The sequence below is a fragment of the Klebsiella aerogenes genome (assembly GCA_029027985.1).
GTDB lineage: Bacteria > Pseudomonadota > Gammaproteobacteria > Enterobacterales > Enterobacteriaceae > Klebsiella > Klebsiella aerogenes_A.
In genome coordinates this window covers 2,073,990-2,304,675 of the sequence record CP119076.1, presented here as the reverse complement: position 1 = coordinate 2,304,675, position 230,686 = coordinate 2,073,990, and the positions used below count along the sequence as shown (strand labels likewise).

General features: G+C 53.8%; 222 protein-coding genes, 3 tRNA genes, 1 other RNA gene and 5 pseudogenes (2 of these 231 only partly in view). 109 read left to right on the top strand and 122 right to left on the bottom strand.

Annotated elements, in window-relative coordinates:
- Together PYR66_11015 and dcuR are read left to right on the top strand one after the other, a co-directional pair.
- Positions 1-390 carry the 3' end of a sensor histidine kinase gene (locus tag PYR66_11015; GenBank protein ID WEF30177.1) on the top strand. Its footprint begins 1,227 nt before the window's first position, so only the last 390 of its 1,617 coding nucleotides appear in the window; its start codon lies beyond the left edge, outside the window; the stop codon is at positions 388-390.
- Positions 387-1,106, top strand: a complete 720-nt coding sequence (gene dcuR, locus PYR66_11010) for a two-component system response regulator DcuR (protein WEF30176.1) — start codon at positions 387-389, stop codon at positions 1,104-1,106. Before PYR66_11015 ends, dcuR begins: the two co-directional genes overlap by 4 nt.
- On the opposite strand, the pseudogene PYR66_11005 reads toward dcuR, so the two are convergent.
- Positions 1,087-1,218 (bottom strand): annotated as a pseudogene (locus PYR66_11005) (FAD:protein FMN transferase). The gene dcuR and the pseudogene PYR66_11005 overlap by 20 nt on opposite strands.
- Before the next feature lie 116 nt (positions 1,219-1,334).
- Here PYR66_11005 and PYR66_11000 point away from each other — a divergent pair.
- Positions 1,335-2,951 carry a mechanosensitive ion channel gene (locus PYR66_11000; GenBank protein ID WEF30175.1) on the top strand — a complete coding sequence of 539 codons (1,617 nt, stop codon included), beginning with the start codon at positions 1,335-1,337 and terminating at the stop codon, positions 2,949-2,951.
- Positions 2,952-3,044: 93 nt separating this feature from the next.
- On the opposite strand, the gene pcaC is transcribed toward PYR66_11000, so the two are convergent.
- The 6 genes from pcaC to PYR66_10970 are packed head-to-tail and all read right to left on the bottom strand — an operon-like array spanning position 3,045 to position 8,109.
- Positions 3,045-3,434 (bottom strand): 4-carboxymuconolactone decarboxylase, encoded by a 390-nt coding sequence (gene pcaC / locus PYR66_10995; protein WEF30174.1) that lies wholly within the window; start codon positions 3,432-3,434, stop codon positions 3,045-3,047.
- Positions 3,424-4,191 carry a 3-oxoadipate enol-lactonase gene (gene pcaD, locus PYR66_10990; protein WEF30173.1) on the bottom strand — a complete coding sequence of 256 codons (768 nt, stop codon included), beginning with the start codon at positions 4,189-4,191 and terminating at the stop codon, positions 3,424-3,426. Before pcaD ends, pcaC begins: the two co-directional genes overlap by 11 nt.
- Entirely contained in the window at positions 4,181-5,533 is a 1,353-nt protein-coding gene (locus PYR66_10985; GenBank protein WEF30172.1) for a 3-carboxy-cis,cis-muconate cycloisomerase, read from the bottom strand. The genes pcaD and PYR66_10985 overlap by 11 nt, the downstream gene beginning before the upstream one ends.
- Before the next feature lie 9 nt (positions 5,534-5,542).
- Positions 5,543-6,745 (bottom strand): 3-oxoadipyl-CoA thiolase, encoded by a 1,203-nt coding sequence (pcaF, locus tag PYR66_10980; GenBank protein WEF30418.1) that lies wholly within the window; start codon positions 6,743-6,745, stop codon positions 5,543-5,545.
- A 10-nt stretch (positions 6,746-6,755) separates the two neighbouring features.
- Positions 6,756-7,412 carry a 3-oxoacid CoA-transferase subunit B gene (locus tag PYR66_10975; protein ID WEF30171.1) on the bottom strand — a complete coding sequence of 219 codons (657 nt, stop codon included), beginning with the start codon at positions 7,410-7,412 and terminating at the stop codon, positions 6,756-6,758.
- 10 nt (positions 7,413-7,422) lie between these two features.
- On the bottom strand, positions 7,423-8,109 hold the full coding sequence (locus PYR66_10970; GenBank protein ID WEF30170.1) for a 3-oxoacid CoA-transferase subunit A: 687 nt from the start codon (positions 8,107-8,109) through the stop codon (positions 7,423-7,425).
- A 167-nt stretch (positions 8,110-8,276) separates the two neighbouring features.
- Here PYR66_10970 and PYR66_10965 point away from each other — a divergent pair, with 167 nt between their 5' ends.
- Complete coding sequence (locus PYR66_10965) at positions 8,277-9,083, top strand: IclR family transcriptional regulator C-terminal domain-containing protein (protein WEF30169.1); 807 nt, start codon at positions 8,277-8,279, stop codon at positions 9,081-9,083.
- Here PYR66_10965 and smrA read toward each other — a convergent pair.
- Positions 9,080-9,643: a DNA endonuclease SmrA gene (smrA, locus tag PYR66_10960; GenBank protein WEF30168.1), complete on the bottom strand. Its 564-nt coding sequence runs from the start codon at positions 9,641-9,643 to the stop codon at positions 9,080-9,082. The genes PYR66_10965 and smrA overlap by 4 nt on opposite strands.
- Positions 9,644-9,733: 90 nt before the next feature.
- Positions 9,734-10,642, bottom strand: coding sequence for a LysR family transcriptional regulator (locus PYR66_10955; protein WEF30167.1), 909 nt, complete (start codon positions 10,640-10,642; stop codon positions 9,734-9,736).
- Between the two features lie 166 nt (positions 10,643-10,808).
- Between PYR66_10955 and PYR66_10950 the strand changes: the two genes are divergently transcribed.
- From PYR66_10950 to uspE, 6 genes are all read left to right on the top strand, one after another.
- The gene (locus PYR66_10950) at positions 10,809-12,119 is read left to right on the top strand and encodes a M20 family metallo-hydrolase (protein WEF30166.1); all 1,311 of its coding nucleotides are present in this window, start codon (positions 10,809-10,811) and stop codon (positions 12,117-12,119) included.
- The gene (locus PYR66_10945; protein WEF30165.1) at positions 12,119-13,564 is read left to right on the top strand and encodes a M20 family metallopeptidase; all 1,446 of its coding nucleotides are present in this window, start codon (positions 12,119-12,121) and stop codon (positions 13,562-13,564) included. The genes PYR66_10950 and PYR66_10945 overlap by 1 nt, the downstream gene beginning before the upstream one ends.
- Before the next feature lie 115 nt (positions 13,565-13,679).
- Positions 13,680-15,206: a p-aminobenzoyl-glutamate transporter gene (gene abgT / locus PYR66_10940; GenBank protein ID WEF30164.1), complete on the top strand. Its 1,527-nt coding sequence runs from the start codon at positions 13,680-13,682 to the stop codon at positions 15,204-15,206.
- Positions 15,207-15,805: 599 nt separating this feature from the next.
- A complete protein-coding gene (gene ogt / locus PYR66_10935; protein WEF30163.1) occupies positions 15,806-16,321 on the top strand; it encodes a methylated-DNA--[protein]-cysteine S-methyltransferase in 516 nt (171 codons plus the stop codon).
- A gap of 194 nt (positions 16,322-16,515) precedes the next feature.
- Complete coding sequence (gene fnr, locus PYR66_10930; GenBank protein ID WEF30162.1) at positions 16,516-17,268, top strand: fumarate/nitrate reduction transcriptional regulator Fnr; 753 nt, start codon at positions 16,516-16,518, stop codon at positions 17,266-17,268.
- Between the two features lie 151 nt (positions 17,269-17,419).
- Positions 17,420-18,370: a universal stress protein UspE gene (uspE, locus tag PYR66_10925; GenBank protein WEF30161.1), complete on the top strand. Its 951-nt coding sequence runs from the start codon at positions 17,420-17,422 to the stop codon at positions 18,368-18,370.
- A gap of 138 nt (positions 18,371-18,508) precedes the next feature.
- Here the strand turns inward: uspE and PYR66_10920 are convergent, their stop codons facing one another.
- From PYR66_10920 to pntA, 3 genes are all read right to left on the bottom strand, one after another.
- Positions 18,509-18,697, bottom strand: a complete 189-nt coding sequence (locus PYR66_10920; GenBank protein ID WEF30160.1) for a YdiH family protein — start codon at positions 18,695-18,697, stop codon at positions 18,509-18,511.
- A 130-nt stretch (positions 18,698-18,827) separates the two neighbouring features.
- The gene (pntB, locus tag PYR66_10915) at positions 18,828-20,216 is read right to left on the bottom strand and encodes a Re/Si-specific NAD(P)(+) transhydrogenase subunit beta (protein ID WEF30159.1); all 1,389 of its coding nucleotides are present in this window, start codon (positions 20,214-20,216) and stop codon (positions 18,828-18,830) included.
- Positions 20,217-20,226: 10 nt separating this feature from the next.
- The gene (gene pntA, locus PYR66_10910) at positions 20,227-21,756 is read right to left on the bottom strand and encodes a Re/Si-specific NAD(P)(+) transhydrogenase subunit alpha (protein WEF30158.1); all 1,530 of its coding nucleotides are present in this window, start codon (positions 21,754-21,756) and stop codon (positions 20,227-20,229) included.
- Positions 21,757-22,095: 339 nt separating this feature from the next.
- Between pntA and PYR66_10905 the strand changes: the two are divergent.
- The 4 genes and pseudogenes from PYR66_10905 (at position 22,096) to folM (ending at position 25,545) form a co-directional block, all read left to right on the top strand.
- Positions 22,096-22,278 (top strand): annotated as a pseudogene (locus PYR66_10905) (hypothetical protein).
- Positions 22,275-23,225: a DUF1471 family protein YdgH gene (gene ydgH, locus PYR66_10900; protein WEF30157.1), complete on the top strand. Its 951-nt coding sequence runs from the start codon at positions 22,275-22,277 to the stop codon at positions 23,223-23,225. Before PYR66_10905 ends, ydgH begins: the two are co-directional and overlap by 4 nt.
- 177 nt (positions 23,226-23,402) lie before the next feature.
- Positions 23,403-24,785 (top strand): amino acid permease, encoded by a 1,383-nt coding sequence (locus PYR66_10895; GenBank protein WEF30156.1) that lies wholly within the window; start codon positions 23,403-23,405, stop codon positions 24,783-24,785.
- A gap of 37 nt (positions 24,786-24,822) precedes the next feature.
- On the top strand, positions 24,823-25,545 hold the full coding sequence (gene folM, locus PYR66_10890; GenBank protein WEF30155.1) for a dihydromonapterin reductase: 723 nt from the start codon (positions 24,823-24,825) through the stop codon (positions 25,543-25,545).
- On the opposite strand, the gene PYR66_10885 is transcribed toward folM, so the two are convergent.
- Complete coding sequence (locus PYR66_10885; protein WEF30417.1) at positions 25,542-25,877, bottom strand: GlpM family protein; 336 nt, start codon at positions 25,875-25,877, stop codon at positions 25,542-25,544. The genes folM and PYR66_10885 overlap by 4 nt on opposite strands.
- Positions 25,878-26,002: 125 nt before the next feature.
- Here PYR66_10885 and rstA point away from each other — a divergent pair, with 125 nt between their 5' ends.
- The 3 genes from rstA to tus all read left to right on the top strand — a co-directional run bounded on the left by rstA (position 26,003) and on the right by tus (position 29,043).
- On the top strand, positions 26,003-26,719 hold the full coding sequence (gene rstA, locus PYR66_10880) for a two-component system response regulator RstA (GenBank protein ID WEF30154.1): 717 nt from the start codon (positions 26,003-26,005) through the stop codon (positions 26,717-26,719).
- 15 nt (positions 26,720-26,734) lie between these two features.
- Positions 26,735-28,036: a two-component system sensor histidine kinase RstB gene (gene rstB / locus PYR66_10875; GenBank protein WEF30153.1), complete on the top strand. Its 1,302-nt coding sequence runs from the start codon at positions 26,735-26,737 to the stop codon at positions 28,034-28,036.
- Positions 28,037-28,110: 74 nt separating this feature from the next.
- Entirely contained in the window at positions 28,111-29,043 is a 933-nt protein-coding gene (gene tus / locus PYR66_10870) for a DNA replication terminus site-binding protein (GenBank protein WEF30416.1), read from the top strand.
- Here the strand turns inward: tus and fumC are convergent.
- Together fumC and fumA are read right to left on the bottom strand one after the other, a co-directional pair.
- A complete protein-coding gene (gene fumC, locus PYR66_10865) occupies positions 29,033-30,433 on the bottom strand; it encodes a class II fumarate hydratase (GenBank protein ID WEF30152.1) in 1,401 nt (466 codons plus the stop codon). The genes tus and fumC overlap by 11 nt on opposite strands.
- 232 nt (positions 30,434-30,665) lie before the next feature.
- On the bottom strand, positions 30,666-32,312 hold the full coding sequence (gene fumA / locus PYR66_10860) for a class I fumarate hydratase FumA (protein WEF30151.1): 1,647 nt from the start codon (positions 32,310-32,312) through the stop codon (positions 30,666-30,668).
- 197 nt (positions 32,313-32,509) lie between these two features.
- Between fumA and manA the strand changes: the two genes are divergently transcribed.
- Together manA and PYR66_10850 are read left to right on the top strand one after the other, a co-directional pair.
- On the top strand, positions 32,510-33,688 hold the full coding sequence (gene manA / locus PYR66_10855) for a mannose-6-phosphate isomerase (protein ID WEF30150.1): 1,179 nt from the start codon (positions 32,510-32,512) through the stop codon (positions 33,686-33,688).
- Between the two features lie 97 nt (positions 33,689-33,785).
- Positions 33,786-35,279: a YdgA family protein gene (locus tag PYR66_10850; GenBank protein ID WEF30149.1), complete on the top strand. Its 1,494-nt coding sequence runs from the start codon at positions 33,786-33,788 to the stop codon at positions 35,277-35,279.
- Between the two features lie 56 nt (positions 35,280-35,335).
- Here the strand turns inward: PYR66_10850 and PYR66_10845 are convergent, their stop codons facing one another.
- Entirely contained in the window at positions 35,336-36,364 is a 1,029-nt protein-coding gene (locus PYR66_10845) for a Mal regulon transcriptional regulator MalI (protein ID WEF30148.1), read from the bottom strand.
- A gap of 174 nt (positions 36,365-36,538) precedes the next feature.
- Between PYR66_10845 and malX the strand changes: the two genes are divergently transcribed.
- Entirely contained in the window at positions 36,539-38,131 is a 1,593-nt protein-coding gene (gene malX / locus PYR66_10840; protein WEF30147.1) for a maltose/glucose-specific PTS transporter subunit IIBC, read from the top strand.
- A gap of 52 nt (positions 38,132-38,183) precedes the next feature.
- Positions 38,184-39,359 carry a pyridoxal phosphate-dependent aminotransferase gene (locus tag PYR66_10835; protein WEF30146.1) on the top strand — a complete coding sequence of 392 codons (1,176 nt, stop codon included), beginning with the start codon at positions 38,184-38,186 and terminating at the stop codon, positions 39,357-39,359.
- 3 nt (positions 39,360-39,362) lie between these two features.
- Here PYR66_10835 and PYR66_10830 read toward each other — a convergent pair whose 3' ends face one another.
- Positions 39,363-40,391 (bottom strand): CorA family divalent cation transporter, encoded by a 1,029-nt coding sequence (locus PYR66_10830; protein ID WEF30145.1) that lies wholly within the window; start codon positions 40,389-40,391, stop codon positions 39,363-39,365.
- Positions 40,392-40,672: 281 nt separating this feature from the next.
- Between PYR66_10830 and yedE the strand changes: the two genes are divergently transcribed.
- Positions 40,673-41,884: a selenium metabolism membrane protein YedE/FdhT gene (yedE, locus tag PYR66_10825; GenBank protein WEF30144.1), complete on the top strand. Its 1,212-nt coding sequence runs from the start codon at positions 40,673-40,675 to the stop codon at positions 41,882-41,884.
- Positions 41,881-42,114: a sulfurtransferase-like selenium metabolism protein YedF gene (yedF, locus tag PYR66_10820; protein ID WEF30143.1), complete on the top strand. Its 234-nt coding sequence runs from the start codon at positions 41,881-41,883 to the stop codon at positions 42,112-42,114. Before yedE ends, yedF begins: the two co-directional genes overlap by 4 nt.
- 33 nt (positions 42,115-42,147) lie before the next feature.
- Here the strand turns inward: yedF and PYR66_10815 are convergent, their stop codons facing one another.
- The gene (locus PYR66_10815) at positions 42,148-43,374 is read right to left on the bottom strand and encodes an NADH:flavin oxidoreductase/NADH oxidase family protein (GenBank protein WEF30142.1); all 1,227 of its coding nucleotides are present in this window, start codon (positions 43,372-43,374) and stop codon (positions 42,148-42,150) included.
- 80 nt (positions 43,375-43,454) lie between these two features.
- On the opposite strand from PYR66_10815, the gene PYR66_10810 reads away from it, so the two are divergent.
- The 3 genes from PYR66_10810 (at position 43,455) to add (ending at position 45,919) form a co-directional block, all read left to right on the top strand.
- Positions 43,455-43,886 (top strand): MerR family transcriptional regulator, encoded by a 432-nt coding sequence (locus PYR66_10810; GenBank protein WEF30141.1) that lies wholly within the window; start codon positions 43,455-43,457, stop codon positions 43,884-43,886.
- Positions 43,887-44,302: 416 nt separating this feature from the next.
- Positions 44,303-44,698, top strand: a complete 396-nt coding sequence (locus tag PYR66_10805; protein ID WEF30140.1) for a DUF1398 domain-containing protein — start codon at positions 44,303-44,305, stop codon at positions 44,696-44,698.
- 216 nt (positions 44,699-44,914) lie between these two features.
- A complete protein-coding gene (add, locus tag PYR66_10800; protein ID WEF30139.1) occupies positions 44,915-45,919 on the top strand; it encodes an adenosine deaminase in 1,005 nt (334 codons plus the stop codon).
- 34 nt (positions 45,920-45,953) lie between these two features.
- Here the strand turns inward: add and PYR66_10795 are convergent, their stop codons facing one another.
- The gene (locus tag PYR66_10795) at positions 45,954-46,994 is read right to left on the bottom strand and encodes an oxidoreductase (GenBank protein WEF30138.1); all 1,041 of its coding nucleotides are present in this window, start codon (positions 46,992-46,994) and stop codon (positions 45,954-45,956) included.
- Between the two features lie 170 nt (positions 46,995-47,164).
- On the opposite strand from PYR66_10795, the gene blr reads away from it, so the two are divergent.
- The 13 genes from blr (at position 47,165) to gstA (ending at position 59,141) form a co-directional block, all read left to right on the top strand.
- A complete protein-coding gene (blr, locus tag PYR66_10790; GenBank protein ID WEF30137.1) occupies positions 47,165-47,302 on the top strand; it encodes a division septum protein Blr in 138 nt (45 codons plus the stop codon).
- A gap of 110 nt (positions 47,303-47,412) precedes the next feature.
- Positions 47,413-48,783: a GH1 family beta-glucosidase gene (locus PYR66_10785; protein WEF30136.1), complete on the top strand. Its 1,371-nt coding sequence runs from the start codon at positions 47,413-47,415 to the stop codon at positions 48,781-48,783.
- Positions 48,784-48,999: 216 nt separating this feature from the next.
- The gene (ydgT, locus tag PYR66_10780; GenBank protein WEF30135.1) at positions 49,000-49,215 is read left to right on the top strand and encodes a transcription modulator YdgT; all 216 of its coding nucleotides are present in this window, start codon (positions 49,000-49,002) and stop codon (positions 49,213-49,215) included.
- A gap of 78 nt (positions 49,216-49,293) precedes the next feature.
- Complete coding sequence (locus tag PYR66_10775; GenBank protein WEF30134.1) at positions 49,294-49,734, top strand: DUF2569 domain-containing protein; 441 nt, start codon at positions 49,294-49,296, stop codon at positions 49,732-49,734.
- A gap of 78 nt (positions 49,735-49,812) precedes the next feature.
- Entirely contained in the window at positions 49,813-50,394 is a 582-nt protein-coding gene (rsxA, locus tag PYR66_10770) for an electron transport complex subunit RsxA (GenBank protein WEF30133.1), read from the top strand.
- Complete coding sequence (gene rsxB, locus PYR66_10765) at positions 50,394-50,972, top strand: electron transport complex subunit RsxB (protein WEF30132.1); 579 nt, start codon at positions 50,394-50,396, stop codon at positions 50,970-50,972. The genes rsxA and rsxB overlap by 1 nt, the downstream gene beginning before the upstream one ends.
- The gene (rsxC, locus tag PYR66_10760) at positions 50,965-53,241 is read left to right on the top strand and encodes an electron transport complex subunit RsxC (GenBank protein WEF30131.1); all 2,277 of its coding nucleotides are present in this window, start codon (positions 50,965-50,967) and stop codon (positions 53,239-53,241) included. The genes rsxB and rsxC overlap by 8 nt, the downstream gene beginning before the upstream one ends.
- Complete coding sequence (rsxD, locus tag PYR66_10755; protein ID WEF30130.1) at positions 53,242-54,294, top strand: electron transport complex subunit RsxD; 1,053 nt, start codon at positions 53,242-53,244, stop codon at positions 54,292-54,294.
- 9 nt (positions 54,295-54,303) lie between these two features.
- The gene (rsxG, locus tag PYR66_10750) at positions 54,304-54,924 is read left to right on the top strand and encodes an electron transport complex subunit RsxG (protein WEF30129.1); all 621 of its coding nucleotides are present in this window, start codon (positions 54,304-54,306) and stop codon (positions 54,922-54,924) included.
- 3 nt (positions 54,925-54,927) lie between these two features.
- Entirely contained in the window at positions 54,928-55,626 is a 699-nt protein-coding gene (locus PYR66_10745) for an electron transport complex subunit E (GenBank protein WEF30128.1), read from the top strand.
- 1 nt (position 55,627) lies between these two features.
- A complete protein-coding gene (nth, locus tag PYR66_10740; protein ID WEF30127.1) occupies positions 55,628-56,263 on the top strand; it encodes an endonuclease III in 636 nt (211 codons plus the stop codon).
- A 658-nt stretch (positions 56,264-56,921) separates the two neighbouring features.
- The gene (gene dtpA, locus PYR66_10735; GenBank protein WEF30126.1) at positions 56,922-58,427 is read left to right on the top strand and encodes a dipeptide/tripeptide permease DtpA; all 1,506 of its coding nucleotides are present in this window, start codon (positions 56,922-56,924) and stop codon (positions 58,425-58,427) included.
- Between the two features lie 108 nt (positions 58,428-58,535).
- Positions 58,536-59,141, top strand: a complete 606-nt coding sequence (gene gstA / locus PYR66_10730; protein WEF30125.1) for a glutathione transferase GstA — start codon at positions 58,536-58,538, stop codon at positions 59,139-59,141.
- 42 nt (positions 59,142-59,183) lie between these two features.
- On the opposite strand, the gene pdxY is transcribed toward gstA, so the two are convergent.
- The 5 genes from pdxY to anmK form a co-directional block, all read right to left on the bottom strand.
- A complete protein-coding gene (gene pdxY, locus PYR66_10725) occupies positions 59,184-60,044 on the bottom strand; it encodes a pyridoxal kinase PdxY (protein ID WEF30124.1) in 861 nt (286 codons plus the stop codon).
- Positions 60,045-60,104: 60 nt separating this feature from the next.
- Complete coding sequence (gene tyrS, locus PYR66_10720; protein WEF30123.1) at positions 60,105-61,379, bottom strand: tyrosine--tRNA ligase; 1,275 nt, start codon at positions 61,377-61,379, stop codon at positions 60,105-60,107.
- Positions 61,380-61,504: 125 nt separating this feature from the next.
- A complete protein-coding gene (pdxH, locus tag PYR66_10715) occupies positions 61,505-62,161 on the bottom strand; it encodes a pyridoxamine 5'-phosphate oxidase (protein WEF30122.1) in 657 nt (218 codons plus the stop codon).
- A gap of 57 nt (positions 62,162-62,218) precedes the next feature.
- On the bottom strand, positions 62,219-62,542 hold the full coding sequence (gene mliC / locus PYR66_10710; GenBank protein WEF30121.1) for a C-type lysozyme inhibitor: 324 nt from the start codon (positions 62,540-62,542) through the stop codon (positions 62,219-62,221).
- Between the two features lie 91 nt (positions 62,543-62,633).
- Entirely contained in the window at positions 62,634-63,758 is a 1,125-nt protein-coding gene (anmK, locus tag PYR66_10705) for an anhydro-N-acetylmuramic acid kinase (GenBank protein ID WEF30120.1), read from the bottom strand.
- 264 nt (positions 63,759-64,022) lie between these two features.
- Between anmK and slyB the strand changes: the two genes are divergently transcribed.
- A complete protein-coding gene (gene slyB / locus PYR66_10700; protein ID WEF30119.1) occupies positions 64,023-64,490 on the top strand; it encodes an outer membrane lipoprotein SlyB in 468 nt (155 codons plus the stop codon).
- A 224-nt stretch (positions 64,491-64,714) separates the two neighbouring features.
- Complete coding sequence (locus PYR66_10695; GenBank protein ID WEF30118.1) at positions 64,715-66,070, top strand: GGDEF domain-containing protein; 1,356 nt, start codon at positions 64,715-64,717, stop codon at positions 66,068-66,070.
- Positions 66,071-66,182: 112 nt separating this feature from the next.
- Here PYR66_10695 and slyA read toward each other — a convergent pair whose 3' ends face one another.
- Positions 66,183-66,623: a transcriptional regulator SlyA gene (gene slyA, locus PYR66_10690; protein WEF30117.1), complete on the bottom strand. Its 441-nt coding sequence runs from the start codon at positions 66,621-66,623 to the stop codon at positions 66,183-66,185.
- A 171-nt stretch (positions 66,624-66,794) separates the two neighbouring features.
- Here slyA and PYR66_10685 point away from each other — a divergent pair, with 171 nt between their 5' ends.
- The 3 genes from PYR66_10685 to PYR66_10675 are packed head-to-tail and all read left to right on the top strand — an operon-like array spanning position 66,795 to position 69,961.
- Positions 66,795-67,031 (top strand): DUF1656 domain-containing protein, encoded by a 237-nt coding sequence (locus PYR66_10685; GenBank protein ID WEF30116.1) that lies wholly within the window; start codon positions 66,795-66,797, stop codon positions 67,029-67,031.
- A gap of 9 nt (positions 67,032-67,040) precedes the next feature.
- Entirely contained in the window at positions 67,041-67,937 is an 897-nt protein-coding gene (locus PYR66_10680; GenBank protein WEF30115.1) for an HlyD family secretion protein, read from the top strand.
- Positions 67,937-69,961, top strand: coding sequence for an FUSC family protein (locus PYR66_10675; protein WEF30114.1), 2,025 nt, complete (start codon positions 67,937-67,939; stop codon positions 69,959-69,961). The genes PYR66_10680 and PYR66_10675 overlap by 1 nt, the downstream gene beginning before the upstream one ends.
- Here the strand turns inward: PYR66_10675 and sodC are convergent.
- The 3 genes from sodC to PYR66_10660 form a co-directional block, all read right to left on the bottom strand.
- Positions 69,954-70,475 (bottom strand): superoxide dismutase [Cu-Zn] SodC, encoded by a 522-nt coding sequence (sodC, locus tag PYR66_10670; GenBank protein ID WEF30113.1) that lies wholly within the window; start codon positions 70,473-70,475, stop codon positions 69,954-69,956. The two genes, PYR66_10675 and sodC, sit on opposite strands and share 8 nt — an antisense overlap.
- Positions 70,476-70,545: 70 nt before the next feature.
- Entirely contained in the window at positions 70,546-71,442 is an 897-nt protein-coding gene (locus tag PYR66_10665) for an aldo/keto reductase family oxidoreductase (GenBank protein ID WEF30112.1), read from the bottom strand.
- Between the two features lie 48 nt (positions 71,443-71,490).
- Positions 71,491-71,733: a DUF1289 domain-containing protein gene (locus PYR66_10660; protein WEF30111.1), complete on the bottom strand. Its 243-nt coding sequence runs from the start codon at positions 71,731-71,733 to the stop codon at positions 71,491-71,493.
- Between the two features lie 135 nt (positions 71,734-71,868).
- On the opposite strand from PYR66_10660, the gene PYR66_10655 reads away from it, so the two are divergent.
- From PYR66_10655 to rnt, 5 genes and pseudogenes are all read left to right on the top strand, one after another.
- On the top strand, positions 71,869-72,468 hold the full coding sequence (locus PYR66_10655; GenBank protein ID WEF30110.1) for a TetR/AcrR family transcriptional regulator: 600 nt from the start codon (positions 71,869-71,871) through the stop codon (positions 72,466-72,468).
- Between the two features lie 52 nt (positions 72,469-72,520).
- Positions 72,521-73,618: an alkene reductase gene (locus PYR66_10650; GenBank protein ID WEF30109.1), complete on the top strand. Its 1,098-nt coding sequence runs from the start codon at positions 72,521-72,523 to the stop codon at positions 73,616-73,618.
- A 78-nt stretch (positions 73,619-73,696) separates the two neighbouring features.
- On the top strand, positions 73,697-74,104 hold the full coding sequence (gene gloA / locus PYR66_10645) for a lactoylglutathione lyase (GenBank protein ID WEF30108.1): 408 nt from the start codon (positions 73,697-73,699) through the stop codon (positions 74,102-74,104).
- A gap of 105 nt (positions 74,105-74,209) precedes the next feature.
- A pseudogene (locus PYR66_10640) lies at positions 74,210-74,413 on the top strand (exonuclease domain-containing protein).
- Between the two features lie 49 nt (positions 74,414-74,462).
- Positions 74,463-75,107, top strand: coding sequence for a ribonuclease T (gene rnt / locus PYR66_10635; protein ID WEF30107.1), 645 nt, complete (start codon positions 74,463-74,465; stop codon positions 75,105-75,107).
- Positions 75,108-75,161: 54 nt separating this feature from the next.
- On the opposite strand, the gene PYR66_10630 is transcribed toward rnt, so the two are convergent.
- Entirely contained in the window at positions 75,162-75,509 is a 348-nt protein-coding gene (locus tag PYR66_10630; protein WEF30106.1) for a Grx4 family monothiol glutaredoxin, read from the bottom strand.
- Positions 75,510-75,846: 337 nt separating this feature from the next.
- On the opposite strand from PYR66_10630, the gene PYR66_10625 reads away from it, so the two are divergent.
- Both PYR66_10625 and sodB read left to right on the top strand, forming a co-directional pair.
- The gene (locus PYR66_10625; GenBank protein ID WEF30105.1) at positions 75,847-76,722 is read left to right on the top strand and encodes an NlpC/P60 family protein; all 876 of its coding nucleotides are present in this window, start codon (positions 75,847-75,849) and stop codon (positions 76,720-76,722) included.
- A 224-nt stretch (positions 76,723-76,946) separates the two neighbouring features.
- A complete protein-coding gene (gene sodB / locus PYR66_10620) occupies positions 76,947-77,528 on the top strand; it encodes a superoxide dismutase [Fe] (GenBank protein ID WEF30104.1) in 582 nt (193 codons plus the stop codon).
- A 57-nt stretch (positions 77,529-77,585) separates the two neighbouring features.
- Here the strand turns inward: sodB and PYR66_10615 are convergent, their stop codons facing one another.
- Together PYR66_10615 and PYR66_10610 are read right to left on the bottom strand one after the other, a co-directional pair.
- Positions 77,586-78,752 (bottom strand): MFS transporter, encoded by a 1,167-nt coding sequence (locus tag PYR66_10615; protein ID WEF30103.1) that lies wholly within the window; start codon positions 78,750-78,752, stop codon positions 77,586-77,588.
- 160 nt (positions 78,753-78,912) lie between these two features.
- Entirely contained in the window at positions 78,913-79,002 is a 90-nt protein-coding gene (locus PYR66_10610; protein WEF30102.1) for a YnhF family membrane protein, read from the bottom strand.
- A gap of 295 nt (positions 79,003-79,297) precedes the next feature.
- Here PYR66_10610 and purR point away from each other — a divergent pair, with 295 nt between their 5' ends.
- On the top strand, positions 79,298-80,323 hold the full coding sequence (purR, locus tag PYR66_10605; GenBank protein ID WEF30101.1) for an HTH-type transcriptional repressor PurR: 1,026 nt from the start codon (positions 79,298-79,300) through the stop codon (positions 80,321-80,323).
- 18 nt (positions 80,324-80,341) lie between these two features.
- On the opposite strand, the gene punR is transcribed toward purR, so the two are convergent.
- Positions 80,342-81,253 carry a DNA-binding transcriptional activator PunR gene (gene punR, locus PYR66_10600; protein ID WEF30100.1) on the bottom strand — a complete coding sequence of 304 codons (912 nt, stop codon included), beginning with the start codon at positions 81,251-81,253 and terminating at the stop codon, positions 80,342-80,344.
- Between the two features lie 112 nt (positions 81,254-81,365).
- On the opposite strand from punR, the gene punC reads away from it, so the two are divergent.
- Positions 81,366-82,550, top strand: a complete 1,185-nt coding sequence (gene punC / locus PYR66_10595; protein ID WEF30099.1) for a purine nucleoside transporter PunC — start codon at positions 81,366-81,368, stop codon at positions 82,548-82,550.
- A 296-nt stretch (positions 82,551-82,846) separates the two neighbouring features.
- Positions 82,847-83,995: a cyclopropane fatty acyl phospholipid synthase gene (gene cfa / locus PYR66_10590; GenBank protein WEF30098.1), complete on the top strand. Its 1,149-nt coding sequence runs from the start codon at positions 82,847-82,849 to the stop codon at positions 83,993-83,995.
- 49 nt (positions 83,996-84,044) lie between these two features.
- On the opposite strand, the gene PYR66_10585 is transcribed toward cfa, so the two are convergent.
- A complete protein-coding gene (locus tag PYR66_10585) occupies positions 84,045-84,680 on the bottom strand; it encodes a riboflavin synthase subunit alpha (protein ID WEF30097.1) in 636 nt (211 codons plus the stop codon).
- 230 nt (positions 84,681-84,910) lie between these two features.
- Between PYR66_10585 and mdtK the strand changes: the two genes are divergently transcribed.
- Positions 84,911-86,284: an MdtK family multidrug efflux MATE transporter gene (gene mdtK, locus PYR66_10580; GenBank protein ID WEF30096.1), complete on the top strand. Its 1,374-nt coding sequence runs from the start codon at positions 84,911-84,913 to the stop codon at positions 86,282-86,284.
- Between the two features lie 181 nt (positions 86,285-86,465).
- Positions 86,466-86,834, top strand: a complete 369-nt coding sequence (gene asr, locus PYR66_10575; protein ID WEF30095.1) for an acid resistance repetitive basic protein Asr — start codon at positions 86,466-86,468, stop codon at positions 86,832-86,834.
- Between the two features lie 157 nt (positions 86,835-86,991).
- Here asr and PYR66_10570 read toward each other — a convergent pair whose 3' ends face one another.
- Positions 86,992-87,561 (bottom strand): TIGR00730 family Rossman fold protein, encoded by a 570-nt coding sequence (locus PYR66_10570; GenBank protein WEF30094.1) that lies wholly within the window; start codon positions 87,559-87,561, stop codon positions 86,992-86,994.
- Positions 87,562-87,810: 249 nt separating this feature from the next.
- Between PYR66_10570 and PYR66_10565 the strand changes: the two genes are divergently transcribed.
- From PYR66_10565 to PYR66_10555, 3 genes are all read left to right on the top strand, one after another.
- Positions 87,811-87,887, top strand: a tRNA-Val gene (locus tag PYR66_10565).
- Between the two features lie 2 nt (positions 87,888-87,889).
- Positions 87,890-87,966, top strand: a tRNA-Val gene (locus PYR66_10560).
- 3 nt (positions 87,967-87,969) lie between these two features.
- A tRNA-Val gene (locus tag PYR66_10555) sits at positions 87,970-88,046 on the top strand.
- A gap of 306 nt (positions 88,047-88,352) precedes the next feature.
- Here the strand turns inward: PYR66_10555 and PYR66_10550 are convergent.
- Entirely contained in the window at positions 88,353-88,955 is a 603-nt protein-coding gene (locus PYR66_10550) for a helix-turn-helix domain-containing protein (protein WEF30093.1), read from the bottom strand.
- Positions 88,956-88,998: 43 nt separating this feature from the next.
- On the opposite strand from PYR66_10550, the gene PYR66_10545 reads away from it, so the two are divergent.
- Positions 88,999-89,685, top strand: coding sequence for a B3/4 domain-containing protein (locus PYR66_10545; GenBank protein ID WEF30092.1), 687 nt, complete (start codon positions 88,999-89,001; stop codon positions 89,683-89,685).
- A gap of 22 nt (positions 89,686-89,707) precedes the next feature.
- Positions 89,708-90,073, top strand: coding sequence for a hypothetical protein (locus PYR66_10540; protein WEF30091.1), 366 nt, complete (start codon positions 89,708-89,710; stop codon positions 90,071-90,073).
- A 13-nt stretch (positions 90,074-90,086) separates the two neighbouring features.
- Here PYR66_10540 and PYR66_10535 read toward each other — a convergent pair whose 3' ends face one another.
- Entirely contained in the window at positions 90,087-90,251 is a 165-nt protein-coding gene (locus tag PYR66_10535; protein ID WEF30090.1) for a hypothetical protein, read from the bottom strand.
- 280 nt (positions 90,252-90,531) lie between these two features.
- Between PYR66_10535 and PYR66_10530 the strand changes: the two genes are divergently transcribed.
- Positions 90,532-90,741 carry a DUF1471 domain-containing protein gene (locus tag PYR66_10530; protein ID WEF30089.1) on the top strand — a complete coding sequence of 70 codons (210 nt, stop codon included), beginning with the start codon at positions 90,532-90,534 and terminating at the stop codon, positions 90,739-90,741.
- Between the two features lie 68 nt (positions 90,742-90,809).
- Here PYR66_10530 and PYR66_10525 read toward each other — a convergent pair whose 3' ends face one another.
- Positions 90,810-91,217, bottom strand: a complete 408-nt coding sequence (locus tag PYR66_10525; protein WEF30415.1) for a cupin domain-containing protein — start codon at positions 91,215-91,217, stop codon at positions 90,810-90,812.
- Positions 91,218-91,328: 111 nt separating this feature from the next.
- Positions 91,329-91,883: pseudogene (locus tag PYR66_10520) on the bottom strand (carboxymuconolactone decarboxylase family protein).
- Between the two features lie 215 nt (positions 91,884-92,098).
- On the opposite strand from PYR66_10520, the gene PYR66_10515 reads away from it, so the two are divergent.
- Positions 92,099-93,112, top strand: a complete 1,014-nt coding sequence (locus tag PYR66_10515) for an NAD(P)-dependent alcohol dehydrogenase (GenBank protein ID WEF30088.1) — start codon at positions 92,099-92,101, stop codon at positions 93,110-93,112.
- Positions 93,113-93,161: 49 nt separating this feature from the next.
- Here the strand turns inward: PYR66_10515 and PYR66_10510 are convergent, their stop codons facing one another.
- The 3 genes from PYR66_10510 to PYR66_10500 all read right to left on the bottom strand — a co-directional run bounded on the left by PYR66_10510 (position 93,162) and on the right by PYR66_10500 (position 96,035).
- A complete protein-coding gene (locus PYR66_10510; protein ID WEF30087.1) occupies positions 93,162-93,797 on the bottom strand; it encodes a carbonic anhydrase in 636 nt (211 codons plus the stop codon).
- Between the two features lie 61 nt (positions 93,798-93,858).
- A complete protein-coding gene (locus PYR66_10505; protein WEF30086.1) occupies positions 93,859-94,137 on the bottom strand; it encodes a hypothetical protein in 279 nt (92 codons plus the stop codon).
- 119 nt (positions 94,138-94,256) lie between these two features.
- Positions 94,257-96,035 (bottom strand): sigma-54-dependent Fis family transcriptional regulator, encoded by a 1,779-nt coding sequence (locus PYR66_10500; protein ID WEF30085.1) that lies wholly within the window; start codon positions 96,033-96,035, stop codon positions 94,257-94,259.
- 485 nt (positions 96,036-96,520) lie between these two features.
- Between PYR66_10500 and ygeW the strand changes: the two genes are divergently transcribed.
- From ygeW to arcC, 5 genes are all read left to right on the top strand, one after another.
- Complete coding sequence (gene ygeW, locus PYR66_10495; GenBank protein WEF30084.1) at positions 96,521-97,708, top strand: knotted carbamoyltransferase YgeW; 1,188 nt, start codon at positions 96,521-96,523, stop codon at positions 97,706-97,708.
- Positions 97,709-97,768: 60 nt separating this feature from the next.
- The gene (gene dpaL, locus PYR66_10490) at positions 97,769-98,968 is read left to right on the top strand and encodes a diaminopropionate ammonia-lyase (GenBank protein WEF30083.1); all 1,200 of its coding nucleotides are present in this window, start codon (positions 97,769-97,771) and stop codon (positions 98,966-98,968) included.
- Between the two features lie 63 nt (positions 98,969-99,031).
- Positions 99,032-100,243, top strand: a complete 1,212-nt coding sequence (locus tag PYR66_10485; GenBank protein ID WEF30082.1) for a YgeY family selenium metabolism-linked hydrolase — start codon at positions 99,032-99,034, stop codon at positions 100,241-100,243.
- Positions 100,244-100,294: 51 nt separating this feature from the next.
- Positions 100,295-101,701 carry a dihydropyrimidinase gene (hydA, locus tag PYR66_10480; GenBank protein WEF30081.1) on the top strand — a complete coding sequence of 469 codons (1,407 nt, stop codon included), beginning with the start codon at positions 100,295-100,297 and terminating at the stop codon, positions 101,699-101,701.
- Between the two features lie 11 nt (positions 101,702-101,712).
- Positions 101,713-102,645 (top strand): carbamate kinase, encoded by a 933-nt coding sequence (gene arcC, locus PYR66_10475; GenBank protein WEF30080.1) that lies wholly within the window; start codon positions 101,713-101,715, stop codon positions 102,643-102,645.
- Between the two features lie 137 nt (positions 102,646-102,782).
- Here the strand turns inward: arcC and yqeB are convergent, their stop codons facing one another.
- Entirely contained in the window at positions 102,783-104,408 is a 1,626-nt protein-coding gene (yqeB, locus tag PYR66_10470) for a selenium-dependent molybdenum cofactor biosynthesis protein YqeB (protein WEF30079.1), read from the bottom strand.
- A gap of 42 nt (positions 104,409-104,450) precedes the next feature.
- Positions 104,451-105,209: a selenium cofactor biosynthesis protein YqeC gene (gene yqeC, locus PYR66_10465; protein ID WEF30078.1), complete on the bottom strand. Its 759-nt coding sequence runs from the start codon at positions 105,207-105,209 to the stop codon at positions 104,451-104,453.
- A 34-nt stretch (positions 105,210-105,243) separates the two neighbouring features.
- On the opposite strand from yqeC, the gene PYR66_10460 reads away from it, so the two are divergent.
- The 3 genes from PYR66_10460 (at position 105,244) to ssnA (ending at position 110,518) form a co-directional block, all read left to right on the top strand.
- Entirely contained in the window at positions 105,244-105,816 is a 573-nt protein-coding gene (locus tag PYR66_10460) for an NTP transferase domain-containing protein (GenBank protein ID WEF30077.1), read from the top strand.
- A gap of 266 nt (positions 105,817-106,082) precedes the next feature.
- Positions 106,083-109,187: a putative selenate reductase subunit YgfK gene (ygfK, locus tag PYR66_10455; protein WEF30076.1), complete on the top strand. Its 3,105-nt coding sequence runs from the start codon at positions 106,083-106,085 to the stop codon at positions 109,185-109,187.
- Positions 109,184-110,518, top strand: a complete 1,335-nt coding sequence (gene ssnA / locus PYR66_10450) for a putative aminohydrolase SsnA (GenBank protein WEF30075.1) — start codon at positions 109,184-109,186, stop codon at positions 110,516-110,518. Before ygfK ends, ssnA begins: the two co-directional genes overlap by 4 nt.
- 110 nt (positions 110,519-110,628) lie before the next feature.
- Here ssnA and PYR66_10445 read toward each other — a convergent pair whose 3' ends face one another.
- Both PYR66_10445 and ygfT read right to left on the bottom strand, forming a co-directional pair.
- On the bottom strand, positions 110,629-111,105 hold the full coding sequence (locus PYR66_10445; protein ID WEF30074.1) for a 4Fe-4S dicluster domain-containing protein: 477 nt from the start codon (positions 111,103-111,105) through the stop codon (positions 110,629-110,631).
- Positions 111,105-113,042 (bottom strand): formate-dependent uric acid utilization protein YgfT, encoded by a 1,938-nt coding sequence (gene ygfT / locus PYR66_10440; GenBank protein ID WEF30073.1) that lies wholly within the window; start codon positions 113,040-113,042, stop codon positions 111,105-111,107. Before ygfT ends, PYR66_10445 begins: the two co-directional genes overlap by 1 nt.
- A gap of 411 nt (positions 113,043-113,453) precedes the next feature.
- On the opposite strand from ygfT, the gene PYR66_10435 reads away from it, so the two are divergent.
- On the top strand, positions 113,454-114,902 hold the full coding sequence (locus tag PYR66_10435) for a nucleobase:cation symporter-2 family protein (protein WEF30072.1): 1,449 nt from the start codon (positions 113,454-113,456) through the stop codon (positions 114,900-114,902).
- A gap of 212 nt (positions 114,903-115,114) precedes the next feature.
- Entirely contained in the window at positions 115,115-117,262 is a 2,148-nt protein-coding gene (fdhF, locus tag PYR66_10430; protein WEF30071.1) for a formate dehydrogenase subunit alpha, read from the top strand.
- A gap of 184 nt (positions 117,263-117,446) precedes the next feature.
- Here fdhF and PYR66_10425 read toward each other — a convergent pair whose 3' ends face one another.
- Positions 117,447-117,905, bottom strand: coding sequence for a (2Fe-2S)-binding protein (locus PYR66_10425; protein WEF30070.1), 459 nt, complete (start codon positions 117,903-117,905; stop codon positions 117,447-117,449).
- A gap of 41 nt (positions 117,906-117,946) precedes the next feature.
- Entirely contained in the window at positions 117,947-121,162 is a 3,216-nt protein-coding gene (locus PYR66_10420) for a molybdopterin-dependent oxidoreductase (GenBank protein ID WEF30069.1), read from the bottom strand.
- A 367-nt stretch (positions 121,163-121,529) separates the two neighbouring features.
- Here PYR66_10420 and PYR66_10415 point away from each other — a divergent pair, with 367 nt between their 5' ends.
- Positions 121,530-122,174 carry a CatA-like O-acetyltransferase, family 1 gene (locus PYR66_10415; protein WEF30068.1) on the top strand — a complete coding sequence of 215 codons (645 nt, stop codon included), beginning with the start codon at positions 121,530-121,532 and terminating at the stop codon, positions 122,172-122,174.
- Positions 122,175-122,257: 83 nt separating this feature from the next.
- Here the strand turns inward: PYR66_10415 and PYR66_10410 are convergent, their stop codons facing one another.
- The gene (locus PYR66_10410; protein ID WEF30067.1) at positions 122,258-124,663 is read right to left on the bottom strand and encodes a membrane-bound PQQ-dependent dehydrogenase, glucose/quinate/shikimate family; all 2,406 of its coding nucleotides are present in this window, start codon (positions 124,661-124,663) and stop codon (positions 122,258-122,260) included.
- A gap of 327 nt (positions 124,664-124,990) precedes the next feature.
- On the bottom strand, positions 124,991-125,899 hold the full coding sequence (locus PYR66_10405; GenBank protein ID WEF30066.1) for a DUF535 family protein: 909 nt from the start codon (positions 125,897-125,899) through the stop codon (positions 124,991-124,993).
- 314 nt (positions 125,900-126,213) lie between these two features.
- Here PYR66_10405 and PYR66_10400 point away from each other — a divergent pair, with 314 nt between their 5' ends.
- Positions 126,214-126,354, top strand: coding sequence for a hypothetical protein (locus PYR66_10400; GenBank protein ID WEF30065.1), 141 nt, complete (start codon positions 126,214-126,216; stop codon positions 126,352-126,354).
- Between the two features lie 32 nt (positions 126,355-126,386).
- Here the strand turns inward: PYR66_10400 and PYR66_10395 are convergent, their stop codons facing one another.
- Positions 126,387-127,292, bottom strand: a complete 906-nt coding sequence (locus tag PYR66_10395) for a LysR family transcriptional regulator (GenBank protein ID WEF30064.1) — start codon at positions 127,290-127,292, stop codon at positions 126,387-126,389.
- Between the two features lie 140 nt (positions 127,293-127,432).
- Between PYR66_10395 and PYR66_10390 the strand changes: the two genes are divergently transcribed.
- Genes PYR66_10390 through PYR66_10365 form a run of 6 tightly spaced genes read left to right on the top strand, consistent with a single transcriptional unit; the run spans position 127,433 to position 133,160 of the window.
- Positions 127,433-128,140 carry a CoA transferase subunit A gene (locus tag PYR66_10390; GenBank protein ID WEF30063.1) on the top strand — a complete coding sequence of 236 codons (708 nt, stop codon included), beginning with the start codon at positions 127,433-127,435 and terminating at the stop codon, positions 128,138-128,140.
- A gap of 2 nt (positions 128,141-128,142) precedes the next feature.
- Positions 128,143-128,799: a CoA transferase subunit B gene (locus PYR66_10385; GenBank protein WEF30062.1), complete on the top strand. Its 657-nt coding sequence runs from the start codon at positions 128,143-128,145 to the stop codon at positions 128,797-128,799.
- 9 nt (positions 128,800-128,808) lie between these two features.
- Positions 128,809-129,990: an acetyl-CoA C-acetyltransferase gene (locus PYR66_10380; GenBank protein ID WEF30061.1), complete on the top strand. Its 1,182-nt coding sequence runs from the start codon at positions 128,809-128,811 to the stop codon at positions 129,988-129,990.
- Between the two features lie 11 nt (positions 129,991-130,001).
- On the top strand, positions 130,002-130,925 hold the full coding sequence (locus tag PYR66_10375) for a 3-hydroxyacyl-CoA dehydrogenase family protein (GenBank protein ID WEF30060.1): 924 nt from the start codon (positions 130,002-130,004) through the stop codon (positions 130,923-130,925).
- Between the two features lie 49 nt (positions 130,926-130,974).
- Positions 130,975-132,366 carry a GntP family permease gene (locus PYR66_10370; GenBank protein ID WEF30059.1) on the top strand — a complete coding sequence of 464 codons (1,392 nt, stop codon included), beginning with the start codon at positions 130,975-130,977 and terminating at the stop codon, positions 132,364-132,366.
- Positions 132,367-132,389: 23 nt separating this feature from the next.
- The gene (locus PYR66_10365) at positions 132,390-133,160 is read left to right on the top strand and encodes a 3-hydroxybutyrate dehydrogenase (protein ID WEF30058.1); all 771 of its coding nucleotides are present in this window, start codon (positions 132,390-132,392) and stop codon (positions 133,158-133,160) included.
- 958 nt (positions 133,161-134,118) lie between these two features.
- Here the strand turns inward: PYR66_10365 and ccmI are convergent.
- The 15 genes from ccmI to PYR66_10290 all read right to left on the bottom strand — a co-directional run bounded on the left by ccmI (position 134,119) and on the right by PYR66_10290 (position 149,261).
- Positions 134,119-134,961, bottom strand: a complete 843-nt coding sequence (gene ccmI / locus PYR66_10360; GenBank protein ID WEF30057.1) for a c-type cytochrome biogenesis protein CcmI — start codon at positions 134,959-134,961, stop codon at positions 134,119-134,121.
- Positions 134,958-135,404: a cytochrome c-type biogenesis protein CcmH gene (locus tag PYR66_10355; protein ID WEF30414.1), complete on the bottom strand. Its 447-nt coding sequence runs from the start codon at positions 135,402-135,404 to the stop codon at positions 134,958-134,960. Before PYR66_10355 ends, ccmI begins: the two co-directional genes overlap by 4 nt.
- Before the next feature lie 8 nt (positions 135,405-135,412).
- Complete coding sequence (locus tag PYR66_10350; GenBank protein WEF30056.1) at positions 135,413-135,970, bottom strand: DsbE family thiol:disulfide interchange protein; 558 nt, start codon at positions 135,968-135,970, stop codon at positions 135,413-135,415.
- Positions 135,967-137,919, bottom strand: a complete 1,953-nt coding sequence (locus PYR66_10345; GenBank protein WEF30055.1) for a heme lyase CcmF/NrfE family subunit — start codon at positions 137,917-137,919, stop codon at positions 135,967-135,969. Before PYR66_10345 ends, PYR66_10350 begins: the two co-directional genes overlap by 4 nt.
- Positions 137,916-138,374: a cytochrome c maturation protein CcmE gene (ccmE, locus tag PYR66_10340; protein WEF30054.1), complete on the bottom strand. Its 459-nt coding sequence runs from the start codon at positions 138,372-138,374 to the stop codon at positions 137,916-137,918. The genes PYR66_10345 and ccmE overlap by 4 nt, the downstream gene beginning before the upstream one ends.
- Complete coding sequence (gene ccmD / locus PYR66_10335) at positions 138,358-138,588, bottom strand: heme exporter protein CcmD (protein ID WEF30053.1); 231 nt, start codon at positions 138,586-138,588, stop codon at positions 138,358-138,360. The genes ccmE and ccmD overlap by 17 nt, the downstream gene beginning before the upstream one ends.
- A complete protein-coding gene (locus PYR66_10330; protein WEF30052.1) occupies positions 138,585-139,322 on the bottom strand; it encodes a heme ABC transporter permease in 738 nt (245 codons plus the stop codon). Before PYR66_10330 ends, ccmD begins: the two co-directional genes overlap by 4 nt.
- A gap of 49 nt (positions 139,323-139,371) precedes the next feature.
- A complete protein-coding gene (gene ccmB / locus PYR66_10325; protein ID WEF30051.1) occupies positions 139,372-140,031 on the bottom strand; it encodes a heme exporter protein CcmB in 660 nt (219 codons plus the stop codon).
- On the bottom strand, positions 140,028-140,651 hold the full coding sequence (gene ccmA, locus PYR66_10320) for a cytochrome c biogenesis heme-transporting ATPase CcmA (GenBank protein ID WEF30050.1): 624 nt from the start codon (positions 140,649-140,651) through the stop codon (positions 140,028-140,030). The genes ccmB and ccmA overlap by 4 nt, the downstream gene beginning before the upstream one ends.
- An 83-nt stretch (positions 140,652-140,734) precedes the next feature.
- Positions 140,735-142,078 (bottom strand): cytochrome c, encoded by a 1,344-nt coding sequence (locus PYR66_10315; protein ID WEF30049.1) that lies wholly within the window; start codon positions 142,076-142,078, stop codon positions 140,735-140,737.
- Positions 142,079-142,088: 10 nt separating this feature from the next.
- A complete protein-coding gene (locus tag PYR66_10310) occupies positions 142,089-143,873 on the bottom strand; it encodes a GMC family oxidoreductase (protein WEF30048.1) in 1,785 nt (594 codons plus the stop codon).
- Between the two features lie 2 nt (positions 143,874-143,875).
- Positions 143,876-144,613: a gluconate 2-dehydrogenase subunit 3 family protein gene (locus tag PYR66_10305; GenBank protein WEF30413.1), complete on the bottom strand. Its 738-nt coding sequence runs from the start codon at positions 144,611-144,613 to the stop codon at positions 143,876-143,878.
- A 573-nt stretch (positions 144,614-145,186) separates the two neighbouring features.
- Positions 145,187-146,257, bottom strand: coding sequence for an ABC transporter ATP-binding protein (locus PYR66_10300; GenBank protein WEF30047.1), 1,071 nt, complete (start codon positions 146,255-146,257; stop codon positions 145,187-145,189).
- On the bottom strand, positions 146,250-148,019 hold the full coding sequence (locus PYR66_10295; GenBank protein ID WEF30412.1) for an iron ABC transporter permease: 1,770 nt from the start codon (positions 148,017-148,019) through the stop codon (positions 146,250-146,252). The genes PYR66_10300 and PYR66_10295 overlap by 8 nt, the downstream gene beginning before the upstream one ends.
- A 153-nt stretch (positions 148,020-148,172) precedes the next feature.
- Positions 148,173-149,261, bottom strand: coding sequence for an ABC transporter substrate-binding protein (locus PYR66_10290; GenBank protein WEF30046.1), 1,089 nt, complete (start codon positions 149,259-149,261; stop codon positions 148,173-148,175).
- 293 nt (positions 149,262-149,554) lie between these two features.
- On the opposite strand from PYR66_10290, the gene PYR66_10285 reads away from it, so the two are divergent.
- A complete protein-coding gene (locus tag PYR66_10285; GenBank protein WEF30045.1) occupies positions 149,555-150,646 on the top strand; it encodes a malate/lactate/ureidoglycolate dehydrogenase in 1,092 nt (363 codons plus the stop codon).
- A gap of 119 nt (positions 150,647-150,765) precedes the next feature.
- On the opposite strand, the pseudogene PYR66_10280 reads toward PYR66_10285, so the two are convergent.
- From PYR66_10280 to PYR66_10265, 4 genes and pseudogenes are all read right to left on the bottom strand, one after another.
- Positions 150,766-150,879, bottom strand: a pseudogene (locus PYR66_10280) (N-acetyltransferase).
- A gap of 255 nt (positions 150,880-151,134) precedes the next feature.
- Complete coding sequence (arsC, locus tag PYR66_10275) at positions 151,135-151,560, bottom strand: glutaredoxin-dependent arsenate reductase (GenBank protein ID WEF30044.1); 426 nt, start codon at positions 151,558-151,560, stop codon at positions 151,135-151,137.
- A gap of 12 nt (positions 151,561-151,572) precedes the next feature.
- Positions 151,573-152,862: an arsenic transporter gene (locus PYR66_10270; GenBank protein WEF30043.1), complete on the bottom strand. Its 1,290-nt coding sequence runs from the start codon at positions 152,860-152,862 to the stop codon at positions 151,573-151,575.
- A 44-nt stretch (positions 152,863-152,906) separates the two neighbouring features.
- Positions 152,907-153,227: a metalloregulator ArsR/SmtB family transcription factor gene (locus PYR66_10265; GenBank protein ID WEF30042.1), complete on the bottom strand. Its 321-nt coding sequence runs from the start codon at positions 153,225-153,227 to the stop codon at positions 152,907-152,909.
- A gap of 85 nt (positions 153,228-153,312) precedes the next feature.
- On the opposite strand from PYR66_10265, the gene arsH reads away from it, so the two are divergent.
- Positions 153,313-154,011 carry an arsenical resistance protein ArsH gene (gene arsH, locus PYR66_10260; protein ID WEF30041.1) on the top strand — a complete coding sequence of 233 codons (699 nt, stop codon included), beginning with the start codon at positions 153,313-153,315 and terminating at the stop codon, positions 154,009-154,011.
- A gap of 145 nt (positions 154,012-154,156) precedes the next feature.
- Here the strand turns inward: arsH and PYR66_10255 are convergent, their stop codons facing one another.
- The 5 genes from PYR66_10255 to PYR66_10235 form a co-directional block, all read right to left on the bottom strand.
- Positions 154,157-154,531, bottom strand: coding sequence for a VOC family protein (locus PYR66_10255; GenBank protein WEF30411.1), 375 nt, complete (start codon positions 154,529-154,531; stop codon positions 154,157-154,159).
- A 260-nt stretch (positions 154,532-154,791) separates the two neighbouring features.
- Entirely contained in the window at positions 154,792-155,283 is a 492-nt protein-coding gene (locus PYR66_10250; GenBank protein WEF30040.1) for a DinB family protein, read from the bottom strand.
- A 254-nt stretch (positions 155,284-155,537) separates the two neighbouring features.
- Complete coding sequence (locus PYR66_10245) at positions 155,538-156,476, bottom strand: alpha/beta hydrolase (protein WEF30039.1); 939 nt, start codon at positions 156,474-156,476, stop codon at positions 155,538-155,540.
- A gap of 38 nt (positions 156,477-156,514) precedes the next feature.
- A complete protein-coding gene (locus tag PYR66_10240; protein ID WEF30038.1) occupies positions 156,515-157,270 on the bottom strand; it encodes an SDR family NAD(P)-dependent oxidoreductase in 756 nt (251 codons plus the stop codon).
- A gap of 46 nt (positions 157,271-157,316) precedes the next feature.
- A complete protein-coding gene (locus PYR66_10235; protein ID WEF30037.1) occupies positions 157,317-158,225 on the bottom strand; it encodes an alpha/beta hydrolase in 909 nt (302 codons plus the stop codon).
- A gap of 114 nt (positions 158,226-158,339) precedes the next feature.
- Here PYR66_10235 and PYR66_10230 point away from each other — a divergent pair, with 114 nt between their 5' ends.
- Together PYR66_10230 and PYR66_10225 are read left to right on the top strand one after the other, a co-directional pair.
- Positions 158,340-159,230 carry a LysR family transcriptional regulator gene (locus PYR66_10230; GenBank protein WEF30036.1) on the top strand — a complete coding sequence of 297 codons (891 nt, stop codon included), beginning with the start codon at positions 158,340-158,342 and terminating at the stop codon, positions 159,228-159,230.
- Positions 159,231-159,387: 157 nt separating this feature from the next.
- Positions 159,388-160,008, top strand: a complete 621-nt coding sequence (locus tag PYR66_10225) for a LysE family translocator (GenBank protein WEF30035.1) — start codon at positions 159,388-159,390, stop codon at positions 160,006-160,008.
- Positions 160,009-160,361: 353 nt separating this feature from the next.
- Here the strand turns inward: PYR66_10225 and PYR66_10220 are convergent, their stop codons facing one another.
- The 3 genes from PYR66_10220 to PYR66_10210 form a co-directional block, all read right to left on the bottom strand.
- Positions 160,362-161,906 (bottom strand): PIN-like domain-containing protein, encoded by a 1,545-nt coding sequence (locus tag PYR66_10220; GenBank protein ID WEF30034.1) that lies wholly within the window; start codon positions 161,904-161,906, stop codon positions 160,362-160,364.
- Between the two features lie 817 nt (positions 161,907-162,723).
- A complete protein-coding gene (locus PYR66_10215; GenBank protein WEF30033.1) occupies positions 162,724-163,392 on the bottom strand; it encodes an epoxyqueuosine reductase QueH in 669 nt (222 codons plus the stop codon).
- A gap of 220 nt (positions 163,393-163,612) precedes the next feature.
- The gene (locus PYR66_10210) at positions 163,613-164,776 is read right to left on the bottom strand and encodes a M20 family metallopeptidase (protein WEF30032.1); all 1,164 of its coding nucleotides are present in this window, start codon (positions 164,774-164,776) and stop codon (positions 163,613-163,615) included.
- A 257-nt stretch (positions 164,777-165,033) separates the two neighbouring features.
- Between PYR66_10210 and PYR66_10205 the strand changes: the two genes are divergently transcribed.
- The gene (locus PYR66_10205; protein ID WEF30031.1) at positions 165,034-166,233 is read left to right on the top strand and encodes an MFS transporter; all 1,200 of its coding nucleotides are present in this window, start codon (positions 165,034-165,036) and stop codon (positions 166,231-166,233) included.
- A gap of 61 nt (positions 166,234-166,294) precedes the next feature.
- Here the strand turns inward: PYR66_10205 and PYR66_10200 are convergent, their stop codons facing one another.
- The 8 genes from PYR66_10200 to PYR66_10165 form a co-directional block, all read right to left on the bottom strand.
- Positions 166,295-167,017 carry an amino acid ABC transporter ATP-binding protein gene (locus PYR66_10200; protein ID WEF30410.1) on the bottom strand — a complete coding sequence of 241 codons (723 nt, stop codon included), beginning with the start codon at positions 167,015-167,017 and terminating at the stop codon, positions 166,295-166,297.
- On the bottom strand, positions 167,004-167,768 hold the full coding sequence (locus PYR66_10195) for an amino acid ABC transporter permease (GenBank protein WEF30030.1): 765 nt from the start codon (positions 167,766-167,768) through the stop codon (positions 167,004-167,006). Before PYR66_10195 ends, PYR66_10200 begins: the two co-directional genes overlap by 14 nt.
- 63 nt (positions 167,769-167,831) lie before the next feature.
- Positions 167,832-168,599 (bottom strand): basic amino acid ABC transporter substrate-binding protein, encoded by a 768-nt coding sequence (locus PYR66_10190; protein ID WEF30029.1) that lies wholly within the window; start codon positions 168,597-168,599, stop codon positions 167,832-167,834.
- A gap of 95 nt (positions 168,600-168,694) precedes the next feature.
- Complete coding sequence (locus PYR66_10185) at positions 168,695-169,594, bottom strand: MurR/RpiR family transcriptional regulator (protein ID WEF30028.1); 900 nt, start codon at positions 169,592-169,594, stop codon at positions 168,695-168,697.
- Complete coding sequence (locus PYR66_10180) at positions 169,591-170,544, bottom strand: ABC transporter substrate-binding protein (GenBank protein ID WEF30027.1); 954 nt, start codon at positions 170,542-170,544, stop codon at positions 169,591-169,593. The genes PYR66_10185 and PYR66_10180 overlap by 4 nt, the downstream gene beginning before the upstream one ends.
- 15 nt (positions 170,545-170,559) lie before the next feature.
- The gene (locus PYR66_10175; GenBank protein WEF30026.1) at positions 170,560-171,612 is read right to left on the bottom strand and encodes an iron ABC transporter permease; all 1,053 of its coding nucleotides are present in this window, start codon (positions 171,610-171,612) and stop codon (positions 170,560-170,562) included.
- Positions 171,609-172,634 (bottom strand): iron ABC transporter permease, encoded by a 1,026-nt coding sequence (locus tag PYR66_10170; protein WEF30025.1) that lies wholly within the window; start codon positions 172,632-172,634, stop codon positions 171,609-171,611. The genes PYR66_10175 and PYR66_10170 overlap by 4 nt, the downstream gene beginning before the upstream one ends.
- The gene (locus PYR66_10165) at positions 172,631-173,452 is read right to left on the bottom strand and encodes an ABC transporter ATP-binding protein (protein WEF30024.1); all 822 of its coding nucleotides are present in this window, start codon (positions 173,450-173,452) and stop codon (positions 172,631-172,633) included. The genes PYR66_10170 and PYR66_10165 overlap by 4 nt, the downstream gene beginning before the upstream one ends.
- A gap of 506 nt (positions 173,453-173,958) precedes the next feature.
- On the opposite strand from PYR66_10165, the gene PYR66_10160 reads away from it, so the two are divergent.
- Positions 173,959-176,031, top strand: a complete 2,073-nt coding sequence (locus tag PYR66_10160) for a TonB-dependent siderophore receptor (GenBank protein WEF30023.1) — start codon at positions 173,959-173,961, stop codon at positions 176,029-176,031.
- 43 nt (positions 176,032-176,074) lie between these two features.
- Here PYR66_10160 and PYR66_10155 read toward each other — a convergent pair whose 3' ends face one another.
- Positions 176,075-176,794, bottom strand: coding sequence for a polyphenol oxidase family protein (locus tag PYR66_10155; GenBank protein ID WEF30022.1), 720 nt, complete (start codon positions 176,792-176,794; stop codon positions 176,075-176,077).
- Between the two features lie 188 nt (positions 176,795-176,982).
- Here PYR66_10155 and PYR66_10150 point away from each other — a divergent pair, with 188 nt between their 5' ends.
- From PYR66_10150 to PYR66_10140, 3 genes are read left to right on the top strand one after another with little or no spacing between them, the layout of a single operon-like run.
- Positions 176,983-178,041, top strand: a complete 1,059-nt coding sequence (locus PYR66_10150; GenBank protein WEF30021.1) for an ABC transporter substrate-binding protein — start codon at positions 176,983-176,985, stop codon at positions 178,039-178,041.
- Positions 178,031-179,038: an iron ABC transporter permease gene (locus tag PYR66_10145; GenBank protein WEF30020.1), complete on the top strand. Its 1,008-nt coding sequence runs from the start codon at positions 178,031-178,033 to the stop codon at positions 179,036-179,038. The genes PYR66_10150 and PYR66_10145 overlap by 11 nt, the downstream gene beginning before the upstream one ends.
- Positions 179,035-179,784 (top strand): ABC transporter ATP-binding protein, encoded by a 750-nt coding sequence (locus PYR66_10140; GenBank protein WEF30019.1) that lies wholly within the window; start codon positions 179,035-179,037, stop codon positions 179,782-179,784. The genes PYR66_10145 and PYR66_10140 overlap by 4 nt, the downstream gene beginning before the upstream one ends.
- On the opposite strand, the gene PYR66_10135 is transcribed toward PYR66_10140, so the two are convergent.
- The 4 genes from PYR66_10135 to PYR66_10120 all read right to left on the bottom strand — a co-directional run bounded on the left by PYR66_10135 (position 179,768) and on the right by PYR66_10120 (position 184,665).
- A complete protein-coding gene (locus PYR66_10135; GenBank protein ID WEF30018.1) occupies positions 179,768-180,511 on the bottom strand; it encodes a substrate-binding domain-containing protein in 744 nt (247 codons plus the stop codon). The two genes, PYR66_10140 and PYR66_10135, sit on opposite strands and share 17 nt — an antisense overlap.
- Positions 180,512-180,566: 55 nt before the next feature.
- On the bottom strand, positions 180,567-181,403 hold the full coding sequence (locus PYR66_10130; GenBank protein WEF30017.1) for a shikimate dehydrogenase: 837 nt from the start codon (positions 181,401-181,403) through the stop codon (positions 180,567-180,569).
- 12 nt (positions 181,404-181,415) lie between these two features.
- Positions 181,416-182,738, bottom strand: coding sequence for an MFS transporter (locus tag PYR66_10125; protein ID WEF30016.1), 1,323 nt, complete (start codon positions 182,736-182,738; stop codon positions 181,416-181,418).
- Between the two features lie 76 nt (positions 182,739-182,814).
- Positions 182,815-184,665: a TIM barrel protein gene (locus tag PYR66_10120; protein WEF30015.1), complete on the bottom strand. Its 1,851-nt coding sequence runs from the start codon at positions 184,663-184,665 to the stop codon at positions 182,815-182,817.
- A 126-nt stretch (positions 184,666-184,791) separates the two neighbouring features.
- Here PYR66_10120 and PYR66_10115 point away from each other — a divergent pair, with 126 nt between their 5' ends.
- Entirely contained in the window at positions 184,792-185,430 is a 639-nt protein-coding gene (locus PYR66_10115; protein WEF30014.1) for a TetR/AcrR family transcriptional regulator, read from the top strand.
- Positions 185,431-185,456: 26 nt separating this feature from the next.
- Here PYR66_10115 and fumD read toward each other — a convergent pair whose 3' ends face one another.
- Together fumD and PYR66_10105 are read right to left on the bottom strand one after the other, a co-directional pair.
- The gene (gene fumD / locus PYR66_10110) at positions 185,457-185,669 is read right to left on the bottom strand and encodes a fumarate hydratase FumD (GenBank protein WEF30013.1); all 213 of its coding nucleotides are present in this window, start codon (positions 185,667-185,669) and stop codon (positions 185,457-185,459) included.
- Between the two features lie 234 nt (positions 185,670-185,903).
- Positions 185,904-186,035: a hypothetical protein gene (locus PYR66_10105; GenBank protein ID WEF30409.1), complete on the bottom strand. Its 132-nt coding sequence runs from the start codon at positions 186,033-186,035 to the stop codon at positions 185,904-185,906.
- A 137-nt stretch (positions 186,036-186,172) separates the two neighbouring features.
- Between PYR66_10105 and pykF the strand changes: the two genes are divergently transcribed.
- Positions 186,173-187,585 (top strand): pyruvate kinase PykF, encoded by a 1,413-nt coding sequence (pykF, locus tag PYR66_10100; GenBank protein ID WEF30012.1) that lies wholly within the window; start codon positions 186,173-186,175, stop codon positions 187,583-187,585.
- Positions 187,586-187,897: 312 nt separating this feature from the next.
- A complete protein-coding gene (locus PYR66_10095) occupies positions 187,898-188,134 on the top strand; it encodes a major outer membrane lipoprotein (GenBank protein WEF30011.1) in 237 nt (78 codons plus the stop codon).
- A gap of 61 nt (positions 188,135-188,195) precedes the next feature.
- Here PYR66_10095 and PYR66_10090 read toward each other — a convergent pair whose 3' ends face one another.
- The 9 genes from PYR66_10090 to PYR66_10050 form a co-directional block, all read right to left on the bottom strand.
- Positions 188,196-189,182, bottom strand: a complete 987-nt coding sequence (locus PYR66_10090) for a L,D-transpeptidase family protein (protein WEF30010.1) — start codon at positions 189,180-189,182, stop codon at positions 188,196-188,198.
- 100 nt (positions 189,183-189,282) lie between these two features.
- On the bottom strand, positions 189,283-189,699 hold the full coding sequence (gene sufE, locus PYR66_10085; protein ID WEF30009.1) for a cysteine desulfuration protein SufE: 417 nt from the start codon (positions 189,697-189,699) through the stop codon (positions 189,283-189,285).
- An 11-nt stretch (positions 189,700-189,710) separates the two neighbouring features.
- A complete protein-coding gene (sufS, locus tag PYR66_10080; GenBank protein WEF30008.1) occupies positions 189,711-190,931 on the bottom strand; it encodes a cysteine desulfurase SufS in 1,221 nt (406 codons plus the stop codon).
- Positions 190,928-192,202: a Fe-S cluster assembly protein SufD gene (gene sufD / locus PYR66_10075; protein WEF30007.1), complete on the bottom strand. Its 1,275-nt coding sequence runs from the start codon at positions 192,200-192,202 to the stop codon at positions 190,928-190,930. Before sufD ends, sufS begins: the two co-directional genes overlap by 4 nt.
- Positions 192,177-192,923, bottom strand: coding sequence for a Fe-S cluster assembly ATPase SufC (gene sufC, locus PYR66_10070; protein WEF30006.1), 747 nt, complete (start codon positions 192,921-192,923; stop codon positions 192,177-192,179). Before sufC ends, sufD begins: the two co-directional genes overlap by 26 nt.
- A gap of 16 nt (positions 192,924-192,939) precedes the next feature.
- Positions 192,940-194,427, bottom strand: a complete 1,488-nt coding sequence (gene sufB, locus PYR66_10065; GenBank protein ID WEF30005.1) for a Fe-S cluster assembly protein SufB — start codon at positions 194,425-194,427, stop codon at positions 192,940-192,942.
- A 2-nt stretch (positions 194,428-194,429) separates the two neighbouring features.
- Positions 194,430-194,807, bottom strand: a complete 378-nt coding sequence (gene sufA / locus PYR66_10060) for a Fe-S cluster assembly scaffold SufA (GenBank protein WEF30004.1) — start codon at positions 194,805-194,807, stop codon at positions 194,430-194,432.
- Between the two features lie 507 nt (positions 194,808-195,314).
- Positions 195,315-196,118 carry an MBL fold metallo-hydrolase gene (locus PYR66_10055; protein WEF30003.1) on the bottom strand — a complete coding sequence of 268 codons (804 nt, stop codon included), beginning with the start codon at positions 196,116-196,118 and terminating at the stop codon, positions 195,315-195,317.
- A gap of 769 nt (positions 196,119-196,887) precedes the next feature.
- On the bottom strand, positions 196,888-197,136 hold the full coding sequence (locus PYR66_10050; protein ID WEF30002.1) for a GlsB/YeaQ/YmgE family stress response membrane protein: 249 nt from the start codon (positions 197,134-197,136) through the stop codon (positions 196,888-196,890).
- Positions 197,137-197,304: 168 nt separating this feature from the next.
- On the opposite strand from PYR66_10050, the gene PYR66_10045 reads away from it, so the two are divergent.
- Positions 197,305-197,493 (top strand): YegP family protein, encoded by a 189-nt coding sequence (locus tag PYR66_10045; protein ID WEF30001.1) that lies wholly within the window; start codon positions 197,305-197,307, stop codon positions 197,491-197,493.
- 47 nt (positions 197,494-197,540) lie between these two features.
- Here the strand turns inward: PYR66_10045 and menI are convergent, their stop codons facing one another.
- Positions 197,541-197,951, bottom strand: a complete 411-nt coding sequence (menI, locus tag PYR66_10040) for a 1,4-dihydroxy-2-naphthoyl-CoA hydrolase (protein ID WEF30000.1) — start codon at positions 197,949-197,951, stop codon at positions 197,541-197,543.
- Complete coding sequence (locus tag PYR66_10035) at positions 197,948-201,004, bottom strand: FAD-binding and (Fe-S)-binding domain-containing protein (GenBank protein WEF29999.1); 3,057 nt, start codon at positions 201,002-201,004, stop codon at positions 197,948-197,950. Before PYR66_10035 ends, menI begins: the two co-directional genes overlap by 4 nt.
- A gap of 218 nt (positions 201,005-201,222) precedes the next feature.
- Between PYR66_10035 and ydiK the strand changes: the two genes are divergently transcribed.
- Positions 201,223-202,347 carry an AI-2E family transporter YdiK gene (ydiK, locus tag PYR66_10030; protein ID WEF29998.1) on the top strand — a complete coding sequence of 375 codons (1,125 nt, stop codon included), beginning with the start codon at positions 201,223-201,225 and terminating at the stop codon, positions 202,345-202,347.
- A gap of 170 nt (positions 202,348-202,517) precedes the next feature.
- Positions 202,518-202,626: antisense sRNA RprA (gene rprA, locus PYR66_10025), an RNA gene on the top strand.
- A 268-nt stretch (positions 202,627-202,894) separates the two neighbouring features.
- Here rprA and PYR66_10020 read toward each other — a convergent pair.
- From PYR66_10020 to PYR66_09960, 13 genes are all read right to left on the bottom strand, one after another.
- Positions 202,895-203,200, bottom strand: a complete 306-nt coding sequence (locus tag PYR66_10020; GenBank protein ID WEF29997.1) for a hypothetical protein — start codon at positions 203,198-203,200, stop codon at positions 202,895-202,897.
- 5 nt (positions 203,201-203,205) lie between these two features.
- Positions 203,206-203,946 (bottom strand): hypothetical protein, encoded by a 741-nt coding sequence (locus PYR66_10015; GenBank protein WEF29996.1) that lies wholly within the window; start codon positions 203,944-203,946, stop codon positions 203,206-203,208.
- Positions 203,947-204,015: 69 nt separating this feature from the next.
- Positions 204,016-204,294 (bottom strand): hypothetical protein, encoded by a 279-nt coding sequence (locus tag PYR66_10010; protein ID WEF29995.1) that lies wholly within the window; start codon positions 204,292-204,294, stop codon positions 204,016-204,018.
- Between the two features lie 547 nt (positions 204,295-204,841).
- On the bottom strand, positions 204,842-205,036 hold the full coding sequence (locus PYR66_10005) for a hypothetical protein (GenBank protein ID WEF29994.1): 195 nt from the start codon (positions 205,034-205,036) through the stop codon (positions 204,842-204,844).
- Positions 205,037-205,049: 13 nt separating this feature from the next.
- Entirely contained in the window at positions 205,050-205,265 is a 216-nt protein-coding gene (locus tag PYR66_10000) for a hypothetical protein (protein WEF29993.1), read from the bottom strand.
- A gap of 42 nt (positions 205,266-205,307) precedes the next feature.
- The gene (locus PYR66_09995; protein ID WEF29992.1) at positions 205,308-205,961 is read right to left on the bottom strand and encodes an antA/AntB antirepressor family protein; all 654 of its coding nucleotides are present in this window, start codon (positions 205,959-205,961) and stop codon (positions 205,308-205,310) included.
- 418 nt (positions 205,962-206,379) lie between these two features.
- Complete coding sequence (locus PYR66_09990; GenBank protein WEF29991.1) at positions 206,380-207,042, bottom strand: HNH endonuclease; 663 nt, start codon at positions 207,040-207,042, stop codon at positions 206,380-206,382.
- Between the two features lie 258 nt (positions 207,043-207,300).
- Positions 207,301-207,531 (bottom strand): hypothetical protein, encoded by a 231-nt coding sequence (locus tag PYR66_09985; GenBank protein WEF29990.1) that lies wholly within the window; start codon positions 207,529-207,531, stop codon positions 207,301-207,303.
- 25 nt (positions 207,532-207,556) lie between these two features.
- The gene (locus tag PYR66_09980; protein WEF29989.1) at positions 207,557-207,874 is read right to left on the bottom strand and encodes a hypothetical protein; all 318 of its coding nucleotides are present in this window, start codon (positions 207,872-207,874) and stop codon (positions 207,557-207,559) included.
- 4 nt (positions 207,875-207,878) lie between these two features.
- Complete coding sequence (locus PYR66_09975) at positions 207,879-208,286, bottom strand: hypothetical protein (GenBank protein ID WEF29988.1); 408 nt, start codon at positions 208,284-208,286, stop codon at positions 207,879-207,881.
- Positions 208,287-208,291: 5 nt separating this feature from the next.
- Positions 208,292-208,939 (bottom strand): hypothetical protein, encoded by a 648-nt coding sequence (locus PYR66_09970; protein ID WEF29987.1) that lies wholly within the window; start codon positions 208,937-208,939, stop codon positions 208,292-208,294.
- A gap of 5 nt (positions 208,940-208,944) precedes the next feature.
- A complete protein-coding gene (locus PYR66_09965) occupies positions 208,945-209,169 on the bottom strand; it encodes a hypothetical protein (GenBank protein ID WEF29986.1) in 225 nt (74 codons plus the stop codon).
- A gap of 531 nt (positions 209,170-209,700) precedes the next feature.
- The gene (locus tag PYR66_09960; protein ID WEF29985.1) at positions 209,701-209,940 is read right to left on the bottom strand and encodes a hypothetical protein; all 240 of its coding nucleotides are present in this window, start codon (positions 209,938-209,940) and stop codon (positions 209,701-209,703) included.
- Positions 209,941-211,432: 1,492 nt separating this feature from the next.
- On the opposite strand from PYR66_09960, the gene PYR66_09955 reads away from it, so the two are divergent.
- The 13 genes from PYR66_09955 to PYR66_09895 are packed head-to-tail and all read left to right on the top strand — an operon-like array spanning position 211,433 to position 223,463.
- Positions 211,433-211,723, top strand: coding sequence for a hypothetical protein (locus PYR66_09955; GenBank protein ID WEF29984.1), 291 nt, complete (start codon positions 211,433-211,435; stop codon positions 211,721-211,723).
- Entirely contained in the window at positions 211,716-211,928 is a 213-nt protein-coding gene (locus tag PYR66_09950) for a hypothetical protein (protein ID WEF29983.1), read from the top strand. The genes PYR66_09955 and PYR66_09950 overlap by 8 nt, the downstream gene beginning before the upstream one ends.
- Positions 211,928-212,287 carry a hypothetical protein gene (locus PYR66_09945; protein WEF29982.1) on the top strand — a complete coding sequence of 120 codons (360 nt, stop codon included), beginning with the start codon at positions 211,928-211,930 and terminating at the stop codon, positions 212,285-212,287. Before PYR66_09950 ends, PYR66_09945 begins: the two co-directional genes overlap by 1 nt.
- A 12-nt stretch (positions 212,288-212,299) precedes the next feature.
- On the top strand, positions 212,300-213,937 hold the full coding sequence (locus PYR66_09940; protein WEF29981.1) for a terminase family protein: 1,638 nt from the start codon (positions 212,300-212,302) through the stop codon (positions 213,935-213,937).
- A 15-nt stretch (positions 213,938-213,952) separates the two neighbouring features.
- Positions 213,953-216,145, top strand: coding sequence for a hypothetical protein (locus PYR66_09935; GenBank protein ID WEF29980.1), 2,193 nt, complete (start codon positions 213,953-213,955; stop codon positions 216,143-216,145).
- 48 nt (positions 216,146-216,193) lie between these two features.
- On the top strand, positions 216,194-216,400 hold the full coding sequence (locus PYR66_09930; protein ID WEF29979.1) for a hypothetical protein: 207 nt from the start codon (positions 216,194-216,196) through the stop codon (positions 216,398-216,400).
- 19 nt (positions 216,401-216,419) lie between these two features.
- Positions 216,420-217,376 carry a hypothetical protein gene (locus PYR66_09925; GenBank protein WEF29978.1) on the top strand — a complete coding sequence of 319 codons (957 nt, stop codon included), beginning with the start codon at positions 216,420-216,422 and terminating at the stop codon, positions 217,374-217,376.
- Between the two features lie 31 nt (positions 217,377-217,407).
- Positions 217,408-218,256, top strand: coding sequence for a hypothetical protein (locus PYR66_09920; GenBank protein ID WEF29977.1), 849 nt, complete (start codon positions 217,408-217,410; stop codon positions 218,254-218,256).
- A gap of 15 nt (positions 218,257-218,271) precedes the next feature.
- Positions 218,272-218,577, top strand: a complete 306-nt coding sequence (locus tag PYR66_09915) for a hypothetical protein (protein WEF29976.1) — start codon at positions 218,272-218,274, stop codon at positions 218,575-218,577.
- A 43-nt stretch (positions 218,578-218,620) separates the two neighbouring features.
- Positions 218,621-219,208 carry a hypothetical protein gene (locus tag PYR66_09910; protein WEF29975.1) on the top strand — a complete coding sequence of 196 codons (588 nt, stop codon included), beginning with the start codon at positions 218,621-218,623 and terminating at the stop codon, positions 219,206-219,208.
- A gap of 1 nt (position 219,209) precedes the next feature.
- Positions 219,210-219,908, top strand: a complete 699-nt coding sequence (locus PYR66_09905; GenBank protein WEF29974.1) for a hypothetical protein — start codon at positions 219,210-219,212, stop codon at positions 219,906-219,908.
- 9 nt (positions 219,909-219,917) lie between these two features.
- Positions 219,918-221,408: a hypothetical protein gene (locus tag PYR66_09900; protein WEF29973.1), complete on the top strand. Its 1,491-nt coding sequence runs from the start codon at positions 219,918-219,920 to the stop codon at positions 221,406-221,408.
- Positions 221,409-223,463 (top strand): hypothetical protein, encoded by a 2,055-nt coding sequence (locus PYR66_09895; protein ID WEF29972.1) that lies wholly within the window; start codon positions 221,409-221,411, stop codon positions 223,461-223,463.
- A 133-nt stretch (positions 223,464-223,596) separates the two neighbouring features.
- Here the strand turns inward: PYR66_09895 and PYR66_09890 are convergent, their stop codons facing one another.
- From PYR66_09890 to ppsA, 6 genes are all read right to left on the bottom strand, one after another.
- Positions 223,597-223,986: a hypothetical protein gene (locus PYR66_09890; protein ID WEF29971.1), complete on the bottom strand. Its 390-nt coding sequence runs from the start codon at positions 223,984-223,986 to the stop codon at positions 223,597-223,599.
- A gap of 1 nt (position 223,987) precedes the next feature.
- Entirely contained in the window at positions 223,988-224,308 is a 321-nt protein-coding gene (locus tag PYR66_09885; GenBank protein WEF29970.1) for a hypothetical protein, read from the bottom strand.
- 283 nt (positions 224,309-224,591) lie between these two features.
- Entirely contained in the window at positions 224,592-225,815 is a 1,224-nt protein-coding gene (locus PYR66_09880; protein WEF29969.1) for a tyrosine-type recombinase/integrase, read from the bottom strand.
- A 141-nt stretch (positions 225,816-225,956) separates the two neighbouring features.
- Positions 225,957-228,326 (bottom strand): glycoside hydrolase family 3 N-terminal domain-containing protein, encoded by a 2,370-nt coding sequence (locus PYR66_09875; GenBank protein WEF29968.1) that lies wholly within the window; start codon positions 228,324-228,326, stop codon positions 225,957-225,959.
- Between the two features lie 4 nt (positions 228,327-228,330).
- A complete protein-coding gene (locus PYR66_09870; GenBank protein WEF29967.1) occupies positions 228,331-229,728 on the bottom strand; it encodes an MFS transporter in 1,398 nt (465 codons plus the stop codon).
- 244 nt (positions 229,729-229,972) lie between these two features.
- Positions 229,973-230,686, bottom strand: the 3' end of a protein-coding gene (gene ppsA / locus PYR66_09865; protein ID WEF29966.1) for a phosphoenolpyruvate synthase. Its footprint extends 1,665 nt past the window's final position; 714 of the gene's 2,379 nt are visible here — the last part of the coding sequence; its start codon lies beyond the right edge, outside the window; its stop codon occupies positions 229,973-229,975.

The window sequence follows — 230,686 nt, the reverse complement described above, 5'->3', positions numbered from 1 at the left end:
TTGCGTCTCGCCGATGAGAGTCTGGTGCCTGATTGCCCGAATGAGAAACAGGTCACCGTGCTGGTGACGGTATTAGGCAATCTGATTGAAAACGCGTTGGACGCCATGCGCGGCCAGGCGGAAGGCGAAGTCAGCCTGTTGCTGCATTATCAGGATGGCTGGCTAAGCGGCGAAGTCAGCGACGACGGCCCGGGGATCCCGGCGGCCAATATCGACGCCATCTTTAAGAAAGGCTTCTCCACCAAAGGTGAGAATCGCGGCGTCGGCCTGTTTCTCGCCAACCAGCAGCTTCACGAGCTGGGCGGCACGCTGGCCGTCGAGTCCGAGCCTGGCGTATTTACTCAATTTTTTGTTCACCTGCCCTGGGATAGTAAAAGGAAAAAAGCGTGATAAATGTATTAATTGTTGACGACGATGCGATGGTTGCCGAGCTGAACCGCCTGTACGTGGCGCGCATCTCCGGCTTCAACTGCTGCGGCAGCGCGTCAACGCTCGGCAAGGCCCAGGAGATGATTAACGACCCGCAGATGGCGATTGACCTGGTGCTGCTGGACGTTTACATGCAGCAGGATAGCGGCCTGGATCTGCTACCAACCATCCGCGCCAGCGGCCGCGCCATCGACGTCATTATGATCACCTCCGCCGCCGATGCCGCCACCGTACAGACCGCCATGCGCTACGGCGTGGTGGATTACCTGATTAAGCCGTTCCAGTTCCCGCGCTTTGAAGAGGCGCTGACCGCGTGGCGGGAGAAGCGCAAACTGATGACCGGCCAGCCGTATTATGAACAAGCTGACGTCGATCGCCTGCTGCACGGCGGTACGCCGGAAGCGGCCGACGCGCGCAAGCTGCCGAAAGGATTAACGGCGCAAACTTTGCGCACGCTGTGCCAGTGGATTGAGAGCCACCCGGACACCGAGTTCTCGACCGATGAGCTGGCGGCGGCGGTGAATATCTCCCGGGTTTCCTGCCGCAAGTATCTGATTTGGCTGGCGCAGATTAATATTCTCTACACCACCATTCACTATGGCGCAACCGGTCGTCCGGTGTATCGCTATCGGCTGGTCGCTGAACAATATGGCCTGCTTAAGCAGTACAGCCAGTAACCTGATAAGCGCTATCCCGCGGCTGAAAGCGAATACGCGGCGGCGATGGGAGAATAATGTCGCGATTTTTGGTGACGAAAATCGCTTCGATATCCTCGCGCTGACGCCGGGCGTTTTATCTTCATGCTTTCTTGAATTCACCTGACGCTGAACTATGCTCAATCCAGCGGCCGCTCAGAGTTTGAGCAGCTGAAAAATAACAATAATTCTCCCTTTCTGGTGTCGCATATGAACAGGATTCAGGCGTTATTAACGGCGTGTTTTCTGCTATGGCTGGCCTTTCCGCTTTCGGCGGCGGAACCGCGCCAGCAGCCCACTGAGCGTGAACAGGCGCGAACCGTCGCCATTTTCCATCAACCGATCGTTATGCTACAGGCGACTTTCGGCCAGACCACGCCGGAAGAACGCGTGTTGCGGATCCGTCATACCCTGCGCGCTTTTACCGAAGCCGATATCAGCCAGCCGTTGCAGGTAGTGCCGGTCACCCGCTACCACCAGCCGGGGCGGTTATTCCTGATGAACGGTAAACCGATTATGTTGCTGAGTCAGGCCGATCTCGATGAAGGCGATGATTTAACGCTGGATCAAGCGGCACAGAAAGTGCTTACCCGCATGGAAGCGCAACGAACCTCGCTCCGTGAACAATTTAATACCCGTTACCTGCTGTTGGCTGTGGTGAAGTCAGCGGCCGCCGCGCTGGTACTGGCGCTGGCCTGCTATCTGGCGTTCCGCTCATGGCGACGAGTACGCCGCTTCTTCCATCTGCGGATCCTCGAAAAGCGCAGCATCATTCCGCCTCCCTGGCGGCGCTTTCTCGGTAACGTTGAAAGCCGACTCTACGCGCTGCTGTTGGTACTGCTCGGGCTATTAGCCGTCTACGTATGGCTGAGCTGGGTCTTCAGCCTGTTTCCCTGGACCCGAGTGTGGGGTACGTCGCTCGGCGAGTGGTCGGTGGGCGTGCTGCGGGATATTTCGCTCTCTATCGTTTCGGCACTGCCGGGACTGATGATTGTGCTGCTTATTTTTCTGATCACCGGGTTCATTATTCGCCTGATAAAGGTTCTGCTGGATCAGGTTGCCGCTGGAAGAGTACAAATTCCCGGCCTGCACCCTGAAACCGTTGGCGCGACGCGCAAATTGATTTCAGTGGTAATCTGGCTGTTCGCGCTCTCCGCCGCTTATCCTTTCCTGCCCGGTGCGAATTCGCTGGCCTTCAAGGGAATCAGCGTTTTCTTCGGCCTGATGCTGACTCTGGGGTCTGCCGGGGTCATGAATCACGCGATGAGCGGGCTGGTACTCATATACTCCCGCGCGCTGCATAAGGGCGACTGGATCCGCATCGCCGACAACGAAGGCCAGGTGAGCGAAATTGGCATGCTGGCGACCAAGATCCTGACCCGCGAAAACTATATTGTCACCCTGCCTAATGCGGTGGTGGTCAGCGGTAAAATCACTAACCTCAGCACCAACGATCCGCAGCAAGGAATTAATCTGACGACCGGGGTCACCATTGGCTACGACACGCCGTGGCGGCAGGTGCAAGCGATGCTGGAATTGGCCGCGCACCGCGCCCAGGGTATCGATCATCAGGTCGCGCCGATTGTCCGCAAATTAGGTTTGCTCGACTGGTATACGTCTTTCGAGCTACAGGTGCGGCTGTTGCCGGAAACGCCACTACCCGAAGGGCGCAACGCGCTGCACAGCAGTATCATTGATGTGTTTAATGAATTTGGCGTACAGATCATGTCGCCAAACTTTGTCATGCAGCCGAAAGGCGCGGTGGTGATCGCCAAAGAGGATTGGTATCCCGCCCCGGCCACCGCGCCGCAGGAGAACGACAAATAACCCATTGCCGGGTAGCGGCTTTGCCTTACCCGGCCTACATGTCGTGCCCCGTAGCCCCGCTAAGCGCAGCGCGGACAGGGCAAAGCGGTGAACCTACGCCTGCGCGGCGTCGATTTCGTCAAACACCTGCTGCGCCAGATGGAGCGTGGCATTAGCCGCTGGCAATCCGCAATACAGCGCCGAATGCATAATCAACTCTTTTAACTCATCGCGGGTCACGCCGTTATTAAACGCGGCGCGCAGGTGCATTTTCAACTCCGCCTCGCGGTTAAGCGCAATCAGCATCGCGATGGTGATCATACTGCGGGTATGGTGGTCGAGACCCGGACGCGTCCAGGTCTCGCCCCAGGCGTAGCGGGTAATAAAATCCTGAAACTCCTCATTCAGCGGCGTGAGATTGCGCAGCGTACGGTCGACGTGCGCATCGCCCAGCACCTTACGCCGGACCTCCATTCCCTGTTGATAACGTTGTTTATCCTCCATACTGCTCTCCCTGGAAAAAGCCGATCAGCGCGGTGGTGAAGGATTTCGGCGCTTCAATATTCGACAGATGCGACGCGTTCAGCACCACGACCTGCGAGTTCGGGATCTGCTGATGCAGGAAGTTCGCATCGTTAACGGTAGTGACAGGGTCACTTTCACCGGCAATGATCAGCGTCGGAATCGTGATTTGCCCTACTTCCGCCCGCAGGTCAGCCGCGGCCAGCGCTTCACAGCAGGCGGCGTAGCCTTCCGCGTCGCTGTGGGTCAATTGGTGACACAACGCCTCCACCACATCCGGCGCACGCTGGCGGAAACGATCGGTGAACCAACGGTCCGCCGCGCCGGCGGCAACCACATTCATTCCTTCCTGACGCACCGCGCGAGCGCGTGAAAGCCAGCTCGACTGATCACCAATGCGCGCCGCGGTATTGGCGACCGCCACCGCGTAAAAACGCTCCGGCGCAAAGCGCGCCAACCATAACCCCGTGAGGCCGCCCATCGAAATACCGCAAAACAGAGCCTGACGAATATTGAGATGATCGAGCAGCGCAATCACATCTTCACCCAACTGCGCCAGCGTCACTTTGCCGTGTTTTGTCGTTTTACCGTGGCCATGGGTATCGTAACGCAGCACGCGAAAATGGCTCGTCAGGCCGTCTAACTGTGGCTGCCACATCGTGCGAGTGGTGCCAAGCGAATTTGACAGGACGATAACCGGCGCGCCTTCCGGCCCGTCGAGTTGGTAATCAAGGTTCATGACGTTGCTCCTGATAACGCGCCAGCACCTGGCGCACAAAGCGTTCTGCGCTACCGGTCGCCGTTGCCGGATCCAGTAGCGCGGTTAAGCGTTCGCGGGAAAAATACTGACTGACCTGCGGGTCAGCCGCAAGCAGATCGATAAGCAAGCAGTGACGCTCCAGCGCCTGGCGGCACAGCGCTTCAATATGATGATGCGCCTCGGCTTTGCCAATAAATTCGGCCAACGCCAGCGTGACCGCTTCCGCCATAATCAGCCCGTGAGTCATATCGAGATCGGCGCGCATCTTGTGCGGGAAGACCTGCATCTCGCGCACCAGCGCGTCGCTTTGCGCCAGCGCCCCGCCCACCAGCATGATCAGCTCCGGCAAGGTTTCCCATTCGGCCTGCCAGCCGCCGAGCGCGCGCTCATGCTGCTGGATTTGGCTGGCGTAAAGCGTGGCGACCAGCCCCAGCGTGCGTTGCGCGGCGGTTAAGATCGCTGCGCAGGCCACCGGATTGCGTTTGTGCGGCATAGTTGAGGAACCGCCGCGCCCTTCCGCCACCGGTTCGCCGACTTCCGCCACTTCGGTTTGCATCAGTAGCGAAAAGTCGTTGGCGAATTTACCTACAGTACCGCAGACGCCAGCATACCAGGCGCCCACTTCGAGGAAACGGTCGCGCTGGCTATGCCACGGCGTATCCGGCAACGATAGATCGAGGGCCTGCGCCAGCGCCTGCGCCACCTGCGGCGCCTGTTGTTTCAATGAATCGAGCGTCCCCGCCGCGCCGCCAAACTGCAGCGCCAGCACCCGTGGACGCATTTCCGCCAGCCGTTGCTGCCAGCGCAATAGCGCATCCAGCGTGCCCGCCAGCTTGAGACCAAAGGTGACCGGCAGCGCATGCTGCATCCAGGTACGCCCCGGCATCACGGTCTGTTGATAGCGCTGCGCCTGTTCGGCCAGCGCATCGATCAAACGTTGTAAGAGGGTTTGCGTCGCCGCCAGCGCACCGCGCAGCTGCAGCACAAAACCGCTATCAATCGCATCCTGGCTGGTGGCCCCCCAATGGACGTAACGGGCGGCATCCCGGTCCTGAGCATTAACCCGCGCGGTCAACTGTTTGACCAGCGGGATCGCCAGATTACCGGCACTGGCCGCCGCCAGCCCCAACGCCTTGAAGTCGAACTGCGCGTGCTGGCAGGCGTTCACTATCGGCGACACCGCCGCCTGCGGCACCATCCCGCAAGCAGCCTGCGCTTGCGCCAACGCGGCTTCGAAATCCAGCATGCCCTGTACCCGTTGCGCATCGCTAAACCAGTCGGTTAGCGGACTACTGCGCAACATCGGGGTCAACAAACTCATCGCTACTCCTTACACGCGTTCAATAATCAGCGCAATCCCCTGACCCACGCCGATACACATGGTGCACAGCGCGTAGCGGCCGCCGGTACGCTTCAGCTGATACGCAGCCGTCATCGCTAAACGCCCGCCGGAGGCCCCCAACGGATGACCCAACGCAATCGCCCCGCCGTTCGGATTAACATGAGCGGCATCGTCAGGCAAGCCTAAATCCCGGGTCACCGCCAGCGCCTGTGCGGCGAAAGCTTCATTTAATTCAATCACATCCATCTGCGCCAGCGTCAGGCCGGTTTGCGCCAGCACCTTGCGTACCGCCGGCGCCGGACCGAAGCCCATAATCCGCGGCGCCACGCCCGCCGTCGCCACGCCGACGACTCGCGCCAACGGTTGTAAATCATGCGTCGCCAGCGCCTGTTCGCTAGCCAACAACAGTGCGCAGGCGCCATCGTTGACTCCGGACGCATTACCGGCGGTGACGCTGCCGTCGCCGCGCACGACGCCACGCAGTTTCGCCAACGCCTCCAGCGAGGTGCTGCGCGGGTGCTCATCGCGGCTAAACAGCAGCGGTTCGCCCTTACGTTGCGGCACCGGGACCGCGATCAGCTCATCAGCGAAACGCCCCGCCTCTTGCGCCGCCGCGGCGCGTAGCTGGCTGCGTAACGCAAAGGCGTCCTGATCGGCGCGGGAAATTGCGAACTCATCGGCAACGTTTTCCGCAGTTTCCGGCATCGAGTGCACGCCATAGAGCGCTTTCATCTGCGGGTTAATAAAGCGCCAGCCGATAGTGGTATCTTCCATCTGCATCGCGCGGCTAAAAGCGCTCTCCGCTTTGCCCATCACAAACGGCGCGCGCGACATACTTTCCACGCCGCCTGCGATCATCAGCTGGGTTTCGCCGCTTTTGATCGCCCGCGCGGCGACGCCAATCGCATCAAGGCTGGAACCGCACAGACGGTTAATCGTACTGCCGGGAACGCTCGACGGTAGCCCGGCCAGCAGCAGCGCCATTCGCGCCACGTTACGGTTATCTTCGCCGGCCTGGTTGGCGCAGCCGTAGATCACATCATCAATCAGCGCCGGATCCAGTCCGGGATGGCGTGCCAACAGCGCTTTCAACGGCAGCGCCGCCAGATCGTCCGCGCGCATGCTGGATAATGCGCCGCCGAAACGACCGAACGGCGTACGCAGTGCATCGCAGATAAATGCCTGATTCATCATAGGTTCCTTATGCGCTTTCCGCCAGTTGTTCGAAGGTCAACGCCACCGGCGTGATACGCTGTAGCTCTTCAAAAGAGAGACCGTTAAAAATTTCCCGTACCACCGGGCCGTGGTCGGTAATATCGATGACCGCCAGGTCGGTATAGATACGGCTGACGCAGGCGACGCCGGTCAGCGGGTAGCTGCAGTGTTCTACCAGCTTGCACTCGCCGTCGCGGGTCAGGTGATCCATCATCACAAACACCTGGCGCGCGCCGATAGCCAGATCCATCGCCCCGCCGACTGCCGGGATCGCATCCGGCGCGCCGGTACTCCAGTTAGCGAGGTCGCCACTGGCAGAGACCTGATAGGCGCCAAGCACGCAGATATCGAGGTGGCCGCCGCGCATCATGGCGAAGGAGTCGCCGTGGTGGAAGAAGCAACCACCCTGTAGCAGGGTCACGTACTCTTTACCGGCATTGATAAGCTCCGGATCCTCTTCGCCCGGCTGCGGTTTCGGCCCCATGCCCAACAAACCATTTTCACTGTGCAGGAAGACTTCTTTATCTGCAGGCAGATAGTTGGCGATGCGGGTCGGCAGACCAATGCCGAGGTTAACGTAAGCGCCTTCCGGAATATCGCGGGCCACGCGTTGGGCCATTTCGTCACGGGTGAGTTTTTGCATATTCGGCTCCTCAGGCGCTTTGTGCGGCGGACAGATTTTCCAGCGAGAACACGCGCTGGACGAAAATCCCCGGGGTGATAACGTTTTCCGGATCAAGTTCGCCAAGCGCGACCAGCCGCGAAACTTCAACAATGGTGGTTTTGGCGGCGGTCGCCATGATCGGGCCGAAGTTGCGCGCCGCTTTGCGGTAGACCAGGTTGCCCCAACGGTCGCCCTGATGGGCTTTAATCAGCGCAAAGTCGGCTTTAATCGGATATTCAAGCACGTAGTGACGGCCGTCGATTTCGCGGGTTTCTTTACCCTCCGCCAGCGGCGTACCGTAGCCGGTTGGGGTGAATACCGCGCCAAGACCTGCGCCGGCAGCCTGAATACGCGCCGCGAGATTGCCTTGCGGCACCAGTTCCAATTCGACTTTGCCACGGCGGTAAAGGTCGTCGAAAATTTGTGAGTCTACCTGGCGTGGGAAGGAGCAGATCATTTTGCGTACTCGCCCGGCCTTCAGCAGCGCCGCCAATCCCACTTCGCCGTTACCCGCGTTGTTATTAATGATGGTTAGGTCGCGGGCGCCCTGATCAATCAGGGCATCAATCAGATACGTCGGCTGTCCGGCGGGGCCAAATCCGCCGATCATGATGGTCGCGCCGTCGTAGATCCCGGCGATGGCCTCACTTAGCGTCGACACGCTTTTATCAATCATCAGGTCGCTCCTTTATGTGCGGTAATCGCACTTTTATGCGTTGTTCGCACAAAATGTGACCCGCTTAACGATGTTGGTCAAGGGCGATAATCGAAATATGGTGCGATAATCGAACATCGTATATCTTTAGCGAAAGAATGTGATCGATGGCAAATACGGAGAATAAAATGGACAAGCATCCCGATGATTTAGCGGCAGGCGACGGCGACCCGTTTAAGGGCGATCCGAACTTTATGGCGTCGCTGGCGCGCGGGCTGGAGGTGATTCAGGCCTTCACGCCGCAACGCCCGGTGCTGTCGATTTCACAAATCAGCCAGAAGACGGGCATTCCCCGCGCGGCGGTGCGCCGCTGCCTGTACACCCTCAGCAAATTAGGGTTTGTGTACGCGGAAGACGGCAAAAATTTCCAGCTGCGTCCGCGGATCCTCGCCCTCGGTCACGCCTGGCTGGCCTCGACGCCGCTGGCGCGTTCGGCGCAGCCGGTACTCAAACATTTAAGCGAAATGCTCAATGAGTCCTGCTCCATCGCGACCCTCGATGGCGACGATATTCTGTACATCGCGCGCGCCTCCAGTTCGCGGATCATGACTATCGATCTCGATATCGGCAGCCGTTTACCGGCCTGGGCGACATCCATGGGGCGGGTGTTGTTAAGCCACCAACCGGAAGATCGGCTGAACGACATGCTGGGGCGGGTGACGATGATCCGCTACACCCCGCAGACGGTCGATTCGGTGAATAAGCTGCGTGCGGAACTAAAACGCGTCCACCAGCGGGGATATGCGTTGAACGATCAGGAGCTGGAGATGGGGCTACGTTCGCTGGCGGTGCCGCTGTATAACCCACAAGGACAAGTGGAAGCAGCGCTAAACGTCGGGGTACATGCGGGCCAGATGTCGACCCGCGAAATGTTGGACCGGGTACTGCCGGAGCTACAAAAAGCCGCCCGCGAGCTAACGCTATTGTTGCGCTAGCGGCTACGCTTGGCGTGCAATTCCCAATTCTCCTGCCTGGCCTGCTCCGATTTGCGCAGCGCCACATAACATGCCCCGCTGCCGCCGTGATGCGGTAGCGCGACGCAAAACGCCTGAACCTCGGGCAGTTCAACCAGCCAGCGCGCCAGATAGCTGCGTATGATATTGGCATGAGATTGGTCTTCACGACCTTTGCCGTGGATGAGAAGAAGATTACGCAGCCCCTCTTTTTGCGCCTGCATCACGAAGGCGAACAGCATTTGTCGGCACTGCTCGACGGGCTGACGCAACAGCGACAGGCTCGCCTGCTGACTGTATTTTCCGCGCCGCAGCTTTTCCAGTACGCCGCTTTGCAGTCCTTCGCGTTTAAACTCCAACGGCGCGGCAAGCGGCACGATATCGAGATAACCGGTGGTGAGAAAATTATCGAGCTGCACGGTATCGACGCGCTGCGGGGCGCGCGCGTTGCGTTCGGGATGCCAGTGTACATCGTTGTTGCGTTTCAGAGGCTGGACATCCTCCATGGCGTCAAGAAACAGGGATTTGTCGTCAAGGTTCATGGTCACTCCTCCTGCGGCTGTCGCCAGCTACTATAGCCGCCTCGCGCGCGGCTCTCAACGCGTTTGGCCGCAACCGCTGGCAACTGGCGATTAAGGAAACAATTGACGGCTTTGACGACGAAACTGAGTGATTAGCGAAGCCGTTAGCGGCGTTTGCCGCGAGTCCCGTCGTTGAATCAGGTAATAAGTCGCCTTTGGCAACGTTTCGCCAATGGGGATCATCACCAGCTTGTCCGCCATCATCGGATCGTTGCCGAGCTCCACCGGCAGAATGCTAAGGAAATCGCTCTTCACCACCAGGCTGATGCACGAAGAGAAGGTCTCGCAGACGATATCGACCTTTGGCACCATCCCAACCTGGCTAAACATATCCTGCAGCTGTTTAAAGTAGCTGCCGCGCGGCGTCGGCATCGTCCAGTGATGATCGAGTAAATCCGCAAGCGACGTCGCCTGCGCGGCCGGATGACCGGTGCGAGCGAAAACGGCAAAGGGCTTCTCAAACAACTTTTCAAAACTGAACTCATGATCGTACGGGCCGGGATAGTAAGTATTAATAGTGAAATCCAGCTCCCCCTGGCGCAGTTCATTAATCATCGCCAGCAGTTGCCCTTCCATGATCCGCACCTTCACCAGTGGATGCTGCTGATGAAAGCGGCAGATCACCGACGGCATTAGCGAACGCGCGACGCTGGCGCCGAGGCCGATATTAATTTTCCCGGCCTGCTCGCCCTGACGCTGCAACAGTTCATCCTGCGCCGCCCGCAACTCTTCCATGATCAAGCTCGCATGTTGATAAAAACTTTCGCCATTTTCGGTCAGCGCGACCCCCTGGCTGCGGCGGACAAAAAGCTGGGCGGAAAGCCCCTCTTCCAGCTCTTTAATGGCTTTGGTCAACGCGGGCTGCGAAATCGCCAGCGCCCGGCTGGCGCCGCGAATACTCCCTTCGCGGGCCACCTCGACAAAGGCGCGAATTTGATGAAATTTAATCTGAAATGACATGTTTTAGATGATAACCATTGTTTATCAGACAGAAGAAAATGACATCTACTGTAATCCATCCTGCTGTGGCAGGTTAAGGGTGAAATTACCTGAAAGGGGTGAGTGATAAGCAAAAGCTATCACATCGTGAACACCATCACACTTTTTAATTATGACAGGAAAGGTTATGCCGCAACTTCATGAATTCATCAGCCAGTTGGCGCCGGAAATGACGCAATGGCGTCGCGATTTTCATCTGCACGCGGAATCCGGTTGGTTGGAATTTCGTACTGCCAGTAAGGTCGCGGAGATCTTAGATGGTCTGGGTTATCAGCTGGCGCTGGGACGCGACGTTATCGATGCCGGCAGCCGGATGGGACTGCCTGATGACGCCACGCTGGCGCAGGCCTTCCAGCGCGCCCGCGAACAGGGTGCGCCGGAACGCTGGTTACCGGCGTTTGAAGGCGGGTTCGCCGGTGTTGTCGCGACGCTGGATACCGGCCGCCCCGGCCCGACACTGGCGTTTCGCGTTGATATGGATGCACTTGACCTCAATGAGCAGCATGACGAGAGTCATCGCCCGCATCGCGCGGGTTTCGCCTCCTGCAACGCCGGGATGATGCACGCCTGCGGTCATGACGGCCATACCGCCATCGGGTTGGGTCTGGCGCACGTTCTGCAGCAGTATGCCGCGCAACTCAACGGCGTCATCAAGCTGATTTTCCAGCCCGCCGAAGAAGGCACCCGCGGTGCGCGCGCCATGGTGGCGGCAGGCGTACTGGATAGCGTGGACTATTTCACCGCCATCCATATCGGTACCGGCGTACCCACAGGCACGGTGGTCTGCGGCGGCGATAACTTCATGGCCACCACTAAGTTCGACGTGCAGTTCAATGGCGTCGCCGCCCACGCGGGTGGCAAACCGGAGGATGGCCGCAACGCGCTGCTCGCCGCCGCGCAGGCCGCGCTTGCCCTGCATGCCATCGCGCCGCACAGCGCTGGCGCATCCAGGGTGAACGTCGGAGTCATGCAGGCCGGTACTGGCCGCAACGTGGTACCGTCTTCCGCACTGTTGAAAGTAGAAACGCGCGGCGAAACCGACGTTATTAACCAGTACGTGTTCGAACGGGCCGAACAGGTGATTGCCGGCGCGGCGGCGATGTACGAGGCCAGCTATGAGCTACGCCTGATGGGCGCCGCCACCTCCAGCTCACCATCGCCAGCGTGGGTGCAATATCTGCGTGAGCAGGCGGCCCAGGTGCCCGGCGTTGAACACGCGGTCGACCGTATTGCCGCGCCGGCAGGCTCTGAAGACGCCACCTTAATGATGGCACGGGTGCAAGAACGCGGCGGTCTCGCCTCCTATATGATTTTCGGTACCGAATTGAGCGCCGGTCACCACAATGAAAAATTCGACTTCGATGAAAACGTCATGACAATGGCGGTCGAAACGCTGGCGCGCATCGCGCTTAACTTTCCCTGGCAGCGAGGTGTGTGATGGAAAAAGTCTATCAATTTGTCGATGAAACCATTGAGTCGCGCCGCAGTGATTTTTGCGCGATCGCCGATGATATCTGGGATCATCCGGAAACCCGTTTCCAGGAGTTCTGGTCCGCCGGGCGGCTGGCCGACGCGCTGGAAGCCGAAGGTTTCCAGCTGACCCGCAACGCGGGCGGAATTCCAAACGCGTTTATCGCCAGCGTCGGCGCAGGCAAACCGGTGATTGCGCTACTTGGCGAATATGACGCCCTGGCGGGACTCAGCCAACATGCGCGCCGCGCGGAGCCGGGTTCTGCGACCCCGGGCGAGAACGGGCATGGCTGCGGACACAACCTGCTCGGCACCGCGGCTTTTGCGGCCGCCGTCGCCGCTAAAAACTGGCTGCAACAGCAAGGCGGCGGCGGTACCTTGCGCTTCTACGGCTGTCCTGGCGAGGAAGGCGGTTCCGGAAAAACCTTTATGGTGCGTGAGGGACTATTCGACGATATTGACGCCGCCCTGACCTGGCACCCTGAGGCCTGGGCCGGAATGTTCAGCACCCGTACTCTGGCCAATATTCAGGCGGCATGGCGTTTCAGCGGAACCGCGGCGCATGCGGCAAACTCGCCGCATCTGGGGCGCAGCGCGCTGGATGCCGTGACCCTGATGACCACTGGCAGCAACTTCCTCAATGAACATATCATCGAAAAAGCGCGAGTCCACTATGCGATCACCGATACCGGCGGCGTCTCGCCCAACGTGGTACAAGCACAGGCTGAAGTGTTGTATTTAATTCGCGCTCCGGAAATGGCCGACGTTCAGCAAATTTTTGCCCGTATAGAGAAAATCGCCCAGGGCGCCGCGCTGATGACCGAAACCCACGTCAGCTGTCGTTTTGAGAAAGCCTGTTCCAGCTATCTGCCTAACCGTACATTGGAAGCCGCGATGTATCAGGCGGTGAGCCATTACGGTACGCCGCAGTGGAGTGAAGAAGAGCGCGCCTTCGCCGCCGATATTCGCGCGACATTGAGCGCTAACGATATTAATAACAGCCTGAAAAATATTGCCGACACCAGCGGCGAAGAAGGTAAAGCCTTTGCCAGCCGCCACCGCGACACGCTCCTGATTGACGAAGTGGCGCCGTGGGCGGCGACCGATAACGTGCTCGCCGGTTCGACCGATGTTGGCGACGTGAGCTGGAAGGCGCCGGTAGCCCAATGCTTCAGCCCCTGCTTCGCCGTTGGGACGCCGCTGCATACCTGGCAACTGGTGAGCCAGGGAAGAACGTCCATCGCCCATAAAGGAATGCTGCTGGCGGGGAAAATTTTGGCGGCGACGGCGATTCGTTTGTTCAGCGATAAGCCGCTGCTCGCCGCCAGCCAGCAGGAACTGGCTCAGGTATTGGCCGCCAGCCCATACCAGTGCCCGATCCCGCAGGACATCGTTCCATCCGTTTTAAAATAATAAAAAATAGCCCTTTGGATTTTGTACGGCATCGCGGCCATTGCCGATAAAAATAAGCGCTGACAAAACCAGGGTAAGCCGCAACCAACACAACAACGACAATTGAGGAACGCCCATGAGTATGTCTTCCATACCCTCGCATTCCCCCACCGGTAAGCTGTATGGCTGGGTTGAAAAAATAGGTAACAAGGTTCCACACCCCTTTTTACTGTTTATCTATCTGATTGTGGTATTGATGGCCGCCACCGCAATATTATCGGCGCTGAACGTCGGCGTGCAGAGTCCCACCGACGGTTCGCGGGTGGTGGTAAAAAACCTGCTTAGCGTTGAGGGGCTGCACTGGTTTCTCCCGAACGTGATTAAAAATTTCAGCGGTTTCGCACCGCTGGGCGCGATTCTGGCACTCGTGCTTGGCGCCGGATTTGCCGAACGGGTGGGTCTGCTGCCGTCGCTGATGGTCAAGATGTCGTCGCACGTCAGCGCCCGTTACGCCAGCTACATGGTGCTGTTTATCGCCTTCTTCAGCCACATCTCTTCCGATGCGGCGCTGGTGATCATGCCGCCGCTGGGCGCGCTGATGTTCCTCGCCGTCGGACGTCATCCGGTGGCGGGGCTACTGGCGGCGATCGCTGGCGTCGGCTGCGGCTTCACCGCCAATCTGCTGATCGTCACCACCGACGTGCTGCTTTCAGGTATCAGTACGGAAGCGGCGAAAACGCTCGATGCCTCGCTACACGTGAGTGTGATCGACAACTGGTACTTTATGGCGACATCGGTGATCGTTCTGACCCTGGTGGGCGGATTGATTACCGATAAGTTGGTCGAGCCGCGGTTAGGGAAGTGGCAAGGCAAAAGTGATGAATCGTTGCAGACGCTAACCGCGGAACAGCGCTTCGGCCTGCGTGTTGCCGGAATTGCGGCGCTCCTGTTCGTCGCGCTTGTCGCGCTGATGGTCGTACCGGAAAATGGCATCCTGCGCGATCCCCTCAAACACACCGTGATGCCCTCGCCGTTTATTAAAGGCATCGTGCCGCTGATTATCTTTTTCTTCTTTGTCGTGTCATTAGCTTACGGCATCGCGACCGGCAAAATTCGTCGTCAGGCCGACCTGCCGCAGTTGATGATTGAACCGATGAAAGAGATGGCTGGGTTTATCGTGATGGTCTTTCCGCTGGCCCAGTTCGTCGCCATGTTCAACTGGAGCAACATGGGCAAATTCATGGCCGTCGGCTTAACGGATGTGCTGGAGAGCGCCGGGATGAACGGAGTGCCGGCGTTTGTCGGCCTGGCGCTGCTATCGGCTTTTCTGTGTATGTTTATCGCCAGCGGCTCAGCCATCTGGTCAATTCTGGCGCCGATCTTCGTGCCGATGTTTATGCTGCTGGGCTTTCATCCGGCGTTTGCGCAGATCCTGTTCCGTATTGCCGACTCTTCCGTGCTGCCGCTCGCGCCGGTATCGCCGTTTGTCCCGCTGTTTCTCGGTTTTTTACAGCGCTACCGACCCGATGCCAAATTGGGAACCTACTACTCACTGGTATTGCCCTACCCGCTGATTTTCTTAGCCGTCTGGCTGCTGCTGTTAGTGGGTTGGTATCTGGTGGGACTGCCGATCGGACCCGGTATTTATCCGCGATTACCTTAACGTAACCGTCGGCCAGGGAAGGCCGCTCGTCATTCAACGTGGCGTTGTGCGGTTAAACAACGTTTTATACAACCCCGCCATTGCCAGCAACAACAGATGAAGCGCTAAGCCGCTGATAATTAAGACGGCAACCCCAGTCATTAGATATTGCATATCGCCACCTTTATGGGAAAAAAACCAGCGCCGAAACGCTGGCAAATAATCTACTCAAAGAATGCCTGTATATTGATCTGCGGCGCCGGGTGCCTCCCGGTGAATTAGCCAGTTCACACTAATCCGCGTGCGTATGACAAACTGCAGAGAGATTTGAACTGAACGCTCCTCCGCACAGGGAAATTCGCCGCCAGATAAAGGTAGCAAAATATCTTTCCCACTGCGCGAGGCCATTAATGCAAAAATAAACAATGCCCCGCTTCTATTACCGCGATTAACCACAGGCGGGTAATAAATGTATTTGAATGGCTTCGATTCGTATTTATCAATTAATAGTACAGGCTTTCATTATTTGCTATTTGCTGACCTTTCGGGGGTATAGTTTGCAGGCATAGCGTCGTGGTATGGTGATGCCCTGCCAAAATCATCTCGCTGAAGGAATACCGATGCTGACGCTGCTGCAAGACAAAATCGACACCCCCCTGGGACCGCTGTGGATCATTTGCGATGAACAGTTTAACCTGCGCGCCGTGGAGTGGGATCAGCACCGCGATCGTATGGAGCAACTGCTCGACATCCACTATCGCCATGAAGGCTACGAGCGCGTTGATGCCCGCGATCCTGGCGGGCTAAGCGCTAAGCTGACGGAATACTTCGACGGCGATCTCGCCGTTATCGATACATTGCCAACCGCGACCGGCGGCACGCCGTTTCAGCGCCAGGTCTGGCAGGCGCTGCGCACCATCCCCTGCGGCCAGGTGATGCACTACGGCCAGCTAGCAGAAGCGCTGGGGCGCCCCGGCGCTGCACGCGCGGTCGGTGCGGCAAATGGCTCCAATCCAGTGAGTATCGTCGTCCCCTGTCATCGGGTGATAGGCCGCAACGGCACCATGACCGGCTATGCCGGGGGCGTACAACGCAAAGAGTGGTTATTGCGCCACGAGGGCTATTTGCTGCTTTGACCGATCATGCTTTTTTGGGAAATTACAGGTAACTTTACAATTACCGTCATCCCAATAATATTTTTACTATCAATAAGATAAAGAGGGTAAGATATTTACCCTCCTAATAATGCGTGTTTCCGGGTTTCGAGGCTTACTTGCGCCTCAAAAAGATGTTAAAATTGACCAATATCAATTAAAGCTTGAGCAGACATATGATCCCGGAAAAGCGAATTATACGACGCATTCAGTCTGGTGGTTGTGCAATCCACTGTCAGGATTGCAGCATTAGCCAGCTCTGCATCCCCTTTACTTTGAACGAACATGAACTTGATCAGCTGGATAATATTATCGAGCGCAAAAAGCCTATTCAGAAAGGGCAAACCCTGTTCAAAGCCGGTGATGAACTGAAGTCGCTGTATGCTATCCGTTCAGGCACCATCAAAAGCTACACCATTACCGAGCAAGGCGATGAGCAGATTACCGGCTTCCACCTGGCGGGTGATTTGGTCGGTTTCGACGCCATCGGCACCGCTTTGCACCCGAGCTTCGCGCAAGCGCTGGAAACGTCGATGGTCTGCGAAATTCCTTTTGAAACGCTCGACGACCTTTCCGGTAAAATGCCGAATCTGCGCCAGCAGATGATGCGCCTGATGAGCGGCGAGATCAAAGGCGATCAGGACATGATCCTGCTGCTTTCCAAAAAGAACGCAGAAGAGCGCCTGGCGGCCTTTATTTATAATCTGTCCCGCCGCTTTGCGCAGCGCGGCTTCTCCCCGCGTGAGTTCCGTCTGACGATGACCCGCGGCGATATCGGCAACTATCTTGGCCTGACGGTGGAAACCATCAGCCGCCTACTCGGCCGCTTCCAGAAAAGCGGTATGCTGGCAGTGAAAGGCAAGTATATCACCATCGAAAACAGCGACCTGCTGGCTCAGTTGGCGGGCCAGGCGCGTAACGTCGCCTAAATATCCCCCTCCTGGCTCCTGTTATCCTGCGCCGGGTCGACAAATTTTTTCTAATTTGTTGATCTGGCCGGGGTCATCCCCTGTTTCAATTCATCCATATGGGTTATCTTTTTAATAACTGACTGTAGCTACAGTTGTAAGGAGACCCTGTATGGCGAAGTATCAGAACATGCTGGTAGTAATCGACCCTAACCAGGACGACCAGCCCGCATTACGGCGCGCGGTGTATCTGCACCAACGGATTGGTGGACGCATCAAAGCCTTTTTGCCGATCTATGATTTTTCCTACGAAATGACCACCCTGCTGTCGCCCGATGAACGAACTGCGATGCGCCAGGGCGTCATTAGCCAACGCAGCGCCTGGATCCGTGAACAGGCGAAGTTTTATATTGAATCCGGAGTTCCGATTGATATCAAAGTGGTGTGGCACAACCGCCCCTTTGAAGCCATTATTCAGGAGATCATCAGCGACAAGCATGACCTGCTACTGAAGATGGCCCACCAGCACGACAAGCTGGAAGCGGTGATCTTCACCCCAACCGACTGGCACCTGTTACGTAAATGCCCATGTCCGGTATGGATGGTTAAAGATCAGCCATGGCCGGAAGGCGGTAAAGCGTTAGTCGCGGTTAATCTGGCCAGCGAAGAAAACTATCACAACACCCTCAATGAAAAACTGGTGCGGGAGACCATCGCCCTCGCCGAACAGGTTAACCATACCGAAGTGCATCTGGTCGGCGCCTATCCGATTACGCCGATCAACATCGCCATTGAACTGCCTGATTTCGACCCGAGCATCTATAACGACGCGATTCGCGGCCAGCACCTGCTGGCGATGAAAGCGTTGCGCCAGAAGTTCGGTATCGATGAAAGCCTCACTCACGTCGAGAAAGGGTTGCCGGAAGAGGTGATCCCTGATTTAGCCGAGCATCTACAGGCCGGGATCGTGGTGTTGGGCACTGTTGGGCGTACCGGTATCTCTGCCGCGTTCCTGGGCAACACCGCGGAACAGGTTATCGATCACCTGCGCTGCGATTTACTGGTACTGAAACCGGAAGCCTATCAAACCCCGGTAGAACTGGACGACGACGAAGACGACTAAGACGTTTCCTGCCTCAGCCACGCTCTGAATCCCCCGCCTGTCGGGGGATTTTTTTGCTGGTTGTACGTACGCAGGCAAAAATAAAGGGCCTGTCGGCCCTGGGATATCAACGCAATGTGATTGAATACGAACAGCGTGTTAATGGATACCTAAACGCCAGGCAAGATCGATCTCTTCTCTCAGCTCAAGGGATGAAAGTGACATCAAATCGGCAAACTCAAGTTCCAGAAGTTTGAGCTTCTTCAGATACTGCGCAGGGGTCATAGCGGAAGTGTCGCGGCGCAGGTATTCGATAGCCATCTGCGTTGGAGTTAACTCGGTATCCATAATATCCTCAGTGTGGTGAAAAAACAGGCACAGTATACCATCTCCTGGCGTTCACTTTATGAGCGAATCAGTGTTTTGCTTTGCATATAAAAAAGCCGTCTCAACAGAGACGGCTTAGCGCATTACGCTATTACAGCGCTTTCAGAATGGCATCAACGCTGGCTTTAGCATCGCCGAACAGCATGTGAGTGTTCTCTTTAAAGAACAGCGGGTTCTGCACGCCGGCGTAGCCGGTGTTCATGGAACGCTTAAATACCACCACGTTCTGCGCTTTCCACACTTCCAGTACCGGCATACCGGCGATGGGGCTCTTCGGATCGTCTTGCGCTGCCGGGTTAACGGTGTCGTTCGCACCGATAACCAGAACGGTATCGGTATCGCTGAAGTCATCGTTAATTTCATCCATCTCCAGCACCACGTCGTACGGTACTTTCGCTTCCGCCAGCAGGACGTTCATGTGACCAGGCAGACGTCCGGCTACCGGGTGGATACCGAAACGCACCTTGATGCCGCGCGCACGCAACTTCTCGGTGATTTCAGCAACCGGATACTGCGCCTGCGCCACCGCCATACCGTAGCCCGGCGTGATGATCACCGAGTGCGAGTTTTTCAGCATTTCCGCGGTGTCTTCCGCGCTGATTTCACGGTGCTCGCCCACTTCTTCGTCGCCGCTGGACGTTGCGCCATCGCTACCAAAGCCACCGGCAATGACGCTGATAAACGAGCGGTTCATCGCCTTACACATGATGTAGGAGAGGATCGCACCGGAAGAACCGACCAACGCGCCGGTCACGATCAGCAGATCGTTGCTGAGCATGAAACCCGCCGCCGCCGCCGCCCAACCAGAATAGGAATTCAGCATCGACACCACCACCGGCATATCGGCGCCGCCGATAGATGCCACCAGGTGCCAGCCGAACGCCAACGCGATGACGGTCATGACCAGCAGGCACAATACCTGGCTCCCGGTGCTATCGGTACGCACGAAGGCCACCAGCAGCAGGAACGAGACCACCAGCGCCGCCAGGTTCAGCTTGTGGCGATTCGGCAGCATCAGCGGTTTGGACGAGATTTTGCCGCGCAGCTTACCAAAGGCGACAATAGACCCTGTGAAGGTCACCGCACCGATAAAGATACCGAGGAACACTTCCATCAGGTGAATATTCGCCAGCACCTGATCGAGGCCAGGAGCATGATCGAGATAGCTGTTGAAGCCCACCAGCACCGCCGCCAGACCCACAAAGCTATGCAGCACCGCGACCAGTTCCGGCATTTCGGTCATTTCGACTTTCTTCGCCAGACGGATCCCAATTGCGCCGCCAATAACCATCGCCACGATGATCCAGCCGACGTTACCGCTGTCCGGTCCGAAAATGGTCGCAATCAGCGCAATCGCCATCCCGGCAATACCGTACAGGTTCCCCTGCTTCGAGGTTTCGTGCTTTGACAGCCCCGCAAGGCTAAAGATAAACAGAATAGCGGCAACAATGTATGCAGCTGTAACTAATCCTCCAGACATTTGTTACCCCTTAGTTTTTGCGGAACATTTTCAGCATGCGCTGAGTGACGGTGAAACCACCAAAAATATTAATGCTGGCGATCAGCACCGCGATAAAGCTCAGGAAGCTGACCCAGCCGCCGTGCCCGATCTGCAGCAATGCCCCAACGACAATAATCCCTGAAATCGCGTTGGTTACCGACATCAGCGGCGTGTGCAGCGCGTGCGAAACGTTCCACACCACGTAGTAACCGACCACGCAGGAGAGCGCAAAGACGGTAAAGTGACCGAGGAACTCTTTCGGCGCGACGTTCGCCAACCAGCCAAAGAGAATAATCGCCAGCGCCATCAGCGCATATTTACGCCACGGCGAGCTCGGTTTGGCTTCTTCTTTTGGTGCGTCGATGGTCTTCGCCGCCGCCTGCGGCTGCGCGGAAACCTGAATCGGCGGCGCAGGCCAGGTGATTTCACCCTCACGCACCACCGTGACGCCACGCACCACCACATCGTCGAAGTCGATGGTGATGTTGCCGTCTTTTTCTTTGCACAACAGCTTCAGCAGATTCACCAGGTTGGTGCCGTAGAGCTGAGAAGATTGCGTCGGCAGACGACCCGGCAGATCGGTATAGCCGATGATCTTCACGCCATTGTCGGTCGTCACCACTTCACCCGGCACGGTGTATTCACAGTTGCCGCCGTTTTGCGACGCCAGGTCAACCACCACGCTGCCCGATTTCATGGCATCAACCATTTCACGAGTAATCAGTTTCGGCGCCGGTTTGCCTGGGATCAACGCCGTGGTGACGATGATGTCGACCTCTTTCGCCTGCGCGGCGAACAGCGCCATTTCGGCTTTGATAAAGGCCTCAGACATCACTTTGGCGTAACCGTCGCCGCTGCCCGCCTCTTCTTTAAAGTCCAGTTCAAGGAACTCGGCGCCCATACTCTGCACCTGTTCTTTCACTTCCGGGCGAGTATCGAAGGCGCGAACTATCGCCCCCAGACTGTTCGCCGCGCCGATTGCCGCAAGCCCGGCGACGCCTGCGCCGATAACCATCACTTTCGCCGGCGGGACTTTCCCCGCAGCGGTGATCTGCCCGGTAAAGAAACGGCCAAACTCATGAGCTGCCTCGACAATCGCGCGATAACCGGCGATGTTGGCCATCGAACTCAAGGCATCCAGCGACTGCGCGCGGGAAATACGTGGCACCGAGTCCATGGCCATGACGTTGATACCGCGAGCAGCCAGTTTTTCCATCAGCTCGGGATTCTGCGCCGGCCAGATAAAGCTGACCAGCGTGGTGCCCGGATTAAGTTTCGCAATTTCGGCATCGTCCGGCGCGTTAACTTTCAGGATAACGTCCGAATGCCAGACGTTATCGCCGCTAACGATTTCCGCACCCGCCTCGACGAAGGCTTCATCGTCGAAGCTCGCCAGTTTCCCGGCGCCGCTCTCCACCGCAACGCTAAACCCGAGCTTCAGCAGCTGCTCGACCGTCTTTGGCGTCGCAGCGGCCCGGGTTTCCTGAGCTAAACTCTCTTTTGGTATCCCAATTCGCATAGTTTTCCCTTCCATCGGTTTTTGATGATGGTTTATTTTTTTCACAAATGGGCCAGCGGCGGCGTAAAACGCCGCACGGGTATTCATCTGGAAAATGAAACAGTAACAAACTTTTTATAACCTACTGAAAATACCGATTGTGATCTACATCGTTAAAACAGAATTTTTGATTTTATTGAGAAAAATCAGTCTCACCGGCATCAGGCAGCAATATTTACCTTAATTTTATGCCAGAACCTGATAATTCGCTTACCTGACGGAGTAATTCGCCATTTATTACCGCCGGCATCATTGCGTTAACATTACGTTAACTTATAAAAGTGATATTGATTATCGATTTTGCTGTTCAAACGGCTGTTTTTTCAACATATCAGTGTTTGTTATATTTTTGTAACGAACGATTCGGGCGGGAAGTGAAAAATGACGCAGACAGTTGTGTTGTTTAAATGCAATAATCACCTGTTTTCAGTCAACAACAATACCAGTACATGGTTTGCGCAAGGCAAAGGATTATTTTTATGAAGCTTAAGAACACACTCCTGGCGTCTGCTCTTCTGGCTACCACCGCGTTGTCTGCCCATGCAGCGACCGAGCTGACTCCGGAGCAAGCGGCAGCGCTGAAGCCCTATGACCGCGTTGTCGTCACTGGCCGTTTTAATGCAATTGGCGACGCCGTACAGGCCGTCTCCCGCAAAGCGGATAAAGATGGCGCAGCTTCCTTCTATGTTGTCGACACTTCAGATTTCGGCAACGGCGGCAACTGGCGCGTGACTGCGGATTTTTATAAAGAAAATGCCCCGCAGGCCGACACACCAAAAAACCGCATCATCAACGGTGTCATGGAATTGCCGAAAGATCAGGCCGTCGCCCTGATGCCGTATGACACCGTGACCGTGCAAGGCTTCTATCGCAGCCAACCGGAAGTCAACGACGCCATCGCCAAAGCGGCAAAAGCAAAAGACGCCTACGCCTTCTTCATCGTCCGTCAGGTTGATGCTAACCAGGGCGGCAACCAGCGTATTACCGCTTACATCTACAAAAAAGACGCGCAGAAACGCGTTCTGCAGAGCCCGGATGCGATCCCGGCCGATTCCGAAGCGGGTCGCGCCGCGCTGGCCAAAGGCGGCGAAGCGGCTAAAAACGTCGAAATTCCGGGCGTGGCGTCTTCTGCCTCCGTCGGTTCCGGTACCGGCGTAGGCCTGTTCTATGAAACACAGTCATCCAAAGGCGGGCGTTACACCGTCACACTGCCGGACGGTACCAAAGTTGAAGAGGTGAATAAAATCACCGCGGCGCAGATGGTGCCGTTTGATAGTATCAAGTTCACCGGTAACTACGGCAACATGACTGAAATTTCTTACCAGACAGCGAAACGCGCGGCTAAGAAAGGGGCGAAGTACTACCACATTACCCGCCAGTGGCAGGAACGTGGCGGTAACATCACCATCAGCGCCGATCTGTATAAGTAATCGGATCTGACTGCTTAAAAAGGCGACATGATGTCGCCTTTTTGCATTTTTTCGCCCGCCGCCATTGCATGCGCACAAGACACTCCGTAAAATCCCGCGCCTTAGCGTAATCCTCCATTTTTATGCGATTTCGTGAAATAAATATTCTTGATTCACTGCTGTTACCTCGGAAATACCATGGAAAAAAAACTGGGCCTTAGCGCCTTGACCGCACTGGTACTCAGCTCAATGCTGGGCGCGGGCGTTTTCAGTTTGCCGCAAAACATGGCTGCCGTCGCCAGCCCGTCTGCGCTGCTTATCGGCTGGGCTATCACCGGCGTCGGAATCTTATTCCTCGCCTTTGCCATGCTGTTGCTGACCCGTATCCGCCCGGAACTGGACGGCGGTATCTTTACCTATGCCCGCGAAGGTTTCGGCGAACTCATCGGTTTTTGCTCTGCCTGGGGTTACTGGCTGTGCGCGGTGATTGCCAACGTCTCCTACCTGGTTATCGTCTTTTCCGCGTTAAGCTTTTTCACCGATACGCCGGAGGCGCGCATTTTCGGCGACGGCAACACCTGGCAGTCGATCGTCGGCGCATCGGTCCTGCTGTGGGTGGTTCATTTTCTCGTCCTGCGCGGCGTACAGACCGCTGCGGGCATTAACCTGGTTGCCACGCTGGCCAAGCTGCTACCGCTGGGGGCATTTGTCGCACTGGCCGCGCTCGCGTTTCGTCTCGATACTTTCCGTCTCGATTTCAGCGGTATCGCGCTGGGCGTACCGGTGTGGGAGCAGGTTAAAAACACCATGCTGATTACGCTGTGGGTGTTTATCGGGGTTGAAGGCGCGGTGGTGGTTTCAGCCCGTGCGCGCCACAAGCGTGATGTCGGCCGCGCGACGCTTCTGGCGGTCGTTTCAGCGCTGGCGGTGTATCTGTTGGTCACTCTGCTGTCGCTGGGCGTCGTCGCCCGTCCGGAACTGGCGGAAATGCGCAATCCATCGATGGCGGGACTGATGGTCAAAATGATGGGCTCCTGGGGCGAGGTGGTGATTGCCGCAGGGTTGATTATCTCCGTGTGCGGCGCCTATCTGAGCTGGACAATTATGGCCGCGGAAGTGCCGTATCTGGCCGCAACGCATAAAGCGTTCCCGCGGCTGTTCGCGAAAACGAACAAGAACAATGCGCCATCTTCCTCGTTGTGGCTGACCAACATCAGCGTGCAAATCTGTCTGGTGCTGATTTGGCTGACCGGCTCCGATTACGGCACCCTGCTGACCATCGCCTCAGAAATGATTCTGGTACCCTATTTCCTCGTCGGCGCTTTCCTGCTTAAGATCGCAGTACGTCCTTTGCACAAAGCCGTGGGTGTCGGCGCGTGCGTTTATGGCTTATGGTTATTGTACGCGTCCGGTCCTGTGCATTTGCTATTGTCGGTGGTACTTTACGCTCCGGGTCTTCTGGTTTTCCTGTACGCCCGCCGTACTCACCAGCACGATCGCATGCTCAAACGCCGTGAAGTGGCATTAATTGGTTTTTTGCTGGTTGCCGCCGTTCCGGCAACGTGGATGCTGGTGGGGTAAGCGGTTGCCCCACCGCTGAACTTGAAAGGAGATACCCATGGCTGAACCACAGCCTCGCCCGGTTCTGATCACAGGTGGAGGCCGTCGTATCGGTCTCGCCCTGGCGCATCATTTTTTGAACCAGCAGCAGCCGGTGATCGTCAGCTATCGCCACCATTACCCTTCGATCGACGTCCTGCGTGAGGCAGGCGCAGTCTGCCTGCAGGCCGATTTCAGTAGCGACGACGGTATCCTGAGCTTTGCGGAAGCCGTTAACGCCCACACTACGGGTCTGCGCGCGATTATTCACAACGCCAGCGACTGGATGGCGGAAAAGCCGGGCGTGTCGCTATCGGCGGTGATCTCGCGGATGATGCAGATCCACGTCCACGCCCCTTATTTGCTCAACCACGCGCTGGAAGGCCTACTGCGTGGTTTCGGCCATGCGGCAAGCGATATTATTCACATCACGGATTACGTGGTGGAACGCGGTAGCGATAAGCATATCGCCTATGCCGCCAGTAAAGCGGCGCTCGATAACATGACGCGTTCATTCGCCCGCAAACTGGCCCCGGAGGTCAAGGTCAACGCCATTGCGCCGTCGCTGATTATGTTTAACGACAGTGATGACGCGGAATATCGCAAACAGGCGCTGGATAAGTCGCTGATGAAAATCGCGCCGGGTGAAAAAGAGATTATCGACCTCGTCGACTACCTGCTCACCAGTTGCTACGTGACCGGCCGCTCGTTCTCCGTCGATGGCGGTCGCCCACTGCGTTAGTGAAAACGGCTCCAGCCGAGGATCAGCAGCCAGGCGCACAGGCTCCAGCAGATCACCGCGCCTGCCAGCGCGTATGGCAGGCGCATCACCCCGGTGAAATACCATAGTGACAACAAATAAATGAAATATGGGATGATCGACCACATACCGAATACGATGGTGGTACGCAACGCTTCAATACCCCGCTCGCTGGCGACAATATAGTGGGCGATCAGCGCAAACGTCGGAAACAACGGAATTAAGCCAGCAATATAATAATTTTTGGTTTTTGACAGTACGCCAATCAGCACCACCACCAGCGCCCCCAGCAGCGCTTTAATCAACAGCCCCATTTTTTGCCTTAACATTTAAACAACAATTATGACCAGCATAACGGAAGAACAATTGTTTATGAAAGATTAATGGCAGGCAATTTGCTGGCGGTGTATGTTAGCTTTTTTATCTATATGCGTAAGATATGAATAAGATCGTTTTTGTTGAGGATGATCCCGAGGTCGGCGCCCTGATCGCTGCCTATCTGGGAAAGCATGATATGGACGTGGTTGTCGAGCCGCGTGGGGACCGGGCCGAAGAGGTCATCGCGCGTGAACAGCCTGATTTGGTGCTGTTGGACATCATGCTGCCCGGCAAAGACGGGATGACGCTGTGCCGCGACCTGCGTGGCCAGTGGCAGGGACCGATCGTTCTGCTTACGTCGCTCGATAGCGATATGAATCATATTCTGTCGCTGGAGATGGGCGCCAGTGATTATATTTTGAAGACGACGCCGCCGGCAGTACTGCTGGCCCGTCTGCGTCTGCATCTACGCCAACACATCGCTTCACCGGCGACCCCTGCGCCGTCTGCCCTGACGCCGCATAAAACGATTATCTTCGGTTCGCTGTCGATAGACCCGGTCAACCGCCAGGTGCTGCTCAGCGGCGACAGCGTCGCCCTGTCCACCGCCGATTTCGACCTGTTGTGGGAACTGGCGACCCACGCCGGGCAGATTATGGATCGCGATGCGCTGTTAAAGAATCTGCGCGGCGTGAGCTACGACGGGCTGGATCGCAGCGTTGACGTCGCCATTTCGCGTCTGCGTAAAAAACTGCTCGACAACGCCACAGAGCCCTACCGTATCAAGACGGTCCGCAACAAAGGTTATCTGTTCGCTCCGCACGCCTGGGATAATTAATTAACGGGTCTGGCTATGAAAAAACTGTTCGTGCAGTTTTACCTTTTGCTGTTCGTGTGTTTTCTGGTGATGACCATGCTGGTCGGCCTGGTCTATAAATTTACCGCCGAGCGCGCCGGACGCCAGTCGCTGGATGACCTGATGAAAAGCTCGCTGTATCTGATGCGTAGCGAATTGCGGGAGATCCCGCCGCGCGACTGGAGTCAAACGCTGAAAGAGCTGGATCTCAACCTCTCCTTCGATTTGCACATTGAGCCATTGAGTAAATTCAAACTGTCGGAAAGCTCAATGCAGCACCTGCGCGCGGGCGATATTGTGGCACTGGACGATCAGTACACCTTTATTCAACGCATCCCGCGCAGCCATTACGTGCTGTCGGTAGGCCCGGTCCCCTATCTCTACTTCCTGCATGAGATGCGCCTGCTGGATGTCGCATTGATGGCATTTATCGCCATCTCGTTGGCCTTCCCGGTCTTTATCTGGATGCGTCCGCACTGGCAGGATATGCTGCGCATCGAAACCGCCGCCCAACGCTTCGGCGACGGTCATTTTAGCGAACGAATCCATTTCGATAGCATGTCGAGTTTTGAACGACTCGGCGTGGCCTTTAACCAGATGGCCGATAACATCAACGCGCTAATTGCCAGTAAAAAACAGCTTATCGACGGTATCGCCCATGAGTTGCGCACGCCGCTGGTGCGTCTGCGTTACCGCCTGGAGATGAGCGAAAACCTGACCGAGGCCGAGTCGCAGGCCCTCAATCGCGATATCGGGCAGTTAGAAGCATTGATTGAAGAGTTGCTGACCTATGCGCGCCTTGACCGCCCGCAAAACGAATTGAATCTCACCACACCAGATTTCCCGGCATGGATCGGCGCTCACGTCGAGGATATTCAGTTGGTCAATCCGCAGCGCGACGTCACGTTGCGGCAGCTGACCGCTGGCGGCTACGGCGCGCTGGATATGCGCTTAATGGAGCGGGTGCTGGACAACCTGGTCAATAACGCGCTGCGCTACAGTAATCAGCATATTCAGATCAGCCTGACGCTGGAAGGTTCGCGGGCAACGCTACGGGTTGAGGATGATGGCCCGGGGATTGCCGCAGAGGAACGCGAGCGGGTGTTTGAGCCATTTGTTCGCCTCGATCCCAGCCGCGACCGCGCAACCGGCGGTTGTGGCCTGGGACTGGCCATCGTACACAGCATCGCCCAGGCGATGGCGGGCGACGTTCGCTGCGACGAAAGCCCACTCGGCGGCGCGGCATTCAGCTTCAGCTGGCCTATCTACCACCAGCTTCCCGTATTGACTTCTGCTTAGCCCTACTTGCGCAGGCGTTACGGCCTGCGTATAGTTTACAATCAAATAGTATGTTGTAACTAAGGCGGATTATGATGGCAAGCTACGACCTCGTTGAACGCTTAAACGACACCTTTCGCCAGCTGGAGCGCGAGCTCCAGGGCGTAAAAGAGGCACTCAGCGGCTGCCGTCTGCTGGCCGCCCGGGTATTTGAACTGCCAGCGGTCAGCAAAGAGGCAGAACACGCGCCGCTGGATAGCATCCAGGTGGTGCAGCACGTCGGGAAAAGCGCGCTGGAAATGGCGCTCAGGCACTACAGCCATCTGTTTATTCAGCAGCAATCGGAAAGCCGCAGCAGCAAAGCGGCAGTTCGCCTGCCCGGCGCGATTTGCCTGGCGGTTGATGCGCAGGAACAGGCCTGGCTGCTGGAGAAAATCAACGCCATCAATACGCTGAAAGCGGCGTTTGAGAAAATAGTGACCGTCGATTCCGGCTTGCCTGCCGTCGCGCGTTTCGAATGGGTGCATCGCCATTTGCCCGGTCTTATCACCCTGAGCGCCTACCGGACGCTGACGCCGCTACTCGACCCCAGCACCATCCGCTTTGGCTGGGCCAATAAGCACGTGATTAAAAATCTGACCCGCGATGACGTCTTAATGCAGCTGGAGAAGAGTTTGCAATCGCCGCGAGCCGTGCCGCCGTGGACGCGCGAGCAGTGGCAAAGCAAGCTGGAGCGGGAATACCAGGATATCGCCGCCCTACCGCCGCGGGCGAAGTTGAAAATCAAACGCCCGGTCAAGGTACAGCCGATTGCCCGGGTGTGGTATGCCGGCGAGCAAAAGCAGGTGCAGTACGCCTGCCCTGGCCCGCTGATTGCGCTGATCTCCGGCACGCACGGGGTCAGCGTGCCGGATCTGGGCGAACTGTTGAATTACGATGCCGATAATGTGCAGTACCGTCACAAACCACAGGCGCAGTCGTTAAGATTGCTGATCCCGCGCCTGCATCTGTGGTTGGCTAGCGAGTAGCCAAGCTGCCGACCATATCCTGCGGCCGCACCCAGCTGTCGAACTCGGCTTCCGTCAGATAGCCGAGCGCCAGCGCCGAGGCTTTCAGCGTCAGTCCCTCATGGTGCGCTTTTTTGGCGATTTCTGCCGCTTTATCGTAACCGATATGGGTATTCAGCGCGGTGACCAGCATCAGCGATTCATTCAACAGTTGGTTAATCCGCTCGCGATTCGGTTCAATGCCCACTGCGCAGTGTTCGTTAAAGCTCTCCATGCCATCCGCCAGCAAACGCGCCGATTGCAGGAAGTTATGGATAACCATCGGGCGATAGACGTTGAGTTCAAAGTTACCGGACGCGCCGCCGATATTCACCGCCACGTCGTTGCCCATTACCTGGCAGCACAGCATGGTCAGCGCTTCGCACTGCGTCGGATTCACCTTACCGGGCATGATTGAGGAGCCGGGCTCATTCTCAGGGATAGCGATTTCGCCGATGCCGCAACGCGGCCCGGAGGCCAGCCAGCGCACATCGTTAGCGATTTTCATCAGCGAGGCCGCCAGCCCTTTTAATGCGCCATGAGCGTGAACCAGCGCATCCACGGTAGCCAGTGCTTCAAATTTGTTTGGCGCGGTAATAAACGGTTGTCCGCTGAGCGACGCCAGCTCCGCCGCGACGCGCACAGCATACTCAGGATGGGTGTTCAGGCCGGTGCCGACCGCCGTCCCGCCCAGCGCCAATTCGGCGAGGTGTGGAAGACTATACTCAATGTGCTTCAGGTTATGCTCCAGCATCGCCACCCAGCCAGAGATTTCCTGCCCCAGCGTCAACGGCGTGGCGTCCTGCAGATGAGTTCGGCCAATCTTGACGATATCATTGAAGGCGACAGATTTTTCGTGCAGCGTTTTTTTCAGTACCTGCAGTTGCGGGATCAGCTTTTCGCGTAACGCGATCAGCGCCGCGACGTGCATCGCGGTGGGGAAGACATCATTCGAGCTCTGACTTTTGTTAACGTCGTCATTGGGGTGGATTTTACGTTCCATACCGCGTACGCCGCCTAGCAATTCGCTGCCGCGGTTGGCCAACACCTCGTTCATATTCATATTGCTTTGCGTGCCGGAACCGGTTTGCCAGATAGCCAGCGGGAACTCCTGCGAATGCTTGCCGGCCAGCACTTCATCGGCCGCGGCAACAATAGCGTCGGCTTTTTCCGCCGCCAGCAGTCCCAGGTCCTGATTGACCTTCGCCGCCGCGCGCTTGGTCAGCGCCAGCGCGTAAATCAGCTCGCCCGGCATTTTCTCCGTTGAGATGCGGAAATGTTCCAGCGAGCGCTGGGTCTGCGCGCCCCAGAGTTTATCGGCCGGGACGTCGATGGCGCCCATTGAATCTTTTTCACTGCGATGCATCGTCATTACTATCTCCTTGAATAAAAAGTACGTAATAGCGACAGAGCTCACCTGCTTAAAAAATTAAGTATCGGCCAGATTCACCGTTTGTTTTAGTCGTTTGTGCCACTAAGCGGCGTAAAAAACCGCCCAGAAGGGCGGTTAGACTGCTGACAAAGAAGGAAAATGCGTAGTTTTTCCTTCTTTGTGGTTATCAGCCGAAAATCAATAAATTGATTTTCCTTGTTATTTTTCTGGTTTATTTCACACAGCGGGAACACTGCGAAGTTTGAATCTGCTGGAAGAAATCATTCCCCTTATCATCGACGAGAATAAACGCCGGGAAATCTTCAACTTCAATTTTCCAGATGGCTTCCATCCCCAGTTCAGGGTAAGCCACGCATTCAAGACTACGGATGCTTTGCTGCGCCAGCACCGCCGCCGGGCCGCCGATGCTGCCGAGGTAGAAACCGCCGTGTTTGTGGCACGCATCGGTCACCTGCTGGCTGCGGTTGCCTTTTGCCAGCATGATTTTGCTGGCACCGTGCGACTGCAGCAGATCAACGTAGGAGTCCATACGGCCTGCGGTGGTTGGGCCAAGAGAACCAGAGGCGTAGCCGTCCGGCGTCTTCGCCGGGCCCGCGTAATAGATCGGGTGATCTTTGACGTACTGCGGCAGCGTTTCGCCGCTATCGATCAGCTCTTTCAGCTTAGCGTGGGCGATGTCGCGGGCGACGATAATGGTCCCGCTCAGCGACAGACGGGTAGAAACCGGATACTGCGACAGCAGCGCCAGGATATCGCTCATCGGCTGATTCAGGTTAACCTTCACCGCCTCGCCTTCACCGGCCTGGCGCAGATGCTCAGGGATATATTTCCCCGGATTGCTCTCCAGTTTCTCCAGCCAAATCCCCTGACGGTTAATCTTGGCTTTGATGTTACGGTCGGCTGAGCAGGAAACCCCCATCCCCACCGGGCAGGACGCCCCGTGGCGCGGTAGGCGGATCACGCGGATATCGTGAGCGAAGTATTTACCGCCGAACTGCGCGCCGAGACCGAGATTCTGCGCTTCCAGCAGCAGCTCTTGTTCCAGTTGCACATCACGGAACGCCTGACCGTGCTCGTTACCTTCGGTCGGCAGGCCGTCGTAGTATTTGGTCGATGCCATTTTCACGGTCTTCAGCGTCGCTTCCGCTGAGGTACCGCCGATGACAAAGGCAATGTGGTACGGCGGACAAGCCGCAGTCCCCAGGGTGCGCATCTTCTCGACGAGGTAGTTCTTCAGTTTCGCCGGGGTGATTAACGCTTTGGTTTCCTGGTACAGATAGGTTTTGTTGGCGGACCCGCCGCCCTTGGCGATACAGAGGAATTTGTACTCGTCGCCATCGGTGGCATAAAGATCGATCTGCGCTGGCAGGTTGGTGCCGGTGTTGACCTCTTTATACATATCCAGCGGCGCGTTCTGCGAGTAACGCAGGTTGTCCTGGATATAGGTGTTGTACACGCCCTGCGCCAGCGCGGCTTCATCGCCGCCGCCGGTCCACACGCGCTGCCCCTTTTTCCCCATAATGATCGCGGTACCGGTATCCTGGCAGGTCGGCAGAATGCCTTTGGCAGCGATATCGGAGTTACGCAGGAACTGCAGCGCTACGTATTTGTCGTTCTCGCTGGCTTCCGGATCGTTAAGGATATCCGCAACCTGCTGCTGGTGCGCCGGGCGGAGCATAAAGGAGGCGTCGTGGAAAGCGTGCTGGGCCAGTAAGGTTAGCGCCTGAGGTTCAACCTTCAGAACTTCCTGGCCGGCGAATTCGGCGACGGAGACGTAATCACTGCTGAGGAGATAATACTCGGTGTCATCCTTTTTAAGAGGAAAAGGATCCTGGTAAACAAACGGTTTATTCGACATTGTACTCTCACTTACTGCTTTGGCTGATTATGTTTCAGGCAGACACTCCATTTGCCTGTAGAAAAGCGAGTCGATCAATCTTACACAATTTTTTAACAAAAACTGAGACAAGGACGACTTTTTCTTTCAGCAGTTGCTTCTCGACGATTTGTTGGTTTAATAGAGTCCATATTTTTATGTGAAAACAGGGATTGAGAATGCAGAAGCTCATTAATTCAGTGCAAAACTACGCCTGGGGCAGTCACACCGCTTTAACCGATCTGTACGGTATCGCCAACCCGGACAACCTGCCGATGGCAGAACTGTGGATGGGCGCCCATCCGAAAAGCAGCTCGCGGATCCTCAATGCCGAAGGTCAGCCGCAGTCACTGCGCGACGTTATCGACGCCGATAAAAGCGCCCTGCTCGGCGCCAGCGTAGCGGAACGTTTTGGCGAACTGCCGTTCCTGTTTAAAGTGCTCTGCGCCGCCCAGCCGCTGTCCATCCAGGTTCACCCGAACAAGCGCGCCTCGGAAATTGGCTTTGCCAAAGAGAACGCGGCGGGCATCCCTCTCGATGCCGCCGAGCGCAATTATAAAGATCCTAACCACAAGCCGGAGCTGGTATTCGCGCTGACGCCGTTCCTCGCGATGAATGCCTTCCGCGAGTTCGCTGAGATCGTTAGCCTGCTGCAGCCGGTTGCCGACGCGCACCCGGCGATCGGCGAATTCCTCCAGCAGCCGGACGGCGAACGTTTAAGCCAGCTGTTCGCCAGCCTGTTGAATATGAAGGGTGAAGAGAAAGCACAGGCGCTGCGTGTGCTGCAAACCGCCCTTGACCGCGAACAGGGCGAACCATGGCAAACTATCCGCCTGATCGCTGAAGTTTACCCGGACGACAGCGGCCTGTTCTCCCCACTGTTGCTGAACGTGGTAAAACTGAATCCGGGCGAGGCGATGTTCCTGTTCGCTGAGACCCCACACGCCTACCTGCAGGGCGTAGCGCTGGAAGTGATGGCCAACTCGGATAACGTGCTGCGCGCCGGTCTGACGCCGAAATACATCGATATCCCGGAACTGGTGGCAAACGTTAAATTCGTCGCCAAACCGGCCGCAGAGCTGTTGACCCAGCCGGTTCAACATGGTGCCGAACTCGATTTCCCGATCCCGGTCGACGATTTCGCTTTCTCGCTGCACGATTTGTCTGCCAGTGAATCCGATATCGCGCAACAGAGCGCGGCGATTCTGTTCTGCGTGGAAGGCGAAGCCACGCTGCGCAAAGGCGAACAACGTCTGACCATGCAACCTGGCGAGTCGGCGTTTATCGCCTGCAACGAGTCTCCGGTCCACATTAGCGGCCATGGTCGTCTGGCGCGCGTCTTTAATAAGCTTAAGTAAGTTACTGAAGTTTTAATCCGCAGTTGCTAGACTTCCCCCATCATGACAACACAACCAGGCGGCATGTCCCGCCTGGTTTCATTTATGGACAAATGCTATGAAAAAAACGTTGGTCGCCGCAGGTGTGATTGTCGCTCTCGGCGTAGTCTGGAGCGGCGGCGCCTGGTTCACCGGTAAGCAACTGGAAAGCCGTATTGCCGAAATGGTGCAACAGGCAAATGCTCAACTGCAGAGCAGCGCGCCGGAAGCAGGTGTAGAACTCAGTTATCAAAACTACCAGCGTGGTCTGTTCAGCAGCCATCTGCAGCTGGTAGTCAAACCACAGGCCGGTAAAGAGAACAGCCTGCTGGCCGCGGGCCAGAGCCTGATTTTCGACGAGGATGTCGATCACGGCCCCTTCCCGCTCGCCTCATTAAAATCCTTTAATTTGGTTCCGGCAATGGCCTCCGTCAATACGACGCTGGTCAATAATGAAGCCAGCAAAGCGTTGTTTGACATCGCCAAAGGTCAGCCGCCATTTAATATCGACACGCGTATTGCCTACAACGGCGATACCCAGTCGGCTATCTTCCTCAACCCGCTGGATTACGCCAAAGAGAATGAGAAGATCGTCTTTAGCGGCGGTCAGTTCCAGCTGAATGCCGATCGCGATGGCAAAACCATCAGTCTGAGCGGTGAAGCCGCCAGCGGGCAGATTAACGCGGTTAACGAATACAATCAGAAAGTCCAGTTGACCTTTAACAACCTGAAAGCGGACGGCGCCACCGAGATGACCGCTTTTGAAGAGCGTATCGGCAAGCAGAAAATCACCCTGGATAAACTGTCGATCGGCGTTGAAGGCAAAGAGCTGGCGCTGCTGGAAGGCATGAACATCGATGGCCGTTCTACGCTCTCCGATGACGGCAAGCGCATCAATAGCCAGCTGGACTACAACCTCAACAGTCTGAAACTGCAGAATCAGGATATGGGCCACGGCAAGCTGACGGTTAAACTGGATAACCTGGACGGCCAGGCATGGCACCAGTTTAGCCAGCAATACAACGCGCAGGCACAGGCGCTGATGGCCAAGCCGGAGCTGGCGCAGAATCCAGAGCTCTATCAGCAGGCGCTGACGGAGATCTTCTTCAGCTCGCTGCCGATTTTGCTGAAGGGCAATCCGTCGCTGACCATCGCACCGCTGAGCTGGCAGAACGCCAAAGGCGAAAGCAGTTTAAATCTGTCGGTATTGATGCAGGATCCGGCGCAAACCGCCGCCGCGCCGCAAACCGTTGCTGACGAACTGGACCGCAGCATTAAATCGCTGGACGGTAAGTTGGTGATCCCGGTGGATATGGCCACCGCATTGATGACCCAGGTTGCCGGGCTGGAAGGCTACCAGCCGGAAGATGCGGCGAAACTTGCCGATCAGCAGGTCAAAGGCCTGGCGGCGATGGGCCAGATGTTCCGCCTGACCACCATGGAAAATAATGCTATCACCTCCAGTCTGCAGTACGCCGACGGCCAGGTGACGCTGAACGGGCAGAAAATGCCGCTGGCCGATTTCGCCGCCATGTTCGGCCTGACGTTGCCAACCGCTGAACCGCAGCAGTAACAGAAACCTACCGGGCTACAGGTTTTGTAGCCCGGGAAATCACTTTAATCGCGCCCCTATTTTCTGGTGACCAATCGCGGCGGCATAATCTGATTGCGCGCGCTGCCCTGTCCTGCTTCCAGACGACGTAAAATACACTCGGCGAGGCTGTTACCCATTTCCCGCGCAGGCGTGGTGACCCATGTTAACGGTACATCATCCAACGCCGATTCCGGTACCTCAGCAAAGGCCGCCAACGCCACCCGTTGTTCGAAATAGCTCTCCACGCTGTCCTCACCGCTTTGCCGCCCGGCGCGCATCAGGCCGAACCACGCGCCAGTGGCGATCACGCTGTTGTAGCACAGCACCGCGCTGATGGTCGGATTTTGGCGCAGCAGCGCGGTCATCGCTTCCGCTGCCTGCTGTTGGCTCGATTCACACTCAACCACCCATTCGCTATGAAACGGCAACCCATACTTGAGTAAAGTCGCACAGTAGCCGCCCACCCGTTCGGCACGGGTTAATGAAGAGCTCTGCCCACCAAGCCAGGCGATGCGCTGATGACCGCGGCGTATCAGATGTTCGGTCACCATCTGCGCCGCCTGCATATTATCCGGGCGGATCAGATCGATATCGTCCAGGTAGCTGGCGCGGGAAGCGAAGACCAACGGCATGCCGACCTCGGCGGCACGGTCGCGGAGTTCGCCGCCCTTATCGATGGCGCCGGCAATAATCACGCCATCCACGCCCTGCGAGACTAACGTCTCAAAACGCTGCAGCATCTTCTCGCCGCGGTGGCCGCCTTGCGTCAGGAAAACCATTTTGCCCTGCGATTCCAACGAATCCGTCAACCCGGCGGTCAGCTCAGCGTAAAACGGCTTGGACAGATCGCTGACGATAAGTCCAATCACCCCGCTTTGCCCGCCGCGCAGCGAAGCCGCCTGGCGATTACGGACAAACCCCAGCTGTTCGATAGCCTGATTGACGCGTTCGCCGGTCGCCGATGAAATGCGCCCTTTGCCGCTGAGCACCAGTGATACCGTGCTGACCGAGACGCCTGCCGCCAGCGCCACATCATTGATGGTAATCTTTTTTGCGATAGCCATAACGACTGGCCGACTCCCTTTTACCTTTAGATAAAACGTTTTATCAGTGTGTTACCTTTATAAACGTTATTATCGCTTGAATATGTGATTTTTATCGCACTAAAAAATGGTAAAACGTTTTATCTTGCCGCTACGTTACATCCTATCGACACTTTTAAGAACCAGGATTCGTGTATGACGGCGAAAACAGCACCAAAAATTACCTTATGGGAATTTTTCCAGCAGTTGGGAAAAACCTTTATGTTGCCCGTGGCGTTGCTCTCGTTTTGCGGGATCATGCTGGGGATCGGCAGTTCGTTAAGCAGCCATGATGTGATAACCCTGCTGCCGTGGCTGGACGTGCCGCTGCTGCAGGCAATTTTCGTCTGGATGAGTAAAGTCGGCTCTTTCGCCTTCAGCTTCCTGCCAGTAATGTTCTGTATCGCCATCCCGCTTGGCCTGGCGCGTGAGAATAAAGGTGTCGCCGCCTTTGCCGGTTTCGTCGGCTATGCGGTGATGAACCTCGCGGTCAATTTCTGGCTGACGGCGAAAGGCATCCTGCCGACCACCGATGCGGCGATCCTCAAAGCTAACAACATTCAGAACATTATCGGCATTCAGTCGATCGACACCGGGATCCTCGGCGCGGTCATTGCCGGTATTATCGTCTGGATGCTGCACGAACGTTTCCACAACATCCGCCTGCCGGATGCGCTGGCCTTCTTTGGCGGCACGCGCTTTGTGCCGATCATCACCACCGTGGTGTTAGGCCTGGTCGGCCTGGTTATCCCGCTGGTGTGGCCGGTCTTCGCGATGGGCATCAACACGCTGGGGCACGTTATCAATAGCGCAGGTGATTTTGGCCCGATGATCTTCGGCACCGGCGAGCGTTTGCTGCTGCCATTCGGTTTGCACCACATTCTGGTGGCGTTGATCCGCTTTACCGAAGCAGGCGGCACCATGGACGTTTGCGGCCACAGCGTCAGCGGCGCGCTGACTATCTTCCAGGCGCAGCTGAGCTGCCCGACCACCCACGGCTTCTCCGAGAGCGCCACCCGCTTCCTGTCGCAGGGCAAAATGCCCGCCTTCCTCGGTGGTCTGCCTGGCGCCGCGCTGGCGATGTATCACTGTGCCCGCCCGGAGAACCGTCATAAAATTAAAGGGTTGCTGATTTCCGGCGTCATTGCCTGCGTCGTGGGCGGCACCACCGAACCGCTGGAATTCCTGTTCCTGTTCGTGGCGCCCGTGCTGTATGTTATCCACGCCCTGCTGACCGGCCTCGGTTTCACGATCATGGCGGTGCTTGGCGTCACCATCGGCAACACCGACGGCAACGTCATCGACTTCGTGGTCTTCGGCATCCTGCACGGCCTGTCGACTAAGTGGTATTTAGTGCCGGTCGTCGCCGCTATCTGGTTCGCGGTGTACTACGGGATCTTCCGCTTCGCCATCACTCGCTTTAATCTGAAAACACCGGGCCGCGATATCGAAACCGCCGCCAGCGTAGAAAAAGCGGTTATGGGAACCATTGGTAAATCTGGCTATAACGTACCCGCGATTCTGGCGGCTCTCGGCGGTGCGGACAACATCGTGACCCTTGATAACTGCATCACCCGCCTGCGTCTGTCGGTCAACGACATGAGCAAAGTGGACACCGCGGCGCTGAAAGCCAACCGCGCCATTGGCGTGGTCCAGCTTAATGAGCACAATCTGCAGGTGGTCATCGGTCCTCAGGTCCAGTCAGTCAAAGATGAAATGGCCACGCTGATGAATACCGTTCAGGCTTAACCCCTTTTCCCCCTTCTTTTACAGGAAGGGGGAACTCGCTAAGGAAGTTCAGATGTTTGATTTTGCAACGCCGGTTGACCGCCACGGCACCTGGTGCACCCAATGGGATTATGTGGCCGACCGCTTCGGCGCCGCCGACCTTTTGCCGTTCACTATCTCCGATATGGATTTCGCCACCGCTCCCTGTATTCTCGATGCCGTCAGCCAACGTCTGGCGCACGGCGTTTTTGGCTATAGCCGCTGGAAAAACGACGATTTTCTTGGCGCCGTGAGCCACTGGTTCGCCAGCCGCTTTCACAGTTCCATTGACCGTGAGGCCATTGTCTACGGCCCTTCGGTGATTTACATGGTTGCCGAGATGATTCGCCAGTGGTCAAAGCCGGGCGACGGCATCGTGGTACATACTCCGGCCTATGATGCGTTTTATAAAACGATCGACGGCAACCAACGCCGCGTCGCGCCAGTGGCACTCAAGTTTGAAGATGGCCAGTGGCGCGGCGACATGAATGAACTGGAAACGGCGCTCGCCGCCCCTGACAATAGCATTTTACTGCTCTGCAGCCCGCACAACCCTACAGGCAAAGTCTGGAGCCGCGATGAGCTTTCGACGATGGCGCAGTTGTGCGCAAAACATAATGTGCGGGTGATAAGCGATGAAATTCATATGGATATGACCTGGGGCGAACATCGTCATACGCCGTGGAGCGATGTCGCGCAGGGGCCGTGGGCGTTGTTTACCTCCGGATCGAAAAGCTTCAATATTCCGGCCTTTACCGGCGCATATGGGCTGATCGCCGATACCGACTCTCGCGACGCTTATCTGCAAGCGTTGAAAGGTCGCGATGGTCTTTCTTCACCGTCAGTTCCGGCACTGGTAGCCCATATCGCCGCCTATCGTCAGGGCGCGCCGTGGCTGGATGCTCTGCGCGATTATCTGCAGGATAATATGCGTTACATCACCCGTGAACTGAATCAGGCCTTCCCGCAGCTAAACTGGCAACCGCCGCAGGCAACCTATCTGGCGTGGATCGATCTGCGCCCGCTCGGCATCGACGACCATGCGCTGCAAAAAGCGCTGATTGAGCAGCAAAAAGTCGCGATTATGCCGGGTTACACCTATGGCGAAGAGGGGAACGGTTTCGTGCGTCTCAATGCCGGATGCCCGCGAGTGAAGCTGGAAAAAGGCGTGCAGGGATTGATTGCCACCCTGCGCGCTCAGCTGCGCTAACCACTACAGATCGTCCCGCCGGCGAAAGGCCAGATACCCCGCCGCAAGGGTAAATACGCCGACAATCACCACCAGCAGAATAAAGCCGTGGTGATTGCTGGCGAGCGGTATCCCGCCCACGTTCATACCAAAAAATCCTGCCACGATATTAATCGGCAACGCCAGCACCGTAATCACCGTCAGGGTATATAGCGTGCGGTTGCTCTGCTCCAACTGGCGGGCGCTAATCTCTTCCTGTAGCAGGCTGATGCGTTCAATCAAGCCGGAGAGATCGTTCAGCACCACCGTAAACTCCTCGGTAAACTGACGAAATTCCTGTACCACTGAACGGTCTATCCATGCCGGGGGGCGATTAAGCAAACGGAACATCGCTGCCGGTTCCGGCGCCAGCAGGCGCTGAAAGCGCAGCAACATCCGCCGCAGGCGCGCAAGATCGGCCCGGTTTCGCTGTACATGGCTGCTTAGCAAGCGCTCCTCAATCACATCGACATGGCGACTGGCCTGTCTGACCACCTGTTCGAGGACCTCTTCCTGCTCTTCCAGTAAAAACGCCAACAGCGCGGTGGCGGAACCGATTTCGAGCGTTTGCAGGCGCGGCAGCATCCATTCAATAAAGCGCAGCGGTTTATAGCGCGCCGTAACCACCAGCTTTTGGCTGCAGTACAGCCACAGGGTAGACGTCTCCGCCCCAGCCTCTTTCGGATGGAAAAGTACATCGTTGAGCACGGCAAAGAGATCGTCGCCCTGACGTTCAATCCGGGTGGTGGGCGAACCGCTGCGAATTTCTTCAAAGAAAAAGTCGGCGACTGAAAAATGGTTATGTAGCCATTTTTCAGCGGTGGCGTGGTTTAAATTGAGATGCAGCCAGACGAAATCATTCTCGCCACAGAGTTCCTGATATTGTACGCAGACTTCATTTGAGTTGATTCTCAAAGGAAGTTGCCCTTCACGAAACAGGTAACCATATAACAGCCCGGAAACTTCCATATCAAAATCGGGTTTCAACATCCTGGAGGTCACCTCTTGATTCATATATCCCTCAGCGGTGGATTAAGCTGCAGCAAGCCCGATGCGGCCATCTTTGGCTATTTTAGTGAAGCTGGCAAGGTTAATAATTCGGCCATAAATATGAAATCAAAGTGCCATATTTGTTCACGACGCAAAGTTGAAGCCACGATAAAGCGTGGACTTTTTCACGCAACACTCTCCCCGCTTTTGATCTGGTCGAGTGATTTAGTCAGCTAAGCGGCGTATTATCGCGATTCTTCAAGCCCTCCCTGGGCGAATTACCTTCTGAGTTCAGAGGAATTTCTATGACATGGCAACAATTCAAACAAGCCTGGCTAATTAAATTTTGGTCGCCGGCGCCTGCGGTGATCGCCGCCGGTATTCTCTCTACCTACTATTTTGGCATTACCGGCACCTTCTGGGCGGTCACTGGCGAATTTACCCGCTGGGGTGGTCAGCTGCTGCAGCTGGTCGGCGTTCCGGCAGAGGAATGGGGCTACTACAAGTTAATTCATCTTGATGGCACGCCATTAACCCGGATCGACGGGATGATGATTATTGGTATGTTCGGCGGCTGTCTGGCCGCCGCGCTATGGGCCAATAACGTCAAACTACGCATGCCCCGCCATCGTATTCGTATTTTTCAGGCGCTGGCTGGCGGCATTATTGCCGGGTTCGGCGCGCGCCTGGCGATGGGCTGCAACCTGGCGGCCTTCTTCACCGGCATCCCGCAGTTTTCCCTGCACGCCTGGTTCTTTGCGATTGCCACCGCTATCGGCACCTGGTTCGGCGCGCGCTTTACCCTGCTCCCCATATTTCGCATTCCGGTCAATATAGAGAAAGTCTCCGCCGCCTCGCCGTTGACGCAAAAACCGGCTCAGGCACGTCGCCGTTTCCGTCTCGGAATGCTGGTGTTCGCCGCGATGATCGGTTGGGGTCTGCTCACCGCCGCCAATCAACCGAAACTTGGCTTCGCCCTCCTGTTCGGCGTGGGTTTTGGCTTATTGATTGAGCGGGCGCAAATCTGTTTCACCTCCGCGTTCCGTGATATGTGGGTCACCGGGCGCACTTATATGGCGAAAGCAATCATCTTCGGCATGGCGGCCAGCGCCATCGGCATCTTCAGCTATGTGCAGCTCGGCATGGAGCCTAAGATCATGTGGGCAGGCCCGAATGCGGTGATTGGTGGCCTGCTGTTCGGTTTCGGCATTGTGCTGGCCGGCGGCTGCGAAACCGGCTGGATGTATCGCGCCGTGGAAGGCCAGGTTCACTACTGGTGGGTCGGGCTCGGTAACGTTATTGGCTCCACCATCCTGGCTTACTTCTGGGATGACCTGTCGCCTGCGCTGGCGATCCACTGGGACAAAGTCAATCTGCTCGCCGTCTTTGGTCCATTCGGCGGCCTGTTGGTCACCTACCTGCTGCTGTTTATCGCCCTGCTGTTAGTCATTGCCTGGGAAAAACACTTCTTCCGCCAGAAAGCCGCCGCGGCGGCGCGCATTAAGGAAACCGCATGAAAGATATCGTTCCTGATTACCGCCTTGATATGGTTGGCGAACCTTGTCCCTACCCGGCCGTTGCTACGCTCGAAGCCATGCCGTCGCTGAAAAAAGGCGAAATTCTTGAGGTGGTCAGCGACTGTCCGCAGTCAATCAATAACATCCCACAGGACGCGGAAAACCACGGCTACACCGTGCTGGATATTCAGCAGGACGGGCCGACGATCCGCTATCTTATCCAGAAGTAAAATCATCAGCCGGTAGCCTGCTGCCGGCCGTTTCTATTGACCGGACATCCAGCGCCGATAACGTTTAGTCTGCCATTTTGCCGTTAGCTGCGCCGTCAAAAGCGCCCACAGCGGCCAGACCTGCGGCTTCAGCGCGCGGTGGCGACTCAATCGTTGTAGCTGATATTTTACCGCTGCCATATGGGCACTAGCGGCAATAGCCTTATTCTTCCAGCTACCCTTGCGCAACGGCGGCGCATCATATTCTCCGTTGCGCCAGTATTTCGGTAACTCGGGAACGATAGCCAACGCCGTCGCAATACCCACCAACGCAATTCCACTATTAACCACCCTTTCCGCCACCTCCCGTCGCCGTACACCGCCGGTAACCATTAAAGGAATGGTCGATACTTCAGCAATCTGCTGGGCAAACTCCAGAAAGTAGGCCTCACGTGCTAGCGTTCGTTCATCACGCATGGCCCCCATCATCGCCGGCGCTTCGTAGCTCCCGCCGGAGAGCTCGACCAGATCCACACCGCATTCGGCCAACATTTGCACCACCGCCTGAGCATCGTGCGTCGAAAAGCCGCCGTGTTGAAAATCCGCTGAGTTAAGCTTAACAGCAACGGTAAAATCCGCCGCCACAGCGGCACGAACGCCACGCACGATATCAAGCAGTAAACGCGCACGATTTTCAATGCTGCCGCCAAAGCGGTCGGTTCGCTGGTTGCTCAATGGCGACAGGAACTGGCTTAGCAGATAGCCGTGGGCGGCATGAATTTCGACACCGCTAAATCCGGCGCGCTCTGCCAGTTGCGAGGTCGTAATAAAGCGCCGGGTAACATCAGCAATATCCGTTTCACTCATGGCCCGCGGCAGGCGAAAACGCGAAGACTGCGCGCCAAGATCTAACGCCAGCGCTGAAGGCGCCAACGTCTCCTGCCCAAGAGCGGCGGGCATCTGCCGCCCGGGATGATTTATCTGCATCCACGCCCGCGCGCCATTCGCCTGCGCCGTTTGCGACCAGGCGTGGAACTTATCCAGAAACTTATCGCTTTCCAACACCACGCCCGCCGGGCCGGTCATCGCCCGGGCATCCACCATTACATTGCCGGTAATAATCACCCCCGCGCCGCCTTGCGCCCAAGCCTGATACAGGACAAGCAATTCAGGCGACGGCGCATGATCGACATCAGCCATGTTTTCTTCCATCGCGGCTTTCACAATGCGATTGTTGATCACAACGCCAGAGGCAAGTTGTAGAGGGGTAAAAAGGCTCATATTGGGACTCCAGTGAGTAAACTGGACAAACCATAACCTTAAAGTTAAGTTTAAGGTCAAGTCGCTTATGAGGAATAAACATGAACATCGGCACCCTGGCCAAACGCAGTGGACTGGCGCCTTCGCGGATCCGCTATTACGAACGCGTCGGGATCCTGAAAACCGTGCAGCGCAAAGCAAACGGCTACCGCAGCTATCCTGAAGAAACGTTACTGGTTCTGGGACTGATTACGACCGCTCAGGGCGCAGGCTTTAGTCTGGAAGAGATAGCGGCCCTGCTGCCATCAGACCTGAACCATTGGGATCGGCAAACGCTGCTGGCTACCCTACAACAAAAGGTGGCCGATATTGAAAAGCTGGAACAGAAACTGAGGCAAAGCAAAGCACAGCTGATCGATGTTATCAAAGAGATACAACAGAAACCGGACGACCTTGACTGCGCCGCCAATGCGCGGCGCGTGTTAACTCAGATGCTTGATGTCCAGGCCCCTGCGATCGAGGACAAGGGATAACTACCAGCCTTTCGCCGCATCTAAAACCCTTTCTTTACCCTAAATAATCCGAGTTACAGGACCAACAGCGCTTGTACCGACCCCATAAGGACGAGACCCAAGGATGGCCGAGTTATTGTCAATGCACATGCAACTTGAAGTATAACGGGTATCAGATCAAATACTGATTCACTATGACTAATGCCACACTATCTGAACACATCCCGGGTTGCTATTTTTCCACCAGCCCGACGCGGTCTCCACATTTAGCGTTTAAGCAATACTTTGTAACACTTGAAACACTATTCCAATACCATTACACACATTAAAATCATGCCTATACTATTAGCATTATAATAAATAGATAAGTGAACAGTTTCCATACGGCAGATGTATAGGAGACGGCTTCACGTTGACAACAACCAACAAGGGATACCATGGAGCTTCTGGATTTGCTCAGAGTCTATTTTGAGCGAGTACGCACTGATGCGGATTTTATTTCATTTACCGAAGAACTCATTGCAAATAACGTTTCTTATTACATCTATTTCGTTGCCACCGGGAATGTCAAATTCGTGATGTCATCAGATGCATTTATTTCTATGAAAAGTAATAGAAAACTATTACGGGTCAATTCACTGGCCAGTTCAACACAGACGAAAGAAGCGGCCCGCAGGCATTTCAGCGGTATGACATCCTATGATGTCTATTGTGCCGATCTGGCACAAGCGGGTGTATTTAAGTGGGTCGTCGATCTGAATGAAAAATCTCGTCATTATTGGTCAAAAGATAATAAATTATTGCATATAGAAAATATGATACTCCCTGTTTAGCGTTAAATTGCGCACGGTAGCCTGATGGGCTACCGGTGATTCAGTTATCAAAATCGCCATGTTGCGCAACGCGATGGTGAAAAGGCTTTATTTTTGCGCAAAAAAGCACGCAATATCAGACAACTATTTGTATCATCAGTATTTTTTCAATACTTTTAAACAGTTAGACTGCTGTTGTATAATACCTTGCACTTCAACTATAAAACGAGTGCGACCATGATTGATTCAACTTTGCCTTTAACTGACATCCACCGCCACCTTGACGGCAACATCCGAGCCCAAACCATTCTCGATCTTGGTCGCCAGTTCAATATTACCCTTCCGGCGAATACTCTTGAAACGCTGCGCCCGCATGTACAGGTGACCAGCAATGAACCGGATCTGGTTAGCTTCCTTGCGAAACTCGACTGGGGGGTGAAGGTGCTCGCCTCTCTGGATGCCTGCCGTCGCGTCGCCTGGGAAAACGTTGAAGATGCCGCGCGCAACGGCCTGCACTACGTTGAGCTGCGCTTTTCTCCGCGCTATATGGCGATGACCCATCAGTTACCGGTCGCGGGCGTCGTGGAAGCGGTGATTGCCGGTGTTCGCGAAGGCTGCCGTGATTTCGGCGTCGAGGCGCGCCTGATTGGCATCATGAGCCGCACCTTTGGCGAAGCCGCCTGCGAAGAAGAGCTCAACGCCCTGCTTACCCATCGCGATGGGATTACTGCGCTGGATCTGGCAGGCGACGAACTGGGCTTCCCGGGCGCGCTGTTTATGGATCACTTCCGCCGCGCGCGTGATGCTGGCTGGCATATCACCGTCCATGCAGGTGAAGCAGCGGGTCCGGAAAGCATCTGGCAAGCGATTCGTGAGCTGGGTGCCGAGCGCATCGGCCACGGTGTGAAAGCGGTACACGATCCGGCGCTCATGGATTTCCTCGCCGCCGAGCGTATCGGTATTGAATCTTGCCTGACGTCGAATATTCAAACCAGTACGGTACCTTCTCTGGCGCAGCACCCGCTGAAAACCTTCCTCAACCACGGCGTACTGGCCTGCATTAATACCGATGACCCGGCGGTTCAGGGCGTGGATATTATCCATGAATACAATGTCGCAGCTCCGGCTGCAGGACTCAGCCGCGAGCAGATCCGCCAGGCACAAATCAACGGTCTGGAGCTGGCGTTCCTGAGCCGTCAGGAAAAAGACGCGCTGATCCAACGCATTTTACAGGCTAACTAAGCCATCGCTCCGCCACGCGGACGGAGCGTTTCTTTTATATCAGGCACAGCGCCGCCCGGTGCCGTGCCGATTCAATTCCCAGCTCAATCAATTCCATAATCTGAATCGCCTGGCTTGCCGGCACCGGGTTTTCGCCGTCGCCGTTGAGCGCGTCACGGATCGCCGCATAATAGGCTGGATAATTTCCCGGCAGTGTCAGCCAATTCTCCTCGACACGTTCTTCTCCCTCGACCCGGGTCAGTACGCCGTCACGCATATCGTAACCCCAATCCTCCTGCGGCAAGCGTTCGCCACTTTTCAGGCGTTCCTCTTGCGGGTCGAGACCATATTTCACGTAGCTGCCCCGCGAACCGTGTACGATATAACGCGCCGTTTCCGCCGCCGCCAGCAACGTGCTGTGCAGCACCACTCTGCGCTGTGGATAAATCAACACCGCGTGGAAATAATCCGTCGCCTGTGCCCCCGGACGCTGCTGCGCCAGATCGACCGCGATGCTGACCGGCAAGCCAAACAGATTGACCGCCTGGTCAAGCAGATGCGGGCCTAAGTCGTACCAGATACCGCTGCCAGGGCCACCTTGTTCACGCCAGCGGTCGCGGACCTGCGGGCGGAAACGATCGAAATGCGATTCGAAATAGCAGACCTCCCCCAATTGCCCTTCGGCAATCAGCGCTTTAAGCGTCAGAAAATCGCTATCCCAGCGGCGGTTGTGGAATACGGAGAGCAGCCGTCCGCGGCTTCTGGCAATCGCATCCAGTTCGCGCGCCTGTGACAGTGTCACGGTAAAAGGTTTATCAACGACAACATGTTTCCCCGCCTCCAGCGCGGCGCGCGCCAGCGGAAAGTGAGTATCATTGGGAGTGGGAATAACAATCAGATCAATATCCGGATTCGCGAAAAGCGCATTCGCTGACGAGACCACCTGAACGGCAGGCCAGTCTGCCAGCACTTTCTCTGCATCGCTGCTGACGACTCCCGTCAACGCCATCCCCGGCGTACCGCCGATCAAGGGAGCATGGAACGTTTTGCTCGCATAACCGTAGCCGATGAGTCCTACCCGTATCGCATCACTCATGGTGTTACCCTCTTTTACTACCCCTACCACAACTATAAGCCGCAATCTCCCGTTTATCCGCGCTCACTGCTCATCTTTACGCCAGTTGCGCAATTGTCGGGAGGTAATACTTGCGTTGTTTCCGCGGTTTAGTAACATTTCAGTCCATTTTCACTTTACGCTGTAGAATTATGACGACTGTTTTTACCCGCATTGTAGAACTTATTGGCTGGGTTGTTTTTGGCGTTTCCGCTGTACTGTTGGTGGTTGCCCACCAAATCGATGATTATCAGGCCCCGCCTCCGGCCAATGCCGTACAAGCGAAGTAACGGGGAAAAGAAACGCTCGCCGCAAATCTGCAACCGGTTTCCGAAACCGGTTGCAGATTTGCGAGGCCATTCAATACACTCTCTTTATCACTTGATAAGGAGTTTTTTTGATGTCCGCATTTCCGCAAGATTTTCTCTGGGGGGCCGCAACTGCCGCTTACCAGGTCGAAGGCGGGCACGATGCCGATGGCAAAGGCCCTTCTATTTGGGATATCTATTCCCACCAGCCCGGAACGACCTTTCAGGGCACCAACGGCGATATCGCCGTCGATCACTACCATCGCTTTCGTGAGGATGTCGCCCTGATGGCGGAGATGGGGCTGCAAAGCTACCGCTTTTCCATCTCCTGGCCACGACTCCTCCCTGATGGCCGCGGCGAGATTAATGAAGCTGGCGTCCAGTTTTACAGTGATTTGATCGATGAATTGCTGGCGCACAATATCGAACCGATGATCACCCTGTACCACTGGGATCTGCCACAAGCGCTGCAGGATGAAGGCGGTTGGGAGTCGCGTAGCACCGCTGAAGCCTTCGCCGAATACGCCCGCCTCTGTTATCAGCGCTTTGGCTCACAGGTGAAACTATGGGCGACGTTTAACGAAACCCTCGTTTTTATTGGCCACGGTTATATTAATGGCTGCCACCCTCCCGCCGTACGCGACCCTGCGCGCGCCATCCAGGCTTGCCATCATGTGTTTATCGCCCACGCCCTGGCGGTTAAAGCCTTCCGCGAGATGGCCATTGTCGGCCAGATAGGTTTTGTTAACGTCCTGCAGCCCCATACGCCGCTGACCCAGAGCCCTGAGGATATCGAGGCCAGCGCGCTGGCCGACGCTATCCACACCCACTGGTTATACGATCCGGTTCTGAAAGGGGCCTATCCTGAAGCACTTTTACGTCAGGCTCAGGCTCTATGGAACGTGCCGCAATTTGCAGCGGGCGACGACGCGCTGCTCAAGGAAAGCCGCTGTGATTTTATCGGCCTGAATTATTATCGGCGAGAAACCGTCTCCGCTACGCCGCAGGACGGCCCTGGAGTCGGTGAATCCGGCGTTGACGGATTATTTTATTTCGTCCGTAATCCACACAGCGCTTATACCGAGTGGGGTTGGGAAATTTGGCCGCAGGGATTAACCGACGGTATTATGATGATAAAAGAACGCTACGGTGATATTCCAATCTATATCACTGAAAATGGCCTTGGGGCGAAAGATCCGATTATTGACGGCGAAATAGTTGACGACCCGCGAATTGACTATCTGAGTAGCCACATTAATGCCCTCGAAAAGGCAATAGCATTAGGTGCGGATGTTCGCGGTTTTTATCCGTGGTCCTTTATTGACCTACTCAGTTGGCTGAACGGCTACCAGAAACAGTATGGCTTTGTCTACGTCGATCACCAGCAAAACCGGGCCCGTAAACGAAAAAAGAGTTATTATTGGTACCAAAACGTTATTGCCAGCCGAGGCGAACAGCGTTAATCTTCTCCCCCAGGCGCCGTCCGGCGCCTGCTCTGGTTATAGAATATTCTTAAATTTCTTTTTACTATGCCAGGACCCTAATCAGTTCTTGTTTTTAGTATTGGCAACCGAAATAATTCCGCCGGCCCATCAAGAAGGCGCTGTTAGTTGAAGCACGGTTTACTGAAAATTGGTAATATTCAACTTAATTAATTCCGATTATAAATGGATACAAAAATGACCGTTCAGGATTATTTATTAAAATTCCGCAAGATCAGTTCGCTGGAAAGCCTCGAAAAACTTTTTGATCATCTTAACTACTCCCTGTCCGACACCAATGAAATCGTCAATATGTATCGTGCTGCCGACCATCGCCGCGCCGAACTGGTCTCTGGCGGAAAGTTGTTCGATGTCGGCCAGGTACCTAAGTCGGTATGGCGTTACGTGCAATAAAGACTGTTATCATTCACGCCAGTTGCTTATACTTCCCGCCCTGAAATTGACTAACTGGCGTTGAATCCGGGGGTAAAGATGTCCTCTCAATCTGCAGAACGTATCGGCGGATGGTTACTGGCGCCGCTGGCCTGGCTACTGCTGGCGCTGCTCAGTACCTCATTATCATTAATACTCTACGCAAATGCGCTGATGGCGCCGCAGACCTGGGCGCTGCTGAAGGCGATGAGCCTCGGCCATCTCGCATTGTGGCTGGCCTCGCTGCTGTTTGCCGTGGCGATGTGGTATTACACCCTGTGGTTAACGATGGCGTTTTTCAAACGACGCGCGGTCGTACCGAAGCACTATATTATCTGGCTGCTTATTTCCCTGCTGCTGGCGATCAAAGCGTTTGCCTTTTCACCGATTTCGGATCTATTAGCTATGCGCCAACTGCTGTTCCCGCTGCTCGCCGCAGCGCTGTTTGCGCCCTATTTTCGACGCTCTGCGCGGGTTAAACGGACCTTCGTCAATCCGTAATAACCACACAGTTCACCTGTTGTCGCCGGTATCGATTTATTCGATAATAGGCGGCTTTTTTTCGTTTCAGGTCCAATGATGGCTGATTATTTACTGCTCTTTGTCGGTACTGTCCTTGTTAATAACTTCGTGCTGGTGAAGTTCCTTGGATTGTGCCCGTTTATGGGGGTTTCCAAAAAGCTGGAAACCGCTATGGGGATGGGACTGGCCACCACTTTCGTGATGACGCTGGCCTCGATTTGCGCCTGGTTGATTGATACCTGGATCCTCATCCCGTTAAATCTTGTTTATCTGCGCACCCTGGCCTTTATTCTGGTCATCGCAGTCGTTGTGCAATTTACCGAAATGGTGGTGCGTAAAACCAGCCCGGCGCTGTATCGCCTGCTGGGGATCTTCCTGCCGCTGATTACCACCAACTGCGCGGTGCTAGGCGTTGCCTTGCTGAACATTAACCTCGGGCATAACTTCCTGCAATCCGCATTGTACGGCTTCGCCGCAGCAGTCGGTTTTTCGCTGGTCATGGTATTATTCGCCGCTATTCGCGAGCGTCTGGTGGTTGCCGATGTTCCCGCGCCGTTTCGCGGCAACGCGATTGCGCTGGTGACCGCTGGTTTAATGTCGCTGGCATTTATGGGCTTTAGTGGGTTGGTGAAGTTGTAATGAGCGCTGTCTGGATAGCCGTAATCGCTATCAGCCTGCTCGGGCTGATTTTCGGCTTAATACTGGGATACGCTGCGCGTCGCTTTGCGGTCGAAGACGATCCGGTGGTTGAAAAAATTGATGAACTGCTGCCGCAGAGCCAATGTGGTCAGTGCGGTTTTCCTGGCTGCCGGCCGTATGCGGAAGCCGTGGGCACCCAGGGGGAAAAGATCAACCGCTGTGCTCCCGGCGGCGAAGCGGTCATGTTAAAAATCGCCGCCTTGCTCAACGTCGACCCGCAGCCCATTGACGGCGACGAGCAAGAACAAGAACCGGTACGCATGCTGGCGGTTATTGACGAGGCCAACTGCATCGGTTGCACCAAATGTATTCAGGCCTGCCCGGTAGACGCCATCGTCGGCGCGACTCGTGCCATGCACACGGTGGTAAGCGATCTCTGCACTGGCTGTAATCTCTGCGTGGCGCCCTGCCCGACCCAGTGCATAGACCTGCGTCCGGTCGCTCAGACCACTGAAAACTGGAAATGGGATCTGCAAACCATCCCAGTACGCATTATTCCTGTGGAACAACATGTTTAAGCTATTTTCCGCTTTCCGAAAAGATAAGGTCTGGGACTTCAACGGTGGTATTCATCCGCCGGAAATGAAAACCCAGTCCAACGGTACGCCGCTGCGCCAGGTTCCTCTGCCGCAGCGTTTTGTCATTCCGCTCAAGCAGCATATCGGCGCGGAAGGCGAACTGTGCGTGAAACCGGGCGACCAGGTACTGCGCGGCCAACCGCTGACTCGCGGTTGGGGAAGAATGCTGCCGGTCCATGCCCCTACATCCGGCACAGTGACTGCCATCGCTCCCCACTCCACCGCCCATCCTTCCGCGCTGGCGGAATTGAGCGTGATTATCGACGCCGATGGCGAAGATCGGTGGATAGAGCGCGACGGCTGGAGCGACTACCAGAATAAATCACCGGAAGCGCTCATCGAGCGTATTCACCAGTTTGGTGTTGCCGGGCTCGGCGGCGCAGGCTTCCCGACCGGCACTAAATTGCGCGGCGGCGGAGATAACATCGACACTCTGATTATTAATGCCGCAGAGTGCGAGCCTTATATCACTGCCGACGATCGTCTGATGCAGGATTGCGCGGCGCAGGTCGTTGAAGGGATCCGTATTCTGGCGCACATCCTGCAGCCCCGGCAGGTGTTGATTGGTATCGAGGATAATAAACCGCAGGCGATTTCCATGCTCCGCGCGGTGTTATCCGATGCTTACGGCATCGCTCTGCGCGTGATCCCGACGAAATATCCCTCCGGCGGCGCAAAGCAGCTGACGCAAATTCTTACCGGCAAGCAGGTACCGCACGGCGGCCGCTCCTCCGATATTGGCGTCCTGATGCAAAACGTCGGTACCGCTTTCGCCGTTAAACGCGCGGTTGTCGACGGCGAACCGTTAACCGAGCGCGTAGTCACCTTAACCGGCGAGGCCATTTCCCGCCCCGGAAACGTCTGGGCGCGCCTTGGCACGCCGGTGCGCCATCTGCTGAGCGACGCGGGTTTCTGCGCCAGTTCCGAGCCGATGGTGATCATGGGCGGCCCGTTGATGGGCTTCACGCTGCCATGGCTCGACGTCCCGGTGGTAAAAATCACCAACTGTCTGCTGGCGCCGTCGGCCACCGAAATAGGCGAGCCGGAGGAAGAGAAAGGCTGTATCCGCTGTAGCGCCTGTGCCGATGCCTGCCCCGCGGATTTATTGCCGCAGCAGCTGTATTGGTTCAGTAAAGGTCAGCAGCATGATAAAGCAACCACCCATAACTTAGCCGACTGCATCGAGTGTGGCGCCTGCGCGTGGGTCTGCCCAAGCAACATTCCGCTGGTGCAGTATTTCCGTCAGGAAAAGGCCGAAATTGCCGCTATCCATCAGGAAGAACAGCGCGCCGCCGAGGCAAAGGCCCGCTTTGAAGCGCGCCAGGCGCGTCTGGAACGCGACAAGGCCGCACGCCAGGAAAAACATAAAAAAGCGGCCGTGCAACCGGCAGCGAAAGATCAGGATGCGATTGCCGCCGCTCTGGCCCGCGTCCGTGATAAACAGCGCGATGCGGCGCAGCCAATTGTGATTCAGTCCGGTACTAAACCGGATAATAGTGAAGCGATCGCCGCTCGCGAAGCACGCAAAGCCGAAGCGCGGGCGCGCAAAGCCGAACAGCAAGCGGTCGGTGGGGTTGACGCCAGCGTAACGGCATCGGCGCCGGTCGATCCGCGTAAAGCCGCGGTGGAAGCCGCTATCGCCCGTGCCAAAGCGCGCAAAGCGGCTCAGCAGACTGAAAGTGCCGCGCCGCCGGTTGAAGTTGACGCCGCCGTAACAGAATCAGCACCGGTCGATCCGCGTAAAGCCGCCGTTGAGGCCGCCATCGCCCGCGCCAAAGCGCGCAAAGCAGCTCAGCAGACTGAAAGTGCCGCGCCGCCGGTTGAGGTTGACGCCACCGTAACAGAATCGGCGCCGGTCGATCCGCGTAAAGCCGCCGTCGAGGCCGCGATTGCCCGTGCTAAGGCACGCAAAGCGACCCAGCAGACTGAAAATGCCGCGCCGCCGGTTGAGGTTGACGCCGCCGTAACGGAATCGGCGCCGGTTGAGGTTGACGCCGCCGTAACAGAATCGGCGCCGGTCGATCCGCGTAAAGCCGCCGTCGAGGCCGCAATTGCCCGCGCTAAGGCACGTAAAGCGGCGCAACAAACCGAACAACAACAAATCGCGCCAACCGCGGTCAATGACGACCCGCGTAAAGCGGCTGTCGCTGCCGCCGTCGCTCGCATTCAGGCGCGTAAAGCAACACAGCAGGCAGTTAACGAGGAATAAATGGTTTTCAGAATCGCAAGCTCCCCCTATACCCATAACCAGCGTCAGACCTCGCGGATTATGCTGTTGGTCTTGCTGGCCGCTATTCCCGGCATCATCGTTCAGAGCTGGTTTTTCGGCTGGGGTACCGTACTGCAAATTGTCCTGGCGGCCGTAACCGCCTGGGGAACGGAAGCCGCCATTCTTAAGTTGCGCAAACAGAACATTGCCGCCACGCTTACCGATAATTCCGCCCTGCTGACCGGACTGTTGCTGGCCGTCAGTATTCCACCGTTGGCGCCATGGTGGATGGTGGTGCTCGGCACCGCCTTTGCCGTGGTGATTGCCAAGCAACTGTACGGCGGATTGGGGCATAACCCATTCAACCCCGCAATGATAGGCTACGTCGTCCTGCTGATTTCCTTCCCGGTGCAGATGACCTCCTGGCTGCCGCCGCATGAAATCGCCGCGCAGGTGCCCGGTCTTAGCGACGCGTTACAGGTTATTTTTACCGGCCACACCGCCAGCGGCAGCAATATGGACAACCTGCGTATGGGGATTGACGGTATCAGTCAGGCAACACCGCTGGATACCTTTAAAACCTCGCTACACGCCGGGCACAGCGTGAAAGAAATCCTGCAATATCCCATCTATGGCGGCGAACTGGCCAGTGTCGGCTGGCAGTGGGTCAACCTCGCCTGGTTGGTTGGCGGTTTGTTCCTGCTGTGGCAAAAAACCATCCGCTGGCATATTCCGGTAAGCTTCCTCGCAAGCCTCGCCGTGTGCGCCACCCTCGGGTGGATCTTCTCGCCGCAGAGCCTGGCCTCGCCGCAAATACATCTGCTTTCCGGCGCCACCATGCTCGGCGCATTCTTTATTCTTACCGATCCGGTCACCGCTTCCACCACCAATCGCGGACGCCTGATTTTCGGCGCTCTGGCCGGTTTACTGGTGTGGTTAATCCGCAGTTTTGGCGGATACCCGGACGGCGTCGCTTTTGCCGTACTGCTGGCGAATATTACCGTTCCATTAATTGATTACTACACGCGCCCACGCGTGTACGGCCACCGTTGAGGGATCGTCATGTTAAAAAGCATGCGTAAACACGGCATCACGCTGGCAATTTTTGCCGCTGGCTCTACCGGACTGACGGCCGCCATTAATGAGTTAACCAAAAACACCATTGAGCAGCAGGCCACACTGCAGCAGAAAGCCCTCTTCGATCAGGTTCTGCCGCCGGAGATGTATAATAACGATCTGCTGAAAAGTTGTTATCTGGTCGCCGCACCGCAATTGGGTAAAGGCCAGCATAAGGTGTGGATTGCGAAGAATAACGATGCACCGGTCGGCGCAGTGATGGAGGCGACCGCGCCGGATGGCTATTCCGGCGCGATTCGGCTGCTGGTCGCCGCTGATTTTAAAGGTACCGTTCTCGGTTCCCGCGTCACCGAACATCATGAAACACCGGGACTAGGCGATAAAATTGAACTGCGTATTTCCGACTGGATCACCCATTTTAGCGGCAAGGTTATCCATGGTCAGAATGATAGCCACTGGGCAGTGAAAAAAGACGGCGGCGATTTTGATCAGTTCACTGGTGCCACTATCACCCCGCGTGCCGTGGTCAACGCCGTTAAGCGTGCGGGTCTGTATGCACAAACACTACCTGCGCAAATCCCTGAATTCACCACCTGCGGAGACTAAGCCATGAGCGAAGTAAAAGACGTCATTGTGCAAGGGCTGTGGAAGAATAACTCCGCGCTGGTACAGCTGCTGGGGATGTGCCCCCTGCTCGCTGTCACCTCGACCGCCACCAACGCCCTCGGTCTTGGTCTGGCGACGACGCTGGTGTTGACGCTAACCAACCTCACCATCTCCAGTCTGCGTCGCTGGACGCCGGCGGAGATTCGTATTCCCATCTATGTGATGATCATCGCGTCGGTGGTGAGCGTCGTACAAATGCTGATTAATGCTTACGCGTTCGGTCTGTATCAGTCGCTCGGCATCTTCATTCCGCTGATCGTCACCAATTGCATCGTCGTTGGCCGCGCCGAGGCATTTGCCGCTAAAAAAGGGCCCGCGCTATCCGCGCTCGACGGTTTTTCCATCGGCATGGGCGCGACCTGTGCCATGTTCGTGTTGGGCTCGCTGCGCGAGATTATCGGTAACGGCACGCTGTTCGATGGCGCTGATAGTCTGCTGGGCAGTTGGGCGAAAGTCCTGCGTATCGAAGTTTTCCATACCGATACGCCCTTCCTGCTGGCGATGCTGCCGCCAGGTGCCTTTATTGGCCTGGGTATGATGTTGGCAGTAAAATACCTCATCGATGAGCGTACTAAACAGCGGAAAGCGAAAGCGGCGCAGGCCGTCTCTATCGCCCCGACTGACGTGACAGGGAAAGCGTAAAATGAATAAAACTAAACGCCTTGAGATCCTGACCCGATTGCGGGATAACGACCCGCATCCGACGACCGAACTCAATTTTACTTCGCCGTTCGAGTTACTGATTGCCGTATTGCTTTCAGCACAGGCCACCGACGTCAGCGTCAACAAAGCGACAGCGAAACTGTATCCGGTGGCAAATACGCCAGCGGCTATGCTGGAACTCGGCGTCGACGGCGTAAAGTCGTATATCAAGACCATTGGCCTGTTTAATAGCAAAGCGGAAAACGTTATCAAGACCTGTCGGATTCTGCTGGAACAACATAACGGCGAGGTTCCGGAGGACCGGGCTGCACTGGAAGCCCTGCCCGGCGTCGGGCGCAAAACCGCCAACGTGGTGCTGAATACCGCCTTCGGCTGGCCGACCATCGCCGTTGACACCCATATCTTCCGCGTTTGCAATCGGACGCAATTCGCGCCGGGCAAGAACGTTGAACAGGTTGAAGAAAAGTTGTTAAAAGTGGTCCCCGCTGAGTTTAAGGTCGACTGCCACCACTGGCTTATCCTGCACGGCCGCTACACCTGTATCGCGCGAAAACCTCGCTGCGGTTCCTGCCTGATTGAGGATTTGTGCGAGTTTAAAGAAAAGGTTTATCCCTAACCTCCTACATATCACCTGAATAACTCAAATTTCTGCAAAAGCCAGACATCTCATTCATGAAAAGCATGGAGCCTTAACTTAACCTGTGGTTATGGCTCTAATTTCTTCCATCCATCCCGACAATCACGCCATATTTCCGCCATAAATCTGGATAATTATGCGGTCATATAACGTACGATCAGCGCATTCGTTTTTTGCCTGCAAAAAATTTCTATACATTTGTGATCCAGATCATCTACGCAACTTTACGTTAATTTTGTGTTGCTAAAATGATGCACAAAGCCAGTAATTTCAATATCAGAGGCTTACATACCAGGACATTACCCTGGTAATTTTTAAGACTATGGCTCATCACACTGCATTCAAGGCTTAAAAGCAGAATATATCGCCTTAATCCCCATCAATCCCTCACCTCGCAGATTAAAATATCAGGTTTAACGAAACGGTGAAATTTAACTCTGTATAACATTTGTATGACTGGCTAATTATAACGACTTAGTTATGTGTAACAGAGTATTACAAAGCTATTGCCTGAAGGGGCAGGATAGTGAACATTACTTGCCGTTTTCCCTCCAAGAATAACTATAAAGGCGGCGGTCTCCCGAGATTGCGCCCCGAACACCCCCCGTTAATATGGGATGTAAAAAAAGAGGTATATGTGTCAACTGCAAACAATAAACCAGCAGAAAGCGTGAGTCTGAACGCTTTCAAACAACCAAGAGCGTTTTATCTCATCTTCTCTATCGAGTTATGGGAGCGTTTTGGTTATTACGGCCTGCAAGGGATCATGGCCGTTTACCTGGTAAAACAGCTGGGTATGTCGGAAGCGGATTCTATCACCCTGTTCTCTTCCTTTAGTGCACTGGTTTATGGCCTGGTCGCTATCGGCGGATGGCTCGGCGACAAGGTACTTGGCACCAAACGTGTCATTATGCTCGGCGCTATCGTCCTGGCTATCGGTTATGCGCTGGTCGCCTGGTCCGGTCACGATGCGGCAATCGTGTATATGGGGATGGCGACTATCGCCGTGGGTAACGGCCTGTTCAAAGCCAACCCGTCTTCCCTGCTCTCTACCTGCTACGACAAGAACGACCCGCGTCTGGACGGTGCATTCACCATGTACTATATGTCCGTCAATATCGGTTCCTTCTTCTCTATGCTGGCAACGCCATGGCTGGCAGCGAAATTCGGCTGGAGCGTTGCGTTCGCGCTGAGCGTCGTTGGTATGCTGATTACCGTCGTCAATTTCGCGTTCTGCCAGAAGTGGGTTAAACAATACGGCTCTAAACCTGACTTTGCCCCAGTGCATATGGGTAAACTGCTGGCGACGATCGTCGGCGTTGTGATTCTGGTGGCTATCGCAACCTGGCTGCTGCACAACCAGAGTATCGCACGCATCGCGCTGGGTGTTATCGCCCTGGGCATCGTGATTATCTTCGCAAAAGAAGCCATGGCGCTGCAGGGTGCGGCGCGTCGTAAAATGATCGTGGCCTTCCTGCTGATGGTTGAAGCGATTGTCTTCTTTGTGTTGTATAGCCAGATGCCGACATCCCTGAACTTCTTCGCGATTCGCAACGTTGAGCACTCCATTCTGGGTATCGCGTTCGAACCGGAACAGTATCAGGCACTGAACCCGTTCTGGATCATGATTGGCAGCCCGATTCTCGCTGCCATCTACAACAAAATGGGCGACCGCCTGCCGATGCCGCATAAGTTCGCTATCGGGATGGTGCTGTGCTCCGGCGCCTTCCTGGTGCTGCCGCTGGGTACCAAATTCGCCAGCGACGCCGGTATTGTCTCCGTAAACTGGCTGATCCTCAGCTACGCGCTGCAGAGTATCGGCGAGCTGATGATTTCCGGCCTGGGTCTGGCAATGGTCGCACAGCTGGTTCCACAGCGTCTGATGGGCTTCATCATGGGCAGCTGGTTCCTGACTACCGCTGGCGCCGCCATCATCGCAGGTAAAATCGCTAACCTGATGGCGGTACCGGAAAACGTGACTGACCCGCTGGTTTCTCTGAATGTATACGGACACGTATTCCTGCAGATTGGTATTGCTACCGCAGTCATCGCCTTCCTGATGCTGCTGACTGCGCCAAAACTGAACCGTATGACGCTGGACGACGACGCTGTCGTAAAAGCGCGCGAAACCGCGACCGCTTAAGCGCCCCGGGAAAACCACTAAATTTAGGCCGCTAACCTTAGTTAGCGGCTTTTTTTTTACCCCTGAGCGGACTAACATACAGGAAACTGCAGCCATGAGGAGTTACTGATGAAACTGTTCTACAAACCCGGCGCCTGTTCCCTTGCCTCGCATATCGCCCTACGTGAAAGCGGCCTTGATTTCACGCTCGATAGCGTCGATCTGGCAAAAAAACGTCTGGAAAACGGCGATGACTATCTGCTGATTAACCCGAAGGGCCAGGTTCCCGCGCTGCTGCTCGACGATGAAGTCCTTCTGACCGAAGGCGTTGCCATCATGCAGTACATTGCCGACCGCGTGCCTGATCGTCAGTTGCTAGCGCCGGTAGGTACTATCGCTCGCTATCAGACTCTGGAATGGCTGAACTACGTCGCCACCGAGCTGCACAAAGGCTTCACCCCGCTGTTCCGCCCGGATACCCCGGAAGACTACAAACCGACGGCGCGTACGCTGCTTGAGAAAAAGCTGCAGTATATCGATGAGTCGCTACAGGATAAGCAATGGCTGAACGGCCATCGTTTTACCATCGCTGACGGCTATCTGTTTACCGTTCTGCGCTGGGGTTATGCGGTGAAACTAAATATGGAAGCGTATGGCAACATCGGCGCCTGGATGGCGCACGTCGCCGCGCGTCCCTCCGTGGCGGCTGCGCTGGCTGCGGAAGGTTTGAAGTAAGTCGTTGACGTGCCCGGCCGAATAGCCGGGCATATTATTGCGTTACAACCGAGTCGCACTGAAGTCGTGCTCCGGCTTCGCGATACGATCCTGCGCCGCTACCACCTGCAGTTCATATTCCGCCATCGCTTTTGTCGCCAGCATTATTTCATAGACGGCTGCGGTGACGTGCTCAAGCGCGTCGCGCAGACTGACGCCTTGCAGTAGCTTAACCAGCATCAGGCCGCTGGTCACGTCGCCAACTCCTACCGGCTGACGGCTGCCGAAATCAACCAGTGGACGGCTGATATGCCAGGCTTCCTCTGCCGTCACCAGCAGCATCTCAAAGCGATCTCTGCTCATACCGGCCCGAGCCAGATGTTTAACCAGCACAACCTGCGGCCCTTGCGCAATCAACTCGCGCGCGGCGCTAACCGCTTCGTTAACGTTCGCCACCGGGTGGCCGCAAAGAATTTCCAGCTCAATAAGATTCGGCGCAATGATGTCGCTTGCCGGCAACGCATAGCGTACGTGGAATTCAGCCACCCCAGGCGCCACGATGCAACCCTTTTCCGGGTGACCCATCACCGGGTCGCAGAAATATTTGGCGGCCGGGTTTGCTGCCTTCACCTGGCGCACAATACCCAGAATATGCTCCCCCTGCTCAGCCGAGCCGAGGTAGCCGCTCAGCACCGCATCGCAGCTTTTCAGCTTATCGATATCGGCAATCCCCTGCACGATCTCCGTCAGGTGCGATGGCGGCATCACACAGCCGGTCCATTTGCCGTACTGCGTATGGTTGGAGAATTGAACGGTATTGAGGGGCCAGACGTTTGCGCCGAGACGGCGCATCGGGAACTCAGCGGCGCTGTTGCCCGCGTGGCCAAACACAACGTGAGACTGAATGGCGAGGATGTTCTTCATTTTCTTACCACAACCCTAAAAAGAAAAAGGGCGTGGTTTCCCACGCCCTGGTTTTAATTTTTATTTCCAGCAAACCAGGCAGTAATTCTTCTTACCGCGACGCAGTAACGTGTAGCGGCCAAACAGGCGGTCGCTATCGCTAAAGACATATTCCGGGTCGGACTGTTTTTCGCCGTTGATGGTCACCGCATTGGAGGCCACGGTTTTACGCGCCTGGCCGCGGGACGGCTGCAGCTCAGAATCCACCAACGCTTGCAGAAGATCGGCGCCTTTTTCCATTTCGATCATCGGCACGCCGTCTTGCGCCAACTGTTCGAAGTCCGCTTCGCTCAGATCGCTCAGGTTGCCGTTGAACAGGCTTTCAGTAATGCGTTTCGCCGCTTCCAGACCGTCTTCGCCATGCACCAGACGCGTTACCTGCTCAGCCAGCACATACTGCGCGCGCGGCGCTTTACCGCTGTTCTTGTCTTCTTCTTCCAACGCATTGATCTCTTCAATGTCCATGAAGGTGAAGAACTTCAGGAAGCGATACACATCGGCATCCGCGGTGTTAATCCAGAACTGGTAGAATTTGTACGGACTGGTTTTTTTCGGATCCAGCCATACCGCGCCGCCTTCAGTTTTACCGAATTTGGTACCGTCGGCTTTGGTGATCAGCGGCACAGTCAGGCCAAACACCTGGTTCTGATGCAGGCGGCGGGTCAGGTCGATACCGGAGGTGATGTTGCCCCACTGGTCGGAACCACCGATTTGCAGCGCAACGCCATGCAGTTTATTCAGGCAGGCGAAGTCATAACCCTGCAGCAGGTTATAGGAGAACTCGGTGAAGGAGATCCCCTGATCGTCACGGTTCAGACGCTGCTTCACCGCTTCTTTGTTGATCATCTGGTTGACAGAGAAGTGCTTGCCGATGTCACGCAGGAAGGTCAGCACATTCATGCCGCCGAACCAGTCGTAGTTATTGGCGGCAATCGCCGAGTTGTCGCCGCAGTTGAAATCGAGGAACGGCGCAACCTGTTTGCGGATCTTATCCACCCACTGCTGCACGGTATCTTCGGTGTTGAGTTTACGCTCAGCGGCTTTAAAGCTCGGGTCGCCAATCAGACCGGTCGCGCCGCCGACCAGCGCCACAGGCTTGTGGCCCGCCTGCTGGAAGCGTTTCAGGCATAACAATGGAACAAGATGCCCCAAATGCAAGCTGTCAGCGGTAGGATCGAAGCCGCAATAGAGCGCGATCGGGCCTTGCGCCAGTCGCTCTGCTAACGCTTCCTCGTCCGTCACCTGGGCTACCAGCCCCCGCTCTTGCAATTGTTTAATCAAGTTACTGCTTGCCATCAAATTCTCCATGTATAAACGACTGCACCTTTGCCGGTACACGACTTTTCGCCAGACGCGAAAGGTACATAGAATAAAGCGCCGGAGCACGTAGCACCAGCGCTTAAAACAACATTTTGCGTCCTTTATGGCGCCAGACGGTCGATTTGCCAGCCATCATTTTGCCGCTGGTATAAAAAGCGGTCATGCAGACGGTGTTCGCCGCCCTGCCAGAATTCCATTTGTTCAATACTGACGCGGAAACCGCCCCAGAAACTCGGCAAAGGGACTTCGCCCTGCTGGAATTTCTGTTTCAGTTCAAGGAATTTGCTTTCCAGGATCCCGCGAGCTGAGATACGACTGGACTGTTGGGAAACCCAGGCGCCAATTTGGCTATCGCGCGGGCGACTGTGGAAGTATTTGACCACTTCCAGCGTCGACAGACGTTCGGCCTGGCCGATCACCATCACCTGGCGCTCCAGCATATGCCACGGGAATAACAGGCTGATATGGGGATTTTTTTCAATTTGGTGCGCTTTACGGCTACCCAGGTTGGTATAGAACACCAGCCCTTTTTCATCATAATGCTTTAACAGCACGATGCGCTGATACGGCTGACCGTTTTCATCGACGGTCGCGACCACCATCGCCGTGGGATCGGCGAGTTTAGCGTCGCAGGCCTGACGCAGCCAACGTTCAAATAGCGCCAGAGGTTCAGCGGGAAGATCGTGGCGACGAAGGCCGCCACGGGTATATTCACGGCGCAGATGCGCGATTTGCTGCAATTCGTCGTTATCAGACATAACCATTGAGATCATTGCTATAGGGTGGCGTTATTGTGCGCCCCCGTAACAGAAATCTCAACGTTTAGCCGTCTGCAGCTGGCAGTTATCCAGTACTACGCGATCGTGTTTATAGACCGTCGCGCTATCGCCCTTCGACCAGAACACATATACGCCGTCAGTGTAGCGCGAACCGGAAGCCGACAGCCCTTGAGCCAGGTTTAACTGCTGGTTGTCGTAGATAAAGCTGACCTGCTGACGAGAATTATTAAGATGGACGGTCAACGGTTTCTGGTCGCACTGATACTCAAGCGTGTCCGTCTGCATCCGCTCAACGAATTGGTTGTAGTAGCTGCAGCCCGCCAGCATAAAAGGTACAACAGCGATAAGAATTTTTTTCATGAGTATGCCTTCGACTCTCCCGGTCAGGAGGACATGCCGCCCTCCTATAACTACGTCCAGTTTACCGGTAAACAAAAAATAGCAACTTCAGTTAACTCTGATTCTGCACTCGATTCTCGGGGAAAATGGCGCCAAGCACCGTCGCTTCGCTGGCACCGGTGACGGAAGGCAGATTGCCGGGTAACCCAGCGAGCGTTCGCCACGCCAGCCACGCAAAGGCCAATGCTTCCATATCATCGCCGCTGATACCGGCATCGTCGGTAGTGGTCACCTCGGTACCCGGCAGTTGCGCCGCCAGACGCGCCATCAACAGTGGGTTTCGCGCCCCGCCGCCGCAAACTAACAAACGCTCGCAGCCGCCGCTTAACAAAACCTGCTCACTGATGGTTACCGCGGTCAGCTCAGTCAGCGTAGCCTGTACATCCTGCGCCCGCAGGCCTGGATAGCGCGCCAGATGTTTTTCCAGCCAGCCGTAATTAAAATACTCACGTCCGGTACTCTTCGGCGCAGGTAATGCAAGCCACGGATCGCTCAGCATATCCTGCAGCAACGGCAACAATACTTTCCCCTCGTTAGCCCACTGCGCGTCTTTGTCATAGGGTTTACCGCACTGCCGCCAAATCCAGGCATCCATCAGCATATTCCCCGGTCCCGTATCGTAGCCGCGCACCGGCTGGCCCGGCACCAGCAAGGAGAGGTTGGCGATCCCGCCGATATTGAGCACCATTCGTCTTTCGAGCGGATGCGCCAATAGCGCTTGATGGAAGGCCGGAACTAACGGCGCACCCTGGCCGCCAAGCGCCATATCGCGGCGGCGAAAATCGCCAACCACCGTAACGCCGGTATGGGCCGCAATCTGATTGTTATCACCAATTTGCATGGTGTGCGGCGCATCGCCGAGGGGTTCATGCCACACGGTTTGACCGTGGCAGCCGATAGCGACAACATCCGCCGGTTGGAGATTTTCCTGGCGCATCAGCGACGACACCGCATCGGCAAACAGGCGGCCTAAACGGGTATCCAGACGCCCGAGTTGTGATAAGGTCAGTTGCTGCCCCTGGCAAATGGCGAGAATATCTTCTTTCAGGTTTACGGGTATGGGGTACGAGAGGCTCGCCTGCTGCGCCACCATGTTTTCATTTATTGTCGCCAGAACGACGTCAACGCCATCAAGGCTGGTGCCGGACATTACGCCAATAAAACGACCTGATTTCATACGCCTACCCTCATTCCATGACTGTTGAAGTACCACCAGTGCATCACAAAGCGGCGGTCAATGCCATGCTACGCTAATACTTTTTAACAATAGATCGTCCTGGATTATTTGTAATGTAAAGAGCTTACGTTTAGTCCTGGTTCAAGCGAACCTTATTATTTTTAAACAGTCCATAAGGAAGCTATGCCAGCGAACGCTTAAATGCCATATAATTGACCACATGGAAGTTCACTGGAACATTTTTGGTACACAGGAGATTCATAGATGATTTTACGTGTTTTGGCTGTTTCGATGATTGGCTTAACCCTCGCTGGCTGTGTAAGCAGCAGCGGCCTGTCCGGTGATGTTTACTCTGCATCCGAAGCCAAACAGGTGCAAAGCGTGACCTACGGTACCATTGTGCATACCCGTGCGGTCCAGATCCAAAGCGGCGACGACAGCAATGCTATCGGCGCCATTGGTGGCGCGGTGCTTGGCGGCTTCCTTGGTAACACCATCGGCGGCGGTACCGGTCGTTCTCTTGCCACCGCAGCAGGCGCAGTCGCCGGCGGCGTAGCAGGCCAGGGCGTACAGGGCGCGATGAACAAAACTCAGGGTGTCGAGCTGGAAATCCGCAAAGATGATGGCAACACCATCATGGTGGTACAGAAACAGGGCAACACCCCGTTCTCCGTCGGCCAGCGTGTCGCGATTGCCGGCAGCGGCAGTCAGGTGACCGTTTCCCCGCGCTAAATCTTTTAAATGCGGCCTTAATTGGCCGCATTTATATTCACCCGCAATAATTCCGCACCAAATCATTTACCACATCAATATCTCGAAATTAATTTACGCTAGCCAGCGACAATTTGCGCTTGCGCAATATTTTACGATTATTTTTTCGTTAGCTTGAAGACTGCCATTTTCATTTTACGATCTTAACGTCGTTTTTGCCGTCCTTTTATTGCGGGAGTTTGTCTATGTCTGTAAATCTCAAACGTTTATCACACCGCATATTCATATATGTTATTGTCTGCAGCCTGGCAATTATTGCGATAGATTCACTGTCCAATTCATTAATTCATCGTATTCCTACGACACCGTTACCGTTGTTCCCTTTTTTGACGATTATTTTAATGATTTTTCATATCACTATTGCCTGCTTTATGAGTATGAAATACTGGTGTGATAAAAACCGGCTGTATCTGATGCCCATAGCCTGTGCTTTCGCCAGTTCCGCCCTGCTCATGCTCGGTACACTCAGCAGTTATCCCGGCTGGCTTTTGTGTAACAGCGCATACATTGTTAAACAAAATGACGCGCTAATCTTTTATTCTTTCCGAAATATATTGATGGTATTATTATTCATCACTGCCATCATTTTATATCATTTTCGTCATAAAATTAAGCAAGCAACTAGCGTGCATATGCTAGTATTGACAAGCTGCTTTTTATTTAGCGCGGCTATTCTGAGCTTATCCTGGTTACATTCAAGCAATAGTCTATTATTGAGCATCGACCTTATTGATGACATTACCAGCACATTCACGCCATTATGGCGTGATTGGATCGGCTGGCCCTTATTTTCCGCATGGGTGTTGACATTAATATTGTTGGTGACGTTAACCCGCTTACGTAATATTTTCTGGTACAGCGGCGCATTCTTTTGTGCCGCCTATATGTTTACCATTAACGTTTTACTGACGGCAACGGATAACTATTATATTATCGCGTGGAACCAGGCCCGGCTGTTTGAAACCTTAAGCACCCTGTTTATGCTGTTCGTCCTGTTAAGTGACGTCTTCATCCTCTATCGCGAATCTAACAACAAGTACATCGATTCATACCAGAACTCTATTCGCGATCCGCTGACCCGACTGTATAACCGCAGCCATTTTTACGACACCCTCAATGGATTGCTACCGCAGACATCGGCAAAGCAGCCACTGTCTGTTATCGTCAGCGACCTCGATCATTTCAAACGTATCAACGATAATTACGGCCATGTACAGGGCGACAAGGTTATTCAGTTCACCGCCAGCGTGCTGCAAAACCATGTCCGTAGGGATGACATCGCCGCCCGTATCGGCGGAGAAGAATTTGCGCTGCTGCTGGTCAACACTCGCACCGATGATGCGCTGGCGATTGCCGAGCGTATCCGCCAAATGGTGAGTCGTGAACAAGAAGCGGTGCCGGAACGCATGACGATAAGCATGGGGGTTTATACCGCCGCTGACGCGCAACTTTCAGCAGAAGAGTGTGTACAACGAGCAGATAAGGCGATGTACGATGCCAAAAACGGCGGTCGTAATCGCGTGGTGGTCTGGAAGGAATAATAAAAAGGGCCCTGAAAACTCAAGGCCCTGAATAGCAAGGCAGAAGGAGATGTCTTTCTCCCTCTTTGCGGCTCACCGTCGCAATGCACGCTGCGCGGCCAGCTGAACCAGGCTAGTCTTTTGACTGGAGATCGAGGATATTGTTTTCAAGTTTACGGATTAAGTTGAGCAACGTTTCGACTTCCTGCTTTGAGACGCCAGCAAGGATTTCATCACGCGTTTTGCCGATCACTTCTTCCATTTCATTGATCAGCGGTTCAGCTTTTTCCGTAAGTTTGATACGTTTCGCCCGGCGATCGTTTGCACACGTCTGGCGAGAAATAAGCCCTTTCTCCTCCAGTTGATCCAGCGTGCGCACCAAAGAAGGCTGTTCGATACCAATGGCCTTGGCCAACTGGATTTGCGACTGCTCAGGAGGTAGCTGATGAATGTTATGCAGCGTGACCCAGTGCGTCTGTGTTAACTCCAGAGGTTTCAGGCGATGGTCGATCAGCGCGCGCCAAACGCGTACCAAACGTGCCAGATCAGAACCAAGTGGCGATTCCAATTTCATCTCCTTATAATTAGCTTGCTAAGTTATTATACTACTTTTAGAATAGTGTGCAGCATTTAAATTATCAAAACAAATGAATTACTTGATTCACTAAAATCAAGACAATGATTTACAATGTGAACATATTCATGGCCAGAACATTATCCCTGCAACGGCAAAGGATTTTTGCTTGTGAAACTGAGTCTTAACACTCCCGGATTGTCGCTACAGGACCTGGTGTTCGGCGCATCTATCTATTTTCCTCCGTTATTTAAAGCCGTCGTACTCGGTTTCTTCATTTGGTTAATCGCTCATCGTCAGCTGCGAGACTGGATGTACGCCGGCGAAATCTGGCATCCCCTGCTAATGGACCTTTCCCTGTTCGCGTTATCCGTTTGCCTGGCGCTGGTTCTCCTGACTCTCTTGTGATGCTCACTGATGAAGAAACTAAAATATCTATCGACCTTGATTATTGCCGCCATCGCTATCATCGCTGCCTGGCTGGTATGGAACTATTACACCCAATCACCGTGGACCCGAGATGGTAAAATCCGCGCCGAACAGGTTGGCATCACTCCACAGGTCTCCGGCAGTATTCTGCAGTTGAATGTAAAAGATAACCAACTGGTCAAAGCTGGCGACGTCCTGTTTCGTATTGACGATACGCCATACCGTATTGCGGTGTTGAATGCGCAGGCGCAACTGGCAAAAGCAAAAGCCGGGTTGGCAAAAACCAAAGCGGAGCAAAGTAAAGCCGCCAGCGACGTCGCCCGCCGTCGCAGCCTGTCGCAAAACTTCATTTCCACTGAAGATATGGAGAGCGTCAATACCGCGTTGAATACTGCCAATACGAATCTTGAGGCTGCAAAAGCCATGGTTGGCGTCGCGCAGGCCGCACTGGAACACGCGCAATGGCAGCAAACGCAAACCGAAATTAAAGCCCCGGTAGACGGTTGGATAACCAACCTGTCAACACGAGTCGGCGATTACGCCACCGTCGGCCATCCGGTATTTGCCCTGGTTGATAGCCACTCCTTCTATGTATTGGGCTATTTCGAAGAGACAAAGCTGCGTCATATTCGCGAGGGCGATAGCGCTCAGGTGATTCTCTATAGCAGTAAAAAAACGTTACAGGGTCACGTATCCAGTATTGGCCGAGCCATTGTTGACCAGAGCGTCGAGGGCGGTTCAGAGCTGGTCGCCAATATCAAGCCGAATATTCCCTGGGTCCGTCTGGCGCAGCGCGTACCGGTACGTATTGAATTCGACAAACTCCCTGCGGACATCACGCTGGTTTCAGGCACCACCTGTACCGTATCGATTGGCGGACAGTGATGAAGCTCCAGGCTCTGCGCTGGCAATCACTGCCGTGGTTTAAAACCAGCCGCCCGCAGTGGCGCTACGCGTTGCGCAACGGCATCGCCATGTGTCTGGCGTTAAGTATCGCCTATGCGCTGAATCTCGATGAGCCTTACTGGGCGATGACTTCAGCGGCGGTTGTCAGCTTCCCGACCGTCGGCGGCGTGATCAGTAAGAGCTTTGGTCGAATTGCCGGCAGCCTGCTTGGCGCCTGCGCTGCGCTGCTGCTGGCGGGTCATACGCTTAACGACCCGTGGCTATTCTTATTCAGCATCTCCGCGTGGATTGCCCTGTGTACCTGGGCCTGCGCGATGTTTACCAATAACGTCGCTTACGCCTTCCAACTGGCAGGCTATACCTGCGCTATCATCGCCTTCCCGGTTATCAACATTACCGACGTCAACGAGCTGTGGACCATCGCCCAGTCGCGGGTATGTGAAGTCATCGTCGGGATATTGTGCGGCGGCTTTATGATGATGATACTGCCCAGCACCTCGGATGGCACCACGCTGCTGACTGCGCTGAAAAATATGCACGCCCGGCTGCTGGAGCACGCCAGCCTACTCTGGGTTCCGGAAACCACCGATGCGATCCGCGCCGCTCATGAAAGCGTAATTGGTCAAATCCTGACCATGAACCTGTTGCGTATTCAAGCCTTCTGGAGCCACTACCGTTTCCGTCGGCAAAACCCGCTACTGAACTATCTGCTGCATCAGCAACTGCGGATGACCAGCGTCATCTCCAGTCTACGGCGGATGTTACTGAACTGGCCGGATGCGCCGGACAATACTCGCCTGACGCTGGAAGCGTTGCTCAGTGAATTAACCAACCCGCGAGCCGATACCTATAGCGTGGCGCGACTCCTGGTGCCGCTAGCGCCCGGCCCCAACGCCGACTACCGCCATCTGGCATTCTGGAAGCGTCTGCGTTATTTCTGCCGTATTTACCTTGAGAGTAGCCGCTGGATCCGCCGTATTGAGAATGCCAGCGCCATTACCGAATTCAATGTCCCTTCGGCGCCCGCACTGTCACGTCATACCGATCAGGCGGAAGCGTTATGGAATGGATTGCGGACCTTCTGCGCGCTGGTCGCCGTCGGCGCCTGGGGAATCAGTACTCAGTGGGAAGCATGCGCCGCCGCGCTAACGCTCGCCGCCATTAGCTGCGTGCTTTATTCGGTGTCGCCGTCGCCCTTCAAGTCGCTCACCTTGCTGATGCGCACCCTGGTGCTGTTGTCGCTTTTCAGCTTCGTCGTCAAGTTTGGCTTGATGGTGCAGATAACCGATCTGTGGCAGTTTTTACTGTTCCTTTTTCCGCTACTGATCACCATGCAGCTATTAAAATTGCAAATGCCGAAGCTCGCCGGTTTATGGGGACAGCTCATTGTATTCATGGGATCGTTCATTTCAGTCACTAACCCGCCGGTTTATGATTTTGCGTCGTTTCTTAATGATAACCTCGGCAAAATCATCGGCGTAGGCCTTGCCTGGCTGGCCTTTGCGGTTATCAGCCCTGGTTCAGACGCGCGCAAGAGCCGTCGCCATATTCGTGCGTTACGGCGTCACTTTGTCGATCAGCTAAGCCGCCATCCGCAGCATAGCGAACATGAGTTTGAATCGCTGGTCTATCACCACATTAGTCAGTTAAGTAACAGTCAGGACGCGCTGGCGCGTCGCTGGCTGCTACGCTGGGGCGTGGTGCTACTTAACTGTTCGCACGTGGTCTGGCAGCTACGTGAATGGGAGACACGCTCTGACCCGTTATCACAGGTGCGCGACATGTGCATCAGCCTGTTGCGCGACGTAATGAGCGAGCGCGGCGTCCAGCAGCGGCCTCTGGCCTCCACCCTGCAGGAACTGCAGCGGATTTGCGACACCCTCAGCCACCACCACCAACCGGCGGCAAAGGAGCTGGCGGCAATTATCTGGCGGTTGTACTGCTCGCTATCGCAGCTGGAGCAGGCGCCGATAGCGGGCACCATCACCGAAAGAACTACTTAATCACCCCACAGGCAAAGCGTTCGCCGCCGCCGCCCAGCGGCTGCGGACTGTCGGCCATATTATCACCGCCGACATGCACCATCAGCGCTTTCCCTTTCACTTCCGCCAGGGTTTTCAAACGCGGCGCAACCACCGGCTGGTTAGCCACACCATCAGCATTCACCACCAGCAACGGCAAATCGCCAAGGTGGCCTGCGCCTAACGGCCCTTCATGTTTGCCGGTATGCTGTGGGTCGAAATGGCCCCCGGCTGCCCCGGCCGCCACCGCTTTACCGTCTTTTATCGCTGGCTGGCAGCTACCTTCGGCATGAATATGAAAGCCGTGTTTGCCGGGCGGAAGCGCCCGTAAATCAGGGGTAAACTCAAGACCTTTATCGGTTTCAGTAATGTTAACGCTGCCGATAGCCTGACCGACACTTTGGCTGGTCACGAGATTGAGCGTGACATCTTCACTGGCGGCCTGAGCGCCAGCGCAAAATGCGAGGGAAAGCATTGCGAGGATACATCGTTGCATAACACCTCCGGATTGGCTTTATCCCTGATAAGTGTAAACCAGGAAACCGGATCCGGAGGCCCAATGTGGCTTACGGCACGTCGTAACCCAGCGCGGCTTTACGAATACGGAACCACTGCTGGCGCGTCATATTCAGTTTTTCCGCCACAATCGCCGAACGCACACGCTCGATTTTACCCGAGCCGATAATCGGCAACGGTTTTGACGGCAGGCGCAGCACCCAGGCATACACGACCTGTTCGATGCTTTCGGCATTAAGTTCCTGAGCCACTTGCGCCAGTTCGTCGCGCAGCGGCTGGAAGCTCTCTTCGTTGAACAGGCGCCCGCCGCCGAGACAGGACCAGGCCATAGGACGAATACGCAACTGCTGCAGTTGATCAAGGGTGCCGTCAAGCAACAGCGGCTGATGTACCGGCGACAACTCAACCTGGTTAGTCGCCAGGGTGAACGGCAGACGCGATTGCAATAACGTAAACTGCGCAGGCGTAAAGTTAGAGACGCCAAAATGGCGCACCTTCCCGCTATGATGCAGGGCCATAAAGGCTTCAGCGACGTCATCGGCATCCATCAACGGATCCGGGCGGTGGATCAGCAGGAGATCGAGATGATCGGTCGCCAGATTACGCAGAGATTGTTCGGCGCTGAGGATAATGTGGTCGCGGTCGGTAATATAGTGGCCAATCGCGTTTTCCGCGCGCGCTTTGGTCGCAATCCCGCATTTGCTGACAATTTCCATACGGCTACGCAGATGCGGCACGCGTTTCAACGCTTCGCCAAAAGTGGCTTCACACCGATAATCGCCGTAAATATCGGCGTGGTCGACGGTGGTAATCCCCAGATCCAGGTGCTGCTCAATAAAGCCCGCCAGCGACTCGGCAGACATATTCCAGTCCATCAGACGCCAGTAGCCCATAACAAAACGTGAAAATTCCGGCCCCTGCGGAGCCATAGCAATACGCTGAACCATAAACGCTTCCTCAACAAAAAAGTGTTCTGAGTATACGCACATTTATCCTTAAAACAGTGAGGGTTGCTGCGGTTCTTCCGCTGGCTCCTGCTTAGTCGAGCGAATTTTACGCAGCAGACGCTGGCGACACAGACGCAGAACATCTTGTTTCTGCGCATCGCTCATTTTTTGCCAGTTGAAACGCTCATCACGGCTGCGAAAGCAGCCACGGCAATAACCGCGATCGTCGGACTGACAAATTCCCCGGCACGGACTTTGTACCGGGAAAAACTCCAGCTGCTCTGCCACCACCGCTCTCCTGTTCGTTCTCTCTGTCTCTCATTGAAGACGTTTCATCGCCAGTGCGCAACTTTTGTTACCTCTGCTAACCATGAACGGCGATCATTTTGCTTGCATTAGACCAATCGGTCTACTACAGTGAGCCGCATGAACAGACATAGCGAATGCGATACCCGAGAACATATTCTGGCCACCGGCGAGCAGTTGTGCATGCATCGTGGTTTTACCGGAATGGGTTTAAGCGAACTTTTGAAAACGGCGGAAGTGCCTAAGGGCTCTTTCTATCATTACTTTCGCTCCAAAGAAGCCTTCGGCGTCACGCTGCTCGAACATCACTACACCGGATATCTGCAGCATCTGGTCGAGCACTTCGATCACGGAGAAGGCAACTATCGCGATCGCCTGCTGGCCTATTACCAGCACACGCTGAATCAGTTTTACCAGCAGGGCATGATCAGCGGCTGTCTAACCGTTAAGCTATCGGCGGAAGTCTGCGACCTGTCGGAAGATATGCGTACCGCGATGGATAAAGGCGCCAGCCAGATTATCGCTCTACTGGGCGAAGCGCTGGAGAAAGGCCGCCGGGAAGGCAGTCTGCAGTTTGATGGCGACGCCATCACCCTGTCGCAGGTGCTGTATTCACTGTGGCTCGGCGCCAATCTGCAGGCCAAAATTACGCGTAGCGCAACGCCGCTGGAAAGCGCCCTTGCCCACGCCAAACAGATCATTGCAGCGCCTGCGATTTAAAGGCGCTTTTATTTAACAGGTTACAAGACGACCGGTCTACTCAGGAGCCATTATGTCGGAATCCAAATTGTTCAACCCATTGAAAGTAGGTGCGATTACCGTACCTAATCGCGTATTCATGGCGCCGCTGACGCGTCTGCGCAGCATCGAGCCAGGCGACATCCCTACTCCGCTGATGGCGGAATACTATCGCCAGCGCGCCAGCTCCGGGTTGATTATCTCCGAAGCGACGCAGATTTCCGCTCAGGCGAAAGGTTATGCCGGCGCGCCGGGCCTGCACAGCCCTGAACAAATCGCCGCATGGCAGAAAATCACTGCTGGGGTACATGCTGAAAACGGCCATATTGCCGTCCAACTGTGGCACACCGGGCGTATTTCGCATAACAGTCTGCAGCCAGGTGGCGCGGCGCCGGTGGCGCCATCGGCGCTGAGCGCTGGCACCCGCACCTCCCTGCGCGATGAAAACGGGCACGCGATTCGCGCCGATACCTCCATGCCGCGCGCGCTGGAGACCAGCGAAATCCCGGGGATCGTTGACGATTTCCGCCAGGCGGTAGGCAACGCCCGCGATGCTGGTTTCGATCTGGTTGAACTGCACTCCGCGCACGGATATCTGCTGCACCAGTTCCTGTCGCCATCCTCTAACCAGCGTACCGACCAGTACGGCGGCAGCGTGGAGAATCGCGCTCGCCTGGTGCTCGACGTCGTCGACGCCGTAAGCAAAGAGTGGAGCGCTGACCGTATCGGTATCCGCGTGTCGCCGATTGGCAGTTTCCAGAACGTCGATAACGGCCCTGACGAAGAAGCCGATGCGCTGTATCTGATTGAACAGCTGGCTAAACGTGGTATCGCCTATCTGCATATGTCCGAACCGGACTGGGCTGGCGGCCAGCCATACAGCGACGCGTTCCGCCAAAAAGTTCGTGACCGCTTCCCTGGCGCGATTATCGGCGCAGGCGCCTATACGGTGGAAAAAGCCAACGACCTTATCAACAAAGGGCTGATCGATGCCGTGGCCTTTGGCCGCGATTACATCGCCAACCCGGATCTGGTCGCGCGTCTGCAGAAAAAAGCGGCGCTGAACCCGCAGCGCCCGGAAAGCTTCTACGGCGGCGGCGCGGAAGGTTATACCGATTATCCGACGCTGTAATCCCTCCATTGATAGCGGCGTACCATCGCCGCTATACTCAAGACTCTGATGTACCAAACAAACTGCATAGGGGATATTATGCGCTTACTTCACACCATGCTACGCGTTGGCGACCTGCAACGTTCTATCGAGTTTTACACCAACGTCCTGGGCATGAAGCTGCTGCGCACCAGCGAAAACCCTGAGTATAAATACTCGCTGGCTTTCGTCGGCTACGGCGAAGAGAGCGATACCGCGGTTATTGAGCTGACCTATAACTGGGGCGTGGATCAATACGAACTCGGCAGCGCATACGGTCACATCGCGCTGAGCGTCGACAACGCGGCAGAAGCCTGCGAACGTATTCGCCAGAACGGCGGCAACGTCACCCGCGAAGCTGGCCCGGTGAAAGGCGGCAGCACGGTTATCGCGTTCGTTGAAGATCCGGACGGCTACAAAATCGAGCTTATCGAAGAGAAAGATGCCGGGAAAGGTCTCGGCAATTAAGTTATCCCGGGCGCACGCGCGCCCGTTGTTTTATCCCCTTCCTGCTGCAAGGCGCGGCAAAATTTGCCATAATGCGCGCTACTTTTTTCCAGCTAAGAGAATCTGATGTCCGAGAACGCTCAACTTAATGGTCTGTGCGGCCGTTTTCGCGGTTTTTATCCTGTGGTAATTGATGTTGAGACCGCCGGGTTTAATGCCAAAACCGACGCCCTGCTGGAAATCGCCGCTATTACGTTGAAGATGGATGAGCAGGGCTGGCTGATGCCGGATGAAACGCTGCATTTTCACATAGAGCCCTTCGAAGGCGCGGCAAAATTTGCCATAATGCGCGCTACTTTTTTCCAGCTAAGAGAATCTGATGTCCGAGAACGCTCAACTTAATGGTCTGTGCGGCCGTTTTCGCGGTTTTTATCCTGTGGTAATTGATGTTGAGACCGCCGGGTTTAATGCCAAAACCGACGCCCTGCTGGAAATCGCCGCTATTACGTTGAAGATGGATGAGCAGGGCTGGCTGATGCCGGATGAAACGCTGCATTTTCACATAGAGCCCTTCGAAGGCGCTAACCTGCAGCCGGAAGCGCTGGCTTTTAATGGGATTAACCCGAACGATCCTGAACGCGGCGCGGTGAGTGAATACGATGCCCTGCACGCGATTTTCAAGATGGTCCGCAAAGGCATGAAAGAGAGCGATTGCAGCCGCGCGATTATGGTGGCGCACAACGCGACCTTCGATCACAGTTTTACCATGGCCGCCGCCGAGCGCGCGGGGTTGAAGCGCAATCCGTTCCACCCTTTCGTGACCTTCGATACCGCCGCCCTGAGCGGGCTGGCGTTAGGACAAACCGTGTTGTCTAAAGCCTGCATCGCGGCAGGAATGGCATTCGATGGCGCCCAGGCCCACTCCGCGCTGTATGACACCGAGCAAACGGCCCAGCTGTTCTGCGAAATCGTCAACCGCTGGAAGCGTCTTGGCGGCTGGCCGTTACCGCCGGTCGAAGCATAAGCGATAAAAAAAGCGACTTCCCGGGAAGTCGCTTTTTTCGTTGCAGCGAAAAAATTACTCTGCTTTTGGCTCGTCAGCGTTGTGCTTCGCGGCCGTTTCTTTGATCAGCTGCTGCAGTTCGCCGCGCTGATACATTTCGATGATGATGTCGCAACCGCCAACCAGTTCACCGTCAACCCACAGCTGCGGGAAGGTCGGCCAGTTAGCGTATTTCGGCAGCTCAGCGCGGATATCCGGGTTCTGCAGGATGTCGACGTAAGCAAAACGTTCGCCACAGGCGGACAGCGCCTGCACTGCCTGAGCGGAAAAGCCGCAGCTCGGCAGCTTCGGAGAGCCTTTCATGTACAGCAGAATTGGGTTTTCAGCGATTTGACGTTGGATCGTTTCTAAAGTGGTGCTCATTGTCGTGCTTCCTTAAACATCTTTACGGCAGTAATTTGTCATTGTAGCGTCCTGGACGCAGGACCGATAATAACATTTTTTCACTCGTCACATTTTATCTTCTGTCGCCTGAAGTTGCCTTAAAAATATCACTTTATCGTGTCTCGCAAGGCGCATTGCGCATTTTATGTACGAGATGGCGATTGTCTGACTTATTTTTTTGCAATCGTTAACCAAACGACATTTTAGATACAAAAGAGTATTAACTTTCTGGCTTTTTATGCTTTAGAATTATTCCGGTTTGTCATTCACCGTCAGGCATAGGTATATGTCTGTAATTTAATCAGGGGATTGCTCAGTGGCGCGGCTCAATAAAATCGCGATATCGCTCTGTGCATTACTGTTTACATCTATCTCGCTTACGCCATTGGCGCATGCTTCAGGGCATACGCACGCTTCGGCTACGCCGAAGGCGCATCCGGCAAAAGGCACCACCGCCGAGCGTAAGAAAAAAGCAACGCAGCATAAATCCAAATCCACCGCTAAAACCGCCAGTAAAAAAACCTCGAGTTCTAAGCACCCTACCCGCACTACCGCAGCAAGCCAAACCGCCCTCAATCGTCAGGCCGCCGGTGCCACGAAGAAGTGCGTGTTGCGTAAAGGTTATAAAAAGCAGTGTGCGAAAACGGTAAAATCCAGCGAAGAATCGACTCTTGCGCTAAACAGCGTGAAGAGCCAATGCGTGGTGCGTAAAGGCTATAAAAAGCGCTGTAAACCAGTTGCTGACGAGCCGAATCTGACGATTGCCGACGCGCATAAAGCACGCGTGCAAAAAGCGCAGAGTACCGCCATGAATAAACTGATGGATCAAATTGGCAAGCCCTACCGTTGGGGCGGATCCTCGCCGCGTACCGGCTTTGATTGCAGCGGTCTGGTTTATTACGCCTATAAAGATTTGGTCAAAATCCATATTCCGCGCACCGCTAACGAAATGTACCATTTGCGCGACGCTCGCCCGGTTGACCGCGACGAGCTGCAGAGCGGCGATCTGGTCTTCTTCCGCACCCGCGGACGCGGCACCGCCGACCACGTTGGCGTCTACGTCGGCAACGGTAAGTTTATTCAGTCGCCGCGTACCGGCCGCGATATTCAGATAACCTCATTAAGCGAAGATTACTGGGTTCGTCACTATGTCGGCGCACGCCGCGTGATGACGCCAAAAACCATTCGCTAAAAATGTGCGCTTAAGCTCAGTTTGCCGCTACGGCGGCAATCCCCCCACGCGGCAACCAATAACCTTTCTTGTTGTAAGTCTTTTAACTGCCTTCAGCAAATGTTAACATTCTCAACACAATAACATGTCACACTCGCGACAGCGAAGTACAGACAATGCTGTATTCAGGTTAGCCATCACCTAATTAATGTGAGAAAAAACAAAAAGTTATAAGGAGAGTAGCAATGTCGTTCGAATTACCTGCATTACCATATGCAAAAGACGCCCTGGCGCCGCACATTTCCGCAGAAACCCTGGAATACCACTACGGTAAGCACCACCAGGCCTACGTGACCAACCTCAACAACCTGATCAAAGACACAGCTTTTGAAGGCAAATCCCTGGAAGAGATCGTTCGCTCTTCTGAAGGTGGCGTCTTCAATAACGCCGCGCAGGTCTGGAACCACACCTTCTACTGGAACTGCCTGGCGCCGAACGCCGGCGGTGAGCCGGAAGGCGACCTGGCGGCAGCCATTGCCAAATCCTTCGGCAGCTTCGCTGAGTTTAAAGCGAAATTCACCGATGCAGCCGCGAAAAACTTTGGCGCTGGCTGGACCTGGCTTGTGAAAAATGCGGACGGCAGCCTGGCTATCGTTTCCACCAGCAACGCTGGCACCCCGCTGACCACCGACGCTACGCCGCTGCTGACCGTTGATGTGTGGGAACACGCCTACTACATCGACTACCGCAATGCCCGTCCTAACTATCTGGAACACTTCTGGGCGCTGGTTAACTGGAAGTTTGTTGCCGCCAATCTGGCTGCATAAAAACAAAAACCGCAGCAGGGTTCTCCCCTCTGCGGTTTTTTTTCATCTCAATGAAGCTTAGTTTTTCGCCAATGCCTCTTCTGGCTGAGCACGTCCGCCCAGCAGCACGACCACCAATGCCAGTCCGGCAATAATCGCGCCCATCACCGGAACAAAGGTGTAGCCCAGACCGCCGGAAATTACCGCACCGCCCGCTGCCGCGCCCAGCGCGTTGCCCATGTTGAACGCGCCAATGTTGACTGAAGACGACAGGCCGGGAGCTTCATGCGCTACTCGCATCACACGCATCTGCAACGGCGGAACGACCGCGAAGGTTGCCGCGCCCCAGACCACCATACTCACGGCGGCACCCAGTTGCGACTGCACCAGCAGCGGAATAGCCAGCATAATAGCGATCAGTAGCAGCAGAAAGCCTTTCAGGGTGGCGGAAACAGAACGGTCGGCGAATTTCCCCCCCAGGTAATTCCCGAGCGAGAAACCGATACCAATCAACACCAGCATCGCGGTAACAAACAGCGGCGCGGCGTGAGTGATAGTGTGCAGCACCGGAGAAATATAGGTGTACAGCGTGAACATCGCCCCTGCGCCAAGAACGGTGGTTAACAAGGCGGACAGCACCTGAGGTCGCATCAGTACCGACAGTTCGCGCTTCACATTCGGGCGCTCGCCTGCGCTTCCTTTCGGCAGAGAGAACCACAGGCTTATCATCGAGATCAGCCCCAGACCCGCCGTGGCGAGGAATGACATTCTCCAGCCAATGGTTTCACCAAGCCAGGTGGCTACCGGTACGCCACCGATATTGGCAATGGTCAGCCCCATAAACATGGTGGCGACGGCGCTGGCCTGTTTGTGTTTCGGCACCACGCTCGCGGCAACCACCGAACCAAGGCCAAAGAACGCGCCATGGTTGAGGCTGGTAATAATACGCGACAGCATCAGCGTGGTGTAATCCGGCGCAATAGAAGAAAGTACGTTACCGAGGGTGAAAATACCCATCAGGAAGATTAACGCATTGCGGCGCGAACGGTGCGACAGCAATAAAGTCATTAATGGCGCCCCGACCATTACGCCAATGGCGTAGGCGCTAATCAGCATCCCCGCCGCCGGGATAGAGACGTCTACGCCTTTGGCGATGACCGGCAGCAATCCCATCGGGGAAAACTCGGTCGTACCGATACCGAAGGCACCGATCGCCAAAGCTAATAAGGGAAAGTTGATTTTCATTCAGTGACTCCATCAGGCCGCATTTATTCACGGCATTGCATCAGAAGCCAAAAGGATGACATCAATCACAGAAAAACAGAAGTAAACGAAATGACAAAAGATTATTGCAGATTTGCGAATAATGGCAGAACGGGAGGGAATAATCCCCCCCGCCGTGAAATCAGTGTAGTACCGCCGTCAGGCCGGCTGCGACGATCAGACCCAGAACAATAATCGTCGTGATCAGCGAAAACTTTAAATCTGTACTCATCAATTTTCTCCCCTGATTATCCCCACACGAAAAGTGAGCTTGCTCATTTTTGCACAAAATAATGCAAAAATCTCCCCGGATTTAGGGTGATGCACATTTTTGCTCTTCCCCTTTGCCCCAAGATCGGACAAAATCCCACGCTAATTTGAAAGCGTATCGGCCATTGACCCCTTCCTGTCGTTCTGTGTCGTTTTCCCGGGTGTTGCAATGTTGAGCATTGTATACAGGGTGTGTATAGGCAAACGTTTACGTATTGATAATCAGACGATCAGGTCAAGGTCTGGAGTGAGAAGTAATGGCAACTATTAAAGATGTGGCGAAACGCGCAAACGTTTCCACTACAACTGTATCACATGTGATTAACAAAACTCGTTTTGTGGCGGAAGAGACGCGCAACGCAGTCTGGGCGGCAATCAAAGAATTGCACTATTCGCCGAGCGCCGTGGCCCGTAGTCTAAAAGTCAATCACACCAAATCGATCGGTTTGCTGGCTACCAGCAGCGAAGCGGCCTATTTCGCTGAAATTATCGAATCCGTAGAGAAAAGCTGCTTCCAGAAAGGTTATACCCTGATTCTGGGCAACGCGTGGAACGATCCGGAGAAGCAACGCGCCTATCTGTCGATGATGGCGCAGAAGCGCGTAGACGGCTTACTGGTGATGTGTTCCGAGTATCCGGAGTCCGTACTGAGCATGCTGGAAGAGTACCGCCATATTCCGATGGTGGTCATGGACTGGGGCGAAGCGAAAGCGGACTTCACCGACTCGGTTATCGATAACGCCTTTGAAGGCGGCTATATCGCCGGCCGTTACCTGATCGAACGCGGGCACCGTGAGATTGGCGTCATTCCAGGGCCGCTTGAGCGTAATACCGGCGCAGGACGCCTGGCCGGGTTTATGCAGGCGATGAAGGAAGCGCATATCAACGTGCCGGAAAACTGGGTGGTTCAGGGCGACTTTGAACCGGAGTCCGGCTACCGCGCGATGCAGCAGATTCTGAATCAGCATCATCGCCCGACTGCCGTTTTCTGCGGCGGCGATATCATGGCGATGGGAGCGATCTGCGCGGCCGACGAAATGGGTTTGCGCGTGCCGCAGGACATTTCACTGATCGGTTATGATAATGTGCGCAACGCCCGCTACTTCAGTCCGGCGCTGACCACCATCCACCAGCCGAAGGATTCGCTCGGGGAAGCGGCCTTCAATATGCTGCTCGATCGTATTGTTAATAAACGCGAAGAGTCGCAGTCCATTGAAGTACACCCGCGACTGATCGAACGTCGTTCGGTCGCCGACGGTCCTTTCGTCGATTACCGCCGCTAAGCGCCCTTCCGGCGTCGGTTATTCCGGCGCCCGCAACCATTCCCGGTTCAACGTCTCGCTGTCGCCAAGATAGCCCAGTAACCAGCTTAATGCCGGTGAGGCATCGCTCTGTTGCCACGTCAGACAGCAGGCGGCATCCGGGAATGGGTTTTCCAGCGTCAGCGCCGTCCATTCGCCGCTATCAATACGTGGACGCGCAAAGTGGCCCGGCACCATCCCGACGCAGAGTCCTGCCGAAAGGCAGGTAGCCGAGGATTCCCAATCCGGCACCACGACTCGTTTCTGATTATCCAGAAGCCAGGTTGTGCGCTTCGGCAGCGAGCGTGAAGTATCTTCGCGCACCAGCGACGGCCAGTTGCGCAACACGTCATCGCTGAGCGCCCCTTCCATCTGCGCCAGCGGATGATGGCTGGCCACCACGCAGTGCCAGTTAAGCATTCCCATATCACGGAAGGCGTAGCGTCCCCCGACAGGAATTGAACGTGTTGCACCGATAGCTAACTCCACGCGCCCATCAGCTAACGCATCCCAGACACCGTTAAATACTTCCTGAAAAACGATCAGTTCAACATCGGTAAAATGACGATAAAAATCAACGATCATCTGGCGCATACGCGCCGGCTTAACAATATCGTCGACCGCGATCGACAGCTGGCCGCGCCAGCCGTTGGCAATTTGCTGACACTGCTGACGGGTGATCTGCATTTTTTTGATAACAGAACGCCCTTCCTGTAAAAACCAGACTCCGGCCGGGGTTAATTCAACGTCGCGGTGACGACGTTCAAACAAAGGAACCGCCAGCCACTCCTCCAGTTGACGGACTGTGTAGCTCACCGCTGAGGGCACGCGATGTAGCTCCTGCGCTGCCGCGCTGAAACTCCCGTTACGGGCCACGGCATCAACCACTTCCAGCGAGTATTCCGACCACATATTTTGCCTGCAAAATTTTTGAACGCATGTGACAAATATTAGCGTTTCACAAGGCGAATTGCACTCCCTACACTTTGCGGCATCATACCTGCATCAGTTAAAAGAGAATGTTATGCAACAACCTGGGAAAGGATTTTTGGTGTGGCTGGCCGGCCTGAGCGTACTCGGCTTCCTGGCCACCGACATGTATCTGCCGGCATTCGCCGCCATTCAGCAAGATCTCAACACCTCAGCGGCGTCAGTCAGCGCCAGTCTGAGCCTGTTTCTTGCCGGGTTCGCCATCGGCCAGTTGTTCTGGGGTCCCCTGTCGGATCGCTATGGCCGTAAACCAATTTTGCTCGCGGGTCTGACGATTTTCGCCCTCGGCTGTCTCGGAATGCTGTGGGTTCGCGATGCCACCCTGATGCTGGTACTGCGCTTTATCCAGGCGATCGGCGTGTGCGCCGCAGCGGTCACCTGGCAGGCGATGGTGACCGATTACTATCCAGCTCAGCGCATCAATCGTATTTTCGCCACCATCATGCCGCTGGTCGGACTTTCACCCGCACTGGCGCCGCTGCTCGGCAGTTGGTTGCTGGTCCATCTGGAATGGCAAGCGATTTTCGCCACGTTGTTTGCCATTACGCTACTGCTGATGCTGCCAGCACTGCGCCTGAAACCGGTGATTAAACCTGCTGGCGACACGCAGAAAAAATTGACCTTCATGGCGCTGCTGAGTTCGCGTGAATACAGCGGTAACGTCTTAATTTACGCCGCCTGTTCCGCCAGCTTCTTCGCCTGGCTGACCGGTTCGCCGTTTATCCTGCATGAAATGGGCTACGGCCCGACGGTCATCGGCCTGAGCTACGTACCACAAACCATCGCCTTCCTGGTCGGCGGTTACGGCTGCCGCGCCGCGTTGCAGAAATGGCCGGGCCATCAGATGCTGCCCTGGCTGCTGATCGTCTTTGCGCTGAGCGTCGCGGCTACCTGGCTGGTTGGTCTGCAGGATGACCCGTCGCTGGTTGGTCTGATGATCCCGTTCTGCATCATGGCTATCGTCAACGGCGGCATCTACCCAATCGTCGTCGCCCAGGCGCTAAAACCCTTCCCACAGGCAACGGGCCGCGCCGCCGCCCTGCAGAATACGTTGCAGCTTGGCCTGTGTTTCCTGGCAAGCCTGCTGGTCTCCAGCCTGATCGCCACCCCGCTGCTGACCACCACCAGCGTGATGCTGATCTCCATCGTGCTGGTAGGCGTGGGTTACTGGATGCAGCAACGTCGCGTATCGCTGGTGAGCGAATCATCCCACGCCTGATGTTTACTGAATGGATGCCGGACCAGTAATTAGCCTGCTAATATATTTTTATTGAAAGGCTGTTTTTAGCGGCCTATACTGGATCCGGTATCACATAAATAGAAATTTTTTTAGATATTAACGGGAGCAGGACGCGACCCGTTTCACCATGGAAGGCCTTTCGGCAAGGGTTATCTCCCTTCCTCTGTTCTACGTCGGATAGCACCCTCACGATTTTTTCGTGAGATTTCTCACAAAGCCAAAAAAGCGTCTACGCTGTTTTAAGGTTCTGATCACTTGGGCGTGATGGAGAAGCTATGAGTTCATCGTGTATAGAAGAAGTAAGTGTACCAAACGATGATTGGTACCGGATTGCAGCTGAATTATTGGGCCGTGCCGGAATTGGTATCAACGGTTCCGCACCCTCTGATATCCGGGTAAAAAACCCTCTCTTTTTTAAACGGGTATTACAGGAAGGGTCGCTCGGCTTAGGTGAAAGCTATATGGACGGCTGGTGGGAATGCGAACGCCTGGATATATTCTTCCACAAGGTGTTGCACGCCGGACTGGATAAGCAACTTCCCCACCATTTCAAAGATACTCTGCGTATCGCTGGCGCTCGCCTGTTCAATTTACAAAGCAAAAAACGTTCCTGGATTGTCGGCAAAGAACACTACGATTTAGGCAACGACCTTTTCCACCGTATGCTCGACCCGTATATGCAATATTCCTGCGGTTACTGGAAAGAGGCCGAAAATCTGGAACAAGCCCAGCAGGATAAATTAGATTTAATTTGCCGCAAACTGCAGCTTGAACCGGGAATGAGGGTGCTGGATATCGGCTGTGGCTGGGGTGGTCTGGCCTATTACATGGCCAAAAACTACAACGTCAGCGTAACCGGCGTGACCATATCCGCTGAGCAACAAAAAATGGCGCAGGAGCGCTGTGTGGGTTTAGACGTTAATATTCTGCTGCAGGACTATCGTGATTTACACGACAGTTTTGATCGTATTGTTTCCGTCGGGATGTTCGAACACGTCGGGCCGAAAAATTACGCCACCTATTTTGAGGTCGTCGATCGTAATCTGAAACCAAACGGTCGTTTTCTGCTACACACCATTGGCTCTAAAATTACCGATCACAATGTCGATCCGTGGATTAATAAATATATCTTCCCCAACGGCTGTCTGCCGTCGGTACGACATATTGCCGACGCCAGTGAATCGCATTTCGTGATGGAGGACTGGCATAACTTTGGCGCCGATTACGACACCACGTTGATGGCCTGGTACGAGCGTTTCCTTGCCAGTTGGCCGGACATTGCCGATAACTATTCGGACCGTTTCAAACGAATGTTCAGCTATTATCTGAATGCCTGCGCCGGCGCCTTCCGCGCCCGCGATATTCAGCTCTGGCAGGTGGTCTTCTCGCGCGGCGTCGAGCACGGTTTGCGCGTAGCCCGCTAAAAAAAGCCCCCGCAGACGGTAAATCTGCCGGGGCTTTTTCATCTCTTTATTATTCTTCCGCGTTTTTGTGCGCCGCTTCTTTTGCCGCCAGCACACGCTCTACGGTATCCACCACCGCCTGCGTTTGCGGGTCGATTTCGATATTCACGCGATCGCCGAGTTTTTTCACGCCAAGCGTGGTGCGTTGCAGCGTTTCCGGGATCAGGTGTACGCAGAAACGGGTCGGGGTGACTTCACCGACGGTCAGGCTAATACCATCAACGCCGATGAAACCTTTATACAGGATATATTTCATCAACGCCGGATCCTGCACCTTAAACCAAATCTGACGGTTATTTTCTGAGGTGAGGATTTTAACAACTTCGGCGGTTGTCATAATATGGCCGGACATCAGGTGGCCGCCAATTTCATCACTGAATTTAGCCGCACGTTCAACGTTAACCACATCGCCTTCATGCACGGCGCCAAGGTTAGTGATACGTAGCGTCTCTTTCATCAGATCAAAACTGATGCGCGGGCCGTCGATTTCGGTAACGGTCAGGCAGCAGCCGTTGTGCGCCACCGATGCCCCGGTCTCCAGGCCATCGAGCATATGCGCCGGCAGCTCCACCACATGGGTGCGGAAATTGGGTTTCTCATCGATGGACACCACTTTCGCCGTCCCCTGCACAATACCAGTAAACATACTTTGCTCCTGTTGAGAATCGTGACGGTATCAACACCGTTATATATAAGCGGAACAATAACAGGTGGCTAAACAGGTTGCCAGCGCGCATCGTGCCCCCACCATTTTTTCACTGGCTTAATGGCTAATCCTCGCTACAATAGACTGGAAATTCCTCCTGTTTTTTCTTCTTGCTGCCATTTAAGGCGGCTTTTTTAGTCTCAAAATAACAACAATATAAAGGTGTTCACGTGCAGAAGTATTTTATAGAAGCGCGTCAGTTATTAGCGTTAGCTATACCTGTCATTCTGGCGCAGGTTGCCCAGACGGCGATGGGTTTTGTCGATACGGTGATGGCCGGCGGCTATAGCGCAACCGACATGGCCGCCGTGGCCATCGGCACCTCAATCTGGCTACCCGCGATCCTCTTCGGCCACGGCCTGTTGCTGGCATTAACGCCAGTCATTGCGCAACTGAACGGCTCCGGTCGTCGCGATCGTATCGCCCCCCAGGTACGCCAGGGATTCTGGCTGGCGGGCTTTGTCTCCGTATTGGTGATGGTGGTGCTATGGAATGCGGGCTATATCATTAGCTCGATGCACAACATCGATCCGCTACTCGCCGAAAAAGCGGTGGGCTATTTGCGCGCGCTGTTATGGGGCGCGCCGGGTTATCTGTTCTTCCAGGTCGCACGTAACCAGTGTGAAGGACTGGCGAAAACCAAACCCGGTATGGTGATGGGCTTTATTGGTCTGTTGGTCAACATCCCGGTGAACTACATTTTCATTTATGGTCACTTCGGCATGCCGGAACTCGGCGGAATCGGCTGCGGCGTGGCCACGGCATCGGTATACTGGGTGATGTTTGCCAGTATGCTGACATGGGTGCGCCGGGCGCGTTCAATGCGTGATATCCGCTGCGCCGAGCGCTTCAGCAAACCAGATTTTGCGGTGCTGAAACGTCTGGTGCAACTAGGCCTACCGATCGCGCTGGCGCTGTTTTTCGAAGTTACCCTGTTTGCGGTCGTCGCGCTGCTGGTCTCTCCGTTGGGGATCATTGATGTCGCAGGACACCAGATCGCGTTGAATTTCAGTTCGCTGATGTTCGTCTTACCGCTGTCGCTGGCCGCGGCGGTCACTATCCGCGTTGGTTTCCGTCTCGGTCAAGGTTCGACGCTGGATGCGCAGACTTCGGCGCGCACCGGCGTAGGGGTGGGCGTATGCATGGCGGTGTTGACCGCGGTTTTCACCATCCTGATGCGTAAGCAGATTGCGCTACTGTATAACGATAATCCGGAAGTCGTTCTGCTGGCTTCGCAGCTGATGTTGCTGGCGGCGATATATCAGATCTCCGACTCGGTTCAGGTTATTGGCAGCGGTATTCTGCGCGGTTATAAAGATACGCGATCCATCTTCTTTATTACCTTTACCGCCTACTGGGTGTTGGGGCTGCCGAGCGGCTATCTGCTGGCGCTGACTGATATCGTCGTTCCGCGGATGGGGCCTGCTGGTTTCTGGTGCGGCTTTATTATCGGCCTGACCTCCGCAGCCATCATGATGATGCTGCGCATGCGTTTCCTGCAGCGCCAGCCCTCCAACGTGATCCTGCAGCGCGCGGCGCGTTAATCTCCTATGCCAGATGAAGGGCAAACCGTTAACGCGGATTGCCCTTTTCTTTTGGCGCCGCTGTACATCCTGTTACGCGTCGATACCAAACACTCACTGAAGCCTCAACCTGACTTGCCTATAGTGACTCCATCGGCCCCGTAGTGGGGTTAAATGAAGAAACCTTTTCGAGGATATCAGCATGAAAAAAGTATTAGCTCTGGTTGTTGCCGCTGCTATGGGTCTGTCTTCCGCTGCTTTCGCTGCTGATGCAGCAAGCACCACTCAGGCTCCGGCTGCTGCAACTCACAGCACCACTGCCAAGACCACGCATCATAAAAAACACCACAAAGCCGCCGCCAAACCGGCTGCAGAACAGAAAGCACAGGCTGCCAAGAAACACAAAAAAGCCGCTGCTAAACCAGCTGTAGAGCAAAAAGCTCAGGCTGCGAAAAAACACCACAAAAAAGCGGCAACCAAACCCGCTGCGCAGAAAGCGCAGGCCGCTAAAAAGCATCATAAAGCCACCAAGCACACCGCAGCTAAACCGGCTGCACAGCCAGCTGCATAATCTTCCCGCTCGCTCGGATAGATAATAAATCGGCGCTGTTTCAGCGCCGTTTTTTTAGGAGGTGACAATGCTGCGGCGCTACCGTTTCGAGCTTATTTTAATTCTGCTCATCATCTGCGCTATCTTCGCTTTGCGTCTTATTTTTAAGTAGTCAGCGTTACTTTTCCAGCCACTTACGCTGCGGCGGCGCGTACTGATGGAATGCGGTTAAAATACCCTGCACATCGTCGCTGAACGTCAGCATTTCGGCGTAACGTCGGTGCATAAACCCTTCCGCAGCCATTTTTTCCGCCATCGCCTGCAACGGGTTGTAATAGCCGTTGACGTTAAGAAAGGCGCAGGGTTTTTCATGAATACCGAGCTGTGCCCAGGTCCACTGTTCAGAAATCTCTTCCAGCGTACCAGCTCCGCCCGGCATGGCGATAAAGCCATCAGCCAGCATCGACATCTTGCTCTTGCGCTCGTGCATATCGTCGACCACGTGCAGCTCACTCAATCCGGTATGCGAAATTTCGCGCTCCACCAACTCGCGCGGCATCACGCCGATCACCCGTCCTCCGTATTCGAGTGCGGCGTCAGCCACGGCGCCCATCAGGCCCACTTTACCGCCGCCGTAGACCAGATCCAGTCCAGCCTGCGCCAGTGCTTTGCCTACCTCCTTCGCGTAGGCCAGATAGATCGGATTTTCTCCGGCCGAAGAACCACAAAAAATGCCAATTGCTTTCATTACTGCGCTCCATCGTTTATTTGCCGCACACTCTAGCATAAAGACCACGCGCAGCGTCCCTGCCAATCCCAGCAGAAAAACGACTTGACGGTAGGTATTGATGAAGAAATATCCTTTATCATCAGTAAAATATAAGCAAGATGGATAAAAGTTCTGCAATCGCATGCGTTCTGCAAGAAAAGTGACGTTTGCCTCTTGCCACACGGCCTCCCTGCCGTTAATATGCGTCCCCGTTGTCACCACAACATTGCGTTCATAGCTCAGTTGGTTAGAGCACCACCTTGACATGGTGGGGGTCGTTGGTTCGAGTCCAATTGAACGCACCATTGCGTTTATAGCTCAGTTGGTTAGAGCACCACCTTGACATGGTGGGGGTCGTTGGTTCGAGTCCAATTAAACGCACCATTTGCGTCCGTAGCTCAGTTGGTTAGAGCACCACCTTGACATGGTGGGGGTCGGTGGTTCGAGTCCACTCGGACGCACCATTTCAATAATCATTGATTTGGTGCGCAGTTCTCTTTATCCCCTTCTCTTCATATCTACAACGCCATTAATCGCTGCACCTGAATACTTTCAAGTTTGCCATCCAGAATAGCCAGAAAATCGTCATGATATGGCATCGCAACATGCTGCTTCAGATCTTCTTCCGACGCCTGCGTTCAATAAACACAAATGATATCTTCCCCTGCCTGGATAACTGACGAACATCGGGGATTTCCCGGAGGAAAACGCCATCCGGGGTATGAACTATTCAGCGTAGTGGTGAAGCCAACGCTATGCCAGAGCGCCCATCATCGCCCTTTCTCACATACTGTCATGGTAAAGACAAGCGGCCGCTGGCCTGCGTTGCGATACCCGTGCGGCGCATCCATTCGCGCCACCGCAGAGCACCCCTCGGTCACCTGATATTCCAGGTCATTAATCGTCAGGGTCAAGATCCCCTCGGTAACGTACAGCAGCTCACAGGTATCTACCGGATGGCCCGGGGAAGTAAAGGTTTCGCCTGGTAACATTTGCCACTGCCACAGCTCAAGCATATCCGGGCCGCTGGTGCCGGCCAGCAGCCTGGCGCTACCGCCCTGCTCGCCGCGCCATAACACCGGGATGGCATCACGGTCGATAAGATGAACCGCGGGCGCACTGGCGACGTTAACAAAATCAGCTACCGACACGCTCATTGCTGCGGCGACTTTGCACAGCAGTGCGATACTGGGGTTCGCACGGCAGGCTTCGATATCTACCAGCATTCCTTTACTGACGCCTGAACGCCGTGAAAGCTCGTCCAGCGAAATTTTCTTTTCGCTGCGGAACTGTTTGATGCGCCGTGAGACAGCTTCGTTAATTCGGCTGAGATCGTTATCACCAGCGGTCGCTATATTGACTTTTTTGTTCATCGGTCGATATTATGCTCTAAATCAGTCATTAAAGGATTATGCAATGTCTCACCCATTACCGTCAATTAGCCCGCAACTGGCCTCCCTTGCACCTGGTTTTCGGGCTCTGAGTATCACCGTTAGCGCCGCACCGCTCCGGGACACTTCCATCGGCAAGAACGCATTAGCCGCCGCATGCCAGGTAGTGCTGACCGGCCAGCCTGAATGGGCGGATGCACACCTTGCGGCATGGGCTACGGTGTTCAAAACCTTCGGCGCCAAACCGAAGCGCACCCCGTGTTCGGCTGAGGCATTACGCAAACGCGTGCTGCGCGATGGCACGATGACCGCGTTGGATCCGGTCGTCGATCTCTACAACGCTGTCAGCCTGCGTTATGCCATTCCCGTCGGCGGTGAGAATATCGCCGCCTATCATGGCGTACCGAGGCTGGTGATTGCCGATGGTTCTGAGGTCTTTGATACCATGAAAGAAGGCGTAGCCGCCGTTGAATCACCAGAGCCGGGAGAAGTTATTTGGCGGGATGATAGCGGCGTCACCTGCCGACGCTGGAACTGGCGTCAGGGGATCCGCACCCGCCTGAACGCTAGCGACCCACAAATGTGGTTCATTCTCGAAAGCCTACCAGAAATGCCGCTCGATGCGCTGCATGCCGCGGGACAAATGCTTACCAGGGGGCTGGAGCAAATGATGCCGGGAGTCAGCCACCACACCTCACTCATCAGTCTGTAAATCGCAACCAAAGGATCGTGTGATGTCGTTATTTTTAACCAGTTTTATTTTTGAGAAGAAAGAGTACGACGACGTGTTTTATCAGCTTGATGGCTGGATCGATCGCTATACCCAGTCGCTTGATGGATACATAGGTATGGAAAGCTATACCAATGCCGCCAGTGGTAGAATCATCAATAATTACTATTGGCGTGACCGACAGTCGATGGAATTAATGATGAATAATCTGCAACACCAGCAGGCCAAAGCGCAGGGGCGGCGTTGGATTGCTGGCTATCAAACCATCATTGCCGAAATTGAGGGCAGTCACAATATGAACCTGCCCCATCCACTTGCGGACTATCCGCTGCGCTACCAGGCACAATGCCAGGATCCTGGTAGGCGATAATTACCATTGCGGATTATTCGCTCTGTGTCGCGACCCGCCACTTCCAGGCTTTCTTACTGCGGCAGCAGGCCGTGGTTTTTGCCCATGGACGTAACAACTGAGTCGTTTGTAATTCCTGCGTCGCCGGACTCTCTGACCAGCGTTTCGCGCTTAAAGGGCGACGAGCGGTGATAACCATAACGTTCTCCTGCAGGTGTTAACCATTCCGTAGTTAATTCAACAAGTTCGGATACAGACTAACACCCGTAACAGCAAGTTACTTCAGACTTTGTTTGACTTTGTAAAGAGCCCACGCCGCAGGCCTTTTCTTTTTCGATCATTCACGCCGACATTCAATCATAAATTTTGAACAAGTTACGCAAATTGTTTCGATTTTAATCAATCACAGTTGGTTCTATTCTTTATCACATCGGAGCAACAACGCTCCTTACCAAACAAAACACTTAAGGAATACGACCATGAAATCCATCAAAACTTTTGCTGCTGTTACTGTTCTTTCTCTGATGTCTTTTGGCGCCTTCGCTCAGAGCGTCAGCGCAACCGCTTCGACTATTGACCGCGCGGAAGCTAAAATTGCCGCTCAATCCGCAGAACAAGGCGCTTCTTATAAAATCACCAGCGCCCAGTTCAACAACCGTGTACATATGACTGCCGAATTAAGCAAATAATGTCGCGAGTGGCGCGCCAGACAACTGTCTCTGGCGCGCCGCGCGTTATGCCATAGCAATATTGATGTCTATGGCAGCGAGTTGTACTCAGTGTCTCCCACCTCTTCCAGCCACTCATTAGATGCGCCTTCCGCCGGTACTTCTACCGCGATATGGGCAAACCAACTATCGTGCGCCGCACCGTGCCAGTGCTTAGTTTCGGCAGGAATATGCACTACATCGCCGGTTTTCAGTTCACGAGCCGTTTCCCCCCACGCCTGATACCAACCGCGCCCACCGGTCACCAACAGAATCTGCCCCCCCTTATGATGGATATGCCAGTAATTACGACATCCTGGCGCGAAAGCGACATGACCAATTTTTACCCCTTCCATGGAAAGCATAGTCAGGAAGCTATCACCGGTGAAGTATTGCGCGTAGGCCTCGTTTTTGTCGCCACGTGGGAAAATACCGTTACCATCAAATTCATTTGTCATGTTCGTTTCTCTCAATAATGAGTGTGGCGCTGCCGTGTCGTTAAGGAGCGACTCCAGCACTGCCGCGGCGTTGTCCGCCACCCCGGTGTGCACTTTGTCTGCCAGTACCTCAACAAACGCGCGCAGTTGCTGCGCTGTCAGACCATTGCGCAGGCTAATCGCATAATGGCTCTTCAGTTGACTTTCCGCGCCGGATAACGCGGCTAACATCGAGACCGTCGCCAGTTCGCGCGTCGCCCAGTCCAACACGTCGCGCTGGAAAATATCGCCAAATAAGTGCGCCTTTAGATACCGGTCAATGATCGGCGCAAAATCAAACAGCGGGCCGCTCACGGCCCGGCCCACCAGTTGAGTTTGATTGCAGCTGCCGGCCTGCAGGCTATCCCAGTTTTCCGGCGACGGCGTCGCCATCACCCCTTCCTCGTCCACCATGCCTCGCGCTTGACGCCCGGTCGTGACCGTCATCAGGCAGGACAGCGCATTCAGGCTGCGCGGGAAACCGCAGTAGGCATATAACTGCACTAGCGTTTCTTTCAGCTCGTTAACCGTTAGCCCGGCATCAAGAGCGGAATTCAATGCTGGGGTCAGCGCATCAATATTACCCTGCGCGGCGAATGCCGCGACCGGGATAAGCGCCTGCTGGCGTGAGTCCAATGGGTTCTGCATGCTTTAGTCTCCGAGCGGAAAACCGCTGCCTTCCGCCTATCAAGGGAATAAACCGATTATAGGGGGCCGTTCGGAGGTTGATTAGCCAGGGAAATGAGAACAGACCCATGAACTTAATTCATGAGTTTTCACCGCCACGCGACAAGTGGACAGATTGCACTCTTCGGGCTTCGCACAATACTTAAGCAGAACACTCCCGATAACGAGGTCTGACAATGAAAGCCTGGACAGTTAAAAAACCCGCTGCGCTGGATAGCATCCAGTTGATTGACCTTCCTGACCCAGGCGCCCCAGGCGCAGGGGAAATCCGCGTGGCGCTCCACGCCACCTCGCTGAACTATCATGATTTACTGGTGGCGACCGGCGCTATTCCCGTTGCTGATGGGCGGATCCTGATGGCCGACGGCGCCGGGGTGGTGGAGGATGTTGGCGATGGCGTAAACGAGTTTAGCGTCGGCGACAGTGTGGTAGCCTGCTTTTTCCCGCAATGGCCGGACGGTAAAGCCCAGCGCCTGGTTGCCGATTTCAGCCACACCCCCGGCGATGGCGTCGATGGCTTCGCCTCACAATATGTCGTGCGTCCCGCCAGCCATTTCACCCTCGCCCCCCACGGCTGGAGCTTTAAGCAGGCAGCGACCATTACGACCTCGGGACTGACGGCCTGGCGCGCACTGGTCGTCGAAGGAAAATTAAAAGCTGGTGATACGGTACTGACGTTGGGTACCGGCGGGGTGTCGATGACCGCACTGCAGCTCGCAAAAAGCATGGGCGCGCAGGTTATCGTCACATCATCATCGGATGAAAAGCTCGCCCGCGCGCGCCAGCTTGGCGCCGACCACACCATCAATTACCGCACAACTCCACAATGGGGCGCTGCGGTGCAGGACATCGCCGGTAATCACGGTGCGGATATTATCGTTGAACTCGGTGGCCCAGGTACGCTTGCCCACTCTTTTGAGGCCGTCAGTATGGGCGGCTGTATTGCGCTGATCGGCGTGTTAACGGGCTTTGAAGGCCAGGTGCCCACACATTTACTGATGACCAAACAGGCGCGCTTGCAGGGTGTGGTAGTGGGGAATCGTCGCCAACAGCAGGAGTATGTCAAAGCGCTGAATCAAAACACGTTGCATCCGGTGATTGATAAGGTGTTTGCACTGGCGGAACTGCCGGAAGCCTTCCGCTATCAACAAAGCGGCGCTCATTTTGGCAAAATTTGCCTGGAGTGGTAATGCGAAACAGCAGAGATGACGCAGGGCTTCCTTGCCCTGATGAGCAAAGTTATTCGAAGTAAACTTCCGGGTTTTCCGACAGGGAAACGAAGGTTTTAGTGCTTTTATCCAGCGCGCGAATGTCGCCGCTTTCGATGTCGTAGAACCAGCCGTGCAGACGCAGCGTGTGGTCGCGCAGGCCAACGGCAACCGATGGATGCGTTTTGATGTTGTTCAACTGGGCAATAACGTTTTCCTGCACCATGCCGTTAACTTTGTCCGTTTCGCTGGCCCAGGTTTTCTTCTCAACGACCGCTTTCGCCGCGTCGGAGTAGCGCAACCAATGGGAAACGGCAGGCATCGGATCCAGACACTGACAGGTAGCAATTGCTTTCATCGCGCCACAGTTAGAGTGGCCGCAGATCACGATATCGGTCACGCCGAGGGCGATAACGGCATACTCAATCGTCGCAGACACACCGCCCGGCTCCGGGCCGAAGGACGGTACAATGTTGCCGGCGTTACGGATAACGAACAACTGCCCCGGCTCCTGCTGAGTCACCAGCTCCGGTACTAAACGGCTATCAGAACACGAGATAAACAGCGCTTTGGGGTTTTGGCTTGATGCCAGGCTGCGGAAGAGTTCTTTGCGTTGCGGAAAAATCTCTTTCTGGAAGTTGAGGAAGCCCTCAATGATATGTTGCATAGCAGTGTCTCTTTTCTCTGTAGTAATTACGATATGACAAAGATCACATTTGGCTAGTGTATCACTGAAGTGCAGAATGGGAATCGTTATTGATAATCATCACGCAATAAGCATCCAACCTAATCGTCGGGCGCCTGAGTGAACTCATCGACATAAAGAACTTCACCGCCTGTTGCAACGTGGTACCCATTCCCCACAACAGCGGTAGGCCGACGGCAACCCAGCTCAGCGTCAACAGCAGCGCGCGGGCCTCGGCTCCCAGGTCAGTTGGGCATCTCCCCCATCGCGCCGCAGAACAACCGAAGAAAACGAAAAACAGTGTATAGGTCCAGCCAGGCATGGAAATTTTCCAGTCACACAGGCGGGTTCTCTTTTCCTGAATGAACTGGCCGTCATGCTGGCATGGCCGCTAACCGAAAACGATTGTGATAAACCTCGCTCTCAGAGTGATGCGACGTATCAGACGCCAACCAGATCATACTTTTTGATCTTGCGATACAGCGTAGCAATGCCGATTCCCAACTCGTCGGCGGCCTGTTTTTTATTGCTGTATCGCGTCAGGGCGTCGCGGATCATCTGCCTTTCCATCTCTTCCAGCGCCGTCCCCCCCTCCTCGTCTTTCACCGCGTTAGCCGTCACTGGCTGGCTGCTTTCCCGCTCGCTGATTTTACCGCTACTGATAAGGTTCGGCGGCAGCAGCGACAGATCGATCACTTCGCCGGAAGGCACCACATTGACCAGGTACTCCATCAGGTTGCTCAGTTCGCGGATATTGCCCGGCCAGCGATAACTCTTCAGTAAGGCGATGACTTCTGGCGAAACGCCGGGATAGACCAGATCCAGGCGCCGGGTGTGCAGATGCAGGAAATAGTGGATCAACAGTTCGATATCGTCCTGACGCTCACGCAGCGGTGGCAGACGCAGCGGGATCACGTTCAGGCGATAGAACAAGTCCTCACGGAATTTCCCCTCGGCAATAAACTGCTCGAGATTCTGGTTGGTCGCCGAAATAATACGGATATCGACCGGTACCGGGTGACTGGCGCCTACGGGTTGGATCTCACGCGATTCAATCGCCCGCAGCAGCTTGGCCTGCAGGGTCAGCGGCATATCGCCGATCTCATCCAGGAATAGTGTTCCGTGGTTGGCCGCCTGAATCAACCCGGTCTTACCGTTGGCCGACGCCCCGGTAAATGCGCCTTTAACATAACCAAACAGTTCGCTTTCCAGAAGTTGTTCCGGAATCGCCGCGCAGTTGATGGCGATAAAAGGCTTCGCCTGGCGGTCGCTGAGTTTATGTACTGCGCGGGCCACGACTTCTTTACCTGTTCCGCTCTCGCCGACGATCATCACGCTCGAGGGGCTGGGAGCAACACGGGTGATCAGCTTTTTCAACTGGCGCATAGGCCGACACTCGCCAACCATCTGCTCTATCTGCGGCCCATCCTGCGGCGGCGCCAGATCGGCCGAAGAGTGCGACTGATGAAACGCCATTAAGAACAGCCACTGATCCTGAACCGCATGTAGCTGGCCAATAATAAGTTCTTTCTTATCATCAAATGAAATCACGTGCTGGACATGGCCGCGAATAAAGTTTTGCGCAAACGTCAGCGGGCGAAAACGGATGGTTTGACCAACCATACTGCCGTGATTGGCGCCAAGTATTTTCATTGCCGCCTGATTAGCAAATTTTATTTTTTGGTCCTGGCTAACCACCAGCACGCCCTGATCCATGTTTTCAATCATGGTTGAAAACATTTTTAACATGTTGTCGCCGCCACCCTGATCTTCTAACAGGCGAGAAACGAATATAGAGGAGACGTGGCGGACATAATCGGAGAATTCGTGGAGATTATCATTAATGCGCTCCTGCTGCTCGCGGGTCAAGGCAACCAGGCTAATAACGCCGACGCACTGTTCTTGATAAATGACCGGAGTGCCAAGAAAAGCCTTTTCCTTGCAGTTTTCTTTATTAGCGCAATCTTTACACAAAGGATCATAACGCGAGTGAGTAACGACTTTCTCTTTTTTTGTTTCTATTATGTAACGTAAAAGTCGCGAATCTGTATTTAATTTTCGCCCAAGAAATTTACCGTAGGCGCCGGTGCCCGCGACGCGGCACAGCGTATTGTCGACAATCTCAACCTCAAGCTGCAACACGCTGGAGAGCATACGTGCAAATCTTTGAATAGTAGGCTGAATCTGCATTAAAACGGATGGCGTATTGGAGGGAATCATAATAGACCTTTTAATATCAGTAGCCGCAAGGGAACGCTGAAGATCGACTCTTTTTATTCTTCGTTTATCATACTACCGCCGCCCGCGTTGAAAATAGATGCATGTCCTGCGCTTTTTTACACCTTAAAGAAAATATGGAAGTGGTATCACACTTTCCTCTCAATATGATAATCCTCACCCTGAAATTATCATTTTGGCGTAAACCCCACCGCCACAGATTGATATTCGGCGCAACGACGCGAACGGAATCTAATTTCGTACGTCGGGCGGCAAATGAATTTCGTTTTCCATAAATAAGAAAAAACAGCCATTTTTCGTGACCGACCTCGCATAATCTCCGGCATTTCCTTCTACTCTCCATGGCTGAATTAGAACTGGCACGCTTATTGTTAGTGGTAATACAGCGCTGGCCGTCACCGCTTATATCACTGCAATTTCGACTGCACAGCAATCAATAAGCCGTCATTCACTACCGGGATCGAAAAATGAAAACTGTTAACGAACTGATCAAGGATATCAATAAGCTCAACTCTAACCTGCATGAGAAAGACTTTCTGCTGACGTGGGAACAATCGCCGGATGAGCTGAAGCAGGTACTGGATGTCGCGGCGGCGCTGAAAACGCTGCGAGCGGAAAACATCGCCACCAAAGTATTTAATAGCGGACTGGGCATTTCCGTCTTCCGCGATAACTCGACTCGTACTCGTTTCTCTTATGCTTCCGCGCTGAACCTGCTGGGCCTGGCGCAACAGGACCTCGACGAAGGCAAATCGCAGATCGCCCACGGTGAAACGGTACGTGAAACTGCCAATATGATCTCCTTCTGCGCCGACGCCATCGGCATTCGCGACGACATGTATCTCGGCGCCGGTAACGCCTATATGCGTGAAGTCGGCGAAGCGTTGGATGACGGCCACAAACAGGGCGTACTGCCGCAGCGCCCGGCATTAATCAACCTACAGTGCGATATCGACCACCCGACGCAGGCGATGGCCGACCTCGCCTGGCTGCGCGAACATTTCGGCTCGTTGGAAAACCTGAAAGGCAAAAAAATCGCCATGACCTGGGCCTACTCCCCAAGCTACGGCAAACCGCTCTCCGTCCCTCAAGGGATCATCGGCCTGATGACCCGCTTCGGTATGGATGTCACCCTGGCCCACCCGGAAGGCTATGACCTGATCCCGGATGTCATCGAAGTGGCGAAGAATAACGCCGCAGCCTCCGGCGGCAGCTTCCGCCAGGTAACCGATATGGCGGAAGCCTTTAAAGATGCCGATATCGTTTATCCGAAATCCTGGGCGCCGTACAAGGTGATGGAAAAACGGACCGAACTGCTGCGCGCCAACGACCATGCTGGCCTGAAAGCGCTGGAGAAAGCCTGTCTGGCGCAGAACGCGGAACATAAAGACTGGCACTGCACCGAGGAGATGATGAAGGTGACCAACGGCGGAGACGCGCTGTATATGCACTGCCTGCCTGCCGATATCACCGGCGTCTCCTGCGAAGAAGGTGAAGTCACCGAAGCGGTGTTCGAGAAATACCGTATCGCCACCTACAAAGAGGCCAGTTGGAAGCCGTATATCATCGCCGCCATGATCCTCTGCCGCAAATACGCCAAACCCGGACAGCTGCTGGACCAGTTGTTGCAGGACGCGCAAAAACGCATCAAATAACTTCGCAAGCCGGCCCGTGAGCCGGCTTCCCCACCCTATTAAGAAGGATAAGGACAGAATATGTCTGCTTTTTCGCTGAAAATGGATATTGCCGACAACCGTTTCTTTACCGGTGAAACCTCGCCGCTGTTTTCTCGCCAGCAGGCGCAACAGGCGCGTCATTTTCACCAAAAAATTGCCGGATACCAACCGACACCGTTGTACGCCCTAAAAGAACTGGCGGCGCTGTTTGGTGTGAAGAACATCCTGGTGAAAGACGAATCCCAGCGCTTTGGTCTCAACGCATTCAAAATGCTCGGCGGCGCCTACGCCATCGCCCAATTGCTGTGTGAAAAGTATCAGCTCGACATCAACGCCTTTTCGTTTGACACCCTGAAATCAACCATCAAAGAGAAGATGACCTTCGCCACCACCACTGACGGCAACCACGGCCGCGGCGTCGCCTGGGCCGCGCAGCAGCTTGGACAAAACGCGGTGGTATACATGCCGAAAGGTTCGGCGCAGGAACGCGTGGACGCCATTTTACGCCTCGGCGCTGAATGTATTGTCACCGACATGAACTACGACGATACCGTACGCTTTACCATGCAGACCGCGCAGAAAAACGGCTGGGAAGTCGTGCAAGACACCGCCTGGGAAGGCTACACCAAAATCCCGACCTGGATTATGCAGGGCTACGCGACCCTCGCCGACGAGGCGGTAGAACAGATGGCGGCGATGGGGATTGCTCGCCCTACTCACGTCTTCCTGCAAGCGGGCGTCGGTGCGATGGCGGGCGGTGTACTTGGCTATCTGGTCGATGTCTTCGGCGCTCGTGAACTGCACTCGGTGATCGTTGAACCGGAACTGGCGGACTGCATCTATCGTTCCGGCGTGAAAGGCGACATCGTCAACGTCGGCGGCGACATGGCCACGATTATGGCCGGTCTCGCCTGCGGCGAACCTAACCCACTGGGCTGGGAAATCCTCCGCAACTGCGCCACCCAGTTTATCTCCTGTCAGGACGCCGTTGCCGCCCTCGGCATGCGCGTACTGGGTAATCCTGTGGGCAACGACCACCGGGTGATCTCCGGCGAATCCGGCGCCGTCGGCCTCGGCGCGTTGGCCGCCGTTCACTTCCATCCGCAGCGCCAGGCGCTGATGAGCAAACTGGGGCTCGACAGCCACTCCGTGGTGCTGGTGATTAGCACCGAAGGCGATACCGACGTGCGGCATTACCGCGAAGTCGTCTGGGAAGGCAAGCTGCCGGCAGCGCAATAAACAATCAATGTACTCAACACATTCATCCCGCCGTGCGGGAAACCAGGACTGGAGAGTTAATTCATGGCTAAGCACATTCCTTTTAAACTGATTGTCGAAAAAGCAAACCACTACCAGCAAGATATGACCCGTTTTCTGCGCGATATGATCGCCATCCCCAGCGAAAGCTGTGACGAAAAGCGCGTGGTGCATCGAATCAAAGAAGAAATGGAAAAAATCGGCTTCGATAAAGTCGAGATCGACCCGATGGGCAACGTGCTGGGCTATATCGGCCATGGCCCTCGACTGGTCGCTATGGACGCGCATATTGATACCGTTGGCATCGGTAACATCAAGAACTGGACCTTCGACCCCTATCAAGGAATGGAAACCGATGAGCTGATCGGCGGGCGCGGCGCGTCTGACCAGGAAGGCGGCATGGCGTCAATGGTCTACGCCGGGAAAATCATCAAGGACCTCGGTCTGGAAGATGAATATACCCTGCTGGTAACCGGTACAGTACAGGAAGAGGATTGTGATGGTCTGTGCTGGCAGTACATCATCGAACAGTCCGGCATTCGCCCGGAGTTCGTGGTCAGTACCGAACCAACGGACTGCCAAATCTATCGCGGCCAACGCGGGCGTATGGAAATTCGCGTCGACGTGCAAGGCGTCAGCTGCCACGGCTCAGCGCCGGAACGCGGCGACAACGCGATCTTCAAAATGGGGCCGATTCTTAACGAACTGCAGGATCTTTCCCACAATCTTGGCAACGATGAGTTCCTCGGTAAAGGCACCCTCACCGTTTCCGAAATCTTCTTTACTTCGCCAAGCCGCTGTGCGGTCGCCGACAGTTGCGCGGTGTCTATCGACCGCCGTCTGACCTGGGGCGAAACCTGGGAAGGCGCGCTGGACGAAATCCGCGCGCTGCCTGCGGTGCAAAAAGCTGGCGCAGTGGTCTCAATGTACAACTACGAGCGCCCTTCCTGGACCGGCCTGGTTTACCCAACGGAATGCTACTTCCCAACCTGGAAAGTGGAAGAGAACCACTTCACCGTGCGTGCGCTCAGCAACGCCTATGAAGGGTTGTTCGGTAAAGCGCCAGTGGTCGACAAGTGGACCTTCTCCACCAACGGGGTTTCCATCATGGGCCGTCACGGTATCCCGGTCATCGGTTTCGGGCCGGGTAAAGAGCCGGAGGCGCATGCGCCGAACGAAAAAACCTGGAAACAGCATCTGGTGACCTGCGCCGCCATGTACGCCGCCATCCCGCTGAGCTGGCTGGCTACGGAGTAAGTTCGAACGGTGATTCCTCCCGCCGCACGTCGGCGGGAGTCTGGAGTTTTTATGCGCGTACTGATTAAAAACGGCATTGTGGTCAACGCCGACGGCCAGGCAAAACAGGACCTGCTAATTGAGGATGGTCTGGTCAGCCAGCTCGCCGAACAGATAACCCCAACCGAACCTTGCCAAACCATCGACGCCGCTGGCTGCTATGTGATGCCCGGCGGCATCGACGTTCATACCCACTTTAATATCGATACCGGTCACGCCCGCAGCTGCGATGATTTCTTCACCGGCACCCGCGCTGCCGCCTGCGGCGGTACCACCACCATTGTCGACCATATGGGCTTCGGTCCCGCCGGATGCAATCTCCGCCATCAACTGGAGGCCTATCACGGTTATGCCGCTTATAAAGCGGTGATCGACTATAGCTTTCATGGCGTTATCCAGCATATCAATCATGCCATCCTCGACGAAATCCCGATGATGGTCGAGGCCGGTATTAGCAGCTTCAAGCTGTATCTGACGTACCAATATAAGTTGAACGATGATGAAATACTGCAGGCCATGCGTCATTTGCATCGCGCGGGCGCGCTGACCACCGTTCACCCGGAAAACGACGCCGCCATCGCCCGTAAACGGGCCGAGTTTTTGGCCGTCGGGAAAACCGCGCCGCGTTATCACGCCCTCAGCCGCCCGTTGGAGTGCGAAGCGGAAGCTATCGCGCGAATGATCAACCTCGCCCGGCTCGCCGACAACGCGCCGTTGTATATCGTACATCTCTCCAACGGCCTGGGGCTGGAGTACCTACGTCTCGCACAGCGACGGCATCAACCGGTGTGGATTGAAACCTGTCCACAGTATCTGTTGCTCGACGATCGCTGTTATGAACGTGATGATGCCCTCGGCTACCTGCTAAGCCCACCGCTACGTAACGCCAGCAACAATGATGCCCTGTGGTGCGGCATCGCCGATGGTTCGATTGACGTGGTGGCCACCGATCACTGCGCTTTCTCAATGGCTCAGCGCCAACAGATCTCCGGCGGCGATTTTAGCCGCTGTCCGAATGGCCTGCCGGGTGTGGAAAACCGCCTGCTACTGATGTTCTCACACGGCGTGATGAGCGGGCGTATTTCACCACAGCGCTTCGTGGCGCTGACCAGCGCCACCCCTGCGAAGCTATTTGGTCTGTGGCCGAAAAAAGGGCTATTGGCGCCTGGCGCGGATGGCGATGTGGTGATTATCGACCCGCAGCGTACCACCACTATCCGCCACGAAATGCTGCACGATAACGCCGACTATTCGCCGTGGGAGGGCTTTATTTGCCAGGGCGCTATTCGCCAGACCCTGTCGCATGGCCGGGTTATTTTCGATAACGGCGCCTTTACCGGCAGCGCTGGCCAGGGGCGTTTTTTACGCCGGGAACCCTTTTCTACCGCTAACGTCCCCGTCAGCGGAATCGCATCTTAAGTGAGGAATTCATGAGTAAGAAAATTGTACTCGCCCTGGGCGGCAACGCGCTCGGCGACGATCTGGCTGGACAAATGCAGGCCGTCAAGCAAACCGCGCAGGCCATCGTCGATTTAATCGCTCAGGGCCACCAGGTGGTCGTCACCCACGGTAACGGCCCGCAGGTAGGGATGATTAACCTTGCCTTCGAAGCCGCCGCCAAAACCGAGGCTCATACGCCGATGCTGCCGATGTCGGTCTGCGTGGCGCTGAGCCAGGGCTATATCGGCTACGATCTGCAAAACGCCCTGCGCGAAGAGCTCCTGTCGCGCTCGATGCATATTCCCGTCGCGACGATCATTACTCAGGTGGAAGTCGACGCCAACGACCCGGCCTTTAAAAACCCAACCAAGCCAATTGGCTCATTTTTCAGTCAGCAGGAAGCCGAACAGCTGACTCGCCAGGGTTACATCATGAAAGAGGATGCCGGACGCGGTTATCGCCGTGTTGTCGCCTCGCCGCAGCCGGTAGATATTGTCGAGAAAGAGACGGTAAAAGCATTGATGGATGCTTGTCATGTGGTGATTACCGCTGGCGGCGGCGGGATCCCGGTGATTCGCGAAGGCAATCATCTACGCGGCGCCAGCGCGGTTATCGATAAAGACTGGGCCAGCGCCAAACTGGCGGCGATGATCGACGCGGACATGCTGATTATTCTGACTGCGGTAGAGAAAGTGGCCATCAACTTTGGCAAGCCTGACGAACAGTGGCTGGATAAGCTGTCGCTCAGCGATGCCGAACAGTTTATTCGCGAGGGACATTTCGCCAAGGGGTCGATGCTGCCGAAGGTCGAAGCCGCCGCGTCATTCGCCCGTTCACGTCCGGGCCGCAAGGCGCTGATTACCGTATTGAATAAAGCCAAAGAAGGCATTGAAGGTAAGACCGGAACGGTCATTGAAGGGTAACGAGAGCCGCTAGTCGCCCGGCGGCGCTGCGCTTAGCAGGGCGACGGTTTCTGTGCTTACTGAAGCGACAAATGGCACGAAATCCAGGCCGGGTAGGCGTAGCGCCACCCGGCAGAAAAGCGGCTTCGCGCCGCTGCTTACGCGACCGACAACAGCAGGCTCTTCGCATTTACCCGCTGATTCATCAAGGTCATCAACGCTTCCAGTACGCCGCCGCCAATGGCGCGCGCCTTATCGGAGACGCTGGTAAAATCGGCGCTGGCGCCGCGTGGGTCGATATCGCCGATTTTAAAACCACTGTCGACGACCAGCCCATCGCTGAGCAAACCACGCACCATCCCGCTTAACGGCGCGGCAATTTCGGTCTCGCCAATGGTGGCGATGATATCTCCTTCGCTAACGATATCACCTAATTTGACTCTCGCACGCATCACTCCCGCCCCCGGCGCGCGGATCACCCGCCGCGACGTATGACCAAGAATATTACCCGGAATGCCGGTATTTTCCTGCGCTTTGCCGTCATAAATCACCTGCCCCAGCCAGTGGCCGCGATTGGTTTCAATAACCGCATGACAATCCACCCCAGCGCAGAATCCAGGTCCCAGCGCAATCACCGCAGGCGCCATTTCCTGTTGAGTACCAAAATTCTCTTTCGCCAGAATGGCATCCACCACGCAGGCGGGCTTGAGTTCGTTCAGTGATTCACACAGTGGATCCACCAGCACAGGGATTGCGCCGTTCTCGGCGATGCGGAGAGCCTCTTGCGCCGACGACGCGCGTTTTGCCTTCACGCCTTCAACCGTCATCTCGCCATCGAATACCGCCTGGGCGAAAGCGACGCTACGGCGGATCACCGTCGGTTTCGCCACTTCCAGCATCACAACCTTGAACCCTGCGTGCCACAGACGTAACGCCACGCCGGTGGCGATATCGCCGGCGCCGCGGATCGCCACCCGCAGGTGCTGCGACGGATGCGTAGCCGCCATCATCAGGCCGCCAGGGGCGCGATTTTTCACCTGCAGAATTTCAGCAAGAATACTAATCGCGATTTCATGCGGCGTTTCGGCGCCGATGTTATAGCCTACCGGCGCATGCAAGCGCTCAATGTGCTCTGCAGACACGCCGTTTTCGCGAAGCTGGCGCAAAAACACCTGCACTTTACGGCGACTGGCCAGCAGGCCAAGCCAGGCGACCGGTTGTTCAATCAGCTTATCCAGCGCCTCGCGGTCTTTATTATTGGTGGCGATCAGCACAAAGTTATCGTCGCGGATCGCCAGTTTGTCCACCGCCTCGCTGAAGGTGTCGGCATGCAGCAGCTGTGTCGCCGGTGGGAAGTAATCGGGGTTCAGGCTCTCCGCGTAGATATCGGCCACCGTCACTTCAAAGCCCAGCAGCGCGGCGCTTTGCGCCACCGCACGGTTAACGTGCCCGGCGCCGATCAGCACCAGACGCGGGCGTAGGCCGTGAACGCTAATATAAACCGACATCGCCCCGCCGCAGTCAGAGCCGACGGCGTCGCTGCCGCTGCGCGCCATCCGCCCATGGAACATGCGCGACGCCTTTTCGCTTAACGCTTCCAACGCTTGTTCAATCACTTTGCGCTCGATCATGCCGCCACCGATGGTGCCGACAATCGAGCCATCTTCGCGGATTAACATTTGCGCCGAATGACGCGGTGTTGAGCCGCGACTATCGACAATCTGCGCCAGCGCGAACGGGCGATTCTGTGCTTCGAGTTTTGCCGCTTCAGAGAAAATATTCATAACAACCTCAATGGGTATCCGCTATTCGCCCACGCCGGGGCGTCACTCTCTTGTTCGTCGTCGCGTAATCGCCGGATGTTCCTGCACGGCTCCCGCCCACAGCGCGTCAATCCCCCACTGCCGCAAGTGCGCTTTCTCCGGTAAATTCTCATTTTGAGAAAGCTGATTCAGCAACAGGATGCGTCGACTGCCCGGCGGCACGCCTTTAAACGCGCCCTGTGGATGCGCAATGAGGCGGTACAATATCGGCCAACTCAGCGTCGTCTCCGGCGCCACGCCGGTGATCCGGGAAAAAAGAGGCCAGCGATGAACTGTCGCTGGCCCAACGAATTGCCCGAGCCTCCAGGCCCCCATGACGGCAATTACGCAGCAACAGGATTGAGGTATGCAAGGTTCGTGCTCATCTGGCGCTTTTAGAGCAAAACCGTGAGCGCCGTCGGCTTCGACCAGTACCACGTCAACATGGCCTGCGGCTAGGAGCGCATCGAGCTGCCGGGGGCTAAATCCGCGGACCTTCCCGACCGGCGCCAGCCACGAGGAATAGCAAGCCTGTAGCGGACGCTGCCACACCGCCGCTGGCAGCGCCAGCGGGTCGTGGCAAAACAGCACCGGTAGCGATGCCGGAAGATACATATGCGTAGTCGTCGTCAGCAGCACCCGCCGACCCGCCTCGCAAAAACGCTGCGCCAGCCACATTAACGTACTGGTTTTTCCGCCCGCGCCGACGGCGGAAATAAGCAACGGGTCGTCATTTACGCCTAAATCACAAAACAGAGCGTTAAGATGCGGTATATTTTCCATGCGTCAGAGAAGATTCCATTATTCGAGGAGGAGTATGAAGCAGGTCGATTGCATTATTACCGCTGCCGGATTGTCCTCCCGGATGGGACAATGGAAAATGATGTTACCCTGGCGCGGTGAAACAATACTTGATGTAAGTATTAAAAATGCCCTGCAATTCTGCTCTCGTATTATTCTGGTTAGTGGCTTTCGCGCCCAGGAACTGTACGAACGCTACGCCCTGCATCCGCAAATAACCCTGGTGTATAATCCCGATTATCAACAGGGGTTGTTTTCTTCCGTCCTTACCGGCGCAGGCCAGGTGCGCAGCGATTACTGCTTTATTAGCCTTGGCGATTTACCCTGCCTGCCCGCGGCCCTTTTCCAGACATTGTGGCAGCAGCGCGGCGATAGCGCGCTTCTGCCGCAATATCAAGGCGTACCGGGCCACCCCATTCTCATTGCCAGTACGCAATTGCGCCAGCTAATAACCTGTGACCAACCCGGTTCCATGCGCAAACGATTATTAAATAGCCGCCATCGCTGTCTGGAGTTAGATTACCCGCAAATGATTCTGGATATCGATACTCCCGCCGACTTTATTCGGCTGGAAAACCAGTATAAATAATACTCGCCGCGATAAATTATCATTGTGATATTTCACCGCTGATTTTGAGAAATCTGCGCGAATAAAAATATAGAGTGATTTTAATTCGCATTACCACACCGTGAGCACATTCACAAAGCAGGTCTAACTTTAGATCTCTCTCACATTTTTATTTCTTCGCACCCCGACTCCTTAATAACTGGTTCGATTGTTGCTCCTTTTGAACTATCCGCCGGAATAAGCACGACCAACCGGCAAATTTGATTGCACTGATAAAGGAGAGGGTTATGGGGGATATCATGCGTCCCGTCCCGTTTGAGGAATTATTGACGCGCATTTTCGATGAGTATCAACAACACCATTCCATTTTTGGTATTCCTGAGCAGCAATTCTATGCGCCCGCCAGCCAACGTCGGGTCAACGTGTTCGGCGAGCACTGCGCCACGCCTATCGGCCCGGCTGCCGGGCCTCATACCCAGTTAGCGCAGAACATCATCACCGCCTGGCTTACCGGTGGGCGGTTTATCGAATTGAAAACCGTGCAGATCCTTGACCGTCTGGAGCTGGAAAAACCCTGTATCGACGCAGAAGACGAGTGCTTTAACACGGAGTGGTCAACAGAGTTTACGCTGCAAAAAGCCTGGGACGAGTACCTGAAGGCGTGGTTTATCCTGCACCTGCTGGAAGAAATTTTCCCCTTCACACCGGCAAAAAACGGCAAATCGTTCATTTTCAATATGAGCGTCGGCTATAACCTTGATGGCATTAAGCAACCGCCGATGCAGCAGTTTATCGATAACATGATGAACGCTGCCGATCAGCCGAAATTCGCCCACTATCGCCAAACGCTGAACCGTTGGCTGCACGACGACACCTTCCTCGCCCGTCTGAACCTCGACGCTATTCGCCCCCGTCTGGCGACCCTCGCGGAGCGCATCCCCGCGCAGTTGGTGCAAGGTGTCACCCTCTCAACCATGCACGGCTGCCCGCCGGATGAAATCGAAGCGATCTGCCGCTATATGCTGGAAGAGAAACAGCTCAACACCTTTGTAAAACTCAACCCGACGCTGCTGGGTTACCCTCGTGTGCGTGAAATTCTGGATACCTGCGGCTTTGGCTATATCGGCCTGAGCGAAGAATCCTTCGACCATGACCTTAAAATCGGCCAGGCGCTGGAGATGCTGACACGCCTGATGGCGCTGGCGAAAAGCAAAAACCTCGGTTTCGGCGTGAAGCTGACCAACACCCTCGGCACCATTAATAATAAAGGGGCGCTGCCCGGTGACGAGATGTATATGTCGGGCCGCGCGCTGTTTCCACTCTCCATCAACGTCGCGGCGCTGCTGTCGAGAGAATTCGATGGCAAACTGCCTATCTCCTACTCCGGTGGCGCTAGCCAGCTCAATATTCGCGACATTTTCGAAACCGGGATCCGCCCCATCACCATGGCGACCGATCTGCTGAAGCCCGGCGGTTATCTGCGCCTCAGCCAATGCATGCGCGAGCTGGAACACGCCGACGGCTGGGAAATGAATCAGGTGGACGTCAAACGCCTGAACGCATTGGCGGAAAAAGCGGTCAGCATGGAGTACACCCAAAAACACTGGAAACCGGAAGATCGTATCGACGTTGGCGAGCCGCTGCCGATGACCGATTGCTACGTTGCGCCATGCGTCAGCGCCTGCGCCATCAAGCAGGACATCCCGGAATATATCCGCCTGATGGGCGAGAAACGCTATGCCGATGCGCTGGAACTTATCTACCAACGGAACGCGCTACCGGCAATCACCGGCCACATCTGCGATCACCAATGCCAGTACAACTGTACGCGCCTCGATTACGATAGCGCCCTGAATATCCGCGATCTGAAAAAAATCGCGCTTGAGAAAGGTTGGCCTGAGTATCAGCGCCGTTGGCATAAACCTGCCGGTTCCGGCAGCAGAAACCCGGTCGCAGTGATTGGCGCAGGCCCGGCGGGGCTGGCCGCAGGCTACTTCCTCGCCCGTGCCGGCCACCCGGTCACCTTGTTTGAACGTGAAGCCAACGCAGGCGGCGTGGTGAAAAATATCATTCCACAATTCCGCATTCCCGCTGAACTTATCCAGCAGGATATTGAGTTTGTCGTCAATCATGGCGTCAATATCGTCTACGGCTGCGACCCGCAGTTGACCGTTGAAAAATTACGTCAGGAGGGGTTCCGTTATGTTCTCGTCGGTACCGGCACCGACAAAAACAGCGGCGTGAAGCTGAACGGCGATAACCCAAACATCCACAAATCACTCAACTTCCTGCGCGCCTTCAACCGCGGCGATCGCCTGGCGGTAGGTAAACATGTAGCCATTGTCGGCGCAGGCAACACGGCAATGGACTGCGCTCGCGCGGCGCTGCGTATCCCTGGCGTAGAAAAAGCCACGGTGATTTATCGCCGCTCGCAGCAGGAAATGCCGGCATGGCGCGAGGAGTACGAAGAAGCGGTCCACGACGGCGTGGCGTTCAGCTTCCTCAGTAACCCGGAGCACTTCGCCGCCGACGGAACGCTGACAGTCCGTACCATGACCCTCGGCGACCCTGATGAACAGGGCCGACGCCGCCCGCTGGCTACCGATGAAACCTGGACGCTACAGGTCGATACGCTGATTACCGCCATCGGCGAGCAACAGGATGGCGAAGCGCTGGCGGCGATGGGCATTCCGCTTAATGACCACGGCTGGCCGGAAGTCAACGCTGAGGGCGAGAGCCGTCTGGCCAACGTTTTCCTGATCGGCGATGTTCAGCGCGGTCCCTCGTCTATCGTCTCGGCGATTGGCAATGCACGCCGCGCCAGCGATGCGATCCTCAAGCGTGAGAATATCCGTAGTCACTTCGGCGATAAACGGTGGAATAACGTCGATCCGGCGGATATCTACCGGCGTAAAGGCGCGATTGCCATCGCTCAGGTCGATAAGGACGACCGTGACGCCTTCGTCGCACAGGAGGCGGAACGCTGCCTCGAGTGTAATTACGTCTGCAGCAAGTGCGTGGACGTCTGCCCTAACCGCGCCAACGTTTCGATTGCCGTACCGGGGTTCGAAAACCGTTTCCAGACGCTGCATCTCGACGCTTATTGCAACGAATGCGGCAACTGCGCTCAGTTCTGTCCGTGGCAGGGCAAACCCTACCAGGACAAAGTGACGGTCTTTAGTCTCGAACAGGACTTCAACAACAGCAGCAACCCAGGCTTCCTCGTTGAGCAACAGCGCGTCCACGTCCGTCAGGATGGCCTGACCTGGCTGCTGGAAATGAATTCGCAGGGTCAGTTCGCTGAAGTACCGCCGCAGCTGGATGACATGTGCCGCATCATCAGCCACGTTCATCAACATCACCACTATCTGCTGGGAGCCGTCGAAGTATGAGTATCTTACTGCTGAAAAATGCCACCATTGCCCAGCTTTACCCGGCGAAAGTGGAGGAAAACATCGATATTGTCATCGAAAATGACAGAATTATCGAAACAGGCGCTAACCTTGGTCAACGTTACCCACAGGCGCGTGTTAAAGAGATGCACGGGCGGCTGGTAATGCCGGGGATGGTTTGTTCGCATAACCACTTTTATTCCGGCCTGTCACGCGGCATTCAAGCCAATATCGCGCCGAGCCCTGATTTTATCTCAACGCTAAAAAATCTGTGGTGGCGGCTCGACCGCGCGCTCGATGAGGAGTCAATGTACTACAGCGGGCTCATCTGCTCGCTGGAGGCGATTCGTAGCGGCTGCACGGCCGTCATTGATCACAGCGCCTCGCCTCACTATATCGCGGGTTCGCTGAGCCAGCTGCGTAACGCCTTCCTGAAGGTCGGCCTGCGTGGGATGACCTGCTTTGAAACCACCGATCGTAACGGCGGTCTGCAGGAACTCCAGGCCAGCGTAGAAGAGAATATCCGCTTTGCCCGCGAGATTGACCGGGCGCGTGAAAACGGCGGCGAGCCGTACCTGGTGGAAGCGCACATCGGCGCCCATGCGCCGTTTACCGTACCAGATGAAGGGCTGGCCATGTTGAGTGAGGCGCTAAAAGCCACCGGTCGCGGCCTGCATATCCATATGGCGGAAGACCGCTACGACGTATCCCACAGCCACCATCACTACGGTAAAGATCTGTTGGTACGTCTTGCGGAATTCGACCTCATCAATAGTAAAACGCTGGTGGCGCACGGACTGTATCTGTCGGAAATGGATATTGAACTGTTGAACGCGCACGATGGTTTCCTGGTACATAACGCCCGTTCTAACATGAACAACCACGTTGGCTATAACCAGCATCTGACAGCCTTCCACAACCTGGCGCTGGGGACTGACGGTATCGGCTCCGATATGTTTGAAGAGCTGAAGTTCGCCTTCTTTAAACACCGTGACGCCGGTGGGCCGCTATGGCCGGACAGCTTCGCGCGAGCGTTAAGCAATGGCAACACGCTGCTAGGCCGTAACTTTAACGACCGCTTTGGCCGCGTCGAGGCAGGCTATAAGGCTGATTTAACCATCAGCGATTACATCCCGCCGACGCCGCTGCTGGCCGCCAATCTCGCCGGGCACATCGCCTTCGGCATGGGCGCCAGCCACGTGCATAGCGTCATGGTCAACGGCGTGATGGTCTATGAGGATCGGCAGTTCGCGATTGATTGCGACACGATATTTGCCGAAGCGCGGAAGGTCGCGAAGAAAATGTGGCAACGGATGGATGCGTTGCCGTAATCCCATCCCCCGCAAGAACAAAACCCGGTCGCTGTACCGGGTTTATTTTTGCCTGAGTAGCCCGGATGAGACGCAGCGCGTCGCCACCCTGGCTAGCCGATCGCTTTAACCTACAAATTCAGCAAGCTGGCGCTGGCGGTTTTACGCTGTTTTTGCAGCGCTGATAAGGCTTCGCCGGACATCAGCGAGAGCGCCGACGTTGGACACACCGACACGCAAGCCGGCCCACCGTCGCGCGCCTGGCAGAGATCGCACTTCACAATAACCGGCGGATACATCGCCGATGTCTCAATGGTAATCGCGCCAAATGGACAAGCTACCGTGCAGCTCTGACAGCCGATACACCGCGCCGCGTCCGCCTCCACCCGCTCGCCCCCCATCGTCAGCGCGCCGGTCGGGCAGGCGCCAACACAAGGCGCATTCTCGCACTGATGACACATTACCGGCACGCTAAGCGTATCCAACCGCATCACTTGCAAACGCGGATGAAATTCCGCCCCTTCCGCCACATGCTCCAGCGCACAGGCGACTTCGCAGGTACGGCAGCCAATACAGGCCTGTGAACTGGCAAGAATAAAACTGGTCATCACCGCTCCTTATGGTCAAATCGCGCCAGCATTTCGCTCGCGGCCTGGCGTCCGGCGACCATCGCCGTCACCACCAGATCGGCGCCATGTACCGCATCGCCGCCGGCATAGATTTTGTCATGACTGGTTTGCGTGGCGCCGCGTCCTTTTCCGCCGGTCACAATCTGCCCCCAGCGGTCGAGTTTAATGCCGTGGCCGCGCAGCCATGGCATATCATGCGCCTGAAAACCAAACGCCAGCACCAGGACATCGGCCGGGAGTTCAAATTCAGAACCCGCAATAGGACGCGGGCGGCGGCGACCATCGGGTCCCGGTTCACCCATCTCGGTACGAATCATCCCGACCGCGCTTAGCAGGCCTTTACGGTTACGCAGAATATATTGCGGCTGGACGTTAAACTGGAACGCCACGCCTTCTTCCCGGGCGTTGACCACCTCTTTTTTCGAACCCGGCATACTCAACTCATCCCGACGATAGGCGCAGGTGACGCTTGCCGCCCCACGGCGCGCCGCGGTACGCAGGCAATCCATTGCCGTATCGCCGCCACCCAGCACGACCACCCGTTTACCCTTAATATCGGTTAATGGGTATTCGGCGCTTTCGACAAGCCCCATCACCTCGCGGGTACTGGCGGTAAGGAACGGCAGCGCCTGGATCACGCCCGGTGCCTCTTCGCCGTCAAGCCCAGCCCCCATCAACCCGTAAGTGCCGACGCCCAGAAATACCGCGTCATAGTTGGCAAGCAGATCGCTAAAGGCCACATCGCGGCCAACTTCCTGATTGAGATGGAAACGGATACCCATGTCGCTAAAGATCTCGCGCCTCATCGCCATCACGGTCTTCTCCAGCTTGAAGGACGGAATACCAAAGGTCAGCAGCCCGCCAATCTCAGGATGTTTATCAAAAACATCGACTTGCACCCCGGCGCGCGCCAGGATATCCGCGCAGCCTAACCCCGCCGGGCCGGCGCCGATAATCGCCACCCGCTCCCGACGCGGCGCAACCTCGCCAATCGTTGGCCGCCAGCCCATCGCCAGCGCGGTGTCAGTGATGTAGCGTTCGAGATTGCCAATCGCCACCGAACCGCCTTCGTTTTTCAAGGTACAAGCGCCTTCACATAGTCGGTCCTGCGGGCAAACCCGGCCGCAAATTTCCGGCAGCGAGCTGCTCTGATGACAGAGCTCCGCAGCCTCAATAATTTTGCCTTCGCGCGCCAGACGGATGAAATCGGGAATGTGGTTGTGTAACGGACAGGTCCAGTTGCACCAGGCCTTTTGCGCGCAGTACAGGCAACGTTCGCTTTCATATTCCGCGTCTGTGCTGGCTAAACCGTAGTAAATTTCCTCGAAATGCGTTTTGCGCAGCGCGGGGTCAACCTTTTTTGCCCCAATGCGGGGCGGTTTTGCGAGGAACATTTCGCGACGGCCTGGCTGACGCAACTGCACCGGCTGTCCGAGCACGGTGCGCACCTGCCGCTCGCGGCGTAGTTTTTCGAGTTGCTGCTCATCCATCAGGCGCAGCGCCTGCGTTGGACAGGTGGCCACGCAGGCTGGCTGCCCGCTGGGGTGTTCGCTACACAAGTCGCATTTCTGCGCCAGCGGCGGCGCATCGTCATCAGCCGCGACCATTTCGATAGCCCCGAATGGGCAACTGATGGCGCAGTTCTTACAGCCAATACATTTTTCCTGCTGCAGCTGAATGCTGTCATGCGTGCAATAGAGAGCACCGGTTGGGCAGGAAGCTACACAGGGCGCATCGTTACAGTGGTGGCAGGTTGCAGTACTGCTCTTTTTGCGGTGAAAAACAACATGAATGCGCGGCATGAAATCGCGTCGCTGCAACGGCCAGTTATCCTGATGATGGGCAGTTACGCAGGCAACCTCGCAGACATGACAGCCAATACAGCAGGAGGCGTCAGCAACAATAAATCGGTTCATTAGCTTCCCTTTTATTATTCAGATATTCATCAAAGGTCGCGATGCAATATTCAGGCGCATTTTTCATTTCACCATCGATGCGGTTCGTTTTTGCGAACAACATCAAAAAAATGTTCGTTCAAGGGAAGAGGGAAATGAGCAGATGACATGATGTGAATCATATTGCGATTCATAATGATTGCTGCGCTCTCATTATGATAAATCACGCGATAACACGACATATTAATGTCCGCTTTCGGCGCTATCCCCCTCCTCTTTCTGTGATTAAAAACGCATTTTCGCTATCAAATTGCTGTCCGATTAAAAATTGGCACTCCCTAAGCATATCTAGTTCAGCGTTTTATTATCGCTGTTCATCTATTCCACCCAACCCACAGTGGTCTGCGGTGAGACATTAAGGAGAAATAGATTATGAGCGCCATTGATTCTCAGCCACCATCGGTCACTGGTAGCCCACATGCGGTAGATGAGGTGGATCGTGTCCTTCCTCCCGGTAAGCTGGTAATCCTGGGATTACAGCATGTTCTGGTGATGTACGCGGGAGCAGTTGCCGTTCCTTTAATGATTGGCAATCGACTAGGGTTAAGTAAAGATACCGTTGCCCTGTTAATAAGCTCCGATCTCTTCTGCTGCGGTGTGGTAACACTATTACAATGTATTGGTATTGGCCGGGTTATGGGTATTCGACTCCCGGTGATTATGTCCGTAACCTTTGCTGCCGTCACCCCGATGCTGGCAATTGGCATCAATCCGGATATCGGTTTGATGGGTATTTTCGGTGCGACGATCGGCGCAGGGATTATTACCACACTCATTGCCCCTTTAATCGGTAAATTAATGCCGCTCTTTCCGCCGTTGGTTACCGGTGTGGTTATTACCTCAATTGGTCTTAGCATCATTCAGGTAGGCATTGACTGGGCGGCGGGTGGCAAAGGTAATCCGGACTATGGCAGTCCGGTTTATCTGGGTATTTCTTTTGCCGTCTTGCTGTTTATTCTGTTAGTGACCCGTTTTGCCAAAGGCTTTATGTCAAACGTCGCGGTATTGCTGGGTATTATTTTCGGTTTTGCCCTGTCGATGATGATGAATGAGGTTAACCTTACCGGGCTGTATGATGCCAAGTGGTTTGCTATCGTGACGCCGTTAGCGCTGGGTACGCCGATATTCGATCCTATTTCGATCCTCACCATGACCGCCGTCGTCATCATTGTGTTTATTGAATCGATGGGGATGTTTCTGGCGCTTGGTGAGATCGTCGGTCGGAAGCTGACACCGCAGGATATTGTCCGTGGCCTGCGCGTGGATGGCTTTGGTACACTGTTCGGCGGGGTGTTTAATAGCTTTCCTCACACCTCATTCTCACAAAATATCGGGCTAGTTGGGGTTACCGGCGTCCATAGCCGCTGGGTATGTGTAGCTTCCGGCGGGATCCTGATCATATTTGGCATGGTGCCGAAAATGGCGGTACTGGTGGCCTCAATACCACAGTTTGTACTGGGCGGCGCAGGGCTGGTTATGTTTGGCATGGTGCTGGCAACGGGTATCCGTATTCTGGCGCGCATTAACTACTCCACGAACCGATACAACCTCTACATCGTGGCAATAAGCCTTGGTGTTGGTCTCACTCCGACATTATCCACCGATTTTTTCTCGAAATTCCCCGGCGTATTACAGCCGCTGCTGCACAGTGGGATCATGCTGGCCACATTTAGTGCGGTAGCGCTGAACCTGTTTTTTAACGGCTACAACAAGCACACTGGCCTGGTTCCGGACACGCATATTCCTCAGCGTCAGCCTCGCACCATGCGCATGCTGTTGCTGATGCGCAAAGTAAAAAAACAGCAGAACCAGGAAGAGTAACTCCCCCTACTTCAGACGCCGGTTTCCGGCGTCTGACCGACAGAGAGGCCGCCATGCTGGTACGTTTATTCCTCGCCGCTTGCATCCTCATATTAATGAGCATGCCGCTGGTACAAACGGCGTTCGCATTAGCCATCAATAGTCGCTTCAGCTTTTATTTCTATTTTTAACCATCGACTCACTCGCCCGCTTTGAAGGAGAATATGCTCACCATGAAAAACGTTACTACCGTGTGTCCATACTGCGCCGCGGGTTGCAAAATACGGCTGGTTACCGACAACGGCAAAATTATCCGCGCCGAGGCGGCAATGGGGAAAAACAACCAGGGAACCCTGTGTCTGAAAGGCTATTATGGCTGGGACTTCATTAACGATACCCAAATCCTCACGCCGCGTCTCAAAACCCCTATGATCCGCCGCCAGCGCGGCGGCAAACTGGAAGCCGTCTCCTGGGACGAGGCGCTCGATTACGTCGCCACCCGCCTCAGCGCCATTAAAGCGAAGTATGGCCCGGACGCTATCCAGACCACCGGCTCCTCACGCGGAACCGGCAATGAAACCAACTACGTGATGCAGAAATTCGCCCGCGCCGTTATTGGCACCAATAACGTCGACTGCTGCGCGCGCGTCTGACACGGCCCTTCGGTTGCAGGTCTGCACCAGTCGGTCGGTAACGGCGCCATGAGTAATGCCATCACGGAGATTGATCACACCGATCTGGTGTTCATCTTCGGCTACAACCCGGCGGATTCCCACCCTATCGTGGCGAATCACGTCATTAACGCTAAACGCAACGGGGCGAAAATCATCGTCTGCGACCCGCGCAAGATTGAAACCGCGCGCATCGCTGACATGCACCTTGCGCTGAAGAACGGCTCGAATATCGCGCTGCTCAACGCCCTGGGCCACGTCATTATTGAAGAGGATCTGTACGATAAAGCCTTCGTCTCCGGTCGTGCTGAAGGCTTTGAGGAGTATCGCAAAATCGTCGAAGGCTACACGCCGGAATCGGTGGAAGCCATTACCGGCGTCAGCGCTCAGGAGATCCGCGCCTGCGCCCGGATGTACGCGAAGGCCAAATCCGCCGCCATTCTGTGGGGCATGGGCGTCACCCAGTTCTATCAGGGCGTGGAAACCGTGCGTTCGCTGACCAGCCTGGCGATCCTCACCGGCAACCTCGGCAAGCCGGGCGTCGGCGTGAACCCGGTGCGCGGACAGAACAACGTGCAGGGCGCCTGCGATATGGGCGCCCTGCCGGATACCTATCCGGGCTATCAGTACGTCAAGTTCCCGGAGAACCGCGAGAAGTTCGCCAGAGCCTGGGGCGTCGACAGCCTGCCGGAACATACCGGCTATCGCATCAGCGAGCTGCCGCATCGCGCCGAACACGGCGAAGTGCGCGCGGCGTACATTATGGGCGAGGATCCGCTGCAGACCGACGCCGAACTTTCCGCGGTTCGCAGGGCGTTTGAACAGCTGGAGCTGGTTATCGTCCAGGATATTTTCATGACCAAAACCGCGGCGGCGGCCGACGTTATTCTGCCGTCCACCTCGTGGGGCGAGCACGAAGGCGTTTACACCGCGGCGGATCGCGGCTTCCAGCGCTTCTTTAAAGCGGTGGAACCGAAGTGGGACCTGAAAACCGACTGGCAGATTATCAGCGAAATCGCCACCCGGATGGGCTATCCGATGCACTACCACAACACTCAGGAAATCTGGGATGAGCTGCGGCATCTGTGCCCGGACTTCACCGGCGCGACCTACGAGAAAATGGGCGAGCTCGGCTATATCATGTGGCCATGCCGCGATGAGTCCGACGCCGACCAGGGGACGTCGTATCTGTTTAAAGAGAAGTTCGATACCCCAAACGGCAAAGCCCAGTTCTTCACCTGCGACTGGGTGGCACCTATCGATAAGCTCACCGATGAGTACCCGATGGTGCTGTCGACGGTGCGCGAAGTCGGCCATTACTCGTGCCGTTCGATGACCGGCAACTGCGCAGCGCTGGCGGCGCTGGCCGATGAACCCGGCTACGCGCAAATCAACACCGCCGATGCCGAACGGTTAGGCATTGAGGATGAAGCGCTGGTGTGGGTGAATTCGCGTCAGGGCCGCATCATCACCCGCGCGCAGGTCAGCGACCGGCCGAATAAAGGCGCGGTGTACATGACCTACCAGTGGTGGATCGGCGCCTGTAACGAGCTGGTATCGGAGAACCTGAGCCCGATAACCAAAACGCCGGAATACAAGTACTGTGCGGTCAACGTTGAGCGGATCGCCGACCAGCGCGCGGCGGAACAGTACGTCATCGAGGAGTACAACAGGCTGAAAGCCCGCCTGCGCGAAAGCGCGATGGGTTAAGGACCGGCAATCCCTGCTTGCGCTGCGCTTAGCAGGGCTACGGTTCTGCGCCGTTTGCTAGCCCGGATAAGGCGTCAGCCGATATCCGGGAACCCTCCCCCGGTGGCGCTTACGCTTACCGGGGCTACCAACTGTAGCCCGGATAAGGCGTCAGCCGACATCCGGGTCAATCAGGAACAAGAGATTACGATTTAATCGCGTGTTGAATGGAGTCGATGATCGGCTGGTAGCCGGTGCAGCGGCACATATTGCCTTCTAACACGTCTTTTAACTGCGTTTCGCTTGGATTTGGCTCTTTGGTTAACAGTTCGGTGGCGCTTACTAATACCCCCGGAGTGCAGAACCCACACTGCACTCCGCCCTTCTCGATAAAAGCGTCCTGCAGTTTCTGGGTAATCGGATTATCATTTAGCCCTTCGAGGGTCACAATTTCCGCGTCATCGCACTGCTTAGCCAACACCAGGCAGGAGCATACCGCATTACCGTCCATCAGCACCGTACAGGCGCCGCATTCACCAATCGAACATCCCTCTTTGGTCGCGGTCAGGCGCAGCGTATCGCGAACTAAATCCAGCAATCGCATATTACCTTCCACTTTTGCTTCTACCAGCTTGCCGTTCACCTTCACTTTAATTGTGCTCATTGCTCTATCCTGTACAGGGCGCTGCGCGCCCTGGGTCATCATTAAAGCCCTGACGCCTGCTGCGCCTCGGCCATCATGTCGCGGAACATATTGACGAAAACCGGCTGCTTATACGCTGCTGACCAGCGCTTACCGATCGCGGCGTAAATAAGCTTATCCAGCACCTCGCAGGCGCTATTGATACTGTCGCTATTGAGGGGTTTCCCCAGCAGGCAGCGTTCGATATCCAGCAACCGCTGCGGCTTACTGAACAGCGCGCCATCGACCAGTCGGCAGTAACTCACCGTGCCATCGTCGGCAAAATCCAGCAGTGCGCTCAGACTCTGACGCGTGATGTTTAGCGCGTTACGCCGTCCTAACTGGTGGTAGAAGCCTTTCGCCTGCGGCCTCGCTGGCGGCGGCAGTATCACTTTGGTCAACAGTTCATTCGGCTGGCGCTGGGTTTTATAGCCAGAGAGTAAAAACTCGGCCAGACTCAGGGTACGCTCGCCATTGAGCGAACGCAGCTCGATACGCGCATCATAAAGAATGGCGGGCGGGATAGAATCACCACAGGGAGCGGCGTTGACGATATTGCCGCCGATGGTGGCGCGGTTACGGATCTGATGTGAACCGACGGTGTGGCAGGCCTGCACCAGCAGCGGGTAGCGTTCGCGCAGTAGCGGATGATCGGTGATGCGATTAAAGGTCATCGCCCCGCCAATCGTGACTTCATGCGTGACGGCATCTTCGCTCACCTGCGTCAGTTCCGGCAGATGAGAAATATCCACCAGCCGCATCGCACGGGTTTGTAAACGTCCCTGCACGATCACGTCGGTGCCACCAGCGATAGCCGTGACACCGTCACTTGCCAACAATGTTAGCGCCTCCTGCAGGCTTTTCGGCCGGGTAACGTGCACATCAGTAAGGCGTAGTACCTGCTTCTTGTTCTCCGCCTCCAGCATCATTTCACTTTGGCGAACCGGCTTCTTCAGGTTGTAGCCGAGAATCACCTGTTCGAGAGTCAACGGTAATTTATTAAACCGCGTCCCCAGCGCAAAACTCACCGCGTTATTGATTGCCGCCGCCGCCAGTTCGGTTGCCGGCTCGCCAATGCCCTTCGCGCCCAGCGGCCCGGCGATATCCGGATTCTCCACGCCAATCACCGTCATCCGTGGAATATCTTTCATCGTCGGCAGCAGATAGCTGTCAAAGTTTTCCGATTTCACCTGACCGTTTTCAATGTTGAAATCTTCCAACAACGCGTAGCCGAAGCCCTGCGCCACACCGCCGTAGACCTGTCCTTCGAAGCCGACCGGGTTTAGTACCCGCCCAACGTCATGCGCGGCGGTCACGTGGAGCAGATCGGTTTTACCCGTGCTGGTATTGACGCGCACTTCAGCGACCTGGCAGCCGTAGACCCAGGTAAAGTACGGGCTGCCGCAACCTTTTTCTTCGTCCCAGTGGATCGGCGGAGGCACAAACCAGCCATATTCCGTCAAGCTGACGCTGGCCCATTTGGTTTTATTAACCGCTGTTTTGAAATCAATGCGTCGTTCGTTGTCCTGGATGTTGATGATAAAGCCATCCTGCCAACGCGTTTCACTAAGCTCGCAAGTGCCGATGCTGTCGCCAACCACGCTGAGGATTCGGCGTTTTATCTTGTCGGCGGCATCCAGGATCGCCCCGCCACCGACCATTGTGCCACGAGTAGCCGCCGTCGACCCGCCGTCGCCAATCACTGACGTTGGCGGCTCCATAAAATGGAGATCCGCCAGTTCAATGCCAAAGGCTTCCGCAGCGATCAGCGACATGGCGGTCTGCAACCCCTGACCATTTTCCGATACCGACGTCGCCAGGTTGACACTGCCGTCCTCATTGACCTGAATCAACGCCGTGGACGTATCCACCCCTTCCGCGCCGATAGAGCAACCGCGATAGCTCAGCGCCATGCCGATACCATAGCGGTAAATGCCGCCTTTTTGATTTAACTCGCGATAGTGCTGACGTTTGGCCGCAAACTCAGAGGCATTAACCGCCTTGTTCAGGACTTCAATCGCCGAGACGGTATGTTTATCAAACCGCTGGCCAGTCACCGACGTGTCGCCCTGGCGTAGCGCGTTAATTTCACGCACCAATACCGGCGAAATATTGAGCGTTTCGGCGATCTCATCCATAAAGGATTCGTTGGCATAGACCACCTGCGGCGAACCGAAGCCGCGCATCGCCGAGGTATAGCTGTTATTGGTATAGACAGCTTTCACGTCGATATGGACGTTATCAATATTATACGGCCCCGCCGCCTGTACCGAAGAACGCCAGGTGACGAACGGCGATGACGCTGCATAGCCGCCGCTGTCGGCCAGAATATCAATTTTGATCGCCAGAATACGCCCGGCGTCGTCCACTCCCGCCCGATATTTCATCTTATAAGGGTGACGCTTGCAGCTTTCGATAATGGACTGTTCGCGGGTGTAGGTAAACTTCACCGGACGGCCGGTCAAACAGGTCATCAGCGCCGAGCGGCAGGCCAGGTGATCGATAATGTCATCTTTACCGCCGAACGACCCGCCCATCACCGCACGTTTGACATTGATCTGGCTCTGCGGACAGCCCATAAACTTCGCCACAAAACTGCGCACCCGATGCGGGTTCTGAATCGAACCGGAGATAATCAGGCTGCCGTCGGTGGGATCAAGCCAGGTTAGCACCACTTCCGGCTCGATATAAGCGTGCTCCTGAAAACCCACTTCATATTCACGTTCAATAACGTGCTTTGCCGCAGCGAAACCTTTTTCAATATCGCCTTTCACGGTGTGGTGGTGGGCGGCGATATTATCATCGCGTTCAGGGTGAATTCGCCGCGCATCGGGCGCCAACGCGGCTTCTACATCAGTCAACGGTGCATAAGGCACGTAACACACATGAATTTTATCCGCCGCGGCGCAGGCGGCTTCATAACTGGTTGCCGCCACGACCGCCACCACGTCGCCGTGGAAGACCACCTCATCTTTAACGATAGGCAGGTAATCCTTCACGATGATCCCCACGACCGGCGTGCCGGGAATATCCTGCCAGGTGGCGATTTTGACAACCCCGTCAACGCTCAGCGCCTCACTAAGATCGATCGCCTCGATTTTCCCGGCGGGAATATCCGCAAAGCGACAGACGCCATAGAGCATGCCGGGTAAAGTAATATCGTCGCCATAAATGGCTGTTCCTTTGACTTTCGCCAATCCATCCACGCGCCGTAGCGGCGCTGAAGGTGAAGCACACATAACACAGTCCCCTCAATGATTGTTCATTGCAGGCCATCCCGGGCTCGCCATAAATAGCGTTATCCATAACCCATGAGAAAAGCCTCACATCACCGACAACAAACCCAAGATTTGTGCCATAAATCAAAGGAGTGCTGATTCAGATCGTTTTTTGTGAGTCGCCGCGCAAAACGCGGTAAAAGTGAGGAGAAACGGGCGTGCCTGGAGCGCCAACCCGTGTTCGGGCGAAATTTCATCGCCGTTTTTATCAAAGTGATAGGCGCGTTTTCTCAAATTAATAATTTGCTCGCCAGCCCGAACGCAGACGCGATAGCCACCCGGCGGAAATCATTGCATAGTACAGACTCCCCCTTTTAAGGAGCAGACCGTGGCTAATTATCGCGTCATAGACAAAGAGACCTGGCATCGTAAAGATCACTTTTCCTTCTATCGTACCTTTGCGAACCCCAGTTTTAATCTGTGCGTGCCCATTGAAGCGCAGCGCCTGTATACCTGCGCCAAAGATCGCGGCGTCTCCTTCTTCCAGTTGGCGCTGTTTGGTCTGCTGCGTGCCGCCAACGCGGTACCGCAGCTAAAGCAGCGCGCGCTCGGCGAAGACATCATCGAATACGATTCGATCGCCGTCATGACGCCGATCATGACCGCCAGTGAAGGGTTTCGCCAGGTGCTGTGCGAGGGTGCCGCCGATTTCGCCGCCTTTAGCCATAGCGCAACGCCACGTATCGAGGCGGCAAGGAGCCACGAACCCTCGCCGCTGATCGTCGAGGGCGAAAACTTCTTTTGCGCCAGTTGTCTACCATGGCTGCATTTCAGCGCCATGACCCATGCTGAATATTTTGTTGGCGCCTCAGTACCGGCGTTAACCTGGGGAAAACTGAAAAACGGCATCATTCCTGTGGCGGGCAGATTTAACCACGCCTTCGTCGATGGCCTGCACGCCAGCCGCTTTTATGCCGAGGTCGAGCACTATTTCACCAACCCGGATGCGCTATGGCTACCGTTATCATCATGATTACTCAACCAAGCCGCGGCCCAACAAAAAAACCGCCCCGAGGGGCGGTTAGCTTAAAACCACATCATTTCACCGCACGGCGATTAATCCTCCAGCGCGTAGGCGATGATATCGTCGCCAACGTCCGGAGAGTGGCTGGCGCCGCCAGCTGAAATCAGCACGTACTCTTTACCGGTTTTCGGTGATTTGTAAACCAGCGGCGCCGCTATCGCGCCGACCGGCAGACGAGCACGCCACAGCTCTTTACCACTGGCCGAATCCAGCGCACGCAGGTAGTTATCCTGAGTGCCGGCGAAGAACACCAGGCCGGAAGCAGTAGAGGTTGGGCCGCCCAGAGTCGGCATACCCAGCGGGATATGCAGATGAGTTTTCAGCCCCAGCGGACCGGTATCCTCTACCGAGCCCATCGGCACCTGCCACAGCAGTTGGCGGCTGTTGAGGTCAATGGCGCTCATGGTGCCGAACGGCGGAGTATTACACGGCACGCCCAGCGCGGACTGCAGAATATCGATCCGCACGCCGCCGTATGGCCCGGCAATTTGCGGACGCACGGTGCCCATAAAGCCAGGGACTTCGTCAGTCGACACCTTGTATTTCGCCATGTCTTCCTGACGCACCAGCGACATCCGCAACGGCATACGCATATCATTAACGAACAGCGTGCCGGTACGTTCATCAATAGTGATACCGCCCCAGTTCATGCCGCCCAGCAGGCTTGGCCATTCGATATACGGTTTCTCAGACGGCGGCGTATACATGCCCAGGTAAGTCGATTCTTTAAAATCGATACGGCACATCAGCTGATCAAACGGCGTCACGCCCCACATCGATTTCTCAGTCAGCGGTTCGACGCCAAGCTGCGGCATGCCGGTGGAGAACGGTTGAGTGGTTGACAAACGTTCGCCTTCCGCGCCCTGATGGGCTACCGGCAACTCTTCAACGCGGGTGACCGGTTTACCGGTACGACGATCGAGAACGTAAATCTGCCCGGTTTTGGTGGTCTGAATCAGAACCGGGATCTCTTCACCCTGCTCGTTCTTCATGTGGAACAATACCGGTTGCGACGGCAGGTCATAGTCCCAGATATCGTGGTGAACCGTCTGGAAGACCCATTTTGTTTCGCCCGTGCTGGCATCGACCGCCACCACCGCAGAGCCATATTTCTCTTTGGCTTCATTACGATCGCCGCCCCAGTAGTCCGGCGGACCGTTACCGGTCGGCAGATAGACCAGGTTCAGCTCTTTATCGAAGCCCGGAATGGTCCAGACGTTCGGCGTTTCCAGCGTATAAACGCGACCTTTTTCCGGGTCAGTGATGTTTTCCGGCTGGCCGACATCCCAGGCCCAAACCACCTTACCATTGCGCACGTCGAAGGCGCGTACCACGCCGGAAGGCTCGCCGTGCACGATATCGCGCACCCAACCGCCCAGCACCGCAATATGCCCCATGATGACCGGCGTTGAGGTCGGGTGATAGCGTTTGCTGTTTTCGGTGTCGCCCATGCCCTGCTTCAGATCCACGCTGCCGTGGTCGCCAAAGTCATCGCAAAGTTCGCCGGTTTTCGCATTCAGCGCCAGCAGGCGCGCGTCAACGGTCGACACCAGAATACGCTGCGGGCACTGTTGCAGCGCCGGGCTGGCCTTCTCTGCCGCGCTGAGCGTATCGTCACTCTGCGCGTCATAGTAGCCCACGCCGCGGCAGGTTACGTGTTCCGCCGTCTGCGCATGGGGGTCAAAACGCCAGCGTGCTTTGCCGGTATCGGCATCGATGGCGGTCACCACATTGAGCGGCGTACAGGAGTACAACGTGTCGCCAATTTGCAACGGCGTGTTTTCGTCAACGCCGATAGCCGGGCCGGTCAGACGGCGGCCGGTGTGGTATGTCCAGGCGACTTTCAGTTTATGCACGTTTTCCGGCGTAATGTCGTCATAAGGCGCAAAACGGGTGCCGGACGCATCGCGGCCGAAGAATTCCCAGTTGTCGCTTTGCGACGCCAGGGTCGGCGTGTTATCGCTCGCCGCTTTCACCACGCCATTGTGGATCCCGCCGTGCGGATAAAACGCCGAAACCAGCGTTGCCAGCAGCGCGATAAAGATGATCGAGGCGCTCCAGTTAGCGAAGCGCACGCGAGCGCGGGCCACCGGCATCGCCGTCGCCAGCCACAGGGCTAACATCAGCATCAGCGCAGGAACCACCAAACGCGGAATCAATCCCCAGTAGCTGAACTGCACTTCATACAGCGCCCAGGCCAGGGTTAACAGGAAGGTAATAACGGCAAGAGGAAGAGCATATCGACTGCGGGTGAAGTAACCGACGGCGATGAATAGATAAGCCAGACCGGCTAGCAGATACCAGGCGCTGCCGCCCAGTGAGAGGAGTTTGCCACCCCAGATAGTTAAGAAAATCCCAATGCCAAAACTCAGCAGTACAAATAATAATCGGTATACGGTGAAGAATATCCCTCGACCGCTACCTTTTTGTTCGTCCATATTTCATCCCATTCGACATAAGTCGATATAACCAAAGTATTTATTCTTAATAACGCTGATGCGAATTTTCATAACACAGCGCATATAACCTGTTGGTTGGACGCCCCAGACCAGGGCGAAGAACGTAAGAAAGTATATGAATGTGTAAATCTTATGTAAAATTAAAACGCATAAAATGTTTAAAATTTTTTAATTTATAAAAGGAAGTTGATAGACGCGTCAGGAGCAAAAGATGGGAGGTGTTAGGCGAGGTTGAGGGGAGAGAAATGAGATAAACAGGCTTGCCGACCCGCCGCCCCCGGCCGATCGGCAATCCAGTTTTAACGGTTAATGGGCGTGTTGACCGACGCTAATTTCCCGTAAGGCAGCAATCAGATCCAGCTGCGCCAACTCTTTTAAACCTTCACGTTTAATGAACTGGCTGCGGTGTTTACTTTTGACCTCTTCGAGACGCTTTTTAATCTCTTCCGCAGGCAATTTGTACCAACCGCGTCGCTGTTTCTCGCCGCCAATGTCCAGCCACAGCTCCGAGTAACTGGCTTTCACCTTGTCGCTCTTCACGTGGTAATCGCTGTCGATGGCGTAGATCTCGCGGATATCAAAATGGCGCAATAAACCGTACAGCAAAGTGATAATCAGGTTTTTTGGCCGCGTTCCGTAGAGTTCTTTTGTCAACGCTTTGACTTCATCGTTGCTAATATCTTTACCGCCCTGAATACCGCCGATCCACGCGCTGCCTTGTTCAGTGCAGGAGAAACAGATGCTGTATACCCGTTTATTGTCGAGGAACATCTGCAACATCAGCTCCCCTTCCTCCTGAAACGGCGACGCCAGCAGTTTCACTTCCAGGCTGGTCCCATTCTTCAACGGGATGTCGATCATCGAGCGACCAAACGCCGTGACATTATACAACTGCGGCAATACGTCCGGATTAAACCTTTTTTCGATGAACTGTAACGCGCCGTGAGCAATATTCAGCTTGGCCCTTTTCGACATTTTCTTATTTAAATAAGCTTTAAAAGGTTTATCTTCAAAGCTGACCAATCCCGGGGTAGCGCCGGTTAATTTGGCACAGGCATAGGTTTGGCAAAATTGTTGATATTCCTTGTACTTTCCTCCTGTTAAAGGTATTTCTCTGCATTTGCGCAATACCTTTTTATATTTAAGTTTAACGTTACAAATGACCTTATTATTTTTCCGCCATTCTTTGATGGCCGATGCTGTTGTAGATACCATTGATCAAGATCCATAGATTCATCCATAATCGCGGCCATAATATCATATATAAAACTGGTCAATGGTTATTTACTGGTTCGTTGTCATTCCATTTAATAAACAGTCAAAAAATTATCTTTTAGTGCGCAATAAATAATAAAAAATAATGTCAACTATGATTATTGGCGGTCATTGAATAACATTCAGACATTCCTGTATCAGAAACGGTCTGGTGATTAACGCTCTGTGCGATTGCGGCATGCGCGACGTGCATCAATCAGTCGTTTTGACCTATACTCTGTCGACAGTCAAAACAGTAGTAAAGTGGGTAACTCATGGAAATTGATCTCGACAACCTGGTCTTTAACGGCCTGGAAGAAGCGGAAGAACGTAACGCTGAACGCCTGGATGAAGCTGATAAAAAAGCGCAGGCGATTGTTGCCGATGATGATTGCGGCGATGCCTGCAAAATCTGATTCCCGAACCGGCTAACCAGGCCGGTTTTTTTTTACCTGTTGCCCTCCTGAGCGGGTAAAAAACCCTTCAGCGTATCCAGGAGGGCCTGCGCCGCTTTCGATAGCTGCATATGCCCGGCGTGAATCACGCCAATACACTTTTCAATCGGCGGATCGGTCAGCGGCAGGCACACCGCGCCCAACGACTGCATTTGCGATCGGCATAATGCAGGTACCGCGCTGCCGCCCAAACCGCTGGCGACCATCCGTCCTACGGTGACTAACTGATGGCTCTCCAGCGCCACGTCTAGCTGACTGCCGCTACGCGCCAACTCTTCTTCCAGCATCAGACGCACCGCCGATGGCCGCTGCAGGGTAATAAAATCCAGCGTCAACAGTTCACGCCAGCTCAATTGTTTTTTACTCGCCAGCGGCGACGTTTTTGGCACGATCGCCATAAAGCGATCCACCGCCAGCGGCGTAAACAGCAGATTGTTGGTGGGGGACGGCTCAAAGGCAATCCCCATCTCGACCCGCCCTTCGCGCACCATCTCGATCACCTGCTCGTTAATCACGTCATGTACCGTGACATTCACTCCCGCGTAGCGATCGCGGAAGGTTTTGAGCACTTCCGGCAACACGTTCGCGGCAAACGACGGCATAGCGGCAACGGAGATTTTTCCCCGTTGCAGAGTGAAACTTTGCCGCATCGCCTCTTCGGCATTATCCCAGTCCGCCAGCAGCTGGCGCGCCATCGGCAGGAAGGTTTCCCCCTCCTGGGTTAATGTCACTTTGCGGGTGCTGCGCTGCAACAACGCGCCGCCCAGCGACTCTTCCAACCCCTTAATGGTCAAGCTCAAGGCTGGCTGCGACAGATTCAGCCGCTCGCTGGCGTGGGCGAAATTGAGAGTGTGAGCTACCGCTAAAAACGCGCGTAACTGTTTGACACTCATTCTCATTTTTCTTCCTGTTAACTAATTGAAAGAATTTAGTTAACGATAAATTAATAAAAAAACCAAATGAGTGGGTCACAAATTCAAAATTATCAAATCAGTCTGCGCCCTCAATGATAGAGCCATCGCAAGGCAGGAGAAAAAAGATGGCAGGACTGGATAAACGCGTCGCCAGCTATGAAGCGGCACTGGAAGGATTAACCGACGGCATGACGCTGCTGGCTGGCGGTTTTGGCCTGTGCGGCATCCCGGAAAATTTAATTGCCGAGGTTAAACGCCGCCGGGTTCAGGGGCTGACCGTGGTCTCTAACAACTGCGGCGTCGATGGCTTCGGTCTCGGCATGCTGCTGGAAGCTCGCCAGGTACGCAAAGTCGTGGCCTCCTACGTTGGCGAAAACGCCCTCTTTGCGCAGCTGGCGCTGAGCGGCGAACTGGCCGTGGAACTCACGCCGCAGGGAACGCTTGCGGAAAAAATCCGCGCCGGCGGCGCCGGGATCCCCGGTTTCTATACCGCCACCGGCTACGGAACCCCGGTGGCGGAAGGGAAAGAGGTCCACCAGTTCGACGGTAAAAATTACATCCTCGAAGAGGCCATTCGCGGCGATTTCGCACTAGTGAAGGGCTGGAAGGCCGACTGGTACGGCAATGTGGTCTATCGCCATACCGCGCAGAATTTTAACCCGCTGATGGCCACCGCCGGGCGCATCACGGTGGTGGAAGTTGAAGAGATCGTCGCGCCCGGCGAACTACCGCCCAGCGCTATCCACACGCCCGGTATTTATGTTGACCGTCTGATCGTCGGGCAATTCGAAAAACGCATTGAACAACGCACGCTGCGCGCAGGGGGAAACTGAACATGTTAACTCGTGAACAAATGGCGATGCGCGTCGCCCAGGAGCTGCGCGACGGCGACTACGTTAATCTCGGCATCGGGATTCCGACGCTGGTGGCCAACTATATCCCTGCGGGTATCGACGTGATGCTGCAGTCGGAAAACGGTCTGCTGGGGATGGGCGAATTTCCCGATGCGGCGACGATCGATGCCGACATGATTAACGCAGGCAAGCAAACCGTCACCGCGCAAACCGGTGCCGCGATTTTCGATTCCGCCCAGTCGTTCGCCATGATCCGCGGCGGTCATGTTGACCTCACGGTCCTGGGCGCCTTTGAAGTCGACGTCGCGGGCAATATCGCCTCATGGATGATCCCGGGGAAAATGGTCAAGGGAATGGGCGGCGCCATGGATCTGGTCGCGGGGGCGCAAAATATCATCGTGGTCATGACCCACGCGTCGAAAAACGGTGAATCCAAACTGCTCCCGCAGTGCACCCTTCCACTCACCGGCGCGGGCTGCATTCGTCGGGTGCTCACCGACCTCGCCCTGCTGGAGATTACCGACGGCGCCTTCGTCCTGCGCGAATACGCGCCCGGCGTCAGCATTGACGACATTGCCCAAAAAACGGCGGGACGGCTGGTTGTTGCCGACGATGTCCGCGAAATGCGCTTCAACTGAGGAATGAATATGAAAGACATCGCTATCGTCAGCGCGGTGCGAACGCCCATCGGCAGTTTTCGCGGCGCATTTGCCCCCCTTTCCGCTGTCGACCTCGGCGCTGCGGCGGTGCGTGGCCTACTGGAACGTACTCAACTGCCGGCCGATGCAGTCGACGAGCTGATTTTTGGTCAGGTATTAACCGCTGGCTGCGGACAGAATCCGGCACGACAAACCGCGCTGCAAGCCGGGCTGCCGGTCGCTACTCCGGCCGTTACCGTTAATCTGGTGTGCGGCTCCGGGTTAAAGGCCGTACAGCAGGCGGTGCAGGCGATTCGCAGCGGCGACTCGGAAATCGTTATCGCCGGCGGCCAGGAGAGCATGAGCAACGCCCCTTACCTGGTCAACGGCGCGCGCGATGGATTACGTTTCGGCCACGCCAGTATGCAGGACAGCATGATTCAGGATGGTCTGTGGGATGCGTTTAACGACTATCACATGGGAATGACCGCGGAGAACCTCGCTGACGCCTTCAATATCAGCCGCGCCCGGCAGGATGCCTTTGCCGCGCTTTCGCAACGCAAAGCGGCCGCCGCGATGGCCGCCGGACGCTTTCAGACTGAGATCGTGCCGGTCACCGTCGCGCAGGGGAAAAAGCCGCCGCGCGTGGTCACCGAAGACGAGCAGCCGCGGCCGGAGAGCAGCGAGCAGCAACTGGCGCAACTGCGCCCGGCCTTCCGCACAGAAGGGGGCAGCGTCACCGCCGGTAATGCCTCGTCGCTCAACGACGGCGCAGCGGCGGTGTTGCTGATGAGCGTGGAGAAAGCGCAGCAACTTGGCCTGCCGGTACTGGCCAGGATCGTCAGCTCGGCGGTCACCGGCGTCGATCCGGCAGTCATGGGTATTGGCCCGGTTAGCGCCTGTCGAATGGCGCTGCAGCGCGCCGGTTGGACGCTTGATGAGGTGGCGTTAATTGAAGCTAACGAAGCGTTCGCCGTGCAGGCGCTGGCCGTCGGGCAGGTACTGGAGTGGGACAGTCAGAAGGTTAACGTCAACGGCGGCGCTATCGCCCTTGGCCATCCGATCGGCGCCTCCGGCTGCCGCATTCTGGTCAGTCTACTGTACGAAATGCAACGCCGCGACGTCAGCAAAGGCCTGGCGACCCTCTGCGTCGGCGGCGGACAGGGTATCGCCATGACCATTGAACGTTAACAGGAGCCACTATGTATACACCTCAATTAGCGGTACTGGGAGCGGGCCTGATGGGCGTCGGCATTGCCTGTCATTTCGCCCGTCACGGCCATGCCGTTTGTTTATATGATACCGACCCGGGGCGCATCGGCGACATCCCCGGCGTCGCCACGGCCATTTTACGCGAACTCGAAGAATGCGGGCAGTTTGATCCCGCTCAGCGCGCTGCGGTGCTCGCGCGCCTGTCGGGCGCCACGGCATTAGGCGAACTCGCCAACGCCACCTTACTGATCGAAGCTATTCCGGAACGCCTGCCGCTCAAACACGCCTTATACGCCGAGCTGGAAGCGCTTATCGCCGATGATGCCATCATCGCCAGCAACACCAGCGGCCTGCCGCCGGACCAGCTGGCGCAGGGCATGCGTCATCCCGAACGATTACTGATCGCCCACTTCTGGCACCCGCCGCACTTTATCCCACTGGTCGAGGTGGTCCCCGGCAGCGCCACCCTGCCGCATCTGGCCGGCGAGGTCAGCGACTTTTTCACCGCCTGCGCGCTGGAAGCGGTCGTGCTCAACCGCGCCGCGCCGGGCTTTGTCGGCAACCGCCTGCAGTTCGCCCTGCTGCGCGAAGCGCTACATATCGTCCACAGCGGGATAGCCTCGCCGGAAGTGGTCGATAAGGTGATGCGCGCCTCGCTCGGCCGCCGCTACGCCATGGTTGGGCCGCTGGAAGCCGCCGACATGACCGGGCTGGCGACGGTACAGGATATTTGTCAGCACCTGCTGCCGGAGCTGGCCAGCGGCAACGAAATGATGACGCTGGTCGCCGATAAGGTGGCGCAAGGCGATACCGGCGCCCGCAGTGGACAAGGTTTTTACCGCTGGGATGAGGCCCGGCAGAAACGTATCCAGTCGCGCCGCGAGCACCAGCTGCGCTACGCCCTGAAACCGTAACTTCCTCGTTTTGTACCCCCGACAATAACAATGATAGTGAGGAGTCGTAATGAGTGTGTTGATTGCCCTGGCCGCGCTGGCATTACTGATGCTGGCGGCGTACCGTGGATACAGCGTTATCCTTTTTGCCCCTATCGCCGCGCTTGGCGCGGTCTTGCTCACCGACCCGAGCGCGGTCGGCCCTACCTTTACTGGCCTGTTTATGGAAAAAATGGTCGGTTTTGTGAAGCTCTATTTCCCGGTGTTTCTGCTGGGCGCCGTCTTCGGCAAGCTGATTGAGCTATCCGGCTTCTCGCGCGCGATCGTCGCCGCCGCCATACGTATTCTCGGGCGACGGCATGCTATCCCGGTGATCGTACTGGTGTGCGCCCTGCTGACCTACGGCGGCGTATCGCTGTTCGTGGTCGCCTTTGCGGTCTATCCCTTTGCCGCCGAGCTGTTTCGCCAGAGCGGCATTCCAAAACGGCTTATCCCGGCAACCGTCGCGCTGGGCGCGTTCTCATTTACCATGGATGCCCTGCCCGGTACGCCGCAGATCCAGAACATTATCCCGACCAGCTTTTTCGGCACCAACGCCTGGGCCGCGCCCTGGCTGGGGCTGATTGGCTCGCTGTTTATCATCACCTTCGGTTTACTGTGGCTGGAGCGTCAGCGCCGTAAAGCGCAGGCTCATGGCGAAGGCTACGGCACCGATCTGCAAAATGAACCGGAGACGCCGGATAACATTAACCTGCCGCATCCGCTGATCGCCATTGCCCCGTTGCTGCTGGTTGGCGTGCTGAATCTCCTGTTTACCCGTTGGATCCCGCAGTGGTACGGCGCAAGCCATGAGCTGACCCTACCAGGGCTGGCGAAACCGATTGTGACTGAAGTCGGCAAAATCACCGCAATCTGGGCGGTGGAAGCGGCGCTGCTTTCCGGCATCATCGTGGTGTTGGTGTTTGGTTTTCGCAATATTCGCGGGCGGCTGGCGGAAGGCAGCCGTACGGCGGTCAGCGGGGCGATCCTCGCGGCGATGAACACCGCCTCGGAATACGGTTTCGGCGCGGTGATCGCCGCTCTGCCGGGTTTCCTGGTGTTGTCCAAAGCGCTGACCGCAATTCCCAATCCGCTGTTAAACGAAGCAATTAGCGTCACCGTACTGGCCGGGATCACCGGTTCCGCTTCCGGCGGGATGAGCATCGCGCTGGGCGCGATGTCCGATACCTTCATTGCCACCGCCCACGCCGCCAATATTCCGCTCGAAGTGCTGCACCGCGTCGCCTCGATGGCCAGCGGCGGCATGGACACCCTACCGCACAACGGCGCGGTGATCACCCTGCTGGCGATCACCGGTTTAAGCCATCGCCAGGCCTATGGCGGCATCTTCGCGATTACGGTGATCAAAAGCCTTGCGGTCCTGTTTGTCATTGCCGTGTTCTATTTAACCGGCATTGTTTAACCCATTATGTCAGGAGTAAACAAATGAATCTGAACGGTAAAACGGCGCTGGTCACCGGCTCCACCAGCGGAATTGGCTTAGGCATCGCCAAAGTGCTGGCGCAGGCTGGCGCACAGCTGGTGCTCAACGGCTTCGGCGACAGTAACAACGCCCGCGCCGAAGTCGCCGCGCTGGGCAAAGTCCCCGGCTATCACGATGCCGACCTGCGCGATGTCGGGCAGATTGAAGCGATGATGCGCTACGCCGAAAGCGAGTTTGGCGGCGTCGATATTGTGATTAATAACGCGGGTATCCAGCATGTCGCCCCGGTGGAGCAGTTCGCGGTGGAAAAGTGGAATGATATTCTGGCGATTAACCTGTCCAGCGTGTTCCATACCAGCCGCCTGGCGCTGCCGGGCATGCGCGATCGCAACTGGGGGCGCATTATTAACATTGCCTCCGTGCATGGTCTGGTGGCCTCGAAAGAGAAATCGGCCTACGTCGCCGCCAAACATGGCGTCATCGGTTTTAGCAAAACGCTGGCGCTGGAGACCGCACGCACCGGCATTACCTGTAACGCAATCTGCCCAGGCTGGGTGCTCACGCCGCTGGTGCAACAGCAGATCGATAAGCGCATTGCTGACGGGGCCGATCCGGAGCAGGCCAGAGAGCAATTGCTGGCAGAAAAACAACCTTCCGGTGAATTCGTGACCCCGCAGCAGTTGGGCGAAATGGCGCTGTTCTTGTGCAGCGACGCCGCCGCCCAGGTCCGCGGCGCGGCATGGAATATGGACGGCGGCTGGGTGGCGCAGTAAATCTCTCCCGCGCGGGTGAGACTGCCGGTTTGTCGGGTGGCGGCTAACGCCTTACCCGACCTACATGTCGCGCCATTTGTTACCCCGTAGCCCTGCTAAGCGCAGCGCAGGCAGGGGAAATCCCGGTGGGGCCGTTATTCTGTCGGGTGGCGCTACGCTTACCCGACCTACATGTCGTGCCATTTGTTATCCCGTAGCCCTGCTAAGCGCAGCGCAGGCAGGGGAAATCCCGGCGGAGCCGTTATTCTGTCGGGTGGCGCTACGCTTACCCGACCTACATTTTGCGCCATTTGTTATCCCGTAGCCCTGCTAAGCGCAGCGCAGGCAGGGGAAATCCCGGTGAGGCCGTTATTCTGTCGGGTGGCGCTACGCTTACCCGACCTACACGCCGCGACATTTGTTACCCCGTAGCCCTGCCAAGCGCAGCGCAGGCAGGGGAAATCCCGGCGGGTCGTTATTCTGTCGGGTGGCGCTACGCCTTATCCGGCCTACATGTCGCGCCATTTGTCATCCCGTAGCCCTGCTAAGCGCAGCGCAGGCAGGGAAAATCCCGGCGGGGCCGTTATTCTGTCGGGTGGCGCTACGCTTACCCGACCTACATGTCGCGCCATTTGTTACCCGTAGCCCTGCCAGGCGCAGCGCAGGCAGGGGAAATCCCTGTGGGGCCGTTATTCTGTCGGGTGGCGCTACGCTTACCCGACCTACATGCCGCGTCATTTGTTACCCCGTAGCCCTGCCAGGCGCAGCGCAGGCAGGGGAAATCCCGGCGGGGCCGTTATTCTGTCGGGTGGCGCTACGCTTACCCGACCTACATGTCGCGCCATTTGTTACCCCGTAGCCCTGCCAGGCGCAGCGCAGGCAGGGGAAATCCCGGCGGGGCCGTTAGTTATTCTGTCGGGTGGCGCTACGCTTACCCGACCTACATGTCGCGCCATTTGTCATCCCGTAGCCCTGCCATTTACTGCGCTTGCTGTTGCGCCTGCGCCAGCTGGCGGGCAATCGCCTGACGGCGCGCATCGCCCTCCGGCAGCAGGACCAGCAATTGCTGCAGCGCCACAACCGCCTGCGGATAATCTTCATTGCGCACCGCGCTGAGCGCCAGCATCTCCAGCACCGGCAGGCTCTTCGGCTGCCGCTGATGTAAATCGCGCAGCAGCAGTTCGCCCATTCGCATTTGACCATTATCACCCGCCCGCACCAGCGCGCTGGCGTAATCGAAAGTCGCCGCTGGGTCATCCGCCGCCAACGCGTGCGCGCGGCCAAAGGCGCCGATCGCCGTGTCGCCATCGTTCAGCAACAGACCCAACCGCCCGAGCAGCTGCCAGCCGACGAGATCGTCGGGATGATCCTGCAGATGACTACGCAGCCCCAGACGCAGCTGAGCCAATTCATCCATACGCAACGGCGGCGCCGTCGGGTCCTTTACCTGCTGCAAGAGCGCGGGATAGTTCCGTTCGGCCTGCTGCCACAACAACACCTGGCCAAAATCACTGGTTTTAAGGTAAATACCGATGCTCAATAACGCCAGCAGCAGCGCGCCCGGCAACAGCGCCCAGCGGCTTAACGGACGAGCGCTCTGCTGACCGCCCGGCGGAATATCCGCCAGCAGCGTGCGCTGCAGTTCGACGACCATCGCCTCATTCCCATCGGCGCGCTCCTGCTCAAGCTCGCGCAGCCGCGACTGATACAGCGCGCGGTTAAGGGTATCGCGGTCCACCGCCCCGTTGCCCTGCCATGGGAAATAGAGCAGCGCCAGCGCGCCAATCAACAGCAGTGCGGCGATAACGACAAAGAGACTCATCGTTCGTTTCCTTCTTTTAGTAATGCTGCCAGCCGCTGGCGCTCTTCGTCACTGAGCGCGGCATCGAGGCTTCCACGACGTCGCGAGCGGGCGATTAACAGCCCAATCCCGGCCACGACGAACAGTCCCGGCCCCAGCCACAGTAGAATGGTTCCCGCCGTCACCGGCGGCTCATAGCTGACAAAATTACCGTAGCGCGCCACCATATAATCGACGATCTGCGCTTTGCTTTGGCCCTGCTGCATCAGCTCGTAAACCTTCAGCCGCATATCGGCGGCAATCATCGCATTGGAGTCGGCGATGCTGTTGTTCTGGCACTTCGGGCAACGCAGCTGCGAGGTAATATCGCGGAATGCCTGCTCCTGCGCTTCATCTTTAAACTGCCAGGCGTCGATAGCGGCCCATGCCTGGCTGGTCAGGATCAGCGCCAACAGCGCAACGATCGAGCGCTTCATGAGGCTGACTCCCGGCTGTACTTTTCCCACAGCGGCTGGAGCTGCTCGCGCCACACCCGCGGGTTTAAGTCGCCCGCATGACGCCAGCGAATAATCCCCTGACCATCGATCAGAAAGGTCTCCGGCGCGCCATAGACGCCGAGATCCAACCCCAGCATGCCATTACCGTCAAACAGGCTCAGCGTATAAGGATTGCCGAGGCTGTCCAGCCAGTTCACCGCCTTCTGCCGGTCATCTTTATAGTTCATCCCGACCACCCGCACGCCCTGTTGCGCCAGCCCTCTGAGGAACTGATGTTCCGCACGGCAGGTTGGACACCAGGTCGCCCAGACGTTCAGCAACAGCGGCTTGCCGCTGATGAGTACCGAACGATCGTAGATTTTGCCGGGAGCGTTAAGCGCCTCAAGACGAAATTCTGGTACCGGTTTGCCAATCAACGCCGACTCCAGGGTCGTGGGATCGTCGCCATCGGCATTACGCATCAATTGCCAGAACAGCGCGATCGCCAACGCCAGAAACAGCGCCAGCGGGATAAAGAGCAGTTTACGGTTCATTGCGCCTCCTGCAGCTTTTTACGCATCCGATAGAGCGGGTCGAGCATGCAGCACAGACCGCCCAGCGCCATCAGTACGCCGCCATACCAGATCCAGCGGACGAAGGGTTTGTAATACAAACGCACCGCCCAACTGCCGTCTTTCAGTTCTTCGCCCAACGCGGCGTACAAATCGCGGGTTAACCCGCCGCTGATTGCCGCTTCGGTCATCATCATCCGGCTGGCGGTATAAAAACGCTTTTCCGCGTACAGCGTCGCCTCCGGGCGGCCGTTGCGGGTGACGGCGATAATACCTTCGCCGCCGGTCCAGTTCGGGCCAACAATGTTACGCACACCGTTAAACACAAAGTGGTAATGGTGAATATCAATGCTATCGCCAGGCTGCATACGCACGTCGCGTTCGACGCTGTAGTTCTGGCTGAAGGTGATGCCGATGACGGTTACCGCCACGCCAACGTGACCGAGCACCATCCCCCACTGGCTGCGCGATAGCGTGCGCAAACCGCGCCAGAAGCCGTGGCGATGCGTTGCCCGTTCGTGGATTTCAATCAACGCGAAGATAAGCACCCACAGCGCCATCATCAGGCCAATCACCGCCATCGCCGTGATGCGATCCTGCAGCAACCAGGGCAGCGCCAGAGAAAGTGACAACGTCACCAACAAAGATATCGCCAGCCGCTTAAGCTGTTTGCCCGGTTCATCGCGTCGCCAGCGAATCAGCGGCCCCAGCCCCAGCAGTAGCGCAAACGGCGCCATCAACGCCGTGAACATGGTGTTGAAGAACGGTTCGCCGATCGAAATGCTGCCAAGTCCCAGCTCTTTATGCACCAGCGGCAGCAGCGTGCCGAGCAGCACGACCAGCATTGCGGCGATCAGCAGAATATTATTACCAAGCAGGAACGACTCGCGCGACCACAGCGAATGCTCAACTCGCGCCCGCACTCGCCCGCCTTTCAGGGCATACAGCAGCAGCGAACCGCCAATAGCGATGGTCAGCAGCGCAAGAATAAACAGCCCGCGCGACGGGTCGGACGCAAATGAATGCACCGAGACTAGCACCCCGGAACGCACCAGGAAGGTTCCAAGCAGACACAGGGAGAACGCGGCAATCGCCAACAGCACCGTCCAGGCGCGGAAGCTGCCGCGCTTCTCGGTCACCGCCAGCGAATGCAGTAACGCCGTGCCGACCAGCCACGGCATAAACGAGGCGTTTTCCACCGGATCCCAGAACCACCAGCCGCCCCAGCCCAGCTCGTAATAGGCCCATGCCGAGCCCAGCACAATGCCGAGCGTAAGGAACATCCATGCCGCCTGGGTCCAGGGACGCGACCAGCGCGCCCAGGCGGTATCCAGACGCCCCGCCAGCAGAGAGGCAATGGCAAAGGCGAAGGCCACCGAAAACCCGACATAACCCATATAGAGGATCGGCGGATGGAAAATCATGCCGATATCCTGCAGCAACGGATTAAGGTCGCGACCGTCAATCGGATACAGCGGCAGACTGCGGCTGAACGGGTTAGAGGTGAAAAGAATAAACAACAGGAAGCCGAAGGCGATCATCCCCATCACCGCCAGCACCCGCGCGACGGCATCAAGCGGCATCCGACGGCTGAATAACGCGACGGCAAAGGTCCAGACGCTGAGCAGCAGCACCCACAGCAGTAATGACCCCTCGTGCGCGCCCCAGGTCGCCGCGACCCGATACCACACCGGTAGCGCGCTGTTGGAGTTTTCCGCCACATAACGCACGGTAAAATCGTTAACCACAAAAGCCTGCACCAGCACAAGAAACGCGCCGACAATACAGGCAAACAACGCGCAGGCCAGCGGACGGGCCAACGCCATTAGCCGCCGGTCCTGCCGCGCCGCGCCCCACAGCGGATAGACGCTGAGCAACAGCGCCAACCCCGCCGCCAGGCACAGCAGATAATTCCCCAGTTCCGGCATCATGGCTGCGCCCCTTGTGTCTCAGGCTTCATGGCGTTTTTCACTTCTGGCGGCGTGTAATTTTCGTCATGCTTCGCCAGCACCTGCTGAGCAGTGATATGGCGTTCACCGTCCAGCACGCCCTGCGCCACCACGCCCTGACCTTCGCGGAACAGGTCCGGCAGGATGCCTTTATAGCTCACATCAACCACACCGCGAGCGTCATACAGCTTAAACCGAACGTCGAGGGTTTGCGGGTCTCGCTGTACGGATCCCGGCTGTACGTATCCACCAACCCGCAGGCGCTGGCCGGGATGCGGCAGCGCCTGGGTTTCGGTTTTCCCATAGATAATTTCGCCCGGGGTATAAAACAGATCGATGTTGCTGCTCAGCGCGTACAGCGTCAGGCTGATGGTCAGCCCGAGTCCGGCGAGCACCGCCAGCACGATATACAGACGGGTTTTACGACGCGCTTGCATCCGCGGCCTCCTTTTCACGACGGCGAGCGGCATCGATACGCCGCTCGCGGGCCTGCTGGCGTCGCACATCATTAAACACCGCCCGCCGCGCCCACAGCGTGTGGACGGTCAGCAAACCAAACGCGGCGACTGCAACCGCAACCGCCAACCAGACATAAAACGCGTAGCCGCCCATCGTCAGGAAGGCGGCAAAGGAAGAAAACGCGGGGCTCATTTGGCGGCTCCTTTATTCACCAGCGCAACCACCCACGGCCGACGGCGCTCCTGTTGCAGGATCAGATTACGCAGGCGCATCAGCGTCAGCGTCGCGGCCAGCGCGAGGAAACCGAAAATACAAATCCGCAACGGCAAGCGCATGCTCGGGTCGATGGATTGCTGCATATTGGTCGAGCCCTGATGCAGGGTATTCCACCAGAATACCGAATAATGAATGATGGGCAGATTAACCACGCCGACCAGCACGAGGATCCCGGCGGCCCGTCCGGCCAGCCGACGATCGTCAAAGGCGTGCCACAGCGCGATGATACCGGCGTAGAGAAATAGCAGGACCAGCTCCGATGTCAATCGGGCATCCCAAATCCACCAGGTTCCCCACATCGGCTTACCCCATGCCGCGCCGCTCACCAGCGCCACGAAGGTGCAAACCGCGCCGACCGGCGCCAGCGCGGCAATGGCCAGGTCGGCCATTTTAACCTGCCAGACCAGGCCGACGAATGCGGCGATCGCCATTGAAAAATAGAGCCCCATCGACCACATCGCCGCCGGGACGTGAAGATACATGATCCGGTAGCTCTCCCCCTGCTGATAGTCGGCGGGAGCGAAACCAAAGCCCCATCCCAACCCGATAATCAGCAGCAGCGCGCTTAACGCCGCCAGCCACGGGATCCAGCGACCGCACAGACCGTATAGCCGTTCAGGTATCGCCAGTTGATGTAACGCTTTCCACATAGACGCTTACTCACACTGTTATTATGACCGCGCCCGCAGGCGCAGCGGATTATTGCACCGTCAGCCGCAGAGCGGCGGCGGTGGCGAACGGGCATAACGTGGCGCTGGCGGTTAAAAACGCCGCCAGAATCGCCAGATACCCCGTCACCGGCAACCCGGCCGCGGCGGCCTGGGTTGCGGCAGTGGCGAAAATCAATAGCGGCACCGCCAACGGCAGCACCAGCAGGCTCAACAGAACGCCGCCGCGCTTAAGGCCCACCGTCAGGCCAACCCCCACCGCGCCGAGAAAACTCAGCGTAGGCGTGCCCAGCAATAGCGTCAGCGCTAGCACCCCGGCGTCGTGGGCGCTCATCCCCAACAACAATGCCGCCAGCGGGGAGAGGATCAACAGCGGCAGACCGCTCATCATCCAATGGGCGACGACTTTAACCAGCACCACTGCCACCAGCGGCGTCGGCAGCAACATAAGCTGTTCCAGCGATCCGTCCTGCCAGTCATCGCGGAACAGTCGATCCATCACCAACAGCGCCGCCAGCAGCGCGGCAACCCACACCACGCCAGGCGCGATCTGCGCCAACAGTTGCGGATCGGCACCGACGCCGAACGGAAACAGCGTAATAACAATCAGGAAGAACCACAGCGGATTAAGGATCTCCGCGCCATTACGCCATGCCAGACGCAGTTCACGACTAAACAGCGCCCGCATCATCGGCAGGTCTCCGTTTCACCGCGTAGACGCAAGGTTCGCAGCGGACAGCTCAGCGGGCGCAGCGGTTGGTGGGTGGTGAGAATCACGCCGCCGCCGCGCAGCGCATGCTGCTCCAGACGGCGGGTCAGGGTTTCTATGGCTGTGGCATCCAGCGCAGTGAAAGGCTCATCGAGGATCCACAGCGGCGCCTCGGTCAGCCACAGGCGAGTCAGCGCCACCCGCCGCTGCTGCCCGGCGGAGAGCTGGCTTAAGGGGATATCTTCATAGCCGACAAGGCCGACGGCGGCAAGCGCCGCCTCCCGCGCCTGAGCGCTGCTGGCCGGGAAAAAGAAACGCAGGTTTTCATCGGCGGTCAACGCCGCTTTCACACCGGGTTTATGACCCAGCCACAGCAACTGCTGATGAAAACAATCCCGTACCTTCGCCAGCGGCTGGCCCTGCCAGCGCACTACGCCGCTTTCCGGGCGCGCCAGGCCGCACAGGATCCGCAACAGCGACGTTTTACCCGCGCCGTTGTCACCGGCGACCTGCAACAGTTCGCCGGAAGAAAGGGTTAACGTCAGATGCTGAAATAGCAGCCGATCGTCAAAGATGCAGGTCAGTCGCTCTGCATGCAGCATTAAGGCAAACTCCTTGATTCAGACAGCGTTTTACGTCATCGATAAGTATGGGTTGCGCCGCGTTGGCAGCGCAACCCTGACGATTACTGTCCGGAGGTCGGCAGTTTCGAGACGTCGGCGCTACCTAACGCTTTCTCGTCGCGAACGATCGACTTGTCCTTACGTACTTTCGCCACATCGCTGGCGCTCACCGGCGGCGCGTTGTTCCCCCAGCTGGTGCGGATGAAATTGACCACATCCGCCACCTGCTGATCGTCCAGACGCCAGCCGAATGACGGCATGGTCAGGTTGGAGACCGCCCCTTTCACTGCAGGCGTGGTACTGCCGGTCAGAATGATGTGGATAAGCGAGGTCGCGTCCTCCGTCTGCACTACCGGGTTGCCTTCCAGCGACGGGAAGGCACGCTTATAACCGACGCCGTCGGTACGGTGGCAGGCCGCGCAGTTATCGACGTACAGCGCCGCGCCGGTTTTGCTGTCATCGCCCTTCCACAGATCTTTAGCCACGCTATCTTCTACCGGCGCTGCTGCCTGTTTGCCCCCACGCGGCGGCAGCGACTTCAGATAGCGGGCAATCGCGGTGATATCGTCGTCAGAAAGATACTGCAGGCTGTGCTCAACCACATCACTCATGCCGCCGAAGACCACCGATTTATCATTACGCCCGGTTTTCAGGAACTCGGCCAGTTCGGCTTCGCTCCAGCTGCCCAGGCCGTCGCGGTTTTCGCCGCGCAGGCTGGAAGCGACCCAGCCGTCAATCGGCGCATTGCTGCCCGCCAGGTAATCATCGCCTTCGCTTTCGCTGAGCGCTTTTTCCTGCATGGTCAGGCTACGCGGGGTATGACAAGCACCGCAGTGACCGAGCCCTTCCACCAGATAACGTCCGCGCTCAAGCACCGGATCAACCTGCGGGTTGACGACAAAGTCACTCGGCGTCGGCGCGAAGATGCCGCGCCAGAACGCCAGCGGCCAACGCATCGACAGCGGCCACGGAATATCCGTGTCTTTGTTGGCGACATTGACCGGTTCCACACCGTGCATAAAGTAGGCGTACATCGCGCGCATATCCGCTTCGCTGATACGGGCGAAGGACGGATACGGCATCGCCGGATACAACGTAGAGCCGTCTTTACGCACGCCTTTACGTACCGCATCGTCAAACTCTTCGAAGGTATAACCGCCAATACCCTGTTCTTTATCCGGCGTAATATTCGTGGAATAGATGGTGCCGATCGGCGTTTCCATCGGCAGGCCGCCGGCAAAAGGTTTCCCTTCTTTGCCGTTAGTGTGACAGGCGACGCAGTCCCCGGCGCGCGCCAGATACTCGCCCTGCTTAATCAAATTACTGTCCGCGGGCGCCTCTTCGGCCCACGCCGCACAGCTTAACGCACCGAGCACCAGTGCCGATAACCATTGCATTTTCATCATTTGCCTTCCCTTATGCCTGCACCAATGGACCCGGATTTCTCAGGTACTGCTCGCGGATAGCCTTCGCCGACCAGTAGGCCAACGCGGCGACCGTGCCGGTCGGGTTGTAGCCCAGCCCCTGCGGGAAGGCGGAAGCGCCGATCACGAAGACGTTATGCACGTCCCAGCTTTGCAGATAACGGTTCACTGCGCTGGTTTTCGGATCCTCACCCATCACCGCGCCGCCGTTCATGTGGGTGGTCTGGTAGCTGGTGGTGTCAAAGTGGCTGTTGGCGTTTTTCGGGCTGCCGAGCATATATTTCGGCTTCATCGCTTTGGCGATCGGCGCCATCTTATCGAACATAAACTGCGCCATCTTGATGTCGTTTTCCTGCCAGTCGAAAGTCATTCGCAGCAGCGGCTGGCCAAAGACGTTTTTGTAATTCGGGTCGAGATCGAGATAGTTCTGACGATAGGACTGATGCGCGCCGTGGGCATCCATCGACAGGTGATGGGTATAGGTATCGGCAACCGCCGATTTCCATTTGCTGCCCCACGCCGGAGTACCTGGCGGCACCGGCAGACCGGAGATCGGTTTGGTCCCGGCCTGGTTGACCCAGAACGGCGAACCGCCGACGAAGCCCGCCGCGCCGTGGTCGAAGTTGTCGGCGTTGAAATCATCGACGCCGACGCCATTACCGCCCGCGCCGATGAACGGATTGGTAATGGTGTCTTTATCGAATATGGCCTTGATAGTGGTCATGTTCTGATAGGCGAAGTTACGCCCAACCACCCCTTCGCCGGTTTCAGGATTATAAGGTTTGCCAATGCCGGAAAGCAGCATCAGATGTACGTTGTGGAACTGGAAAGCGCCGATAATCACCAGATCCGCCGGTTGCTCCATTTCACGCCCCTGGCCGTCGACGTAGGTCACGCCGGTCGCGCGCGTTTTGTCATCGGTCAGGTTCACCTTCAGCACGTTGGCGTTGGTGCGCAGCTCAAAGCGTTTTTCCTGACGCAACGCCGGCAGGATGTTGACGTTCGGCGAGGCTTTGGAATACATGTAACAGGCGTAGCCGCTGCAGAAACCGCAGAAGTTACAGGGCCCCATCTGTGCGCCATACGGGTTGGTATAGGAATCAGAGGTGTTTGCCGACGGCAGGTTATACGGGTGATAACCGACTTCCAGCGCCGCTTTTTCAAACAGCTGCGCCGACCAGGTGTTTTTCTGCGCCGGTAACGGGAAATCACTTGAACGGTCCGGCGCGAAGGCATTGCCGCCGCGGCCTTTACCGACGACCTGTCCTTTGACGGACCAGGCGGTACCCGAGGTGCCGAACACTTTTTCCGCTTTATCGAAGAACGGCTCCAGTTCGTCGTAGGTCACCCCGAAATCCTGGATGATCATATCCTGCGGGATAAAGTTTTTACCATAGCGCTCTTCGTAATGGCTGCGCATCCGCAGTTCGATCGGGTCGACGCGGAAATGCACGCCGGACCAGTGCAGCCCCGCGCCGCCAACGCCGGTCCCCGGCAGGAAGGCAGCCAACTGGCGGTACGGTACCGCCTGCTGGCTGGTGTTGTGACGAATGGTCACGGTGCTTTTCGACAAGTCCTGGAACAGTTTACGGCGGATGTTATAGGTCAGCTCATCAATCACCTGCGGATAAGCGCCGTCCGGCCAGGTATCGCGCATCGGGCCGCGCTCCAGCGCCACCACGTTGAGCCCTGCTTCGGTCAGCTCTTTGGCCATGATTGCGCCAACCCAGCCGAAGCCGACAATCGCGACATCGGTTTTTTTCAATACAGTTGCCATAGTTACGCCCTCTCCCCATTAATTGATACCGGCGGGAAGGGGTAGCGTTCGCCCCGTTCAACCCAATCCATAAAGTCGGCGCGCGCGCCGGGAAAATTAATCAGCGTCCAGCCGACCATGCCTTTGTTGCCGCCATGGATCGGGTCGCTGAAGAACCCTTCGCGGGTGTTTTGCAGCAGATAGGAGAAGAACAGCGAAGCGGGCAGCTGTTTGAACTGCGCCTTGCCGGATTCCCACTGGCCGAGCGCCTCGTCCTGCTGTTCGCTACTCAACTCAGCAAAGGTCTTGTGATACTGGTTGTGACACCACTCTTCGGCATCGGCGATCCCGAGGTTGTAAATCTGTTTTGGCACCAGCGGCAGCTGATAGCCCATCTCTTTTGGCACGTCCGGGTTGAAAGGTCCCTGCATGTACCAGATAGAACCGGTGGCATAAGGCGTATTGAGCTGGCGGTCGATAAACTCCGGCACGCCGGCCTCTTTCGCACCGGGACCGAGTTCATCCGCCGGGATTAAGCGAGCGACGGCGGCGTTAATAAACACCCACTCACGATCGTTAAAGAATTGCGGTTTCCAGTCACTGGCCGCCGCATCGCTCCCGGAAGCGGCCTGCGCGGGCGCGCTGGCGGCAACGCCGATGGCCCCTACGCTACCGCTGCCGATAACTACCGTTGGGATCAAGGCCATTGATTTTACTAAAAAATCACGCCTTGAATTGTTGGTTTTCTCGCTCGACATAATCACATTCCTGTCAATTTAAATTACTGTTTTTGTAGGTTACAAGCCCAGCAAAGTCCGTTCTGGAACCGATACCATTTAATCACCGCAACAGCGGACCGTCTGGCTCGGGCCAACAAGTCATACAAAAATCGCCAATAGCGATAAAATTTATAAGGTTATCGTTTGGATATTAGACGATTCTCAACGCAACGCGGGAAAATGGCGCAAAAATTCACCTTCCTGCCACGATGAAAATGGGTATTTAATAATCCGAGTGCGGTAAGTCATGTGGAATTAACGCGTTTTTGGGTCTCACCAATACGTCAAAAAAGAGTGACTTGTATCACAAATGTTATTTTTTGTTTATGGTACATGGCAGATTAAGCACCTGTAAATACTCGCTTCCGCAATAATTAAACAATTCGAGCTGTTAAATTAATTAGTTACGGTTGTTAATTAGTTCTCTGCCTACCCTTTCCACTCTTTGACGACACGGTTATGTCGTACCGATATTCCCGCATTCGCCGCTTTTGTGATTGCGCCAGACGGACACAACATCGAAGCCGTGTGCCATCTGGCGCAATAATCAGCCGTTTATCGCGGCAGGAAAATCCACACATCGTCCGCCGGGAACGTCAGATGGCAGTGTTCAGCATCGCGCAACGTCGTGCCGTAAGCACGAATTGCGAAATCATCGCCCTGGGTGCGGAACAGATATTCCCAACGGTCGCCGAGATACATACTGGTCAGTAACGGCAGCGCCAGGCTGTTATCCTGCGGTGAGCCGTCAAGACGCACGCGTTCGACACGGATCACCGCCGTTGCCGGTTGGCCGACGCTGACCCCCTCGCCCGCACGTCCCCACAGCGCCCAACTGGCTCCTTCCACCCGCGCTCGCCCATTTTCCAACGCCGTGACCTTACCGTTCAGGCGATTATTACTCCCCATAAACTCAGCGGCAAAGAGCGTGGCCGGATTGCCGTACATCTCCTGCGGCGTCCCCTGTTGCTCGATCACTCCGTTATTGAGCAGCAGAATGCGATCGGATATCGCCATCGCTTCGTTCTGATCATGGGTCACCATCAGCGCCGACAGCCCCAGTTTGATAATGAGCTCACGCAGGAACACCCGCGCCTCTTCGCGCAGCTTGGCGTCAAGGTTGGAAAGGGGTTCATCCAGCAGGATAACCGGCGGGTTGTAGACCAGCGCCCGGCCGATCGCCACGCGCTGCTGCTGACCGCCGGAGAGCTGATGTGGGTGCCGATTGCCCAGATGTCCCAGCCCCAGTTGGTCCAGCACGCTCTGCACCCGCTGTTTAATCTCGCCGCTGGCTACCTTGCGCAGCTTCAGCGGATAAGCCACGTTGTCGAACACCGTTTTATGCGGCCACAGGGCGTAGGACTGGAACACCAGCCCCAGGTTGCGCTCTTCCGCCGGGATTTCGCTGCGCGGAGTGCCGTCGTAGACGACGCTGTTGCCGATGGTGATCCGCCCGGCAGTTGGTTTTTCCAGGCCAGCGACGGCGCGCAGCAGCGTTGTTTTTCCGCTACCGGAAGGCCCGAGCAGTGATACCACCTCCCCGCGCTTAAGCTCCATCGACACCCCTTTCAGCACCGGGTTATCGCCGTACTTCAGATGCAAGTTGTCTACCGATAATTCAATCATGTAATTTCACTCCAAAGCGCAGGGCGATCCCCAGACCCACCACGACCAGCAGAATATTGATAAATGACAGCGCCGCGACGATATCAATCGCGCCTGCGGCCCACAGCGATACCAGCATCGAGCCGATTGTCTCGGTTCCCGGCGAGAGCAGATAAACGCCGGTTGAATACTCGCGTTCAAAGATCAGGAACATCAGCAACCAGGAGCCGATAAGCCCGTAGCGCGATAGCGGTACCGTGACATGACGGGTGATTTGCCCGCGGGACGCGCCGGTGCTGCGCGCCGCCTCTTCCAGCTCTGGCGCCACCTGCAGCAGCGTTGACGAGATAAGGCGCAGACCATAGGCCATCCATACCACCGTATAGGCCAACCAGACGCTGAAAATGGTGTTGCGCAGCGCGCGCAGCTGAACGATGAGGTGTTCGCGCAGCCAGTCGGCGACCGGCAGCGCCGACAGCCAGCCATTTTTCAGCGACTGGTCAAGCCACATCGGCAGGAACAGGAACACCCACAGGAAGGCCAGGCCGGCCAGCAGACCCGGCACCGCCCGCGGCACCAGCACGCTGTAATCAAGAAAGCGCGTCACGTTATCCGGTTTGCGGTGCATAGCGATACCCACGAACAGGTAGCAGACCACGGCCAGCGCGCCGCCGATAATACCGATCGCCATCGAGTTAACGATGGCCCGCAGCAGGTTTGGCTGCTGCCAGATGTTGTGGAACGTCGCCAGCGACAACTCATCCCATACCGACACGCCGACGCCCCAGTTGGAGATAAAGGCCCGCAGCGCCACGCCGAGCAGCGGTACGCCAATCGTGACCGTCAGCCACGCCACCACCACCGTGCCCGCCACCCAGCGCCATTTCCCCAGCGGCAAGGCGCGCGATTGCGAGGCTTTACCTTTCATCGTCACAAAGCGGTTAGCGGTACGCATCAGTCGGCGCTGCAACATCACCAGCGGAATGGTAATGCAGATCAGCACCACCGCCACCGCCGCCATCAGATGATACGACGGCGTCCCCAGTTTATTGGTGAGCTTGTAGAGATAGGTCGCCAGCACCATGTTGCCTTCCGGATCGCCGAGCACCAGCATCAGGCCAAAGACTTCCAGGCCGAGGAAGAACAACAACACGCAGGCGTAGAGGATCGACGGACGCACCATCGGCAGGCTGACCGAGGTCATCACCTGCAGCGGCGTGGCGCCGACGGTACGCGCGGCCTCTTCCACGTCGGAACCGACGCTGCGTAACGCTGAAGATATGTAGAGATAGGCGTGCGGGACGTGCGTTAAGCCGGCGATAATCACGATGCTGAACATCGAGTAGATATTCCACGGCACAAAGCCCAGCCATTCCTGCGCCCACTGCGACAGAAAACCGACCGGCCCGGCGGCCACCACATAACCAAAGCCAAGGACCATCGGCGAGACAAAAATCGGCACCAGGATCAGCGGCTCAATAAAGCGTCTGCCGGGTAAATCCGTGCGGACCATTAAAAAGGCCAGAATGCCGCCCAGTGGAATGGCTATCACCACCAGGCCAAAGGCGAGAATAAAGCCAGAGCGTAATGCCAGATAAAAATCCGGGTCGGTAAAAATAAAACCGAAGGCTTCGAGACTCCACTCTTTCGAGTGGGCGAAAAAAGGCGCAGAGAGAAAACTTTGCACCACGATAAATAACAGCGGGACGTAAATAACCAGTGCCGTTATCAATACCACTATGCCGCGCGGTAGCCCCTGCCACTTTCTGCGTAATGTGTTCATCATTAATTCCCTTGGCTAAATGCAGAGATAAACCATACAAGGAGAGAAAAATGGTGCGTATTTCCTGAACCATCAATAATTCATGGTTCAGCGAAGGTGATGGTTGTCTTCCCCTGGAAAGGTTCCAGGGGAGTTTTCAGATGCTAAATACGTTTATTTCCCAGCGGCTGTGCGCCATTGTTTAATAAATTCCAGACGCTGTTTTGGCTGCAGATATTGCAACAAGCTTTCATCCACCGGGATCGGCTCCAGCGCCGCGCCAAGTAATTTCGTCATGCCATCGATATCGTTTTTACCTTCAATATCGTTACGAATGGACGGAATATCAGCCTGGGAAGCAAGAATGGTTTGCCCTTTTTCCGACAGGACATAATCAAACCACAGCTTCGCCGCATTCGGGTGACCGGCTTCGGCGGTAATAAATGAAACGCGAGACAGCACCAGCACGTAATCTTTCGGATAAGAAATGCCTAACGACGGGTCGGTTTTAGCCCGCGCTTCGGCATAAGAACCGAGGATGTTATAGCCGATCAGGTTTTCTCCGGAGGAGACACGCTCCATCATCGTGCCGGTGGATGACTGTACCGTCAGGCCGCCTTTGGCAATATTCGCCAGGTTGGCGAAATAATTTGCATCAGCTTTGCTATCCTGTACCGCCAGCATAAAGCCGAGCCCCGATTTTTCGATATCGTAGGTGGTGACTTTGCCTTTAAATTTATCGGCCTGCCCGGCGATAAGTTTGGCTAACGCCGTGTGTGAATCCGGAACGTCACTCTGTGGAATGAGCCGCTTATTATAGATAAAGACCACCGGTTCATAGGTGGTGCCGTAGGCTTTCTGCTGCCACACCGCCCATTTCGGTAGCTTGCCGATTTCCGGCGAGGCGTAGTCTTCAGCGTAATCGGTCGCTAATTTCAGCGCCGTGTCCATTGAAGAACTCCACACCACGTCGCCGCTGCCGCCACCTGCGGCCTGTTCACTAATATAACGGTTGTACAGTTCGGTACTGTTCATATCGTTATATTCGACTTTAATCCCAGGATATTGTGCTTCAAAGCCCTTAATTAACGGCCCTGCCGCTTTGGTGTCTGTTGTGGAATAAACCACGACTTTGCCCTCTTTTACCCCGGCATCCACCACTTTTTGATAATCTGCCGGGTAGCCCTGAGGCACCTCCGCCAACGCGGAGTATGAGAAGACTGTCGTCAGTGAAACCACTAAACCACCGATTTTCTTATACATAAAATCAACCCTTAAGCATCAATAATTAAACACAAATTTAACATATAATGCTGTAACACCCTCTGCAACGCTGGGGTTTGTTTTTTTATGGCTTTTGTGACAGTGGCGTAATTTAAAAAAGTAGCGTTTATGGAGTTTATTCACGACCCAGTCAAAACAGCGAGCGGTATCACATAATAAACAGCAACTCCGGGCGGAATATATTCCCATCGCACCTTGATCTTCTGAGCCTGGCGGCGCAGCATGGAACCGCAAACGTAACAAAAAAACAACATATATCGAGGAGAACATCCGTGCCTACAGGACACTATTTTCGCCCCACGGAGCTGCACCACTTCGTTACCGCCCTGTTCACTCAGTTGGGCAGCACATCCACCGAAGCCGCGCTGGTCGCTGACCATCTGATCGCCGCAAACCTTGCCGGACACGACTCCCACGGTGTCGGCATGATCCCAAGCTACGTAAAATCTCATGCCGAAGGCTTTCTGCAGCTCAACCGCCACGCCAAGGTGATGAAAGACGCAGGCGCGGTCGTGACCCTCGACGGCAACGCCGGTTTCGGCCAGGTCGTCGCCCATGAAGCGATGCAGTTGGGGATTGAAAAAGCCAAACAGCACGGCATGGCGGCCATTGCGCTGCGCAACGCTCACCATATCGGGCGCATTGGCTACTGGGCGGAACAGTGCGCGGCGCAGGGATTAATCTCGATTCATTTTGTCAGCGTCGTCGGCGATCCGATGGTGGCGCCGTTTCGTGGCAAAGACAGCCGTTTCGGCACCAACCCGCTGTGCGTGGTCTTCCCGCGTGAAGGACACCCGCCGCTGCTGCTTGATTACGCCACCAGCGCCATCGCCTTTGGCAAAACCCGCGTCGCGTGGCATAAAGGCGAAGCGGTGCCAGCCGGTTCACTGATCGACTCCCGCGGCACGCCGACCACCGATCCTGCGGTGATGCAGACGTCGCCGCTTGGCGCCCTGCTCACCTTTGCCCAGCATAAGGGTTATGCCCTGGCGACGCTGTGTGAAGTGCTCGGCGGCGCGGTCTCCGGTGGGCAAACCACTCACCAGGCCAGCCTGCAGAGCTGCGTCGATGCCATCTTCAACTGCATGACCACGATTATTCTCAGCCCCGAGGCCTTCGACGCGCCGGATATGCAGCGCGAAACCGAGTCCTTTATCGACTGGTGCAAACAGTCGCCACACGATGAAGAGACGCCGATTCTGGCTCCCGGCGAGTGGGAAGCGGCGAACCGCCAGCAGCGGCTGGCCAACGGTATTCCACTGGATGCCAGCAGTTGGCAGGCTATCTGCACCGCCGCGCGCCAGGTGGGAATGTCGCAAGAAACATTGACCCGGTTGCAGCAGCAGATGGAAGTGAACGCATAATCCAACATCCCGCGTTATCGTCATTGATGTTAATGCCAGCACGTTTCCCCGTCCCGGGTCATTTCGCCTGGGTGGGGAAACGCTGGATATATTGAAAATTGCGATCGGGCAGCGAACCGCTATCCCTGGAGTTTTATAGACATTTCCATACAGCGCAGTTCGGCCTGTGCAAGCGCGGATCGATACATGCTTTCCCGCACGAGTATGAAACCATGCTTCTCATAAAAAACCTGGTTTCGAATGTTCCAGCATTCTTCTGCCTCCACAGGCACAGCAAGTCTGATTTTTATCGCTTCTCCTTGAGCGTTTTTTCCTGCTAATCCTTACACTTATCATAAAAGTTCAAGTATCCCATCGAATTGGCTTGATGAGACAACCTCCGCTTCTGGCACGAAGCTGACAGGCTTGCTGGGCTAAAGGTCCGCGGTGGGTGAGGAACGGACGCCCGCATAGCGTAAACAAGCTCCCGATATTTTGAAGTGGACAGATTACTTAACCCGCCTCCCCGTTTCGTCAATGACCTTCTCGCCATCCTCTTTGGTAAACGCTCCTTTTTGACCTTCCGGTAGAATATCCAACACTGTTTCTGAAGGGCGGCAAAGACGAGTGCCAAGCGGCGAAACGACTATCGGGCGATTAATCAGGATCGGATGTTGAAGCATGAAATCAATCAACTGTTCATCACTAAATGTCTCTTCATCTAGACCCAGGCGTTCATAAGGCTCAACGTTTTTACGCAGCAAGGCGCGCACTGTAATCCCCATATCTGAAATGAGTTTAATAAGCTCATCACGGGTCGGGGGTGTATCGAGATAATAAATTATTGTCGGTTCGTTACCGCTGTTGCGGATCATCTCCAGCGTGTTGCGTGAGGTGCCACAGGCCGGGTTGTGATAGATGGTTATGTTGCTCATATCAATATCTCATTACAAAGTGACAGAGAGCCGCCACGCCAGCGCGGTCAGAGTGACAAACAGCACCGGCACAGTCATGACAATGCCGGTACGGAAGTAATATCCCCAGGTGATCGTCATATTTTTCTGGGCAAGCACATGCAGCCATAGCAGAGTTGCCAGACTGCCAATCGGGGTGATTTTCGGGCCTAAATCGCAGCCAATCACATTGGCATAAATCATTGCCTCTTTGACGACACCAGTCGCCGTACTCCCGTCAATCGACAGCGCGCCAATCAGCACCGTCGGCATATTATTCATCACTGATGAGAGAAATGCCGTCAAGAAGCCGGTGCCGAACGTCGCTGCCCATAACCCCTTGTCTGCCAGCAGATTCAGCACGCCAGACAGGTATTCCGTGAGCCCTGCATTGCGCAGGCCATAGACCACGAGGTACATACCAAGCGAGAAAATAACGATCTGCCATGGCGCACCGCGCAGGACTTTCCCGGTGTTGATGGCATGGCCTCTTTTCGCCACCACAAACAGCACTGCTGCGCCAGCCGCTGCTATCGCACTAACCGGGATCCCCAGCGGATCCAGAACAAAGAAACCGGCAAGCAACAATAACAGGACAATCCAGCCCGCTCTGAAGGTTGCCGGATCCTTGATCGCACTGGCAGGCGTCTTCAGCAACGAAACGTCATACGTTGCCGGAATATCCCTGCGGAAGAAGAGATGCAGCATGATCAGCGTGGCCGCAATCGCTGCCAGATTCACGGGCACCATAACGGAGGCGTACTGCGTAAAGCCCAGGCCGAAGAAGTCTGCCGAGACGATATTCACCAGGTTAGAAACAATGAGCGGCAGGCTGGCTGTATCTGCAATAAATCCTGCAGCCATGACAAAGGCCAGTGTCGTGCCCTGGCTGAACCCCAGTGCGAGCAGCATCGCAATCACAATCGGCGTCAGGATCAGCGCGGCACCGTCATTGGCAAACAACGCAGCAACAGCGGCACCGAGCAAGACTATCCAGGTGAACAGCAGGCGGCCACGCCCGTTCCCCCAGCGAGAGACGTGCAGTGCGGCCCATTCAAAGAAGCCAGACTCATCGAGCAGCAGGCTGATGATGATGACCGCAATAAATGCCGCTGTCGCGTTCCAGACGATATTCCAGACAGCGGGAATATCAGCGATATGGATGACACCGGTTCCAAGAGCCAGCACTGCCCCGATACTCGCGCTCCAGCCAATACTCAGGCCTCTGGGTTGCCAGATCACCAGTACCAGCGTCAGTAAAAATATACTCCCTGCCAAAAGCATCTCAGACTCCATCATATATGATTATGTAAATATGTTTTCCTGCCTCAGCACAAGGTGCTGGCTGATTTATCCAGCCATTCACGCACATCCTCCCGCATACACTGCCAGGACGTTGTGATTGTCTCAGCTGCCCACGCCGGTATGTGGGGTGACAGGCGGTAGTGGATCCATTTGCCTTCACGGCGGTCAAGAACCAGTCCAGTATCGCGAAGGATAGCCATATGTCGCGAGATTTTGGGCTGCGATTCGGAGGTGGCCGCGCAGATATCGCAGACGCACAGTTCACCGGCCCCCCGGAGAAGCATGACGATGGCGAGCCGTGTTTCATCCGACAGGATTTTGAAAAGCTGAACAGGTTGTAGCATTTATCACTCCGTTCCCTTTAGAATACACATATGTTAAATCATATATATTTATTTTGAAATCACCTGTTCTCTCCGGAGGAGAAAAATGGAACAATTTCCTGCCCTGAACACCGAATGCTTTGATCAACACATCGCGGAACGCCTGCACCTGCAGGAGCAGCCACGGATTCTGATCCTGTATGGCTCAGTAAGAGAGCGCTCCTACAGCCGTTTTGCCGCGGAAGAAGCTGGTCGCCTGCTGACGGCGATGGGCGCGGAGGTAAAACTCTTTAACCCCTCCGGTTTACCCCTGCCGGATGATGCGCCGGACACGCACCCTAAAGTCACCGAGCTACGCGGTCTGGTCAGATGGTGTGACGGGATGGTGTGGAGTTCTCCGGAACGGCACGGGGCTATGAGCGCAGTTATGAAGGCGCAGATTGACTGGATACCCTTAAGTGAAGGCGCGGTTCGTCCTTCGCAGGGCAAAACACTTGCGGTAATGCAGGTCTGCGGCGGTTCTCAGTCCTTCAATGCAGTGAACCAGATGCGTATTCTGGGCCGCTGGATGCGGATGTTTACGATCCCCAACCAGTCCTCCGTAGCCAAGGCATGGCAAGAGTTCGACGAAAACGGACGAATGAAACCCTCATCCTGGTATGATCGTATCGTCGATGTAGCAGAAGAATTGTTCAAAATTACTTTGTTACTTAAAGGCCATGTTGAATATCTGGCAGACCGATACAGCGAACGAAAGGAAAGTCATCAGGAACTCTCATCCCGCGTTAATCAGGAAAAAATATAAAGTCTTTCCTTATGAAAACACGTGGTATGTATTCAGCAATGACCGCTTCCGGCACGCAGCGGACACGTAAACAGGGCTAAAAGTCCGCTGTGAGCGAAGATCGGATATTTGGCCTGAAGGAAGGCGGTAGCAGGATTTATTAGGGTTATGCCCAAGCCTTGTTTTGGACAACGACCCTATATCCGTCGTGGTCAACAAAGGTTTTTCCGTTAACGTCCCAGTAAGGATTGAATGACGTTGTCACTCTGAAACCAGCATCGATCATTCTTTCACAGGTATGAGCCCATTCATCTTCATCCGAATAATAAAGAACGAGTAGATCCTCTTTAGTGTGTAAAGGTTGAATGGGATGGTTTTGGCAAAAGGTAAATTCTATGTGCCATCTCAAGTCTTCCCGCCCTAACATTATTCCATTAAAACCGTCATGATCGTCGAATTCAGCAATTTTATGTAGACCCAGCCCTTGGCTGTACATCAGAAAAGATCCTTCGAGATTGGTGACCGGTTTAGCAATACGCATATGTGTAAACACCTGAGACTCTCCCCGCAAAGACAGTGCGTTAACGTTGAAATCCCGCTTGAGTCTACAGACAATCATTTTTTTCATTTGTCCATAAGAGCCTCCGTGATGCCCAGTTCAGTTTTGTTACAAGATCATGGGTCGGAGCTAAAGGTCCGCGGCGAGCGAGGAGCGGACACTCCATGACTTTCATTTATGCACTTACTTTTTTTGAGTAAAGGCTCAATGAAGTTATAAATTTGCATGCCCCTGCCAGTTGTTTACTCGTGGTTATGGTCTCTTAGAAAAACGGTCAGTACGTCTTTCGGCGGGGTTACACCACTTTCTGAAAGTAGCCAACCTACTGCGCCACGATGATATGTCCCGTGAAACAGCACATGATTGAGCATATCGACCGCCTTCATCTCACCATGTCCGCCATCGACAAACTGGAATTTAATTGTTTCCGCAAGGTCAACGAGGGACATGAAATTGACATGTTGAATATACCAGTCTGTACATTCTGTCATCGTTATCAGAAGCTCATCAGCAGAGGGGGTCTCTGGCGTGTTCAGTGCGGTGTAGACATGCTTCTGTCCGGTAATGTTAGCCTTGAAGATCATATCAACCACATGTATGTGATTCATCAATCTGAGCGTCAGATGGCGTTTTTCCGCATTTACAGACGCATCGATTCTTTTAATCGCTTGTAGTGTTTCAATATCTATCCAGCGCTTGTATCTAAACAGCGTAATTATTGTGTTAGTATCCATACGTCACCCCTTTTATACATTTTATTATCATATCAGCAACAAAAAGGACTCTCTACTAACTCCCGCTTCTGGCACGAAGCTGACGTTTACTATGCTCTGCAGGATGGCGCGACAGCTGGATTATTATTTCAGAGATTAGCGCTGACTTTTTTCTCGCATCCAGGCAGCAGAATGAGGCAAATTTTTAACACCCGGCCATGGCTTGCACGGCCGGGTAATGGCTAAGAATGCGCGTAAATAAAAGGTTATGCCACTTATGCGCCTAAATGTTTATTAAAGAATGGAATAATCTCCGACAGCGCTTGTGCCGTCGCTTCCGGACGATCATACAGATCATAGTGAGATACCCCTTTCACAACCTGCAGCGTTTTCTCAACGGAGCGTGCGCGCTGATAAAGTTCATAACCGTCGCGATAAGAACCGAAACCGCCAGGAACATCGCCAATAACAATATGTAATGGCTGTATCAGTAACTTTTCCGTAAAGGCAAAAGCATCCCAGTTTAAGGCCGGTGCGGTGCTGGTAAGTCTCAGTTTGTTAGGCGAGCCTGGCTTTTGCCCACGTGGGGTCGTGTAGTAATCAACTGCCTCAATGAGGTCGATATCGTTGATGTGCGCATTCGCCAGTGCTTCTGCATTGTCAGGAATATAACCGACAACAAGAGCAGCGGCTCCCCGAGCTTCAGCAGTGCGCTGTTTACCCAGCGCGTCAATCGTTCTGAGCGCGGCATCCGGACTGGAATCCCCCTCACGCATAATGCGCCCATAATTGGCGGCAACCACGGTGGCAACGGCTTTGAAACGGTGATCAATGGTGGCGGCGCTGACGGCATATCCACCGCCACCACACACGCCTAAAACCCCAATACGATCTTCATCTACGTAGGCTAAAGTCACCAGATAGTCTATCGCGCAGCGAAAGTCTTCCACGCGGGTGGATGGGTTTTCGCTAAAGCGTGGTTCCCCCTCGCTTTCGCCCTGGGTCGAGGCATCGAAAGCAAGAGTAATAAATCCCGCTTCAGTCAGCTTCTGGCCGTAGACTGCGCCGGATGTCTGTTCTTTACAACTGCTAATAGGATGGGCGCAAACAATCGCCGGGTATTTCTGGCTGGCATCAAATCCCTCAGGTAAGCGGAGAGTGGCGGCAACTTGCCAGCTGTTGTGCCGGAATGAAACGGCTTGTTCATGAGACATAGCAGGAGTTCCTCAAGTTAATGGCGACGTTCTGAGCATTAATGCGGGACGTTAATGTAAGGATAAACGGGTGACTTAAGCATCAACTGGCGGTCGGCATTGACGATGCCTACCGTACTGTCGCTGTCAAACAGTTGCCATGTGTATTCCGCCAGCTTTTCCGCGGTAATAAATGAGTCCTCGGCAAACAATCCATCGCCACTGATGCCACCATGGTCTGAAGAATGAGTAACGAATTCACTCTGTGTTGGACCTGGCGCGATCACTTTTGCCCGCATTTTTTTGCCCTGGTCACGCAGATTCTGCGCCAGCCCCTCGGTAAATGCGGCGACAAAGAACTTAGTCGCGCAGTAGGTAACGGCGATATCAAAGAGTGAATAACCGCCGACGGATGACACATTAATCAGCGTCGCCTCCCGATCGGCATAATCCCGGGTATACAGAAGGGAGAGCGTGGTCAGGGCCTTAACATTTAAATCCAGCATCCGGGTCGCTTTCGCTAAATCGATATCCCAGGGCATGGAGAAATCGCCAAACCCTGCATTATTGATAAGCATGACAAGCTCGAAATCAGCCAACTGGCGATACAGGTGTTCTGCCTGGCCTTCCTGCGCCAGATCGCACGGTTTTGCGATGACCTGCACCGCATACCGGCTTTCAATATCCTGTTTAAGTTTCTGCAATTCGTCCTCGCGTCGGGCGGTGATAATCAGGTTGTAGCCGCGGGAAGCGAACTGATAGCTAAGGGCTTTGCCGATGCCTGAACTGGCGCCGGTGATAAGGGTATATTTCATGATGACGTTCTCTGGTCAGTGGTAGCCCGGTGGGCAAGGCGTAGGTCTACAGATTTTCTGCGAAGAAAGAGACAAATTTGCCTGTCGCTTCCGACACATATTCAGGCTGGTCATACATGGCGATATGGGTAGCACCATTAACGATATGCAGGTTTTTATTCTGGCTTGCGGCTCGCTGATAAATCTCTTCCGTCATCCAGCGCGTTCCCGCCTCGCTGCCCGCGATTACCAGCATGGGCTGAGTCAGAAAAATATCGGCGAGGTTGAAGGCATCGTAGGTAACCAGTTGCGCAAGGCTGCGGGTAGTGAGCCGACTCGGCGCATTGCGATGCATTGCCCGTGGCGTGCGATAGTATTCATAAGCTTCTGCAAAATCTCTGTTTGGCGCCTCCGCCATGGAGTTTGGGGTGGTGGGCAGATAGCCAGTGGCTGCGCCTTTTGCCTCCGCAGTACGTTGTTCCGCTGCCATTTGCAGAAGTTCAAGGGATGATGCAGGCTGCTGATTGCCTTCCCAGCCCTGGCGATACATGTCGCCATAGTTAACGGCGCTGACGGTGCCAAGTGCTTTAATTCGGCGATCCATCATGGTGGCGTGAATGGCATAGCCGCCGCCAGCGCAGATGCCAACGACGCCGATTCGCTGCTCATCGACGCAGTGCTGAGCCACCAGATAGTCTATAGCCGCGCTAATGTCTTCCACCCGGTGGTATGGGTTTTCAAGCTGACGAGGCTCCCCGCTGCTTTCCCCCTGATAAGCAGCATCAAACGCCAGGGTAATGTAGCCATGGCGCGCCAGTTTTTCAGCATACAGGCCCGACGTTTGTTCTTTAACGCCGCCGCTCGGATGAACGACCACAATAGCTGGATAGCATGCGGATTCGTTGAAATTCTCGGGCAGGAACAGATTCCCCGCCATGGTGATTTCGGCATTGGTAAAGCGAATGGATTTCATCATTTTCTCCCCCCGGAGTCGACGTGTGTTGTGACGGTGAAATGATGATAGAACTGGACAGTTCATTTGATTAGTAGGGATAATTCGATGTCAGTTATTAGCGTGGCTTATTAATCAATGAAAGAGAATCTTAACGACCTGATCACTTTCCTGACGGTTATTCAGGAGGGAAGTTTCACGCGGGCGGCAGTGAAATCAGGGACATCCCAGTCGGCGGTAAGTCAGACTATCGGGAACCTTGAAGCGCGTCTGCAACTAAAATTACTCAACCGCACGACGCGGAGCCTGACTCTGACGGAGGCGGGAGAGCGTCTGGCACAGTTGATTGGCCCGGCTATCGAAGAAATTTCTAGCGGTCTTGATCAGCTTGCTGAGTTGCGGGATAAACCCGCGGGCAAAGTACGTATATCCGCCGATGAATACGCTATCCAGCAGGTTCTGTGGCCGAAACTGGCGCCGGTTTTGAAGAACTACCCTGATATTCACCTGGAACTGATCACTGATTATGGCCTGGTTGATATCGCCAAAGAGCGTTTTGATGCCGGCGTACGGCGAGGTGGCCTGATAGCTCAGGATATGGTGGCCATTCCGATTAGCGCGGAACACCGTATGGTGGTCGTAGCCTCGCCTCAGTGTCTGCAGGAACAGGATTTCCCGACAACTCCCGCGCAACTGCTGACGCTGCCGTGTATCAATTTACAGTTACCCACTCATGGCCAGAATTTGCCGTGGACGTTTTTAATTAATGGGCAAGAGCAAAAGTTGCGCGTTCAGGGGCAGGTTATCGTTAATGGCATCAATCAGGTTCATCAGGCATCTCTTGACGGTTACGGGCTGGCCTATGTTCCGCAGGCATTAGTGCAGGATGATATCGACTCAGGCCGACTGATCTCCGTTCTGGACGACTTCACTATCACTTTCCCGGGATATTATCTGTATTACACCAGTCGGCTGAAATCCTCAGCTGCGTTTAATATCATTGTTGAAGCGCTGAGAATGCCCGCATGACCAACGTTCAGCAACCCGTCCACGGCAGTAATGTAGCGGACAGAAAGTACGGCCATAAAGTCCGCTGTGAGTGAACAGCGGACCCTTAACAAATAATATTTTATGAATTGATTGTAGGGAACGAAATGATTAGCATCTGCTCTTTCGGATAAAGAAAATGACTGTTAACGATTCCCTCTTCGCATTCTCTCTCGCAGCACTGTTACTTACCCTGACTCCCGGCCTCGATACGGCACTTATTCTGCGCACCGCTTGTGCTGAGGGCGGCAAAAAGGCTTTTCATGCTGCGCTTGGCATTGATGCTGGCTGTTTTGTATGGGGGGCACTGGTTGCGTTAGGTCTTGGCGCTCTTCTGGCGGTTTCAGAGATGGCTTACACTGTGCTCAAAGTTTGCGGTGCGGTCTACCTGTGCTGGCTGGGCTTACAACTGCTGCTACGTCCCCGATCATCTTTCAGTGCTGGCGATGACAACAGCGGTTCTCAGGGGAGATGGTTTATCAGAGGAATGCTGGGGAATGTGCTCAATCCTAAAATGGGCATTTTCTATGTCTCTTTTTTGCCGCAGTTCATACCTGCCGGTCACTCTCCTTTTATATGGACATTTATCCTGGTCAGCATCCACGTTGCGATTGGGACTATTTGGTCACTCACACTGATCCTATCCACGCATTTTGCGTCAGCCGTATTGAAGAAACGTCGCGTTGTTCGGGTGATGGATAGAGCCACAGGCGGCTTATTTTTATGCTTCGCGGCTAAACTCGCTATGAGCACGAGATAGCCCTGGACTGGCTGTAAATGCCCGCTTCTGGCACCGAGCGGACCGCCGCAGTGCTGTCGGGCAGCTTTGGGCGAGGAGCGGATATTCTGTAATGGATTATCTGGCAAAGTCTCTCTTTGAGAACTCCATTATTAGGACAGCCTCTACCAGTTTAACTGGCTGCAGCATTAGCCCCTTTCCGTTAGACATATGGTGGGAATCGGATCCTCGAGATTCGATATACGTTAACTGGTAAAAAATAGCTCAGAGAACTTTGAAAAACCGCCTTACAGCGCGGTTTTCCTTTAGTGAAAAAGGTCTTCTCCTAAGTAAGGATGAATCAATTAATTGCGAAACCTTTCAAATCAACAAGCTTAATTATTGTCATCTTCACTATTTTGGTCATTATCATCCGCGTTATTTTTTTTATTTGAATGCTTATGACTTTCTTTTAAGTGGATATCTTCCTCGTCGCTACCAGCACTCTTCATCTCGTCCCTGTATCCTAGAGAGCGTTCTAAATCCAATAGAGATCGGTTTATGGCTTCTTCCCGTTCCAGCAGACTTTTAACACCGAAGCTACGTCTTATGGCTTCTTCCTGCTTCAGCAGGTTTTCAACGCCTAAGCTACGTCTTATAGCTTCTTCCTGCTTCCGCAGACTTTCAATGCCTAAGCTACGTCTTATGGCTTCTTCCCGCTCCCAAATGCTGTCATAGCCTAAGCTACGTCTTATAGCTTCTTCCTGCTTCCGCAGACTTTCAACGCCTAAGCTACGTCTTATGGCTTCTTCCCGCCCCCGAGTACTGTCAAAGCCTAAGTTACGTCTCATGGTTTCGTGTATATCTAGATATTCTTTTAAAGGAACACCATCTTCCATTTCGCTTTCTTCACTACTATCGATTTCATCGCTAGCATTATTATTTGATATTAAAGTGTGGCTACCAATTAAATCTGATGTGTCAGTGCTAACAGAATTAATAATAACACTTGAGCTTGCTTTCTTTACATCATCAAAGGATTTTTCATCTACTTTTGTTCCAAGATACACAACTGCATCCTTTAAAAAATCGACGGTGTCATACATTTTAAATGTATCCACCCCTGTAAGCGAATAGAACTCGCTTTGTAATTTTTCTTGTGGACCAATGATTTTATCCCCAACTCCATACCACCAATCATTTTTCTTATCATCTGTAATAAAAACAACGTTCTTTATCTCTACCTTTGACGCCTCCTTTATAAGTTGCTTCCAAATTATAAGATCACCAAATTTACTCTTATAATTCAAATTCATATAAGTGAAATCAGAGGAACCCCCATCTTTACCTGCGTCTTTGAAACCAGGTGGGATCTTATTCGAAAATCTAATCTCCCCTTCTTCATATATTGCGTCTAGCTCACTTTGGGTAAATGATTGCCCAACCTTACCAGAAAGTATAGAATCTAGTTTTTTCCTTATCTCATCACTTGACCTTACGTCTGGCTTAAGTTTTTTTTGTTCTTCAAAGACCCCATTAACAAAATCATCACACAGCGAATTGAACTTCAACAAAAAGTCATCAAGTGATTTATGGAGATCGGGTAATTTTTTTGCTATCCCTAAGTTTTGAATGATTTCAACATTTATTTGATTATTGAATTTATTGAAAACATTAGTTATTTTTGTAAAATTACCTCTTTCTCTATCTATAACATCAAGCCTCCTTTTTTGATACTCTAAAGCTACATGATTAGGCACCCAAAGATTTTTTTTTATCTTTTCAAGGACGGAAAACAAATCAAGTTTTGTTTTTTCAGTATATGAGTAAATGTTAAGGTAAACATTCGTATCAAATACAAATATAGTATTCTGGGAATTCCAGATAGCCTCTAAGGCAGCACCATTTGGATTATAGAATCCCTTAAATCCATCTTTCATCAGATCACCTAAATAAATTCATTAGTTTATCGAGTTGTTTTTTATCCACTCACTGACATTACGTCCCAATCCAATCCAGGATGCCCCTTGAGTGGTTTTCATTACCAATAACTTATCGTCACCATCTATGAATTCAGAAAGAGAGTCCCTAATTTGAGAGGATGATTCGTCTGTTATAATTATCCAAACAGACTCCAATGGGTGAGCCCATTTTCTGTAAGACTTGATCTTATCTATAAGTGGCGAATAGTCCCTTCTGTTAACTAGGTCATAAGTCACTATATAACGAGCCATAATTAAAACCTTTGCAGTTGAATTTAAAATACATAAAAATCAATTTAATATAACTTAATCGTTAAAGACAGGAATGTTATTAGCAGATTTCACTTCCCTGATCTTCATTCACCATAACATCTTATCACTTCAGAGGCCTTCAGCGCATTTTAACTGTAAAAACCCCGTAATGCCCATCCTTCCCCGTGAAAAACTCCATAAAAGCTCTGAATATTTTTACAGGCCTTAATCATTATACCCAAGATCTCCCCATATTTTAACTAACCGTTGTGTTAGCAATGCCCGCTTCTGGCACCGAGCGGACTAGCTGAAGGTCTGCTATGAGCGTGAAGCGAACGCTCCGGTAAAAAAATGAAGCGTTATTTTCGGCCATCTAATGACTACAAAAACCGCTGTTAGTCTCGCAATGCGCATACCATTGCGGGCATTGATGGCATGCTCGTTAATCTTAATGGCCTGCAAGTTACGGTTGACGTACTGTATACAGAAACGCGGCCACGCCCCGGAGGGCATGACATAAAAATCAGCCCTGCCCGTCTTCTTTACCGTAGTAAAGCTGGCCAATCTTGATAAGAGGACGGCCTTGGGATTTGCGGTGCAGGTTGCTGTCACGCAGTGAATAAACGCAGCCGCAGTATTCCTGCTGATAGAACTGCTCGCGTTTGCTGATTTCAATCATGCGGGACGAACCGCCCTGCTTGCGCCAGTTATAATCCCAGTACACCATGCCCGGATAATGCGCGGCGGCTCGCTGTCCGCAGTCGTTGATCTGCTGCATATTCTTCCAGCGCGAAATACCCAGCGAACTGCTGATCACGCTGAAACCATTTTCAGCCGCGTACAGCGCAGTCCGCTCAAAACGCATGTCAAAACACATGGTGCAGCGGATGCCACGCTCGGGTTCCCACTCCATGCCTTTGGCGCGCTCAAACCAGTTGTCCGTGTCGTAATCTGCGTCGATAAACGGTACGCCGTGCTGTTCAGCAAAGCGAATATTCTCATCCTTACGAATCAAATATTCTTTCTGAGGATGAATGTTTGGGTTGTAGAAGAAGATGGTGTAGTCGATTCCCGAGGCTTGGATCGCCTCCATCACCTCACCGGAACATGGAGCACAGCAAGAGTGCAACAGCAGTTTAGCTGCCCCGTTCGGGAGTTCCAATGTAGGGCGTTTGAAATCAGCAGCGGTCATAAATGTATTCGTTGGGGTAATGAGACTTGCAAGGAGTGTAGCATCAGGGCAGTGCTATCGGGAATAGCGGTACAAATCTAGCAATGTCTGATCCTGGCACTTACCCACCAAACTAAAGCAACAAGGATGTCATTCCCGGGTTCTGAACGCCAGCTATCTGCCGACGTTCACCCATTATCTCCGCGAAACCTGAGAACCTAACACGGCGCGGCTTTTCATCTTAAGCCTGCCTGGCGGGCAGCAGCTTTTCCACCAGCGCCGCCCACAGCGCCACGCCGGGCGCCAGCAGGTCGTCGTTGAAATCATAACGGGCGTTATGCAGAGGTCTCGACGGCGTCTCGCCGTCGGTGCCGATCCAGAAATAAGCCCCCGGACAGACGTCCAGCATGCAGGCAAAATCCTCCGACGCCATTGAAGGATTGATTTGCCAACGCACCGCCGCGTCGCCCAGCGCCTCCAGCGCGACCTCGCACACCTTCAGCGCCTCTTGCTCATCGTTTTTGGTCACCGGATAACCCGGATACCACGAAATGTGACCGTCAACGTCAGAAACCTGCGGCTGCGTCTGCACATACTGCTCGATCAAGGTTTTCACCCGCTCGCGCACCGCATCACTCAGGCAGCGGAAGGTGCCGCGCAGCACCACCTGGTCCGGCAGCACATTGATCGCCTCGCCGCCGTTAATCTGGGTAATACTGACTACCGCGGAGTCCTGTGGCGACAGGCGGCGTGAAGGGATGGTCTGTAACGCCATGATCAGCTGCGCGGCGGCGACGATGGGGTCGGCGCCGCTTTCCGGCATCGCCGCGTGGCAGCTTTTGCCGGTCAGCGTAATTTCGAAAGCGTCGAGGGAGGCCATCATCGCCCCGGGATTCACCGCGACATGCCCAAGCGGCAGCCCCGGCCAGTTGTGCAACGCATAAATGGCATCCATCGGGAAGCGTTCAAACAAGCCGTCCTCCACCATTTTACGCGCGCCGCCGAGGTTCTCTTCCGCAGGTTGAAACACAAAGCGCACGGTACCGCTAAAGCGGCGAGTCTGCGCCAGATGCGCGGCAGCGGCCAGCAGCATCGCGGTGTGGCCGTCGTGGCCGCAGGCGTGCATCACTCCCGGATGACGCGAGCGATATTCCACCTCCCCCTGTTCCGCGATCGGCAACGCATCCATGTCGGCGCGCAGGCCGATAACCGGCCCGGGTCCGTTCTCAAGCGTCGCGACCACCCCGGTACCCGCCAACCCGCTGTGAACCTGGAGGCCAAACGAGGTCAGCAGCTCGGCGACCCGACGCGAGGTCTCCCGTTCCTGATACCCGAGCTCCGGGTGAGCATGAAAATCGCGACGCCAGCCGATAGCCTCGGCAATCAGTGAAGACGATACCGCCATGTCCTGTTCCTTTCATTACTGAATGAGTTGTCCCCGTCCTGCGGCTCACAGGCGGCACTCTTCGTTATATCCTTTCGCCCCCTGCGCTGACAACTTCAGCGACGGTGATTTTTGCCAATTTGCCAGCGAATCGTTTTATCAAGACCAAAAATAGTAGCAATTTCAGCGGTGACTTCCGTCAGCTGATTAATTATCATGCAGTCTGGTCGGCATATTGCCGGATTATCCACCTGCAACCTTCCGTTATCGGGAACCCAATGTTTAACCCAGACCAGAATCGCTTAGCGCCCACGCTGGCGATGATCATGGCCGCTTCACTTGTGGGATTTATCACCGGCTATACGGTGCCGTTAATCAGCCTTGAGCTGGCGCAGCAGCAAGTTGCTCCGCTTTATGTCGGCCTGCTGGCCGCGCTGCCGCCCGCCGGTATGATGCTCTCTTCTTTCCTTTCTCCCGCGCTGTGCCGCCGTTTTGAGATGGGCACGCTGCTGAGCGTCAGCCTGATCCTGCTGGCGCTGGCGACTATCGCCTCCTGCTTGACCACAGATATGGCAATGCTGCTGGCGCCGCGTCTGCTGACCGGCCTGGCCTCCGGGGTCATTATCGTGCTGGGAGAAAGTTGGATCACCGGCGGCGCGGCGGGCAGCAATCGCGCGACCCTCACCGGTATATATGCGTCGGCCTTCACCGGCTGCCAGCTCGCCGGGCCGCTGCTGATTTCCGTCGGCCCCGCCTGGCAACACTGGGCGCTGATAGCGATTGTCGTCATTACCGCCGTCTGTCTGCTGATGCTGCGTCACCTGCCGAGCGGCAGCCGCGAAAGCCTCGCCGAACGCGCCAGCTGGCGCAGCCTGGGCGCTTTTCTGCCGGTACTGGCCTCAGGGGTATTTTGCTTTGCCTTCTTCGATGCCAGCATCCTCGCCCTGCTGCCGCTGTACGGGATGGATAAAGGGTTAAATGAGGCCATGGCGGTCCTGCTGGTCACTGTAGTATTAACCGGCGATGCCATGTTCCAGGCGCCGCTGGGCTGGATTGCCGACCGCTTCGGCATCCGCCGCATACACCTCGGCTCCGCGGTTATTTTTAGTCTTTCGCTGCTGGCGCTGCCGTTTATGCTGGGGTCGCGGGTACAGTTGATGGCTATCTGTCTGCTGCTTGGCGCGGCGGCGGGCGCGCTCTACACCCTGTCGCTGGTGCGGGCGGGTAAAACCTTCAGCGGGCAAAAGCTGATTATGATTAACGCCCTGTTCGGCTTTTTCTGGTCCGCCGGTAGTGTGGCCGGGCCGATCGTCAGCGGGATGTTAATCAGCGTTTCCGGCTATGACGGGCTGATCATCACCTTATTCGCCAGCGGCGTGCTGTTCCTGCTGATCCAGTGTCTGAGCAAGAATGAAAAAACGCTGCTTGCCAATGAGCAGGAAGCAGAGATGGACGAGGCGACAGAAACCGCGCAGTAGTGGTGAGAGTCGGTGAATGAATCACGGGCTGGCGGATTGCGCCAGCCCGTTTTACTTTTAGCTACAGCACCTTGCTGAGGAACGCGGCGGTTCGCGGATTGGTCGGCGCGCTGAAGATCTGCGCCGGTTTGCCCTCTTCCTGAATCACGCCCTGATCGATGAAAATCACCCGATCGGCTACTTCACGGGCAAAGCCCATTTCATGGGTCACGATAACCATGGTCATCCCTTCGCTGGCGAGATTTTTCATGACTTCCAGCACGTCGCCCACCAGTTCCGGATCCAGCGCCGACGTCGGCTCATCAAATAGCATGATCGACGGTTTCATCGCCAGCGCACGAGCAATCGCCACCCGCTGCTGCTGGCCGCCGGAAAGACTGGATGGCCAGGCGTCGCGCTTATCGCTCAGGCCGACTTTCGCCAGCAACTCTTCCGCCAGATGCTGCGCCTGCTGACGCGGCATGTTGCGCAGGTTCATCGGCGCCATCATCAGGTTTTCCAGCACCGTCATATGCGGGAACAGGTTGAAGCGCTGGAACACCATACCGACGCTTTCGCGCATTTTATTGAGATCGGTTGTCCGGTCGTGGGCGGCAAAGCCGTTCACCACCACCTCGCCTTCGCTGACGGTTTCCAACGCGTTCATACAGCGCAGGAAGGTACTTTTGCCGGAACCCGACGGCCCGATGATACACACCACTTCCTGCGGTTTAATATCGCAACTGATGCCGCGTAGCACGTGGCTGTCACCAAAGCGCTTATGTAAATTATTAATGTGAATCACTTTTGCCAAACCTCTTTTCCAGACGGTTAACCAGCTGCGCCAGCAGGAAGGTAATCACCCAATAGACCAGCGAGATCGTCAGGTAGGGTTCCCAGTAGGTAGCGTAAGCGCCGGAGACGGTACGCGCGGCGTAGGCCAGATCGGCAAGGCCAATCGCCGAGGCCAGCGACGAGTCTTTGACAATAGCGATGGCGTTGTTGCCAAGCGGCGGCAGGATACGGCGAAACGCCTGCGGCAGGATCACCTTGCGCATGGTTTTCCACCACGGCATACCCAGCGCGCGCGAGGCTTCCATCTGCCCTTTGTCGATAGACTGGATCCCGGCGCGGAAAATTTCCGACACGTAGGCCCCGGCATTGAGGGTAATCGCCACGATACAGGAGAGGAACGCCCCGTAGTTGGCGCGCAGCTCGCGGGCGAAATCAGCGCTCATGATGCCGCCGCTGACCAGTAAACCATCACGCGGGTTAATAAACAGCGGCACCAGCGCAAAGTGCACCACCATGATCTGCACAAACAGCGGCGTACCGCGGAAGGCGCTGACGTAAAAGCGCACCGGAAACTGCACCAGATAGCGCAGAATATATTTCCACGGCCCGTGTTCCGCTTTCGCCATTCGCCCCAGGCCGAGAGTTAAGCCCCACAGCGTCCCGAGAATCACGCAGATGATGGTACATTTTATCGTCATCAAGGCGCCGTCCATAAACAGCGGACCGTACTCCTCGATGATCTCCCAACGGAATCCCGTCATAGTTCCTTCCTAAAAAATACGGCTATCGCCTGGGCGATAGCCGCGGTCACTGAAAAATGTGTGTTATTGCGCTGGCAGCGTCGGCACGTTGTCGTCGAACCAGGTTTTATAGATTTTGGCGTAGGTGCCGTCGGCAACGATTTTCTGCAGCCCGGCGTTGATTTTGCCCAGCAGCTCGCTGTTGCCTTTGGCGACGGCGATACCGAAATACTGGCGCTCAAATTTGGCGTCCGGTACCAGCTTGAACTGCTTTTCCGGGTGCTGCTTGATGTAGTATTTCACCACACCGACATCGCCAACCGCGGCGCTAACGCCGTCTTCAAACAGCTCCTGCAGCATCAGCGGCGTATTGTCGAAACGTTTAATAGAGGTGCTGTTTTTACCCAGCTCTTGCGAGACCACGATGTCGCCGGTGCTGGAGTTCACCACCCCGACCTTTTCGTTTTTCAGCGCCGCCAGCGAGCTCACCTTCGAACCTTCCGGCACCACGATCGACTGTTCGGCCGGGAAGTACGGCGCAGAGAAATCCACCATCTGTTTGCGTTTATCGGTGATGGTAATACCGGAGATGATAATGTCGCGATCGCCGGTCCCCAGGGTGGCGAAGATCCCTTCCCATGGGGTGTTGACCAACTTCACGTCAAAACCTTCCGCTTTGGCGATCGCTTTGATAATGTCGATATCAAAACCTTCAAGCTGCTTTTGACTATTTTCAAATTCAAACGGACGATAGGTGCCGCCGGAACCCACGGTATAGGTTTCCGCTGCCGCCTGTCCGGCTCCCGCCAGCGCTGCCATCATAAAACACGCTTTGAGTAAATTCTTGACCATGGGACACCCTTTTTATGCAGTTATTTTGCATAAAAATACACACACTCAGCATGGCATGCAACCGGAAAGCGTACCGTCAGTGGATTATCTTTTATTCAGCCCCGTTTACCGCCGGATTTGCCAATAGCTCGATGCAATTCATTGATTCGTTTCATCGATTTGACCGTCTTTTGCGGCACGGTCGAGGCGACGGACAACACCATCATTTCCAGACACACCAGTACCGTACCGTGCAACGGCACCCGTCCATTATCGCCGCCGCGCGGCACCTCAATCACCACCTGCGCCTCCTGGCTAAAACGCGAATCCACCGCCTGAGTGAGTAAAATCGTCGGGATCCCCAGCCGTCGCGCCTCACGCAGCGTGGTCATTCCTTCGCGGTGCGGTGATTTTTGTCCCATCATAATCAGCACATCGCCGCGTTGCAGGCTGATAAGCTGCTCGGCAAGGCTAAAGCCGGTGCGGTTGAGCGTATAGGAGGGTAAGCCAATACGGCTAAACAGGCGCGCGGTGTACTCGGCGAGGATCCCCGACGCGCCGATGCCGAAAATCCCGACCTGGCGCGCATCGCTGAGCAACGCGACGGCTTGGGCCACCGCCGCGCGGTTATCCGGGCGCGCGAGCACTTCGCAGGCACGCTGATGCCCCTCCAGCACAAAATCGATGCTGGAATTCACGTCGCAGGAGAGCGCTTGCACCGTCGAGCGCATTTTTTCCGACGAGGTGACAGAGGGGCCGAACCAGCGCTCCATGGTCTCTTTCAGTTCACGTAACCCGGCAAAGCCCAACGCCTGAATCGCCCGCACCACCGTGGCGTCTGAGGTATGGGTGGCGGTGGCGATCTCCATTGCCGTTCGCTCCAGCACCACTTCGCGGTTATCGTTGATATAGCTCGCCACTTCGCGTAATCGCGGCGAAAGCTGGTGTGCGCGGGCGCGAAAGCGTTCGCCGAACAGATCGACTTTGCCCTTCTCCTTTTTCACTGCCGCTTTCATTTTAACCCCGCCGGAATCGGCCGCCCGGCAATGTGCGACTGCACCTGCGCCACCATCAACGTCAGCGCGGCAAATGAATTGGAGATCACCTCTTCGCGCGGCAGCAAAATATAATGCCCGGTGCGGCAGGCGCGCATAAAGTCGCACCAGCCCGGCATCACCGCCTCCATCGCCTGTCGTTCATCCTGCGGTTTACCGCCGGTATCCGAGCGCCAGGTGGCGAAGACAAAATCAGCATCCAGATCCGGTAACTGTTCGGCGCTGACATCAATCCGCTGGCCATCGGGGATGTTGTCAATCAACGGCGGGAAGCGGAAACCGGCATCCCGCAGCACCCGTCCCAGCGCATGGTAAGAGTGATGTACCGTCACCTTGCCGTTATTGGCCTGAATCACCGAGACGGTATATTGCTGCGGGTCGACCGTCGCCTTTAACTGCTTAATTTGTTCCTGATAGCGACGTTCAAGCACCGCCAACCGCGCCTGGCTGCCGGTAAGCTGCGCCAGTTTGCTGTAGATCCGCGGCGCGCTGCCCTGTAGATGGTCGATGCTGACCGTGGGCGCGATTTTCGCCAATTGCTCCACCGACACGTGGCGGCTGGGCTCGGTAATAATCAGGTCGGGCTTTGCCGCCGCCACCGCTTCGAGGTCAATATCGGCGGTGCCGATAAAGCGAATATCGCTATTGTCGAAATCAATGCCGGTCAACTGGGCGCTGGAGCGCAGATAGTGGCTACCATCCGCTCGCGTCCGCCCGTGACTGGCTATCGGCGGCACCCCAAGTTCGATCAGCGGAATGGTAATATCGAGATCGTGCATCGATACGATGCGCTGTGGATGCAGCGGCACAGTCACAACCCGGCCAAGATCATCGGTAAAGGTTTGAGTTTGCATGTCGGCGGCGCTGGCAACACCCGCCAGCAACAGCAGAAAAGAGACGAACCAACGCATAATTATCCTTGCCATTTACAGGGCATCACGACGACGCCACAGCAACAAAATAAAAAACGGACAACCGACCAGCGCGATGACGATCCCCGCCGGGATTTGCAACGGCGCAAACGCCAGCCGCCCGATAGTATCCGTGACCAATACCAGCAACGCGCCAATCAGCGCGCTGCCGCACAGCAGCGCCACCTGACCGCCGCGCAGGACGAACCGCGCCATATGCGGCGCCATCAGGCCGACAAACCCCAGGCTGCCCACGCAGGACACGCTAGCTGACGTCAGCACTACCGGCGCGAAAAAACGCAGCAGCGTGAGCTGCTGCAAGCGCACGCCAAGACCGATGGCGGTACGGTCGCCGAGTAGCGCCGCATCCGCCGCGCGGGCGGTGCAAAACAGTATCAGCGCGCCGGGCAGCGCCCAACAACATGCCACAGCCAGCAGCGGCCAGGTTGCCGCATGCAGGCTGCCCGCCAGCCAGATCATCGCCGTCTGGACGTCGCGCACATCGGCGGTGGTCATAAAAATGCCGACCGCCGCCGCTAACGTCCACGACACGCCGATGCCAATCAGAATAAAACGCGGACGCGAGCAATCGCGCGCCAGCGCCAGTACCAGCAGCGCCACCAGCGCGCCGCCGAGCATCCCAGCCAGCGGTCGCCACGCCAGCCCCAGCGCCGGGAAAAACAGAATCAGCGCCAGCACCACAATGCTGGCGCCCTCTTTAACGCCGATAAGACCGGGGTCCGCCAACCCGTTGCGAGTGATGCTCTGCATCGCCGCGCCAGCCAGACCAAGCATGGCGCCGCACAACAACGCCATCAGGATCCGCGGCAGACGGATATCAAACAGGATAAAACGCGGCTGCTCACCAAGCTGTTCTGGCGCCAGCAGCGCGCGAGCCAGCGCCGAAGACGGCAGCGGAAAGCTGCCGCGGCTGAGGCTATAGAGCCCCAACGCCAGCAACGTCAACAGGATGATGGCGGCGATTTTTAATGCTGCCGGGCGCAGCAGCAGGTGTGCCGAGGCCAATGCCAGCGGCCGAAAACCCGCGCGGTGAACGGCGCGTTTCATTTAAAAAACCTCGCGGCGATAAAGATAAATAGCGGCGCGCCGACCAGCGCGGTCATCGCTCCGGTAGCCAACTCCTGCGGCGCGACGAGGGTGCGAGCGGCAATATCCGCCAGCAGCAGCACCAGCGCGCCCACCGGTGCCGCCAGCGGCAACGCCAAACGAATGTCTTCGGTCACCAGGCGACGTACCACGTGCGGCACCACCAGTCCCACGAAGCCAATCGGCCCTGCAATCGCCACCGCTGCGCCGCACAGCAGCGCAATCGCCAGCAACCCCAACAGCCGGGTTTGGGCAATATTCACCCCAAGCCCCAGCGCCACCTTATCGCCCAGCGCCAGCACATTGAGTCGCGGCGCGATCAGCAACGCTACCCCCAATCCCACCAGCGCCGGGGCCAGCGCGGCCCGCAAAGTGAACCAGTTCAATCCGGCCAGATCGCCGGCAAGCCAGGTACGCATCGCCAGCAGCGTTTGTTCGTCAAGAATGAGAATCGCCGCCGTCACCGCCGACGCAAACGCGGAGAGCGCCACGCCGCACAGCGTAATACGCAACGGCGTCGTCCCGCCGCGCCCGGCGGAGGCCAGCAGCATCACGCCGCCAAACAGCAGCGCCGCGCCGCAGGCGGCGGTCAGCGGACGCCCCCAGGCGAATCCACCCAGGGACACGCCCAGCGCCGAGGCGGCGACCACCGCCAGCGAAGCTCCGGCGTTGAGCCCAAGGATATGAGGTTCGCCGAGCGGGTTGCGAACCACCGTTTGCAGCAGCAACCCGGCGACGCCGAGCGTCGCGCCGGTCAACAGCGCCGCCGCCAGCCGCACCAGACGCAAATCGACAATAATCCGGTGGTCGAAGTTGCGCGGGTCGTATGCCAACAGCGCCTGCAGTACGGTTTGCGGGGCAATCCAACGGGCGCCTAAACCAAGATGAATCAGGGAACCGCCGATAAGCAGCAGCGTCAGTAGCAACAACACCAGCCGGGGGCGGGTATGACGCCGGGCGGCGTGCAGTACGGCGGCGCTCATGCGTTAACAACCTGGCTTGCGCGAAACGGCATAAAGAAAGGTTTACCGGTTTGCGGGTTGATCGACATCTGCACATCCACATCAAAGACGTCTTTAATCAGCTCAGGGCTGCAGGTTTCGTTTTCGGCGATGGTGCCGGCAATCCGCCCCTGCTTGAGAAAGACCAGCAAATCGGCGTAGTTCACCGCAAAGTTAAGATCGTGCAGCACCGTGACCACCGTGCGGCCATGTTGGCGGGTCAGGGTTTGCAACAGTTCAAGAATATCGACCTGATAGCGCAGATCGAGCCAGGTGGTGGGCTCATCGAGCAAAATGGTTGCCGTTTGTTGGGCCAATGCCATCGCAATCCAGCAGCGCTGACGCTGGCCGCCAGAGAGGCTATCAACCGGCAGGTGGGCGAATTCGGCGGTACCGGTTAAGTGCAGCGCCTCTTCCACCGCTTGCTCATCCGTCCCGGACCACTGGCGCATCAGCCCCTGCCACGGATAGCGGCCGCGCGATACCAGTTCGAATACCGTGAGTCCTTCCGGCGTCAGCGGCGATTGCGGCAGAATGCCCAACTGGCGGGAGACGGCTTTCGTCGGCATAGCATGAATGGATTTACCGTCCAGGCGTACGCAGCCGCCGAGCGGTTTCAGCATCCGGGCGATGGTCGATAACAGCGTGGACTTGCCAGAGCCGTTGGCCCCAGCGAGCACCGTCATTTTACCGCTGGGGATCGTCAGATTGATGTCATCAACGATCAGGGTCTGGCCGTATCCAGCCGACAGGGTATCCAGTACGATCCCCTGCTCTGCAGGGTTCACCCGCTGTGGCATAACTCGCTCCTGCGCCGCAGCGTACCGGCATCAGGCCTGGACGTTCTGCAGTCAAATCAAAATAAATCTCATTCTCTTTTGATCATGAATGGGATGAATGTAGTAGTCAATACTCCCCTTCACCTTCATTGCATTGTGCTGACTACAGCGATCGCGCGTAAGACAAGATTTATTAAAATCAAATATTATCAATATGATAAATACCATTCCCCCTCTACAACAAGCGCCCGACCTGCCCGATTACCGCACAATGATTTTTTATCTTACATAACATTTACTACTACATTCCTTCGTGATTGAATGATTCTCAATTACATATCTAATAGCGCATTCAGACGCTTAACAGATAGGTTTTATTTTTTAGGGCAATGATTTTATTGGCTTTATCTGACCGCAAAGGCAGATTCGTTCACGAGAAACAAATAATGACTCAACCCCATGTCGCCTTCACGACGTTGAAAGGGCGTGCGCTTTTTTCGCTTCTTTTTTTAGCCTCTCCGGGATTAATGGCTGCGGAAACGAACGCGGAGAAGGATAAAAAGGACGCTGGAGACACCATCACCGTCGTCGCTGGCGGCGGGCAGCAGAGCGCCACCAGCGGATATCAGCCGCTGAGCTCTTCTACCGCGACGCTGACTTCGATGCCGATACTGGATATTCCGCAAGTGGTGAATACCGTCAGCGATCGGGTGCTGGAAGATCAGCACGCCACCTCTTTGGATGAGGCGCTGTATAATGTCGCCAACGTCGTACAGACCAATACGCTCGGCGGCACCCAGGATGCCTTTACCCGCCGCGGCTTCGGCGCGAACCGCGACGGCTCCATTATGACCAACGGCCTGCGTACCGTGCTGCCGCGTAGCTTTAACGCCGCCACCGAACGGGTAGAAGTGCTAAAAGGTCCGGCCTCGACGCTGTACGGCATTCTTGACCCCGGCGGGCTGATTAACGTCGTCACTAAACGTCCACAGCGCCAGTTCTCCGGTTCTATCTCCGGCACCTCCAGCAGCTTTGGCGGCGGCACCGGCAGCTTCGACGTCACCGGGCCTATCGAAGGCACCCGCCTTGCTTATCGCCTGATCGGCGAATACCAAAATGAAGATTACTGGCGTAATTTCGGTAAGAACAAAAGCAGCTTTATCGCCCCTTCCCTGACCTGGTTTGGCGATAGCGCAACCATCACCGCGTCGTATTCACATCGTGATTACAGCGCGCCCTTTGACCGCGGGACGATCTTCGATCTCAATACCGGCCACGCGGTCAACGTTGACCGGAAAACCCGTTTTGATGAAGCCTTTAATATTACCGATGGCTATTCCGATATCGCCCAGCTGAATGCCGAGTATCGCCTTAACGAGGCCTGGACCGCGCGTTTCGACTACAGCTACAGCCAGGATCACTACAACGATAATCAGGCCCGCGTGATGGCCTATGATTCGGCGACCGGCAACCTGACCCGTCGGGTCGATGGTACTCACGGCTCGACGCAAAAAATGCACTCTACCCGCGCCGACCTGCAGGGCAACGTGGTGGTCGGCGGTTTTTATAACGAAGTGCTGACCGGCGTCGCCTACGAGAATTACGATCTGCTGCGCACCGACATGCTGCGCTGTAAGAACGTAAAAGGCTTTAATATTTATCACCCGGTGTACGGCACCCTCGATACCTGCAATACCGTCTCCGCCTCGGATAGCGATCAGCGTATCAAGCAGGAAAGTTACGCAGCTTACGTGCAGGACGCGCTGTATCTGACCGATAACTGGATTGCGGTCGCTGGCCTGCGCTACCAGTACTACACCCAGTACGCGGGCAAAGGACGTCCGTTTAACGTCAATACCGACAGCCACGATGAAAAATGGACGCCGAAGGCGGGCCTGGTTTACAAAGTGACGCCAAACATGTCGCTGTTTGCCAACGTTGCCCAGTCGTTTATGCCGCAGTCGTCGATCGCCAGCTACATCGGCGAGCTGCCGCCGGAAGAATCCACGTCTTACGAAGTTGGCGCTAAGTTTGACCTGTTAGACGGCATTACCGCCAATATCGCGCTTTTTGATATTCACAAACGCAACGTGCTGTACACCGAAAGCATCGGCGACGAGACGGTGGCGAAAACGGCAGGCAAGGTCCGCTCGCGCGGCGTGGAAGTGGATCTGGCGGGTTCACTCACCGACAACCTTAGCGTCATCGCCAGCTACGGCTATACCGATGCTAAGGTGATCGACGATCCGGATTATGCCGGTAAACCGCTGCCAAACGTGCCGAAGCACACCGGTTCGCTGTTCTTAAGCTATGACATTCATAATGTCTATAACAGCAACACCCTGACCATCGGCGGCGGCGGCCACGCGGTGAGCAAACGTTCCGGCACCAACGGCGCGGATTATTATCTGCAGGGCTATGCGGTCGCTGACGTTTTTGCGGCCTATAAAATGAAGCTGCAGTATCCGGTTACGCTGCAGATGAATGTGAAAAACCTGTTTGATAAAACCTATTACACGTCGTCCATTGGCACCAATAATCTCGGTAACCAAATTGGCGACCCGCGCGAGGTGCAGTTCACCGTAAAAATGGATTTCTGATCCCGCATGCGCGGATGGCGGCCGCCGCCATCCGCATTTTATCTTATTCGCGCATAATCCATGAATACTGGAAGGTTTTCGGCGCCGGGAAATGGGTGCGCCGCCGGTAGGAGCCCAGCGTTTCTGGCGTGCAATAGGTGCAACTGCCCAGCCATTCGGTATTCTCCTCCGGTACCCCGGTCTGTTGCAGCACCAATTGCGCCAGCGCGCGTAAATCGAACCATAAATTGTCGCTGCCGGTCGCTTGCGCTTTTCCTGTTTCAGGCGGGGTTAACCGCTGATGAAACAACCGCTGACTGTACCGTTTGACCAACTCGCCCGCAGGCATGGTCAATAGCGTCTGGTAAAACGCCGTGGAGACTTCGTAACAGCAGGCGTGAATATGTGGCCCGCAGACCACCACGATCTCTTCCATCGCTACCTGATGCTGACGAAACAGCGCCAGGCTATTTTCGATGATGCCGCTGGCCGCACCACGCCAGCCGGCATGCACGCTACAAACGTAGCGCCCATCGCGCGAGGCCAACAACAACGGTAAACAATCGGCGGTCACTACGCCGACCTTTTGTCCAATAACCGAGGTAAATACCGCATCGGCATGGGGGCGTTCAGGCAGCGGCGCCTGATAGTGATGGACGATATTGCCATGCACCAGCTTAACCGGCGCCATGTCGTTGTAGGGAAACGCGGCGGTTTCGTGCACATCAAGAAAAGCGTAGCGGATACCGGGAATATCACTTAATAAGCGGGATGGATAAGACATAGCGGCGATGAGAATGAATTTATAATCATTTAACCTATGCCATCATGCGCCGATCCGCAAGGCATGAGGCAAATTCCCCGGCAGCAGAAAACTTGATCTTAGGAGGTAGATGCGACGTTATTATTTGCGCCCGGCTTCGCTATATAATTTAATACACAACGATTCTTCTTAGCCAACCGGGCCAACCCATGTCAAAACACCCTTTATTCCTGGGCCTGACGCTGCTCAGCGCCAGCCTGTTCGCTAGTCAAGCCTTCGCCGATCGTACCGTCACCGACCAACTAGGCCGCCAGGTCACGCTGCCGGATCACGTCACCCGCGCCGTCGTGCTGCAACACCAGACGCTCAACCTGCTGGTACAGCTGGATGCCGGCAGCGATATTGTCGGTGTGTTAAGCAGTTGGAAAAAGCAGCTAGGGCCGCAGTTCGTCCGCTTTATGCCCAATATTGAACAACTGGCGACGCCGGGCGATTTAACCCAGGTCAATATCGAAAGCCTGCTGGCACTGCATCCGCAGGTGGTCTTCGTCGCTAACTACGCGCCGCAGGCGATGATCCAACAGATTCAGACCGCCGGGATCCCGGTGGTCGCCATTTCCCTGCGTCAGGATGCGGCGGGCGAAAAAAATAAAATGAACCCGACGATGGCCGACGAAGAACAGGCCTATAACGACGGGCTGAAACAGGGCATCCGCCTGATTGGCGAAGTGGTTGAGCGCCAAAGCCAGGCCGAAGCGCTGATTCATTACACCTTCACGGCACGCGCGCAAGCCAATGCTCCGGTCGCCGATATCCCCGAAAATCAACGGGTGCGCGTCTATATGGCCAACCCGGACCTCAACACCTACGGTTCCGGCAAATACACCGGGTTGATGATGAAGCATGCCGGGGCGCTGAACGTGGCCGCCGCCACGGTCAAGGGCGCGCGTCAGGTTTCGCTGGAGCAGGTACTGCAGTGGAACCCTGAGGTTATCTTCGTGCAGGACCGCTACCCGCAGGTGGTCAAACAGATTGAGCGCGACCCGCAGTGGCAGGCGATTGATGCGGTGAAAAACCACCGCGTATGGCTGATGCCGGAATACGCCAAGGCCTGGGGCTACCCAATGCCGGAAGCGCTGGCAATCGGCGAACTGTGGATGGCGAAAAAGCTCTACCCTTCGCGCTACCAGAATGTTGATGTGGATGCCAAAGCGCAAGACTACTATCAGCGCTTCTACCGCGTGAAGTGGACGCCCGATGCGCAGTAATGCTTACTGGACGTTGCTCCACGGCGGACTGGCGGCGGCGACGCTGTTTATCGCCGTCGCTTCGTTATGTCTGGGGCAGTACCCTCTCAGCCTGGGCGACGTTTTTCACCAGTTGACGTCATGGGCGTCCGGCGACGGCGTCGCCGGGCAGATTGTCTGGTCGGTCAGGCTCCCCCGGGTGGTAATGGCGTTACTGGCTGGCGGCGCGCTGGGGCTGTGCGGCGCGACCTTACAGGGCGTGTTCCAGAATCCGCTGGTCGACCCACATATCATCGGCGTGACCTCAGGCTCCGCCTTCGGCGGTACGCTGGCGATCCTGCTGGGATTCGACACCGTACTGATGATGGGTTCCACCTTCTTCTTCGGCCTCGCCGCACTGGCGCTGGTCTATCTGATCGCCACGCTGCAGGGACGTGAAAGCACGTTGGTGCTGATCCTCTCCGGCATTATCCTCAGCGGCTTTTTTGCCGCACTGGTGAGCCTGATGCAGTACCTCGCCGACACCGAAGAAACACTGCCGAATATCGTCTTCTGGCTGCTCGGCAGCTTCGCCACCGCCAACTGGCACAAAGTGCTGATCATGGCGCTGCCGGTAGCCGCAGCCGCCGCGGTTCTGTTAGCGCTGCGCTGGCGTATTAATCTGTTGGCGCTGGAAGACAAAGACGCGCGTGGGCTGGGGATTTCGCTCGGCGCATTGCGTCGCGGTGTGTTGGTCTGCTGCGCGGTGCTGGTTGCCGCGCAGGTCGCGGTGAGCGGCAGTATCGCCTGGGTTGGGCTGGTGATCCCGCATCTGGCGCGGCTGCTGGTCGGCGCCGATCATCGCCGCCTGCTGCCGACGGCCTTCTGGCTCGGCGGCGCGTTTATGGTGGTGGTGGACGATCTGGCGCGCACCTTAACCCAGGCGGAAATTCCGATCGGCATCATCACCGCCCTGCTCGGCGCGCCGCTGTTTACCTTTTTGTTGATGCAGTCCCGCCGTAGAGGAGTGGTCCAATGAATATGTCTTTATCACTGGAAGCCTTGCGCTACGGTCACCGCCAGCCGCTATTCGCCCCACTGACCATACAGTGCCAACCCGGCGAGATCTGGGCGGTGCTGGGCGCTAACGGCCGCGGTAAAAGTACGTTGCTGGATACCCTGACTGGTGTACTACCGCCGCTGGGTGGACAGGTTAACGTCGAAGGCGGCATTGCCATTGTGCCGCAGTCGTTCCGCCCGGCGTTCAGTTGGCTGGTACGCGATGTGGTACTGATGGGCCGCGCCCGCCATGTCGATCTGTTCGCCCAGCCGGGGCCCGAAGATGAACGGCAGGTTCAGCAGGCGCTGGCGCAGTTGGGGATCGCCGTGCTGGCGAATCAGGTGTTCCGCGCCCTTTCCGGTGGCCAGCAGCAGCTGGCGCTGATTGCTCGCGCGCTGGTCGGCGCCAGCCAGAATATCCTGCTGGACGAACCCTGTTCGGCGCTGGACCTGGCTAATCAGCAGGTCGTGCTTCAGTTGATTAGCAATCTTGCTCATCAGCAGGCACGCACCGTGGTGTTCACCACCCATGACCCGACCCACGCTTTGCAAATAGCCAGTCACACGCTGCTGCTATTGCCGGACGGCGAATGGCTGGCGGGCGAGTCGGCTTCAATACTCAGCGAAGCGCACCTGCAGCGCGCCTACGGCCTGCCGGTGCATAAAATCGACCATCCCGGCTGTGCAGTGCCGCTACTGGCGCCGCAGTTTACGATCCATCGCTAACCGGTAAAAAGCCTGCGGCGCGCAAATACGCCTGCCCTTCCTCGCCGACGATAAAACGGCACAATTGTCGCGCGGCATCGCTCTCCTCCATCCGCGCTAACTGATACTCGCAGCGAACATTCCACGGCGCGGGGATCGCTAACGTACGCCGCGTCGCACTTGCCGCCATCTGCGCCGCATAGTGGGCATAGCCGATAAACAGGTCGGCAAGGTTTTCGTCGATCAGCCACGCGCCCGCGGTCACGCCTGTTGGCACGCTCAGCGACTCGCGACCGCCAACGAGTTGTTGCGCCCTGCCCATCAACGCGTGACCCACGCCCGGATAACCTTCTTCAAGGCGGGCAAATAGCTGCCAGGTATAATCGCCCGAGGGATCGCAGCCCGGCGTCGAGGTCGCCAGCCGCAGCTGGGGATTAGTGAGTAGCGTCAGCCAGTCGGCGCGATTGGTTGCAGGCGAGCAACGCGCGGTCAGCATCAGTTGATTGGCGGCAAACGAGCAGCAGGTTTTCGCCAGCCCGGTTTGTAATAACGCCTGAGGGTGTTCGGTATTGGCCGAGGCAAACAGCGAGCAGCGCTCGCCGCGTTCAATGCGCTCGCGCAGCAGACCGGCCGGGCCGAACTGCGCCTCGACCTGAATGCCGTAGTATTGCTGAAAACGCGCCAGCAGCGGGAGAAAAGCACTTTTCAGGCTTCCCGCCGCCAGCAGCGTCAATGAAGGAGTCATCATAGCCATCGCTATAAAAATGAAAACATAGCGCTAGGGTAACGCCATTCATGCCAATTCAGTAGCACATTTCCGCCCGTTCTCGCAGCTGTTCCGGCGTGGCCACCGGGAGCTGGAAGAATTCGAGATAGGCGGGGATCATCTCAAACAACATGTCGGTGCCGCGTTGCATCGGGCAACCCCGCGCCTGCGCCGCCCGCAGTAGCGGAGTATATTCCACGCTCATGACCACTTCGCCGACCCAGGTGCGCGGCGACAGGCGCGATACATCCAGCGGCAGCGGGTCATCCGCTTTCATGCCCAGCGGCGTGGCGTTGACCACCAGATCGTGTTCGGCGGGATCGCGCCGCATCAGGACGAGCTCCAGCCGCGGATAATGCTGATGCAGACGCTCCGCCAGCGCCTGTGCGGCTGACGAAGAGGTATCATATAGGGTTAAGGCGCTAATCCCAGCCGCCGCCAGCGACGCGGCGATGGCCGAGCCAACGCCGCCACAACCGACAACCAACGCCCGCGCGCCCTGCGGCTGAAACCCTTTGCGTTTGATCCCCAGTACAAAACCTTCGCCGTCGAACATATCGCCGCGTAGGCTGCCGTCGGCCTCGCGGCGAATCGCGTTGCAAGCGCCCGCAATCGCCGCCGTCGGGCTGAGCCGATCAACCAGCCCGCAGGTGGCGATTTTATGCGGCATGGTGACCAGTGCGCCAACGATGTTGGTCAGTGAAAATAGCGCTGGCACCAGCGTCGCATAGTCTTCCGCCCTGACGCCCATCGGCACCACTTTAACATCCACCTGCCGATGAGCCAGCCACGGGTTATAAATCATCGGCGCTTTAAAACTGGCGGTCGGATAGCCGAGATGCGCTATCAGCCGCGTATTACCACTAATCACCATGCCCTGCTCCTGTTACTGCGAAAGTTCGATGCGTTTGACATCGCCAAGGATAAACAGATACGCCACGACGCCCAGCAGCGCCGCCCCACCGATATAAACCAGCGCATAGAAGAAGCTGCCGGAAGCGGCGACGATAAAACCGATAATCAGCGGCGTGAGGATCCCCGCCAGGTTGGCGCAGAAATTAAATAAGCCGCCGGTTAAGCCGCCGAGCCCCTGCGGGGCGATGTCGGAGATCAACGTCCAGCCAAGACCCACCATCCCCTGACCAAAGAAGGCGAAGGACATCACCAGAATGACCGCCAGATCGCTGGACAGCCAGTTGGCGGAAATGATGCTGCTGGCCATCAACAGGCCGACGACGATCGGCAACTTACGCCCCAGATTGGCCGAACCGGTCGCTTTCAGCAGCTTGTCGGAAACCCAGCCGCCGAACATCACCCCGCCTGCCGCCGCGAGAAACGGCAGAATGGCAAAGAAACCCACCTTCAACCACGCCATGTGCCGCTCGGTGGCCAGGTAGGTCGGAAACCAGGTCAGGAAGAAGACCAGCACGGTATTACCCGCGAACTGGCCCACGCTGGCGCCGATGATCTGCCGTTTCGCCAACAACTGGCGCACCAGCGGCCAGCTAAATTCGGTGTGCTGGTCGCTGCGGGTGGCAATACCGCCGCCGCTGAGAATATGTTCGCGTTCGCTCTGGCTCAGGCGGTTATCTTCATGCGGTTCGCGATAGCAGCGCCACCACACCATGGCGAACAGCATGCCGACAACCCCAACGCTGATAAACAGCGCGCGCCAGCCAAAGCTGCCCATGATCCAGAACAGCAGCGGCGAGAAGCAGGCCAGCCCGAGATATTCGCCAACGGTATATACCGCAGTGGCCTTGGCGCGTTCCTGCTGCGGAAACCAGGCGCTGACCACCCGGCTGTTCACCGGGAAACAGGGCGCTTCGCTCACACCGAGCCCGAAGCGGCACAGCAGCAGCGTCTTCAGCCCCACCGCCATACCGTGAAATAAGGTAAATAGCGACCACATCGCTAATGACAGGAAATAGGTCACTTTATTGCCGAAGCGGTCGAGGAACATCCCGCCGGGGATTTGCGCCAGCGCGTAGGTCCAGGCAAACGCCGAAAAGACAATGCCCATTACCGCGGCATCAATGCCGAGCTCGGCGGTCAGTTGCGGTGCGGCGATCCCAAGTACCGTGCGGTCGAGATAGTTAATCATCGTGCCGACGGCCAGCAGCGCCAGGATCCCGATACGCCGCCGGGAGCGAAGCGCAGTGGTCGCGGTATCCGCCGCCGTCGCTTGGTTATGGCTATAAGAGTTCATAGTCGTTTCCTGTCTTGAATGCAGATGAATGTTGTTATTGTGTTTGCGATGTTGATTGATGAACCATTTGTTACGTTTAACGGTACTGCATGGCCGAAAGACGAACGGCGGCATTCACCGCGCCGTACTGGGTGTAGCCGTCGCGGCGTTCGGTCAATTCAAAGAAGAAGCGCCCAGTCGAAAACGGACGGGTATAAAGATGCAGGAATTCGCCGCCGCAGGCGTCGCGATCATAGAGGATTTGCAGGCGTTTAAGCGTCTCTACCTGCGGCTGGCCGCCAAAGCGCGCCAGCAAATCCTCATAATAGTTGGCCGGGATCGGCAACGCGTTCAGCGAAACCTGCGGCAGGCTATCGAGCGTCGCGGGCAGATCGCGGCAGGCGAAGGCGGCATGCTGCAGCCCGGCGCCCTGATAACAGGCGACGGAACGCGCGATCTGCGTGGCGCGGCTCTGCGAAATATTCAGCGCCAGGCGGATATCGCCCTGCGGGCTATGCACCGCCAGGCTGCGCACCAGCCCGTAGGGATCCGGTAACGTCTGTTCATGTTCGAGACTGAAACCGAAAACGGTGCGGAAAAAGACAATCCAGTTGTCACGGCTATCGGCCTCCATGCCCAAGGCCAGATGGTCGATGCCGTGGTAATCGTCGCGCGTCGCCGCTGGCTGCAGATGAAAATCGCGGGCGTAGATATCATCACCGGTTTCAATCAAGTAAATAAGGCTGCCGTCCGGCGCGCAAATCGCCGGGATCGAACTTTCGTTAGGACCAGCATCGCCCTGCCAGGTGGCATAGCCGTAGGCGCGGGCGCGTTCCACCAGCGGCGCGCTACGGCTGACCCGCAACGCCATCGCGCACAGCGAGACGCCGTGGCGCTGGTGAAAATGATCCGCCCAGCTGTGCGGCTGCGCGTTAACAATCACCCGTGCGCCGCCGTTGCGCCACAGCGAAACCTGTTTCGAACGGTGTTTGCCCTGCAATTGAAAGCCCAGCTGCGACAGGCGTTGGCCAAGCGCCGTAGACTCCGCCGGACTGGCGGCGAACTCGATAAACTCCAGTCCAACATACTGCGGTAACGCCGACGGTGAGAACAGCGCGGCATCGCTATCCGGGAGATGCCGGCGGGTCTGCTCTTCCAGCCACTGCAGCGAACGGTAGCCATCTTTTGCCGTCGCGCCGTTAGGCGAGGCGCGAAAGCTGTCGTTAAAAATTTCCAGTGACCACGGGCCACGGTAGCCACAACGCGTCAGCTCGCTGGTGAACGCCACCAACGGCAGCTGCCCCTGTCCCGGGAAACAGCGGAAATGGCGGCTCCACTCCAGCACATCCATCTTCATCAACGGCGCGTCGGCTAGTTGCAGGAAAGTGATTTTCTCTACCGGCACACTATCAAGGCCGGTTAAGTCATCGCCAAGCGACAGGATATGGAAGCTGTCGAGCACAATCCCCAGCGCCGGGCTATCGACCCGTTTAACCCGCTCCCAGGCCTGGCGCCAACGGTTAACGTGCGTTCCCCACGCCAGCGCTTCATAGCCAATCACCATCCCCTCTTGCTCGGCGAGGTCGGCCAGCGCGCGCAAATCGGCGACTTGCAATTCGATATCGGCGGAACAGTCCGGCTGGACATTGCTACACAGCAGCAGGGTATCGCACCCCAGCTCGCGCATCAGAGCGAATTTCCGCTTCGCCCGCTGCAAATTGGCGGCAAACTGTGCGCGACTGGCGCCTTCGAAATCGCGAAATGGTTGAAAAAGCGTGATTTTCAGCCCCAATTCGGCGGCGAGGTTGCGGATATCGCCTGGCGTGCCCGTATAATAGAGCAGATCGTTTTCAAAAATTTCAACGCCCTGATAACCCGCAGCGGCAATCGCATGCAGCTTTTCAGGTAAGGTACCGGAAATCGAAACGGTGGCAATGGAGCGCAGCATGAGGTCCTCGGGTCATCAGTAGACATGAGCACTGACTATGTATCATTTGGTTCATGTGCGCCAGATTTGGTTGCTAAATTGTGATCATTATGTGTATTTTTTGTCTCCACAGAAAAAGGAGTTGTTATGTCCCTCGTTGCTCATGATGAAGCACAATCTCTGAAAGCGCGGATCTTCAGCGCCGCCATCAGCGTCTTCGCCGAATACGGTCTTCCCGGCGCGCGCATGGAGCAGATAGCGACTGAGGCGCAAACCACCAAACGCATGGTGGTCTACTACTTCAAGAGCAAAGAGCAGCTGTACCAGGCGGTACTTCAACATGTGTATGCGCAGATCCGCGACACGGAACAACAACTGGGGCTGGAGCACCTGCCGCCGGTCGAGGCGCTGGCGCAGCTGGTGAAATGGAGCGTGCGTTATCACGCCACTCATGCCGACTATATGCGGGTTATCTGCATGGAGAATATGCAGCGCGGCAAGTGGCTGAAAAGCTCCGGGGAATTGAAACCGTTGAATCGCACCGCGCTGTCGATTATCGAGGATATTCTACAGCGCGGCCAGCAACAGGGTATTTTCCAGGCCGGGCTGGAAGCGCGCGATGTGCATCGCCTGATCAGCAGCTTCAGCTTCTATCAGGTGTCAAACTTTTACACCTTCAGTAGCCTGTATCTCGACGACCCGTTACCGGAAATTGACGACGACGCGATGGTCTCCCATCACTGCGACATTGCGGTAAAAGCGGTGATTCGCTTTGTGATCTCTTAAGCCGCGCTGATGTCAGGACGCGCGATTCAGTGTCCTGATAACGCGTGAACCACCCTCTCCATCGCTTCGCGTGTCAGTGCGGCGCGTTCAATTTTCGGGTTTGCCAGCGCGGTACGTACGACGCCGGCAATCACGATATGTTTCGGCTCCTGGCCAAGATCGCGCATTTCCAATACGACCTTACCCACTACGCGGCACATTTCCTGATACAGCTCATCGTCTTTCGCTTTATTTCCCATAAATAAGACTCTTAAATTATCATTATCAATCAATTCATTATTGATATGATTTTATAATAAAGCAAACTGTGTCAGCTTTTTCTTTCAGTGGCGTATTTTGTTTACTTTAATACGGCATTAAATCGCTAAATACGCCGCTTTATTTGATCGGCTGCTGCAAAAGTGTGTTGCTAGTTAGCGAGTAAATAGTTTGAATTTTGTTACATTCATCACATCAGGAATGAAACGCCGTTTTCATTTTCTTTTTTCGTTTTGGCAGCGTATAATGCGCCTCGATTCTTTCTTGAATGGTTTCAGCGCATTGGACTGCACAAAAAAAAGCATAAAACATTGCCATTTTTCATGGGCTGAACCGCCAGCACACATTCTTCTGCACGCTCTTTTGTTGTCACCTATCCTTAGAGCGTGGCATTGCAACTTTCGTAACACAGGTTTGCCTTCGCGGCAGCGCGCCCGCGGAGCGAGATTTCCATATCCTTCACAACTTAAAGACTAAGACTGTCATGAAAAAGACCAAAATTGTTTGCACCATCGGTCCGAAAACCGAATCCGAAGAGATGTTGACCAAAATGCTGGACGCAGGTATGAACGTCATGCGTCTGAACTTCTCTCACGGCGATTATGCGGAACACGGTCAGCGCATCCAGAACCTGCGCAATGTGATGAGCAAAACCGGTAAGAAAGCCGCAATCCTGCTGGATACCAAAGGGCCGGAAATCCGCACTATCAAGCTCGAAGGCGGCAACGACGTTTCCCTGAAAGCGGGCCAGACCTTTACCTTCACCACTGACAAATCCGTCGTCGGCAACAATGACATCGTTGCGGTGACCTACGAAGGCTTCACCACTGACCTTAGCGTCGGCAACACCGTACTGGTCGACGATGGTCTGATCGGTATGGAAGTCACCGCTATCGAAGGCAACAAGGTTATCTGTAAAGTGCTGAACAACGGCGACCTCGGCGAAAACAAAGGCGTTAACCTGCCGGGCGTTTCCATCGCGCTGCCAGCGCTGGCTGACAAAGACAAGCAAGACCTGATCTTCGGTTGCGAGCAAGGCGTTGACTTCGTTGCTGCGTCCTTTATCCGTAAACGTTCTGACGTTGTTGAAATCCGCGAGCACCTGAAGGCGCACGGCGGCGAAAACATCCAGATCATCTCCAAAATCGAAAACCAGGAAGGCCTGAACAACTTCGACGAAATCCTTGAAGCCTCTGACGGCATCATGGTTGCGCGCGGCGATATGGGCGTTGAAATCCCGGTTGAAGAAGTTATTTTCGCGCAGAAAATGATCATCGAAAAATGTATCCGCGCACGTAAAGTCGTTATCACGGCGACCCAGATGCTGGATTCCATGATCAAGAACCCGCGTCCGACCCGCGCAGAAGCCGGCGACGTGGCGAACGCCATCCTCGACGGTACCGATGCCGTGATGTTGTCCGGCGAATCCGCTAAAGGTAAATACCCGCTGGAAGCGGTCACCATCATGGCGACCATTTGCGAACGTACCGACCGCGTGATGACCAGCCGTCTGGACTTCAACAACGACAATCGCAAACTGCGCATCACTGAAGCAGTCTGCCGCGGCGCCGTTGAAACCGCTGAAAAACTGGAAGCGCCGCTGATCGTCGTTGCCACTCAGGGCGGTAAATCCGCTCGCGCCGTACGTAAATACTTCCCGGATGCCACTATCCTGGCGCTGACCACCAACGAAACCACCGCGCGCCAGTTAGTGCTGAGCAAAGGCGTTGTACCGCAGTTGGTGAAAGAGATCGCCTCTACCGACGATTTCTACCACCTGGGTAAAGAACTGGCCCTGCAGAGCGGCCTGGCGCGTAAAGGCGACGTAGTGGTGATGGTTTCCGGCGCGCTGGTTCCAAGCGGCACCACCAACACGGCCTCCGTGCACGTGCTGTAATAATTTACAGGTTATTTTCTCTTTTTTTAAAGCGCTCCTCTGGGGCGCTTTTTTTTATTCATTTCCCTAGCTGTTCTTAATAAAAATGCAAATCGGATTTTACTATTTAATAAGAGATTATCTAAGATGAATCCGATGGAAGCCTCCTGTTTTCACAGCGCTTTTTAAACTAGATCTACGAATTCGATGCTTCTTTGAGCGAACGATCAAAAATAAGTGCATTCGGGTAAAAAAAATATTCTCATCCCAAAAAAGTTTGTGTAATACTTGTAACGCTACATGGAGATTAACTCAATCTAGAGGGTATTAATAATGAATCGTACTAAACTGGTACTGGGCGCGGTAATCCTGGGTTCTACTCTGCTGGCTGGTTGCTCCAGCAATGCTAAAATCGATCAGCTGTCTTCTGACGTTCAGACTCTGAACGCTAAAGTTGACCAGCTGAGCAACGACGTGAACGCAATGCGTTCTGACGTTCAGGCTGCTAAAGACGACGCAGCTCGCGCTAACCAGCGTCTGGACAACCAGGCTCACTCTTACCGTAAGTAAGAGTTCTGGTAATAAAAATGGCGCACATTGTGCGCCATTTTTTTTGTCCTCCGTTTGAGGACTACTGTGTCAGTTGGTTAGTGTTCGGCTGACTGTTCTGCGCCGATAACTCCGTTGTCGCGCTGCCCGCCCCCTCGGAAACCACCACCGGATAACCCGCCCTTCTCGACATCGCTTTTTTCAGTTGCAGGTCATCAACCGCTTTATCGTCGGAAAAGGCGTGAAACGCCGCAGGAAGCGTGTAGGAAAGTGTCCTGGTGTTTTCACCTTCTGTCTGTGAAAGCGGCCTGTGGACCTCTACATAGCGTTTACCATCGGGTTCAATGGCGAACTTCACCGGCTGATTGATAATCCGTACCGGCGTGCCGGCGCGCACCTGGCTGAACAACGCTTTGATGTCATCGGCGTTCATCCGCATACAGCCGGAACTCACCCGCAGGCCGACGCTATCAGGAGCGTTGGTGCCATGGATCAGGTATTCGCCGTTGCCATAGGCCAAACGCAGCGCATAACGCCCCAGCGGGTTATTCGGCCCGGCAGGGATCACCGGCGGCAACTTAATGCCCTTCTCCAGCGAACGCGCGCGGATCCCCGCAGTCGGCGTCCAGGTCGGGTTAGGAATTTTTTGCCCGACGCGAGTCGTCATTTCCGGTGTCTCCAGCCCTAACTGTCCAATGCCGAGCGGATAGACCTGCACCTGGTTTTGCCCCGGCGGGAAATAGTACAGCCGTAGTTCAGCCAGGTTCACCACGATGCCTTCGCGCGGCACATCCGGCAACAGCATCTGCGAGGGAATTAACACCCGGGTGCCCGGCTTCGGCTGTACCGGCGCAATCGTATCGTTGGCCTCAAGGATAAGCATCGCCGCCGTGTCGAAATGCCGGGCGATAGCCTGCAGGTTGCGATCCCCTTCCTGTACCGTCCAGTATTGGTTTTGGCCAATCAAACGGCTGTTGGCAGGGGGTAGCGGATAATCGACAGCCCAGGCGCCGTGCTGCGCGCTGAGGGCTGCGAGAAGGGTCATCGTAATGAGAGACGCGCGCTTCATACTGAGATTCCTTCTTTCGCTGATAAAACGCCAGGATCTGCGCGGCGACGCAAGCTTTTGCTTTCGTCGCACGTAACAGAATGAAATCTACCTGTTTATTTTAGCTAAGATTTGCGGCTTTCGCGCGAATTGCACGAATCATCGCTTCGAGTCCTTGCGAACGGGAGGGAGTAAGATGCTGGGTTAACGCCATTTTTTCAAACCACGGGCGCACGTCGAACTCGGTAATGTCCTGCGCGGTCATTCGGTCATAAAGAATGAACACCACCGCAATCAGCCCTTTGACGATCGCCGCGTCGCTATCGCCGCGCAGGACGATAACGCCGGATGCCTCCTGCTCCATCACAATCCACACCTGGCTTTGGCAGCCCTGAATAATATGCTGTGCGATGTGCTCTTCCGGGCTGAGCGGCGCCAGCCGCTGGCCAAGCTCGATAATATAAAGGTATTTCTCTTCCCAGTTGGCGCAACGGGTGAAGTTGCGCAACAGTTTGTCTTTGTCCGGTAATGCCGCCATAGCCGCGTCCTTTAACCTAGTAATTTGTGGATCCGCTGCAGCCCCGCCACCAGCCGGTCCACTTCTTCCGTCGTATTGTACATCGCCAACGACGCCCGGCACATCGCCGGTACCTGAAAGAACGCCATCAGCGGCATCGCGCAGTGGTGACCGGTACGCACCGCAATGCCGTAGTTATCGAGGAAACTGCCGACATCGTAGGCGTGGTGCTTGCCGAGATTAAACGCGATAACCCCCCGCCGCTGTTCCGGCCCATAGAGCGTCAGATCCGGAACCTGCTTCAGCGCCTGCAGGGCATAGTGCATCAGCGTCTGTTCATATTCGCTGATGTGCGTAAGCCCAAGCTGGCTGACATAGTCCAGCGCCGCGCCAAGGCCGATAATCCCACCGGTATTCGGCGTGCCGGCTTCAAAACGCCATGGCGCCTTCGCCCAGGTGGTGCCTTCCGTCAGGCTGACGGTGGCGATCATCGACCCACCACCTTCCCATGGCGGCATCTCCTGCAATAACGCTTCTTTGGCGTACAGCACGCCGATGCCGGTCGGCCCATACAGTTTATGCGCGGAGAAAACGTAAAAATCGCAATCCAGCGCCTGCACATCCACCGGGTGGTGCATCACCGCCTGCGCGCCATCCACCAGCACCTTCGCACCGTGTTGATGGGCCAGCGGGATCAGCGCGGAAAGCGGGTTCTCCGTCCCCAGCACATTCGACACCTGGGTTATCGCCAGCAGCCGGGTACGATGGTCAAACAGACCGGGGATCACATCCAGTTGCAGCGTACCGTCATGGTTAAGCGGGATCACCCGCAGCTCAGCGCCAACGCGGGCGCACAGCATCTGCCACGGTACGATATTGGCGTGATGCTCCATTTCGCTGACGATAATATTATCGCCAGCGCGTACATTGGCGCTGCCCCAACTGTTGGCCACCAGGTTGATCCCCTCGGTGGTGCCGCGCACGAATACCATCTCTTCCGGCGAACGCGCGTTAAGGAAGGCGGCCGCCTGCTGGCGTACCTGCTCCATCCGCGCCGTCGCTTCGGCGCTAAGCGTATGAATACCGCGATGGACAGCGGCATAACCGTGGCGATAGAACTCGGCTTCGGCGTTAATCACCGCTTCCGGTTTCTGCGCACTGGCGGCGCTATCAAGATAGACCAGCGGCTGACCGTTGACTTCACGGCTCAGCACCGGGAAATCGGCGCGAACCCGTTCCACTGAAAATGTCATGCTTCCCCTCCCGGCAAACGCTGGCCAATACGCGCCAGCACCTGCTGTCTGAGTCCTTCATCGCTGATGGCTTCAGTGAGCTCGGCGGCAAAGGCGTACAGAATCATTTGCTGCGCCGCCTGCTGGTCGATACCGCGCGAGCGCAGATAGAACAGCTGCTCGTCGTCAATGCGCCCAACGGTGGCGCCGTGGCTACATTTTACGTCATCGGCGTAAATCTCCAGCTGCGGCTTGGTATCGACCTCCGCCAGCCGCCCCAACAGCAGATTGTTGTTGGTCATCTGACCGTCGGTTTTCAACGCATGCGGGGCGACGTTAATCAGGCCATTAAACACCGCCCGGCCTTTATCGCTGACGATGGTTTTGTGCAACTGGCGACTGTTGCAGTAACCAACGTGATGATCGAGCCAGGTACGGCTGTCGCAGACTTCATTTTTCACCGGCATCGCCAGTGAGTTAATGCGCAGATTGCTGTTTTCACCGTTCAGACTCGTGCTGGTGTGATGTCGCAACACCGCGCCACCAAGCAAGAAGCTACTGCTGAAGGCCGAAGCATCCCGGCCAAGCAGCAGATCGTTATGCGCGAAGTGGTAGCTTTGCGCATTTTCGAACGCCAGCTTGATGTGTTGCAAATGCGCGTTGTCAGCGACCGTCATGGTCAGCCGTCCGCCGGTGAAGTGGCGCCGCTCGTCAAGGCTAATATAGTGCTCAATGATGGTCGCTTGCGCCCCGCTCTCCAGCGCCAGGTGATGGCGATAATGAGCAGTGTTCAACTCATCGCCTGCCAGACCGCTGGTAATATGCATCAGCAGCAGCGGTTTGTCCGGACGTTGATTGCGCTTCACGCTGATGCGAGTCACCGTCTGCGCCAGACTTTCCGTGAGATGAAGAAACACTTCCGGCTGCACGGCTTCCGGCAGGTGCTGGCGTTGGTTATCTACGCTGACGTCAAAACCGCTGGCGGCGAGATCGTCGCTTAACGCCGGGCTAAAGCGCCCGTCGATAAAGACCATACGCCAGGCATCGAGGTTGAGCGCTAACGCATCGCGCTGCTCAGCGCTGAGCGCCGCCGCCGGATTCGCGACAAAGGTGCCGTTAAGCAGCGCGTCCAGCGGGGTATATTTCCAGTTTTCCTGTTTGCGCGTCGGCAGGCCCAGACGCAGCAGTTGTTGCAGGTGCTGGCTGGCTTGCGGCGTGCGCTGGTCGCCCTGCGCTTCAAACAGATGATGCCACTGCTGCAGCGCATTACTGCTGTTCGGTAAGCCAGCCATAGCCCTGCTCCTCCAGTTGTTTGACCAGAGTGAAATCGCCCGACTTAACGATCCGCCCCTGATACAGCACATGAACGTAATCCGGTTTGATGTAGTCAAGGATGCGCTGATAGTGGGTGACGATAATAAAGGCGCGTTTGCCATCGCGCAGCGCGTTGACGCCATCCGCAACAATCTTCAGGGCATCAATATCCAGCCCGGAATCCGATTCATCGAGAATGCACAGCTCAGGCTCAAGCACCGCCATCTGCAGAATATCGTTGCGTTTTTTCTCGCCACCAGAGAAACCGACGTTCACCGAACGAGTCAGCAGATCTTCCGGCATCTTCAGCAGCTTGATCTTCTCTTCCATCAAATCCTGGAAGTCGAAACGATCCAACGCCTCCTGGCCGCGATAGCCACGCACCGCATTCAACGCGGTTTGCAGGAAGAACTGGTTACTGACGCCGGGAATTTCCACCGGGTACTGGAAGGCCATAAAAATGCCTTCGCCAGCGCGATCTTCCGGCGCTAACTCCAGCAGATTCTTCCCCTTAAATTCAACGCTGCCGCCGGTGACTTCGTAATCTTCCCGTCCGGCGAGGGTGGCCGAGAGCGTGCTTTTCCCTGAGCCGTTCGGCCCCATAATCGCATGGACTTCTCCCGGACGGATTTCAAGGTTCAGTCCGCGCAGGATCTCTTTGTCTTCAACGGCGACTTGCAAATCTTTAATACTTAACATCTTTTATCCTTAATTATCAGCCGACGCTATGTTCAAGGCTAATAGCCAGCAGTTTTTGCGCTTCGACGGCGAATTCCAGCGGCAGTTCTGAGAACACATCTTTACAGAATCCATTAACAATCATGGAGATCGCGTCATCTTCGCTAATCCCGCGCTGCAGGCAGTAGAACAGCTGATCTTCACCAATTCGCGAGGTGGTAGCTTCGTGTTCCAGCTGGGCGCTATTGTTGCGGCATTCAACATACGGGAAGGTATGCGCCCCGCAGTCCGGACCGATCAGCATCGAGTCGCATTGCGTGTAGTTACGGGCGTTGGTGGCGGTCGGCATGATTTTGACCAGACCACGGTAGCTGTTCTGGCTCTGTCCGGCGGAAATCCCCTTCGAGATAATGGTCGAACGGGTGTTTTTGCCGATATGAATCATTTTAGTGCCGGTATCCGCCTGCTGATGACCGCTGGTCAGCGCCACCGAGAAGAATTCGCCAATCGAGTTATCACCGCGCAGAATACAGCTGGGGTATTTCCAGGTGATGGCCGAGCCGGTTTCCGACTGGGTCCATGACATTTTGCTGTTTTCACCCTCGCACAGCGCGCGTTTGGTGACAAAGTTAAGGATACCGCCGGTGTTATGGTCGCCAGGGAACCAGTTCTGCACGGTGGAATACTTCACTTCGGCATCTTTATGAATGATAACTTCGACTACCGCCGCATGCAGCTGGTAGCTGTCGCGCACCGGCGCCGAGCAGCCTTCGATATAGCTGACGTAGCTGCCTTCATCGGCCACCAGAATAGTGCGTTCAAATTGCCCGGTCTTCTCGGCATTGATACGGAAATAGGTCGAGAGCTCCATCGGACAACGTACGTCTTTCGGCACATAGATAAAGGTGCCGTCAGAAGCGACTGCGGCGTTCAGCGCGGCGAAGAAATTGTCGTTACCCGGCACGACAGTACCGAGGTATTTTTTCACCAGCTCCGGGTGGTCGTGAATCGCTTCACCGAAGGAGCAGAAAATGATCCCCTGTTCCGCCAGTTTTTCGCGATAGGTCGTGGCCACCGATACCGAGTCGAAAATAGCGTCCACCGCCACTTCTTTGCCTTCGCGTACCGGCACGCCGAGCTGGTTAAACGCTTCCTCCACTTCGTTAGTCAGGAAGGTATTCGCTCCGGTTTGCTGCAGCGCGCCGGGTTCCGAGGCGCAGGTGTCATCGCAGTTGCCGCAGGATGGCGCCGAGTAGTAGCTGTAATCCTGATAGTTGAGCTTATCGTAATGCGCTTTCAGCCAATGCGGTTCTTCCATCTCCTGCCAGGCCTTAAAGGCATTGAGACGAAACTCCAGCATCCACTCCGGTTCATTACGACGAGCGGAAATCGCGCGGACCACCTCTTCATTAATACCTTTTGCCAGCTCATCGGTTTGTAGCTGGGTGAAAAAGCCTTCTTTATAGTTGAGCGGGCCGCCGGTCCAGCTTTTGACATCGTCAGTTGCTTCAGTATTACGAGACATAGTTACTCCGCCTGAACCCCAAAACTTTCGCCACAACCGCATTCGTGTTGCGCTTTCGGGTTATGAAATTTGAATATTTCATTTAAGCCTTCGCGAACATAATCCAGTTCGGTGCCGTCAATGAACGGCATCGCCTGTAGCGGCGCAAATAGCTTCGCGCCGTCGCGTTCATACAGCAGGTCATCGTCCGCTGGCTCGGCAATCATCTCCAGTACGTAGCCAAAACCGGCGCAGCCGCTGGTTTTGATCCCCAGGCGCAGCCCCTGTTTGTCCGGCTGTTTTTGCATCAGATCGCGGATATGAGCCGCCGCAGTGGGCGTCATTGTCAGCCCCTGCCAGTTAAAATCGTCGGGATTAAAGGTTCCTGTTTGTAGTTCCATCGCTCTACCTCATCGGTTGCCGCCATCGGGCTATCCCATCATGTTAGTGATAATGATTATCACTTCAACCCCACCAGAGCAGGGGTATTCGGCCATTTCGCCCATTTCTGTGCTTTTCTATAAGCATAGACCCTGACTAAAGGGTTATCAGGAAGCAATTTCTATATTTAATAGATTGATAAATAATAAGTTATTAACAATGAACCGCCAGGCGCAGCGGCAATGGAAAAGATGTATCGAAAATACCGATTTATACAATAGCGGCGATAAAAGGCACTTTTTCGCCAGGATGGTGAAATTTCAGCGGGTTACTCTGGTTGCAGCAGACAGCGGATTGCAGGACGGAGCCGCTAACGCTACTCTCGTAACGGGAGTTAAACGGGGATTCATCATTTTGCAAGGGCGATTTTAATGCGTGCGCTTACCGAAGAAATCAGTCTTGAGATAGTCGAAAATAGTGATTGAGGCGGCTCCGGATTCGGAGCCCCTGACAAAGGCTAAAAGAGATCACCGCGCCTTTCCCAAACAAGCAATATACTTTTCCCCTGAACGACGTACGACCTGGTCGGCATGTTCCATAATTTCCCGCCCCTCAAACGCGCCATAGATTTGACTAAATTTCACCACGCTCAGACGGCGGATAATATCGCTGACCACGGCGGCAGGAAGCGGCAGCATATTTGGGTAACTCCACATAAAGGAAACGGCATTACCGCCGGGAGCGACCTGAACAATATCGCCAGACAATAGCAGCCCATCGCCCTGCGCCCAGTGCAGCACGCTGCCGCCCGCGAAGTGTCCGCCGAGGCGGAGCAGACTAACATCGGCCGTCAGAGGTAAACTGTCGCCATCCCACAGCGTAATCCACGGACTATCACGCATGATCCACTGACGATCGCTTTCATGCAGGTAAATAGGCGCTTTAAATTCAGCCGCCCAATCCTGCATGCTGCTGTAGTAATGCGGATGCGAAATGGCGATGGCCTTAAGTCCGCCCAGCGCGGAGACCAGCGTTTTTGTCGCGTCATCGAGATTGGCAATACAGTCCCACAGGATATTGCCCTCCGGTGTACGCAGAAGAAAAGCGCGCTGATTAATCGCGAAGTTGGGGATGGTGCGGAGGCTGAATAACGCAAGGTTATGCTGCTGCCACTTATTACTATGCGCTGCGGTGAGACGGTCTAAATCAATCCACTGCTGCCCGGTTAGCGGTACAAACTGACGTTCATCTTCACATATCGGACAATGTTGCGGGTGATGTTCGCCAAATTCATAGGACGTGCCACAGGCCTTACAAAGCGTAATTGTCATATTTTCCTCGCTATTCCGGTATCCGGTAATAAGCATGGCACAGCCTGTTTTTGCCATGTGCCGGATTGTGCTGGCGTTGATATCTCATATTTATCACCCGCAGTCACAATCTGGCGGTGCAAGATTAATCCACCCGCGTGGATTAATTCTCTTGCTGACGCATTGCAAGAACTTATTACGAAAGGATGTCATTTTGTGATGGATTCAGTTAATTCTTAAAATCAGGGTTGGTTAACCTCAGGTTTACTCATGTACAATGCCCGCCGTTTTGTTATCGCTATCCGACGTCAGGCCGGATCATTTTTAACGGGAGCAAGTGTCGTACAGAATGGTTGATATCAGTATTATGTCGATGTGCATGGTGGTACTGCTGGTGATGAGCGTGTTACTCGATTGACCGCAACCACCTATCTGCAGCGGTGACCACGGACCCCCGCAGAGACTATGCAAAAACTCACGGCGCTTATCCCTGCCAGCGCCGGGTACCCCCCTACTGATTTTGTCGGCTTATTTTAGCGGCGAATTAAGCATAAAATTCCCCTACTGCCTCTCCAGCCGGAGAACGTAGTCAGGAGGCGCTTTTCAATTCTGCATGACGGTGTTCGCGCCTTATTGAAGAACGCCACCCGGAGTATAATTTGCCAAAATGGATTTGCCCGCAGCTATCTCGCGGGCTTTTTTTTACCCGCCATAGACGAATTTCAGACGTAAAAAAGCCGCCATGAATCGCGGCGGCTTTTTGTTACCGAATCAACTTACGCGCGGCGTATTAGCTTTTCACTTTACGATAGATAAAGAGCACCACCAGCGCGCCAATGACCGCGACGACAAAGCTGCCGAAGTTAAAGCCGTCGACCTTGCCAAAGCCGAATAACGTACTGATCCAGCCACCGACTACCGCACCGATAATACCGAGGATCACGGTGATGATAAATCCACCGCCGTCTTTACCCGGCATAATCCACTTGGCCAAAATACCAGCGATCAGACCAAAAATGATCCAGGAAATGATACCCATGGTGAACTCCGTCCTCTTTGTTACCCTGAAAGTATTTAGTAATTAAAATAGTAGCATAAAGAAAACAAATGATTTCACCAATATATATTTATTAGATGATTGCTTGCCGCGGCGTTATCCATGGTCTACAGATTATTCAGTGTTTATTAACGCCGAAAGGAGTGAAGGATGGGGTATTACGTACTGAAAAAGTCTGAAAAGAGCGTATCTCAGCCGTGGTATTTTCTGCTGAAAGCAGATAACCACGAGACTATCGCCACCAGCGAAATGTACTCGTCGAAAGATGCCGCCAAAAAAGGTATTGCCTCGGTGCAGAAGAACGGCCCGAGCGATATCATTAAGGATGAGACACAATAAACAACAAGGGGATGCACCAGCATCCCCCTTTAACATTGGCCGTACTGTTACAACACAGCGGTCGTCAGTCGCGATGAGCAGCAAAGCCGCCCTTGCTCATCAGAGATGTCGATTTGCCACACCTGATGACGCGATCCGACATGCAGCGCGGTACAGACGCCACGCACCCGACCACTGCGCACCGAACGGATATGGTTGGCATTCACCTCCAGACCAACCACCTTCTGTTCACCCTCGCTACACAGGTACCCCGCGACCGAGCCCAGCGTCTCCGCCAGCACGACCGATGCGCCGCCATGCAGCAGACCGAACGGCTGATGAGTCCGGTGATCGACCGGCATCGTCGCCTCAACCGCGTTATCGCTGATAGCCACGAACTGAATATCCAGCAGGCCAACCATGTTGCCCTCGCCCATCGCGTTAAGCTGCGACAGCGAAGCCTGACGTTTCCAAATCATCCAATCATCTCCAGCAGAGCCTGCAGCGGGTGACGCACCCCACTGCCTTCAATACGCTTCACCTGACTACGGCAGGAATAACCGGTGGCCAGACAGCGATGGCGCGGTAAACGCTGCATCGCCTGCTGCCAGGAAAGCGCGTAAATCGCCAGCGAGTTGGCGTGGTTTTTCACTTCATGGCCATAAGTCCCGGCCATTCCGCAGCAACCGGTGCTAACGTACTCCATTTTCGCGCCGAAGCGAGCAAATATCGCCGCCCACTGGCTGGGGGCTGCAGGCAACGCCGTCACTTCCGTACAGTGACCGAACAGATACCAGGGTTCGCCGCCGTTGTCCTGAGCGGTGGTTTGCGGCAAGGCTTGCGTTAGCCATTCATGAACCAGCATCACGCGGAAATCACCGCGCTTATCACCCAGCGTCTGGTTATACTCATCGCGGTAACAGAGCACCAGCGCGGGATCGACGCCGACCATCGGGATAGCTAACTGCGCCACGCGGTTCAGGAAATCAGCGGTTTTCTGCGCGGTGCGCGCAAAGCGCGTCAGAAAGCCCTTAATATGCTGCGCTTTACCGTTTGGCGAGAACGGCAGCAACACCGGCTGATACCCCACCTTCTCAATCAAACGGACAAAATCAACCACCACTTGAGCGTCGTAGTAGCTGGTAAACGGATCCTGCACCACCAGCACGATTTTCGCCTTCTGTTCGGCGCTCATGCTTTCAAGCTCCTCAAGCGTGGTATTGGCGGAGCGGTGCCCTGCCAATTGCTGCTTGAGCGACGGCACGGAAAGCAACGGCAGGTCGACCATGCCGATATGTTTTTCCGACAGCTTGCGCATCCACGGCTGATTGATAAAGAAGTTGAATGTTTTCGGCGCCTGCGCCATTAGCGGCGCGTAGGATTCCACGGTAGCGACCAGATGGTCGCGCATCGGACGCAAATAACGGCTGTGATAAAGCTGCAGGAAGCGGGAACGGAATTCCGGGACATCGATTTTTATCGGGCACTGGGTCGAGCAGGCCTTACAGGCCAGACACCCGGACATCGCCTCTTTCACTTCATGCGAGAAATCGTATTCGCCTTTGCGCGCATGCCAGCTGTTGCGGGTACGCTCGATCAGGGCGCGCAGGCTCACGCCTTTCTCCGGCAGCTCTTGTTCCAGTTTATTCGGATCGATACCGCGATCGGCCAGCAGGCGCAGCCATTCGCGTACCAGCGTCGCACGGCCTTTCGGCGAATGAATGCGCTGATGGCTGACCTTCATTGACGGGCACATCGGGCTTTTCACGTCGAAGTTAAAGCACAGACCGTTACCGTTGCACTCCATCGCGCCGCGCCAGGCGCTACGCACAGTAATGGGAATTTGCCGATCGTAGGTCCCACGTTTTACCGCGTCCACTTTCATCATCGGCGCATCGACGCCCTCAGGCGGACAGATTTTCCCCGGGTTCAGGCGATTATCCGGATCGAAAGCCGCCTTCACTTTACGCAGTTCGCTATACAACTCTTCACCAAAGAAGGCCGGGCTGTACTCCGCGCGGAAACCTTTGCCGTGCTCGCCCCACAGCAGGCCGCCGTATTTCGCCGTCAGCGCCACCACCTCGTCGGAGATCTGTTTCATGAGCACCTCCTGCTGCGGGTCGCACATGTCCAGCGCCGGGCGAACGTGAAGCACCCCGGCATCGACGTGGCCAAACATCCCGTAGCTCAGGCCGTGGCCATCCAGTAACGCGCGGAATTCAACGATGTAATCCGCCAGATGCTCCGGCGGCACGCAGGTATCTTCAGCAAAAGGAATCGGCTTGGCGGCGCCTTTCGCATTGCCCAGCAGACCAACGGCCTTTTTGCGCATAGCATAGATGCGTTCGACGCCGTCCAGTTCGCTGCATACCTGCCAGCCAATCACCCCCGCCGCGCCTTGCGCCATCAGCTCATCGAGACGCTGACACAGGGTGGCGACCTGACCATCAATTAATTCGCCATCGTCGCCGGCAAACTCAACGATATTCAGCCCCAGCATCTCTTTATCCGCGACATCGGTGATAAGCTCGCTCACCGAGTGCCAGACGATGTCTTCACGCGCCAGGTTAAGGACTTTGGAGTCGACGGTTTCAACCGACAGCGCTTTCGCCTCGACCATAAATGGCGCGTTGCGTAGCGCCGAATCAAAAGAGTCGTACTTCACGTTTACCAGCCGCCGGACTTTCGGCAGGCGGGTAATATCCAGCCGCGCCTCGGTAATAAAGGCCAACGTGCCCTCGGAACCGGTCAGAATGCGCGTCAGGTCAAACTCGCTCATCTCATCATTGAACACATGACGTAGATCGTAGCCAGTCAGGAAGCGGTTCAGTTTAGGAAACTTATCAATGATCAGCTGGCGCTGCGCTTTGCAACGCTGATAAACGGTGCGGTAGATGCGGCCAATCGCCGACTGCTCGCGGCCCAGCGTTTCCGCCAGCGCCACAGGAATCGGCAAGGTGTCGAGAATGTCGCCGCCGATCAATACCGAGCGCACCCCCAGCACGTGGTCGGAAGTCTTGCCGTATACCAACGAGCCCTGCCCGGAGGCATCGGTATTGATCATGCCGCCGAGCGTCGCGCGGTTGCTGGTCGACAGTTCCGGCGCGAAGAAGTAGCCGTAAGGCTTAAGAAACTGATTTAACTGGTCTTTGATAACCCCGGCTTCGACCCGCACCCACCCCTCTTCCGGGTTGATCTCAATGATGCGATTCATATAGCGCGACATATCGACGATGATCCCCGCGTTCAGCGATTGACCATTGGTGCCGGTACCGCCGCCGCGCGGGGTAAAAATCAGCGATTTAAAACGCGCTTCCGCCGCCAGCCGAGCCAATAGCGCGACATCCGCGGTCGAGCGAGGAAACAGTATCGCGTCCGGCAACAGTTGATATACGCTGTTGTCGGTCGCCATGGTGAGCCGGTCGGCGTAGCTGGTGGCGGTATCGCCGGTAAATCCTTGTTGCTTCAGTACCTGCAAAAAATTCAGCACCAGTTGAACGACACCCGGCGCTTGAGAAATCTGTGGGATCATGACGCTTGACCCTGCCTGAATATGTTGTGATGAGTTGATTTAATAATGCGCAAACTAAACGTTTGCGTGGCGCACTCAACTTTTTATCACATTTTTTTCATATCCGCCCACGAGTTTTACGGGCAAAATCAGGCTCGCGAAATTATTGATATTATTATCTGTATATGGAATTACGCTGCGTCAGCATTGAGACGCGACTGGAAAGGTAAATTTTCTCTATGATTAACCAACATCAGCCCCGGGACATACCGCAAATTCTGCTGTCGGTGCTGTTTTTGTCCCTGATAATTATTTCCTGCCTGTGGGTTGTCCAACCATTTATTCTGTCTTTCGCCTGGGCTGGCACGGTAGTGATCGCCACCTGGCCGGTGCTGCTGCGTCTGCAAAAACTGTTATTCGGCAAGCGCTCGCTGGCGGTGCTGGTGATGACGCTGCTGCTGTTTTTACTGTTCGTTATTCCCATCGCCTTGCTGGTCAACAGTCTGGTCGATAATAGCGCCCCATTGATTAAAATCGTCAGCACCGGACAAATCTCGCTACCGGATTTTGCGTGGCTGAATTCGATTCCACTCATCGGCGATAAACTCTACTCCGCCTGGCATAGCCTGCTGGAAATGGGCGGCGCGGCAATTATGGCGAAGGTGCGTCCTTATATTGGCGCCACCACCACCTGGTTCGTCGGTCAGGCGGCGCATATCGGAAAACTGCTGGTCTACTGTGGATTGATGCTGCTGTTCAGCGCCCTGCTTTACTGGCGCGGCGAGAGAGTTGCTTACGGTTTCCGCTACTTCGCTACCCGCCTGGCCTCCAAGCGCGGCGATGCCGCCGTCGTCCTCGCCGGACAAGCCGTACGCGCCGTGGCGCTGGGTGTGGTTGTCACCGCGCTGGCGCAGGCGGTTCTGGGCGGTATCGGTCTGGCGATTAGCGGCGTACCTTATGCCGCGCTGCTGACCGTAGTGATGATTTTCACCTGTCTGGTTCAACTGGGGCCACTGATCGTGCTGGTACCGTCGATTATCTGGTTGTACTGGACCGGCGACACAACCTGGGGCACGGTGCTGCTGGTCTGGAGCTGCGTGGTCGGTACGATGGATAACGTGATTCGCCCGGTGTTGATCCGCATGGGCGCCGATCTGCCGATGATTCTGATCCTCTCCGGCGTCATCGGCGGTCTGATCGCCTTTGGCATGATTGGCCTGTTTATCGGCCCGGTGCTGCTGGCCGTCTCCTGGCGTCTTTACGATGCCTGGGTACAGGAAATTCCGCCGCCGCCGCTGGACCCGGATCTGGTGCTGGCGGAGCTTGCCGAGCTCAATGCCAGCAACAACAAAAGCGATAAATAAAGCAAAGGCGGGGAAACCCGCCTTAAACTTAAGTGAAATTTATCAATCTATCGCCGTACCCGGCATATCCTTGTTTCAACACTACATTTATCTCTCATATTCTTCACTCAGATTTAACTATTGAGAAGAATCCGATCGACGCCAACAGTCGCGATGCCTACTATTAGCCCACGGTTATAGATCAAGATATTGATTTATAAGCATGGAAATCCCCTGAGTGAAACAACGAATTGCTGTGTGTAGTCCTTTGCCCATCTCCCACGATGGGCTTTTTTTCACCCTTAAAACAGCTACTTACAAAATGCTGTGAGCAAGCATTGTGCCTTATGTGTGCAATCTGTGTGAGTAGCTAAAAATGCTCTTCTTTTTTCAGTGTTAAAAATCAATAAGTTAGGTGTGTGCAAAAAGTTTTAGAAAGTGTGTCTAAGAGGGGATGTTAGGAAGGAATAAGTAAAGGTGTTATGATGTGCGCCCCTTTTACGTTCCCGTTTGAGGGGCTATTAGCTGACCAATACGGCAAAGGGCTACCTCTTTGGATAGCCCTGTTTTACTTGCTCTTACCATCAACCACTAAAGGCAAATCTAAGCGCCTTAGCTCTTGTTCGTATTGTGGATTGACAGGAAGAAAAGGAGAGAAGTTTTTAACCTGTTTAGCTTTGCTGTCTAAATCGCTGGTAGCTGATTGCCTCACGATTGAGGCTATGTACTTACACCAAAGATCTCTAAACATTTGCTGTTTGTTCGCTGCTTCACGATTAATAGCGCCTTTCTCTAGTGTTTTCTGTTCTGCTAGGTAAGCCTTCATCTCTCCTTGCTTCCAGCGTCTAGGCTTAGTTGATTTATGTTTACTCATTTATTCTACTTCCTATTACGTTTTGCTCTTGTTTTGGGTACTTCTGGTAAACCATTTTCTATCCTAAGCTCTCTTGCTTTCTGTTCAGCTTCTTCACGTGTTTCAAATCCTCCGCAATAATTAGTAGTGAATTTGTTTACACATAATTTAATGTTTTTGATCACACAAAATAGATTACCTTTTTTAACAATGTTCACACCTCTAACTGTAGGCTTAAATTCATCAATGTTATTTTTAACATACTTTCTTTTATTATCTGGTTTAGGGGGCTTAGGTAGATCTAGATGTTCTATCAACTCATCAACACTCTTTGTATTGTTAGGCGCTAGCTCTGCGATCATTGCTATCCAAAATTGTGCTTCACGTGTATCAGCTTTCAAAGCTTCTTTAGCTCTACGTTCTCTAGATTTTTTCAAATCTTCACGTGTAATGCTATTACCATCAAAAAGCTTTCTATAAATCTTTTCATATTCAGCATGTGTTATTTCACCGCTATCACGCTTAATGATCAATAGCTCTTTAGTAGGCATTGGGGAGAAAGTAGCTTTATCTGAATTGAAAGCCTCAAAAGAGGCTTTATTGTTACGCTGTGCAATTTCTTCCTGAAGTGATAAAGCTTTAGAGCTAACATAAATAATGTTATTTTCATCTACAGAGAAATAGCTATACTCACCTTCATTAATCTTAGGGGGGATATCTTTATATTGAAAACGTTTATCTTTATTTTCTCGTGTGACACAAATCATTTATTTTCCTTTTATTGTATAAGCAATAGGGTAGCTTAGGTGAAGTTGTTTTAATCGCTTACAGGTGCTCTAGTTACCAGTCAGAAGCCATTTCTGAACGTCTTTTGAGTAGTCTTTATGATTGTAATTACCGCTATCAGTAATAGCATACTTGAAAGGCCTTTTGCCTGATTCTATTTCATCAAAGAATTGATTAGCGGTATTCTCAAGAGATTTACCGTATGTACCTGTAGCACAAGGCAAATAAAGCTCCATTTTAAACCAACCACTTTCTTTATTTTTAACATAGAAATTCCCATTTCGTGTAATAGCACTATCACGAACAATGAAGGGAAAGTAATTTTTCATATCAATCCCCCTTGTAATGTCTCCTTTGATTGTTGTTCTGTTCCTTTGGCGTAGACCAACGGCAATTGTCAGGAGTGTAATCACCAAAGGGCGAAAGCCGATCTAGTGTTGTACCTGCCGGACGTTCACCCATATCTTCCAAGAAACGTTTAAACCCTCTCCTATGGTTCCACTGAGGACAAACCTTAACGCCCTTTGCACCATAGTGTTTATAGTTAGAAGAATGAGGATTGTTACAACGTGATTTCATTGATGTGTAGCTGTAATATTCAGGTGTGCAAGTAGTACCGCTTCCCCTTCCCCCGTGATAGTGAGGATGTGAGCAACTATAGCAAGCTTTAGCTACACCTCTAATAACAGCGCTAACTGCTGCTTCACAGAAAGCACCGCAATAACATAAGCAATTCACCCTTAAATGCCTCTCTCCTTCCTTCAAAGGAACATAGCCTAAAATAGTTAAATGATTGTGTGTTTCTCCTGTATGATCTTTAGCTCTGGTTTTAATCCTGTTATATCCTGTTAGACAGCCTTTCATAACACCCCCTGATTATTTAAATTTAACTTCCACTTCAAAACCACACTTATTTGCGACACTAAAAAAGTTGTTCCATGCAGGACGTTTTCTAAGATTACGTAATACGGAAGCATCTACATCAATAGCTTTCTTACATCTATATTCAGTGTGATATTTTTCAATAATACGCTTTGTTAGTTCTTCAGATAGTGCTTTAACATCATTCATTTAATCATCCTTATTAGCAAGGCAACACATCTTTATACTCAAGGCCAAACACTTCACAAGCTTTAGCAAATTTCTTAGCTCCAATCCCTGTTACACGGCCTTTGATCATGTCATTGAAATGACTTCTACTCATGCCAACTAAGATAGCTGCATCATTTTGAATACGGAAATTACTTTCTACATGTTCTTTAATACGGGCAGAGAGAATAAGTTTATAATCGTGGTTCATAATGTTCTCCTTAACAGCCCCTGTAAGAAGGGGCAATATTTATTAAATGTGACCAGTTAAAATCTGTTCGTCTGTCTTACCTTTAGTTAGAAAACGTTCAACACTTCTGCACACCAGTTGATATTCTTCTAAATCAGTGGCTAGATCATTTCGTTTGCCGACTATCTGCTTCATCAAATAATTGAATCGTTTAGCCAAAATCGGGCCTAGTCCATGTTTGTATCCATGATGGGCTACATTCTTTTGTGACTGATGAATGTCAATTCGTAATTGGTTATATTTGCAGATACGCTTGAACAGCTTCTCTATAGTGATGAAGTAGGGTCGGGAAATTCGTCCTGATTCGTTCCTTACCAGCATAGCTAAATGTTTAGCAGCTTCAGTCGTTACATAGTGAAGAGTTGGATTTCTGCCCTTCCCTGATACCTTTTTAATTCTCGAAGAAATTTCTTCGGAAATTGAATCCATCTCATTTCGCACTAACTGGTTAAGCCATTGGTCATAATCGCCATAGGGACGTTCAATTACTTCCCATAGTTCTTTCAGACTAACCAACGCCGTATCATCACCTTCCAGCAGCTTAAACTTGTCACGATATTCTAGAAGAAACTGTGCTTCCTGTTCTGTCATTTCCAGCTTACATTGCATGATGTCCATGTCTACTTTATTCAAATCTAATTCATATGTATGTTTCATTATTATTCCTCTGTTAAGTTAGTAACGGCTCGACAATATGTCTCGCCTTACAACAGATATACTTATTAGGGGAACACTTGTTCCTATAAGGAGACTATGAAAATAATTTGAACAAAAAGTCGTTCAAGTGCTTATTTTATGTACTGAAAAGGGCTTATTATCGGGAATAAAAATGGTGTTGTGTAGTAATAGTAAACTATTTACTTAGTTAGTTAACTATAGTTAATATAGTTCTTATTACTAATACTTTACTACTCCTTTAGTATTTGTGCGCAAGGGAATCCTACTGTACTTTCTGTACTGATTCTTAAAAGAACGCTGATGTAAACAAAGAATGATAATTCACTATATCATTTTACTACTAAGACCTACCAATCCCTTACACCTCAGCGTAAATAAAGCATCCTTGCCTCTCTTCCTATGCTGCTAAATCAACTGCATCCCTTTGCATAGCCCTTAACAGGTGTGTAGGCTTAACGTCTAGGGGTATATGCCTTTCATGCATCCAGATAAGCCATACATCGCTATGCTTTCCTTTCATCACTTCAGAGGCTAGCTCAATGGTTGTTTGTGCCTTCTCAGCGGCATACGCTAACACATCATCTTTCTTTCCTTTAATGCTGGTAATCAGGCTAATCACTTTATATATGGCTACCTTGTCACGTGTAACCAGTCCTGTTAAGTGCTTAATCTCTCCAGCCTCATATTCAGACAATGCAATCTTATAAAGATTGTTAAGCCTGTTTATCTGATATTCCTTTTCTCTTTGCTCTGCCTTAATCGTTCTCCTGAAATCAAGGCTCATTCCTTTTAGTTCATCTTCACCCCATACAGGGCGATGAATAATCTTTTTATACTTCTGGCTGTAACGTTCAAAAAGGTATTGTGCTCTACCCTCTACAGTGAATAGAGGTTTATCACCTAAAGTGCAATTACACTCTTTACAGCAATCAACCACATCGTTTCTATCATAGTGGCGCTTCCCTCCTGTATAGCTAACAGGTATCACATGGTCTCTTGTGATTTGAGAATCATCACCACAATAGAAACAGCGTTTTACATTGTCTACATCTTTGAACATTATCCGGCCTCTTAAAGTGAGGCGGCTAGTTCATTTTATTTTAATCACCGCTTGTTAGTGTGAGGCACATTGTACGCGCCTACACGATCATTTCTACAAGCTTTTGCGAAACTGTTTGCTATGAGAATAATTATCAATAACACAACATATCTTATTGATAGATAAGGAAGAATGAAAAGAGGTTAGATGAGAACAAGAAGAAGTGAGGGTAATCTTAGTTACTAAGTTGTTATAAAAACCCCCGCAGGGGCTATATATTCATTTCAACCAGTGTTTAATATCTTCAGGATTGAAAGGGTCTTTTAATCCAAGCTCTGCTGCTATTAAATCTTCTTGCTCTCTTACATCTATAGAACGAAAAGCATCATGTATTGCTTCTTGCTCTGCTGTTTCTGGCAATTCTTCACTATCCCACTGAACATAAGCGATCATTGCTTCACGCATTACAGCAGTAGCGCTTTTCATAATCTCATAAATATCTTTGCTCATGCTTGAACCCCCGTTAAGTTAATTATTAAAGACCATCAACCATCTGATTTATGCCGCTATTTATCATGCATTGGCTTATCATGTATGGATGCATAGCTTCACATAAGCGTTCAATTCTGGCTTCACGCTCTTGTTTCTCTCTTTTATCTGCCTTCTCAGCTTCAGACGCAGCTATAGAATTTTGCAATTCCTCAGGGTGAGATTTTATATAGCTAGCCTCTGCATCATGCTGAATCTTTTGCTGTGCTGTGTAATCATCTATCTGTGATTGTGTAACAGGCTGGCGTGAAGAACAGCCAGCTAGCACAGAAAGAGATAGAGCTACAATAATTAAAGTTTTCATAGCATCACCATTGACCCGTATTCCAGCGACAATAATCACTCTGCAAACAGGCCGCTTCACTGTTTTCTTGTGCGTCTGCTGCTGCATTCATCCCTGCACCTATGCCGCCTAATGTAGCGGCTACCGCTTGCTGTACAGCACCTTCAGAGCGTGGCGCATTATTACAAGCCTGTTTAGCTTCCTGTATGCGCTGTGCGTCCTCCTGTGCGTTCATAAGGCCTAAGCTCTCTCTACGATGCATTTCGTTTAGATTCGCTGTATACAGGTCTTGTACGCCGTCACATGCTGGCTGCTGTTCTGTCACGTATTTAATCACATCCTCGTTTGAGGAATTGAAAGTTTCATGCTTAATCTCTGAAGCACAGCCAGAAAGAACAGAGCAAGCCAGCACAGCTAGAATAATCTTTTTCATGATTATTAACCTTTCATTTCTTTTTTAGCTGACTTAACAGCAATACCAATTACACGCCATAAACCAACCCACAGCAAAGGGATGAAAAAGAGTAAACCTATCAAGCCACAAGCAAGCACAGAAAGCTGCGAATAGTCGTTTGTGTGCCACATAGCATAGTTATCTAAAATGGTGTCATGAGGATTTTTGATTGCTGCTGGTGCAGCGCCCATATCAAAGGCTATTTGTTTAAAGCTCCATACCAGATAAGGTAGATCTACACCGTTTTCATTCTTTGCTATCTTAGGTAAAACTTGATTCATGTGTTCAATTGCTGCTTCTTTGCTTCCTTCAGTCTTCACCAGATACTCAGCAGAGGCTACACGATCTTCACGCTCTTTGTTTTTCCCATTCTCACAATATTTTTGATATTTATATGTATCCCAATGATCACACGTAGGGGAAAAGTGAATAGATGGCGATTTTGTAGCATCAATTGGCTGTGTGGATTTTTCAAAGCTGAAGGTGTTGTACTCTTGCTCGTTAGGATTAAATGCATCTTTCCATTCTTTTGCTTCATCTGCACGTGGTGATAAATAGTGAATGCTCACAGCACCAATAACAGATACTGCAATTAAAAAGGCGCCAAAAACAGCTAACTTAGTTGCTTTCATTTTTGTTATTCCTGCACAGTGGTGGTTTCACCTGTTTCATCATCCTGAATAATGCCTTTCCCTATCCAATGACCATCATGTTCATCACCGTTTTCAGTGGTAAGTTGAACAGTAGAATCACCTGAATATGCACATACTTCATCGCCGGTATCAGTTGTGTAATTGTAGTCACACGCCATAGCAGAAGCTGATAAACTAGCAAGAATCCCAGCAATAATTAGTTTTTTCATAAATTAGTAACCATTTATATTTAAACCATTCGTAATTTTAACACTGGATAGAAGATATGGAAACTTTTTAAATCACTTCTTATGTTTCCTGCTGTTAGCTTTGCACGCCTTATACTGGCTTTATCAGAATGAGTTTTACTCATTGTTAGCCTCCTTATATGCTTGCAATAGTGATAAAAATGATCATTACCAGAAGAAGGGCTATAGCCACATCAAAGGCTAATTCTTTCATTTTTAGCTCTCTTTTTTGTTCTGGAATCTACCAGCGGGAATGAAGTATCTATTTTAACGGCAGGGGTTTATTATTAATTACCCAAGGGAGAATATATATATAACTATATACCCTAACTACTTAGGCCTATACACTTTGTGTATATGGCCTCCTGTAAGTACATATCTATCAAGTATGCCTCCTATCACTCTTTACTTCCCTCTAAATAGTAAGTAGTCCGCTACTATACAGCTTCTCTTTGATTTCTCGTGACCATGTTCATAGTTTAACTTTCATATAACATTTTTAAACATAGCATCTTAAGGAAGATCTGAGGATGTATATGTGTTAACTAGATTTACTATTTCATACGATTCAAAGCGTACACGTAAATCATTAGTGATAGTGTCTACACAGGCTTGAACGTTACGCATTAAATCAGGCTGACCAATTACACCAGCATTAACAGGAATAATTTTTTCATATGTAACCTCATCAAAGCTGAAAGTATCACCGTTTTCAAGATTACCAAAAGCTACAGGAGTGTTAATAGTAGTCATACTTTGCTTTCTCTACTAGTTTAGTAATGAAAGGCACTACTATCTCTTTATATGTCATCTTGCGTCAATAGCATGAAATGAAACAATAGCATTCATAAACAAAAACAGCATTCACAGCTTAGTAATTAACTAGCCCTTCCCTCTTGTTACATTCAGCGAACATAACACTACTTCATTGAATGATTTGCAATTTCAAACGGCATGAATGACGGTGTAAACGGAAGGCACAAACACAGTTAAATAACTGAGATAGATCTTGCAATACTGTTATGTTGTAGCAATCAATTTCTATTCACTTTCACCTTTATAGTATATAGATTTGTTATACGCGATAGATAAACAATAGATTAAGTGAATGGCTGAATGCCGAGAATAACGGACTAGAAACGGTTTATCGCGTAGTGTTACTACCAGCACTCTGTGCTGTAACGCTGAAAGAAAAGAGAGAAGAATAGAATCTTTGATTAAACCTATTACCTTCATCACATAGCAAGCGAAATTAAAAGGTGAGTGAAAAGGCCTAAGAGTCACAGGCGCGACCATCCATAGCTATTCAATAACAGGAGCAAGCCAGCTTGTGCTTGGGATTAACACACAAGTTGCACACACAGGAATACACGGCCATTCATAAGCAATTGTTTTATATATGAATATAGAGTTGTGCTCCAACTATCAGGAGTGGTTGACAGTCTGAGAGGCCTTAAGAATCGGCGCAAAATGATGGGGTGTGCTGCAAAGCAGCAGAGCACAGACGCATTAACACAAGCTGTTACAGACGCTCTCACAAAGGATGAAATGTATTTTCCAATACTATCAATCACTTACTAACACCCAGTTCCTTACCCCTGTCCCCCCTTTGTAAGAAAAGAAAAAAGCCCTTTAGGCTCTGCAAGCAAATTTTTTGAAAATGAAAATGAGTGTAAGGTTTTACCTTATATTTCAATGCCTTATGCCATTGTGAGAAAAAATTTTCGCTGAACGGGAACGATTAACGCTGGTGTAAGTATCTACCCCCTATCAGGTTTTATATATTAATAACTAATAATTAAGAAAGTATTTATATTAATAATTATAGAATAGAAAGTATTACCTAGTAAGTATTTTACAGTAAGGAGGGTACATAGAGATGATGGATGATATGGAATTATTATTTACAGAATGGAAAATTAATGCTGCTAATTGGGTGAGTGATAAGGCCTACTAAGTATGTTCCCCTTCTCGTAGTAACAGATCATGTTACAAGCCCCTTCTTATTCAGCGTGTAGCAACGCTATATAGGCCTTTCTATTTTTGCCTTTCTTTCAGCGAACAGGAATACATTTCCCTTTTGCAGTATATGAGAGAGGCTTAAATTAAAACATAAAATGTTTTTATCTGGTCACTATCCTTGATGACACTAGCCCTCTAACGTGGAGGGCTTTTCTATGGCCTTTAGAAACCATTGCAACATTTTTGTATTAACAGATGAATTGAAATTTAGAGGAATAATAAAATGAATGGAAATAGTAAAAACGCCCATTATAAGAAAATTGTGAAAAGCCGTCTCTATCCACAAATCATGGGGATGATGGTTCACTTCAATATTAAAATGAAAGAGCTAGCACAGATTGTTAATGTTCCTTATGCATCTATTCGTGCTGGTTTAAATGACGTAGATAAAATCAGTATTGAGCGACTAGAGCAGATTAAAGAAATTTTGTCTGAACATATTTATTCTGAATATGCAGGAAGCTCTATTTACAAAAAATATTTAATCGAACATGGAGAAATGACCGATGACTAATGAACAAATGTTTGCACTACTGAACACTTTCTATATGGCTGGTTTTAATGCTGGCTGTACTTATGTACAGAAAGAAGCAACGCCAATCATTGAAGATCTTGTAGCTGAACTTGCACCAATTAAAGAAGCTGAAGCTTTCGAATGCATGGATGAATATGAAAACGGTGTAGCTATGGTGGCTTGTCTGTTTGGTGAGGTGATGTAATGAGTGCAGAGATTAAAGATACAGATGTAAACCCACTTACAGGGAGAGATCGTAAAGGGAAATTCACTAAGGGGAATGCCTTTGGTAAAGGGAAGAAGACACCACGAGCACTAACACGTATTGCACGTGAAATGGCTGGTGATAACAAACTAGCTGAAGAAGCCATTAAGCAACTAACAGCTATTGTTAAAAATAAAGATGGTAAAGCTACCCCTACTGAAATCTTACGCGCTACAGACCAGATTTTGAAATTCTTCACCATTTCAGCTTCACAAGATGAACAGAACAAACATGAAGATGAACAGATGAAATCAATTAGTGATATGTTCGCTGATTTGAAAGGAATGCAAAAAGAATAAGTGAGGCTCACTATGCTAGATATTTACGGTTTAGCTAGTGAGTTTAATAGTTTAGATGTTAATAAAATTAAACTAGAGGAATTAACAGAAGAACAGATTGAATCTCTTCACTCACTAGTAAGCAAGAAACAAGAATTTAAAAGACAAAATAAGCTAGCCTATTGGATGCCCTATCCTTTCCAGTTAGAGTGGATAGAAGCTAGTAATAAATATCAACAGCGTTATCTATCAGCAGCCAACCGTGTTGGCAAGTCCTATGCTGCTTGCATGGAATTAGCCATTCACATAACAGGCCTTTACCCTTCTAAAGATAATGGTGCTCTGTTTGATTGGCAAGGAATGAAGATTGATAGCGGTGGTCATGATTTTTGGTGTATTGGTGTATCACAGGAGTCAGTGAACAACGTTCTAATGAAGGAACTGCTAGGAGTTAGTGATTGCCGTAACTTACAAGACTTAGGGACAGGGGCAATACCTAAAGATTGTATAGATAGCTGGTCAATGGTTAAAGATGGTGCTAGATGTTTAAAGATAAGAATCAAGCACGTAGATGGAACAACCAACACATTACACTTCTTTGCAGCTACACAGAATGAATCTGTGTTAATGGGCGCTTCAGTTAAGTATTGTTTGCTTGATGAACAATTTCAGAATGAAACAGAAATCTATGCACAATGTTTAACACGTACCGCTACCACTAACGGCTATATATCTGTAACAGCTACACCAGAACTAGGTGCTAGTGCCCTATGGACTAAATTTAATGAAGATGATAGCGGTTTTCTCTATTTTCAAAATGCTACGTGGGATCACTGCCCGCATCTAAGTGAACAAGACAAAGCAAGGCTGTTAGCGGGATATCCTGAATATCAACGCTTAATGAGGTCTGCTGGTATTCCTGTTCTAGGTGCTGGTGCTGTCTATCCCTTCAATGATAATGAGATTGATACATCTCTAACTGTAGAGAGGATTAAACAAAATCCCTATGCTTATAAACTTTTGTGGGGCTGTGACTTTGGGTTTAGCTCTAATACTGATGCTGATCCTTCAACATTAGTTCTTTCAGCTTATGAAATGGAAACAGACACAATCTATATTGTGTACGAATGGAACAGTAAACAGGATGCAAAGAAGAACAGGTTAGCCCATATGCCTGATCATATGGCAAGTGTAATTAAAGCTTCTCCTTTTCCTGATGCTCCTTTAGTTGTTCCTCATGATGCAAAGAAACAGATAGACGGAACAGGAACTAACACAACGCGATTAAGCGAATTTAAAAGATTAGGCGTTAATGTTCTTCCTACAGTGTTTGAAATCCCTTTCCAGCTAACCACAGGGGCTATAGAAAAGCCTAAACATTCACGCTCTTTACATTGGACTATACAGCACCTTTGTAAACTCTTTAGTGAAAATAAATTGAAGATAAATGTTAACAAACTAAAAGAACTAATGAGTGAATTTAGGATTTACCAATATAAAAAGGATGGAAACCCTAGAGACAGTAGAAACCACTTATTAGACGCTATGCGAATAGCTTCTATCTCTGTGAAATATAAAGGTATAAATGCTTCTCAGTGTGTAGGTGGTAAATTACAAAGTAGATGGGAAACAGGGAGAAAAGTTAACGAGGCGTTTAATCGTCATTTCTAAAAGGACTTAGTGAAAATGAAAAAACCTAGCAAGAGGAAGGCTAATTACTCTGATGAACAGATGTTAGCTATCCTCTCTAATAACTTTAACGTCTGCGATGCAGACAAGGAAAATTACGCTGACAGATATTCACACGCTTTCCGTTATTACAGCGGTATTGAACCAGCAGACAAAAATAATACAGGCGTGGACGCTATTCCTGTTGTTAGGGAAATCGTAGATGAAAACTTTCAACTTCTACAGAGCGTTTTTAATAACTCTGATAGTACAAGCGTTATTGTCACAAGTAACAACATTAAATCATCTATGGCTGATGCTATTAGCAAAGAGCTAAATACAGTAGCACGTAACCTTAATAATGTTTCACGTAAAAATGAAAACTGGATTAAGGAAACTTTACTCACTGGTCAAGGCCATATGAAAATCTTCTTAGAAGAAAAGATTGAAGATGAACGTAATATTAAATTCGTTGATAAAACTGCTGAAGAACTGGAAGCCCTAGAGAAAGCTTTAGGTGAACGAGGGTTTAACGATGTATCAGTGAAGATTAAGAGCAGCAAGAGCAAGCGCACAAGCGACGCAGAGCGACAAGAAGCTAACAAGGCTGGTAAGCCAGTGCAAAAGACTGTCAAGCTCTACACAGGCTCTATGAACGCTATAGCGCGTGTTGTGTTCCCTGCTGTGGATTATATCCCTTTCCAGGAAATTTATATTCATCCTCTGACTCAATACAGCTTAGATGATGCCCCTTATTTTTGTCATAGCTACATGCTCTCAATTAATGACGGTTTAATGAATGGTTGGGATGAAGATGTAATGTTAGCGGGTATTAGTAACGGTGTTGACAGTGATGCTTCTTTTGCCACTACTGGTTTAATTGTTGGTCAGCAATATGACCCTTATCAAACATCCGGTAGCGGTATTGCTCTTGATAATAAGCAATCTTATTTCCAAGTGTTCGAGCATTATTGGAAAGGGGCTTATAAAGGCTCTGTGCCTAAGTGGTGGAAATTCACAACCACCCATCTAGATATGCTGGAAGATCCTGAAGAACTGGATGAACTTCCTTTTGTATCAGCGCGTATCCATGAAGTGCCTAATAGCTTTTATGGAATGGGTATTTATGACACTGCAAAATATTTGCAAGATGCAGCTACCCGTGAATCACGTATGCTTACCTACAGTGCAGCAAACACTACTTTCGGTCGCTATTGGGCTTTAAAAGATCAATACGATCCTGAAGCTCTCCTAACTCCTCGTGCTGGTGGTGTAGTAGAAGTTGACACACCTAATGCTATTGGTGTGCTTCCTACTGCTGATGTTAGCCAGTCTCTGAATCTGTTAATGAATGAAACAGGTAATCGTATTCAAGCACAAATGAAAAGCGGTGGATCTATTGGTGAGGCTACAGAGAAATACGGTGAAATGGCTGGTGTAGCTCTATCAATGCTGATTGATAAGACTGAACAAGGCCCGAAATCAAGAGCAGCTACATTTGCTGCTACTGGTCTGATTCCAATGTACAAAAAGCTCTATCGTTTGCTTCAGCGTATTAATCATCCTATTCCATCTCTAGCAGGTGGCTATAGCATGAATGACTTTCCAAAAGAAATTGGTTTATCTTTTGATGTGTCTACTACTACAGACAAACAGCAAGCAGCACAGAACATCATTTCAGCTATGACACAGGCTAAAGAACTGTACGGCTCTATGCCTAACTTCATCACTGAAGAGAATGTTTATGAAGCTCTAAGCCAGTACGTTACAGCGGGCACAGGTAATGATGATGTTAGTTCCTATCTGACTGATCCTAAGACTATTAAGCCTAACAAGCTACAGATTCATATGCAGGCTGAACAATACCACACTGAATTGCAATCCCTTCAGGCACAAGCTGAAGCGGGTAAAATGGCAAATGGTAAGCTTCTTTCTGAAATTGAAATGAACAATGCACACGCAGCTTATTATGTAGCGCAGATGCAGCAAATCAAAGAACAGGATAAACAGAATAAACGCCTATTTGATTTGACTGAACAGAAGCAGATGTTAGACAACAAATCGTTAGCTATGGATGTGCTGTTAAAGCAACAAGAGTTTGAACAGTCACCAGTGAAACTAAGCATGGATGCAGCAGCTTTAGATAGCCAATTGACAGCAGAGCAAGCAAACATTATGCAAGGTGATTATGCACAAGGTGCTAATGCTTAATAAATATAGAAGCAGGAAATCCTGCTTCTAACAAATAAAGGATTTAAGATGATTACGACAGAACAACTAAAGGATGTAGTGTTGCCAGTAGTAGCCCTACGTAAAAAGGAATTGCATAAAACTATGCTTACTTGTCCCTTTGATAATCTGGAGACTGTACGCATTGCTATAGATGAATACACAAAGTTAGAAAGATTCATTTCTAATGAGATGAAGAAAGAATCTTCTGATTTTCTAAATGAACTTAATAAATAAACAAAAGGAATAAATGAACATGGAAGAAATGAATTCAAACGAAATTAGCGTAAATGACTTTGCATCACTGTTTGCTGATGGTTTTGCAGATGAGAAGCCAATGAACAAAGAAGGGGTTGTAGATAGTGCAAGTGATTTGCCTATGAGCACCTACAATGAAGAATCAGGTGATTATGAAGATGTAGATTTTAATCAGCTTTTTGATAACCCTCTAGATGATGATAGTTATCTTCCTGAAGGAATTGATAGTGTAGAAGATCTGGTAGCCCCTAGTGAATTAGGCGAGCGTGTTAAAATTGGTGAAGTAGCTTATGATAAATCTGATATTGAACGAGCTATGAGCCTTCATTCAAAGATTGATAGTTTTGCTTCAGAAGTTAATGCACACTTTGCAGAGCTAGAAGAATGGGAAGCTGGTGTTAATCGTCTACATGCTATCTCTACTTCAGAGATTAGTGAATACATCGATCACTATCAGAGCATTGTTGATAATGACCGTGTAGACCCTGCAACACGAATTGAAGCGCTGAATGAAATCAAACGATATAAAGCGCAACGTGCAGCTATTGAAGATAATTATAAAACATCTTATGCACAGCTTCAGGAACGTAAAGCACAAGCTGAACGCCTCAAAGGAAAAGCAGTGTTTAACCAGCTAGCTAACATGGGTTGGAAAGATAGCGATTTTTCTATGATTGGTGAATACATGAATAAAAATCAGATTGTTGTTCCTTTCCAGAATGCATCTTCAGAGCTAATGATTGCTCTCAAGAAAGCAGCAATGTTTGATAAGCGTAATTCTGAAGCTGAAGATGGCATGACTTCTAATGTACAGCGTGCTATTGCTGGTAAACCTTCTCGCGTATCTAAGCCAATTAATGAAGATGCAATTAGGGCTAAACGGAATAAAGCTGCTGCTATGGCTGGTCGTGGTGAATTGTCTACTTCTGATATGTTCAACTATTTAGTAGATTAATTTAATAAAATAAAGGAGGCCTATTGTGGGCATGTTCAGCAAACACGGAAGTAGCACAGATACTTCAGATACACATAGCACTATTTGGAATAGTCAGCAGATTGAAGACTTTCTAAATTCTCTTGATACAGATGTACATTATGATCCTTATAAACTGGTAGACAATAGCCCAGCTATGCAAGCTGTTTTAGATTATTATGAATCTGGCAAAGGCTTTACTACAGCGAACAGTGTTATTAATGCAGGTAAGAATGTTGCTAAAGTTGCCGCTAATGATTTTGGTAAGCTTAAAGGGATTACAGGTAAAGACCTGTTAGGCGCTTTCTCAGAGGCTACACAAGCTCTTTATGGTGATGCTTCTGGCTTTATGGCTCAACAAGATCAAACTATTGAAAATCAAGTTAATGCACAGATGGGTGCACAGTTTGCACAGAATGCAGAAACTATGAATAGCGGGGCTACTGCTGGTAGTAGTGCTTTGAATAATTCAGCGTCATCTATTCTGGCTTCAGGTGCTAATTCTATGGCTTCTCAAGAGTCTAAATTAGCTGCTTCTGTTCTAGGTAAATCTGCTTCTATTGCTGGTAGAGGTATTAGCGGTGCTCTACGTGGTGCTACTGGTATTATTGGCGCTGAAGGTAATATTGCAGGTGGCCTAATTGGTGCAGGTGGTAAAATGTTTAATTCTGCTATTTCCAATTTATGGAATGCAGGTCTTGTAGATACAGCAAGAGCACAGAAAGAGCAGAATATGAATCGTCATAATTCAATGGTTAATGGCAACACTGGAATTATGGAAGATATGTATTGGCTAGAAGCTATGTTACAGGCTGGTGGTATTGATACAGATAGCACTAACACTAACACGCTGAAATATTAATAGGAGAATAAAAAGATGTGGGATGCTCTTTCAACATGGTTTGGTAGCATGTTTACAGACAGTACAGTTAAAAAGGGTGGTAAAGCTGTTATGTCCTCTAATATGGGTGAGTCAGTTAAATCTGTTTTAGGTTCTAATGCAATGGGGGGAGTTATGAGAGGTTTAATGGCTCCCGGCCCTGTAGCACATGCACAGAGCACAGCTTATCATTTCCAAACTAATGCTAATCCAGTGTCTACCTTAAAGACTGGTTTTGATGAAATGAAATTAGGTCAAGATGGCGTGAATCAAGGATTTAACAGCCTGAAGAATCTGTTTTAATGTTGGGGCTATATGCCCCTTCTTACAAGGATGAATAAATAATATGGATAAATATTATCAGGCTGCTGATGAAGCCTTGAATGCTGCTACAGGTAGCTATAACAAATTAATATCTATTGCTTTGGGTGAAGCAAAAGATGAAAAAGAGGAAGCTGAAAACAGGGCTATGAATTCTGCCCTACTTACTGAAGGTTTTCGCCCTATTGTAACCCCAGATAAACAAATTCAGTGGGTGCCTAAGCCTAAACAGCCTACTGATGCATTGCATACTTTCCAGAAGATGCAAGCTTCTATGTCACCTGAAACACTGCGTGAACAATATCCTTTCTTACAGTACGCTGAAAAACATTTCATTCCAGTTGTAGAAGAATTGGTACAAGGCTTACAAAGTCAGACCTACTCTATTCAATACTTTCAAGAGCAGATGCTAGCCCTTACTAAAGGTGGCTTGAGTGAAGCAATTGAAAATACAGGTGGATACTCTAAGCAGGGTAAAGGCTCTATCTCTAAATCTACCAGCGCTGAAGAAACCGCACGTTTGATTATGAAAGAAAAGAATGCATATAAGCAAGTAGTAGAAATGTCTGAATATGCTAAGGGCGGTATGATTAACATGAAAGGGGGTGAATAAGATGTTACCTAAAGTTAATTCACCTATTCAGAACTACGGAGACTTAAAGAAAGCTGTTCAATTATGGGCTGATAGGGATGATGATGAATTTGTAGACCAGATTCCTAACTTCATTAACTTTGCTGAAAAAGAAATCTATCGTGAAATACGTGTACCTTATACAGCTAAGGAAGCCTATCTAAAAATCACTGAAGGTCAAGCCGTAGTGCCTGCTGATTGGCTATCTACTGAATATATGTTAGCTGCAAAAGGCTATAAGAAATTCAGAGAAACTAGCTCTGAAGAAGTGCTAGCAAAGCTTGAGAAACATCCTAATGATGTTACGGCTAAAGAGGTTATTTGGTGCCGTCTCAATAATCGTTTCTTCTTCTTCCCTGCTATTACAGCTAATCAACCTGCTACAGATCAGTATGGTTTGACTGTTTATGATGGTAGTGAAGTGATTATTGGTTATTACGCTGATCAAATGGAAATGAGCGGTGATCAAGATCAATCTACTCTACTCACTGTAGCACCTGATTTGCTTCTTTATACAGCGCTTATTTATGCTGCTAACTTTGTGAAAGATGCAGATGCAGAACAACAATTCAAAGATAAAGCTGATGCAGCAGCAGAGGCGCTAAATGATCAGAACAATAAACAGGATTTTAAAGGCAGTGTTAAAGTTATTGCCCCTGTGAACATTAATCAATATTGGTAAGGGGATATAATGAACAGTTTAGAACAAACACAAACAATGTTAGACACTAGTAATGAAGCTTCACTAGCTTCCTCTTTCCTAACTAGAAACTATGTTGAAGAGAATGCACAAGGGTTAACAATGATTGACCCTAATCAATCCTCTGCTACTACCTATCTCAGCAAAAGCCAGTTAGCAAAAGCTAAGGAAGATGCAGAGACAGTAGCAAATGGAGGTGTTAATTTTAAACCCCCTTCAACTGGTCAGATGCTGCTAGATATGCTGGGGAGTATGCTTATCACTTATGGTGCATCACGTTTACTAGGGATAGGTGGTAGCGCTGCTTTAGGTTTAGGCTTAACAGCTTCTGCTGTAGCTCATGATAAAGATAAGCAAGAGAATGAACGTTTTGAAATCCTGCAAAATTCTATTAAAGAGAATGGTAATATCTATTCTTCAGAAATGCTATGGAACTTCATGAAAACTGGTGATGGTAAAGCAATGATGGATACTGAGAAAAACCAGTTAGCAGAGAAGAATAAAAGAGAAGATGCAGAAACAAAACATGGATGGGATGTAGATGCAGCACAACAGGCTGAACAGTGGAAACAGGAAGATGATAATACTTCTTTTGAGCACCAAAAAGAGTTGCACAGTATGCCTACTTACCATGATTTACATTCGCAAAGTGGCTCTATTGGTAGTTATTCGTCTACCCCAGCTATAACTAACAGAGCTAAACAAATAGTAGATACAGGTATTGACCCTGCGACTGGTAAACCTGCTACTAAAACGACAATGGATTGGGCGCAAAACCATATTACTGAAGCTTCCTCTGTTACTGGTAATACACCACGAGTTAAGCTTACAGGTAACTACACAGCAGATCATGCTAAGATGGATGCACTTAAATCATTTGCGCGTACACACTCAAAAGCTATTGCTGATTGGAATAAATCTAAACAGGCAGATGCACGAATGAATGCTGTAGATACATCTACCCCTATCGGGCAAATTGCAGATGCTTATCAATTCTTAACTGTAGAAGCGCCTAGTATTTCTAACACTGTTTCTACTGCTTCGGGTGTTAGTGATGAAGCAGTTACAGGATGGGCTGATAAGATTAATCAGATGATTCAGGATAAAGTAAAAAATAAAGGTAAGTTTACCCCTGAGGAAATTTCTGAAATGAAAGACGCTGCACACAAAGAAACTGAAGCTATGAATAATTTAATGTCTGAGAGTGCTAAACCTGTAGCAAATGCTTTTGATTTAAACGATCGTTATACTCGATCACAAGTAGCAGCTAATACAGGACTTACCACAGAGCAATTAGATCAACTGGCTAAAGAACAGGATGGAAATGTTGCACAGCCAGTAGCAAATGCTAATTCTTCACCTACTAATAATACTTCTGGTGATACCCCTGAAGGACAACCAACCAACCAGCCAAAAGGACAGACACTAGAATATAAAGGAGTTAAATATGTTTCTAATGGCTCTACGTGGGAGAAAGCATAAATGAATAAATGGGATAGCATGGCTATTCAACAAAATACAGGGGCTTCGGCTCCTGTAGATTGGGATGAAATGGCAAGACAGCAAAATAGTAGTAACGATTGGGATGCTATGGCAGAACAACAAAAATCTCTTAACACAGCAGCTACTATCATGGATGAACTAGATAAAGCTCATGCTGTCACACAGAATATTTCAGGTGTCCAATCAAACAATCCTTATGTGCAAGGGATGATTGATGCTAATACAGAATTGAAAAAAGATATTGCTACGCCTGAACAGAATCATAATGTGATTCCTGTTTTGTATGCCCTAGTAGGAACTAAGGATACAGCAGGGAAAAATAACGTTTTGGGTTATCTCTCTCCTTACAGCGATAAAGACTTTCTAACTCCTGATGATGTGAGTTCTATTAAAGAGATTACAAACACAGCTAAACTTGTTTCTAATATAGCGGCATACAGCGTTGGTGAAGGTATTGCTACTACTGCCTTTGAAGCACTAGCCCCTACTCTGGAAGAGACAGCACCAATTGTGCCTAAGCTGGTTAGAGGTGCTACTAAGAAGCTTGTAGGCAACGCAGCAGGTAGTTTAGCCGCTCAAGGTACTACTGAAGGAAAGATTAGCCCTGAAGAGCTAGCGCTTGATACAGTAGGCGGTGCTGCTAGTGAGGGTGGCTTAGATTGGCTGTTAGGTGAAGGTAAGCAAGGGTATCACCTCTTAAATGATATTACTGAAGGTAAGAAACAGTTAGATATGCCTGCTCTTGATGAAGCCCATAAAACAACTGTTTGGAATGGTGTTAAACAGTACGCTGATACATGGCAAAAACTCTTAAATAGTGGTGAGTATATATCTGTAGAGCCTGAAGATATTTATGCAGAGTTAAAAAAGAATGCTCCAGATACTTTTAAGAAGATTAAAGGTAGAGAGCCAACAATCAATCGTATTAAACGTGTGATGGAATCTGATGAAGTATCAGAGTTATCACCTAATCAGTTACGAAAATATGCAAACAATAAGGTTAAAGAATATGATGTACTTCTTAAACCTAAAGCAGAGGAAAGAGCAGAGATAGAAAGCGCTGCTGTTATCGCTGATGCTAATAAAATGCATAGAGAGGCTAACGGGATGATGAAAGGTGAAATGCAGATGAGCAATACAGAAGCACGTTCCATCCCTCTTTCATCTATTCTTAAAGCTGCTGGTGATAGTGCTGGAATTCCTAAATTTATTTCTGATGCTTTCAAACCTGATAATAGCAAATTAATTTCAGAGGAATTGAAGAAAGAAGGAAAGAATCTTGTAACCAGTCTTAACAGGCAAGCCAATAAATATAAAGATATGTACAATAAGCTTCCAGAAAAAGGGGCTAATCCTTCTTCTGATGCTCAAAGGGTGTTGTATGATAAGATTTATAAACAAGCTGAAGCAGATGCAGATTTGATTAAATCTATTAACAATGGTGAAGATGTAGAGATTAAGTTATCTGGTCGCCCTTCCCAGCGTGAAAAGAATTTTGCTAATGAAGAACTCTATGAAACCAGATCAAAACCTTTAACTAAAGATGTGCGTAATTTTCTATCTAAAATCAAAGCTGCTCGTGCTGCTACAGCTAAAGCTGAAAGGCCTTTATTATATAAAAACTTCGGTGAGATTTATAATGCTCATAACACTGGTAAATTGAAAACTGATGGTGCTATACAAGCTGGTGCTGATATTCTCTCTCAGTGGATGAAAGGGAAAGTAGGCCATTTTGCTAAAGCTGCTGCTGGTGGTGCTTTGGCTGCAACGTGGGCACATGCTGCTGTCCCTGCTGCTGGTGTTATGGTTGCGGCTTCTGCTGGTAAAAAAGCTACACAGGCTTATGAAAGCGCTTTAATGGAAGAGGCACGACAGCTATCAGAGCAAGTAATTACAGGGGAAATAACTGAAGATCAGGCTAAGGCTATTATGCTCAAAAAAGCAAAGAACATTATGGCTGTAGCTAACACTGCTCGTGTAAGTTTAGGGCAAGGCCTTAAAGCTTTAGTTAATGGTGAGGATGAAGAGGAATAATTTTCATCTAATTAGTATATAACCTATGTTGATAAGGGCGCCACCCTTGCCAATTTAATATACAGACCATAAGCAAAAAGCCTTAATGACTCGCTATCATTAGGGCTTTTCTTTCATCTGCAAAACTTAAGGTTTATTTGACCTCAAAACATGAATACTCATACATGTAATTTTGAATCGGTTGATGATTCAAATAGGCAACCCTTCCCTGTTTCGTAAGTGATGCTATAGTTTTAGTTTTCCCATCGACTAAGGATGATAAAGTATAGTTATTTTCTGTGTTTTTCTCCATATGTTCATTAAAACCATCACTTGAGACAACCACTCCATTATCAGTGTTTATACTTAAATAAACCTGCCCCATTTTTTCAGTTTCAATTTCTTTGTTAAAAGTAGTGCCAGTTTTACTACATTTATAGTTCTTGATTGGGTCTGGTGGTGTATTAACTACCTCTTTTTTATTAAACTGGTTACATCCTAACAAAGAGGAGCATATAACAGTTACGGCGATAATTCTTTTCATGTTACTGTCTATATACTCCAACAGATTGATTTTCTAAACCTGTAGCCACTGTGCTAGCTGCTGTCACATTTCCTGCCGCTTGAATTCTAGCAATAGCTGCATCTGTTCCCATTCCTCCAGCCACTAAATCACTCTGGCTTACCTTCCCTGCGTTTAACCTGTTAGCCAGTTCTTCACCACATAGCCCAAAGCTATCATGTCTCATAAAGACTTTGCCTCGTTGTGCACACTGCACTAACTCTACATTGCTATAACTACTCGGATTTACTACACATCCAGAAAGAGTTACAACTAGAGCACCAAGCAAAACTAATCTTTTCATTTAAGCTATTCCTTATTTAGAGTATTTATTTATTATCCCTGTGCATTAACACACTTGATGTAACAATGTGTTAGTGTTTATTTATACATTAAAGTTGGATATACATATGAAGATGAACAATAGACAAGATGAATGTATTCGTACAGCTAGAGCATTGAAATATGCTATTAGATCAGCTCAAAGAGAGCACAGGAAAGAAGATGCAAATGTATTGAGGATTCTGTACAAAAGTGCAGTAGAGGAAATGAAGAAAGGGAAGCTATCATAGCTTCCCCTTGTTGTTTTAAATCGCAGCAGCGTTATCTAACGCTTCCTTCATACGCTGAAGAGGTAAGCGACTAATATACACTCTATCAGTGATGTTAGACTGGCTGTGTCCAAGTATAAAAGCACGTGTGCTATCGTCTGCATTTGTATCACGTAGACGGTTAGACAAACTGTGTCTAAAGCAGTGTGTAGAACGTTTAAGTTCAATTCTTCTAAAAGCCCTTGTTACAGCGTCCATAGTTCTATTATCACCATATTTCATTGTAGGTTTTTTCTCCCAAATATTCAGAGAGAGTAATGCATCATTCAGAGGAATGTTTCTTATACTTGCTGCATTCTTAACTGTCTTGTCTCCCTCATTATTAATGCTGATGCATTTAATGCCCTCAATAACTCGGTAATCACCTTTTTTAAGTTGCGTAAGCTCTGATACACGTAAACCACAGTGATAAAGTATCTGCATAGCCCAAAAGGATTGTAAGTCACTTGTAGTAAGATTGTGTGATACAGCCTCTTGAAATTGTACTGCTGTAATCTCCTCTTTCTTATTCACTACTTCTACTTTTCGATACATCATGCCTGTAATCGGATTTTTATCTATCCATTCCATTACATCTACGCAGTGTTTAAATAAGCTACTTAATCGATTCAGTATCTTCTGTTTAGTGTTAGGGGCATATTGGTGTTCATCCATGTAAGCTTTGAAGCTTACGATGTTTTCTTTCTTGATGCTCTCTATAGTGGTGAGAGAAGAAGCAGTACACCAAACGATAAAACGATCAATGCAGCCACTGTAATCTTTTCTGGTCTTAACAGCCCACTCTGTAGAGGCATTGAAGAATGATTCTTTTGCTTCCTCCAGTGAATGTCCCACAGATACAATCTCACGCTGTAGCGTCTCCTGTTCCATTTTCTCACTGATTGTAGGCGTATGGGTGGTGACAGTAGCTAAAACAGATTCTGAGGCCTCTGTAATGGATGCTAAGGCCTGTAAACGGGTCAGCTTATCAGCTTTGATGATTTTATCCCTGTAAGCCTTTAGCGTCTCTCTCATGGTGGTAAATGGAACATCCAGCGCTTCAAGTTCCATAAAACGTACTGTGATAGCTGCTGCTCTCTGTGTAGCCTGTTCTTTACCATTGGCCTGTAATGCAATTTCAATGGTAGATTTATCGTAGCGCTTACGCCATAGATAGCCCTTTCTCTGTGTGTGCGTAATGTGGGTAATTTGTGTGCTCATGCTCTAGCCCTTGTCAATGCTGAAGATTAGATAAAAAGCATTGTAAGCCGCGCCGTTTCTGGGTTCTAAGCTCTACGTGTTTTAATGGAAAGTGTGCCACGCTAGATTTTGCCCATCTCCCACGATGGGCTTTTTTTTCATTTAACTTACTTCGCAGCGGCTCATCATACGCCAGTTTTTTGCCAGTTCGCGTACCTCGCCGGTCACGATGACGGTCGCCGTACCGCGAATATCCGCAGACGACGCCCCAATCTGCAGCTCAAACTCGCCTGGCTCGACAATACGTTTGCCGTCTTTACGGGTAAAGTTGAGCATATCCACCGGTAGGTAAAAAGTGAGCGTTCGGCTGGCGCCAGGCTCAATGTCCACGCGCTGGAAAGCCTTAAGTTCCTGTAGCGGGCGCACCATTGAGGCTACTTTGTCGCGCACGTACAATTGCACCACCTCGCTGCCTCGGCGCTTGCCGCTGTTGCGTAGCGTCACTTCAAGCGCAATTTCCCCGCTCATGCTGACCTGTGGCGCCAGCAGACGCGGTGCGGCGTAATCGAAAGTGGTCCAACTCTGCCCGTAGCCGAAGGGGTAACGTGAGCCAAAGTGGAAGGCGAACGGCGTCCCCCCGCTTTTCAACTTATGGTTGTAGTAATAAGGCATCGCGCCGGCGCTTTTCGGCACGCTCACCGCCAATCGTCCTTGCGGTTCCGCACGGCCGCTCAGGACGTCAGCGATCGCCCATCCCCCTTCCTGACCCGGCGCCCAGGCTATTAATAGCGCCGCCACTTTATCTTCCAGACCCTGTAAATGATAAGGCCGTCCTCCAGTCATCACGACAATGAGCGGTTTACCGGTCGCCGCCAGCGCTTCCAGTAATTGCTGCTGCACGCCGGGCAGGTTCAGGCTATCGGTATCTGAGCCTTCTCCCACCGTCCCGCTCTGAAACAGACCAGCCAGGTCGCCGACGCAGGCGATGACGACGTCGCTCTGCTGTGCGGCGGCAACCGCTTCAGGGATCAGCGTTTGGTCAAACGAAACCGGCGACGCCTGCATCGGTTTACCGCCGCTGTCGCCAGGAAATACCGGCGCGCCGGCCATCCGCTGCGCAATAATATGGCAACCTTTAGCATAATGGATCTGTTCCTCGCCATAATAGCGACGTAGCGCGGCCAGCGGTGTGGTTACCTGTGAGGCCTCCTCAACCATATCGCTGATAATCAGATGTACCGGGAAACTGTATCCACTGAGTAATGCCAGCGGATCGTCCGCTGTCGGCCCAACCACCGCCAGTTGCACATTTCCCGACAGCGGTAATACGCCGCGATTTTCCAACAATGTCAGTGAACGCGTCGCCACATCACGCGCCGCCTGCCTGGCGCTGGCGGACTGCAGGTTAATCCCCGCCACCTCGGTATAAGGATGTTCAAACAAGCCAAGGCGGAATTTCTCCGTCAGGGTGCGGGAGACAATCTCATCAATTTTGTCCATCGTTATCAGGCCGCGCGCTAACGCTTCCTGCAGATGACGTGCGCAGTCGTCCTTTGGTAATTCGACATCCAACCCGGCATTGAAGGCCAATGCCGCCGACTCCGCAGCATCATGAGACACGCCATGATGCTGATGCAGCAAACTCACGCCGCCATAATCGGCGACCACAATACCGTCAAATCCCCACTGCTCGCGCAACACGGTGGTGAGCAGAAAGTAGTCGCTGTGTCCTGGCTGATTGTCGATATCGTGGTAGGCGGGCATCACCGATCCGGCATTGGCCAACTTCACCGCCATTTCAAAGGGGAGTAAAAAGGTGTCGTTAAGTTCGCAGAAACCCAGATGTACCGGCGCATGGTTGCGCGCGCCCTCACTGAACGAATGACCGACATAATGTTTCAACGTCGCCAGTACGTCACGCCGCTCTCCCTGTAGCCCTTCAACGTAAGCGCAGGCCATCACGCCCACCAACCAGGGATCCTCGCCGAAGGTCTCTTCAGTGCGCCCCCAGCGCACATCGCGGGACACATCCAACACCGGGGCCAGCCCCTGTTTACAGCCGGTTGATCGCGCTTCGGCGCCGATTTCCCGCGCCGCGCGCGCCACCAGTTCAGGATCCCAGGTGGACCCGTAATTCAGCGAAGAGGGAAACAGCGTCGCGTCTTTGCACAGCAATCCTACCAGACACTCTTCGTGAAATAGCGCCGGAATGCCGAGTCGCGTCTCCTCAATCAGCATTTTTTGCAGCCGGTTGGCCGCGCGTACGCCGCTTGCCGCATCCACAATATGAGTGCCCAACGGTCGGGTGATTTGCCCCACCCCCAGCTTTAGCCGCTGCGCCAACGAGGTCTGTTCACTGACGCCTGCAAATTCATCACTCATATCACTGCGTTCACGATGCTCACCGTCTTCCGCCAGCACCAGCCACCAGGCGTGCATCTGGGCAAACTTTTCTTCCGGTGTCATCCGTGACAATAAATCGGCGACACGTTGCGGGATGGGATAATGGGGATCCTTGTAAATGTCAGTCATCAAATTACTCCTGCAGGGCGGAATGAATGGCGGGATCGGCCGTATTTTTGGCGGCTGGCTGGCGTTTACGCGCCAGCTCGCGGGCAATCTCATCCGCCGTACGGCTGTTTAATTTGTACAACATCAGCAACAGCGCCATCACGATAAACAGCGCTGAGGGCACCAGCGTAAACAGGGCGTTAATCGTTCCCAGCACCGTCGCCGATTGATTCAACGCGTTGGGGATATAATCGACAAAACCGAGCACCCAGCCGACCACCGCGCCGCCCAGTGCCAGACCAAACTTAATGGCGAACAGCGCGGTAGAAAAGACCAGCCCATCGAGGCGGCGACCGCTGCGATGCTCTTCATAATCGACTACGTCGGAAAACATGGTCCACTGCAGCGGCGTGGTCAGATTCTGAATAAAACTGAATGCCACATTAAGGCCAAATATCAGCCACACCTGCTGTGGTGGAATAAAGAAAATCGCCGAGGCAAAAATAACGAAGGTAATGATGGTCCACTGATAGGTGCGAACCCGGTCAAATTTCCCCAGCAACCGCGCCGATAATAATGCCCCCAGCAGTGCAGCAATCATCCCCGAGACAATAAAAGTGAAGACCATTTCCGGGCGCTGTATAACATATTTGACGTAATACATGGTGGCGGAACCACGGGTCACCACAGCCGTTAATAGCAGAATGTTAAAAATAAAGACAATTCGCCACTGGTTATTTCCCGCCAGTAATTTAAGGTCTTTTAATAATGAGCCCGCACTATCGCCAGCCGGCGTATAGCGCTCACGCGTGAGGAAAAAGCAGCTAAAGAAAAGCACGATGCCCAATATCCCCATCAGACTCATGGCATAAAAATAGCCTTTTTGCGCATTCCCCTGCCCAAGATGCGCCACCAGCGGCAGCGCGATAACCGTTACGATCAATCCGCCGATAAAAGACAGCGCAAAACGCCATGATTGCAGGGAATGGCGCTCATGCGGATCCATGGTCAGGGCCCCGGGCATCGCGCAGTACGGCACATTGATTGCCGAATAGATAAAGCTCAGGATGGCGTAAGTCAGGCAAGCGTAAATAATTTTTCCTGTCTCACCCACGTCAGGCACATAGAAAGTAATGATGCAGCTCACGCCAAAGGGAATCGCAAACCACAGCAACCAGGGGCGGAACCGCCCGTGACGAGTCTGCGTGCGATCCACCAGCGCGCCGATACAAGGGTCGACGACGGCATCGACAACCCTGACGATTAAAAACATCGATCCCATAATCGCCGCAGGTAAACCAAAAACATCTGTATAGAAAAAGGCTAAAAATAAGGTCGCGGTTTGCCACACCAGCGCGCTGGCCATGTCGCCAAGCCCATAGCCAATTTTATCTTTTGTTGTCAGTACAGAGGAGAGAGCCATTATTATTATCCCTTACCGGAGAGAAAACACGCGTCTCAATTCATCGCCAAACGGAGACTCCGTTGACGCTCTGTCAGTATTAGAAATAGCGGGCGTTGTAACAATTGCCGAAATTCATTGCTGAATTACGATATTTTGTTTTTTTCGCTTTATGTGATTCAGTGCAAATAAGAGCGGAGAGTTTGCTGACAAATAAAAAAATCCCCGCCATTTCTGCCGGGGATTTATCACATTAAATAATGACTTATTTATTCAGTTCAGCCAGACCTAACCAGGTTTGCACCACGGTATCCGGGTTCAGAGACAGACTATCAATCCCTTCTTCCATCAGCCAGGCGGCAAAGTCTTCGTGATCGGACGGCCCCTGGCCGCAGATGCCGACGTATTTACCCTGTTTCTTCGCCGCGCGGATCGCCATCGACAACAGCGCTTTCACCGCGTCGTTGCGTTCGTCGAACAACTCGGACACTACGCCGGAGTCACGATCCAGACCCAGCGTCAGCTGTGTCATATCATTCGAGCCGATCGAGAAGCCGTCGAAGTATTCCAGGAACTGTTCCGCCAGCAGCGCATTCGACGGGATTTCGCACATCATAATGATCTTCAGCCCGTTCTCGCCGCGCTTCAACCCTTGACGTTCCAGCTCTTCGACCACCGCTTTCGCCTGCGCGACGGTACGCACGAACGGCACCATCACTTCCACGTTGGTCAGTCCCATCTCGTTACGTACGCGTTTCATGGCTTCACATTCCAGCGCGAAGCAGTCGCGGAAGTTTTCAGAAACGTAGCGGCCGGCGCCGCGGAAGCCCAGCATTGGGTTCTCTTCTTCCGGCTCATAACGCTCGCCGCCCACCAGGTTGGCGTATTCGTTAGATTTGAAGTCGGACAGACGTACAATAACGCGTTTCGGGTAGAACGCGGCGCCGAGGGTCGCGATCCCTTCGGTCAGGCGGCCAAC

What these genes read in the sequence shown, in the direction of transcription:
- PYR66_11000 (WEF30175.1), top strand. Translation starts at nt 1,335, where the DNA reads ATGAACAGGATTCAGGCGTTATTAACGGCGTGTTTTCTGCTATGGCTG.
- pcaC (WEF30174.1), bottom strand. Translation starts at nt 3,434, where the DNA reads ATGGAGGATAAACAACGTTATCAACAGGGAATGGAGGTCCGGCGTAAG.
- pcaD (WEF30173.1), bottom strand. Translation starts at nt 4,191, where the DNA reads ATGAACCTTGATTACCAACTCGACGGGCCGGAAGGCGCGCCGGTTATC.
- PYR66_10985 (WEF30172.1), bottom strand. Translation starts at nt 5,533, where the DNA reads ATGAGTTTGTTGACCCCGATGTTGCGCAGTAGTCCGCTAACCGACTGG.
- pcaF (WEF30418.1), bottom strand. Translation starts at nt 6,745, where the DNA reads ATGAATCAGGCATTTATCTGCGATGCACTGCGTACGCCGTTCGGTCGT.
- PYR66_10975 (WEF30171.1), bottom strand. Translation starts at nt 7,412, where the DNA reads ATGCAAAAACTCACCCGTGACGAAATGGCCCAACGCGTGGCCCGCGAT.
- PYR66_10970 (WEF30170.1), bottom strand. Translation starts at nt 8,109, where the DNA reads ATGATTGATAAAAGCGTGTCGACGCTAAGTGAGGCCATCGCCGGGATC.
- PYR66_10965 (WEF30169.1), top strand. Translation starts at nt 8,277, where the DNA reads ATGGACAAGCATCCCGATGATTTAGCGGCAGGCGACGGCGACCCGTTT.
- smrA (WEF30168.1), bottom strand. Translation starts at nt 9,643, where the DNA reads ATGAACCTTGACGACAAATCCCTGTTTCTTGACGCCATGGAGGATGTC.
- PYR66_10955 (WEF30167.1), bottom strand. Translation starts at nt 10,642, where the DNA reads ATGTCATTTCAGATTAAATTTCATCAAATTCGCGCCTTTGTCGAGGTG.
- PYR66_10950 (WEF30166.1), top strand. Translation starts at nt 10,809, where the DNA reads ATGCCGCAACTTCATGAATTCATCAGCCAGTTGGCGCCGGAAATGACG.
- PYR66_10945 (WEF30165.1), top strand. Translation starts at nt 12,119, where the DNA reads ATGGAAAAAGTCTATCAATTTGTCGATGAAACCATTGAGTCGCGCCGC.
- abgT (WEF30164.1), top strand. Translation starts at nt 13,680, where the DNA reads ATGAGTATGTCTTCCATACCCTCGCATTCCCCCACCGGTAAGCTGTAT.
- ogt (WEF30163.1), top strand. Translation starts at nt 15,806, where the DNA reads ATGCTGACGCTGCTGCAAGACAAAATCGACACCCCCCTGGGACCGCTG.
- fnr (WEF30162.1), top strand. Translation starts at nt 16,516, where the DNA reads ATGATCCCGGAAAAGCGAATTATACGACGCATTCAGTCTGGTGGTTGT.
- uspE (WEF30161.1), top strand. Translation starts at nt 17,420, where the DNA reads ATGGCGAAGTATCAGAACATGCTGGTAGTAATCGACCCTAACCAGGAC.
- PYR66_10920 (WEF30160.1), bottom strand. Translation starts at nt 18,697, where the DNA reads ATGGATACCGAGTTAACTCCAACGCAGATGGCTATCGAATACCTGCGC.
- pntB (WEF30159.1), bottom strand. Translation starts at nt 20,216, where the DNA reads ATGTCTGGAGGATTAGTTACAGCTGCATACATTGTTGCCGCTATTCTG.
- pntA (WEF30158.1), bottom strand. Translation starts at nt 21,756, where the DNA reads ATGCGAATTGGGATACCAAAAGAGAGTTTAGCTCAGGAAACCCGGGCC.
- ydgH (WEF30157.1), top strand. Translation starts at nt 22,275, where the DNA reads ATGAAGCTTAAGAACACACTCCTGGCGTCTGCTCTTCTGGCTACCACC.
- PYR66_10895 (WEF30156.1), top strand. Translation starts at nt 23,403, where the DNA reads ATGGAAAAAAAACTGGGCCTTAGCGCCTTGACCGCACTGGTACTCAGC.
- folM (WEF30155.1), top strand. Translation starts at nt 24,823, where the DNA reads ATGGCTGAACCACAGCCTCGCCCGGTTCTGATCACAGGTGGAGGCCGT.
- PYR66_10885 (WEF30417.1), bottom strand. Translation starts at nt 25,877, where the DNA reads ATGGGGCTGTTGATTAAAGCGCTGCTGGGGGCGCTGGTGGTGGTGCTG.
- rstA (WEF30154.1), top strand. Translation starts at nt 26,003, where the DNA reads ATGAATAAGATCGTTTTTGTTGAGGATGATCCCGAGGTCGGCGCCCTG.
- rstB (WEF30153.1), top strand. Translation starts at nt 26,735, where the DNA reads ATGAAAAAACTGTTCGTGCAGTTTTACCTTTTGCTGTTCGTGTGTTTT.
- tus (WEF30416.1), top strand. Translation starts at nt 28,111, where the DNA reads ATGGCAAGCTACGACCTCGTTGAACGCTTAAACGACACCTTTCGCCAG.
- fumC (WEF30152.1), bottom strand. Translation starts at nt 30,433, where the DNA reads ATGACGATGCATCGCAGTGAAAAAGATTCAATGGGCGCCATCGACGTC.
- fumA (WEF30151.1), bottom strand. Translation starts at nt 32,312, where the DNA reads ATGTCGAATAAACCGTTTGTTTACCAGGATCCTTTTCCTCTTAAAAAG.
- manA (WEF30150.1), top strand. Translation starts at nt 32,510, where the DNA reads ATGCAGAAGCTCATTAATTCAGTGCAAAACTACGCCTGGGGCAGTCAC.
- PYR66_10850 (WEF30149.1), top strand. Translation starts at nt 33,786, where the DNA reads ATGAAAAAAACGTTGGTCGCCGCAGGTGTGATTGTCGCTCTCGGCGTA.
- PYR66_10845 (WEF30148.1), bottom strand. Translation starts at nt 36,364, where the DNA reads ATGGCTATCGCAAAAAAGATTACCATCAATGATGTGGCGCTGGCGGCA.
- malX (WEF30147.1), top strand. Translation starts at nt 36,539, where the DNA reads ATGACGGCGAAAACAGCACCAAAAATTACCTTATGGGAATTTTTCCAG.
- PYR66_10835 (WEF30146.1), top strand. Translation starts at nt 38,184, where the DNA reads ATGTTTGATTTTGCAACGCCGGTTGACCGCCACGGCACCTGGTGCACC.
- PYR66_10830 (WEF30145.1), bottom strand. Translation starts at nt 40,391, where the DNA reads ATGAATCAAGAGGTGACCTCCAGGATGTTGAAACCCGATTTTGATATG.
- yedE (WEF30144.1), top strand. Translation starts at nt 40,673, where the DNA reads ATGACATGGCAACAATTCAAACAAGCCTGGCTAATTAAATTTTGGTCG.
- yedF (WEF30143.1), top strand. Translation starts at nt 41,881, where the DNA reads ATGAAAGATATCGTTCCTGATTACCGCCTTGATATGGTTGGCGAACCT.
- PYR66_10815 (WEF30142.1), bottom strand. Translation starts at nt 43,374, where the DNA reads ATGAGCCTTTTTACCCCTCTACAACTTGCCTCTGGCGTTGTGATCAAC.
- PYR66_10810 (WEF30141.1), top strand. Translation starts at nt 43,455, where the DNA reads ATGAACATCGGCACCCTGGCCAAACGCAGTGGACTGGCGCCTTCGCGG.
- PYR66_10805 (WEF30140.1), top strand. Translation starts at nt 44,303, where the DNA reads ATGGAGCTTCTGGATTTGCTCAGAGTCTATTTTGAGCGAGTACGCACT.
- add (WEF30139.1), top strand. Translation starts at nt 44,915, where the DNA reads ATGATTGATTCAACTTTGCCTTTAACTGACATCCACCGCCACCTTGAC.
- PYR66_10795 (WEF30138.1), bottom strand. Translation starts at nt 46,994, where the DNA reads ATGAGTGATGCGATACGGGTAGGACTCATCGGCTACGGTTATGCGAGC.
- blr (WEF30137.1), top strand. Translation starts at nt 47,165, where the DNA reads ATGACGACTGTTTTTACCCGCATTGTAGAACTTATTGGCTGGGTTGTT.
- PYR66_10785 (WEF30136.1), top strand. Translation starts at nt 47,413, where the DNA reads ATGTCCGCATTTCCGCAAGATTTTCTCTGGGGGGCCGCAACTGCCGCT.
- ydgT (WEF30135.1), top strand. Translation starts at nt 49,000, where the DNA reads ATGACCGTTCAGGATTATTTATTAAAATTCCGCAAGATCAGTTCGCTG.
- PYR66_10775 (WEF30134.1), top strand. Translation starts at nt 49,294, where the DNA reads ATGTCCTCTCAATCTGCAGAACGTATCGGCGGATGGTTACTGGCGCCG.
- rsxA (WEF30133.1), top strand. Translation starts at nt 49,813, where the DNA reads ATGGCTGATTATTTACTGCTCTTTGTCGGTACTGTCCTTGTTAATAAC.
- rsxB (WEF30132.1), top strand. Translation starts at nt 50,394, where the DNA reads ATGAGCGCTGTCTGGATAGCCGTAATCGCTATCAGCCTGCTCGGGCTG.
- rsxC (WEF30131.1), top strand. Translation starts at nt 50,965, where the DNA reads ATGTTTAAGCTATTTTCCGCTTTCCGAAAAGATAAGGTCTGGGACTTC.
- rsxD (WEF30130.1), top strand. Translation starts at nt 53,242, where the DNA reads ATGGTTTTCAGAATCGCAAGCTCCCCCTATACCCATAACCAGCGTCAG.
- rsxG (WEF30129.1), top strand. Translation starts at nt 54,304, where the DNA reads ATGTTAAAAAGCATGCGTAAACACGGCATCACGCTGGCAATTTTTGCC.
- PYR66_10745 (WEF30128.1), top strand. Translation starts at nt 54,928, where the DNA reads ATGAGCGAAGTAAAAGACGTCATTGTGCAAGGGCTGTGGAAGAATAAC.
- nth (WEF30127.1), top strand. Translation starts at nt 55,628, where the DNA reads ATGAATAAAACTAAACGCCTTGAGATCCTGACCCGATTGCGGGATAAC.
- gstA (WEF30125.1), top strand. Translation starts at nt 58,536, where the DNA reads ATGAAACTGTTCTACAAACCCGGCGCCTGTTCCCTTGCCTCGCATATC.
- pdxY (WEF30124.1), bottom strand. Translation starts at nt 60,044, where the DNA reads ATGAAGAACATCCTCGCCATTCAGTCTCACGTTGTGTTTGGCCACGCG.
- tyrS (WEF30123.1), bottom strand. Translation starts at nt 61,379, where the DNA reads ATGGCAAGCAGTAACTTGATTAAACAATTGCAAGAGCGGGGGCTGGTA.
- pdxH (WEF30122.1), bottom strand. Translation starts at nt 62,161, where the DNA reads ATGTCTGATAACGACGAATTGCAGCAAATCGCGCATCTGCGCCGTGAA.
- mliC (WEF30121.1), bottom strand. Translation starts at nt 62,542, where the DNA reads ATGAAAAAAATTCTTATCGCTGTTGTACCTTTTATGCTGGCGGGCTGC.
- anmK (WEF30120.1), bottom strand. Translation starts at nt 63,758, where the DNA reads ATGAAATCAGGTCGTTTTATTGGCGTAATGTCCGGCACCAGCCTTGAT.
- slyB (WEF30119.1), top strand. Translation starts at nt 64,023, where the DNA reads ATGATTTTACGTGTTTTGGCTGTTTCGATGATTGGCTTAACCCTCGCT.
- PYR66_10695 (WEF30118.1), top strand. Translation starts at nt 64,715, where the DNA reads ATGTCTGTAAATCTCAAACGTTTATCACACCGCATATTCATATATGTT.
- slyA (WEF30117.1), bottom strand. Translation starts at nt 66,623, where the DNA reads ATGAAATTGGAATCGCCACTTGGTTCTGATCTGGCACGTTTGGTACGC.
- PYR66_10680 (WEF30115.1), top strand. Translation starts at nt 67,041, where the DNA reads ATGAAGAAACTAAAATATCTATCGACCTTGATTATTGCCGCCATCGCT.
- PYR66_10675 (WEF30114.1), top strand. Translation starts at nt 67,937, where the DNA reads ATGAAGCTCCAGGCTCTGCGCTGGCAATCACTGCCGTGGTTTAAAACC.
- sodC (WEF30113.1), bottom strand. Translation starts at nt 70,475, where the DNA reads ATGCAACGATGTATCCTCGCAATGCTTTCCCTCGCATTTTGCGCTGGC.
- PYR66_10665 (WEF30112.1), bottom strand. Translation starts at nt 71,442, where the DNA reads ATGGTTCAGCGTATTGCTATGGCTCCGCAGGGGCCGGAATTTTCACGT.
- PYR66_10655 (WEF30110.1), top strand. Translation starts at nt 71,869, where the DNA reads ATGAACAGACATAGCGAATGCGATACCCGAGAACATATTCTGGCCACC.
- PYR66_10650 (WEF30109.1), top strand. Translation starts at nt 72,521, where the DNA reads ATGTCGGAATCCAAATTGTTCAACCCATTGAAAGTAGGTGCGATTACC.
- gloA (WEF30108.1), top strand. Translation starts at nt 73,697, where the DNA reads ATGCGCTTACTTCACACCATGCTACGCGTTGGCGACCTGCAACGTTCT.
- rnt (WEF30107.1), top strand. Translation starts at nt 74,463, where the DNA reads ATGTCCGAGAACGCTCAACTTAATGGTCTGTGCGGCCGTTTTCGCGGT.
- PYR66_10630 (WEF30106.1), bottom strand. Translation starts at nt 75,509, where the DNA reads ATGAGCACCACTTTAGAAACGATCCAACGTCAAATCGCTGAAAACCCA.
- sodB (WEF30104.1), top strand. Translation starts at nt 76,947, where the DNA reads ATGTCGTTCGAATTACCTGCATTACCATATGCAAAAGACGCCCTGGCG.
- PYR66_10615 (WEF30103.1), bottom strand. Translation starts at nt 78,752, where the DNA reads ATGAAAATCAACTTTCCCTTATTAGCTTTGGCGATCGGTGCCTTCGGT.
- PYR66_10610 (WEF30102.1), bottom strand. Translation starts at nt 79,002, where the DNA reads ATGAGTACAGATTTAAAGTTTTCGCTGATCACGACGATTATTGTTCTG.
- purR (WEF30101.1), top strand. Translation starts at nt 79,298, where the DNA reads ATGGCAACTATTAAAGATGTGGCGAAACGCGCAAACGTTTCCACTACA.
- punR (WEF30100.1), bottom strand. Translation starts at nt 81,253, where the DNA reads ATGTGGTCGGAATACTCGCTGGAAGTGGTTGATGCCGTGGCCCGTAAC.
- punC (WEF30099.1), top strand. Translation starts at nt 81,366, where the DNA reads ATGCAACAACCTGGGAAAGGATTTTTGGTGTGGCTGGCCGGCCTGAGC.
- cfa (WEF30098.1), top strand. Translation starts at nt 82,847, where the DNA reads ATGAGTTCATCGTGTATAGAAGAAGTAAGTGTACCAAACGATGATTGG.
- PYR66_10585 (WEF30097.1), bottom strand. Translation starts at nt 84,680, where the DNA reads ATGTTTACTGGTATTGTGCAGGGGACGGCGAAAGTGGTGTCCATCGAT.
- asr (WEF30095.1), top strand. Translation starts at nt 86,466, where the DNA reads ATGAAAAAAGTATTAGCTCTGGTTGTTGCCGCTGCTATGGGTCTGTCT.
- PYR66_10570 (WEF30094.1), bottom strand. Translation starts at nt 87,561, where the DNA reads ATGAAAGCAATTGGCATTTTTTGTGGTTCTTCGGCCGGAGAAAATCCG.
- PYR66_10550 (WEF30093.1), bottom strand. Translation starts at nt 88,955, where the DNA reads ATGAACAAAAAAGTCAATATAGCGACCGCTGGTGATAACGATCTCAGC.
- PYR66_10545 (WEF30092.1), top strand. Translation starts at nt 88,999, where the DNA reads ATGTCTCACCCATTACCGTCAATTAGCCCGCAACTGGCCTCCCTTGCA.
- PYR66_10540 (WEF30091.1), top strand. Translation starts at nt 89,708, where the DNA reads ATGTCGTTATTTTTAACCAGTTTTATTTTTGAGAAGAAAGAGTACGAC.
- PYR66_10535 (WEF30090.1), bottom strand. Translation starts at nt 90,251, where the DNA reads ATGGTTATCACCGCTCGTCGCCCTTTAAGCGCGAAACGCTGGTCAGAG.
- PYR66_10530 (WEF30089.1), top strand. Translation starts at nt 90,532, where the DNA reads ATGAAATCCATCAAAACTTTTGCTGCTGTTACTGTTCTTTCTCTGATG.
- PYR66_10525 (WEF30415.1), bottom strand. Translation starts at nt 91,217, where the DNA reads ATGACAAATGAATTTGATGGTAACGGTATTTTCCCACGTGGCGACAAA.
- PYR66_10515 (WEF30088.1), top strand. Translation starts at nt 92,099, where the DNA reads ATGAAAGCCTGGACAGTTAAAAAACCCGCTGCGCTGGATAGCATCCAG.
- PYR66_10510 (WEF30087.1), bottom strand. Translation starts at nt 93,797, where the DNA reads ATGCAACATATCATTGAGGGCTTCCTCAACTTCCAGAAAGAGATTTTT.
- PYR66_10505 (WEF30086.1), bottom strand. Translation starts at nt 94,137, where the DNA reads ATGCCTGGCTGGACCTATACACTGTTTTTCGTTTTCTTCGGTTGTTCT.
- PYR66_10500 (WEF30085.1), bottom strand. Translation starts at nt 96,035, where the DNA reads ATGATTCCCTCCAATACGCCATCCGTTTTAATGCAGATTCAGCCTACT.
- ygeW (WEF30084.1), top strand. Translation starts at nt 96,521, where the DNA reads ATGAAAACTGTTAACGAACTGATCAAGGATATCAATAAGCTCAACTCT.
- dpaL (WEF30083.1), top strand. Translation starts at nt 97,769, where the DNA reads ATGTCTGCTTTTTCGCTGAAAATGGATATTGCCGACAACCGTTTCTTT.
- PYR66_10485 (WEF30082.1), top strand. Translation starts at nt 99,032, where the DNA reads ATGGCTAAGCACATTCCTTTTAAACTGATTGTCGAAAAAGCAAACCAC.
- hydA (WEF30081.1), top strand. Translation starts at nt 100,295, where the DNA reads ATGCGCGTACTGATTAAAAACGGCATTGTGGTCAACGCCGACGGCCAG.
- arcC (WEF30080.1), top strand. Translation starts at nt 101,713, where the DNA reads ATGAGTAAGAAAATTGTACTCGCCCTGGGCGGCAACGCGCTCGGCGAC.
- yqeB (WEF30079.1), bottom strand. Translation starts at nt 104,408, where the DNA reads ATGAATATTTTCTCTGAAGCGGCAAAACTCGAAGCACAGAATCGCCCG.
- yqeC (WEF30078.1), bottom strand. Translation starts at nt 105,209, where the DNA reads ATGGAAAATATACCGCATCTTAACGCTCTGTTTTGTGATTTAGGCGTA.
- PYR66_10460 (WEF30077.1), top strand. Translation starts at nt 105,244, where the DNA reads ATGAAGCAGGTCGATTGCATTATTACCGCTGCCGGATTGTCCTCCCGG.
- ygfK (WEF30076.1), top strand. Translation starts at nt 106,083, where the DNA reads ATGGGGGATATCATGCGTCCCGTCCCGTTTGAGGAATTATTGACGCGC.
- ssnA (WEF30075.1), top strand. Translation starts at nt 109,184, where the DNA reads ATGAGTATCTTACTGCTGAAAAATGCCACCATTGCCCAGCTTTACCCG.
- PYR66_10445 (WEF30074.1), bottom strand. Translation starts at nt 111,105, where the DNA reads ATGACCAGTTTTATTCTTGCCAGTTCACAGGCCTGTATTGGCTGCCGT.
- ygfT (WEF30073.1), bottom strand. Translation starts at nt 113,042, where the DNA reads ATGAACCGATTTATTGTTGCTGACGCCTCCTGCTGTATTGGCTGTCAT.
- PYR66_10435 (WEF30072.1), top strand. Translation starts at nt 113,454, where the DNA reads ATGAGCGCCATTGATTCTCAGCCACCATCGGTCACTGGTAGCCCACAT.
- PYR66_10425 (WEF30070.1), bottom strand. Translation starts at nt 117,905, where the DNA reads ATGAGCACAATTAAAGTGAAGGTGAACGGCAAGCTGGTAGAAGCAAAA.
- PYR66_10420 (WEF30069.1), bottom strand. Translation starts at nt 121,162, where the DNA reads ATGTGTGCTTCACCTTCAGCGCCGCTACGGCGCGTGGATGGATTGGCG.
- PYR66_10410 (WEF30067.1), bottom strand. Translation starts at nt 124,663, where the DNA reads ATGGACGAACAAAAAGGTAGCGGTCGAGGGATATTCTTCACCGTATAC.
- PYR66_10405 (WEF30066.1), bottom strand. Translation starts at nt 125,899, where the DNA reads ATGGTATCTACAACAGCATCGGCCATCAAAGAATGGCGGAAAAATAAT.
- PYR66_10400 (WEF30065.1), top strand. Translation starts at nt 126,214, where the DNA reads ATGGAAATTGATCTCGACAACCTGGTCTTTAACGGCCTGGAAGAAGCG.
- PYR66_10395 (WEF30064.1), bottom strand. Translation starts at nt 127,292, where the DNA reads ATGAGAATGAGTGTCAAACAGTTACGCGCGTTTTTAGCGGTAGCTCAC.
- PYR66_10390 (WEF30063.1), top strand. Translation starts at nt 127,433, where the DNA reads ATGGCAGGACTGGATAAACGCGTCGCCAGCTATGAAGCGGCACTGGAA.
- PYR66_10385 (WEF30062.1), top strand. Translation starts at nt 128,143, where the DNA reads ATGTTAACTCGTGAACAAATGGCGATGCGCGTCGCCCAGGAGCTGCGC.
- PYR66_10380 (WEF30061.1), top strand. Translation starts at nt 128,809, where the DNA reads ATGAAAGACATCGCTATCGTCAGCGCGGTGCGAACGCCCATCGGCAGT.
- PYR66_10375 (WEF30060.1), top strand. Translation starts at nt 130,002, where the DNA reads ATGTATACACCTCAATTAGCGGTACTGGGAGCGGGCCTGATGGGCGTC.
- PYR66_10370 (WEF30059.1), top strand. Translation starts at nt 130,975, where the DNA reads ATGAGTGTGTTGATTGCCCTGGCCGCGCTGGCATTACTGATGCTGGCG.
- PYR66_10365 (WEF30058.1), top strand. Translation starts at nt 132,390, where the DNA reads ATGAATCTGAACGGTAAAACGGCGCTGGTCACCGGCTCCACCAGCGGA.
- ccmI (WEF30057.1), bottom strand. Translation starts at nt 134,961, where the DNA reads ATGAGTCTCTTTGTCGTTATCGCCGCACTGCTGTTGATTGGCGCGCTG.
- PYR66_10350 (WEF30056.1), bottom strand. Translation starts at nt 135,970, where the DNA reads ATGAACCGTAAACTGCTCTTTATCCCGCTGGCGCTGTTTCTGGCGTTG.
- PYR66_10345 (WEF30055.1), bottom strand. Translation starts at nt 137,919, where the DNA reads ATGATGCCGGAACTGGGGAATTATCTGCTGTGCCTGGCGGCGGGGTTG.
- ccmE (WEF30054.1), bottom strand. Translation starts at nt 138,374, where the DNA reads ATGCAAGCGCGTCGTAAAACCCGTCTGTATATCGTGCTGGCGGTGCTC.
- ccmD (WEF30053.1), bottom strand. Translation starts at nt 138,588, where the DNA reads ATGAGCCCCGCGTTTTCTTCCTTTGCCGCCTTCCTGACGATGGGCGGC.
- PYR66_10330 (WEF30052.1), bottom strand. Translation starts at nt 139,322, where the DNA reads ATGTGGAAAGCGTTACATCAACTGGCGATACCTGAACGGCTATACGGT.
- ccmB (WEF30051.1), bottom strand. Translation starts at nt 140,031, where the DNA reads ATGATGCGGGCGCTGTTTAGTCGTGAACTGCGTCTGGCATGGCGTAAT.
- ccmA (WEF30050.1), bottom strand. Translation starts at nt 140,651, where the DNA reads ATGCTGCATGCAGAGCGACTGACCTGCATCTTTGACGATCGGCTGCTA.
- PYR66_10315 (WEF30049.1), bottom strand. Translation starts at nt 142,078, where the DNA reads ATGATGAAAATGCAATGGTTATCGGCACTGGTGCTCGGTGCGTTAAGC.
- PYR66_10310 (WEF30048.1), bottom strand. Translation starts at nt 143,873, where the DNA reads ATGGCAACTGTATTGAAAAAAACCGATGTCGCGATTGTCGGCTTCGGC.
- PYR66_10300 (WEF30047.1), bottom strand. Translation starts at nt 146,257, where the DNA reads ATGATTGAATTATCGGTAGACAACTTGCATCTGAAGTACGGCGATAAC.
- PYR66_10295 (WEF30412.1), bottom strand. Translation starts at nt 148,019, where the DNA reads ATGAACACATTACGCAGAAAGTGGCAGGGGCTACCGCGCGGCATAGTG.
- PYR66_10290 (WEF30046.1), bottom strand. Translation starts at nt 149,261, where the DNA reads ATGTATAAGAAAATCGGTGGTTTAGTGGTTTCACTGACGACAGTCTTC.
- arsC (WEF30044.1), bottom strand. Translation starts at nt 151,560, where the DNA reads ATGAGCAACATAACCATCTATCACAACCCGGCCTGTGGCACCTCACGC.
- PYR66_10270 (WEF30043.1), bottom strand. Translation starts at nt 152,862, where the DNA reads ATGCTTTTGGCAGGGAGTATATTTTTACTGACGCTGGTACTGGTGATC.
- PYR66_10265 (WEF30042.1), bottom strand. Translation starts at nt 153,227, where the DNA reads ATGCTACAACCTGTTCAGCTTTTCAAAATCCTGTCGGATGAAACACGG.
- arsH (WEF30041.1), top strand. Translation starts at nt 153,313, where the DNA reads ATGGAACAATTTCCTGCCCTGAACACCGAATGCTTTGATCAACACATC.
- PYR66_10255 (WEF30411.1), bottom strand. Translation starts at nt 154,531, where the DNA reads ATGCGTATTGCTAAACCGGTCACCAATCTCGAAGGATCTTTTCTGATG.
- PYR66_10250 (WEF30040.1), bottom strand. Translation starts at nt 155,283, where the DNA reads ATGGATACTAACACAATAATTACGCTGTTTAGATACAAGCGCTGGATA.
- PYR66_10245 (WEF30039.1), bottom strand. Translation starts at nt 156,476, where the DNA reads ATGTCTCATGAACAAGCCGTTTCATTCCGGCACAACAGCTGGCAAGTT.
- PYR66_10240 (WEF30038.1), bottom strand. Translation starts at nt 157,270, where the DNA reads ATGAAATATACCCTTATCACCGGCGCCAGTTCAGGCATCGGCAAAGCC.
- PYR66_10235 (WEF30037.1), bottom strand. Translation starts at nt 158,225, where the DNA reads ATGATGAAATCCATTCGCTTTACCAATGCCGAAATCACCATGGCGGGG.
- PYR66_10230 (WEF30036.1), top strand. Translation starts at nt 158,340, where the DNA reads ATGAAAGAGAATCTTAACGACCTGATCACTTTCCTGACGGTTATTCAG.
- PYR66_10225 (WEF30035.1), top strand. Translation starts at nt 159,388, where the DNA reads ATGACTGTTAACGATTCCCTCTTCGCATTCTCTCTCGCAGCACTGTTA.
- PYR66_10220 (WEF30034.1), bottom strand. Translation starts at nt 161,906, where the DNA reads ATGAAAGATGGATTTAAGGGATTCTATAATCCAAATGGTGCTGCCTTA.
- PYR66_10215 (WEF30033.1), bottom strand. Translation starts at nt 163,392, where the DNA reads ATGACCGCTGCTGATTTCAAACGCCCTACATTGGAACTCCCGAACGGG.
- PYR66_10210 (WEF30032.1), bottom strand. Translation starts at nt 164,776, where the DNA reads ATGGCGGTATCGTCTTCACTGATTGCCGAGGCTATCGGCTGGCGTCGC.
- PYR66_10205 (WEF30031.1), top strand. Translation starts at nt 165,034, where the DNA reads ATGTTTAACCCAGACCAGAATCGCTTAGCGCCCACGCTGGCGATGATC.
- PYR66_10195 (WEF30030.1), bottom strand. Translation starts at nt 167,768, where the DNA reads ATGACGGGATTCCGTTGGGAGATCATCGAGGAGTACGGTCCGCTGTTT.
- PYR66_10190 (WEF30029.1), bottom strand. Translation starts at nt 168,599, where the DNA reads ATGGTCAAGAATTTACTCAAAGCGTGTTTTATGATGGCAGCGCTGGCG.
- PYR66_10185 (WEF30028.1), bottom strand. Translation starts at nt 169,594, where the DNA reads ATGAAAGCGGCAGTGAAAAAGGAGAAGGGCAAAGTCGATCTGTTCGGC.
- PYR66_10180 (WEF30027.1), bottom strand. Translation starts at nt 170,544, where the DNA reads ATGCGTTGGTTCGTCTCTTTTCTGCTGTTGCTGGCGGGTGTTGCCAGC.
- PYR66_10175 (WEF30026.1), bottom strand. Translation starts at nt 171,612, where the DNA reads ATGAAACGCGCCGTTCACCGCGCGGGTTTTCGGCCGCTGGCATTGGCC.
- PYR66_10170 (WEF30025.1), bottom strand. Translation starts at nt 172,634, where the DNA reads ATGAGCGCCGCCGTACTGCACGCCGCCCGGCGTCATACCCGCCCCCGG.
- PYR66_10165 (WEF30024.1), bottom strand. Translation starts at nt 173,452, where the DNA reads ATGCCACAGCGGGTGAACCCTGCAGAGCAGGGGATCGTACTGGATACC.
- PYR66_10160 (WEF30023.1), top strand. Translation starts at nt 173,959, where the DNA reads ATGGCTGCGGAAACGAACGCGGAGAAGGATAAAAAGGACGCTGGAGAC.
- PYR66_10155 (WEF30022.1), bottom strand. Translation starts at nt 176,794, where the DNA reads ATGTCTTATCCATCCCGCTTATTAAGTGATATTCCCGGTATCCGCTAC.
- PYR66_10150 (WEF30021.1), top strand. Translation starts at nt 176,983, where the DNA reads ATGTCAAAACACCCTTTATTCCTGGGCCTGACGCTGCTCAGCGCCAGC.
- PYR66_10145 (WEF30020.1), top strand. Translation starts at nt 178,031, where the DNA reads ATGCGCAGTAATGCTTACTGGACGTTGCTCCACGGCGGACTGGCGGCG.
- PYR66_10140 (WEF30019.1), top strand. Translation starts at nt 179,035, where the DNA reads ATGAATATGTCTTTATCACTGGAAGCCTTGCGCTACGGTCACCGCCAG.
- PYR66_10135 (WEF30018.1), bottom strand. Translation starts at nt 180,511, where the DNA reads ATGATGACTCCTTCATTGACGCTGCTGGCGGCGGGAAGCCTGAAAAGT.
- PYR66_10130 (WEF30017.1), bottom strand. Translation starts at nt 181,403, where the DNA reads ATGGTGATTAGTGGTAATACGCGGCTGATAGCGCATCTCGGCTATCCG.
- PYR66_10125 (WEF30016.1), bottom strand. Translation starts at nt 182,738, where the DNA reads ATGAACTCTTATAGCCATAACCAAGCGACGGCGGCGGATACCGCGACC.
- PYR66_10120 (WEF30015.1), bottom strand. Translation starts at nt 184,665, where the DNA reads ATGCTGCGCTCCATTGCCACCGTTTCGATTTCCGGTACCTTACCTGAA.
- PYR66_10115 (WEF30014.1), top strand. Translation starts at nt 184,792, where the DNA reads ATGTCCCTCGTTGCTCATGATGAAGCACAATCTCTGAAAGCGCGGATC.
- fumD (WEF30013.1), bottom strand. Translation starts at nt 185,669, where the DNA reads ATGGGAAATAAAGCGAAAGACGATGAGCTGTATCAGGAAATGTGCCGC.
- PYR66_10105 (WEF30409.1), bottom strand. Translation starts at nt 186,035, where the DNA reads ATGTGTGCTGGCGGTTCAGCCCATGAAAAATGGCAATGTTTTATGCTT.
- pykF (WEF30012.1), top strand. Translation starts at nt 186,173, where the DNA reads ATGAAAAAGACCAAAATTGTTTGCACCATCGGTCCGAAAACCGAATCC.
- PYR66_10095 (WEF30011.1), top strand. Translation starts at nt 187,898, where the DNA reads ATGAATCGTACTAAACTGGTACTGGGCGCGGTAATCCTGGGTTCTACT.
- PYR66_10090 (WEF30010.1), bottom strand. Translation starts at nt 189,182, where the DNA reads ATGAAGCGCGCGTCTCTCATTACGATGACCCTTCTCGCAGCCCTCAGC.
- sufE (WEF30009.1), bottom strand. Translation starts at nt 189,699, where the DNA reads ATGGCGGCATTACCGGACAAAGACAAACTGTTGCGCAACTTCACCCGT.
- sufS (WEF30008.1), bottom strand. Translation starts at nt 190,931, where the DNA reads ATGACATTTTCAGTGGAACGGGTTCGCGCCGATTTCCCGGTGCTGAGC.
- sufD (WEF30007.1), bottom strand. Translation starts at nt 192,202, where the DNA reads ATGGCTGGCTTACCGAACAGCAGTAATGCGCTGCAGCAGTGGCATCAT.
- sufC (WEF30006.1), bottom strand. Translation starts at nt 192,923, where the DNA reads ATGTTAAGTATTAAAGATTTGCAAGTCGCCGTTGAAGACAAAGAGATC.
- sufB (WEF30005.1), bottom strand. Translation starts at nt 194,427, where the DNA reads ATGTCTCGTAATACTGAAGCAACTGACGATGTCAAAAGCTGGACCGGC.
- sufA (WEF30004.1), bottom strand. Translation starts at nt 194,807, where the DNA reads ATGGAACTACAAACAGGAACCTTTAATCCCGACGATTTTAACTGGCAG.
- PYR66_10055 (WEF30003.1), bottom strand. Translation starts at nt 196,118, where the DNA reads ATGACAATTACGCTTTGTAAGGCCTGTGGCACGTCCTATGAATTTGGC.
- PYR66_10050 (WEF30002.1), bottom strand. Translation starts at nt 197,136, where the DNA reads ATGGGTATCATTTCCTGGATCATTTTTGGTCTGATCGCTGGTATTTTG.
- PYR66_10045 (WEF30001.1), top strand. Translation starts at nt 197,305, where the DNA reads ATGGGGTATTACGTACTGAAAAAGTCTGAAAAGAGCGTATCTCAGCCG.
- menI (WEF30000.1), bottom strand. Translation starts at nt 197,951, where the DNA reads ATGATTTGGAAACGTCAGGCTTCGCTGTCGCAGCTTAACGCGATGGGC.
- PYR66_10035 (WEF29999.1), bottom strand. Translation starts at nt 201,004, where the DNA reads ATGATCCCACAGATTTCTCAAGCGCCGGGTGTCGTTCAACTGGTGCTG.
- ydiK (WEF29998.1), top strand. Translation starts at nt 201,223, where the DNA reads ATGATTAACCAACATCAGCCCCGGGACATACCGCAAATTCTGCTGTCG.
- PYR66_10020 (WEF29997.1), bottom strand. Translation starts at nt 203,200, where the DNA reads ATGAGTAAACATAAATCAACTAAGCCTAGACGCTGGAAGCAAGGAGAG.
- PYR66_10015 (WEF29996.1), bottom strand. Translation starts at nt 203,946, where the DNA reads ATGATTTGTGTCACACGAGAAAATAAAGATAAACGTTTTCAATATAAA.
- PYR66_10010 (WEF29995.1), bottom strand. Translation starts at nt 204,294, where the DNA reads ATGAAAAATTACTTTCCCTTCATTGTTCGTGATAGTGCTATTACACGA.
- PYR66_10005 (WEF29994.1), bottom strand. Translation starts at nt 205,036, where the DNA reads ATGAATGATGTTAAAGCACTATCTGAAGAACTAACAAAGCGTATTATT.
- PYR66_10000 (WEF29993.1), bottom strand. Translation starts at nt 205,265, where the DNA reads ATGAACCACGATTATAAACTTATTCTCTCTGCCCGTATTAAAGAACAT.
- PYR66_09995 (WEF29992.1), bottom strand. Translation starts at nt 205,961, where the DNA reads ATGAAACATACATATGAATTAGATTTGAATAAAGTAGACATGGACATC.
- PYR66_09990 (WEF29991.1), bottom strand. Translation starts at nt 207,042, where the DNA reads ATGTTCAAAGATGTAGACAATGTAAAACGCTGTTTCTATTGTGGTGAT.
- PYR66_09985 (WEF29990.1), bottom strand. Translation starts at nt 207,531, where the DNA reads ATGAGCAAAGATATTTATGAGATTATGAAAAGCGCTACTGCTGTAATG.
- PYR66_09980 (WEF29989.1), bottom strand. Translation starts at nt 207,874, where the DNA reads ATGAAAACTTTAATTATTGTAGCTCTATCTCTTTCTGTGCTAGCTGGC.
- PYR66_09975 (WEF29988.1), bottom strand. Translation starts at nt 208,286, where the DNA reads ATGAAAAAGATTATTCTAGCTGTGCTGGCTTGCTCTGTTCTTTCTGGC.
- PYR66_09970 (WEF29987.1), bottom strand. Translation starts at nt 208,939, where the DNA reads ATGAAAGCAACTAAGTTAGCTGTTTTTGGCGCCTTTTTAATTGCAGTA.
- PYR66_09965 (WEF29986.1), bottom strand. Translation starts at nt 209,169, where the DNA reads ATGAAAAAACTAATTATTGCTGGGATTCTTGCTAGTTTATCAGCTTCT.
- PYR66_09960 (WEF29985.1), bottom strand. Translation starts at nt 209,940, where the DNA reads ATGACTACTATTAACACTCCTGTAGCTTTTGGTAATCTTGAAAACGGT.
- PYR66_09955 (WEF29984.1), top strand. Translation starts at nt 211,433, where the DNA reads ATGAATGGAAATAGTAAAAACGCCCATTATAAGAAAATTGTGAAAAGC.
- PYR66_09950 (WEF29983.1), top strand. Translation starts at nt 211,716, where the DNA reads ATGACTAATGAACAAATGTTTGCACTACTGAACACTTTCTATATGGCT.
- PYR66_09945 (WEF29982.1), top strand. Translation starts at nt 211,928, where the DNA reads ATGAGTGCAGAGATTAAAGATACAGATGTAAACCCACTTACAGGGAGA.
- PYR66_09940 (WEF29981.1), top strand. Translation starts at nt 212,300, where the DNA reads ATGCTAGATATTTACGGTTTAGCTAGTGAGTTTAATAGTTTAGATGTT.
- PYR66_09935 (WEF29980.1), top strand. Translation starts at nt 213,953, where the DNA reads ATGAAAAAACCTAGCAAGAGGAAGGCTAATTACTCTGATGAACAGATG.
- PYR66_09930 (WEF29979.1), top strand. Translation starts at nt 216,194, where the DNA reads ATGATTACGACAGAACAACTAAAGGATGTAGTGTTGCCAGTAGTAGCC.
- PYR66_09925 (WEF29978.1), top strand. Translation starts at nt 216,420, where the DNA reads ATGGAAGAAATGAATTCAAACGAAATTAGCGTAAATGACTTTGCATCA.
- PYR66_09920 (WEF29977.1), top strand. Translation starts at nt 217,408, where the DNA reads ATGTTCAGCAAACACGGAAGTAGCACAGATACTTCAGATACACATAGC.
- PYR66_09915 (WEF29976.1), top strand. Translation starts at nt 218,272, where the DNA reads ATGTGGGATGCTCTTTCAACATGGTTTGGTAGCATGTTTACAGACAGT.
- PYR66_09910 (WEF29975.1), top strand. Translation starts at nt 218,621, where the DNA reads ATGGATAAATATTATCAGGCTGCTGATGAAGCCTTGAATGCTGCTACA.
- PYR66_09905 (WEF29974.1), top strand. Translation starts at nt 219,210, where the DNA reads ATGTTACCTAAAGTTAATTCACCTATTCAGAACTACGGAGACTTAAAG.
- PYR66_09900 (WEF29973.1), top strand. Translation starts at nt 219,918, where the DNA reads ATGAACAGTTTAGAACAAACACAAACAATGTTAGACACTAGTAATGAA.
- PYR66_09895 (WEF29972.1), top strand. Translation starts at nt 221,409, where the DNA reads ATGAATAAATGGGATAGCATGGCTATTCAACAAAATACAGGGGCTTCG.
- PYR66_09890 (WEF29971.1), bottom strand. Translation starts at nt 223,986, where the DNA reads ATGAAAAGAATTATCGCCGTAACTGTTATATGCTCCTCTTTGTTAGGA.
- PYR66_09885 (WEF29970.1), bottom strand. Translation starts at nt 224,308, where the DNA reads ATGAAAAGATTAGTTTTGCTTGGTGCTCTAGTTGTAACTCTTTCTGGA.
- PYR66_09880 (WEF29969.1), bottom strand. Translation starts at nt 225,815, where the DNA reads ATGAGCACACAAATTACCCACATTACGCACACACAGAGAAAGGGCTAT.
- PYR66_09875 (WEF29968.1), bottom strand. Translation starts at nt 228,326, where the DNA reads ATGACTGACATTTACAAGGATCCCCATTATCCCATCCCGCAACGTGTC.
- PYR66_09870 (WEF29967.1), bottom strand. Translation starts at nt 229,728, where the DNA reads ATGGCTCTCTCCTCTGTACTGACAACAAAAGATAAAATTGGCTATGGG.